Consider the following 223,698-nt stretch of genomic DNA (forward strand, 5'->3'; position numbering starts at 1 on the left):
GGCCGGCCCCGGCAGACGGTGTCGATGGCCGGACAGCTCGAGGACTACCGGGCCGCGATGGCCGCGGCCGCCCGGCTGCCGGGCGTCGACCCGCGTCGGCTGGTCCTCTGGGGCGTGTCGCTCGCCGGTGGCCACGTGCTGGCCGCGGCCGCGGACCGAGACGACGTCGCCGCCGTCGTGTCGCTCACGCCGCTGGTCGACGGGCGGGCCGCGGGACGGCACGCGCTGGCGTACCACAAGCCCTCCGCGATGCTCCGCTCCACGGTGCTCGGCGTGCGGAGCAAGGTGGGCAGTCCCCGGATGATGCCGGTGGTGGCCCGGCCCGGCGAGCTCGGCGCGCTGACCCTCGACGGCTGCTACGAGGACTACCTGGCGATCGCCGGCCCGACCTGGCGCAACGAGGTGGACGCGGCCGTCGGGCTGGAGCTGGGCGGCCACCGTCCGGGCGCGGAGGCCGCGAAGGTGCGCGCGCCGCTGCTGGTCCAGATCGCCGATCTCGACCGCAGCGCGCCCCCGCAGGCCGCCGCGAAGGCGGCGTTCGCCGGCCGCGCCGAGGTGCGCCACTACCCCTGTGACCACTTCGACGTCTGGCCCGGCAAGGAGTGGTTCGACCCGGTCGTCCGCCACCAGCTGCTCTTCCTCACCCGCCACCTGGGTGCGGTCGGCTGAACAGCTGTAACGCGGGGTTATGGACGCTTCCGCAGCCGCATACGGCAGGTGCAGCGACCATAACCCCGCGTTACAGCGCGCGGGGGCCGACCTTATTGACACCTTTTCAATTGCGCCGAACGGACCTAGCATCGACCGCGTGACCACCGTCGACGACGTGAGCCGGCTGACCAGCGAGCGGCTGCGCCGGATGAGCCCGGGCGGCGGGCCGAAGCCGCCTCCGGTCGACCTGACCGGGCTGCCGCCGGGCCCGCGGTGGCCGGTGCTGGCGCAGACGTCGGCGCTGCTGCGGTTCCGACACTGGTTCCACCCCTACCTGATGCGCACCTACGGGGAGGCCTTCACCATCCGGCTCGCCCCCGGCGGCCGGCCGCTGGTCATCTTCACCCGGCCGGAGGTGGCCAAGGAGATCTTCGCGGGCGACCCCGAGGTGTTCCACGCCGGCAAGGCCAACGCCATCCTCGGTCCGATCATGGGCGAGCACTCGCTGCTCCTCCAGGACTCCAGCCAGCACAAGCGGGCCCGCAAGCTGCTGATGCCGGCCTTCAACGGTCACGCGCTGCGTGACTACCGGTCCCTGGTCACCGAAGTGGCGCGGGCCGAGGTCGCGACCTGGCGCCCCGGCGAGGAGTTCCGCTCGCTGGACCGGATGAACCGGCTCACCCTCGAGGTCATCCTCCGCATCGTCTTCGGCGTCACCGACGAGCGCCGGCTCGCCGAGCTGCGCCCGCGGGTCACCAGGACCGTCAACGTCAGTCCCGTCATCCTGCTCGGCTGGGCCTACCCCCAGCTGCTGCGCTACGGCCCCTGGAAGGCCACGGCCGACAACCAGCTCGAGCTCGACCGGCTGATCTACGCCGAGATCCGCGAGCGGCGTACGTCGCCGGACCTGGCCGAGCGCCCCGACGTGCTGTCCCGGCTGATCCTCGCCGGCGAGGACGACGACCGGCTCAGCGACGTCGAGCTGCGCGACCAGCTCGTCACGCTCCTGCTCGCCGGCCACGAGACCACCGCGACGGCGCTGGCCTGGGCCCTCTACGAGGTCGGCCGCGACCCCGCGCTGCTGGCGCGCTGCCGCACGGCCGCCGTCGAGGGCGACGACGAGTTCCTCGACGCCGTGCTCAAGGAGTCGATGCGCCTGCACCCGGTCATCCCGATGGTGGTGCGCACCTTGATGAAGCCCGCGACGATCGGCGGCTACCACCTGCCGGCGGGCACCACCGTCGGGCCGTCAATCATCCTGGCCCACCAGCAGGAGGCCAACCACCCGGACCCGTGGGCGTTCCGCCCGGAGCGGTTCCTCGGACAGAACCCGCCCACCAACACGTGGATCCCCTTCGGCGGGGGCGTGCGGCGTTGCATCGGCGCGGGGTTCGCCGCGATGGAGGGGGTCGCGGTGCTGCGCGAGGTGTTCGCGGCGTACGACGTCACCACGGTCGGCCCCGACGAGCCGAAGGTCCGCAACATCACGAGCGTGCCGCGGCGCGGGGCTCGAATCCGGGTGACAGCGCGCTAGCCGGGCGACCTAGGATTGCTCCTCGGTGAAGGGAGCCGTCATGTCCGCTGAGGTGCCGTCCGGCCAGCAGGTCGACCTGCCCGAGCACATCGACGCCGCGGTGCTGAAGGTCGCCGGCGTCGTTGTGCTCGGCGCCATCATGTCGATCCTCGACATCACGGTGGTCAACGTCGCGCTGCCGACGTTCCAGACCGTGTTCGGCAGCCCGGCCGACCCGCTGCCGTACTCCACCGTCGCCTGGACGGTCACCGCCTACACGCTCGCGCTGGCCACCGTGATCCCGCTGACCGGCTGGGCGGCCGACCGGTTCGGGACCAAGCGCCTCTACATGACCGCGATCGCGCTGTTCGCGCTCGGCTCGGCCCTGTGCGCCACGGCCTGGAGCATCGAGGCGCTCATCGGCTTCCGCGTCCTCCAGGGTCTCGGCGGCGGCATGCTGATGCCGCTCGGCATGACGATCATGACCAAGGCGGCCGGCCCGCACCGGATGGGCCGGCTGATGGCGATCCTCGGCGTCCCGATGCTGCTCGGCCCCATCCTCGGCCCGATCCTCGGCGGCTGGCTGCTCGAGGTCGCCAGCTGGCACTGGATCTTCCTCATCAACGTGCCGATCGGCCTCGTCGCCCTCGTCTACGCGTGGCGGGTGCTGCCGAAGGACAGCCCGCAGCCCTCGGAGTCCTTCGACTTCCTCGGCATGGCCCTGATGTCGCCGGGCCTCGCGCTGTTCCTCTACGGCGTCTCCTCGATCCCGGGTGAGGGGACGGCCACCGCGCCCAAGGTGTGGGTCCCCATGCTGATCGGCGCGCTGCTGATGGTGGCGTTCGTCTTCCACTCCTTCCGCCCCGAGCACCCGCTGCTCGACCTGCGGTTGTTCAAGAACCGCAACCTGACGGTCACCGTCATCACGATGTTCCTCTTCGGCGCGGCCTTCTTCGGCGGCCTGCTGCTCGTGCCGACCTACTTCCAGGAGGTGCGCGGCGAGTCCACGCTGCACGCGGGCCTGCTGGTGGCGCCCCAGGGCATCGGCGCGATGATCACGATGCCGATCGCCGGCTCCCAGGTCGACAAGCACCCGATCGGCCGGATCGTGCCCTTCGGCCTGGTCTTCATCCTGATCGGGATGTTCGGCCTCACCCAGATCACCGCGACCACGCCGTACTGGCTGATCATGGGCGAGCTGTTCGTCATGGGCCTCGGCATGGGCGCGACGATGATGCCGCTGTTCACCTCCGCGCTGAAGACGCTGAAGGCCCACGAGGTCGCCCGCGGCTCCACCCTGCTGAACATCAATCAGCAGATCGCCAGCTCCGTCGGCGTGGCCGTGATGTCGGTGATCCTCACCAACCAGCTCAACGCCTCCAAGCTCGCCGGGCCGGCGATGGCCTCGCTGCAGGACCCGGCGCTGGCCGACAAGCTGCCGGCGGCGGCGATCGCGAAGGGCCTCGCCGATGCCGCGGCCGCGTTCGCCCAGACCTACTGGGTCGCGTGGGTGCTGGTGCTGCTCACCCTGATCCCGGCCGCGCTGCTGCCGCGCAAGCACGAGGAGACGCACCTGCTGGACGACGAGGGGCTTCCGCCCATCGTCGTGCACTAAACCCCTTTCGCGACGCGCTCGGTCCTGGGACGATCTGCGGTCGTGATCGAGCGACTGCGTGCCCTGCGCATGGACACCACGCCGCTGCGTGCCTCCCGGGACTTCCGGCTGCTGTTCCTGGCCGGCACGGTCTTCTACTTCGGCGCGATGGTCACCTACGTCGCGGTGCCCTACCAGGTCTACACGCTGACCGGCTCCAACCTCGCGGTCGGCGCGATCGGCCTCGTGGAGCTCGCGCCCGTCCTGGTCTTCGGCCTGTACGGCGGCGCGCTCGCCGACCACGTCGACCGGCGGCGCCTGCTGGTGCTGACCGGGCTGGCGCAGGCGGCGTTCACCCTGGTCCTCGCGGTCAACGCGTTCCGCGACGACCCCGACGTGTGGGTGGTCTTCGTGCTGGCCGTCGCCCTCGCCTCCTGCTCCTCGCTGCAGCGACCGTCGCGCGAGGCGCTGCTGCCCCGCACGGTCGCGCACGACCAGCTGCCGGCGGCCAACGCGCTGTCCAGCCTCGGCATGCAGCTCGGCCTCCTCGGCGGCCCGGCCGTCGGCGGCGTCCTGGTCGCCTACGTCGGCATCGGCTGGTGCTTCCTGGTCGACGTGAGCGGGCTCGTGGTCGCGTCGGTGCTCTACCTGCTGATGCGGCGCTACCCCCACCGGGACGAGACCACCCCGCCGAGCCTGGCCGGCATCAAGGAGGGGATGTCCTACGCCTTCGGTCGACGCGACCTGCTGGGCACCTACTTCGTCGACATCGTCGCGATGATGTTCGCCGCCCCGGTCGTGCTCTTCCCGGCCCTCGCCGACCAGGTCTTCGACCAGCCCCAGCTGCTGGGCATGCTCTACACGGCCGAGGTGGTCGGCGCGCTCGTGGCGACCGGCCTGAGCGGCTGGACCGCCCGCGTTCACCACCACGGGCGGGCGATCGTGCTCGCGGCCGCGGCGTACGGCGCGATGATCGCGGTGGCCGGCCTGATGCCGAACATCTGGCTGGTCGCGCTGTTCCTCGCCCTCGCCGGCGCGGCCGACATGATCTCCGGCGTCTTCCGCTCCACGGTGTGGAGCCAGACCATCCCCGAGGCGATGCGCGGCCGGCTCGCCGGGATCGAGATGCTCTCCTACTCGATCGGCCCGCTCGCGGGTCAGGTCCGCGCCGGCCTCACCGCCGACCTGTGGGGCGTGCGCGCGGCCATCACCTCCGGTGGCCTGGCCTGCGTCGCCGGCGTCGGCATCACCGCCGGGATCCTCCGCGACTTCTGGTCCTACGACGCCCGCACCGACGTGCACGCCGTCGCCGAGCGCGAGGTGCGCAGGGCCGCCGGGGAGGCGTGAGGGGCTCGGTCAGGACCCGCCGGTCAGGTGGGGCAGGTCGTCGAGGTGCGGGAGCAGCTCGACGCTCTCCTGCTCGTTCGGGTCGGTCCGCGCCACGACCGCCCGTGCCCACCGGTCGGCGCTGGTGTTGACCGGGACGTGCGGGACCCCCGGCGGGATGTAGACGAAGTCGCCGGCGACCGCGACGGCGTGTGAGGTCAGGTCCTCGCCGAACCACACCTCGGTCTCGCCCTCGATGACGTAGATCGCGGTCTCGTGCCCCGCGTGCCGGTGCGCCTTCGCCCGGGCGCCGGGCGGGATCTCCAGCAGGTGCGCGCACAGTCCGGTCGCCCCGACGCTCTGCGCCGAGACCCCCTCGAACTGCTCCAGCCCCTGTCGCGACGTCGTCCGGCCCCCGGTGGGCACCACCTTGAGCGTCCGCTCCACAGCTCGTCCTCCTCCTGCTCGCCGTCCTGCAGGAGCCACATCACCACGTCGGTGCTGCCGGTGGGCGGGAATCGGGACAGATCGGCCGCCTCCCCCACCGTTCGACCCGAGCGTCACGACCGGACGGCCGCCCAGGCCAGCGCCGCCCGACCCGGCGATCCCGCCGGAGCGGCGCGACGAGCTGCCCCGGATACTGATGGCGTGTCGCCGGGAGGTACGCCGGACCAGGGGGACCCCCGAGGAGCGGTCCGCCCGCGACGGCGTGCAGGCGGCCAAGGTCGCGCTCGGCGAGCGCGGCACCCCGTGGTGGGACCAGACGGACGCCGAGCGCCGGGAGCGGTGGAGCGCCGCCGTACCCCTGCCGGACGGGGTTGGTCCGTGAGGCGCAGCGCCGCAACGTCCTCAGGAGCGAGCAAGCCCTTGCACGTCCCTGATGACGTCCCTGAGGGTCAGCGGGCGTGCTCGGCGAGAGGACGGCAGGGCGGGCCGCGGTGTCCCAGCGCGGCACCGAGGGCTGCCCCTCGCCGGGCCGTGTCGCCCGGGACGCCTGGGGCGGCGACCCCGGCGAGCGCTGGGTCCGCGGGGCTCGACGTCTGAGCGCGGCGTCGTCGGCAGCCGGTCAGGTCACCCGCAGGACCAGGGCGAGCCCGAGCAGGCCGGCCCCGAGGAGCACCAACGCCGCGTGGAAGAGCTTGACCCTGCGCACGTCGCGAGCGGCCCGGTCCATCGCGGCGGCCGTGGTGGGGTCGCTCAGGTCGGGCTCGGGAGGCTCCTCGTCGTCCCAGCGGTGATGCCGTCGCACGCGACCAGTGTCGCTCGCCCTACCTGATCGTCCCCACCCCGGGGATCAGCGGCAGGTCGAGCGCGGTCACCCAGCCGGCCGGCAGCTCGTTGACGTAGGGGACCGCGTTGAGCGCGCGCAGCCCGGTCGCCAGGCAGCCGGCCACCGCCGGCGCCCGTCCCGAGCCGTCGGTGAAGCGGAACGCCGTCTCCTGGCTGATCGAGGGCGACCCGGTGATGTCGACGCGGTAGACGTCGTCGGCCGAGCCCGCGGGCCAGTCCGGGGCGGCGTCCAGCCCGATGCGGTTGACGTGCTCGAGCGTGATCACCTCGCGGCCGTCGTACACCCCGTTGATCGTGAACCGGATCGCGGCGACGTTGCCGGCCTCGATGACGCCCTTCGCCGTCGGCCGGTCGGTCGGCGTCACCCACTTCTCCCACGTCGTGGTGATGTCGTCGAGCTCGATGCCGGCGGCGTGCGCGATCATCGGGACGGTCGCGCCCCACGCCATCACGAGCAGGTCCGGGATCTCCAGGAGCGGGGTGTACGACGGCGTCCGGCCGATCCCCATCTCGTCCTCGTAGTCGCCCTCGTAGTCGGTGTAGTCGAGCAGCTCGGACGCGCGCACCGAGTCGACCCGGCCGCACAGGCCCATCAGGGTCATCGGGAACAGGTCGTTGGCGAAGCCGGGGTCGATGCCGGTCGTGAAGCAGCTCGCGCCGCCCTCCGCGCACGCCTCAGTGACCGGGTCGCGCCAGTTCGCCGGGATCTGCTTCATCCCCGGCCAGACCCACGGGGTCATCGCGGTCGAGCAGACGTCGATGCCGGCGCGGAGGAACGCCGTGATCACGCGGATGTTGTCGTCGGCGTACTGCGCCGTCGGACCGTAGTGCACCAGCGCGTCGGGCCGCAGCGCGACCAGCTCCTCGACCGACGTCGTCGTCACGATGCCGGTCTCGGGGAGGCCGAGCAGCGCCCCGACATCCTGCCCCGCCCGCTCGGACCGGGTGACGCCCACGCCGACCAGCTCGAACACCGGGTGGTCGAGGATCTCCGCGATCACCATCGACCCCACCACGCCGGTGCCCCACACGACCACGCGCTTCTTCATCCTGCTGCTCCTCGTCGGTGGGATAGTCCCTGACCTTCGAGTGGTCGGACCGCCGATCTGACCACTCGATCGTCAGGGACTATCCCGGATCATCGGTCGAACGCCGCCCGGACCCGCTCCTCGGTGAGGCCGTAGTCCTTGAGCCGGTAGGAGTGCGACGGCTTCGCCTTGCCCTGCTTGGACTCCTGGTCGATCTCCTCGAGCGCGGCCTGCACCTGCGGCGTCCAGTCCAGGCCGAACCGGTCATAGACGCGGCGGGTGACGCCGAGCGGGTCGCGCACCAGGTCGGAGAAGGCGACGTCGACGAACTGGTCCTGGTCGTAGGCCGCCCGCGCGTCGTGGAAGGCGTGGAACGCCCGCGACCACAGGTCCAGCTGGGTGTGCCCGATGACGCCGCCGACGTACGTCGTGGAGTGGCCGGCCGTCGTCTCGGCCGACAGCGAGCAGGACGAGGCGATGCAGGTGACCGGGTCGCGGTGCGTGTAGACGATGAGCGCGTCGGGGTAGACGGCCATCAGCGCGTCCAGCGCCGTCATGTGCGAGGGGTTCTTGAGGACCCAGCGCTTCTCCTGGTCGTTGAGCCCGACCAGCTGGAGGTTCTCCTTGTGCCGCGCGTACGCGTCGGTCCAGTCCTGCTGCTGCAGCCAGGACGAGTAGCGCGGCAGGTTCGCCAGCGCCTCGTAGGAGTTCGACTTGCCGGTCTGCCGCAGCAGCCGCCAGCACTCCTCGACGGTCGTGGCGTCCATGTAGTGGATCCCCATGAAGTCGGGGCTCTCCACGTGGTGGGCCGAGAACGCCTGCTGCATGGCGGAGAAGATCGGGTCCGACTCCCAGGTGTCGCGCGGCGGTCGCGGCTGCGGGTACTGCGTCAGCCACATCTCCAGCCCCTGCGCCATCGGGTCGGCGTGCAACAGCCGGTGCAGCGCGGTGGTGCCGGTGCGCGGCAGGCCCATCACGAAGATCGGCCGCTCGATGCGGACGTCGCGGTGCTCGGGGTGCGCGGCGAACTGCGCCTGGGTCAGCAGCACCCCGACCAGCGCCGACTTCACCTCCGAGCGCTGGAAGTAGTTGCCCCGGGGGGTCAGCCCGGCCTCGGGCGACGCGAGGTCCTCGACCAGGACCCGCAGGCCCTCCTCGTGCCCCCCGTCGCCGAAGTCGCTCAGGCCGGTGGTGCGGACCGCGGCGGCGGCGATGTCCTCGTAGCTGCCGACGTCCGGCCGCTCCCGGGTCATCACGTTGTCGGACATGGGTCAGTCGTGGAACTCGCCGCAGTCCACGGCCAGCATCTGGCCGGTCACCGCGGAGGCGAGGTCGGAGGCGAGGAAGAGGGTGGCCCGGGCGACCTCCTGGGGGGACGCCAGCCGCTTGAGGTCGGTGGGCGCCGCCTTCTCGGCGTACACGTCCTCGTGGGTCTTGCCCTCGACGGCGGCGAGGTAGTCGAAGTAGCCGCGGTTGACGTCCTCGTAGATGTACGACGGCGCGACGCTGTTGACGCGGATCCCGCGCGGCCCGAGCTCGGTGGCCAGCGACGAGGCGAGGTGCTCCAGCGCGCCCTTGGAGAGCTTGTAGCCGGCGTACTCGGGCTGGGAGGAGTAGACGACGCAGGAGTTCAGCATGATGATCGAGCCCTTCGACGCCGACAGCGCGTCGGCGAAGAGCGCCGAGAGCCGCAGCGGCGCGAAGACGTTGGTCTCGTTGGCCTTGGCCAGGTCCGCCGGGCTGATCTGGGTGATCGGGTCCATCGGCGGGATCGCGAAGGCGTTGTTGAGCAGGCAGTCGACCCGCCCGAACGCCTCGAGCGACTTCTCGACGAGGGCCGCTCGCGACGCCTCGTCGGTGATGTCGGTCGGCACGACGACGGCTCGCCGGCCGTAGGACTCCACCACCGCCGCCATCTTCTCCAGGCGCGACGCGGTGCGGCTCGCGAGCACCAGGTCGGCGCCCAGCTTCGCCGCCTCCTCGCCGAGCGCGCGCCCGAGCCCCGGTCCCACGCCGGACAGGACGATCACCTTGTCCCGGAGCAGCGGGACCGGCTGGTAGCGGTCCTCGATCGAGGTGTCGTGGGCCTGGGCGTATCCGAGGTCGTTCGTCACGCCGGACAGACTAGAACCTGTTTCAGTTCCGGTCGAGCGGGTCGGCGGAGATCGCTAGAACCCGTTCTCGTTCTCTCGCAGAAATGTTGGTCCGACGCCTTCCCACGGCGTGTGACGTGTGCAACACTCGCCCGACCGAGCGATCGCTCGGTCGGGAGGAAGCGTCGCCGGGAGCGGCGGCGCGGGGTCGAGGGAGGACCGAGTGGGAGTGGGAGCGGAGTCGTCGCCCGACGAGGTGCGCGCGGCGTTCGAGGACTGGCTGGGCGCACTCGCGGCGGGGCTGGAGGCGGCCGACGGATCGGCGGTGCTCGAGCTCGTCGACCCGGACTGCTGGTGGCGCGACCTGCTGGCGCTGAGCTGGGACCTGGGCACCTACCACGGCACCGAGCGCATCTCCGGGCTGCTGGGCCAGCACCTCCACCGCGCCGCGGTGACCGACGTCGCCCTGGACGCGGAGTTCGGGCCACGCTTCGTCGCCGAGGACGACGGACCCGGCACCATCGAGGGCTTCTTCACCTTTCAGACCGCCGAGGCATGGTGCCGCGGGGTCGCACGCATCCGCGAGGTCGACGGTGGCTGGCGGGCCTGGACCGTGATGACCGGCATGGAGGACCTCAAGGGCCACGAGCGCGCCCTCGGCGCCCGCCGGCCGACCGGACCGCGGCACGAGGTCGGCGCGACCACCCAGCGCAACTGGAAGGACCAGCGCGAGGCATCGGTCGCGTTCGACGACCGCGACCCGGACGTCGTGATCCTGGGCGCCGGCCAGGGCGGGCTCGCGCTCGCCGCCAACCTGCGGCTGATGGGGGTCGACGCACTGATCCTCGAGAAGAGCGAGCGGGTGGGTGACGGGTGGCGCAAGCGCTACCACTCGCTCGTGCTCCACGATCCGGTGTGGGCGGACCACCTGCCCTACCTGCCGTTCCCGCGCTCCTGGCCGATCTACTCGGCCAAGGACAAGATCGCCGACTGGTTCGAGTTCTACGCCCAGGCGATGGAGCTCAACGTCTGGTGCTCGGCCGACATGACCGACGCGGCGTACGACGAGGCCGCTCGCCGCTGGACCCTCACGGTGCAGACCCCGACCGGACCGCGGACCCTGGTGACCCGCGACGTCGTCCTGGCCACCGGCGCCGCGGGCGAGCCCAACATCCCGGACTTCCCCGGCCGGGACCTCTTCCCGGGCACGGTCTACCACTCCAGCAGGCACGGGTCCGGCGGCGACTGGTCGGGCAAGCGGGCGGTCGTGGTCGGCGCCTGCAACAGCGGCCACGACATCGCCCAGGACCTCTACGAGGCCGGCGCCGAGGTCACCCTCGTGCAGCGCTCGTCCACCCACATCATCAGCCAGGAGCACGGCATCCCGGCGATCTTCGGGGCCAACTTCACCGAGTCCGGGCCCCCGACGGAGTACGCCGACCTCCTGGCCAGCGCCTTCCCGTGGCCACTGGTCCTCGAGGCCGCCAAGCAGGGCGTCAAGGACACCGCCGAGAAGGACGCCGCCCTGCTGGCGTCGCTCGAGGCGGTCGGCTTCCGGCTCAACGACGGCCCGGACGGCACCGGGCTGATGGGGTTCGCCCTGGCCAAGGGTGGCGGCTACTACATCGATGTCGGCGCCTCGGGGCTGATCGCGTCGGGCAAGATCGCGCTCGCCCAGGGCTCAGGACTCGCGGAGTTCAACTCCACCGGCGTCCGGCTGGCCGACGGCAGGGAGCTCGACGCCGACCTGGTCGTCCTGGCCACCGGCTACTCCAACATGCGCGAGACCGCGCGGCGGCTCTTCGGCAGCGGCGTGGCCGACAAGCTGCCCCTCGTGCTCGGCGTCGGCGAGGACGGCGAGATCGGAGGTCTCTACCGCCGCACCGGTCAGGACGGGTTCTGGTACATGGGCGGCCCGCTGGCGTGGGTCCGCATCTACTCCAAGCACCTCGCCCTGCAGATCGCCGCCGACCAGGCCGGGATCACCCCGACCTGACCTGCGGTCGCTCACCCCACGGATCCTCTCGGGGCCAGCAACACACCCCGACCGGGACGGCGCGGTCCGCGCCGTCCACCCACGGTCATCGGTTGAGGGCTGCCACACCAGCGCTCACTCACACCCGAATCACCAGGTCCGGGTGCCTCGTCGAAGGAGAATCGAATGCAAGTCAGCAGCAAGCGGAAGAGGACGGGTCTCGGCGTCCTCGCGATCCTCTGCGGGCTCGGCCTGGTGGCGGCCGCCTGTGGCAGTGACAGTGACGGCTCGGACGGCAGCGCGTCGTCGGGAGGCGGCAAGAAGCTCGTGTACTTCATGGCGCCGAACACGACGCCGACCCGGTACATCGAGCAGGACGGGCCGGACTTCAAGAAGTCGCTCGAGGCCCTCGACCCCGACGTCGAGGTGAAGTTCGTCAACGCCGGCGGCGACTCGGCCACCCAGCTGTCGCAGGCCAACTCGGCGATCGCCGCCGGTGCGAAGGCCCTCGTGGTGGTGGCTGCTGACCCCAACACGAGCTCCGGGTTGCTGGAGGCCGCGAAGGCGGCCAACGTGCCGGTGATCGGCTACGAGAACCCGCCGCTGAACGGGCCGATGTACGCCCAGGTGATCTTCGACCCCTACAAGGTCGGCGTGCAGCAGGGTGAGTACTTCAAGAGCCAGGTCGAGGCCGGCGCCTTCGGCGACGGGGCGGTCGACCTCGCCCGCCAGTACGGCAACAAGGGCGACGTCTACACCACCGAGATGCTGCGCGGCCAGAACGAGGTCCTGCAGCCGCTCATCGACGACGGCTCCATCAACGTGGTCTGTGAGGACTACATCAAGAACTGGGACCCGGCCGAGGCGCAGAAGGCCGCCGAGCAGTGCCTGACGAAGACGTCGGGCAAGATCGACGCCTTCCTCGGCTTCTACGACGGCAACGCGTCCGGGATCATCGCCGCCCTGCAGGGCAAGGGCGTGAAGATCCCCGTCTACGGCGGCCAGAACCCCGAGCTCACCGGCCTGCAGTACATGCTGACCGGTGACCAGGAGGACGACGTGCTCAAGGCCTTCTCGGTCGAGGCCGACGCCGCCGCCAAGATCACGCAGGCCGCGATCAACGGTGAGGACCCGCCGTCGGACCTGGTGAAGGACCCGGTCAACAACGGCACCGACGACATCCCGACCGCGAAGCTCGACACCACGCTGATCCACCTCGAGGACGGCAAGGACCCGGGCGACATCGTGCAGCAGGCCGTCGACCTCGGCATGGTGGCCGCCGAACGGCGGCCACCCCGCACCACGGCCATCTGCCGGACGGCCACCCCGATGACCACCCACACCCAGGGAGGAACACCCATGCCTGAGGCAGCTGCGGCCGCCAGCCCTCGGTCGACTTCTCGTGGCGAGCTGCTGCTCGAGCTGCGCCGCGTCTCGAAGTACTTCGGAGGCGTCCGTGCCCTGCACGAGGTCGACCTGGAGCTCTACCGCGGCGAGGTCGTGGGTCTCGTCGGCGACAACGGTGCGGGCAAGTCGACGCTGGTCAAGGTCGTCTCGGGCGTCGAGCACCCCGACTCGGGCGAGATCCGCGTGCGGGGCGAGTCGGTGCGGCTCGAGACTCCGCGCGGCGCCCAGGCGGCGGGCATCCACACCGTCTACCAGGACCTGTCGCTGTGCGACAACATGGACGCGGTCGACAACGTCTTCCTCGGCCAGGAGCTCGCCGGCGGCCTCCTGCGCGGCCGGCCGCTCGAGCGGCACCGCATGGAGATGCAGGCCGGCAGCCTGCTCGACAGCCTCGCGGTCAGGATCCGGTCCCTGAGCGCACCCGTCGGCGGCCTGTCGGGCGGACAGCGGCAGGGCATCGCCATCGCCCGCGCGCTGATCTCCGACCCGAGCCTCGTGCTGCTCGACGAACCGACCGCCGCACTGGGGGTGTCGCAACGCACCGAGGTGCTCGAGCTGATCGTCCGCCTCCGGGCGCAGGGACGCGGGGTGCTCGTGATCTCCCACGACCTCAAGGACGTCCAGGAGGTCGCCGACCGGGTCGTGGTCATGCGGCTGGGCAGCAAGGTCGCCGAGTTCGGCCGCGGCGACTACTCCTCCGGCGACCTGGTCGCCGCGATCACCGGAGCCCACGAGGCTCCTGGAACGACGGGAACCACCCGATGAGCGTCCAGTCCCCGGCACCCGTCACCGCGTCGGCCGCCGACCAGCCGTCCACCCCGGTGCACTCGCGCATCGTCGCGGGACTCGGCGGGCGCTACCGGAGCATCCCGGTGCTGATCGTCCTCGGCCTGATCTGGCTCTACTTCTACTCGCAGAACTCCGCCTACCTGACCTCGACCAACATCACCAACCTCTCCCTCCAGATCGTCACCACCGCGATCCTGGCGCTGGGCATCGTGTTCGTGCTGCTGGTCGGCGAGATCGACCTGTCCTCCGCGATGCTCTCGGGCGTCTGCGCGACCGTCACCGCCCAGCTCGCGATCAGGAGCGACTGGCCGTTGTGGCTGGCGGTCCTCGCCGGTGTGGTCGTGGGCCTGCTCTTCATGCTCGCCGAGGCCCTGGTCATCATCTTCGGCGTGCCGTCCCTGATCGTGACGCTGGGCGGCATGGTGATGCTGCAGGGGCTCCTGCTGGTGGTGCTGCCGCCGGAGTTCACCATCAACATCGGTGGCACCGAGTACGCCAAGATCGCCGCGACCTTCGTCCCCGCCGGATGGAGCTTCGCGATCGCCGCCGTCGGGTGGCTGGTGTTCTGCGGGTCGCGCTACCACGGCCTGCGCGCCCGCCGGACGACGACGCCGCGTGCCCTGCTGCTCGCCGTCGGCGTGCCGGCGGTCGTCAGCGGGGTGGTGATCTTCGGGGCGGTGGCCGTGCTGAGCGAGGGGCGCGGCCTGCCGCTCCCGGTGCTCATCCTGGTCGCGATGCTGTTGATCGGCTCCTACTTCACGACCCGGACCCGCTTCGGCTCCCACCTGTACGCCGTCGGCGGCAACCGGGAGGCCGCCCAGCGCGCCGGGATCCCCGTGTCGCGGATGGTCGTCTACTCGTTCCTGATCCTCGGCGTGTGCGCCGCGGTCGCCGGCACCGTCGAGGCCGCGCGGCTCCTGGCGGTGTCCAACTCCTCGGGCGGGGGGCCGCTGATGCTCAACGCGATCGCGGCCGCGGTGGTGGGAGGTGCGAGCCTCTTCGGTGGCCGCGGCACCGTGTGGGCCGCGTTGCTGGGCGCCCTGGTCATCGGGTCCATCAACAACGGGGTCCAGCTCCTGGGGCTGTCCACCGAGGTCCAGAGCTTCGCGACCGGCGGAGTCCTTATCCTTGCCGTTGCGATCGATGTCGTGATCACCCGTGGGTCGCTGCTGCCGAACCGCCGATGACCAGCGAGACGACGTACGTGAGCGAGCGGGGAGGTACGGACATGACCGTCGAAGCCGGGTGGACGCCCACGGCCGAGCAGATCGACGGTTCGCGCGTGGTCGACTTCGCCCGCTGGCTCGGGGACCAGGGCGTCGTCAGCCTCGACGACCCCCGCGACTATCGCGAGCTGCACGCCTGGTCGGCCGCCGAGCCGGCCCGGTTCTGGGAGTCGGTCGCCCGCTACTTCGGCGTCGAGTTCGGCGCCAAGGCGAGCGAGGTGCTCTCCGGCCGGGAGATGCCCGGGGCGCGGTGGTTCCACGGCGCGTCGATGAACTTCGCCCGGGAGATGCTCAAGCACGGTGCTGCGGAGCGCGACGCGGTCATCCTGGTGCGCGACGACGGCCACCGGGAGTCGATCACCTTCGGCCAGCTGCGCGACCAGGTGGCCGCCGTGGCCGGCGCCCTGGCCGACCGGGGTGTCGGCCAGGGCGACCGGGTGGTCGCGTACCTGCCGAACTGCATCGAGGGCGTCGTCGCCTTCCTCGCCTCCGCCACCCTCGGCGCGGTGTGGTCCCAGACCGGGATGGACTACGCGCCGGCGGCGGCGATGGACCGGTTGGGACAGCTCGACCCGACCGTCTTCATCGCCGGCACCGGCTACCTGTTCAAGGGAGTGCAGCACGACCGGCGCGAGGCGGTGGCCGAGCTGCGCGTGCTGCTGCCGGTCGACGCACTCGTCGTGTCGATCGAGACCGGAGGCGTGCCGCGCGACGACGAGACCCCGTGCGACATCACCTGGGAGCAGCTCCAGCACTTCAGCAAGCCGGTCCGCACGGCGGTGAACGTGCCCTTCGACCACCCGCTCTGGGTGCTGTTCACCTCGGGCACCACCGGTCGGCCCAAGGGCATCGTGCACGGCCACGGGGGCGCCCTGCTCGAGCAGCTGGTCTCGCCGGGCTTCCACATGGATCTCGGGGAGACCGACGTCTTCTTCTGGTTCACCACGCCGAACTGGATGATGTGGAACGCCCAGATCTGCGGGCTGCTCCACGGAGCCACCATCGTCCTGTTCGACGGCAGCCCGACGCATCCGGACACCGGACTGCTGTGGCGGCTGGTGGAGGAGCTCGGCGTCACCGTCTTCGGCACCAGCCCCGGCTACCTGCAGGCGAGCGCTCGCGACGGCGTCGAGCCGGGCCGCGACCTCGACCTCTCGGCGCTCCAGCTGATCGGTGTCACGGGATCGGTGCTGCCGGCCAGCTGCAACCAGTGGGTCCGTGACCACGTCCGCGCCGACCTGCAGCTGGGGTCGATGAGCGGCGGCACCGACATCGTCGGCATCTTCGTCGCCAGCGCACCCAACCTGCCGGTCTACGACGGGGAGATCAGCGGGCCGGCCCTCGGCGTCGCACTCGAGGTCTGGGACGAGAAGGGCAACCGGCTCCCCGACGGTGAGACCGGCGAGATGGTCATCACCCAGCCGATGCCGTCGATGCCGATCGCCTTCTGGGACGACCCCGAGGGGGAGCGCTACCGCGACGCCTACTTCGACGTGTTCCCCGGCGTGTGGCGCCACGGCGACGCCATCACGATCACCGAGCGCGGGACGATCATCATCCACGGCCGCACCGACTCGACCCTCAACCGCAACGGCGTGCGCCTCGGCAGCGCCGAGATCTACGAGGCCGTCGAGTCGCTCCCCGAGGTGACCGACAGCCTCGTGGTCGGCGTCGAGCTCCCCGAGGGTGGCTACTGGATGCCCCTCTTCGTCGTCGCGGACGACGGTGGTGACGAGGAGCGGCTCCGGTCGAGGATCATCGAGACGATCGCCGGCCGGACCTCACCGCGCCATGTGCCGGACGAGGTCATCGTGGTCCCCGCACTGCCCCACACGAGGACGGGCAAGCGGCTCGAGGTGCCCGTCAAGCGCATCCTCCAGGGCGCAGCGCCCCGCCGGGTCGCGAGCATGGGGGCCGTCGACGACGTCCAGGCACTCAAGTGGCTGATCGACTTCGCGAACAAGCGCAACGGCGGCCCGGACGTCGGCTCGACGGTCCTGCCGACGGACGCCTACGAGGACTGGCGCGTCTACCACGAGCAGGACCTGCCGCGGGTGCTGGGCGCCGCCCTCGACGTGTTCGCCGAGAAGGGCTACCACGGGACCACGACGCGCCAGCTCGCCGATCGGTCGGGGCTCTCCGTGCCCGGGATCTACCACCACTACAAGTCCAAGCAGGACATCCTGCTCGACCTGATGATGGTCATCGTCGACGAGCTGATCGAGCGCAGTCGCTTCGCGGTCGCGGAGGCCGACGACGACCCGCGCTCCCAGTTCGACGCCCTGGTCTCGAGCATGCTGCTGTTCCACGTCTACCGGCGCAAGGGCGCCATCGTGTCGACGAGCGAGCTGCGCAGCCTGGAGCCCGGCAACCGGCGCAAGTACCTCGAGCGGCGTGACGAGCTGCAGCTGATGCTCGACGAGATCATCGACCGGGGGGTCTCGACCGGGGTGTTCGACACGCCCTACCCCGGCGACGCGGGCCGGGCCATCGCATCGATGTGCGCGGGAGTGGCCACCTGGTACCGGCCGGAGGCCCCGCTCAGCTTCGACCCGTTGCTCGACCGCTACCTCTCGATCGCCGAGGCGATCGTGGGCGTGCGCTGACACCGACGAAGGAGGTCTCGAGGTGGGACGCGTCGAGGGGAAGGTGGCACTGGTCACCGGTGCCGGACGGGGACAGGGCCGCAGCCACGCGGTCCGCCTGGCCGAGGAGGGTGCGTCGGTCATCGCCTTCGACATCTGCGCGCCCGTCGCCTCGGTGAGCTACGACATGGCGACCCGCGACGACCTCGCGGAGACCTGCGAGCTCGTGCGGGCGGCTGGCGGCTCGACGTACTCCGCCGAGGTCGACGTCCGCGACTTCGACCTGCTGGCGCGCGAGCTCGCGCTGGGGGTCGACGTCCTCGGCGGCCTGGACATCGTGGTGGCCAACGCCGGGATCGCGAGCTACGCGCCCGGCCACGAGATCACCGAGGCGGCCTGGCAGGAGATGATCGACATCAACCTGACCGGCACCTGGCACACCGTCAAGGCGGCCGTCCCGCACCTGGTCGCCGCCGGTCGGGGCGGCTCGATCGTGCTGACCAGCTCGGCGGCGGGACTGCAGGGCACGCCCAACCTCGCCCACTACGTCGCCGCCAAGCACGGCGTGACGGGGCTGACCCGCACCTTCGCCAACGAGCTGGCGCCGCACTGGATCCGGGTCAACAGCGTCAACCCGACGCAGGTCGACACCCCGATGATCATGAACGACGAGATCTTCCGCATGTTCCGACCCGACCTGGAGTCGCCGGGTCGCGACGACATCGTCGACGTCTCGATCGCCACGAACGCGCTCCCGGTGCCCTGGGTCGAGCCGCGGGACGTGTCGAACGCCGTCCTGTTCCTGGCCTCGGACGAGGCCCGCTATATCACCGGGGTCGCGCTTCCGGTCGACGCCGGCATCCTCGCCAAGGTCTGAGCCGGGGCGGTTCACCATCGGGTCGAGCGTCCTCGTACGCCGACGTGCCGAAGTCGCTTCCCGTGCGGCTCCTCGCGCTCGCCCGGCCACCCGTTCCGGCACTCTCGTACGTCGCCGTACGCCGCGGGCCGCTCAGCCCTTGAAGATCGCAGTCGGGTCGCGGTCGATCTCGGCCAGCAGCTCGGCGGCGGTCCCGATGACGGGGAAGCCGTCGGGGTCGTAGACGTGCCAGCGCGAGTTCCGGTCCGCCCAGTGGAGCGCCCAGTCGGACGTCTCCGGTCGGTAGCGCAGCTGGGCGAGGCTCTGGTGCGTCCAGTCGGTCCCACCGCCCCACGGTGCGCGCGTCTCGCACACCGTCACGTTGCGCCCGCGCGTGTGCACCTCCCAGAACACCTCGTCGCGGAAACGTTCCGGCCACTGCGCGGCCGCCCACTGCTCGATCCGTCGGAGGTCGGTCTCGGGAAGAATGGCCACGAGTCTCAGGAGATCATCCGTCGGGCCACCGCCCGCTGCCGGGCGGCGATGCGCGTGGCGTACTCCTCGGTGGTGAGCGGGGAGAGGTGCGGGAGGCGGGACGGTACGTCGGCGAGCGGGACGACCTCGGCGACCGGCCCGTCCTCGGGGCCGAGGTCGCGCTCGAGTCGCTGCCAGCGCAGCATGATCGACCCGGTCCGGTGGCCGGTGGTCTCGAGCCAGTTGGCGATCGGCGCACCGCCCGGCGGGCGCTCGGAGATCACGAACCGCATCATCCCGTCGGGGTCGGTGACGGCCTGCGCCTTGGTGAGCGAGGTCTGGTGGGTCTCGTAGTCGGTCGAGACGTACCAGTCCGACCCGATCTGGATCGCCTGGTAGGCGCAGTCGGTGCACTCGGGGACGGTGACCACGAGCGCCTCGTCCTCGGCCAGCTCGTAGTGGCCGATCGAGGACCGCTGGGAGGACAGCCCGCCCGGGGTGGACTGCGGTGCCGTCGGCCGGTTGGCCGGCTCCTTGCGCTCGAAGAACTGGGGGAAGGCGAACCAGGTCTGGATCGAGCCGGTCAGGAGCTTCGCGGCGACCTCGTACTGCTGCGCCAGGCGGGCGCGGGTCAGTGGCTTCGCGGGCAGGCCGACCGTGTCGGTGCGCTCGATCCAGAGCCGCCCGCGCTCCTCGTTGTCCCAGTCGTTGTAGACCTCGCGCACGATCATCGTCTTCGCGCCCGGCTCCGCGACGTAGGTGAACTCGAAGGAGCCGTCGTCGGCGATGTCGAGCTCGCGGTCGTCGAAGGCGAGCATCGACGTGGCCGCGGAGTCGGCGGTGTAGGCGCCGCCCATGACCTGGAAGGAGAGGTCGGCCGTGGTGCCGCGCACGCCGCGGACGACGTACTCGACGCCCTCCTTGAGGTAGGCGTTGAAGTAGATCGCGTCGGGGTTGTCCAGGCCCTGCCGGGAGAACTGGTGGGTCGGGTTGATGAACAGCGGCCGGTCGAGATCGTGGTCGAAGGCCATCTGCATCGCCATCCGGATCCGACCCGCGAGGTAGTCGTAGCCCTCGAGGAGGTCCTGCTCGGTGCGGATGAAGGACGCGCCCTCGATCAGCTTCTCCGCCTCGGCGATGGCGTCCTGGAGCGGCGTGGTGAGGTCGGACATCAGAGCTTCGCGATGATCTGCTCGGCGTAGCGCTCGAGGTGCTCGATCTTCTTCTCCAGCGGCTCGGTGTCCGGGCCCTTGATGTAGGGCACCCGGAACCCGACGATGCAGTCGGTGACGCCCTTGTCCTCCAGCCGCTTGATCCCGTCGAGGGTGTAGGCGTCGTAGGAGATGACGTGCACCTCGAAGTCGTCGCGGGTGTCGCCCTCCTCGGCGCGGATCTCGGCGAGCCGGGTGAGCAGCCGGTCGAGCTCCTCGCCGTCGCCGCCGGCGTGCATCCAGCCGTCGCCCTTCCGCACGGCCCGGCGCAGCGCCGCGTCCGCGTGCCCGCCGACCAGCAGCGGGATCCTCGACGGGGCGGCCGGGCACTGCTTGAGCGCCTCGACGTCGTAGAACTCGCCGTGGTACTCGAAGAACTCGCCGGTGGTGAGCCCGCGCAGGATGTCCATGCACTCGTCCATCCGCTTCCCGCGCCGGGCCCAGTCGACGCCGAGCGCGTCGAAGTCCTCGGGCCACGGCGAGATGCCGACACCGAGGCCGAGGCGGCCGCCGGAGAGGAACGCCAGCGAGGAGGCCTGCTTGGCCACGAGCACCGGCGGGCGGATCGGCAGCTTGAGGACGAACGGCGTCAGCCGCAGCGTGGTCGTGTGCGCGAACAGGTGCGCGCACAGGATCATCGTCTCGATGAACTCCTTGCCCTCGAGGAACTCCCGGTCACCGGTGTCGGTGTAGGGGTACTTGGAGTCGGAGTCCTTCGGGTAGATGAGGCTGTCGGCCACGGTCATGCTCGTGTAGCCGGCCGCCTCGGCCGCCTGCGCCAGCGGTGCGTAGTACGTCGCCTGCGTCATCGCCTCGGCGTAGCTGAATCGCATTCTTGTCCTTCGGTCCCTGAGTGCCGGCGAGAACGAGCCGGTGTATCGAAGGGTAGAACGTGTTCCAGTTTTCTGCCAGAGTTCGTCCGTGGACCTCCAGGAGATCAGCGACCGGCTCGAGATCGAGGGCGCCGTCGTCCGCTACACCCGTGGCATCGACACCGGTGAGTGGGACCTGCTCGACACCGTCTTCACCCCCGACGCGGAGATCGACTACACCGAGTCCGGCGGCATCGCCGACACGTTCCCGGCGGTGAAGGCGTGGCTCGCCGAGGTGCTGCCGGCGTTCTTCCCGAAGCGGATGCACTCGCTGGCCCAGGTCGCCATCACCTTCGACGCCGAGGGCACCAGCGACGAGGCGCTGGTCACGGCGTACTTCCACAACCCGATGCCGATGGACGATGGTCGCGGCGGGCAGACGGTCGTGGAGTTCGGCGGGCTCTACCACCACACGTTCGTGCGCACGCCCGACGGCTGGCGGAGCCGGCGGCTGCACGAGGAGATCGTCTGGAAGCGGGGCATCTGACGGTGGGCCTGGGGCTGCCCGAGGACCGCCCCGACGGGCTGGACTCCCCGGTCACGGCGCGGATCATCAAGCACATGGCGCGCGCCCAAGTGCGGGTCTTCCGGCTGACCAACGGCCGGATCGGCTCGAGGTGGCGCATCGGCGCCGGGTTCCGCAAGCCGGTCCCCACCCTACTGCTCGACCACGTCGGGCGGAGGTCCGGCCGGACCTTCACGACACCGCTGCTCTACCTGGAGGACGGGCCGGACCTGGTCGTCGTCGCCTCGCAGGGCGGGCTGCCGAAGAACCCGCAGTGGTACCCCAACCTGGTCGCGCACCCCGACACGACGGTCCGGCTGCGCGGGGAGGGGGTACGCCGGGTGCGGGCCCGCACCGCGACGCCGGACGAGCGCGCGGAACTGTGGCCCCGGCTCGTCGAGCTCTACGCGGACTTCGCGAAGTACGCCCGCTGGACCGACCGCGAGATCCCGGTGGTGGTGCTCGAGCCCCGCTGACGACGTCCTGCGCCCTGGTGTGGTGGATGACCTCCCCGGGGTGGCCGCCCGGCCGGATGTCATGCGAGGTGGCTGCCCGCGCGACCACGCCGTATGACGTCTCGGGGGGCCGCCGCCGGATGTCATCCGTGGTGGCTGGCCCAGCGACCACGCCGGATGACGTCCCGGGGGGGCGCCGCCGGATGTCATCCGTGGTGGCTGCCCCGGCGACCACGCCGGATGACGTCCCGGGGGGGGGCGCCGCCGGATGTCATCCGTGGTGGCTGCCTGCGCGGCCACCTCGCATGACTGTGAGGATTCCGTTGGCAGCCTGATGGTGCTGGGCTGTGGGTCGAGGGCTGCGGGTGTGACCCGTCGGATGACTGGCTTCGTGCCCTTGGGGCGACTTGTCCGCTCGTGGTCCTCGGCCCCGGCCCGGGTCGGAGTAGCTGGCCTGATCAGGAGCTTGACCGTCGGGTGTTGACCCACCCGTCGTGTCTCATCACAGTCCTGCCGATTTCTCCGCCCGGACCGGATCCACATCCGCTCCCAGGCAAGGAGGAACGCATGACCAGTCTGACCGATCTAAGTGATCTGGTCGACGTCGTGATCGGCGTCGACACCCACGTCGACACCCACGCCGCGGCCGCCATCGACGTCCGCACCGGTGGGGTGCTCGACGAGATCACCGTCGAAGCCAACGCCGAGGGCTACGCCCAGCTGGTGGAGTTCGCTGACCAACACGCGGTGCTGCGCGCCTGGGCGATCGAGGGCACCGGCTGTCACGGCGCGGGCCTGGCCCACCACCTGGCTCGCGGTGAGGAGCTGGTCATCGAGCTCGACCGTCCCGAGCGGGCCCAACGCCGCAACGGGGAGAAGTCCGACCCCCTCGACGCGGTCCGTGCTGCCCGCGAGGCGCTCGCGCGACCCCGGTGGGGCACCCCGCGCCAGGGCGGGGAACGCCAAGCCCTATCGGTGCTGCTGGCTGCACGACGCTCCGCGGTCCAGGCCGGCACCGACGCACAGCGGCAGGTGTTCAGCCTGGTCATCGCTGCCCCCGAGCAGATCCGTGACCGGTTCCGTGGCCAACAGCTGCCCGCGATGATCAAGACTGCCGCTGCCCTGCGAACCCACGCCTCCTGGGACACCGAGACCACCACCACGGTCACCGCCCTGCGGTCCCTGGCCCGCCGCGCCCAGGCCCTCGCCCAGGAGGCCGCCGACCATCAGAAGGCGATCAAGACCATCGTCGGCCGGTGGCGACCCGACCTGCTCGCGCAGCCCGGCATCGGACCCATCGTGGCCGCGACCGTCCTGTGCGCCTGGTCCCACCCCGGTCGCATCCACTCCGAAGCCGCGTTCGCCAAGCTCGCCGGCGTCGCCCCCATCAAGGCCAACAGCGGCAAGATCACCACCCGACACCGGCTCAACCGCTACGGCGACCGCCAACTCAACAGGGCCCTGCACACCATCGCGCTCTCACGCATCCGCTACGACCAGGACACCCGCGACTACGTCGCTCGCCGCACCACCGAAGGCAAGACACCACGAGAGATCAAACGATGCCTCAAGCGCTACATCGCCAGAGACCTCTACCGCCTACTCGAAAACCGCCCCATCACCACTTGACGAACCATAGGAGCGTCGTCCCCCCTCCCGGTTGGCCCTCGTCAGGCGTCGTGCGGACAATGGGGGCATGTCCGAGCAGCTCCCCGAGCGTCCCGACCGCGAGCACCCGATCGTGGCCGGCCTGGTCGCGCTCGTGGGGGTGGCCGTCGTCGTCGGGCTGGTCCTCGGGCTGCTGGTCTACGCCGGCTCCCGGGTCCTGGGCCTGGGGGGCGACGGGGGTGGCGACAGCACGAGCGCCGACCGCTCGCTCTACCTCCCCACCCCCTCGGAGACCCCCACCGCCTCGGGTCCGCAGATCACGCTCGCGCCCGAGGAGAGCTCCTCGGGCGGTGGGCACCCGGGGGGCCCGTCGAAGTCGCCGTCCGCGTCGAAGTCGTCGGACAAGGAGATCTCGCTGTCGTCCTCGACGACCTCGGCCGGGCCGATGCAGCAGTTCAACCTCACGGGGGTCTACCCGGGTGGCGAGGGCGCGATCCTCACCGTGCAGCGCCGCCAGGACGGCTCCTGGCAGAACTTCCCGGCGACCGGGTCGGTGAGCGGCGAGACCTTCCAGATCCCGGTGCAGACCAGCCAGCCCGGGGTCAACAAGTTCCGCGTGGTCGACTCCGACAGCAAGCTCCAGTCCAACGTCGTCAAGGTCACGATCGGCTGACGGCGACCGCCGGGGCCGCGGCGCGGTCGGTCCGCGGACCGCGACGCAGCCGGTCGAGCACCGCCGGCTGGCCGGCCAGGATCCCGGCGAGCACGAGCAGCAGGCCGACGACCTGGGTGGCGCCGAGTGCCTCGCCCGCCAGGGCCACCCCGATCAGGGTGCCCGAGACCGGGTTGAGCAGGCCGACCAGCGAGACCGCCGCGGCCGGGAGCCGCCGCAGCCCGCGGAACCACACGACGTACGCCAGCACGGTGCCGACCAGGCCGAGGTAGAGGAACCCGGCGACGGCGGGTGCGTCGAGCGCCGGTGGCGGGCCCTCGACCAGCAGGGCGACCGGCAGCAGGACCAGCCCGCCGGCGACCAGCTGCCACGCCGTGAACGTCAGGAGGTCGACCGGCGGGCGCCAGCGCTTGACCAGCACGAAGCCCAGCGACGACATGGTGACCGCGCCCAGGGAGGCGGCGACGCCGACCGGGTCCACGGCGACCCCGGCCCGCAGGACCAGCAGCGCGACGCCGACCACCCCGACGCCCGCCCCGGCGAGCGAGGCGGCCCGCGGCCGCTCCCGGACCAGCGCCCAGGCGACGAGCATGATCATGATCGGCGCGGTGGCCGTCAGGGTCGCGGCCAGGCCGCCGGGCAGTCGGTACGCCGCCACGAAGATCAGCACGAAGAACGCCCCGATGTTCAGCGTGCCGAGCAGCAGGGCGCGCCACCACCAGATCCCCGTGGGGAGCCGGGGCCGGAAGGCCAGGAGCAGCAGGCCGAAGGGCAGCGCGCGGACCGTCGCGCCGAAGAGCGGGCGGTCCGGCGGCAGGAACGTCTCGGTGACGTAGTAGCCCGAGCCCCAGGCGATGGGTGCGAGGGCGGCCAGGGCGAGGGTCGCCGCGCGGCGCCCGACCAGATTCTCTTCCATGGAAGACAGAATAGTTTCCCGGTGAGATATATTCCGCTTCCATGGCGGCGCCCCCGGAGCTGGACCACGTCGGCCGGATCATGGCGCAGTGGCACGTCGAGCGTCCTGACCTCGACGTCTCGCCGCTGGGCGTGATCGGCCGCCTGCACCGCGTCGCCGCGCGACTCACCGAGGAGCTGGTGGCGGTCTACGCGGCGCACGGCCTGGGCGAGGGCGAGTTCGACGTGCTCGCGACGCTGCGACGCACGGGACCGCCGTTCGAGCTCACGCCCGGTGAGCTCGGCGCCCGCACGATGGTTTCCTCCGGCGCGGTCACCAAACGGGTCGACCGGTGCGAGGAGCAGGGCTGGGTGAGCCGCCGCGTGCACGACGCCGACCACCGTGGCCGGGTCGTGGCGCTCACCGAGGCCGGGCGGGCGCTGATCGACGAGGCCTTCACCGCCCACGTCGCCAACGAGCACCGGCTCGTCGGGATGCTGGCCCCCGACGACCGGGCCCGGCTCGCCGGCCTGCTCGAGACCTGGGGCCGCGCCCTGGACGCCTGAGGTCTCGATACGCCGTCGCTCGTTCCTCGCGACGGCTACTCGACCACCGACGGCCACGGTGGTCGAGTAGCGAGCGTATCGAGACCCGCTCAGTCCTCGGGGATCCAGTCCATGGTGTCCGGGTGCGGCCCGCGCCGGCCGTCCTCGCCGCGGTCGAGCGCGCTGATCGCGGCGACCTCGTCGGGGGTGAGCGAGAAGTCGAAGATGTCGAGGTTCTCGCGCATCCGCTCGACGTGCGTCGTCTTGGGGAAGACGATGTCGCCCCGCTCGACGTGCCAGCGCAGCGTCACCTGCGAGGGCGTCTTGCCGTGCGCGGCCGCGATCCGCGTGATCACGTCGTCGTCGAGGACCGCGCCCTGGGCGATCGGGGACCACGCCTCGACGGCGATGCCGTGCTCGTGGGAGGCCGCCCGCACCGCCTCGTTGGCGAAGTAGGGATGCACCTCGACCTGGTTGACCGACGGGACCACGCCGGTCTCACCGATGATCCGCTCCAGGTGGGCGGGCTCGAAGTTGGACACGCCCACGGACACCGCGCGCCCGTCCTCCACGAACGACGCGAGGGTGCGCCAGGTGGACACGTAGTCGCCGTCGTACCGCGTCGGCAGCGGCCAGTGGATGAGGAAGAGGTCGATCCGGTCCAGGCCCAGGCGCTCCATCGACTCGTCGAAGGCGCGGCGCGCGTCGTCGGGCCGGTGGAAGCCGTTGTTGAGCTTGCTGGTGACGTAGACCTCCTCGCGGGGCAGTCCGGACGCGCGGATGGCCTCGCCGACACCGGCCTCGTTCCGGTACATCTGCGCGGTGTCGATGTGCCGGTAGCCGGCCTCGAGCGCCTGGGCGGTCACCGCCGCGGTCTCGGCCGGAGGCACCTGGAAGACGCCGAAGCCCAGCTGAGGGATCGTCGTGCCGTTGTTGAGGGTGATGTTCGGGACGGTCATACGTGTGTCATCACCATTCCGGGGGCAGATCATTCCCCCATGGACTCCTCGCCCGACTTCACCGACTACGACACCCGGCTGGCGGCGTACGCCGTCGTCGTCCGCGACGACCACGTCCTGCTCGCCCTCTGGAACGAGGTCGACCCCCCGATGTGGACGCTGCCCGGAGGCGGCGTGGACCTGCTGGAGACCTCGGAGGAGGGCGCCGTCAGGGAGGTCCGCGAGGAGACCGGGTACGACGTCGTCCTCGGTCGGCTGCTCGGGGTCGACACCTTCGTGGTCGAGCCGGGGCGTCGCCTCGACGGGTCGGGACGCTGGCAGAAGAACGTCCGGGTGGTGTTCGAGGCGCGGGTCGTCGGCGGCGAGCTGGCCGCGGAGCTCGACGGCACGACCGACGAGGCGCGCTGGATCCCGCTCGCCGACGTACCCGGTCTGTCCCGGATCGGCTTGGTCGAGAAGTTCGTCGGGTGATCGGGAACAACCCCGACCGCGTCCTGCGTTGAACCGGGTGATAGAACTTGAGTCGATCGGACTCAAGTAGCGGATCGGCCACCGGGGCCGACCAACAAGCGGAGGTAGCACACACATGGCACGTGCGGTCGGCATCGACCTCGGCACGACGAACAGCGTCGTCGCCGTCCTGGAGGGTGGCGAGCCCACCGTCATCGCGAACGCGGAAGGCGCCCGCACCACCCCGTCGGTCGTCGCGTTCGCCAAGTCCGGCGAGGTGCTGGTCGGCGAGGTCGCCAAGCGCCAGGCCGTGACCAACGTGGACCGGACGATCCGGTCGGTCAAGCGCCACATGGGCACCGACTGGAACGTCAAGATCGACGACAAGACCTTCACCCCGCAGCAGATCAGCGCGTTCGTGCTGCAGAAGCTCAAGCGCGACGCGGAGGCCTACCTCGGCGAGACGGTCACCGACGCGGTGATCACGGTGCCGGCGTACTTCTCCGACGCCCAGCGCCAGGCCACCAAGGAGGCGGGCGAGATCGCCGGCCTCAACGTGAGCCGGATCGTCAACGAGCCGACCGCGGCCGCGCTGGCCTACGGCCTCGACAAGGGCGACGACCAGACCATCCTCGTCTTCGACCTCGGCGGCGGCACCTTCGACGTGTCCCTGCTCGAGATCGGCGAGGGCGTCGTCGAGGTCAAGGCGACCTCCGGCGACAACCACCTCGGTGGCGACGACTGGGACGCCCGGATCGTCGAGTGGATGGTCAAGAAGTTCAAGGACAACAACGGCGTCGACCTCGGCGCCGACAAGATCGCCAAGCAGCGCCTGCAGGAGGCCGCGGAGAAGGCGAAGATCGAGCTGTCCTCGTCCTCCGAGACCACGATCCACCTCCCGTACATCACCCACGGCGAGTCCGGCCCGCTGCACTTCGAGGAGAAGCTGACCCGCAGCGAGTTCCAGAAGCTCACCTCCGACCTGCTCGACCGCACCAAGGCGCCGTTCCAGAGCGTGCTCAAGGACGGCGGCGTGAGCGTCGCGAACATCGACCACGTGGTCCTGGTGGGCGGCTCGACCCGGATGCCGGCCGTGACCGAGCTGGTCAAGGAGCTGCTCGGCGGCAAGGAGCCCAACAAGGGCGTGAACCCGGACGAGGTCGTCGCCGTCGGCGCCGCCCTGCAGGCCGGCGTCCTCAAGGGCGAGGTCAAGGACGTCCTGCTGCTCGACGTGACCCCGCTGAGCCTGGGCATCGAGACCAAGGGCGGCGTGATGACCACGCTGATCGAGCGCAACACGACGATCCCGACCAAGCGGTCGGAGATCTTCACCACCGCGGACGACAACCAGCCGTCGGTCGAGATCAAGGTCGCCCAGGGCGAGCGACAGATGTGGTCGCAGAACCAGCCGCTCGGCAACTTCGAGCTGACCGGCCTGCCGCCGGCGCCGCGTGGCGTGCCGAAGATCGAGGTCACCTTCGACATCGACGCCAACGGCATCGTGCACGTGACCGCGAAGGACCAGGCGTCCGGCAAGGAGCAGTCGATGACGATCTCCGGCGGCTCCGCGCTGTCGAAGAACGACATCGACCGGATGGTCCGCGAGGCCGAGCAGTACGCCGAGGAGGACGCCAAGCGTCGCGAGGCGGTCGAGACCCGCAACCAGGCCGACCAGCTCGTCTACACGACCGAGAAGTTCCTCACCGACAACGCCGACAAGCTCCCCGACGACGTGAAGACCGAGGTCCAGGCCGACGTCGACGCGCTCAAGGCGACCCTCGAGGACGCCGAGGCGTCCGCGGAGGCGCTCCAGGCCGGCATCACCAAGCTCGGTGAGTCCAGCCAGAAGATGGGTGCGGCGATGTACGCCGCCGCCGAGGCCGACGCGGCCGCCGCCGGCGGCACCGACGGCTCGACCGGAGCGGCCGACGACGACGTCGTGGACGCCGAGATCGTCGACGAGGCCGACGACGCCGAGGGCGAGGCCAAGTGACCGAGCCGTCCCAGGACGAGCAGGTCGTCCCCGTGCCGGAGGAGCAGGAGCCCCCTGCTCCTCCGGCCGGGGCGCCGGCCGTGGAGGAGTCCCTGGCCGACGAGCAGGCCGCCGAGGAGGAGGTCGAGGACGACCTCGCGGTCGCGCAGCGCGCCGTCGGCGAGCTGACCAACGACCTCCAGCGCCTGCAGGCCGAGTTCGTCAACTACAAGCGTCGGGTCGAGCGCGACCGGGAGCTGGTGCGGGAGAACGCGACGTACGCCGCGCTCGCGCCCATCGTCGAGGTGCTCGACACCATCGACCGGGCCCGCGAGCACGGCGAGCTCGAGGGCGGGTTCAAGTCCGTCGCCGAGCAGCTCGAGCGCACCGTCGAGCGTCTCGGGCTGGCCAAGTTCGGGCAGCCCGGCGACCCGTTCGACCCCGCGCTGCACGAGGCCCTCAGCCACGTCGGCGAGGACCCCGAGGTCACCGTGACCACCTGCCGGGTGATCGCCAAGGCCGGCTACCGGATCGGCGACCGCGTCGTCCGGGCGGCCCAGGTGCTGGTCGTCGACCCGGCGGCCCCGGCGGCCCCGGCGGCCCCGCAGACGGCTGAGTGACCCACCGGCACCACACGACAACGACGACGAGGACCACCACGAGGAGGAGGGGGGTGAGCACGTGAGCACCACGGACGGGTTCCGGGCCGACTGGGCCCAGAAGGACTTCTACGCCGTGCTGGGCGTCAAGAAGGACGCCTCGGCCGACGAGATCAAGAAGGCCTACCGCAAGCTGGCACGGGCGAACCACCCCGACTCCAACCCCGGCGACTCTGCTGAAAGCCGGGCGAAGCACGACAAGTTCAAGGCGGTGGCCGAGGCCTACGACGTGGTCGGCGACCCCGAGAAGCGCACGAAGTACGACGAGATGCGCGAGCTCTACGGCTCCGGCGCGTTCCGCGGCGGCTTCGGCGGGGGCGGCGGGCAGGGCGGCTTCAACCTCGACGACCTGCTCCGCGACCAGGCGGCACGCGGTGGTGGCGGCGGCCTCGGCGACATGTTCGGCGACCTCTTCGGCGGCGGCTTCGGTGGTGGCGGGCGGCGCCAGCAGCGCAACCGGCCGGTCAAGGGCCAGGACGTCGAGACCAGCGCCACGATCGGGTTCACCGACGCGATCGACGGCGTCACGATCTCGCTCCGGCTGACCTCCGACGCCGCCTGCCCCGACTGCCACGGCACCGGGGGCAAGCCCGGCACCAAGCCGAAGGTCTGCCCCGAGTGCGAGGGTGCCGGGTTCGTGATCGCCTCCGCCGGTGGCGCGTTCTCCATCAACGAGACCTGCCCGCGCTGCGGCGGACGCCAGCTCGTCTACGACGAGGCCTGCCCGACCTGCCACGGCAGCGGCCGGGGCATGTCCGCGCGGACGATCCAAGCGCGCATCCCGGCGGGGGTGAGGGACGGCCAGCGGATCCGGCTGCGCGGCAAGGGCGGCGCGGGCGAGAACGGCGGTCCGGCGGGTGACCTGTTCGTCACCGTCAAGGTCTCGCCGCACCGGATCTTCGGCCGCAAGGGGGACAACCTCACCCTGGACGTGCCGGTCTCCTTCGACGAGCTCGCGCTGGGAGCGGAGATCAAGGTGCCGACCCTGGGCGGCGGCCCGGTCACCCTCAAGGTGCCGCCCGGCACGCCCAACGGCCGCACCTTCCGCGTGCGGGGCAAGGGCGCCACGAAGTCCGACGGCACCAGGGGCGACCTGCTCGCGACCGTCGAGGTCCAGGTGCCCGCCGTGCTCGACGCCACCGCCCGCGAGGCGGTGCAGGCCTACCGTGCCGCGACCGCCGGGCGCCCGCTGCGGTCCGGGCTCTTCGAGGACGCCTGATGCCGGCCCGCCGTACGCCGTTCGAGCCACCCGGCCCCGACGCCGCCGTCTTCGTGATCAGCGTCGCTGCCGAGCTCAGCGGGCTGCACCCGCAGACGCTGCGGACCTACGAGCGGATGGGCCTGATCCGGCCCGGCCGCACCGTGGGCGGCGGCCGGCGCTACTCGGCGCGCGACATCGAGCTGCTGCGCGAGATCTCCGAGCTGACCTCCGCGGGCATCGGCATCGAGGGCGTCCGCCGGATCCTCGACCTGGAGAACCGGGTCGCGGCGCTCGCGGCGCGCAACGAGGAGCTGGTCGCCGAGCTCGAGGCGACCCGGCAGGCGCTGCGCCAGGCGCTCGCCACCCCGCGCGCCGAGGGGGCCGGCAACAAGCTCCCGGTCCTGCATCGGCCCGAGCCCGGCCAGTCGCTGGTCATCTGGCGCCGCAGCAGCCGCTGAGAGGTGCTGTCTGCCTGCCTGCCGGTCGCTGGCAGATGGTCGGCGCGGTCCCGGTCGAGGGCCGCTGTTGTTTCATCATGGTCTGTTGTCGAACCTGCACCTCCCACGGTCTGCACGCCGTGGGAGGTGCAGGTTCGCCTGCATACCGTGGTGAAACGACGACGACGCGCGGCGGAGCGAGACCCGGGCGCGTTCGGCCGGTCAGACCGCCGGCAGCTCGACGGTGAAGACCGAGCCGCCGCCGGCGCCCGGTGCGTACGACGCCGTGCCCCCGTGCGCCTCGGCGATGGACCGCACCACGTGGAGGCCGAGCCCGGTGCCGGTGGCGGGGGCGCCGTCGGCGCGGGCGAACTCCTGGAAGAGCCGGTCACGGAACCCCTCCGCGACGCCGTCGCCGTGGTCGACGACGTCGATCGCGACCCGGTCGCCGGCCGGCCGGACCCGCACCTCGACCGGCGGCCGGCCGTACTTGACGGCGTTAGTGAGCAGGTTGGTGAGCACCTGCTCCAGGCGGCGCGGGTCGGCGCGCACGGTCCGCTCGTCGGAGACGGTGAGCGCCGCGTCGTACCCGCCGGCGAGGACGGCCGCGGCGAGGTCGGCGGGCCGGACGTCGGCCAGCTCGAGGCGCAGCGTCCCGTGCTGGGCCTGCGCGGTCGTCAGCAGGTCGGTGGTGATGCCGTCGAGGATCCGCGCCTGGCGCGCCATCGCGCCGGTGAGGTCGGTCACCGCCTCGGCGTCCAGGTCGCCGGGGTGCTCGAGGGTCTCGGCCGCGCCGCAGATGACGCTGACCGGTCCGCGGATCTCGTGGGCCGTGGTGGCGATGGCACGCCGCAGCGCCGCCGCGTCCGCGGCCGTCGGGTCGAGGTAGACCAGCAGCGCCCCGGACGAGCCGCGGCGCAGCGTCGCCTGGACCCGCAGCTCGCCGAGGTCCAGGTCGACGGCCGTGTCCGCGTCGACGCGGTGCCCGCGGAGGAACGCCGCGAGCTCGGCCGAGGCCTGGCCGACCGGGCTGCCGGGCGCGAGCGCCGCACCCAGCAGTCGGTGGGCGGCGGTGTTCGCCCAGCGCAGCGGCAGCTCCGCCTCGTCGGCGACCTCGAGCAGCGCCACCGGGGCGAGCTCGGCGATGTCGGCCGGCGGCGAGGTCGCATCCCGGCCGGCCTCCGCGCCGTCGCCCCGGTCCTCGGCCCGGTCCTCGGCCCGGTGCGCCGGTGCGTTGGCGGAGGCGGCCGTCGCCGACCCGCGCCGGGCGAGTGCCTCCCCGAGCCGGTCGACCACCTCGCTCAGCGGCGCGCCCTTCTGGATGTAGCCGTCGGCGCCACGGGCCAGGGCCCGCTCGGTCATCTGGTTGGCCCCGAAGCCCGACAGCACGACGATCGCCGCTCGGGGGCACGCGGCCCGGATGTGCGGCAGCGCCTCGAGCCCGTCCATGACCGGCATCGAGAGGTCGAGGACGACCAGGTCGGGCTCCTGCTCACGCGCCACCTCGATCCCGGCGGCGCCGTCGCCGGCCTCGCCCACGACGTCGAAGCCGACGCGGCCCAGCGCGATGCGGAGGAGTTGGCGGAGGTCGGCGGTGTCGTCGACGAGCACCACCCGGGGCAGGACGGCTGTGGTCATGACGCGTCCTCCGGGCGCTCGTGGTGGACCGCAGCGGGGGCGCTGCGCAGAAGCTTCAGCGACTGGTGCTCGCTGCCGAGCAGGTCGGTGATGATCCGGCTCGCCGAGTCGATCGCGGTGGTGAGCGCGGCCTGCGCGCGGTCGGTCTGGTCCAGGTCGAGCGCCATCTTCGCCACGACCAGGCCCTGCAGCACGCTGTCGTTGAGCTCGAGCGCCTGCTGCTCGCGCTGGCGCAGGTCGTCGAAGAGCTTGGCGCCCTGCATGAGCGAGGAGTAGCTGCGTCGCAGCGACCAGTAGTACGCCGCCACGATCGCGCCGATCACGTCCCACATCGCCAGCGGCCAGTCCCACGCCTGGCGGAAGGCCAGGCCGCGCGGGTCGGTCACCCCGAGCGACGGCAGCACCATGTGCACGGCGTGGGAGCCGTGGTGGACCGCGCAGGTGAAGAAGATCGCGGCCGTCGCGGCACCGAGGGGGTTCGACCGGAGCTGGTTGCTGCGCGCCAGCGGCACGACGATCGCCAGCGTGATGAGGAGGTACGCCGCCGCGATGACCGCGTTGGCCACGGCGCTGATCTGCCACACCATCTCAGTGCCCCCCGCCGCCGATGGCGAGGGCGACCAGGAGGGTGGCCACGAGCGCCGCCCAGCCGTGGACGACCGGGCTCCACTCGCGCCAGGGCGCCGCCGGGCGCACGTCGCGGCCCTCCCGGGCCAGGCGGATGCCGGCCACGCAGGCGCCGACCACGACGACCTCGAACGCCGCGCACGTGACGTCCCACGCGCCGACGGCCTCCGGCTCGGGCAGCAGGGCCAGCGGGAGGCCCACCGTCCTGGTGGTGAGCCACAGGACGAGCACGGCCAGGTTGCCGACCGCGCCGGCCAGCAGGAGGCCGGCGTCCGGACGACGCAGCGCCCGGTCGGCCCAGGCCAGCTGGGCCACGGCGACGACCACGAAGAACGCTCCGAACACCAGCCGCTCCTGGAGGTGGGCCGGCACCAGGGCGGCGTGCACGCTCGCGGCCGCGAGGCTGCTGGTCGCCGCGAGCGGCACCAGGAGGGTCGAGCCGGCCGACTCCAGCACGGCGCCCCGCTCCGGCGTGCGCAGGGCGTGGACCGATCCCTCGGCGGCGTACCGGGCGACCGCCGCGCGCAGGGCGCCGACGCGGGCGTCGTGGGTGTCACGGGCCGGGCGGGGACGCGAGCGGTGGGCGACGGTCGGCGCCAGCAGTGCCCCGAGTCCGGCCAGTCCGGCCGCCACCAGCGCGAAGTGCACGCTGTGGGCGAGCATGAGGCGAACACTAGGGCCGGAAGTCCCGGGACGAGGGGGTATTCCGCCAATCCGTGTCCGCGTCGAAATGCCTAGAGTTGAGTGGAACAGACTCAACTTTTTGGGCGTTGAGATCCATGGCGGGCGCGCGAGGTGCCCGCCGGGACGAGACCGCAGGAGAATCACCAGATGAGCCAGTTCGGGGCCGAGAGGTTCACGACCCGGAGCCGGGAGGCCATCGAGGCCGCCCAGCTGTCCGCGACGACCGCGGGCAACACCCACACCGAGCCGCTGCACCTGCTCGTGGCGCTGCTGCGCCAGGAGGACGGTACGGCGCGCAACCTGGTCGCCAAGGCGGGCGTGGACGCCGCCGCGCTGACCGCCCGGGCCGAGGCGGCACTCGCCGCGCTGCCCACCGCCAGCGGCTCGACCGTCCAGCAGCCGGCCGCCTCCGCCGCGCTCACCCGCGTCCTCGCCGGGGCGCTGGACCTCGCGGCGGGCATGAAGGACGACTACGTCGCGACCGAGCACCTGCTCATCGCGATCGCCGGCACCGAGAGCGGCGCCCAGAAGCTGCTGCTCGACGCGGGCCTCACCGAGGCCGGCCTGCGCGAGGGCCTCACGGCCGTCCGCGGCAACCGCCGCGTCACCAGCCAGGACGCGGAGTCGACGTACGAGGCGCTGGAGAAGTACTCCGTCGACCTGACCAAGGCCGCCGAGGAGGGCCGCCTCGACCCGGTGATCGGCCGGGACGCCGAGATCCGCCGCGTCGTCCAGGTCCTCTCGCGGCGCACGAAGAACAACCCGGTGCTCATCGGCGAGCCGGGTGTCGGCAAGACCGCGGTCGTCGAGGGACTCGCCCAGCGCGTGGTCGCCGGCGACGTCCCCGACTCCCTCAAGGGCCGCCGCGTGCTGAGCCTGGACCTGGCCGCGATGGTCGCGGGTGCGAAGTACCGCGGCGAGTTCGAGGAGCGGCTCAAGGCGGTGCTCGAGGAGATCAAGGACGCCGGCGGGCAGGTGATCACCTTCATCGACGAGCTGCACACGGTGGTCGGCGCGGGCGCCGGCGGCGACTCCGCCATGGACGCCGGCAACATGCTCAAGCCGATGCTCGCGCGCGGCGAGCTCCACATGATCGGCGCGACGACGCTGGACGAGTACCGCGAGCGGATCGAGAAGGACCCGGCGCTCGAGCGCCGCTTCCAGCAGGTCTTCGTCGGCGAGCCGTCGGTCGAGGACACCATCCAGATCCTCCGCGGCATCCAGGAGAAGTACGAGGCCCACCACGGCGTGCGGATCACCGACGCGGCGCTCGTCGCGGCCGCGACGCTCTCCGACCGTTACATCACCGGCCGCCGGCTGCCCGACAAGGCGATCGACCTCGTCGACGAGGCCGCCTCGCGGCTGCGGATGGAGATCGAGTCGTCGCCGGAGGAGATCGACCAGCTCCGGCGCCGGGTCGAGCGGCTGAAGATGGAGGAGTTCGCGCTCGAGCGCGAGAGCGACGACGCCTCCCGCGAGCGGCTCAGCGTGCTGCAGAAGGACCTCGCCGACCAGGAGGAGTCGCTGCGCGCGCTGGAGTCGCGCTGGGAGCGGGAGAAGGCCACGCTCGAGGGCGAGGGCGAGCTGCGCCGTGCGCTCGACCAGTTGCGCATCGAGGCCGACCGGCTGCTGCGCGAGGGCAACCTCGAGGCCGCCAGCAAGATCAACTACGAGTCGATCCCCGAGCTGGAGAAGAAGATCGAGGCTGCCGTCGCCACCGAGCGTTCCGACGTCGAGCCGCTGGTCGGCGAGGAGGTCGGCGCCGAGCAGGTCGCCGAGGTCGTCGAGGCCTGGACCGGCATCCCGACCGGGCGGATGCTCGAGGGCGAGACCGCCAAGCTGCTGCGCATGGAGGAGGTCATCGGCGAGCGGCTGATCGGGCAGCGCGAGGCCGTGACCGCGGTGAGCGACGCCGTACGCCGTTCGCGCGCCGGCATCAGCGACCCGAACCGGCCCACCGGGTCCTTCCTCTTCCTCGGCCCCACCGGCACCGGCAAGACCGAGCTGGCCAAGGCACTCGCGGACTTCCTCTTCGACGACGAGCGGGCGATCGTGCGCATCGACATGAGCGAGTACTCGGAGAAGCACTCGGTGTCCCGGCTGGTCGGCGCCCCTCCGGGCTACGTCGGGTACGACGAGGGCGGCCAGCTCACCGAGGCCGTGCGCCGGCGCCCGTACAGCGTCGTGCTGCTCGACGAGGTCGAGAAGGCCCACCCCGAGGTCTTCGACATCCTGCTGCAGGTCCTCGACGACGGCCGGCTCACCGACGGCCAGGGCCGCACGGTCGACTTCCGCAACACCCTGCTGATCCTCACCAGCAACCTCGGCTCGCACTTCCTGGTCGACCCCCTGCTCGACCCGGAGAAGAAGCGCGAGTCGGTGCTCGCGGTGGTGCGGTCGTCGTTCAAGCCGGAGTTCCTCAACCGGCTCGACGAGATCGTGCTCTTCGAGGCGCTGACCCAGGACGAGCTGACCCACATCGTGGACCTCCAGCTCGGGCTGCTCGAGAAGCGGCTGGCCGCGCGCCGGATCACGATCACCGTGTCCCCCGACGCGAAGCGCTGGCTCGCCGACACCGGCTACGACCCGGCGTACGGCGCCCGCCCGCTGCGCCGGGTGATCCAGTCGGCCATCGGCGACCCGCTCGCGAAGATGCTGATCGCCGGCGAGGTCGTCGACGGCGCCGGGGTCCGGGTCGACCGCGGCGACGACGGGCTCGTGCTGGTGGCCGCCTGAGGGGTCTCGCGGGCTGCTGGTTTACCCGGTCGACCGGGTAAACCAGCACTTGTCGGCCAAAACTTCGGCCGACAAGCAACGGGACAAGCCGACAAGTCCGGGATGCGGACGACCGCTGGTGGGGCCCGACATGGACAATGGACGGCGTGAGCGAGCCGACCACGCCCCGACCGCCGGGGAACCGCCCGAGCCAGGTGACCCTGGCCGGGTGGCTGGCGATGGTCGGCTCCGTCCTTGTCGTCGTGCTCGTCTTCGACCGGCTGTCCGGTCTGCACACCGTCGAGACCCGCGAGTCGGTCGAGAAGTTCCTCGCCGAGCCGCCGGGCAGCGATCTCGACCTCGGCGTCGACGCCGTGCTCACCCTGATCCGCACGCTCGCCATGGTCGCCGCCGGCTGTGCGACCGCGGCGGCCATCCTCGGCTACCAGGTCCTGCGTCGCAGCCGCAGCGCGCGGCTGGCACTGACGGTCCTCGCCGTGCCGCTGTTCCTCGCCGGTCTCGTCACCGGGGGGTTCGTGTCGTCGCTGGTGTCCGCCTCGGTCGTCATGCTGTGGCTGCCGCCGGCCCGGGCCTGGTTCGACGGGACCGCGCCCGCGCCGGCCGGCCCCCGGCCCGCACCGACGCCGCCGATCGCCCACGACACCCCGGCCCCGATGCCGCTCCCGCCGTCGCAGGCGGCGGGTGGGCCGGCGTACGCCGTGCCCGCGCCCGCCGCGCGCCCCGCCCGGCCGGTGCCGGTCATGCTCGCGTGCGTCCTGACCTGGATCGCGAGCGGCGTCAGCGCCCTCGCGCTCGGTCTGTCCGGCATCGTGCTCGCGCTGCAGCCCGACGTCCTCCTCGACGAGGTGCACCGGCAGAACCCCGAGCTCACCCAGCAGGGCGTGTCCGACGACATGCTCGTGGGCGTCACCTACGTGATGCTCGCCGGATTCCTCCTGTGGTGCCTGGCCGCCGTCGTGCTGGCGGTGCTGGTCTTCCGCGGCGTCGAGTGGGCGCGCGTCACGCTGGTGGTCTCGGCTGCGGTCACCGCGGCCCTCTCCCTGCTCGGCCTGGTCGTGGGGGCGTTCCTCATGGTGCTGACCCTGGCCGCCAGCGGTGCGGCGATCGCCCTGCTCGTGCGCCCCGAGAGCCGCGCCTGGTTCCGGCGACCGGCCGGTCGCTGACCGTTCAGACGACCTCGGCGAGCGGTTCACCTCCGGTTCTCCGGACCCGATGAGGCTGCCGTCGTCCCTGCATCCCGCTGGCTCGGCAGCCCTCGAGGAAGACCACACCGCATGCCCTCCACCCGGCGCGGCGCGATCGCCCTGCTGCTCACCGCCTCGTTCCTGATCGTCTCGCTGGGCGCCCTCACCGCGCCGGCATCGGCCGCCGCGGTCGACGTGAGGATCAACGAGGTCCGCTCGGACCCGACCGACACGGTCGAGCTCGTGAACAACGGCGCGGATGCCGCCGACCTCTCGGGCTACGTCCTCAAGGACGACGACGACACCCACAGCCTCGTGCTGCCCGGCGGCACCACCGTCGCGGCGGGTGGCCACCTGGCGGTGGACATCGTCGGGTTCGGGCTCGGCAAGGGCGATTCGGCTCGCCTGTTCGCCCCGGACGGCACGACCCTGGTCGACGCCACCACGTGGCCCGCGGGCACGCACGCCACGACCTGGGGCCGCTGCCCGGACGGCACCGGTGCCTTCGGCGTGATGACCGCGTCGCTGGGATCCGCCAACACCTGCGCGACCCCGGACAGCGCGGTGCGCATCAACGAGCTCTCGTCGAACAACCCGGACTTCGTCGAGCTGGTGAACACCGGCACCGGCCCGGTCGACCTCTCCGGCTGGGTGCTCAAGGACAGCACCGACAACAACGCCTACACGTTCCCCGCGGGCAGCACCATCGCGGCCGGTGCTCACCAGGTCCTGAACGGCGAGTCGGTCGACTTCGTCTTCGGGCTGGGCAACGGGGACGCGGCGCGGCTCTACGCCGACACCGACCTCACCACGCCGCTGGACTCCTACGCCTACCCGGCGCACCCCGCCGCCGGGAAGAGCTACGGTCGCTGCCCGGATGCGACCGGCCCGTTCGAGGTCACCGCCGCGGCGACCAAGGGCGCGGTCAACCAGTGCGCGGTTCCCGCAGGCGGCGAGAACGTCAAGATCAACGAGGTCCAGTCGGACCCCGGGGACCTGGTGGAGCTGACGAACATCGGTGAGACCACCGTCGACCTCTCCGGCTACGTGCTCAAGGACGACGACGACAGCCACGCCTTCGCGATCGCGGCCGGCACGTCGCTGGCGCCGCACGCGTACGTCGTCCTCGACGTGAACGCGTCCTTCGGCCTGGGCAAGGGCGACTCGGTCCGGCTCTACCAGCCCAACCTGGCCAACCTGCTCGACTCGACGACCTACGCCGCCGGGACGCACGCGACCGACTGGGGCCGCTGCCCGAACGGCACCGGCGACTTCGGCGTGGTGACGCAGACCCTCGGCTCGGCCAACGCGTGCGGCGGAGGGGAGCCCTCGACGCCCGACGTCGTCGTCAACGAGGTCGAGTCGAACGGCGACCAGGTCGCCGACTGGGTCGAGCTGAAGAACCGCTCCGGCGCGCCGGTGAACGTGTCCGGCTGGAAGATCCTCGACAGCGACCCGGCGCACGCCGCGACCCCCGTGGTCGTCCCGGCCGGCACCACCATCCCCGCTGGGGGCTACTACGCCCTCTACACCGAGATCTCACAGAGCCCCGGCTTCGGTCTGGGTGTCGGTGACAGCGTCACCCTGCTGCTGCCGGACGGCACGACGCAGGTGGACTCGACGACCTGGGGAGCGCACGCCGCGACGACCTGGGGCCGGTGCCCCGACGGCACCGGCGCCTTCGGTGAGACGACGACCCCGACCCGCGGTCTCCCCAACGCGTGCAGCCCGATCCGGATCAACGAGATCGAGTCGGACGGCGGGGATCCGGCCGACTGGGTGGAGCTCGCCAACATCTCGGCGAGTCCGGTCGACGTCGGCGGCCTCGTGGTCAAGGACAGCGATGACGCGCACGCCTACACCATCCCTGCGCCGACGAGCCTGCCGGCCAAGGGCTACCTCGTGCTCGACGAGGGCGACCTCGGGTTCACCCTGGACGACGTCGACGCGGTCCGCCTCTTCGACCCCGACGGCACGACGCTGATCGAGCAGTACGCCTGGGCCGCCCCGGCGGCGCAGTCCTACGCCCGCTGCAAGGACGGCGTCGGCGACTTCACCGACGCCAAGGCGCCGACCAGGGGTGCGGTCAACTCCTGCCCCGGCCTGGACAGCTCGCCATGGCCGGGAAGCCAGAGCGTGAGCTACGCCGACCTCGCCGACACGTTCCTCCAAGATCTCTCGGGCCTCGCGTTCGACCCGACCGACAGCGACGTGCTGTGGGCGGCGCAGAACAAGAAGGGCACCCTCTTCAAGCTGACGCGGGACGCCGACGACCACTTCGTCCCGGCCAGCGGGTGGCCCAAGGACCCGCGGTACGTCGACGGCACCGGTGCCCCGGACACCGAGGGCATCACGATCGGGCCCGACGGCTTCGTCTACCTCGCCGCCGAGCGCAACAACGCAGCCAGCGGGGTCAGCCGGATGTCGATCCTGCGCTACGACCCCGCCGCGGCCGGGTCGACGATCCCGGCCACGAACGAGTGGAACCTGACCGGCCAGATCCCGGCCGCGGGTGCGAACCTCGGTCTCGAGGGCGTGGCCTTCGTCCCGGACGCCTTCCTGACCGGGCACGGGTTCCGGGACCAGAGCACCGGTGAGGCCTACACGCCGCAGACCTACCCCGGTCACGGCAGCGGCCTCTTCGTCGTGGCGGTCGAGGCCACCGGTGACCTGATCGCCTTCGCCCTGGACGACGACGGCACCACCGCGCACAAGGTCGCCACGATCGACAGCGGCTTCGCCCACCTCGCCGACGTCAGCTTCGACCCGGAGCGCCAGCGTCTCTGGGCGGTCACCGACGACACCCACGACGGCACGACCTCGCTGCTGAGGGTCGACGACGCCGGGGACTTCGTGGTCGACACCGCCTACGACCGCCCCGTCGGCATGCCGAACCTCAACAACGAGGGCCTGGCCATCGCACCCCGGTCGGCATGCGTGGACGGCAGCAAGGAGGTGCTGTGGTCCGACGACGGCGACACCGACGGGCACTCGCTGCGACGCGGCACCATCACCTGCACGCCGCGAACCGCGCAGCCGGTCGAGGTCACCCCGGGGCCGCCGGCGGCGCCGGTGGTCGGACAGACCTGGGAGCTCACCGCGACCGGGGGTGGCTCGGGCAACCCGGTCGTCCTCACGGTCGACGGGACCTGCGCGATCGAGGGCACGACGGTGACCTTCACCCACCCGGGCACCTGCACGGTCCGCGCCGACCAGGCCGGCGACGCGTCGTACGCCGACGGCTCGGTGAGCCACGAGGTGACCGTCACCGCGGCGTCGACGACGACCGCCGCCACCATCGGAGCGGACGAGCAGCAGGCGACCGTCACCGTGGTCGCACCAGGTGCCGGGACGCCCACCGGGTCGGTGACCTTCAGCTCCGGCGGCACCCCGCTGGGCAGCGCGCCGCTGGTCGGTGGCGTGGCCACGCTGGCGCAGTCGCTGCCCGCGGACGCCGACGAGCTCACGGCGACCTACAGCGGCGACGACGACTTCGCCGGCTCCAGCGACGACGCGGTCCGCACCGACCCGACCATCGCCGCCTCCGTGTCGCCGGCCCGGCCCGGCTCCGGGTGGTGGCGCACCCCGGTCACGGTGACCTTCACCTGCGCCGCGGGCTCCGCCGGGCTCGTCGACGGGTGCCCCGGGCCGGTGACGCTCGCGACCAGCGGAGCGAACCAGGTCGTGACCCGGACGGTGGCCGCGGTGGACGGGGGCTCGGCGTCGGTGACCGTGGCCGACCTCGACCTGGACCGAGCCCGACCGGCCGTGCGGGTCGCGGGCGTGCGTGACGGATCGACCTACCGGGTGCCGCCGAAGCCCGTGTGCCGGGCCGTCGACGCCCTCTCGGGAGTCCGGACGTGCACGCTGCACCGGACCTCGACCCGGGTCAAGAACGGCACGAGGTACGTCGTGGTCGCTCGCGCGACCGACCGAGCGGGCAACGAGGGGGTCGACCGGGTCACCTACCGGGTGGGGAAGAGGAGGCAGTAGCTCAGCGGGCGAGGTCGGCCGCGCGCAGCCGGCGCAGACCCTCCTCGATCACCGGCCGCTCCTTGCAGAACGCCCACCGCACCAGGTGTCGCCCGGCGCCGGAGTCGTAGAAGCCCTGCGTCGGGATCGCCACCACGCCGGCCCGCTCAGGGAGGGCCAGGCAGAACGCCCGGCCGTCCTCCCAGCCCAGCGACGAGATGTCGGTGGTCGCGAAGTAGGTGCCCTCGGGCACGTGCACGTCCAGTCCCGCGTCGGCGAGCCCGGCGCACAGCAGGTCCCGCCTGTCCTGCAGCGCCGCGGCCAGCTGCGCCGGGAAGTCCGGCCGCTCGTCGAGCGCTCGGGCCACGGCCGGCTGGAGCGGCGAGCCGGACGTGAAGGTGAGCCACTGCTTGGCCGCGAGGACCGCTCCCACCAGCTCCGCCGGGCCCGTCGCCCACCCGACCTTCCAGCCGGTGACGGAGTAGGACTTGCCCGCGCTGGAGAGGGTCAGCGTCCGCTCGGACATGCCGGGTAGCGTCGCGATCGGCAGGTGTTCGCGGCCGTCGAAGACCAGGTGCTCGTAGACCTCGTCGGTGATGACCACCAGGTCGTGCTCGATCGCCAGGTCCGCGACGGCCTGCAGCTCCTCGCGGGTCAGCACCGTCCCGGTCGGGTTGTGGGGGGAGTTGAGCAGCACGAACCGGGTGCGGGGCGTGACCGCGGCGCGCAGCTCGTCGAGGTCGGGACGGAAGTCGGGCCCCCGCAGGGTCACCGGCCGGCGTACGCCGCCGGCCATCTGGATCATCGCGGGGTAGGAGTCGTAGTAGGGCTCCAGCACGACGACCTCGTCACCCGGGTCGACCAGGCCCAGCAGGGCGGCGGCGACGGCCTCGGTGCACCCGGTCGTCACGACGACCTCGGTGTCGGGATCGAGCTCGATCCCGTAGTGGCGCTGCTGGTGCCGCGCGACCGCCTGGCGCAGCGCGGCGACGCCGGGCCCGGGGGCGTACTGGTTGTGTCCGGTCTCGAGCGCCTCGACCGCGCCGGCGATCAGCTCCGGTGGCCCGTCGACGTCCGGGAACCCCTGGCCCAGGTTGACCGAGCCGGTCCGCGCCGCGAGCGCTGACATCGTGGTGAAGATCGTGGGCGGGATGCCGTCGAGCCGATGGGCGAGCACACGACGACCCTAGCCACGTCCGCCGCTACAGTCGGCCCGTGGACGAGACCCTCGCTGCCGACATCGACGCCGTCTGCCGGCTGACCGGGGAGTTCACGCTCCGCTCCGGCCAGCAGGCCACCGAGTACTTCGACAAGTACCTCTTCGAGGCGCAGCCGGCGCTGCTGCAGCGCGTCGCCCGGGAGATGGTCCCGCTGCTGCCCGACGACACCGAGCTGCTCGGCGGTCTCGAGCTCGGCGGCGTCCCCATCGCGACGATGGTGAGCAGCCTGACCGGGCGGCCCGCCCTGTTCGTGCGCAAGAAGGCCAAGGAGTACGGCACCTGCAAGCTCGCCGAGGGCCCGGACGTCGCCGGCCGCCGGGTGACCCTGGTCGAGGACGTGATCACCACCGGCGGTGCGGTGCGGGACGCGACGAACGCGCTGCGCGCAGCGGGCGCGGTGGTCGAGGTGGTCGTCTGCGCGATCGACCGCAGCCCGGCCGACCAGAACCCGCTGGCCGACGTCGGCCTCGAGGTGCGACCGGTGCTCACCAAGGCGCAGCTCGACGCCGCGCGCGGCGCCTGAGCGCAGCCGACCGGGGTCAGGCCTCCTGGCCGGACTCGGCGGGCGCGGGCTCGGAGCCCGGGGTCGCCGCCTTGCCGGCGCGACCGTGGCGGCGCCTGCGCCACCACTCCCAGGCGATCGGGACGACCGTGAACGCCAGGATGACGATGAGCGCCTTGTCGATGTTCTGGCCCAGGCTCGGGAACGCCTGGCCCAGGGTGTAGCCCAGGAGCAGCACGCTGCCCACCCACAGCACGGCGCCGACGAAGCTCCAGAAGAAGAAGCGGCGTCGGTTCATCCGGGTGACGCCGGCGACCACCGTGATGAAGGTCCGCACGAACGGCACGAACCGGCCGATGACCAGCGCCTTGTTGCCGTGCCGGTCGAAGAACTCGTGGGTCTGGTCGAAGTACTTGCGCTTGAGGAAGCGCCCGTCCCGCTCGTAGAGCGGCGGTCCGATGGCGCGCCCGATCTCGTAGCCCACGACGTTGCCGAGGAACGCGGCCGCGGTGAGCAGCACGAACGAGATGAGCAGCTCGACGAGCGGTCCGCCGGGGAAGAGGTCGATCTTGCCGGCGTTGATGAACAGGCCGAGCGCGAAGAGCAGCGTGTCGCCGGGGAGGAAGGGGAAGAACAGCCCGCACTCGACGAAGACGATGACCAGGCTGATCCAGAAGAGCTCGGTGCCGAAGCGCTCGAGCAGCCAGTTGGGGTCCATCCAGTCCATGCCCAGCAGCAGCACGTGCTGCGGGAGGACGTCGATCACGCCACCACGGTACCCGTCGTACCCCACCGCCGCCCCGCGCACACCTGAGTCGGTCCCCTAACGTTCACCAGGTGGACGGTCGGACCGACGAGCAGGGCGCCGAGCGGGCGCCGTACGACCCGATGCCGTACGGCCCGCCCGAGGTCGGCGTCGGTCCGTGGGAGGGTCCCTGGCCCGACGACGAGCGGTACGACGCGCAGCTGCTCGCCGAGGGCGACCGGCGCAACGTGGTCGACCGCTACCGCTACTGGACCGTCGAGGCGATCGTCGCCGACCTCGACACCCGCCGCCACGACTTCCACGTCGCGATCGAGAACTGGCAGCACGACTTCAACATCGGGACGATCGTGCGCACCGCCAACGCGTTCCTGGCCGCCGAGGTGCACATCGTCGGCAACCGCCGGTGGAACCGGCGCGGCGCGATGGTGACCGACCGCTACCAGCACCTGCGCCACCACGCCGACGTGCCGGCGCTCGCTGCCCACCTGCACGAGCGGGACGTGGTCCTCCTCGGCATCGACAACCTGCCCGGCTCGCTGCACCTGGAGACCACCACCGTCCCGCGGCGCGTGTGCTTCCTCTTCGGCCAGGAGGGCCCCGGCCTGTCGCCGACCGCCCGGACGGCCTGCGACGGCACCTTCTCGATCGCCCAGTTCGGGTCGACCCGCTCGATCAACGCGTCCGCTGCCGCCGCGATCGCGATGCACACGTGGATCCGCGAGCACGCCGACCTCTCCGACGAGGCCGCCTGGCGCGGCTGAGCCGTCCGACCCGCCGGCTACCGCGACGTCTTGGAGTAGCACCCGACGATGTAGCGCCAGCCCGGGACGTCCCAATGGGAGTAGAGGAACCGGCGGCTGGTGACGTGGGCGGGGCAGGTCCGGTCGGCTGCCCGCTTGACCGCGGCCGCGGTCGCCCGGCCGCGCGCGTAGAAGGCCCACGAGGAGCGCCACGCGTGGGTGTCGGCGCACGTCGTCGAGTGCAGGGCGGCCGTCACGCACCGCGCGATGTCGTCGGGCATCCGGCTGCTCAGCGGCGTGAGGTTCAGCGGGAGGCTGGTGAGCTTGGTGTCCTCGGCGACGCCGGTCAGGCAGTCGAACCAGCGGGCACCCATGGCCTGCTGGGCTCTGGTCGGGGCGAAGAAGTACCACAGGTACTGGGAGCGGTAGAGCTGCAGCTGGTTGCGGCCGATCACGGAGCCCTGGGCGGGCGGGCAGATCGTGCGGACCGCCGCGAGGATCTCCGAGCGCGGCGAGCCCCAGTCCAGCTCCTCGGGGAGCAGCGCCACGGCGGTCACCAGGAGCGTGTGGTGCCGCGTGCAGTCCACCGGAGCCTCGGACGTCGACGGGGCCCGGGTCTGTCGCAGGGTGAGGTCGAAGCACGATCCGGTGGGCGGGGCGCCGTAGTAGCCCGCATCGCCCGCGACGGCCGGTGCGGTGGGCAGGATCCCCAGCAGGCCGGCGACCAGCAGCAGGACGGCGGTGAGGACGGTGGTGCGCAGCGTTCGGTGCATCGAGGCGACCTTCCTCCCCCCGAGACCACGACGGACGGACGCCGTCCACGCTAGAGGCGGTCGCGGCCGCCCGAGGCGGAACCGACGAATCGCGTCCGGTGGTCCGGTCAGGGTCGGATCCTCAGTGCCGGGTCTGGTCCAGGCAGCGCAGCACGAACGCCTGAGGCGAGGTCGGGTCGATGGAGTAGAGCCAGTTCCGCGACCTCATCGGTCGAGGGCAGGTCGAGTTCGCAGCCTTGCGGGCGTTCTGGTCGGTCGGCTCCAGGCGCACCAGCTTGGTGAAGGTCGCACGCCACTGGTGCGGGTGCGAGCAGGCCACCGTCGGATAGCCCCCCTTGGCCTGGTAGGCGCAGTAGCCGATCGAGGCCGGGATCCGCTTGGTGATCTTGGTCGGCTGCCCGGCGGGGAGCGCCAGGAGGGCGTCGGTCGTGGTGAGGCCGACCTCGCAGCTGAACCAGCGGGCACCGTCCGCGATCTCGGCCTCGGACGGAACGAACCACCAGTCCTGGTAGAGCGTTCGCGCGCGTTGCACCACGTTGCCGAGCAGACGAACGGTCGCGGGCTCGCAGACCCGGGTGATGGCCCGTCCCAACGGCCGCGGGAAGTGGTCCCAGTCGACGGTGCTCCAGTCGTACGACGCCGGGATGGTGCCGACCGCGACCACGGAGAGGGTGTGCCGTCTGCTGCACGCCACGGTGGGCTCCGGTGCGGCGTGCTCGTAGGCCTGGGTCATCGTGAGGTCGTAGCAGTCACCGACCGATGGCGCCCCCGCCGTCGACGGGTCGTCGCCGGCCTCGGCCGGACCGGCAGCGAGGGAGACACCGAGGACGAGAGCGGCCGCAACCGCGAGGAGAGGACGACGCATCAGTGGCGATCCTTCGAGTAGCAGCCGACGATGAACCTGGGGCCCGAGACGTCCCAGGCATCCCGGACCCAGGTCCTGCTCGTGACGTGGCTGGGACAGACCCGGTCGGCGGCGGCGTCGATGTTCTTGTCCGTGAACTTGCCGCGGGCGAAGAACGCGAACGACGAGCGCCACGCGTGGGTGTCGGCGCAGGTCGTGTAGTCGAGGGACGCCGTCACGCACCGGGCGACGAGGTCGGGGATCCGCTGTCCGAGCCGGGGCAAGGTGCGCGGCAGGTCGACCAGGCCGGTGTCGTTGCCGATGGCCATCATGCAGTCGAACCACCGGGCACCGGCGTCTCGCTGCGCCGCGGTCGGGATGAACTGCAGCAGGTAGTACTGGGAGCGGTAGTAGAGGCGGTCGTCCGTGCCGATGAGGCGTCGGTAACCGGCCGCGCACCCCAGGCTCATGGCGTGCCGGACCTCGGCCATCGGCGAGGCCCAGGTCAGGTGCCGTGGCAGGCGCCCGACGCCGACGACGAGCGCGGTGTGGTCCTCAGCGCAGTCGACGGGCTCCTCGCCCGGCAAGGTCATCGGATAGGTCTGGGCCTCGGTGATGTCGAAGCAGTCGCCGACCGCCGGCGCACCGGTCAACGTCGGGTCCTCGGCGGCGTTCGCGGGCCCGTGGGCGAGGGAGACGCCGAGGACGAGGGCGGCCGCGGCAGCGAGGAGAGAACGACGCATCAGTGGGCTGTCTTCGTGTAGCACCCGACGATGAAGCGAGGGCCGTCGATGTCCCAGGACGAGCGCAACCACGTCTTGCTCGTCGCCACGTGTCGCGGGCACACCCGGTCGGCCGCCCTCTTCACGGACGCGTCCGTGGCGGTGCCCCGCACGTAGAAGGCCCAGGTCGACCGGTAGGCGTGCCGGGCGGCGCAGGTGGTGGTGTGGTAGGTGCGGGTCACGCACTTGGCCACCACGTTCGGCAGCTGCGCGGTCAGCCGCGGCAGGCGGGTGGGGAGCGCGGCCAGCCTCGTGTCCTCCGTGACAGCGACCAGGCAGCTGAACCAGCGAGCCCCACCGTCGCGGTCGGCCTCGTCCGGGGCGAGCCACCAGGTCGAGTACGCGGAGCGGTAGTACCAGAGCAGGTTCGAGCTGCCCAGCAGCCGGAAGTAGGAGGGGTCGCACTGCCGGTCGACCGCATCGGCGACGGCGTCCGTGTCGGACCACTCGACCGACCCCGGCAGCGTGCCGACCGCGGAGACGACCGCCGTGTGGTGCGATCGGCACGGAACGGTCTCCGACGGTGTGTCGTACCCCCCGACCTGCTTCAGCGTCAGGTCGTAGCAGTCGCGGACCGCAGGCGCCCCTGCCATGGAGGAGTCCTCGCCGGCGTCAGCGGCGGTCGCGATCGACGCGGTCCCGGCCAGGGCGAGAGCCGCAGCGGCGGCCAGGACGCGCAGGGTGCGCAGGGTGCGGTGCATCAGGTGTCTCGCCCGAGATCGTGACGACGAGGGCGGCGACACCGTACGGCGGTCGCGCCGGGCCGCGCTGGGAAACCGACGAATCCCGGCCTCAGGAGGGCAGCAGCACCGTCCGCAGGGTCGCGAGCGCGCGGGAGGAGTGGCTCTTCACCGTGCCCGTGCCGATCCGCAGCTCCTGGGCGGTCTCCTCGACCGAGAGCCCCAGCCAGTGCCGCAGCACCACGACCTTGCGCTGCATCGTGGGCAGCGCCTGGAGGGCCTCGAAGAGGGCCGTGCGCTCCTCGGCGGCCAGCCCCTCGCGCGCCGGCGGGTCCACCGCGGGCAGACCCGGCGACTCCCGGTGCCACGGACGCCGGTGCTCGTCGATGTCGGCGCGCACGATGATCGTCCGCACGTAGGCCTCCTCGCGGCCGTCGCGCCGGACCCGCGGCCACGCGACGTACAGCTTGACGAGCGCCGTCTGGACGAGGTCGTCGGCGCGGTGCCAGTCCCCACAGATCGCGTAGGCGACCCGGCACAGGTGCGCGCGCCGGCCCCGGACGAACTCCGAGAACTCCGCGTCGCGGTCGGTCGCCCTCACCGCAGGCCGGTCCGGTACCCGCCGAGCCGCACCCGGACCAGCTCGAGGAAGTCGTCGAGGGTGGGTCCGCCGCGGGTCGCGGGCACCGCGACGTACTGCGGCGCGACGTCGCCCGGGCTGGTCCGGGCGAGCGCGTAGTAGCGGTCGCCCGCGAACCGGACCTCCGCGGCCGCGCTCCGGTCCGCACCGGTCGCCCACGCCTCCGGCAGGTCGGGGTGTGCCCGCTGCTCCAGCACGGTGACCCCGTCGAGGGGCGTCAGCTGCTCGGTGGCGCCGTGGAAGCGCACGAGCTGGAGCTCCGTGGCACCCGGCAGGCCGGCGGTCGGGTCGGGGGCGGTCCGTGGCTCCCGGACCGTCGTAGAGGCCGGTCTTCTGCTCGACCGCCCAGTCGCGGAACCCGATGTCGCCGGCCTCCGCGCGGGAGATCCCGGCCGACCGGCCGCCGTACGACGCGTCCTCGTAGCCGACCCACCACAGCTTCGTGCCGGCGGCGTCCTCGTAGGCCAGCGCGACCGACCAGGCGCCGGGGCGCACCTGCCAGGGGTCGTCCCACAGGTCGGTCACCTCGACGCCGGGCGCCAGGTGCAGGCCGTCCGGGCGCAGGGCCACCTCCCACCCCCGGGGCAGGCGGGGATCGCGGATGACCGGGGTGCCGGGTGCCGGCGGGAACGGGGTCGCGGAGGTGTCGGGCGCGGGACCACCGGTCGGTCCGGCGGTCGCCGGCGCGGGCGTCACCTGGGCGGCCGGGCCGGCGCCGCCCAGCGCGGCCGTGGCGACGACCGCGACCGCGACCGCGGCCACGCCCCCGCCCGCCGCGAGGCGTCGTCGCCGCAGTGCCCGCCGGCCGCGGCCGACGAGGTCGGCGTCCGCGAGCCGCGGTGCCGCGCCGATGCTGCGCTCGAGCTCGTCCTGCAGGTCGGTGTCCATGGCATGGGTACGGGGCGAGGCGCCGATCGGTTGTCAGGGCCGGATCGGATGGCGGGGATCGGCCTCCGGCCGGACGTGGTGCAGGAGGTCGCGCAGGGACGCCAGCCCTCGGGAGGAGTGGCTCTTCACGGTGCCCTCGCTGATCCGCAGCTCGCGCGCCGTCTCCCCGACCGAGAGGCCGAGCCAGTGCCGCAGGACCACGGTCTTGCGCTGCATCTCCGGCAGCTGCTGGAGGGCGTCGAGGAGGGCCGAGCGCTCCTCGTAGGGCAGGTCGGCCCGCGCGACCGTGTCGTGCTCCTCGATCCCGGGTCTCTCGCGCCGCCGCCACGGCCGGCGCGACTCGTCGATCGTGGCGCGCACGATGATCTGCCGCGCGTACGCCTCCTCGCGGCCGGCGCGATGGATGCGCGGCCACGCGACGTAGAGCTTGACCAGGGAGACCTGGAGCAGGTCCTCGGCGCGGTGCCAGTCACCGCACAGGGCGTAGGCGACCCGCCGCAGGTGCGCCTGCCGGGCGGCGACGAACGCCGTGTACTCCTCGTCCCGAGACGAGCGGGTCATCGCAGGCCCTCTCCGCTCGCGTACCGCTGCCGGGCCCCGTTCAGGAGCTCGTCGAACGTCGCGCCGACCCTGTCGCGCGGTGGCGTGTAGATCACGTCGAGCTTGCCGTCGATCACCCGCCAGACCACGAAGTAGGTGAAGACGCTGTCCGGCGGCCGGACGACCGCTGCACCGACGGTCGCGCCGGCGGGAGCGAAGGTGTGCCCGAGGTCCGGTTCGTCCGTGCGCTGGACGACCTCGGCCCCCGCCACCGGGACCACCCGTCCGTCGGCGGTGAGTCGCAGGGTCGCCGGGTAGCCATGGCGCCCGCCCCCGCCCGCCGTGACCTGGTCCTCGACCCACGCCCGGAAGCTGGCCCAACCCGCGCTCGGGACCGATGACTGATAGCCGAACCCTCCGGCGTCGTAGTCGGTGAGGATCCACATCCGCTGCCCGTCGTACGTCAGGTCGAACGCGTCGGACCCGCGGGGCTCCTGGTAGCCGTAGGGGTTGCGCACCCGCTCGTGGATCGCGGTCCCCGGTCGGATCTCGAGCTCCCCGCCGACGTAGCGGACCGGCGTGTCGTCCTCCCACGGTGCCGGCGTCGGCGATGTCGACGGCGACGGCGGGTCGGAGGCGATGATCCGACCCGCGTCGCGGTCGGGACCGGAGGCACCGAGGGTGTACGTCGCCCCGAGGGCGGCGACCACGGTGCACGCCGCGACCGCGCCCACCGTCCGGCGCCGGCGCAGGGCGCGGCGCCCCGCGGTCAGGTGCCGCTCGACCGGGCGCGTGGCGGGCTCGTCGACGAACGCGCGCTCGAGCTCATCACGCAGCTGCTCTGCCTGGGACATCGGGCCACCTCTCTCCTGCTCCTGCCCCTGAAGACGGAGCGGGGTCCGCGGTGGTTGTCAGCGCCGGTCGGTCAGCCGTCCAGCAGGTCACCGACGGCGACCACCGCCGCGCCGGCGTCGCCCACGACCAGGCCGACGTCCTCGGGCAGCTCCCACGGGTCGACGAGCACCAGCGGCACGCCGGTGCGGCGGGCGATGGCGATCTCGCTGAGGGTGCCCCAGCTGCAGCCGACCGCGACGACCGCGTCGGCGGCCCGGACCAGCAGGCCGTTGCGCAGCTCGCCGAGCCCAGTGGGGAGCAGCAGGGTGTGCTCGGGGGCGCCGGCGTCGCGGTCGAGGCCGGGCAGCAGACCCACCGACGTCCCGCCGCCCGCGCGGCACCCCGCGGCGGCCGCCTGCATCACCCCGTGGTGACCGCCGGTGAGCAGCACCGCGCCGGCCACCGCGAGGAGCCGGCCGACCTCGCGGGCCGTGGCCAGGTCCGTGGCGCGGGCACCGTCGGCGGGACCGACCACGGCGACGTACCGGCCTCCGAGCGAGCCGGGTGGCAGCGTCACCGGCCGACCTCCGTCACGGTCCGCTGGTGCGCGAGCTCGACGACCAGCTCGCGGGCGGGCAGGTCGACCAGCAGGTACGCCGACCCGAGCAGGCCGTCGGGCTCGACGGTGACGGTCTGCCGCAGCGTGCACCCGTCCGGGACGCGTGGCAGCACCCGCGAGGTCAGCCGCACCCGGCCCGGGGCGCGGACCGCCGCCTCCAGCACCAGGCGCCGCTCCTGCGGGTCGGCCACCCGGACCTCCCAGAACCCGGCCCGGTCACCGGCCTCCAGGGCCGTCCGGTCCGGTGCCGGCCAGCGCCGACCCTCGCCGCCGACCGCGCGGTCGACCGCTCCACGCACCACGAACGGCACCGCGTCGACGTACCAGTGCCGGCCGCTCCCGGCAGCGGTCAGCCGGGCCCACGCGACGTCCGCGGGCAACCCCAGGTCGGACGCCCGGCCGGAGGCGTGCAGCCGCGTGAGACGTCTCATGGGCCCACCGTACGAGGGAGGGCTAGGGTCGGACTCAGAAGAGCTCGAGACACAGCCCGAGCCGGTCGGAGGAGCCCCAGCATGCCCATCGTCACCCCTGAGAAGTACGCCGCGATGCTCGACGCCGCCAAGGAGAACGAGTACGCCTACCCGGCGATCAACGTGTCGTCCTCGCAGACGCTCAACGCCGCCCTCGCGGGCTTCGCCGAGGCGGGCTCCGACGGCATCATCCAGGTCTCCACGGGCGGCGCGGAGTACCTCTCCGGCCCGACGGTCAAGGACATGGTCGCGGGCTCGGTGGCGTTCGCGGCGTACGCCCGCGAGGTGGCGAAGAACTACCCCGTCAACATCGCCCTGCACACCGACCACTGCCCCAAGGACAAGCTGGACGGCTTCGTGCGCCCGCTGCTGGCGATCTCGGAGGAGCGGGTCGCGCGCGGCGAGGAGCCGCTGTTCCAGTCGCACATGTGGGACGGCTCGGCGGTGCCGCTGGCCGAGAACCTCACCATCGCCGAGGAGCTGCTCGACCGGTGCGTCAAGGCCAAGATCGTCCTCGAGATCGAGGTCGGCGTGGTCGGCGGCGAGGAGGACGGTGTCGCCCACGACATCAACGAGAAGCTCTACTCCACCCCGGAGGACGCGATCGCGACCGCCAAGGCGCTGGGGTACGGCGACCGCGGCTACTACATGACCGCGCTGACGTTCGGCAACGTGCACGGCGTCTACAAGCCCGGCAACGTCAAGCTCCGCCCCAAGGTGCTGAAGAAGGCACAGGAGGCGGTCGTCGAGGAGTTCGGCCTCGAGCCCGGCAGCAAGCCCTTCCACCTGGTCTTCCACGGCGGCTCGGGCTCGTCGGCCGAGGAGATCGCCGCGGCCGTGGGCTACGGCGTGGTGAAGATGAACGTCGACACCGACACCCAGTACGCCTTCACCCGCCCGATCGCGGGCCACATGTTCCACCACTACGACGGTGTGCTGAAGATCGACGGCGAGGTCGGCCACAAGAAGCAGTACGACCCCCGCGCCTGGGGCAAGGCCGGCGAGGCCGGCATGGCCGCTCGGGTCGTCGAGGCCTGCGAGAACCTCAGCTCGGCCGGGAAGTCCCTCGGGGTCTGAGCCTCCACCGCCGCCTGTAACGCGGGGTTATGGTCGCTGCAGTCGCGGTCTGCGACTGCGAGAGCGACCATAACCCCGCGTTACAGCTGACGGCCCGATGACCGTCCACAGGCCCGCTCCGAGAGCGCTCGTCCCCAGGTCGGTCGGGCCTGCCTGACGAGAGCTGCCGGATGGGCGCACTCTCGCGGCATGCGTCCCGAGCTCGCCGCCGTCGCGGCCACCCAGTCCGGCCTGGTGCTGCGTCGGCAGGCGATCGCGGCCGGCTACCGCGAGCGTGAGCTGCGGACCCTGACCGGGGTCCGCGGCAGCTGGGTCGTCGTGCGTCGCGGTGTGTACGTCGACCGCACGACCTGGGACGCGGTGGGCGAGGACGGCAGGTGGCGGCTGCGCGACCTCGCGGCGCACCTGACCATGACCGCGCCCCACGTCTTCAGCCACGACTCCGCGGCGCGCGCCCTGGAGCTCCCGTTCCTGCGTCCGGCACAGATGCTCAGCCACGTGACCCGGCCCGGGGTCTGGGGTTCGCGGACGGAGCACGGCGTCAAGCACCACCTCTCCCGGCAGCAGCCGAGGCTGGGTGCCACCGTCGACGGCGTACCGGTCACCGGACTGGCGCGCACGACCGTCGACCTCGGTCGCGAGCACGGCTTCGTCACGGGCGTGACTGCCTGCGACGCCGCGCTCCGCCGCGGAGTCTCGCGTGCAGAGCTCGAGTCCGAGGTGGCAGCCATGTGGTGCTGGCCGAACATCACCGGTGCGCGCAGCGCCGTCGAAGCCGCCGACCCCGGAGCCGAGAACCTCGCCGAGTCGCTCGCCCGCCTCCTGGTCGCCGAGCTGGCGCCGGAGCTCGGTCGCCCGCGGACGCAGTTCCCGATCCGCACGCCGTCCGGCGTCTTCTGGTGCGACGTGCTCCTCGGTACCCAGCTCTTCGAGCTCGACGGCCGGATCAAGTACCGGCTTCTCCAGGACGGAGGCGTCGCCCGGCGCCCGGTCGAGGACGTCGTGTGGGAGGAGAAGCGGCGGCAGACGGAGATCTGCGCGGAGGGCGTCGGGATGTCCCGGCTCGTGTGGGACGACCTCTTCGGGGCGGCCCGCGTCCGCGCCGCGCGACGTCTGCGTGCCGAGCTCGCGGTCACGAGGGCTCGGTTCGGGGATCGGCTCCCCGAGCACCTCGAGCGGACGGCGCGTGAGCTCGCCGACGTCCGCCGCCGCCGGATCTACGGTCGCTGACGGTCGCTCACCGACATCACGCCGGTCGTGGCTCTGGTGCGGTGGTGTGGTCGCTGCGGCAGTCGCATACGGCTGCTGCAGCGACCACAACCCCGCGTTACAGCTGCTCGCTCGCCGGAACCGCCCGGGTGGGTGCGGGGGTGACCGCGAAGCCGGCGTGCCGAGGCTTCTCGAAGAAGAGCACCGCGACCAGGCCGATGAGGAACGCGAAGGTCGGCAGCAGCACGGCGCTGGCCATCGCGTCGCTGAAGGCCGCGGCGACCGCCGGCGGCATGGCGCCACCGGAGGCGGCGCCCTCGGCGCCGGAGAACGACGACGAGAGCCCCTCGGCCGCGAGCCGCGAGTCGATCAGCACCGCGATGGCGGCGGAGCCGAGCACGGCGCCCACCTGCCGGGTCGCGTTGTAGACGCCGGAGCCGGCGCCGGCGAGCTGGATCGGCAGGTTGCGGGTCGCGGTGGCGCTGTTGGGTGCCCAGACGAACGCGTTGCCGACGCCGAAGACCATCATCGGCGGCACCGTCCACCAGATCGAGGTGTCCGGCGTCATCACCCGGGTCAGCCAGAAGAGGCCGACGAACAGGCAGGTGAACCCGAAGGCCGTGAGGATGCGTGGGTGCACCCGGTCGGTGAGGCCACCGACGAACCGGGCCAGCAGGATCGTCATCAGCGCCATCGGCGCCAGCAGGAGCGCCGCCCGGGTCGGGCTGAGCCCGCGCACGACCTGGGCCCAGATCATGATCGGGATCGACAGCGACGTGATCGAGAAGCCCATGACCGTGATGGCGACGTTGGCGAGCGAGTAGTTGCGGTCGCGGAACAGGCGCAGCGGCACCAGCGGCTCGGACCGGTTGCGCGCCTGCCAGCCGACGAAGAGCGCGAGGACCACCACGCCGGAGATGATCAGCGCCCAGATGGTGGCGCTCCAGTCGTACTGGTGGCCCTCCTGGATCCCGAAGACCAGCAGGAACATGCCGACCCCGCTCAGGGCGACGCCGAGCCAGTCGAACTGGTGGGTGTGCGTCGGCAGCGACGGCACCAGGCGCCAGGCGAGCGCGAAGCCGATGACGCCGACCGGGACGTTGATGAAGAAGATCCACTCCCAGCCGAACCCGTCGACCAGCAGGCCGCCGAGGATCGGACCCACCAGCGTCGCGACACCGGCGGTCGCGCCCCACAGCGCCATCGCCCGGCCGCGACGGTCGGCGGGGAAGATCCGGGTGATGATGGCCATCGTCTGGGGCGTGATCATCGAGGCGCCGAGGCCCTGGACGACCCGGGCCGCGATCAGCATCCCGATCGAGGCGGTCAGGCCGCACCACAGCGACGCGAGCGTGAAGACCGTCAGGCCGACCAGGTAGAGGTTCTTCGGGCCGTACCGGTCGCCCAGGCGGCCGGTGATCAGCACGGGGACGGCGTAGGCCAGCAGGTAGGCGCTGGTCACCCAGACGACGTCGTTGACGTCGGCGTTGAGGTCCTCGATGATCGCGGGCGTCGCGACCGAGACGATCGTGGTGTCGACCAGGATCATGAAGAAGCCGATGCAGAGCGCGAAGAGCGCCGGCCAGGGCTCCTTGCCTCCCGTCGGGTCCGTCGTCGTCGGGGCTGTCTGCTGGGTCACAGCACTACCTAACACCCGGGTGTGGACAATTGCTTCCCATGAGCTCCTTCAGCGGATCGGACCTGATGGCGGGACCCCCGCCGACCCACCTCCCGGAGGACCCCGCCGCGGTCGACCTGGTGCCGGGGGCGGACGCGATGGACGTCGTACGCCGCCACCCCGACTCGCCGCTCGCCTGGGCGACCCTCGCGACCCTCGCCGCCGACCAGGGCGAGGACCCGGTGACCACCTACGCCTACGCCCGGGTCGGCTACCACCGCAGCCTGGACCTGCTGCGCCGCAACGGCTGGAAGGGCCACGGCCCGGTGCCGTGGGAGCACGAGCCCAACCGCGGCTTCCTCACCTGCCTCGCGCTGCTCGCGCTCGCCGCCCGGGCGATCGGCGAGGACGCCGAGTGGGAGCGCTGCTCGACATTCCTGCGCGACTCCAGCCCGACCGGCTACGACGAGCTGCTGGGCGAGGAGTAGCGGCCACCTGTCGCCCAGGACCCGCCCGACACGCCGGCGGTCCGCGCCGTGGCGTGCGGGTTCCGGCGGTCGGCCGCCGAGACCCGCGCCCGCTCAGCCACGGGGGTCGTCAGGGGAAGCGTGCACGACACGCCGTGCCGCTGCGGCGTGTCGTGCACATTTCGCCGGTCGACCGGTGAAACGAACGCCTAGCGAGGAGTGAGCAGCTCGCGCACCCTCGCCGCGCCGAGCGCGAGGAAGAGCGTGGGCAGCCGCGGACCGCGGTCGGCGTCGACGAGCAGCTGGTAGAGCAGCCGGAAGAAGGCCTTCTGGTCCTGCTTGACCTCGTCGGTCGGGGCGTCGTCGAGGCCGAGGCCGCGGGCGAGCTTCGGCACGCCGTAGACGAGCGCCGTCGTGGGCTCCAGCTCGAGGTGGTCGGGCAGCCGGTCGAGCAGCTGGCGCAGCCAGAGCTCCTCGTCCTCCGAGAGCGCGGCCAGGCGCTCCAGGTCGGGGGACTCGCGCACAGTGGTGCGCTCCTCGGCCGGGACGAACTCGGAGATCCACGTCATCGCCTTGCCCAGCCGCGGCTCGAGGTCGGCGACCGAGGCGTGCTCGTGCCCGACGTCGCCGACGATCCGCCCGATCAGCTCCGCGCTGCCCGCGGTCACGTCCGCGACCGACGACAGCAGCCGGAACGGCACGACCACGCGCGGCGTCGGCAGGGTCCCCGCGCTCGCCGTCGCCGACGCGCGCTCGAACGCCAGCACCTGGGCGTCGCGGCGCCCGGGGTCGGCGGCCTTGCGTCCCAGGGCGTCCCACTCGTCGTAGAGCCGCACGACCTCGGCCCCGAAGTCGATCGTGAAGGCCTGCTTGGGCTGGCGGCGGACGTAGAGCCAGCGCAGCACCGGCGCCTCGAGCACCTTCAGCGCGTCGGCCGCGGTCGGGACGCCGCCCCGCGACGACGACATCTTCTGCACGCCGGCGAACCCGACGAACGCGTATGCGACGTACGACGGCGCCCGGAAGTCGAAGACCCGCTTCACCAGCTCCTTGCCGACCGTGTACGACGACCCCGGCGTCGAGTGGTCGAGCCCGCCGGGCTCGAAGTCGACGCCCTCGAAGGCCCAGCGCATCGGCCAGTCGACCTTCCAGACCAGCTTGCCGTCGTGCTCGGTCGCGATGTTGGTGACGCCACTGAACCCGCACGAGGAGCAGGCGTAGGACAGGTCGGTCGTCTCGTCGTCGTACGCCGTGATCCGGACCGTGTCGCGCCCGCATTGGCGGCAGTAGGGCTTGTAGGGGAACCGGTCGAGGTCGCCGCCGCCCGTGGGCTCGTCGTCCTCGTCCGCGACGGAGTCCTCGAGCGCCTCGGCCTCCTGCGGGGACTCCACGACCGGATCGGCCTTCTTGGTGCGGTGCCTGGCCAGCACCTCCTCCACGACGTCGCGGTGGCGGATCGCGTGGAGGACCTGCTCGGTGTAGACGCCGGCGCGGTAGTGCTCGGTCTGGGAGACCTCCTCCATCTCGACGCCCATCTCCGCGAGCGCGTCGCGCAACGGCGCCTTGAAGTGGTCGGCCCACGAGCCGTGGCACTCCCACGGGTCCGGGACCGCCGAGAGCGGCCGCCCGATGTGCTCGCTCCACGACGGGTCGACGCCGGCGGGCACCTTGCGGAAGCGGTCGAAGTCGTCCCAGCTGTGCAGGTGGCGCACGGCGATGCCGCGGCGGCGGATCTCCTCGGCGACGAAGTGCGGGGTGAGGAACTCGCGCAGGTTGCCCAGGTGGATCGGGCCCGACGGGCTGGCTCCGGACGCACACGTGATGACGTGGCCGGCGAGGTCCTCGCCGTACCGCTGCTGGGCGTGCCGGATCGCGTCGTCGGCTGCGCGGGTGACCCAGTCGGTCGGGTCCCCCGAGGCGCCTCGTGCCATCGGTGCTGCTCCTGCTGGTCTGGGGTCGGGCGTGGTCGGCCGCCCACGCTACCGGGCACCGCAGCGGGCCGGCGCGCGAGGACCGCGGAGCGGGCCGGACAAGGGGAGAGGGAGGGGGAGAGTGAGGGGAGAGCGCCGGTCCGTCGCCCAGAGACGGTGTCCCGGCGCCCTCGCCCGGGCCGCGCGGCACGACCGATCCCCCGATGCGGGTCGTACCGTGGCGCGTCGCACCCCGAGAACGGGAAGCGCGACGCGTCACCGCGGCACCGGAATCGTCGCACTGACCGCTCCCTGCCAAACGAGCGAAGCGGCCGGTGGCACCAAGTTGCCAGTAGGCTGCCGGGGTGCCACGCACCGACCCGACGACCGTGCTGACCGCGCTCGGCTTCAGCCCCGCCATGGAACGCACCTACGAGCGGGTGCTGCGGCAGTCCGGGCAGCGGCTGCCCTGGGTCGCCGCGTCGGTCTCGCGGACCCCGGAGGACCTGCTGCGCGACCTCGCCCCGCTCGTGGAGCGCGGGATCGTACGGGTCGTCGACGACCGGGTGCTGGTCGAGACGCCGGCCCAGGCCGTGGCCCGTCTCCTCGTCGAGCGCAGCGAGGACGCCGCGCGGACCAACGCGGACCTCACCGCGCTGGCCCGCGCCGTGCCGCTGCTGGTGGCGGCCACCGCGCGGCCCCGCGACGACGAGGTCGACGACAAGCGGCCGATCGACGGGGAGATCACCACGGGCGGCAACCCGGCCCTGCTCATCGGCGCGCTGATCCGGCAGAGCAGGGGCGACCTGGCCTGGTTGCGTCCCGACCAGTGGCGGATCGAGCGTGAGGACGCGATGCTCGATGTCATCCGCGACCTGGTCGCCGAGGGCCGCCGCTCGCGGGCGATCTACCCGCTCCGGGTACTGCAGGAGGCGCCCGACGTCGTACGGCGCCGCGCCGAGGCGGGCGAGCAGGTCCGGCTGCTCCCGGAGATCCCCACCCGGATGTTCGTGATCGGCTCCTCCCACGCGGTGCTGCCCGAGCCGCTCGGGTTCGTCGACGAGCCCCGGTCGCTCATCCGTCAGCAGGGCCTGGTCGAGGCGCTGCTGCTGCTCTTCGAGCAGCTGTGGGACCGGGCCGAGCCGCTCGCGGGGTCAGGCGAGCAGGACCGGTCCGGCGTACGCCGGGCGCTCCTGCGCCAGCTCGCCGACGGGGCCCACGACGAGCAGATCGCCCGCCGGCTCGGGATCAGCCTGCGCACCGTGCGCCGCCGGGTCGCGGACCTGATGAGCGAGCTCGGCGCGGACACCCGGTTCCAGGCCGGCGTCGAGGCCGCCCGGCGCGGCTGGCTATGAGCTGCCGCGGGCCGAGCCTGCGAGGACCGCGATCCTGCAGCCAGGTCTCTCGCCGCGCGGCAGAGGGGACGAAGCCGCGACCGGCGTACCGAGACCCGGTCGGACGCGATCGGTCAGGACCTCCGCGGGCCGTGAGCGCGCAATTGTTGGGAGACGTCGTCGTGGGAGCGCTCCCGACGGTGCGTCACCCAGCAATTGCGCCGGACGGCGCGCGCCTCGGTCGCGATCGGTCAGGACCTCCGCGGGCCGTGAGCGCGCAATTGTTGGGAGATGTCGTCGTGGGAGCGCTCCCGACGGCGCGTCACCCAGCAATTGAGCCGGACGGCGCGCGCCTCGGACGCGGACCGCAGCAGCAGCTCATCACGGCAGCACCATCTGGTAGGCGCCCGGCTCGACGTGCCAGGTGCGCTGCCGCTCGGGGCCGTAGATCTCGCCGTCCGCGCTGCACCAGAACGGGCCGCCGGACACCGAGACCCGCCGGCCGCGCAGGTAGGTGACGTCCTCGCGGTGGTGGTGGGTGGCGAACCCCAGCCGCAGCGCGTAGAGCACGCGGGCGAGCGGGCCGGTCGAGCGGGAGATGAGCACGTCGACCTGGCCGTCCTCGGGGTCGGCCTCCGGGGTGAGGTGCGTGCCGCCGCCGACGGAGGGGCCGTTGCCGACGGCGACCATCAGCACCGGCCGGTCCAGGTCGCAGACGACCTCGCCGTCGATCTCGACGCGCACCCGCACCACGGCGGGGTCGACGGCGGTCAGGAGCGCGCCGACCGGGTAGGCGATCTTGCCGAACCGCTCCTTCAGGCTCGCGCCGCGCCTGCTGGCCTCCGCGCCGGCACCGACGTGCACGCTGTTGACGACGATCTCGCCGACCTCGTCGACCACCAGGTCCATCGGGCGCGGGGTGCCGTCGAGCACCACGCGTGCGGCCTCCTCGGGGTCGAGCGGGACGTCGACGCCGCGGGCGAAGTCGTTGCCGGTGCCCAGCGGCAGCAGCCCCAGCACCGTGCGCTCCAGCTGGCGCCGCCGGTGCAGGGCGGAGAGCACGGCGTGCAGGCTGCCGTCACCGCCCGCGACCACGATCCGGCGCGACCCGGCGCGGTGCAGCACCCCGTCGAGCTCGCCGGGGTTCGAGGTCGCGGCGACCTCCACCGACGCGCGCTCACGGAGCACCGCGAGCGCAGCGCCGAGGTTCTCCTCGTCCGCCGTCCCGGCGTCGCTGTTGGTGATGACGAGGAGGGGGTCCACCAGTCGGACACTACCCGTCGAGAAGAGGCACGGTCGTCGGTGCGGTCGCTTTGGTAGCGTGTGGCCGCAAGAGCTCCGGTGCTGTTGCGCCGGAGCCTTTTGACTGTCCAGAGCAGGTGCGAGGAGACACAGATGCCCGCCATCGCCATCATCGGCGCCCAGTGGGGTGACGAGGGGAAGGGCAAGGCGACCGACCTCCTGGGCTCCCGCGTCGACTACGTCGTCAAGTTCAACGGCGGCAACAACGCCGGCCACACCGTGGTGATCGACCAGCCCGACGGACGCAGCGAGAAGTACGCCCTGCACCTGCTGCCCAGCGGCATCCTCACCCCGGGCTGCACGCCCGTGATCGGCAACGGCGTCGTCATCGACCTCGCCGTGCTCTTCGAGGAGCTCGACGGCCTGGTCGCCCGCGGCGTCGACGTGAGCCGGCTGCGGGTCAGCGCCAACGCGCACGTGATCGCCGACTACAACCGCACGCTCGACAAGGTCACCGAGCGCTTCCTGGGCAGCCGCCGGATCGGCACGACCGGGCGGGGGATCGGCCCGACGTACGCCGACAAGATGAACCGCATCGGCATCCGGGTCCAGGACCTCTTCGACGAGCACATCCTCACCCAGAAGGTCGAGGGCGCCCTCGAGCTGAAGAACCAGGTGCTCACCAAGATCTACAACCGGCGTGCGGTCACCGTCGAGGCCACCGTCGAGGAGCTCCTCGGGTACGCCGACCGCCTGCGCCCGATGGTCTGCGACACCGGGCTGCTGCTCAACCAGGCGCTCGACCGGGACGAGACGGTGCTGCTCGAGGCCGGCCAGGCCACGCTGCTCGACGTCGACCACGGGACCTACCCGTTCGTCACCTCGTCGTCGGCCACCGCCGGCGGCGCGTGCACCGGCTCCGGCATCCCGCCGACCCGGCTCGACCGGATCATCGGGATCGTCAAGGCCTACACGACCCGCGTCGGTGAGGGGCCGTTCCCGACCGAGCTGGACGACGACGCGGGCGAGCATCTGCGCCAGGTCGGCGCCGAGTTCGGCACGACCACCGGCCGGCCGCGCCGCTGCGGCTGGTACGACGCGGTCATCGCCCGCTACGCCGCCCGCGTCAACGGGGTCACCGACTTCGTGCTCACCAAGCTCGACGTGCTGACCGGGCTGGAGCAGGTCCCGGTCTGCGTCGCGTACGACGTCGACGGCGCCCGCCACGACGAGATGCCGGTCAACCAGAGCGACTTCCACCACGCGACGCCGATCTACGAGTACCTCGACGGCTGGTCGGAGGACATCTCCGGTGCCCGCACCTTCGCCGACCTGCCGGCCAGCGCGCGGGCGTACGTCGAGGCGGTCGAGGCCATGTCCGGGGCCCGGATCTCCGCGGTCGGCGTCGGCCCGTCGCGCGACGCGACCGTCGTGCGCCACGACCTGGTCTGACTCTCGTCGCGCGACGCCGGAGCGGCTAGCGTCGCGTCCATGATCGACCCCACCGTCGCGATCGACCGGCTGCGCGCCGCCTTCGGCGGCCCCGACCGGCACCGCACCCTGCACGCGAAGGGCCGGTTCTATGCGGGCACCTTCACCGCCACGCCGGAGGCGGCCGCCCTCGGTCGCGCCGGCCACCTGACCGGCGACCCGGTCCCGGTCGTCGTGCGCTGGTCCAACGCCGGGGGCGACGCCGACGTCCCGGACAAGGTGCCCGACATCCGGGGCATGGCGGTGAAGTTCCGGCTGCCGGACGGCACCGAGACCGACCTGCTCGGCCAGACCTCGCGACGGTTCCCGACCGACAGCCCCGAGGAGTTCGTCGCGATGACGGAGGCGTCGCGGCATCAGGCGACGTTCCCGCTCTTCCTGCTCCGCCACCCGCGGATGGTGCCGGCGATCGTCGACGGGCTGCGCAGCAAGGCGGTGTCCTCGCCGCGCAGCTTCACCGAGCGCACCTACTACCCGATCCACGCCTACGGCTGGCGCGACGCCGAGGGTCGGCGCAGCTGGGTGCGCTACTCGTTCGTGCCGCAGCCGGCGGCGACGCTCGACCAGGCCTTCGGCGGCCCGGACCGGCTCTTCGAGGAGATGGCGGCGCGGCTCGCGCAGGGGCCGGTGCGCTTCGACGTACGCCTGCAGGTCGCCGGCGCCGGTGACGACCCGCACCACGCGACGTCGGTCTGGAAGCACGCGCGCGACCTGCTCGGCGGCACACTCGAGGTGACCGAGGAGCTGCCGGACCAGGATCCCCTGGTCTTCGACCCGGCGCGCGTCGTCGACGGCATCGAGCTCTCCGACGACCCGATCCTGCGCTTCCGGCCGGCGGCGTACTCGGAGTCGATCAGCCGCCGGACCTGACGACCTCTAGGCTGGGCGCCCGTGAAGACGCTCGTCATCGGCACCGGCGGCCGCGAGCACGCGCTCGCCCTCGCGCTCGCGCAGGACCCGGCGGTGACCGAGGTGCACGCCGCCCCCGGCAACCCGGGGATCGCCGCGGTCGCCACCCTGCACGACGTCGACGCGATGTCCGGCGGAGCCGTCGCCGGCCTCGCCGCCTCGCTGGGGGTCGACCTGGTGGTGGTCGGGCCCGAGGCACCCCTGGTGGCCGGGGTGGCCGACACCGTGCGCGAGCAGGGGATCGCGGTCTTCGGCCCGTCCCGCGCCGCGGCCCGGCTGGAGGGCTCCAAGGCGTTCTCCAAGGAGGTGATGGCGGCGGCCGGGGTGCCGACCGCCGGCTCGCGCACCTGCGAGACGTCGGCCGAGGTGGAGGCGGCGCTCGACGCCTTCGGGCCGCCGTACGTCGTCAAGGACGACGCGCTGGCCGCCGGCAAGGGCGTCGTGGTCACCCGGGACCGCGAGGCCGCCCTCGCCCACGCGGCGGGCTGTGGGCGGGTCGTCGTCGAGGAGTTCCTCGACGGTCCGGAGGTGTCGCTGTTCGCCGTGTGCGACGGGACGACGGCGTACGCGCTCCAGCCCGCGCAGGACTTCAAGCGGATCTTCGACGGCGGGCGTGGGCCCAACACCGGGGGGATGGGCTCGTACACGCCGCTGACCTGGGCCCGGCCCGACCTGGCCGAGGTGGTGCTGGACTCGGTGGTGCTGCCGACGCTGGGCGAGATGGCGCGGCGGGGCACGCCGTTCGTGGGCTGCCTCTACGTCGGGCTCGCGCTGACCCCGGCCGGGCCGCGGGTGATCGAGTTCAACGTGCGGTTCGGCGACCCGGACGTCCAGCCGGTGCTGGCGCTCCTGGACTCGCCGTTCGGCGAGCTGCTGCTGGCGGCGGCCGAGGGCCGGCTCGCCGACGTGGCCCCGCCGGCCTTCCGCCCCGGCGCGGCGGTCAGCGTCGTGCTGGCCTCAGCCGGCTACCCCGAGTCGTCGTCGACGGGTGACGTGATCACCGGTGTCGAGGCGGCCGCTGCCGAGGAGGGGGTCGACGTGGTCCACGCCGGCACCGCGCTCGACGGCGACCGGCTGGTGACCGCGGGCGGCCGGGTCCTCGCCGTACGTGCCGTCGGCTCGGACGTCGCCGACGCCCGCGCCCGGGCGTACGCCGCCGCCCGCCTGGTCACCTTCCCCGGCCTGCAGCGGCGCAGCGACATCGCCGCCGAGCCCCTCGGCGTCGTCGAGGGCGCCTCTCTGCGTTGAGTTGGGCGTTGTGACCGGTTGAGTTGAGCGTTGTGACCCGGAGGGTGGTCCGAACCCTCGACTCAACCGGTCACAACCCTCAACTCAACCGGGCGGCGGTGGGGGACAGCAGGCGTGGGAGGATGGCGTCCCGTGAGCGTCCCGAACGTGCTGGCCACCCGCTACGCCTCCGCCGAGCTGCGGGGGATCTGGTCGCCGGAGCACAAGGTGGTGCTGGAGCGGCAGCTCTGGCTGGCGGTGCTCGAGGCGCAGCGCGACCTCGGGATCGCCGTGCCGGACGGCGTGGTGGAGGACTACCGCGCCGTGGTGGACCGGGGCGAGCAGGGCGTCGACCTGGCGTCGATCGCCGCGCGCGAGCGGGTGACCCGCCACGACGTGAAGGCGCGGATCGAGGAGTTCTCCGCACTCGCCGGCCACGAGCACATCCACAAGGGCATGACGTCGCGGGACCTCACCGAGAACGTCGAGCAGCTCCAGGTGCGGCAGTCCCTCGCGCTGGTCCGCGACCGCGCCGTCGCCGCGCTCGCCCGGCTCGGACGCCTGGCCGCCGAGCACGAGACCACCGTGATGGCCGGGCGCAGCCACAACGTGGCGGCGCAGGCGACCACCCTCGGCAAGCGGTTCGCGACCGTCGCCGACGAGATGCTCGTCGCCCTCCAGCGACTCGAGGAGCTGCTGGCGCGCTACCCGCTGCGCGGCATCAAGGGCCCGATGGGCACCGCCCAGGACATGCTCGACCTGCTCGACGGCGACGCCGACCGGCTGCAGCAGCTCGAGGAGCGGGTCGCCGCCCACCTCGGCTTCGACACGGTGCTCACCAGCGTCGGCCAGGTCTACCCGCGCTCGCTGGACTTCGAGGTCGTCAGCGCCCTGGTGCAGCTGGCGGCGGGCCCGTCGAACCTCGCGACCACGATCCGCCTGATGGCCGGGAACGAGCTGGTCACCGAGGGGTTCAAGGAGGGCCAGGTCGGGTCGTCGGCGATGCCGCACAAGATGAACAGCCGGTCCTGCGAGCGGGTCAACGGTCTCGCCGTGGTCCTGCGCGGCCACCTGTCGATGGTCGGCGAGCTGGCCGGCGACCAGTGGAACGAGGGTGACGTCTCCGACTCCGTCGTCCGCCGGGTGGCGCTGCCGGACGCGTTCTTCGCCGCCGACGGGCTCTTCGAGACCTTCCTGACCGTGCTGGACGAGTTCGGCGCGTTCCCGGCCGTCATCCAGCGCGAGCTCGACCGCTACCTGCCCTTCCTCGCCACCACCAAGGTGCTCATGGCCGCGGTGCGCAACGGCGTGGGCCGGGAGGCGGCGCACGAGGCGATCAAGGAGGCGGCCGTCGGCACCGCGCTCGACATGCGCCGGGGCCAGGCCGAGAACGACGTGTTCGCGCGCCTCGCCGCCGACCCGCGGCTCGGCCTGACCGCCGACCAGCTGGCCGGCCTCGTCGCGGACCCGATCACGTTCACCGGTGCCGCGGTCGACCAGGTGCAGACGGTCGTACGCCGGGTCGCCGAGCTGACCGCGCGGCACCCCGACGCCGCGGCGTACTCGCCCGGCGCGATCCTCTAGGACCGGCCCCAGGTCACCGCGTCCCGCACGGCGGGCGGCGCGGCCTCGCTGAGCTCGGTGTCGGGCACCGCGCCGAGCGCGTCGTTGATCGTCGAGAACGCCAGCCGCAGGGCGGTGAAGGCGGTGATCGCGAAGACCTGGCCGTCGGAGTAGCCCGCGTCGCGCAGTCGCTGCACATCGGCCTCCGTCGTGGCGTTGGGGTCGGTGGCGACCTGCCGCGCCCAGGTGGCGAGCGCCCGTTCGGCGTCGGTGAGCCCGCCGTCACCGCCGGCCAGCACCGAGGCGGCGGCCGCGTCGGTCGCCTCCTCCGCCAGCTTGGTGCCCCAGGCGAGCGAGCAGTAGGGGTCCCCCATGGTCGACGCACAGGCGGTCACCAGCACGGCGCGCTCGCGCATCGTGAGCCCGCCGCGCGCGGCGACGTCGCGGAGCAGGTCGAAGAGGACGTCGTGCGCCTCGGGGTGGTGGGCCCAGGTGCGGCTGAGGTTCATGACGTAGCCGCGGCCGGCGACGTCGGCGTCGTACAGCGCCTGCACCTCGGGGGTGGTGGGTGGCTCCGAGAGGAAGGTCATGCTCCAGTCTGCACCCCGGGGTCGGTGCGCAGCGCCCGGACCGCCATGGTCAGTGACGCGCCGAGGAGGAGCAGCCCGGTCAGCAGCGCGGCCCGCAGCGCCGTGCCGCCGCCGTGCGAGGCGAGCGTGAGCTGGTAGACGGTCATCGCCAGCGCGGCCCCGATGGAGGCGCCGATCCGCTGACCGGTCTGCAGCGCGCCGCCCGCGGCGCCGCCCATCCGCGGCGGGACGTCCTCCAGCGACAGCGTCATGTTGGGCGAGACCACGCCGCCGCCGCCGAGGCCGGCGAGGAACGTGACCGGCACCGCGGCCAACCACAGCCGGTCGGTCGCGACGGCCGGCACCACGAGGGCGACGAGCAGGATGCCGGCCATGATCGTGAGCAGCGCGAGGACGGTGACCTTGCGGTGCAGGTCGGAGACCACCCGACCCGAGAGCGGCGCGGTGATCGCGGAGCCGACCGCGAACGGGCACATCAGCAGCCCGGCCTGCAGCGCGGTCAGCCCGAGGTCCTCCTGGTAGTAGACCGAGAGCACGAGGAAGAACCCCGTGAAGCCGGTGAAGTAGAGCGCGCCGACCGCCACGCCGTTCGCGTAGCCGGGGGTCTGCCGGAGCAGGTCGATGTCGAGGAGCGGCGCGCCGCCGCGGCGTACCAGCCCGAGCTCGCGCCGGACGAAGGCCCAGCCGAGGGGTACGGCGGCCAGCAGGAGCAGCAGCGGCAGCCGGTCGCCGCCCTCGGCCGCGACGGTGGGCAGCAGCACGCACAGCACGGCGGCGCCGAGCAGGCCCGCGCCGAGCAGGTCGAGGTGGGTGCCGGTCTCGTGCTGGTCGCGGGGGCGCTGCGGGACCATCCGGGCGACCGCGACCATCGCCACCAGGCCGATCGGGACGTTGACCAGGAAGATGTAGCGCCAGCCGTGCTCCTCGCCGAACGCGGCGATGATCAGGCCGCCGAGCACCGGGCCGGTGGCCGAGGAGATCGACACGACCAGGCCGAAGAGGCCGAACGCCCGGGCCCGCTCGCGGCCGCGGAAGAGCTGCTGGATCAGCCCGGAGTTCTGCGGCGTCAGCAGCCCGGCGCTCGCGCCCTGCACCAGCCGCCCGACGACGACCCAGGTCGCGGTGGGTGCCAGCCCGACGCCGGCGCTGGCGGCGATGAACCCGGTCAGGCCGACCAGCATCATCGTGCGGCGGCCGTAGGCGTCGCCGAGCCGGCCGCCGGTCACCAGCGTCAGGCCGAAGGCGAGGGCGTAGCCGGAGACCACCCACTGCACCGTGGCCGCGGAGGTGTGCAGGCCGCCCTGGATCGACGGGATGGCGACGTTGACGATCGTCACGTCCAGCAGTGCCATGAAGCCGATCACCAGCGACACCGCGAGGATCCGCCAGCGTCGCGGGTGGGGCTGGTCGTGCCCTGCCTGGTCGTGCTCTGCCTGGTCCTGCGCTGCGTCGGCCTCGTGCTCCCGCGTGACCAGCGGCTCCTCCGTCACCGGGTCAGGGTTCCCGCCGTGCGACGGGGCCATGCCCGGGCGGTCGGCTCAGACGCGGGCGTGACCGCCCCAGTTCGCGAGCTTGGTGGCCACGGTGTGCAGGTCGGCCCGGCGCACCTCGTCGGGGACGGGGGGCAGCACGTCGTCCCACTCGACGGCGTAGGAGCCGCGGATCTGGGCGAAGCCCTCCGGGCGGGCGAAGAACCACACGTGCGTGTGCGCCCCGCCGTCGCCCCAGCGGTTGACGTGCGCCCGGCCGATGCCGGGCAGGCCCTCGATGATCCGGACCAGCCGGCTCGAGATCCGGCCGAGCTCGGAGGCGTGCTCGTCGTCGAGACCGCCGACGTCGACGTGCTCGCGGGTCCAGAGCGTGAGGACCAGCGGCAGTCCGGTCGGCCGTCGGCCGGCCGTGAGCACCCAGTGCTCGTCCTCCCAGACGATGTCGGCCTCGAGCGCCGAGGTGCAGAAGTCGCAGTCGCGGCCGCCCTCCTCACCCGCCCGTGGCTGCTCGGCCCCGGGTTCGAGGAGGACCTTCGGCACGACGGCGCCGTCGACGGCCTCCCAGGGGAACACGTCCCAGCCGCTCATGTCGGGGGCCGGGAGCCGGCCGCCCTCTCCCGAGGCGAGGACTCGCGCGTACATCTCCGCTGCAGACTCCGGCATGGCGACACTCTGCCAAGCCGAGTTGCACGCTCGCCCGGCGGCCCCCAGGATCACGGCCATGGGCGTCCCGGTCACCGTCTCGATCACCCGCACCGTCGCGCCCGAGAACAGCGCGGAGATGCTCGCCTGGATGCGTGCGGGCACCGAGCTCGCGATCCGGTTCGAGGGCTTCCTCGGGTCGGGGTGGGTGCGCCCGGCGCCGGACTCCGCCGAGTGGCACATGCTCTACCGGTTCGCCGACGCGGAGTCGCTCGGCGCCTGGGAGGCGTCGCCCCAGCGCCGCTGGTGGCTCGGCGCCGCCCAGGGGCTGGTGGGCGAGTCGCGCGTCGAGCGCCGTACCGGCATCGAGGGCTGGTTCGACCCGCCCGTGACCCGCGACGTCGAGGACCTCCGCCCGGCTCCGCCCGCCCCGCCGCGGTGGAAGCAGGCGTGCGTGATCTTCCTGGTCTTCTACCCGCTCAGCGTGCTGGCCAACTGGGCCGCCGGCCACACGATCCTCAGCTGGCCGCTGCTGCTGCGGGTGCTCTGCGTGGTGCTGGTGATGACGCCGGTGATGACGTACGTCGCGCTGCCGTGGATCACCCGGCGCATGGAGTGGTGGCTGCAGGGCCGGCCGGCGCCGTGGCGGCGCGCCTAGGGGAGCTCGGCGCGCAGGACCTCGGGGTCCATCACGCCGGCGAGCTGCTCGTCGACCGGGTGCTCGGACGGCCGGTCGGGGAAGTCGTGCTCGTGCGCGATGTGCTCGACCAGCTCGCTCTCGTGGGCCAGCGACTCCGCCGGCGGCTCGTTCGCGACCTCGCTGAAGTCGGGGTGCGGGGCGTCGGGCATGGGCGGACGCTACTCCCGGCGGACACCTCCTGTTCACCTGACCGCGGAACTCGCGACGCCTTTGTCGACTCGGTCACTCGACTATGCTGGGTCCATGTCGGTCGAGACGCTGCCGCCGCTTCCGTCGTACGGCGACGGGGTGCGGGTCGTCGTGCCCGCCCCGAGCGCCGGCCCCGGCAACTGGGCGGGCGCGGCCAGCGCCGTGCTCGTGGACGGCACGTTCTGGCTGACCTACCGGGTGCGGCGACCGCTGTCCGCCGGCCGCGGAGTGACGGTCGTGGTCGCCCGGTCCGCCGACGGCGTGGTCTTCGAACCGGTGGCCGAGGTGCACCGCGCGGCGTTCGGCTGCGAGTCCTTCGAGCGGCCGGTGCTCGTGCCGGTGCCGGGGATCGGCTGGCGCCTCTACCTGTCGTGTGCGACGCCGGGCTCCAAGCACTGGTGGGTCGACAGCCTGACCGCGTCGACTCCCGAGGGGCTGCCCGACGGCGAGCGCCGCGTGGTGCTGCCCGGTGACGAGCAGGTGGCCGTCAAGGACCCCGTGGTCGAGTCGACCGCGGACGGGTGGCGGATGTGGCTGTGCTGCCACCCGCTCACCGACGCGGGCCAGGAGGACCGGATGACGACCCGGCTGCTCACCAGCCCCGACGGCCTGCGGTGGGAGGACCACGGCGAGGTGCTCGCCGGCCGCGCCGGCCGCTGGGACGCCCGCGGGGCCCGGGTCACGACGGTGCTGACCCAGCAGCCCCTGGCCGTCCTCTACGACGGCCGCCCCGACGCCGCCTCGAACTGGTACGAGACGACCGGTGTCGCCCGGTGGGACGGCATCCGTCTGGTCGCCGACGACGAGGACCCGATCGCCTCCCCGTTCTCCGACGGCGCCTGGCGCTACGCCTCCGCCGTCCCACTCCCCGACGGTCGCACCCGTTTCTACGTCGAGGCCGCTCGCCCTGATGGTGCGCACGACCTGGTGACGGTGGTCGTCTGAGTCGTTCGTTTCCCCGGCTGACCGGGGAAATGTGCAGGACACGCCGACGAGCCCCGGCGTGTCTGCACGTTTCCCCTGACGACCCCGCCGGCTCAGGCCGCGCTCACCGGCTCAGGCCGACGCGGACCGCCGCTGGTCGAACGCGCCGCGGCTCTCGGTGGAGAGCCAGTCGGAGAAGTCGTCGCCGGTGAGCCGCTCGAGCAGCCGGACGTCCTCGGTGAAGCCCGGTACCAGCCGCTCCCGCTGCTCGGGCTGCAGGTGCGGGCGCGGGCCGGCGTCCGGACCGGCCAGCCGGGCGACCAGGGGAGCGCTCGCCCGGCGCCACACGTCGGGCCGGACGAACTGCCCGGCCCACGCCCCGGCCCGCACGGCCGGGCCGAGGAACCGCGGGCGCCAGCCGGGCTCGACGTACGCGCGGGCGTTGTCGCGCGGGATGGTGGCGACCGCTCCGGTGGAGATGCCGAGGAACCGGCAGGCCCGGTCGACGGTGCCGCGCGGGTCGTCGACGACGTCGCGGTAGCGCAGCACGAGGACCTGGCGGGGGTCGACGTGCTGGTGGAGGTGCGCCAGCTGCTCGCCGTACAGGCCGAGCTCGCGATAGCGCCAGAACGGCGCCCAACCGGCCCGCACCCGCTCGTCCTGGAGCGCGAACGCCCGTTCGAAGTCGGCCACCGGCTCGAGCCCGTCGGACCACAGGTGCATCCAGTTGGAGTAGGCGCGGTCGATCGGGTCGCGGACCACGGCGATCAGGCGCACGTCCGGCAGCCCCTCACCGATCCGGCGGTGCGCCCCACGGCTCCACAGGTAGAAGGGCGTGCTCTCGCAGCGCACCGACCCCTCGGGTGCGTCGGCGAACAGCGCGGCGTACTCCTCGGCCCGCCAGATCCACTCCCGCTGCGAGTGCGCGTCCCCGGGGCCGCGCCAGGCCGGGGGTGGCGCGCCGTCGCAGAGCCAGTACTTCGGCTCCTTGGGTCGGGAGACGAACACCTCGGGGTGCTGGGCGAGCGCCGCGTGCAGCGCGGTCGTGCCCGCCTTGGGGGCGCCGACGATGAGAAGGTCCGGTCGGGGAGGCCGCTTCACGCAAACCAAAGTAACTCAATCGACAAAGTTGCGAAACCCGCTTCCCTAGAGTGGCTCCGTGCCCGACATCGACCTCCCGGCGGCCCCCGACATCGAGGGCGCGACCCACCTGCACAGCGGCAAGGTCCGCGACCTCTACGAGCTGCCCGACGGCACCCTCCTCATGGTCGCCAGCGACCGAATCTCGATCTTCGACTTCGTCCTGGACACGACGATCCCGGACAAGGGCGAGATCCTCACCCGGATGTCCCTGTGGTGGTTCGACCAGCTCGCCGATCTCGTCCCCAACCACGTGCTCTCGACCGACGTGCCGGCGTCGGTGCGCGGCCGCGCGGTCGTGTGCGAGCGGCTGGCGATGTACCCCGTCGAGTGCGTCGCGCGGGGCTACCTGACGGGGTCGGGCCTGCTGGACTACCGGGCGACCGGCGAGGTGTGCGGCATCGCGCTGCCCGCCGGGCTGGAGGACGGCAGCAGGCTGCCGGAGCCGGTCTTCACCCCGGCGACCAAGGCCGACCTCGGCGAGCACGACGAGAACGTGTCGTACGACGCCGTGGCCGGCACCGTCGGCGCCGAGCGGGCCTCGCAGCTGCGCAGCCTGACGCTCGCGGTCTACGCGCGCGCCGAGTCGGTCGCGCGGGAGCGCGGGATCATCCTGGCCGACACCAAGCTCGAGTTCGGGGCCCGCCCCGACGGCACCACCGTGCTCGCCGACGAGGTCCTCACGCCCGACTCCTCCCGGTTCTGGCCGGCCGACCAGTGGCGCCCGGGGCAGGCGCAGCCGTCGTACGACAAGCAGATCGTCCGCAACTGGGCGCTCTCGCCCGATGCGGGCTGGGACCGCGCGTCCGGCGAGGCGCCGCCGCCGCTGCCCCCCGAGGTCGTCGAGCGCACCCGCAGTCGGTACGTCGAGGCGTACGAGCTGCTCACCGGGGAGCGGTTCTGAGCGCGACGCCGGGCTCGGGGACCGTCTCGTTCCCCGTGGCGCCCGAGGTCGCCTTCGACTACCTGGTCGACCCCGCGAACCGGGCCGCGTGGCAGTCGTCGCTGCGCCGCGTCGAGCACGTGGTCGGGCGGCCGCGCGCGGGGCAGACCTGGGTGGACGTCACGAAGCCCGGCCTGCGCCCCCGGATGCGCACGACCACGTTCGAGCGCCCGACCCGCTGGGCGGAGACAGGGACCTGGCGCGCGGTCACGGCCGACCTCGAGCTGACCTTCGCACCCACCCCGACCGGCTGCGACGTCACCTTCGCCTTCGCCGTCCGGGTGCTCGGACCCGTCGGCCGCGCGTTCACGGCCCTCAGCGTGCCGGCTGTGCGCGCTGACCTGCGACGAGCTGCCGCGATCCTGTCGCGCGGTTCGTGACCGGTGAGTAGGTTGGCGGCGACCCCGCAAGCCGGCTGAGTGATGGAGGGCGCCCCCGTGACGACGTACAACCTGGCGACGCTGCTCGAGAAGAGCGCACAGGACTACCCCGACCGCACCGCTGTCGTGCTGCCGCGACCCGGTGCCGACGCGGCCCGCCTGACCTACGCCGAGGTCGACGCGTTCGCCAACATGGTCGCCAACCTGCTGGTCTCGCGCGGGGTCCAGCCCGGGGACAAGGTGGCGCTCACGTGCCCGAACCTCCCGTTCTTCACCGTCGTCTACTTCGGCATCCTCAAGGCCGGCGCCACGGTCGTCCCGCTGAACGTGCTGCTCAAGGCGCGGGAGGTGGCCTACCACCTCGAGGACTCCGACGCGAAGGCGTACTTCTGCTTCGAGGGCACGCCCGAGCTGCCGATGGGCGAGGCCGGCCACGAGGGCTTCTCCCGGGTCGCCGGCTGCGAGCACTTCTTCGTGATCACCGCCGACCTCGCCGCGCCGTCCCCGATCGAGGGCGTCGAGACGATGGCGCAGGCGATGGGCGGCCAGCCCGCGACGTTCGACACCGTCGCGACCGACGAGGACGACACCGCGGTCATCCTCTACACCTCCGGCACGACCGGCCAGCCGAAGGGCGCGGAGCTGCGGCACCGCAACATGCGCGACAACGCGCTGATGGGCGAGCAGCTCTTCGGTGCGACGGCCGAGCGGCCGGACACCGCGCTGTGCGTGCTGCCGCTCTTCCACTCCTTCGGGCAGACCTGCATCCAGAACGGCGTCTTCGCCTACGGCGGCACCGTCGTGATGCTGCCGCGCTTCGAGGCCCACGCGGCGCTGCGGCTGATGCTGGACGAGGGCATCACCTACTTCGCCGGGGTGCCGACGATGTACTGGGGCCTGCTCGGCGCGCTGGCCGACGACCCCGACATCGACGTCTCGGCGCTCGCCTCGAACCTGCGCGTCGCGACCGCGGGTGGGGCGGCGCTGCCGGTCGAGGTGCACCGCGAGTTCGAGAAGAAGTTCGGCGTGACCATCCTCGAGGGCTACGGCCTGTCCGAGACCTCGCCCGTCGCGTCGTTCTCCCACTACGGCGAGCCGGCCCGGGTCGGCTCGATCGGCACGCCGATCCCCGGGGTCGAGATGAAGCTGATCAACCCCGACTGGAGCGAGGTCGAGGGCGCCGACGAGATCGGCGAGATCGCGATCAAGGGCCACAACGTCATGAAGGGCTACTACCAGCGGCCCGAGGCCACCGCCGAGGCGATCCACGATGGCTGGTTCCGGTCCGGCGACCTCGGCAAGCGCGACGCCGACGGCTGGTACTACATCGTCGACCGGTCCAAGGACATGATCATCCGTGGCGGCTACAACGTGTACCCGCGCGAGATCGAGGAGGTCCTGATGACCCACCCCGACGTCTCGCTGGCCGCCGTCATCGGCGTCCCCGACGAGGTGCACGGCGAGGAGGTCAAGGCCGTCGTCATCCGCCAGCCGGGTTCCTCGCTCACCGAGGACGAGCTGGTCGCCTGGGGCAAGGAGCAGATGGCGGGCTACAAGTACCCGCGCGTCGTCCAGTTCGTCGACTCGCTCCCGATGACCTCGACCGGCAAGATCCTCAAGCGCGAGCTGAGCTGAGGCGCGAAGCGCCGAAGATCAGCTCATCGGTGGTCGAGTAGCCCGGCGCGACTGAGGAACGAAGTCGCGGCGCGGCGTATCGAGACCCGGTGAGCCGATCGCGGACCTCCGGCGACTACCCCACTCGGTAGCGCACGTGCGTCGCGAGCGGTGAGCTCTCGGACTCCACGAGCTCGAGCGACGGCCGCACGCTGCCGTCGAGGAGCCGCTCGCCGGCGCCGAGCACGACCGGGACGACGTCCAGCGTGAGCTCGTCGAGCTCGCCCGCGCCGAGCGCCTGCCGCACCGCCGAGGCGCCCCCGGCGATGTCAACGTCACCGCCCGACGCCGCGCGCGCCAGGCGCAGCGCCTCGTCGAACCCACCGGTCACGAAGTGGAACGTCGTCCCGCCAGCCATCTCGATCGGCTCGTGCTCGTGGTGGGTGAGCACGAAGACCGGGGCGTGGTACGGCGGCTCCTCGCCCCACCAGCCGCGCCACTCCTCGGGCCAGGTGTCCCAGGGGCCGCGCACCGGCCCGAACATGTTGCGCCCCATCACGTAGGAGCAGCCCGGTCGCAGGATCCGGTCGCTCCAGCGGACGTCGACCTCGTGCCGCTCGTCGTCGGGGCCGATGTGCCACCGGTGCAGGGAGATCCCGTCGCGGCCGAGCGGCTGGTCGAGGCTCTGGTCCGGCCCGGCGACGTACCCGTCCAGCGACATCGACAGGTGGGCGGTGGTGAAGGTCATGTCAGCTCCGACCGGGGCGGCGGGCGAGTCTCATCGGTCGCGTCACGCGAACGGGTCGGGCAGCGCGCCCGGCAGCTTCGCGAGCATCTCGCGGGCCTGGGCGGCGACCTTGTGCTCGACCAGCACCTCGTAGCGCGTGGCGACCACTTGGGTCACCGAGGAGAAGTCGCGCTGGCCGCGGGTGAACGCGTAACCCAGCAGCGCCCACACCAGTCCGAAGAGGGCGCCGAGCAGCACGGTGGAGAGGATCATCGCCAGGACGTCCTCGTTGACGAAGAACGAGAAGATCAGGCCGACGAACAGGCCGAGCCAGAGGCCGGAGAGGATGCCGCCGACGGCGACCCGACCCCAGGTCAGCCGCCCGGTGATCCGCTCGACGCGCTTGAGGTCGGTGCCGACGATCATCAGGTGCTCGACCGGGAACTTGTTGTCGCTGAGGAAGTCCACCGCCTTCTGCGCAGCCGCGTAGTCGTCGTACACGGCCAGCGACTGCGGGAACTCCAGGCGCAGCGGGTTCATGCCGGGGATGCCGGAGGACATGCTCATGACGCCAGTGTGCCGCAGCAGGCATGCGCGTCGCCCGATAGGCTGCGGTGCGTGCCTCGCGTAGTCGTCGACGTCATGCCCAAGCCCGAGATCCTCGACCCGCAGGGCAAGGCCGTCCTCGGCGCCCTCCCGCGGCTGGGGTTCTCCGGTGTCACCGACGTCCGGCAGGGCAAGCGGTTCGAGCTCGAGGTCGTCGGCGAGGTGACCCCGGCGGTCCTCGCCGAGGTCGAGAAGATGGCCGGGACGCTGCTCTCCAACCCCGTGATCGAGAACTTCGCGGTGCACGTGGAGGAGTCGGAGTGAGGGTCGGGGTCGTCACCTTCCCGGGCTCGCTGGACGACGTCGACGCGCAGCGCGCGGTCCGCATCGGCGGCCACGAGGCGGTGGCGCTGTGGCACGGCGACCACGACCTGCGCGGCGTGGACGCGGTCGTCCTGCCGGGCGGCTTCTCGTACGGCGACTACCTGCGGTGCGGCGCGATCTCGCGGTTCGCCCCCGTGATGGCCGAGGTCGTGGAGGCCGCGGGTCGCGGCCTGCCGGTCCTCGGCATCTGCAACGGCTTCCAGATCCTCTGCGAGTCCCACCTGCTGCCCGGGGCGCTGATCCGCAACGACCACCGCAAGTTCGTGTGCCGCGACCAGCGGCTGCGCATCGAGAACAACCGCACGCCGTGGACCTCGGCATACGACGAGGGCGCCGAGGTCACCATCGTCCTGAAGAACGGCGAGGGCGGGTTCGTCGCCGACGCCGAGACCCTCGACCGTCTCGAGGGCGAGGGCCGGGTGGTCGCGCGCTACCTCGACGACAACCCCAACGGGTCGCTGCGCGACATCGCCGGCGTGACCAACGAGCGGGGCAACGTCGTGGGCCTGATGCCGCACCCCGAGCACGCGGTCGAGTCGCTCACCGGCGCCGGCACCGACGGGCTGGGCTTCTTCACCAGCCTCGCCGCCGCCGTCCTCTCCTGACCGCCGCACCGGGATAGTCCCTGACGCTCGCGTGGCGATCGGGCCGTCCGGACCACTCGATCGTCAGGGACTATCGCACCCGGCCGGCCATCAGGGCCCTCCAGGTCTGCGTGCTGACCACGCCGGACTGCTCCAGGCGCAGCGACTTCTGGTAGGCCTTCACCGCGATCGTCAGCGTCGCGTCGAAGACGCCGGTGGCGTGCAGCGGTGCCGTCCGCTCGACCGCGGCGTTGAGGGCGCGCTGCACCCGCCGCACGACGGGGCCGGCCGAGCCGTACTTCAGCACCGGGTGGTCGCCGGCCACCAGCAGCGACATCCAGTTGCGGGTCGACCAGGTCGTCGAGACCGGTGCGCCGGTGCGGGCCTGCCAGGCCTGGGCGGCCTGCTGGGTCCCGTTGCCGTAGAAGGAGTTGAGCTTGCCCCGGTACATGCCGGCCTCCTGCAGGAGGCACTGCAGCACCTTGACCGCGCGGCGCGGTGGCTTCTGCGTCTCGTTCGCCGGCACCAGGACGGGGTAGCGGCCCAAGGAGATCCGGACACCGTTGCAGTGCCGCTCGGGCCCACCGACCGAGCCCTGCCCGACGTCGAGGAAGTCGCGGTCGATGTTGATCGTGACGCCGCCCCAGCGCTCGTCGTGCCCGCCCTGGTACTGCTTGACCCGGGCGTGCGGCTGCCAGCCGTCGGCGCGGAGATAACGCGCCTCGGTCGTGGTGTCAGCGCGTCCGTCCCACCGGGCCAGCCAGATCTGGTCGGGCAGCGCGATGCCCGCACGCTCGGTGTAGCGGGCGTCGTCGAGCATCTTGATCCCCGAGCCGGCGCTCGAGTAGACCCCGGAGACGTAGCCGAGCGCCCGGATCTGGGTCGACCAGGCGCTGAGGAAGGCCAGCGCGGACTCGCGGCACCGGCGGTTGCCGAGGTCGAAGCCCTCGAGGTCGTACCAGAGCGTGCTGCCCGGCGTGATGCGCAGCGCGGTGGCGGCGTTGACGGCGCGGCCGGCCTCGGTGCGGCCCTGGCTGCGCGCCCGGCCGTACCAGTTGTTCTTGCCCGGCAGCGGGCTGATCTTGGGGTCGTTGCCGTAGCGCGGGAAGCGCGGCTGGCACGACGCCTGCGGGCCGAGGGTGATCGGCAGGATCCGCCAGCCGCGGGCCAGCTGGGTCTGCACCCAGGTCGCGGTCAGGTTCGGCTGGTCGCGGCAGGCGCGCGACGCCCCGGACATGTAGACGCCCACCGCGAGGAACGGCGAGCTCTGCAGCCAGCGGTCCATCGTCGCCTGGTCGGGCGTGTGGCACTGGTCGAAGCCGTAGCCGGTGAAGTCACCGGGCGTGACGGGGTTGGTGGCCGTGGCCTTGCCCGGTACGGCGGCCGTCCGGCCGGGCCCCTCGGCCACGGCCTGGCCGCCGGTGGTCGCCGTGGTCAGCAGGCCGACGGCGAGCGCGCTCCCGGCGAGGACGGCGAGGGTGCGACGCAGCGGGTGGCGGGCCGGGGGATGCATGGTGGAGCTCCTGGCGAGGGGGGAAGAGCCTCGGTCGAGGTGGCACCACCATAACCTCAGAAATCACATGCGTAACGGGCATCGGGTGGAGTTCCAGCGCTGTAGTTCGTGCTCCGGAGTGCCGCAAGGTCTCCGCAAGAGGTCCGCAAGCCGGTTCCGCCCGGGCTCGGCCGAGAGCACCGTGGACGGATCGGCCCGGTCGTCGGGCCCGTTGCTGGGGGGAGACGCGCATGACCGCCATCGCGAACGACACCTGGAGCACCGAGCCGTTCCTGGGCCTGGTGCCGCACTTCCACGCCGACCCGGTCCAGGGCGGCGTGCCGCTGGTCAGCACCGACGGTCACTGGTGGTGGGACGGCTACGCCTGGACGCCGGCCCCCGTGGAGACGGAGACCGGCGTCCCGGACTGAGCGGCCTGCGGGCCGACGGGGTCAGGCGGCCTCGGCGGCCACCGCCTCGACGAGCTCCTCGGGGGCCTGGACGGCAGGGGCGGGCCGGCGGGTCCGGACCACGACGAGCGTCACGACCCAGGCCACGGCCGCGAAGGTCGCCGAGGTGAGGAACGCCGCCGCCATCCCGGGCACGAGCTGCCCGGGCACCGCGCCGGCGGCGTACACCGACACGATGGCGCCCACGCCCACCGCGCCGCCGAGCTGCTGCGTGGTCTGCAGCAGGCCGGAGGCGGACCCGGCGTGCTCCGGCTCGACGCCGGACAGCACGATCACGGTGACCGGCATGAAGGTCAGGGCCGAGGAGATCCCGGCCAGCGCCATCGGCCCGAAGACCGCGGCCAGGTAGGTGTCGGTGGTGCCGATCGTGCTGAGCCACGCGTAGGACAGCGCGAGCGTGCCGGTGCCGGTGAGCATCATCGCCCGGGGGCCGACCCGGCCGATCAGCGCCGGGGTGACCCGCGAGGTCGCGAAGATGCCGAGGCTGAACGGCAGGAACGCGACACCGGCCATGAGCGGGCCGAAGCCGAGCACGCCCTGGACGTACTGGACGACCAGGAAGAACATCGACAGGTTCGCGCCGAGGAGGAGCGCCATCACGGCCAGCGCGCCGACGCGGTTGCGGTTGCGGACCAGGTGCGGCTGCACCAGGGGGTGCGGGTGCCGCAGCTCGGTCCGGGCGAGCAGCGCGAGCAGCGCGATGCCGACCGCGAAGCCGGTCAGGGTGCGGGCCGAGGTCCAGCCGTGCTCCGGCGTCCCGATCAGGGTCCAGACGAGCGCGACGGCGCCCGCGGTCGCGGTCAGCGCGCCGACGACGTCGAAGCGGCCGGGGCGACGCGGGGTCTCGGTGACGAACCGGGGCGCGAGCAGCACCACGGCGAGCCCGATCGGCACGTTGATGAACAGCGTCCAGCGCCACGAGCCGATGTCGGTGAGCAGGCCGCCGAGGATCAGGCCGATGGACGCGCCGCCGGAGGACACCGCACCGAAGAGGGCGAGCGCGCGGTTGCGGGCGGCCTCGTCGGGCGCGCTCGTGGTCAGCAGGGCCAGGACGCTCGGGGCCGCGAGCGCGGCGCCGACGCCCTGGAAGGTGCGCGCGGCGACGAGCTGGCCCGGCGTCTGGGCGAGCCCGCCCAGGGCGGAGCCGACGGTGAACACGACCAGGCCGGCCTCGAAGACCTTGAGCCGGCCGAAGACGTCACCGAGCCGGCCGCCGAGCAGCAGCAGGCCGCCGAAGGCGAGCGTGTAGGCGTTGAGCACCCACGACAGGGACGCGGGGCCGAAGCCCAGGTCGTCGTCGATGCGGGGGAGGGCGACGTTCACGACGGTCGCGTCGAGCACGATCATCAGCTGCGCGACCAGGACGATCGCGATGCCCGCGGCGGCGCGGCCGGCGTTCGGCGGCAGCTCGGTGGGCAGGGAGGTGTTCGGGGAGGTGTTCGGGGTGGTGCGAGAGGACATGGTGGTGAGTCCTGTTCTGGCCGGGTGGGCCGAGGTACAGTAGATCCGGAGGATGACTCCGCTTCCTGAAGAACAATACGGAGACTGTCTCCGTTTAGCAAGCCCGATGTCCGCGACGACCGGAGGAAGAACGTGCGTGCCGACGCCAGGCGCAACTACGACCGGATCGTGGAGGTCGCGCGCGAGGTGTTCCGCGAGCAGGGGTACGACGCCTCGCTCGACGAGGTCGCCAAGCGCGCCGGCGTGGGCCCGGGCACGCTCTACCGGCACTTCCCGAAGCGGGAGAACCTGCTCGACGCGATCATGCAGTCGTGGGTCGACCGGGTCACCGAGACCGCCGACAAGGCCCTCGCCTACGAGGGGCCGGACCGCGACCTGCTGCTGAACTGGTTCGAGCAGTACGTCGCGCTCATCAGCCAGCACAAGGGCGGCCCCGCCAAGCTCACCTCGGCGATGGGTGACGCCGAGTCGCCGATCCGCACGAAGTGCCAGGTCCTGGCCGACGCCAACGACCGGGTGCTCGATCGGCTGCGCAGCGACGGCGTCCTGCGCGAGGGCGTGGAGCCGGTGCAGGTGTGCCGCCTGGTCGGCGGCGTCGCGACGATCGCCGACAACAGCGACCTCGACGCCGACGCCGTGCGCCCGCTGCTCGAGGTCGTCGTCGACGGCCTGCTGACCTAGCCCCTCCGGTCCGGCCCGGCCGATCGAGCCGTCCCGCTGGCCCCGGTCGTCCCTGATTCTGGGGAGGTCCGGGGCCACGCCCGTCTCCGAGGCCCGCGGGCGCGCATGCTGCGGGGACCGGAGGAGGTGGACGCGATGACGCTGCCCGTGCGTGTCCTGCTGGTCCGCACCGTGACGCTGCTGGTCGCCGTGACTGCGGGGATCGCGCTCCTGGGGGTCGTCGGCGCCGCGCGCGCCGATGGCGCCGATGGTGCCCGCGGTGGGGTCGCCGGCTCGAGCAGCCCCGTCGCCGCCGTGCACGTCCACGCGCAGGCCTACGAGGGGCCGCGCGGCACGATCCTGGCCGGGCTGCGGGGCCGCTGCGCCCCCGGCTACCGGGTCGACGAGCTGAGGCTCGACTTCGTCCAGGGCGAGGTCACGACCCCCTCGGTGCTCGGTCAGCCGTTCCCGTGCGACCAGCGGTGGCACGAGCTGCGGGTCAGCAGCCTCGAGGCCTTCCAGCCGGGACCGGCGGCCCTGACCGCCACCGTGACGGTCGTCCGCACCGGCTCCGGCGACCGGGCGCAGGTGGCCGACGCCCGCGCCATCTACGTCCGCCCGGCCGCGCAGGTCCTGCTGGCCCGGGTCGCGCACCTGGGCGCCGACGGTGCCCTGACGGTGCCGGCGCAGGCCCGGTGCGACGCTCCCTGGGTCCTCCAGGACCTCCTCGCGAGCGCGACGCAGGGCGACGGGGTCGGGGCGCCGTCCGGCTACGCCCTCGCCGACCTCGTCTGCGACGGTCGGCTGCACCCGGTGACGTTCACGATCACGTCGGTCTCCGCGCCGTACGTGCGCGGCTGGGTCCGCCTCGACGCCTCGCTCACCCTGCTGGACCCGGACTCCTTCGACCCGGTCACCCAGGCCACGGCGACCCGGACGGCGTGGGTGCGCTGACCGCGCCCGCCCGGGTCGACGGGTCGGACGGCTGGGCGGTCAGCGGACCGAGGCGGCGATCGTGTTGATCTGCGGCCGCACGACCACGGTGTAGGTGTCGGCGATCGCGGGCTCGCGGTGCTCCTGGTGCGGGGCCACCCGGTCGGGGTGGAGGGCCACCGCCATGAACGCCTCCATGCTCGGGAAGTGGTTGAACCGCACCTGGTCCCAGCCGCGCCCGTCGCCGATGATCGTGCCCTCGACCTCGAACCAGGCGGCCGGCCGGGCGCCGTACGGGATCGCGATCGCCCCTGCGGCGTTCTGGTACTCGACCATGTCGGTCTCCGCGCCGCCCTCGTTGAAGCGCAGCACGTGGATGACCATCACGTCGCCGTCCTCGGCCGTCGGCGGGTGCGGCACCTCGGACCAGTCCGGCAGGTCGACCGGGATCGGTGGCGGCGCGAACGGCTGGCCGCCGATGACGAACGTCTGCTCCATGCCCGCCTCCTTGTGCGGGTAGAGCTCGAGGAAGTCGGGGCGGCGCTGCATCTCGATGAACGAGCGGCGGGTGGGGTACTTCACCACACCGATCCGGTCCCAGGTCGGCGCGTCGCCCAGCAACTGCACCTCGACGTCGCCGAAGAACACGACCTCTGCGCCGATCTCGGCGAGCACGTCGACCGGCGCGTACGCGTCGTCGGCCTCCCGGCCGCTCAGGGTGGTCTCCCGGCCGTCGAGGTACTCCGCGCGCTCGCGGTACTTCATCAGGTTGATCATCCAGACCGGGCCGTCCTCGTCCGGCGGCGTGGTGGCCAGCCGGACGGCGTACTCGTGGTCGACCGTGCCGAACGGCGGGTGGGCGGGGTCGGGCTTCATCGCGGTCCCTCCTGCGCAAACAATTGGCAGCGATCATGACAGTTGTCGGACGGGTGCGCCAGGGTCCGCGGGCCCGGGATCCGGAGCGGTGCCGGCCGCTGGGCACGTCGCCGGTAGATTGCTGCCGTGCTGGACACCGTCGCCGTCGCCGCCCAGGACCCCGAGCGCGAGCAGCCGTGGGCCGATCTCGGCCTCAAGGCCGACGAGTACCAGCGGATCCGCGAGATCCTCGGCCGCCGCCCCACGTCGAGCGAGCTGGCCATGTACTCGGTGATGTGGAGCGAGCACTGCTCCTACAAGAGCTCCAAGGTGCACCTCAAGCAGTTCGGCGAGCTGGCCCAGGAGACCGCGGCAGGCAAGATGCTGGCCGGGATCGGCGAGAACGCCGGCGTGCTCGACATCGGGCAGGGGTACGCCGTCACCTTCAAGATCGAGTCGCACAACCACCCGTCGTACGTCGAGCCCTACCAGGGCGCGGCCACCGGCGTCGGCGGCATCGTGCGCGACATCCTCGCGATGGGCGCCCGCCCGGTCGCGGTGATGGACCCGCTGCGCTTCGGGCCGCTGGACGCCGACGACACCCACCGGGTGCTGCCCGGGATCGTCGCGGGCGTCGGCGGCTACGGCAACTGCCTGGGCCTGCCGAACATCGGTGGCGAGGCGGTCTTCGACGACACCTACCTCGGCAACCCGCTGGTCAACGCGCTGTGCGTGGGCGTGCTGCGGCACGAGGACCTGCACCTGGCCAAGGCGAGCGGCGTCGGCAACCAGGTCATCCTCTACGGCGCGCGCACCGGCGGCGACGGCATCGGCGGCGTCTCGGTGCTGGCGTCGGAGACGTTCGACGCGGACGGCCCCGCCAAGCGACCCAGCGTCCAGGTCGGCGACCCGTTCATGGAGAAGCTGCTGATCGAGTGCACGCTCGAGATCTTCGCGGCCGGCTTGGTCGCCGGCATCCAGGACCTCGGTGGCGCCGGGCTGTCCTGCGCCACCTCCGAGCTCGCCTCGGCCGGGGACGGCGGCATGCACGTCGAGCTCGACAAGGTGCCGCTGCGCGACTCCTCGCTGGCGCCGGAGGAGATCCTCATGAGCGAGTCGCAGGAGCGGATGATGGCGGTCGTCGAGCCCGACGACGTCGCTGCGTTCCTGGCGATCTGCGCGAAGTGGGACGTCGAGGCCGTGGTCGTCGGCGAGGTGACCGACACCGGCCGGCTGGAGATCGACTGGCACGGCGAGCGCGTGGTCGACGTACCCCCGCGGTCGGTGGCGCACGACGGCCCGACCTACCACCGGGCGTTCGCTCGGCCGGACTGGCAGGACGACCTGCAGGCCGACCCCGCCGAGTCCCTGCCCCGGCCCGCGGGCGGCGACGAGCTGCGGGCCACGCTGCTGCGCCTGGCCGCGAGCCCGAACCTGTGTGACAAGTCGTGGATCACCGACCAGTACGACCGCTACGTGCAGGGCAACACCGTGCTCGCCCAACCCAGCGACAGCGGGATGATCCGGGTCGACGAGGACACCAACCTGGGCGTCGCGCTGGCCACCGACTGCAACGGGCGCTACGCCAAGCTGGACCCGTACGCCGGCGCGCAGCTCGCCCTCGCTGAGGCCTACCGCAACGTCGCGACCGGCGGCGCCCGGCCGCTCGCGGTCTCCGACTGCCTCAACTTCGGCTCGCCGGAGGACCCGGCCGTGATGTGGCAGTTCGCCGAGGCGTGCCGCGGGCTCAAGGACGGCTGCGCCGAGCTCGGCACCCCGGTGACCGGCGGGAACGTCAGCCTCTACAACCAGACCGGCGAGACCGCGATCCTGCCGACCCCGGTGGTCGCGGTGCTCGGCGTCATCGACGACGTCACGCGGCGCACGCCGTCGGCGTGGTCGGCCGTGGGGGAGCGGGTGTTCCTGCTCGGCGAGACCCGCGAGGAGCTGTCGGGCTCGGAGTGGGCGCACGTCGTCCACGGCCACCTCGGCGGGCTGCCGCCGGCGGTCGACCTCGAGGCGGAGCGCGCGCTCGCCGAGCTGCTGCGCGAGGCCGTCGGCCTGGTCACCTCCGCCCACGACCTCTCCGAGGGCGGCCTGGCCCAGGGGCTCGTCGAGTGCGTCCTGCGGCACGGCGTCGGCGTCTCGGTCGCGGTGCCGGGCGACCCGTTCGTCGGGCTCTTCAGCGAGTCGACCGCCCGGGTGCTGGTCTCGGTCGCCGACGGCGACGCCGAACGGCTGGTGGAGCTGGCCGAGCGGCACGGCGTCCCGCTGACCCCCCTCGGCGTGACCGGCGGCCCGTCGCTCGCCGTGGACGGGGAGTTCGACCTGCCGCTCGACGAGCTCCGCGCCGCCTGGACCGGCACGCTGCCCGCTGCCCTGGCCTGAGCCAGGGGTTGGATGAATCCCCGGTCAGCCGGGGATTCATCCGGGGTTGTCAGGCTCTTCATGACGTTGTCAGGGGTTGCAACGCCTGACAACGTCAGGAAGAGCCTGACCGGGTCGCCCGCCCGCACCCGCCCACCGCTTGACCAGGCCGCCATCGCGGTCGGCTCCGAACCACCACCGTGCGCCGCCGTACCCTGCTGTCCCTGCCCGCGCTCGGCGGGCTCGCCGCCGCCCTGGCGGCGTGCGGACGCGAGGAGGACCGGCCGGTGGGCGCACCACGGACGACCAGGCACGCGTACGGCGACGACCCGGCCCAGTACGCCGAGCTGACCCGCCCCGAGCGCGACGAGCGTGGGGTCGCGGTGCTGGTGCACGGCGGGTTCTGGAAGCCGCAGTACGGCATCGAGTACGCCCAGCCCCTCGTCCCCAGCCTGGTCGCGGCCGGCTGGGCCACCTGGGCGATCGAGTACCGCCGCGGCACCGGGGCGGCCGACACGCTCGCCGACGTCCGGGCCGCGATCGACGCGCTGCCGGTGGCGGCCGACGTCGTCGTCGGGATCGGCCACTCCGCCGGCGGCCACCTGGTCACCTGGGCCGCCCACGGCGGCGGGCTGACCCACGTGGTCAGCCAGGCCGGCGTGCTCGACCTGCGGGCGGCGTACGACGACGGGCTCGGTGGCGGAGCGGTCGAGCTGTTCCTCGGCCACCCGCCGGGGCGGGCCGACGCGGCCGTCGACCCGGTGCGGATGCTGCCGCTCGGCCTGCCGCTGTGGTGCGTGCACGGCCGCGCCGACGACGTCGTGCCGCCGAGCCAGTCGCAGACCTACGTGCAGGCGGCCCGTGCGGCGGGTGACCCGGCGGAGCTGGTCGAGGTCGACGGCGACCACTTCGCGGTGGTGGACCCCGGCTCCGACGCCTGGGCGCGTCAGCTGCGGATCCTCGACGGCCTCAGCGGCTGAGCACCGAGATCTTCTGCCAGATCTTGCGCGACATCCCCAGCGTGAGCTCCTCGATGGTGCTGACCGTCTCCAGCACGACCGCGTCGCGTGACTCCTCGGCGCACAGCGCCGCCGTCTTGCCGATCAGGCTGAGCAGCTCGGAGCAGTAGTTGAGGTAGCGCTCCATCTCGTCGCGATCCAGGTCCGGGTCGTCGCTGGAGCTGGTGGGGGCGAAGCCGGGCCGCAGCCGTTCGGGGTCCTTGGTCAGCTGGTGCATGTCCACGATGTGCGCCAGCGACCGGAGCCGGTGCAGGAGGTCGAGCAGGTCGCCGCGCTGCAGCCGCTCGGGGAAGGAGTAGAGGAAGAACACCGCGATCGCGGCGAACACCAGGTCGTTGACCGTGCTCTCGATCAGCGGTAGCCAGTCCAGGCCGTCGGGTCCCTGGTCGCCGACCGCGGCGCGGGCGGCCAGCCACAGGGCGACCACGGTCGCGGCGATGATCGCCGCGATGAGCACCCGGGACACCACGCGGGTGGTGCGGATGCGGCCGCGCACGAGCGACCCGGTGGACCGCACCTCGTCGACCAGCCCCAGCAGCGCGTCGGCCACGTGCACCAGGTTGCGGTCGGCGAACCGCTCCGCGATCCGGCTCCGCAGCCGGGCCACGGTCTCGGCGACCGGTGCGCCGGCGAGCGTGTCGAGCGAGTACGCCACGGGCGCACGCTAGCGCGTCAGGTGCGCCCGACGTGCTCGGCGAGCCGGACGGCCGCGTGCAGCACCAGGTCGGCCAGGTCGGGGTCGGTGACCGCCTGCTCCGGCGCCATGCCGAAGGTCAGGGCCGCCGGCTGGGTCAGCCACGCCCACGCCCGCCAGGGGTCCATCCGCGCGGCCAGGAGCGGCTCGAGCAGCGGGGCGACGTCGGGCCGCACCTCGCCGTCCGGGCCCAGCTGGAAGCCGGGCACCACGACCCCGTCGTCCACGGGTACGACGAGCAGCCGGTGCGTCTGCGCCGCCTTGTGCACCGCGAACCTGGTGGCCTCGGTCGAGGCCCCGCGCAGCTCGCCGAGCGTCTCGTAGGTGAACCACCGGGTGGCGAGCAGCTGGGTCCGCAGCCGTGCCTGCCGCGCGACGAGCACCAGCTGGACAGGCACCCCACGCCCCGGCTCGTCGCCCTGGCTGCGCAGCGCGGCCTCGAGCTCGGCGACCCGGCCCGGCTCGGTCCACACGGCCCGCCCGTCGGCGTCGCGGGTGAAGGTCGGCAGGCCCGCCTCGCCGAGCGCGTCGGCCAGGCCGAGACCCTCCAGCCAGCTCGCCAGCCGCTCGCCGTCGTCGTCCTGCGTCACGCCCCCCAGCCTGCCGCACCCGTTCAGCGCACGTGCATCCGCCCCCCCTGCGGACCGAAGAGCCCGAGGACCTCCGCCGGGTGCGGGCCGGTGTTGCCCAGCCAGTGCGGCGTCCGGGTGTCGAACTCGACCACCTCGCCCGGCCCGAGGTCGAGGTCACGGTCACCGACGAGGAGGCGCAGCCGACCGGACAGGACGTAGAGCCACTCGTACCCCTCGTGCGTCGCGAGACGTGGGACGTCGTCGGGCCGGGCCGGCAGCACGATCTTGTAGGCCTGCAGCCCGCCCGGCCGGCGAGTCAGCGGCAGGTAGGTCCGGCCGTGCCGGCGGACCGGTCGCATCTGCACCCGCGGGTCGCCGGTGGCCGGTGCGTCGACCAGCTCGTCGAGCGAGACCCGGTGCGCGCGGGCGAGCGGCAGCAGCTGCTCGAGCGTGGGCCGGCGCCGGCCCGACTCCAGCCGCGACAGCGTGCTCACCGAGATGCCGGTCTCGTCGGCGAGCTCGCGCAGCGTCAGGCCGCGGTCCTGGCGCAGCGTCCGCAGCCGGGGACCGACCTGCACCAGCTCCTCCGTCATCCGAGCAGTTTGCCAGGACGGCAACGCGAGTCGTCATCTGGCAACGGGTCGGACCATCCTGGACGGCATGAGCCACGAGGTGACCCCGGAGATGTTCGAGCAACCGTCCTGGGACGAGCGGTACGCCGGCCCCGACCGCGTCTGGAGCGGTCGGCCCAACGCGGTGCTGGTGGCGGAGGCGGCCGGTCTGCGCCCGGGTCGCGCCCTCGACCTCGGCTGCGGCGAGGGTGGCGACGCGATCTGGCTCGCCGAGCAGGGCTGGGAGGTCACGGCCGTGGACTTCTCCGAGACCGGCCTGGCGCGGGCGGCCGAGCACGCGACCGAGCGCGGCGTCGCGGAGCGCATCACCTGGCAGCACGCCGACCTGCGCACCTGGATGCCGCAGCGCGCGGCGTACGACCTGGTCACCTCGCACTTCCTGCACCTGCTCGACGGCGGCATGGTCGAGGCGACCCGCCGGATGGCGGACGCCGTCGCGCCGGGTGGGACGCTGCTGGTCGTCGGCCACCACCCCGACGACGCCCACACCGGTCTGCGGTGGTCCGCACCCGGTGTCCTCTTCACCGCAGACGACCTGCTCCCGGCCGTGGACCCGGAGCGGTTCGACGTCCGCGCCGAGGCGCGTCGCCGTGCCGAGGGCGGGCACGGCCACGGCCACGAGGAGCAGACGGTCACCGACGCGGTGCTGGTCGCGGTCCGCCGCTAGCCCTCGCGCCTCAGGCCGCGGCCGGGAGAGGGTCCGCGGCGTCGGGCACCTCCCACCGGTCCGGGCGGGGCACCGCCCGGACGGAGGCGGACAGCGTCGGGATTAGCGCGACCAGAGCGGTGAGGCCGCCGAGCAGCAGGATCGCCGCCGCTCCTCCCGCCGTGGTGAGCAGCACTCCCGCGACGACCGGTGCGAGCGGGAGCATCGACATCGAGACGAACTGGGTGGTCGACTGCACCCGGCCGAGCAGCTCCGGCGGCGTGACGGCGACCCGGTAGGATCCGATCCCCGCGTTGCCGGCCGGGTTGAGCAGCAGGCCCAGGCCCAGCGCCGCGGCGACGACCGCCGGCTGGCTCCACAGCGCCATCGGCACGACGAGCGGAAGGAACGACCAGGCGATCGCCACGGTCAGGCGGCCGGTCGGCACCCGGTCGATCACCCACGGCGCGAGGATGGCGCCGACGATGCCCGCGACGCCCGCGGCGGTCTCGACCAGGCCGATCTGGAACGCCGGGACGCCCGCCTCGACCATGCGCAGCACGGCGACGAAGAAGAGTGCGTTCACCGTCAGGTTGGTCAGGGCGCTCCAGACGGTGAGCACCCGGAAGAACGGCCGTGACCACACGAACCGCATGCCCTCGGTGAGCTCGGCGACCGGGCGCCGGGTCCCGGTGCGGGCGGGCGGGGTCAGGTCGCTGCGGATCCGGCCGAGCAGCACCCAGCTCACCGCGAACGACACCGCGTCCGCGACGAACGGCAGCCAGCGGGTGATGCTGTAGAGCAGACCGCCGAGGGGAGCACTGACCAGCGAGGCGACGTGCTGGCGGGCCTGCTGCTGGCTCAGCGCCGTCGGCAGCTCCTCGCGCCGCACGACCGCACGCACCGCGGCCATCTCGGCCGGGGCGAAGAGCCCGGCGCCCACACCGGTCAGCAGGGCGGTGCCCAGCAGGTGCGGGAGGGTGATGGTGCCGGCGATGCCGGCCACGGCCAGCGCCGCGTAGAGCAGCACCCCGGCGCCACTGGCGACCCGCATGATCCGCCGCCGGTCGACCCGGTCGGCGAGCACGCCCGCCGGCAGCAGCGCACCGGCGAGCCCGAGCAGGTGCAGGGCCTCGCTGGCCGCGGCGAGCAGCGCCGAGCCGGTGAGGGCGTAGGTGAGCAGCGGGAAGACGAACATCGTCATCCGGCTGCCGATCTCCGAGATGGTCTGGCCGGTCCAGAGCGCGGTGAAGTCGCGGTTGCGGGCCAGGGTGCGGTACGACGACATGCCCGCACCATATGTTGCGCAATAACTGTTGCGCAATAGTGCGTGCGAGATTCGCTACGCTGGTGCCATGGCGACGTACGACGACCCGCGGGTCCTCCGCGCGATCGCGCACCCGACCCGCAACCGGATCCTGTCCGAGCTCTCCGCGGCCGGCCCGCTGCGGGCCGCCGACATCGCCCGGCTGCTCGACGTGCCCGCCAACCAGGCCAGCTTCCACCTGCGGCAGCTGGCAAAGTACGGCCTGGTCGAGGAGGCGCCCGACGAGGCGCGGGACCGCCGCGACCGGGTCTGGCGGCTGGTCGACCCCGAGGGGATCAGCTTCCGCACCCGCGACATGCTCGAGCAGCCGGGGGGCCGGGCGGCGTACGCCGTCTTCCAGCGCAACGCGGTCGCCTGGGGCCACCACCTGGTCGACCGGGCCCTCGAGCCGGAGCCGGAGGGCGGGCGCCGCAAGAGCGTCTCGGAGTACACGCTGCGGCTGACCGCCGACGAGTCGGACGCGCTGATGCGCGAGGTCGGCGAGGTCGTCGAGCGGTGGCGCACGGCCAACCAGGCGCCCGGCGGCGACCAGGCGGCGGGCGACGACCGGCTGACCTACTCGGTCTACCAGCTCATCCAGCCCTACCCCGGTCCGGTGGGCATCGAGGCCGAGGCCGACCTCGATGCCGAGGAGGACTGATGCCCGCCCGCCTGCGGGTGGCGACGCCCGCCGAGGTCGCGGCCGCCCGCGAGAGCGGCGACCTGCGGCTGCTCACCAAGCACTTCCTCGCGGTCCTCGAGCAGCGGGCGCCCGGCCGGTCGGTGGAGGTGCGGGTGCCGCCGTACGCCGCCGTGCAGGTCGTCGAGGGCGTCCGGCACACCCGCGGGACGCCGCCGGCGGTGGTCGAGATGGACCCCCCGACCTGGGTCGCGCTCGCGACCGGCGACCTCGCCTGGGCCGACGCCGAGGCATCCGGCCGGGTCCGCGCCAGCGGCGAGCGGGCCGACCTGGCGCCGTACCTGCCCCTGGCGTAGGCCGGCCGGGGTCCCATCTGTCGCCGTTTCACCATGGTCTGTGGGTGAACCTGCACCTCCCATGGTGGGCAGGCCGTGGGACGTGCGGTTTCGCCTGCATCCCCTGGTGAACCTGTGGCGTGAGCGGCCCGGCCGCCGTTGCAGCTTCCTGCAGGCACCGGGAGGGCGGGAGCGAGCCGGGAACCCTCGCGGCATCGACCGACCCACTCCCTGCAGGAGGATGACGTGAGACGACTCATCGGGACCCTGGCCCTGGTGCTGCTGGCACCCGTGCTCTCGACCACCGCCGTGGCGAGCGGCGCCGTGACCGGCGCGGCGGACGCGGCCACCTCGCCGGCGGCTCGCGCTGCCGCCCCGTGCTACGGCTACGTCTACAAGCTCAAGCACTTCAAGAAGGACGACACGGTCCGGATGAAGTACTGGATCTACTGCGACCACTCCGTCGACTACATCCAGACCCGGGCGTTCCTCCGCCAGGGCGACCGCTTCAAGTACGCCCGCAACGTGTGCCGCAACACCTGGGTCTGCTCGGCGAGCGCCCGGATGAAGGACATCCCCGGCAGCCAGCTCTACACCGTTCGGGCCGTCGAGGGCGGCGACCTCGCCGACGTCGCCTACGTGCGCAACGGCAGCCATGGCCTGTGGTCCTGCGGCGGCGGGGCGGTCGGCTGGGGCGACCCGATGAAGTGCACCGGGGCCGGCCGCTACTGGTGACCGGCAGCACGAGGCGGGACCCGACGGGCGACCCGCTCGCCCGTTGGGCCCCGGTCACAGCGGTGTCATAGGTTGGCCCGCATGAGCGACCTCCGCGACCGCGTCCAGTCCGTCCTGCCCGGCATCCGGCGGGACCTGGAGGATCTGGTCCGCATCGAGTCCGTCAGCGCCGACCCCGCGCGCCACGGCGAGGTGCAGCGCTCGGCCGAGGCGGTGGCGGAGCTGTTCCGCGCCGAGGGCTTCGACAGCGTCGACATCGTGCGCGTCGAGGGTGGCCTGCCCGCGGTGATCGCGCAGAAGGCCGGACCGGAGGGCGCGCCGACGGTGCTGCTCTACGCCCACCACGACGTGCAGCCCGAGAACGACCACGCGGACTGGGACTCCCCGCCGTTCGAGCCCACCGAGCGCGGCGACCGGCTCTACGGCCGCGGCGCGGCCGACGACAAGGCCGGCATCGCCGCCCACCTCGGTGCGCTGCGCGTGCACGGGGCCGACCTGCCGGTGAACGTCACGATGTTCATCGAGGGCGAGGAGGAGATCGGCTCCGAGACGCTCTCGGCCCTCCTGCACGAGCACCAGGAGCGGCTGAAGGCCGACGTCATCGTCATCGCCGACTCCGGCAACTGGGACATCGGCGTCCCGGCCCTGACCACCAGCCTGCGCGGTCTGGTGCGGCTCGACGTCGAGGTCCGCACGCTCACCCACGCCGTCCACTCCGGCATGTGGGGCGGGCTGGTGCCCGACGCCCTGATGGCCCTCGCCCGCCTGCTCAGCACACTCCACGACGACGAGGGCAACGTCGCCGTCGAGGGGCTGCACGCGGGGCCGGCCGCCGACGTGGAGTACCCCGAGGAGCGGCTGCGCGCGGAGTCCGGCGCCGCCCCGGGCATCGAGTGGATCGGCAGCGGCTCGACGGTCGAGCGGCTCTGGACCAAGCCGGCGATCAGCATCACCGGGCTCGACGCGCCGAAGGTCGCCGGCGCGAGCAACACGCTGGTCCCCGCCGCCCGCGCCCGCATCTCGATGCGGATCGCCCCGGGCGACACGACCGAGCACGCGCTCGACTGCCTGGTGCGCCACCTGGAGTCCCACGTCCCCTGGGGCGCCACGCTGACGCACACGCTGGTCGACACCGGCGAGGCCACGCAGATCGACGCGACCGGACCGGCGTACGACGCCGCGCGGTCGGCGTTCGCCGAGGCCTGGGACGGCGTCGCCCCGGTCGACATGGGCGTCGGCGGGTCCATCCCGTTCATCGCCGAGTTCCTCGAGGCCTTCCCCGAGGCCAGCGTCCTGGTGACCGGCGTCGAGGACCCTGACACCCGCGCCCACGGTGCCAACGAGGGCCTCCACCTCGCGGAGTTCGAGCGGGTCGTGCTCGCCGAGGCGCTGCTGCTGCGCAACCTCGTGCAGTGAATGAATCCCCGGTCAGCCGGGGAAACCTGACGTTGTCAGGGGTTGCAACCCCCGACAACGTCAGGAAGAGCCTGACAACCCCGGATGAATCCCCGGTCAGCCGGGGATTCATCCACCCACCCACCCCGTGACGGCGGTCACGCTGCGTCGTTGAGACCGGCGTGACGACGGAGCAGGCACGGGTCGAGGTCGGCAGGCGCACGTTCGTGGGGTTCGTGCTGGCAGGGACGACCCTGGTCGCCGCGGCCGACCTGGGGCTCGCGCCACCCGCCGGGGCGGTGCCCGGCACCCCGCAGCCCGCGGAGCTCTACGACCTCAACGACTTCCTCACCGAGGTCGCGATGCCGACCGCGAACCTGATCACGGTCACCGTGCACGAGGACGGCACCGCCTCCTTCGCGCTCCCACGGATGGAGGTCGGGCAGGGCATCACCACCTCGACCGCGATGCTGGTCGCCGAGGAGCTCGAGCTGCCGCTGGACCGGGTGCGCGTCACGCTGGCCGACGCCCGTCCCGAGCTGGTGTGGAACCAGCTGACGGGCGGCTCCAACACCACCATCTCGACGTACACACCCGTCCGGGTCGCCGCGGCCGTCGCCAAGCAGGCGCTGCTCGAGGCCGCGGCGATCCAGCTCGGCGACACCGTGGCCAACCTGGTCGCCCGGGGCGGCGTCATCCAGGCGCCGGGCGGCCGCTCCGCGACGTACGGCGAGCTCGCCCGCGCCGCCGCCACCAGCACCCCCCGCGCCGTCGACGTCCGGCTCAAGGACCCGCGCGAGTTCCGCGTGGTCGGGACGGGTCAGGGGCGGATCGACGCCCTCGACGCGGTCACCGGTCGCAAGCAGTACGCGACCGACCTGCACGTCCCGGGCGCGCTGCCGACGATGGTCTGCCGGGCACCCACGCTCAACGGCACCCCGAAGCGCCTGCGCAACCGGCGAGCCGTCCTGGCGATGCCGGGCGTGACCGACGTGGCGCTGGTCGACTCCGGTGTCGCGGTCCGGGCGCGGACCTTCGGGCAGTGCATCGACGCGATCCGGGCGATGCGCGTTGACTGGGCCGACGGCCCGGTGGCCGGGCTCTCCGATGCCGACGTCGTGCGCGAGCTGCGGTCCGCCGAGGTGCCGATGCCGAGCCTCCCCGACACCCCGCTGGCGCAGACCCTCGAGCTCGACGTGCTCTTCTACTTCCGCAGCAACTCGGCGATGGACACCAACTCGGCGATCGCCGACGTCCGCGACGACCGGGCGGAGATCTGGAGCGGCCTGAAGTCGCCGATCACGGCGCAGGAGCGGATCGCGGAAGCGCTCGGCCTGACCCCGGACCGGGTGACCGTCCACGTGGTCCAGGGCGGCGGCTCGTTCGGCCGGCGGCTGTTCTTCGACGGCGCGCTGGAGGCCGCGAAGATCTCCCAAGCGATGGGCAAGCCGGTCAAGCTGATGTGGCACCGCGCCGACGACGCCCGCGTCGGCCGCACCCACCCGATGGCCACCAGCAGGGTGCGCGCCGTGCACGCGGCCGGGCAGGTGCTGGCCTTCCAGCAGTCGCACACGAGCGTGGAGACCGACTTCCGGCACGGCCTCGGCGAGCTCATCACCGCCCGCGCCGCCGACCTGCCGACCGGCCTGGGCAACCTCGGCTTCGCCGAGACGGTCTTCGAGCTGACCCAGGAGGTGCCCTACGACTTCGGTGCGATCGTGCAGACGCTGGTCGAGACCGACGACCGCTTCAACACCGGCAGCATGCGCAACATCTACTCACCCGACGTACGCGCCGCCGGTGAGCTGATGGTCGACCGCCTCGCGGAGGCGATGGGCCAGGACCCGTACGCCTTCCGGCGCGCGCACCTGCGCGACGCGCGGGTGCGGGGCGTGCTGGACGCGGTCGCGCAGGCCGGTCGCTGGGGCCGGTCGATGCCGGCCGGCACCGCCCAGGGCATCGCGATCCACAAGGAGTACAAGGGCGCCAGCGCCTGTCTCGTGGAGATCGACTGCCGCCCGGCGCAGACCGGGCGGGACATCCGCGACGGGGTGGGCGGTCCGCGGATCACGAAGGTGGTCTTCGCCATCGACGTCGGCCTGGTAGTCAACCCGCGGGGCCTGGAGGCGCAGATGCAGGGCGGCATCAACGACGGCATCGCGCTCGCGCTGACCTCCAGCCTGCACCTGCGCGACGGCCACTTCCTCGAGGCCAGCTGGGACAACTACTTCTACACGCGGCAGTGGAACACCCCGCCGGAGGTGGAGGTGATCGTGGTGCCGTCCGACAGCGGCCAGCCAGGCGGCGCCGGGGAGGCGGGCGTCGCGGCGACCTTCGCCGCGGTCGCCTGCGCCTACGCGCGGGCGGTGGGGACGGTGCCGTCGTACTTCCCGGTCAACCACCGCGACCCGCTGCGGTTCCGCCCGAAGCCGACCGTCCCCCCGATCCCGCAGTCGCCCACCAACGGCCTGAAGAAGGTGTACTGACGTGCCCAAGCAGACCTTCCGCCTCAACGGCCGCACCGTCACCGTCGACGTCCACCCCGACGTGCGGGTGCTCTGGGTGCTGCGCGACCTGCTCGGCGTCACCGGCCCGAAGTACGGCTGCGGCATCAACGTCTGCAAGGCGTGCACCTCGCACGTCAACGGCAAGGCCTTCAACCCGTGCTCCGTGCGCGTCGGCGACCTCTCCCCGTCCGACGAGGTGACGACGATCGAGGGCCTGCCGGCCACCGTCGGCGCCGCGCTGCACCCGATGCAGCAGGCATGGCTCGACCGCGACGTCGCCCAGTGCGGCTACTGCCAGCCCGGCCAGATCATGGCGGCGGTCGCCCTGGTGCGGAAGGTACGCCGGGAGAGCCGCTCGATCACCGACGCCGACCTCGACGCCATCCGCAACATCTGTCGGTGCGGCACCTACACCCGGATCCGCGAGGCCATCGCCCAGGGCGAGCGGGCGATGTAGGCGGCTGGGCCGTCGCGGGTCCGTTCCGTTCAATTGCTGGGAAATGCGCCGGCTACCCGGCCGTAGGCGGCGCAATTCCCAACAATTGAACGCTCACGACCCGCAACCCGACCCCCACCCGCACCGACCCGAGGCCTACTGCTTGCCCATCGCCAGCCGCAGCCGGTCCTCCGGCCGGATCAGGTGATCGTGGGAGTCCTGGCCGATGCTGAGCTGGACCCAGTCGATCCGGCCGGTGAAGGCGTTGCCGGTCGGGCCGTAGTCGGGGGAGGCCGGCGAGCCGCTGTCGCTCCCCACGTCGCACGCCTCGTCGGCTGAGAAGCCCATCGGCTCGGTGTGCTCGACCCGTCCCGATCCGACGGGCGCACCGTCGACGTAGAGCGTCACGTCGCCGCCGAGCGCGAGCCCGCCGCCGTCGTACGCGAACTCCATGCGCACCTGCTGCGGCCCGGGCGCGAGCGGCTGCTCGGAGGCGGTGATGAAGTACTGGATGCCGAAGAAGTTGTAGCAGTACTTCAGGAGGCCCTCGTGGACGTAGAGCGTCCAGCCGCCGACCGAGCCGCCCTGGGTGACGATGACGCCGGCGGCGCCGTTCTCGGGGACGTCGATGGCGGCGGTGACGGAGTGTGACTTGTTCTTCATGTTGAGGATGCACCACTCCGAGACCCGCATGCCGGGGAACAGCAGCTGGGTGTCGCCCTGGATCACCTGCGGCCGCCCGGCGATATCGGGGTTGATCCGCTCGGCGAGGCGGTCGTCCATCGGCAGGACGCCGTACTTGACCGCCTCGATCAGCCAGAGCCGCTGCAGGTGGGCCAGTCGCTCGGGCTGCTCCGCGGCCAGGTCGTGTGCCTGGGTCCAGTCGTCGGGGGCGTAGAGCTCCCAGACGTCGTCGTCGAACGCCGGCGGCTTGTCGACCGTCCAGGGCGTCTTGTGCTTGGTGACCGCGGTCCAGCCCTGGTGGTAGATCCCGCGGTTGCCCATCATCTCGAAGTACTGCACCGTGTGGGTCTCCGGCGCGTCCGCGGCACGCAGCGTCCCCAGCATGCTGACGCCCTCGAACGGCGCCTGCTGCACGCCGTTGACCACGGCCGGTGCGGGGAGGCCGGCCGCCTCCAGGATCGTCGGGGCGATGTCGATGACGTGGTGGAACTGGCTGCGCACGGCGCCCCGGTCGGTGACCGACCGCGGCCAGTGCACGATCGTGCCGTTGCGGGTGCCGCCCCAGTGCGAGGCGACCTGCTTGGTCCACTGGTACGGCGCGCACATCGCGTGCGCCCAGCCGACCGAGTAGTGGTTGTAGGCGGCCGGGGTGCCGAAGTCGTCGATCTTCGACAGCAGGAACTCGACGCTCTCGATCCCGGGCATGCCGTTGAGCGTGGTCATCTCGTTGAAGGCGCCGTTGACGGTGCCCTCGGCGGACGCGCCGTTGTCGCCGATGATGTAGAAGACCAGGGTGTCGTCGAGCACCCCGAGGTCGGCGATCGCGTCGACCAGGCGGCCGACCTCGTGGTCGGTCTGCTCCAGGAAGCCGGCGTAGATCTCCATCTGCCGGGCCAGGACCGGCTTCAGCTCGTCGGGCATGTCGTCCCACGCCGGGATCTCGTCGTGGCGGGCGGTCAGCTCGGCGTCGGCAGGCAGCACGCCGAGCTCCTTCTGCCGCGCGACGGTGCGCTCGCGCAGCACGTCCCAGCCCTCGTCGAACCGTCCGCGATAGCGGTCCGACCACTCCTCGGGCACGTGGTGCGGCGCGTGCGTGGCGCCGGGCGCGAAGTACATGAAGAACGGCTTGTCCGGCATCAGCGCCTTCTGCTGGCGCACCCAGGTGATCGCCCGGTCGGCGAGGTCCTCGGTGAGCGTGTAGCCCTCCTCCGGCGTGCGCGGCGGCTCGACCGGCGTGGTTCCCTCGTAGAGGCCGGGGTAGTACTGGTTGGCCTCGCCGCCGACGAAGCCGTAGAAGTACTCGAAGCCGGAGCCGGTCGGCCACTGGTCGAACGGCCCCACCGGCGTCACCTGCCAGGCCGGCACCTCGTGACACTTGCCGAACTGGGCGGTGGAGTAGCCGTTGAGCTTCAGCGTCTCGGCGATCGGCGCCTTGTCCTTGGGGCGCACGCTGTTGTTGCCCGGCGCCGCGGTCGCCATCTCGGTGATCGCGCCCATGCCGACCGAGTGGTGGTTGCGGCCGGTCAGCAGCGCCTGCCGGGTCGGCGCGCACAGCGCCGTGGTGTGGAACCGGTTGAGCCGTACCCCGTCAGCCGCGAGCCGCTCCGCCGTGGGGGTGGCACACGGGCCGCCGAAGGCCGTCGAGGCGCCGAAGCCGACGTCGTCGAGCAGCACCACGAGCACGTTCGGCGCACCGGCCGGCGGTCGCAGCGCCCGCATCGGGGGGTACGCCGTGTCCGGGTCCTTGGCGTCGTACGTCGTCAGCCCGACGTGCTGCTCGTCCAGCATCGGCAGGATCGCCCGCCGTACCAGGTCGTCGTCCACCCTCGTCCTCCTGCGTCCTCGGTCCACCGAGGGTCTCCGGGGACCGGCCGACGTGCCTCCCCCGGGACGGGTGAGCGGCGCGGCCCAGGGCACGGGATGCCGGCTGGCGCGGCCGACTTGTCGGCCAAAACCATCGCTTGTCGGCCGAAGTTCTGGCTCTCCTGCTGCATGTGTGGGTGAGCTGAGCGTGCCGTGACGTGCACACGCCGTTCCCTGTCTAGGTTTCGAGCTGTCTAGGACCGAAACCAGCTGGCAGGAGAACGGCGTGGCAGTCGTCAGCCTATTCCGTGGGCTCTTGGGGCTTGAACACACTGCGATCGAGAACGTCTGGTGGGACGGCGATGTGCTGGTGATCGACGTGCGGTTGATGGCTCGTCAGCGGGATCGGTGCGGACGATGTCGACGCCGTTGCGCCCGGTACGACGCGGGCCGGGGGCGTCGCCGCTGGCGCACGTTGGACCACGCCACCACGCTGACCTTCCTCGAGGCCGACGCGCCGCGGGTGCGCTGCCGCGACCACGGCGTGGTGGTCGCGCACGTGCCCTGGGCCGCACACGGTGCGGGTCACACCCACACCTTCGACGCGCAGGTCGCCTGGCTGGCGACCCGGACGTCGAAGTCCGCGGCCACGCAGCTGATGCGGATCGCGTGGCGCACCGTCGGGGCGATCATCGCCCGGGTCTGGGACGCCGCGGAAGCCGCATCGGCCACCGACGGGCTCGATGGGCTGACCCGGATCGGGATCGACGAGATCTCCTACCGCCGCAACCTGAAGTTCTTGACCGTGGTCGTCGATCACGACACCGGGGTTCTGGTGTGGGCCGGCGAGGGTCGCAGCCGAGCGGCACTGAGCCCGTTCTTCGACCTCCTTGGTACCGAGCGCTGCGCCCAGATCACGCATGTCTCGGCCGATGGAGCCGCCTACATCGAGGAAGAAGTCACCGACCGCTGCCCCAACGCCGTCCTCGGGGTCGACCCGTTCCACGTGGTCAAGTGGGCCAACACCGCCCTCGCCCGGGTCCGCATCGACGCCTGGCAGCAGGCCCGCAAACTGGCCAAGCACGACCCCAAGATGCTGACCGGCTGGGCACGCCGTCACCAGGTGCTCCCCGGGCGAGACCTGGCCCGCGGACTCAAAGGGGCCCGGTTCGCGCTGGCGAAGAATCCCGAGAACCTCACCGACCGGCAACACGCCAAGCTCGAGTGGATCGCGACCACCGACCCCCGCCTGTACCGGGCCTACCTGCTCAAGGAAGCCCTCCGGCTGGTCTTCCAGATGCCACCCGACCAGGCCGCCTTCGAGCTCGACAAGTGGCTGGCCTGGGCCCGCCGATGTCGGATCCCCGCCTTCGTCGACCTGGCCCGCACGATCCACAAGTTCCGCCCCCGCATCCTGGTCGCCATCGAGCATCAGCTATCCAACGGGCTCATCGAAGGCGTCAACACCAAGATCCGGCTCCTCACCCGGCTCGCGTTCGGCTTCCACACCTCACACGCACTGATCGCCCTGGCCATGCTCAGCCTCGGACGTCACCGACCCGCGCTCCCCGGCCGCACCTGACCCACACATCAAGCAGGAGAGTCGAAGTTCTGGCCGACAAGCGATGGTTTACCCGGTCGACCGGGTAAACCAGCAAGGGCGAACCGACCCCATCACCCCGCAGGCAGGAAGACCTGGAAGATGCTGCCCTCGCCGAGGGCGGAGCGGACCGCCATCCGGCCGCCGTGGCGGGCGACCACGCGGCGCGCGATCGCCAGGCCGAGGCCGGTGCCGGGCTGGGCGACGGCCGCGGGGTTGGAGGAGCGGAAGAACTCGGTGCCGAGCTTGGCGACGTCCTCGGCGGAGATGCCGATCCCCTCGTCGGCGACGGTGAGGACCACCTCGTCGCCGTCGCGGCCCAGGCCGACCGTGACTGTGCCGCCCTCGCCGGTGTACTTCACGGCGTTGCTGACCAGGTTGGCGCAGACCCGGTCGAGCTCGGTGGCGTCACCGAGGGCGAGCACCTTCTCGTCCGGGACCTCGACGCGGACGGTCACGCCCTTCTGTTCGGCGGGCACCGCGATCAGGTCGACGACGTCGTCGACGATGCGCCGCAGGTCGACGGGCACCGGGATCACCGGGTTCTCCGCGTCGCCGACCTTGGAGAGCAGGAGCAGGTCGTCGATGACCCGCACCATCCGGCGCGCGCCGCGCTCCATCGCCTGCAGCGACGTCGACGCCATGCCCGAGAGGTCGGGGGAGGACTCGAGCATCTCCAGGTGCCCCATCACCGAGGTGAGCGGGTTCTTCAGCTCGTGGGCGACCGTCGCGATCAGCTGGCCCTTGTAGGTGTCGAGCTCCTGGAGCTCCTCGACGAGCTGGTGCTCGCGCTCGAAGGTGCGGGCGTTGAGGATCGCGCGGCCCAGGTCGTGGCCGATGTCCAGCGCGGCGGTCGCCTCCGACTCGGTCCAACCCGGCGCGCCCTTGACCCGGGTGAGCACGAGGTTGCCCAGGCACTCCGGCCCGGCCCCCAGCGGGGTGAACAGCAGGGTCTCCACCTCGATGGAGTGCATGAACTCCAGGACCTGGCGGCCCTGCTCCTCGGTGACCGCCTCGAAGGCGCGACCGGGCGCGAACACCACTGCCACCTGCTGCTCCCACGCGGCGTGCGCGGCGGACTCGGCGATGTCGATGAGCTCGGACGCGAGCACGACGTCGCGCCCGTCGGCGGTGTAGATCTCGCCGTGGCCGTCCTGTTCGAAGGTCTGCAGCCACATGCCGGAGGCGCGGAACCCCTCCAGCAGCGCGTCGCGGCTGTCCGCGACGATCCGCTCGAAGCTCAGCTGCGCGCTCGCGCGCCGCACGATGCTGCGGGCCGCCTCGGCCATCCGGACCTGCTCGGCGAGCTGCTCGCGCTCCAGCGCGACGATGACCGCCTGGCGGGCCTGCTCGGCGTAGGTGTTGAGCACGGCCCGGGCCGGCTCACCGGGCCGGCGGGCGTCGACGGGCAGGTCGATGGCCAGGGTGCCGCGCAGCTGGCCCTCGTCGTCGTAGAGCGGCGCGAGGAGCAGGTCGAGCGGGTGCCACGCGTCGGGGTCGTCGATCGGCTCGATGTCGGGGACCCAGCCCCACTGCTCGCCGGCGCTGGGGTCCAGCCGCTCGTGGGGCACGAACCGGAACAGCCCCCAGTCGTCGGCCTTCTCGATCTCGCGGGAGAGCTGGTCCAACGGCGTACGCCGGCCCTGCAGCGAGTCGCGCGCCTCGTCGCTGCCCGCGACCGCCATCACCTCGAGCTTGCCGTCGCTGCGCGCGACGCTGATCGCGGCGATGCCGAAGCCCGCCACCTTGGTGACCCCCTCGGCGATCAGCTGCAGGGCGTCCCGCGACGGCGCGTCCGACCAGCTGCTGGCACGACTGACCGTGCCGGTCGTGCTCGCCGAGCTCGTCTCCCGTGACATCGATCTCCGTCTGCTCTGGTGGCCTGGACCATCGTACGTCTCCGTCGCCCGCTGCACCGGTCAACGGCCGATCAACGGCCGAGCCGGGAATGGGACACGCCGCTCGCGCGCCGTAGACTCCGACCGTGCCCTTCGAGAGCAGCCCCCGCCGGGGCGGGGACGGCCGGCTCACCGCGGCCCTCGACCCCCACGAGCAGGGACCGCAGGACGCCTGCGGGGTCTTCGGGGTCTGGGCCCCGGGCGAGGACGTCGCCAAGCTGACCTACTTCGGCCTCTACGCGCTGCAGCACCGCGGCCAGGAGTCGGCCGGCATCGCGGTCAGCAACGGCCGCCAGATCCTGGTCTACAAGGACATGGGCCTGGTCTCCCAGGTCTTCGACGAGACCACGCTGGCCTCGCTGAAGGGGCACGTGGCGATCGGCCACACCCGCTACTCCACGACCGGCGCCAGCACGTGGGAGAACGCCCAGCCGACGTTCCGCCCCACCGCCGACGGCTCGATCGCGCTGGGTCACAACGGCAACCTGATCAACACCCACGAGCTCTCCCAGATGGTCGTGGACCTGCCCGGTCCCGACGACGAGCTCGACCTGCACACCCGGCCCGTCGAGTCGTCGACCAACGACACCGGCCTGGTGACCGCGCTGCTCGCGCACCACCCCGACACGACGCTGGAGCTGCGGGCGCTCGAGGTGCTGCCGCTGCTGCGCGGGGCGTTCTGCTTCGTGTGGATGAACGAGGACACCCTGTACGCCGCCCGCGACCCGCAGGGCATCCGCCCGCTGGTGCTTGGTCGGCTCGAGCGCGGCTGGGTCGTGGCCAGCGAGGACGCCGCGCTGGCGACGATCGGCGCGAGCGTCGTGCGCGAGGTCGAGCCCGGCGAGATGGTCGTCATCGACGCCAACGGGCTGCGCTCCCACCGGTTCGCCGAGCCCGAGCCCAAGGGCTGCGTCTTCGAGTACGTCTACCTGGCCCGGCCGGACGCGACGATCAGCGGCCGCAGCGTCCACGAGGCGCGGGTCGAGATGGGGCGGCGGCTGGCCCGGGAGTTCCCGGTCGACGCCGACCTGGTGATGCCGGTCCCCGAGTCGGGCACACCGGCGGCCGCGGGCTACGCCGAGGAGTCGGGCATCCCGTTCGGGCAGGGCTTCGTCAAGAACGCGTACGTCGGCCGCACCTTCATCCAGCCCAGCCAGACGCTGCGCCAGCTCGGCATCCGGCTGAAGCTCAACGCGCTGGAGCACATGATCCGCGGCAAGCGGATCGTGGTCGTCGACGACTCGATCGTGCGCGGCAACACCCAGCGCGCCCAGGTGCGGATGCTGCGCGAGGCCGGGGCGCTCGAGGTGCACGTGCGGATCTCCAGCCCGCCGGTGAAGTGGCCCTGCTTCTACGGCATCGACTTCGCCACCCGCGCCGAGCTGATCGCCAACGGCCTCGACGTCGACGAGATCGCCGCCAGCGTCGGGGCGGACAGCCTCGGCTACATCTCCCTGGAGGGCATGGTCGAGTCGACCGGCCAGTCGTCGGAGCGGCTGTGCCGCGCGTGCTTCACCGGTGAGTACCCGATCGCGCTGCCCGACGAGAGCCTGCTCGGCAAGCACCTGCTCGAGAGCTCGATCCAGGCGCCGACGTACGGCAAGGCCCTGCCCGTCATGAACAACCCGTAGGAGCGACGTGCCCGAGACCAACGCCTACGCCGCCGCCGGCGTCTCGATCGAGGCCGGCGACAAGGCCGTCGAGCTGATGAAGGTCTGGATCGAGAAGGCGCGCCGCCCCGAGATGATCGGCGGGATCGGGGGCTTCGCGGGGCTCTTCGACGCCTCCGCGCTCAAGGCCTACGACCGGCCGCTGCTCGCGACCTCCGCCGACGGCGTCGGCACCAAGGTGGCGGTCGCCCAGGCGCTCGACAAGCACGACACCATCGGGTTCGACCTGGTCGGGATGCTCGTGGACGACCTGGTGGTCTGCGGCGCCGAGCCGCTGTTCCTCACCGACTACATCGCGACCGGGCGGGTCGTGCCCGAGCGGATCGCGGCGATCGTCAAGGGCATCGCCGAGGCCTGCGTCGAGGCCGGCTGCGCCCTGCTCGGCGGCGAGACGGCCGAGCACCCCGGGCTGCTGGGGGAGCACGAGTACGACGTCGCCGGCTCGACAACCGGCGTCGTGGACGCCGACCGGCTGCTCGGGCCGGGCCGGGTGCGCCCCGGCGACGTGGTCGTCGCGATGGAGTCGTCCGGGCTGCACTCCAACGGGTACTCGCTGGTGCGTCACGTGCTGCTCGCCCCGGCCGACCGCGGCGGTGCCGGCTGGTCGCTCGACCGCCAGGTCGACGAGCTGGGCCGCACGCTGGGCGAGGAGCTCCTGGAGCCGACCCGCATCTACGCCAAGGCCTGCCTGGCGCTGGCCGACCGCACCCGCACCCACGCGATGTCCCACGTCACCGGCGGCGGCCTGGCCGCGAACCTCGAGCGGGTGCTGCCGGTCGAGCTGACCGCCCGCATCGACCGGTCCACCTGGACCCCGCAGCCGGTCTTCGACCTGGTGCGCCGGGTCGGGTCGGTGCCCCAGCCGGACCTCGAGATGACACTGAACTGCGGGGTCGGGATGGTCGCCCTGACCGCTGCCGACGACGCCGACGCCGCGGTCGCCGTTCTCGCCGAGCACGGCGTGCGCGCCTGGGTCGCCGGCACGGTCCGGGCCGACGACTCGCCCGCCGGCGAGCTGGCCGGCCGGGTGGAGCTGGTGGGTCAGCACCCCGGCTGGTGAATTCCGCCCGCGGCGGAATCGCTGAGATGTGATGTGCAGGAACAGCCACCCAGCAGGTAGCGTTGCCCCCACGAGAATCACTTTGAGGACAGCCCGGGTAGCCACAGCGCTCCCGGCCGAGCGTGCGAGGGGGCTGACCCTATGGGGCGCGGCCGAGCGAAAGCCAAGCAGACGAAGGTCGCCCGCGACCTGAAGTACCGCACTCACGAGACGGACTTCGGGGCACTGGCGAACGAGCTGCACGGGCAGAGCAGCGACGACGACACCGACCAGCTCGAGCCCGAGGTGCTCGACAAGTGGTCGGACTACGCCGAGCCTCGGCGCGATTGACCTCACTGGTCACTTCGGCCCCGTAGGCCGCTCGTTTCACCGGCTGACCGGGGAAATGTGCACGACACGCCGTGAGACACCGGCGTGTCTGTTCGTTTCCCCGGACGACCGGGGAAACGAACAGGCCCCTCAGGAGCGCGGCAGCCACATCCCGCGCAGCCGGCCGACCTCACGCATCCGCCGCTCGGCCAGTCGGTCCGCGGCGATCGCCGGCGGCACGCCGTCGGACGCGGCGAGCTCGAGCACCGCGAGCGTGGTGTCGAAGATGCCGGTCGCCCGCTGCTGGGCGCGGTCGAAGGAGAACCCCTCGAGCTCGTCGGCGACCTGGATGAGCCCGCCGGAGTTCACGCAGTAATCGGGGGCGTAGAGGATCCCGCGCTCCTCGAGCATCTTCTCGACCCCCGGGTGGGCGAGCTGGTTGTTGGCCGCGCCGCAGACGATCCGCGCGGACAGCGTCTCGACGACCTCGTCGGTCAGCGCGCCGCCGAGCGCGCACGGGGCGTAGACGTCCAGCGACGAGGCCACGAGCGCCTCGGTCGAGGCGACGACCTCCACCGCGGACAGCTCGGCGCGGACCCGCTCGACCGCCTCGGCGCTCACGTCCGTGACCACCACCCGGGCACCGTCCTCGACCAGGTGCCGGGCGAGGTGGTGGCCGACCTTGCCGACGCCGGCGATGCCGACCACGCGGCCCTCCAGCGACGTCGTGCCCCACGCGACCGACGCGGCGGCCCGCATGCCCTGGAAGACGCCGTACGCCGTCAGCACCGAGCTGTCCCCCGCGCCGCCGTGCGCGACCGTGCGGCCGGTGACGAACGAGCACTCGCGCGCGATGACGTCCATGTCGGCGGAGTAGGTCCCGACGTCGCACGCGGTGTAGTAGCGCCCGCCGAGCGACTGCACGTGCCGGCCGTAGGCCCGCAGCAGCGCCTCCGACTTCAGCGTCGCCGGGTCGCCGATGATGACCGCCTTGCCGCCGCCGAGGTCGAGCCCGGCGAGCGCGGCCTTGTAGGACATGCCGCGCGAGAGGTTGAGGACGTCCTGCACCGCCTCGGCGGTGGAGGCGTAGGGGTAGAACCGGGTCCCACCGAGGGCGGGGCCCAGCGCGGTGGAGTGGACGGCGATGACGGCCTTGAGGCCGCTGGCGGGGTCGTTCGCGAAGACGACCTGCTCGTGCTCGGAGCCGAGCTCGAAGACGTCGGACATGGTGGTCCTGCTTTCTGGTGTCGGCCACGTGGGTGGTGGCGGCGGGCGGCACGACAGGGGTGGCGTCGTGACGTAGCCCACGGTAGTCCGGTCAGCGCGGCTGGGCGAAGTGCCACCGGCCCCTTCGTGGGCCCCCGGGGTGCACGTCAGCGTTCAATTGTTGGCGGAGACACCGGCTACCCGCCGGTAGCGGTACATCTGCGCGCAATTGCACGGACACGCGCGGTCAGACCGACCTGGCGAAGACGACGTCGCCGTGCGTCCCGTACCCCGGCAGCGCGCCGGCGGTCCGGCGCCCGTTGAACCCCACCAGCAGCCAGCCGGCGCCGTCGGGGACGAGCGTGGGCCACGGGATGTTGGACGGGTACGGCGCATCCAGGCGACCCACCTCGCGCAGGTCGAGGTCGAGCACGGGGTAGCGCCGGGCGTCGCCGTCGCTGGCCAGCACCCGCCACTGCCCGCCGACCTGCGCGAGGGTGGTCCCCTCGGTCTGCCCGAGCCCGGTCGCGGCGCCGCGCAGCACCAGCGCGTCCAGCGACGGGCCGGCCGCGACGACCGGGTGGAACCGGAAGAACCTCGTCGCGCTGACGTAGCCGACCAGCCACCCGTCGGCGACCCGCACCACGTGCGGGTCCCACACCCCGACCGAGCCCAGCCCGTCCACCGGCAGGTCGAGGGCCTCCGTGTCGAGCAGGTGGGCGCCTGTGAGCAGGTCGGCCGACGTGCGCGCGAGCGTCACGCCCACGGTCGGACGGGCGCGGTCGAAGTCGCCCCAGGTGCTGGTGGTCACCAGCCACTGGTCGCCGTCGCGGAGCAGGTGGGTCGCATGGTCGCCGTACGCACCGGGCCGGTCGGGTCGGCGGAAGAAGACGTCGGAGAGGTGGGTCAGCCCGAGCGTGGCGCGGTCCAGCTCCCACAGCGAGGTGTGTGCGGTGTCGAAGAACCCCGGCCCCGCGCTGGTCGCCGAGAGCACCACCCGGTCGTCGGGGAGCCCGTCGACCAGCCGCAGGTCGCGCAGCCCGAGCTGGCCGAACCGCCCGGCGACCGGCGCGTCGGTCGCCAGGCCCGCCAGCCACGCCTCCGCCCGGGTGTCGACGAGGTCGGCCAGGTCGACCCGTGCGCGTGCCGTCCAGGGCCCGGGCCCGCGCGTGAGCACGGTCAGGTGGGTGCCGGTGAGGGTCAGGCCGACCTCGCGCACCGGGCCGGCGGTGCTCGCGTGCCGGCGCGACCGGTGCACGGTCGTCCGGCCGCCGGTCGTCACCTCCAGCCACGCCGCGCTGCCGTCGTACCGGGCCACCATCCGGTCGTCGCCGGAGGCGAGCTCGAGCGAGCCGGGACCGGTCACCGCGGCGTACGGCGCCAGCACCTGCGTCAGCGTCGACCCGGCGACCACGAGGTCGACCGGGCGGCGGCGGCCGGCGGGCGCGAACCGCGGCAGCGAGGCGAGCGCCGTCACCGGCTGGCGGACGTCGCGCGCTGGAGGGCGGCCACGGCGACGTCGACCTCGGCGGTGAGGTCGACGAGCATCGGCAGGGCGCCTGCGGTGGTGCCGGCGATGCCGAGCTCCTCCAGCTTGCGCGAGGCCTCGGCGACCCGCGGGAGCCCGAGGTTGAGGGCGCTGCCCTTGAGCTGGTGGGCCGAGGTCAGCAGCGCCATCGCGTCGTCGCGCTCGACGGCCTCGCGGATCGCGACCACCTGGTTGCCGACCCGGCCCATGAACGAGGCCGCGGTGCGCTCGAAGAAGCTGATGCCGTCCTTGCGCAGCTCGGACAGCATCGCGATCCGGTCCGTGTCCAGGACGCCGTCGTCGGGGTCGACCGGCGGCGGCTCCGGCGCCACCTCGGGTGCGGCCGAAGTGGGTGCGGCCGCAGCCGGAGCGGTGGGCTCCGGCCGCGGCGCCGCCGGGGCGGCGGCGGGCTCGGGCTGCACCCACTCCCGCAGCACCCGCTCGACGTCGCGGGCGTCCACCGGCTTGGCCAGGTAGTCGTCCATCCCGGCCGCCAGGCACCGCTCGCGCTCGCCCTCCAGCGCGGAGGCGGTCATCGCGACGATGGGCACCCGGCGTCCCACCGGCTCGGCCCGGCGGACCTCGCGGGTGGCGTCGAACCCGTCCAGCCGCGGCATCCGGCAGTCCATCAGCACCACGGCGTAGTCGTGCGGCCGGGTGAGCAGGTCGACCGCGGCCACGCCGTCCTCGGCCACGTCGACGGTGCAGCCGAGGTTCTCCAGGATGCCGGTGGCGACCAGCTGGTTGACCCGGTTGTCCTCGACCACGAGCACCCGGACCCCGAGCCCCGGCTGGTCGGCCACCTCCGGGGTGGAGACGGTGGCGGTCGCGCCGAGCAGGGACATCAGGGCGCCGCGCAGCTCGGAGTGGCGCACCGGCTTGCTGAGCGAGGTCGAGATGCCCGCGGCCTCCACCTCGGCGCGGGTCACCGACTGGTCGGAGGTGAGTAGGAGCAGCGCCAGCCCGGAGAGCGCTGGGTCGGCCGCGATCCGGCGGGCCATCTGGAGGCCGTCGACCTCGGGCATCACCAGGTCGAGCACCGCCAGCTCGAAGGGGTGGCCGGTGCGGGACGCCTCGCGCAGCGTCGCGAGCCCCTCGACGGCGGACGGTACGGCGACCGGCCGCATGCCCCACGCGCCCAGCTGCTCGGTGAGGATGAACCGGTTGGTCTCGTTGTCGTCGACCACGAGCACCCGCCGCCCGCGCAGCTCACGGCTCCCGGCAGCCGCCGCCGGCGCTTGGGACACCCCGAAGTGGGCGGTGAAGGTGAACGTGCTGCCCTGCCCCAGCTCGCTGGTGACCCCGATCTCCCCGCCGAGCGCCTCGACGAGCTGCTTGGAGATCGCCAGCCCGAGCCCGGTGCCGCCGTGCCGCCGGGTCGTGGACGGGTCGGCCTGGGTGAAGGCGTCGAAGAGCCGTTCGCGGTCCTCCGCGGCGATGCCGACGCCGGTGTCGGAGACGTCGACGCGCAGCACGACCTCGCTGGCGGTGCGGCGCTCGACCCGGGCCTGGATGAGCACCTCGCCGTGGTCGGTGAACTTGACGGCGTTCGAGCCCAGGTTGGTGACGATCTGTCCGAACCGGATCGCGTCGCCGCGCACCTGGAGCGGCACGTCCGGCGCGCAGGCGACGACGAGCTCGAGGTCCTTGTGGTGCGCGGGGCCGCTGAGCACCGAGGCCACCTGGTCGAAGACCTGGCGGACGTCGAAGTCGGCCGCCTCGAGCTCGAGCTTGCCCGACTCGATCTTGGACAGGTCGAGGATGTCGTTGATGATCCCGAGGAGGGTGAGTCCGGCGCCCTGGAGGTTCTCGGCGAGCCGCCGCTGGTGGTCGTCGAGGTCGGTGCGCAGCAGCAGGTCGGTGAGCCCGATGACGCCGTTCATCGGGGTGCGGATCTCGTGGCTCATCGTCGCCAGGAACTCCGACTTCAGCCGGGATGCCTCCATCGCGTCGTCGCGTGCCTCGGCGAGCTCGACGGCGTTGCGCTCGCGCTCGGCGACGACGCTGAGCTGGTGGCCGATCTGGGCCATCAGCTGGTGGGAGTTCTCGTCGGGCGGCACCTCGTCGGCCACCAGCTCGACCACGCACACCACGTCGTCGCCGACCAGGACGGGCATCGCCACCTGGCTGTGCGTGCCCTCGAGGCCGGTGGGGGTGCCGAGCACGGTCTCGCGGGTGGTGCGCGCCTGCTCGGCGAGCGCGTGGTCGCAGCTGACCGGGGTGCCGGCCGGCCGCAGGTCGAGCACCTCGGGCTCGGGACCCTCCCGGTCGTAGAGCCAGGCGCCGACCGCCTGCCAGCTGGTGAACTCGGGCAGGCCCGCCCCGGCCATCAGCAGCGCCTCGCGCAGGGTGCGCGCGCGGTTGGCGGCCATCGCCATCTGCTGCAGCAGGAAGAGCCGCCGGGTCGCCTCCGTCACCTGCTCCTCGGCCTGCCGGGCCTCGGTGACGTCCTGCGCCGTGCCGCTCATCCGCAGCAGCGAGCCGTCCTCGGCCAGCTCGACCATCCCCCGGCCCCGGATCCAGCGCACCTCGCCGTCGCGGAGAATCCGGTGGTCGAAGGAGTACTCGCCCCCCGCCTTCGCGGCCTCGGCGATCAGGTGGTCGGCCGCGTCCCGGTCGTCGGGGTGCAGCCGGTCGAGGTAGTCGCCGTAGGTCACCAGGGACCCCGGCGGCACGCCGAAGATCCGGTAGAGCTCGTCGGACCACTCGATCCGGTCCTCGGGGACCTCCCACGTCCAACTGCCGACGTGGGCGATCCGCTGGGCCGTCGCGAGCTGCTGCTCGCGCGCGGCGAGGGTGTCGAGCAGCTCCTTGCGGTCGGTGTACGGCGTCACCCGGTGCAGCCAGCCGATCCGCCGGTCGCCGTCGAGGACCGGCCGGAAGCTGATCAGGCCCCAGACGGCCGTGCCGTCCGGCCGGATGAAGTAGGAGTCGACGTCGTCCTGCGGCTGCCCGGTGCGGACCATCCGGCGCAGCGCGCGGCCGAAGTCCTCGCGGCCCTGCTCGTCGAGGGTGTCGAAGACCGACAGCCCGACCATCTCCGCGGGGTCGCGGCCGAGCAGCTCGGCCATCCGGTCGTTGGCCCAGGTCGTCACCGCGTCGTCGTCGAAGACCCAGAGGCCGTCCGGGACCAGGTCGAACAGCAGCCGGGCGACCTCGTCGCCGGTCCGGCCGCCCAACCCTCCCGAGGTCATGGGTCCATTCCTACCCTGCGCGCGGTCGGGACGGTGGTGAACCGGACCACCCGGTCGGGACAGCGCCGGGCCTTCGCGACCAGCACCGACCGCTCCGCCGGGTCGACGGTGAGGCCGAACCGGAGCTTCACCGCGACCCAGGACCGCACGTAGCGGCAGACCCGGTGGTCGGGCAGCCACTCGGCGACGTCCCGGTCGCCCTTGGACTGGTTGACGTTGTCGGTGACCGCGACGAGCGTGCGCGGGTCGCCGAGGTCGTTGGCGTAGCGCTCCCGGGTCGCGGCGTCCCACCCGCGCGCCCCGGAGTCCCAGGCCTCCTTGAGCGGGACCAGGTGGTCGATGTCGACGTCGGAGGCGGCGGTCCAGGTCGCGCCGTCGTACCACGAGAACCACTCGCCGGTGGTGATCGTGCATCCGCCGATCGGCACCCGCGACTCCGCGACCAGCACCTCCTCCCGGGTGTCCTGGCAGTCGCCGTCGGCGTCGACCCAGTGCCGGAACAGGTCCCGGTCGTAGCCGGAGGGGGTCTCGGCGGCCACCGGCAGCGCGCGCACGGCGGCGCGCAGGTGCAGGGCCTGGCGGTCGCCGGCCGCGGTCGCCGCGGAGGCCGGGGCGGCGTACGACGTCGCGAGAAGTCCGGCGACGAGGACCGGGACGAGGACCGGGACGAGCAGCAACCGCGCCATTGCACGATGATGACGCAGTGGACCTCTCTGTGGTGGAACCGCCGCTGGGCACCCCGGCGGACCCGACCTTCGGGCTCGACACGTTCGGCGACGTCGCGCTCGGCCCGGACGGCGAGCCGCTGCCCCCGGCCGAGGCGATCCGGCAGGTGGTGGCCGAGGCCGAGCTCGCCGACGCCGTCGGCCTGGACTTCTTCGGGGTCGGTGAGCACCACCGGCCCGACTTCGCGGTCAGCGCCCCCGACGTGGTGCTCGCCGCGATCGCCGGCCGCACCCGCCGGATCCGGCTCGGCACCTCGGTGACGGTCCTGAGCTCCGACGACCCGATCCGGGTCTTCGAGCGGTTCGCCACGCTCGACGCGGTCTCGCGCGGCCGGGCGGAGATCACGGTCGGGCGCGGCTCCTTCACCGAGTCCTTCCCGCTCTTCGGGCTCTCGCTGGACGACTACGAGCGGCTCTTCTCCGAGAAGCTGGACCTGCTGGCCGCGCTGCTGCAGGAGGGCCCGGTCAGCTGGCAGGGGTCGGTGCGCCCGCCGCTGGAGGGTGTCGAGGTCTTCCCGCGCACTGCGGCGGGGCTGCCGACGTGGGTCGGCGTGGGCGGCACGCCGGAGTCGGTGGTGCGCGCGGCGGCGTACGGCCTGCCGCTGGTGATCGCCGTGATCGGCGGCTCCCCGGAGGGCTTCGTGCCGCTGGTCGAGCTCTACCACCGCGCCCTGGACCACTACGAGCAGCCGACGCTGCCGATCTCGATGCACAGCCCCGGCCACGTCGCCGCGACCGACGAGCTCGCGCGCGAGCAGATGTACCCCCACCATGCGGCGGCGTTCACCCGGATCGGCCGCGAGCGCGGCTGGGGCCCGTACACGCCCGAGCAGTTCGAGCAGGGCGCCGGCCCGACCGGCGCCCTGTTCGTCGGCTCGCCGGAGACCGTCGCGCAGAAGATCGCCTGGGCGATGCGCACGCTGGGGCTCTCGCGCTTCCAGCTCAAGTACGCCGTCGGCACGCTGCCCCACGAGGAGCGGCTCGAGTCGATCCGGCTCTACGGCACCCGGGTGGTGCCGCGGGTGCGGGAGCTGCTCGCCGACCCGTCGAGCGGCGCCGAGTGACCGGCGCCGAGTGACTGCGGCCGGTGACAGCTCCTCGCCGCTGCCGCTCCCGCCCCAGTTTCATCATGGTCTGTAGGTGAACCAGCACTTCCCACGGTGGGCATGCCGAGGGAAGTGCAGGTTCACCTGCATCCCGTGATGAAACTGAGGCGAAGCCCCCCGCCCCACGACCAGCCGCCCTCCACATCGCCCGTCCGGAGGGTTGACGCCGTCCACGACGGGCGGCAGCGTGCGGTCATGCGCGCGCCCCACGAGAACGTGGCGACCGTCCTGGTCGACCCGGCGGTGCTGCACGAGCTCGAGGTGCACCTGATGACTCTCGACCTGCGGCTGTGGCCGATCGCGACCGCCCCGATCTGCGCGGACGGCCCGCGGCGCGCGTTCCAGGTGCGCCGCCGGATGCTCGAGTCGCGGCGCGGTGCCTGGGACGACGCGGCGGCCTGGACGCCGGTGTGGGTGTCCTTCGGCGAGAGCTGGTACGACGGCGACGAGCCGCTGCCCTGGTCGGCACACCAGGTGCTGTGGCGCACCCTCGACCAGTACGCCGACCACGTCCGCTACCGGCTCGGGCTCGGTGGCGTGCCCCCGTTGCGGGTGCCGCGCGAGCGGACGGCATGACGTGCTCACCGCGGCCGGGGTGCTCACCGTCGCGCTGGCGATGGCCGCGCCCGCGACGGGTCCGCACCTGACGGTCGACGCCGCCGCCGGCCACCACCGGATCTCGCCCGGCATCTACGGCGTCAACTTCGCCGACGAGGGCCTCGCGAAGGCGGTCGGCCTGCCGGTCGACCGCTGGGGCGGCGACAGCACCGAGACCTACAGCTGGAAGATCCGCGGCACCAACGAGGGCTGGAACTGGTACTTCGAGAACTTCCCGGACTGCTGGACCCAGGAGCTCGACTGGTGCGCCGACGGCACCCACGACTACAGCGCGGTCGACGAGCTCATCGAGAAGGACGCCCGGGTGGGTGCCACCACGCTCCTCACGCTGCCCGCCGCCGGGTGGGTGGCGAAGGCGGTCAGCTACACCGGTGACCAGCTCTGCAGCTATCCCTCGGCGACCTTCGACCCGCAGGACGACCACGACCCCTACAACCCCGCCTGCGGCAACGGCCAGCGGGCCGGCGCGTGGGTCCAGCCCGGTGCCGACCCCGCCCACGCCGGCACAGCCGCCGGCGCCGCGTGGGACCAGGACTGGGTCGAGCACCTCGTGTCGACGTACGGCTCGGCCGCCGACGGCGGGGTCGGCATCTACGCGATCGGTAACGAGCCCGGGCTGTGGTCGGTGTCCCACCACGACTTCCACCCCGACCCGCTGAGCTATGACGAGCTCTGGAGCACCTCGAGGGCGATCGCGACCGCGGTGAAGACCGCCGACCCGACCGCGAAGGTCCTCGGCCCCGCGGAGTGGGGCTGGCCCAACTACTTCTGCTCCACCGCTGACGTCCCGGACAACGGCTGCTCGCCGCAGTCGCCGGACCGGGCCGCGCACGGCGGCACTGACCTGTCGTCGTGGTACCTGCGCAGGTTCGCCGCCCTGCAGCGGCAGACCGGCGTGCGGGCGCTGGACTACTTCGACCTGCACTACTACCCGCAGGGCACCTACGGGCCGGCCACCTCGGTCACCCGGTCGCTGTGGGACCCCGCCTTCCGGGACCCCTCCTGGATCGACGCCACGATCCGGCTGTTGCCGCGGATGCGGGCCTGGGTGCGCGACAACTACCCCGGGACCAGGACGTCGGTGAGCGAGTACAACATGGGGCTCGACGTCACCGGCGACCCCCGGCTGCAGAACGTCATCGAGGCCGACACGCTGGGCATCTTCGGCCGCGAGGGCCTCGACCTGGCGACGTTCTGGCCCGAGGACAGCTCGCCGGTGCCGGCCGCGGCGCTGCGGATCTTCCGCAGCTACGACGGCCACCACCACGGGTTCGGCGACCGCGGCGTCCGCGCGGTCAGCAGCGCCGAGGGCCGGATGTCGGTCTTCGCCGCGCGGCGCGGCGCCACGGGCCCGCTGACCGTCGTGGTCGTGAACAAGTCGGGCGCCGCGCTGCGCAGCCGGCTCGACCTGCGGCACTTCCCGCACGCCGCGAGCGCCCGGGCGTTCCGGTACGCCGGCGCCGGCATCGCGTCGCTGGGCCGGGTCCGGCTCGGGGCGTCCGGCGTGACGTCGACGTACCCCGGCCGGTCCGTCACACTGCTCGAGATCGCCGCAGCCGGCGGGCACCGACGACAGGAGTGACGATGACCGACAGCGCCGACGAGCTGCTCACCGAGCAGCGCGACCACACGCTGCTCATCACGATCAACCGCCCGCAGGCACGCAACGCCGTCAACGGCGCGGTCGCCCGCGCGATGGCGGCCGCCCTCGACCGGTTCGAGGAGGATGACGACCTCCGCGTCGCCGTGCTCACCGGCGCGGGCGGCACCTTCTCCTCCGGCATGGACCTCAAGGGCTTCCTCACCGGCGACCTGCCGGTGGTGGAGGGCCGGGGCTTCGGCGGGCTCACCGAGCGGCCGCCGAGCAAGCCGCTGATCGCCGCCGTCGAGGGCTACGCCCTGGCCGGCGGTTGCGAGCTGGTGCTGGCCTGCGACCTCGTGGTCGCCGCCGAGGACGCCCGCTTCGGCGTACCCGAGGTCAAGCGCGGCCTGGTCGCCGCCGGCGGCGCCGCCCTCCTGCTGCCGCAGCGCATCCCGCGCGCGGCCGCCCTGGAGATGCTGTTGACCGGTGACCCGGTCGGCGCGCCCCGCGCCCACGAGCTCGGCCTGGTCAACCGGGTGGTGGACAGCGGCGGCGCCCTGGACGCCGCGCTCGAGCTCGCCGCCACCATCGCCGCCAACGGACCTCTCGCCGTCCGCGTCACCAAGCAGATCGCCGTCTCCGCGCCGGACTGGACGCTCGCCGACGGCTGGCGCGAGCAGGGCGCGCTCGCCGGCCCGGTCTTCTTCTCCGCCGACGCCGCCGAGGGCGCCACCGCGTTCGCCGAGAAGCGGCCGCCGGTGTGGACGGGGAAGTGACCGGTGACGCCGGCGACACCCTGGTCCTGCGCCACCAGCGCGACGCCGACGGGATCTCCTGGCGCGGGGTGACCCTCCACCCCGACGGCGTCCTGGAGGTCAGCGGGCAGGATCTCGGGCAGGCCGTCGAGGACCACTGGGGCTCCCGCGAGTACGAGTTCTCCCGCCGCCTGGCGCCCGCCGAGGTCGACCGGTTGCGCGTCCTGCTCGGCCTCGGCCCGCGCGACGACCTGCTCGCGGCGATCGGCTCGACCTTCGCCGAGTCCGACGCATTGGAGGAGTTCCTCGTCCACCACGACCTGGCGGGCAGCTTCTGGAGCCGCACGGGCGACTGACCCGTGAAGCGAAACGCCCCCGCCGGAGCCCGGCGGGGGCGTTCGTGCAGGAGACCTGCGGTGGTGGGCAGGGGCGGGGTCGAACCGCCGACCTTCCGCTTTTCAGGCGGACGCTCGTACCAACTGAGCTACCTGCCCCACTCCGGGCGAGCCCGGTCGGCTGAGAGCATACATGCGGAGGTCTGGTCGTCCCGCATCGGGACGTGGGGCGGGAGGTGCCGGTGAACCTGGTCGACGTGACCATCGCGGTGGCCGTCATCGGCGTCGGCGCGCTCGGGTGGTACGACGGGTTCGTCCGCGCGGCCTGGGCGCTCGTCGGCGTGCTGGTGGGCACGGCCGTCGGGCTGGTCGTGGTGCCGCTGGTCTTCGCGCCCCTGCCGCTGTCGTGGTGGGTGGGGATGCTGGCGATCGGCGCGTTGGGCGGGTGCGCGGCGCTGGGCCGGGTGCTGGCGGTCGCGGGGGAGGCGCGGCTGCGGGAGCGGACCCAGTTCCGGCCGATCCCATGGGTGGACCGCCCCCTCGGTGCGGCGCTCGGTGCGGTCACGGCCCTGGGCTTCGGTTGGATGGTCGGGATGGCGGTCGCCGGGTCGGTGCTGCCCGAGCTGTCCCGCGACGCGGACCGCTCGGTCGCGCTGCGGGCGCTCGACTCGCGGCTGCCGCTGAGCCACTTCCTGGCCGCCCGGTTCGCCCGGCTCGGCGACGACGCCGACTTCCCGCGGTACGTCGACGTGTTCACTGCCGAGCGGATCGTCGCCGTACCCCGTCCCCCTGCCGACGTCGTCGACGCGCCCGGGGTGCAGCGGGCCAGCCGGTCGGTGTGGCGGATCGTCGCGCACGAGGCGGGGCCGGCCGGCAAGGAGGGGTCGGGGTTCCTGGTGGGCCGGGAACGCCTGCTCACCGCCGCCCACGTCGTGTGGCGGACCGACCAGGTCACGGTCGACGGCCCGGACGGGCCGCTCGACGCGACCGTGGTGGTCTGCGACCCCGACCACGACATCGCGGTGCTCGCCGTGCCGGGCCTGACCGGCCGGGTCCTGGGCTTCGCGACCGGTGAGAGCGGGGACCCCGCCGCCGTGATCGGGTTCCCGCAGAACGGCCCGCTGACGATCACCCCCGCACGGATCCGCGAGCACCTGGACTGGCAGTCCGCCGACATCGAGGGCGACGGCCGCTACGAGCACGACGCCTACTCCGTGCGCGCGCGGGTGCACACCGGCAACTCCGGAGGACCGCTGGTGACCCCGTCCGGCCGGGTGCTCGGCATGGTCGTGGCGATGTCGCGCGCGGACGCCGACACTGCCTACGCGCTGGCCGGCCAGCAGGTCGCGGGCTCCGTCGACGAGGGCGTGGCCGCACCCGCCGACGCCGCCGTCCCGTGCGGCTGACGAGCCGGTGCGTTTCGGTAGCGGTCCGGGGGCGCCCTATGATCGGCCCCAGCCACTGGCCCCCATCGTCTAGCGGCCCAGGACCCCGCCCTTTCACGGCGGTAGCACGGGTTCGAATCCCGTTGGGGGTACCACTCGTGCCGAAGGGGCCGGCCCCCATCGTCTAGCGGGCAGGCAACCAAGGGACCCCGCCCTTTCACGGCGGTAGCACGGGTTCGAATCCCGTTGGGGGTACCACTCGTGCCGAAGGGGCCGGCCCCCATCGTCTAGCGGGCAGGCAACCAAGGGACCCCGCCCTTTCACGGCGATAGCACGGGTTCGAATCCCGTTGGGGGTGCGAGCACCGCGCGGAGGACGTCGATTGGGTGTCCGGCCCGTGCGTGGGTTAGAGTTCCACCGCTTCCGCACGGAAGCCCTGGCCCCGTAGCGCAGTTGGTTAGCGCGCCGCCCTGTCACGGCGGAGGCCGCGGGTTCGAGTCCCGTCGGGGTCGCCAGCAGACGCCCCCGGACCGCGAGGTCCGGGGGCGTTCGTGCGTCCGGGGTCAGCTGCCCTCCACCACCCGTCGGGCGGCCGCGTCCAGCGCCACCAGGACCGCGCGGACCTCCGCGGCCGGCGCCGGCAGCTCCCCCTCGAACCGGCGCAGGACCCTCCGGAACCCGCGCCGTCCCGCCGCCAGCGTCCGGCGCCCCTCGGCGGTCAGCGCGAGGCGGGCCGAGCGGCCGTCGTCCGGGTTGGGCGTCCGAGACGCGTGGCCACGCCGCTCCAGCGCGGCCAGGTGGCCGGTGAGCGTCGAGGGCGTGACGCCGAGCCGGGCACCGAGCTCGCGGGGCGTCATCGCGGCGATGCCGAGCTGACTGTAGACGGCGTACTCCGCCGGCCGGACCCCGGTGCCGGCGAGCGCGAGCTCCATGAGCTCACCGATCCGCTGGTGGAGGACGAAGAGGTCGAGCACGACGTTGCCGTCCGGTGCGCCGACCTGCCGGACGTCGCTGATCGCCATGGTCAGATAGTACGAACTCGTACTAATGTGCCGGGATGAGGCTCGCCGTCGTCCTGCTCCTGGTCCTGGTCGCCGGGTGTGGGACGTCCGACCCCGGCCCCGGCCGGGCGAGCCCGCCGGCGGCACCCTTTTCGGCGACGGAGCGACCGTGGTCGGTCCTCGACGGGCCGCTGGCACGCTGCGGGCCGCAACCACCAGGGCTCGAGCGCGAGTCCTTCCACTTCCAGGTGCTCACCGATCCGGCCGTGGGCGAGATCCCGTCGGTGACGATCGGCCGCGGGCGCACGGTGGCGGTGCTGCTGCACCAGACCGACGGCGACGGGCTCTGCGGGTGGCTGGAGTTCGCCGCCCAGATCGGGGCGCGGCCCGGTCTGACCGCGCTGGCGGTCGACCTGTGCGAGTACGGCGACGCCGCCTGTCGCCCCGGGCGCGCCCAGACGGACGCTGTCGAGGTCGCCCTCCGGCACGCGCGCGAGGACCTGCACGCGCGCCGGGTCGTGGTGGTGGGGGCCTCGATGGGTGGCGCCGTCGCCCTGATGTCGGCCTCGCGCCTCGGCGGGATCGACGCGGCGGTCGACCTCTCGGGGCCGGTCGACTGGCCGGGGACGGAGGTCGTGCGGCGGGGGCGGGCCCTCCGGGTGCCGGTGCTCGTGGCGATGGCCCGCGACGAGGGGCCGGAGGAGATGGCCGGCGCCCGCGCCGTGGTGGCCCACGCGCCCGCGGGCAGCCGCTTCGTCCCGGTCGGCAGCGGGCACGGCTACGAGCTCCTCGCCCGCCTCCGCCCCCAGCTCCTCGGCTGGATCGCGGGCGGTTGAGCCCGGCCCGGCACAATGGGGGCGTGCCGGTCGAGATGGGAGCCGAGGCGTTCGACGCCCTCGTCGACCGCGCTCTCGACCAGATCCCCGACGAGCTGGCGCGCCTGGTGCGCAACGTCGTGGTGCTGGTCGAGGACCGGGCGCCGGCCGACGACCCGGACCTGCTCGGTCTCTACGAGGGGATCGCCCTCACCGAGCGCTGGGGCGACCCGTCGATGCAGCTGCCCGACCGGATCTTCGTCTTCCGCGAGAACCTGCTCGACATGTGCGACTCGGTCGAGGAGCTCGAGGAGGAGGTCCGGATCACCGTCGTCCACGAGGTCGCCCACCACTTCGGCATCGACGACGACCGGCTGCACGACCTCGGCTACGCCTGACCCACCCAGAACCCCAGCGCGCACGCCGCCAGCGCGAGCACGACCGTCGCGCCGGCGTACGCCGCCCCGACCCGCGGCCCGAGGTCGTGGGTCTGCACCGCGAAGGCGGAGTAGGTCGTGAACCCGCCGCAGAACCCGGTCATGAGCAGCGCCGCGCCGGAGTCCGACAGGCTCAGCGCCGAGAAGAGGCCGAGCAGGAACGAGCCGACCACGTTGACCGCGAGCGTGCCGGCGTGGAGCCGGTCGTGCAGGCGGCCGTCGAGCGTCGACGCGACGGCGTACCGCAGCGGCGCGCCGACCGCCGCGCCGAGCACCACCAGCAGACCGGTCACTCGTCACCGCCCTCGGCCTCGAAGGCCCGGCGCTCGGCCACGTCAGACCAGTGGTCGCCGACCGCGACCGCGACCAGGCAGGCCGCGAGCGTGCCCGCCAGGTAGACCAGCGCGACGCCGGTGCGGCCGGAGGCGAGGAGGGCGCGCGCCTGCTCGGAGTACGCCGACAGCGTGGTGTAGCCGCCGAGCACGCCCGGGCCGAGCCCGACCGCCAGCTCCCGGCGCCGGCGCACGACGGCGAGGGCCGGCAGCAACGCGAGCAGGAACGACCCGGACACGTTGATCGCGAGGGTCGCCCACGGGAACCCGTCGGCGTCGGCGGGCCAGGCCTCGGTGAGGCCCCACCGGGCCAGCGCGCCCACGGCACCGCCGACCGCCACCGCGAGGAGCAGCCGCGGGGCGAGCGCGGGGCTCGACGGGCCGGCCGCGCTCACCGGACCGGCGCCGTCACGAGACGCTGCTCTGCCGCCGGGACACGGCGGCATCCTGCCACGCCCGCGGTCGCTCTCCCTCCGCCTGTCGCACGAACTCGCCCAGGAACCACCGCTGGAACCGCTGCTGGTCGGCCGTGCGCGCCAGCGACAGCAGCCGCTCCTCGCGGCAGAACGCGTCGGCGAGCTCGAGCAGCTCGATGAACCGGCCGATCTTCACCGCCGTCGCCCGCGGCATCGCGACCCGCAGGTCGGCGGTGGCGCGTCCCGCGCGCAGCGCCTCCTCGATCTGGCCCGCCCCGATCCCCTCGCGCAGGTCGCGGTCGAGGTCGCCGAACAGGTCGGACAGGTCCTTCGCGAGGGGGTAGTCCGCCTGGTTCGCCAGCGCGAGGAGCCGCACCTCGCGCCGCAGCTCGCGATGGTGCCGCTGGAAGTCCACGAAGGCCTCCAGTGGCACCCCGAGCACGTCGATCCGCATCTCGTCCGGGGCCGGTGCCGACGCCGGGGACGCCAGGTCGCCGGTGACGACGCCCGGCGTCACCTGCTCCCCGCTCTGCGCCGCCGGGACGAACCAGACCACCTTGCCGTCCTCCTCCACCGACACGCCCCAGGCCGTCGAGCAGCGCGCCACGATGCTCAGCCCACGCCCGAAGGTGAGCAGGAGGTCGCCCTCGTCCGGGGGTGTCTCGTCGGGCATGACCGGGAGGTCCCTGCTGCCGTCGCGGACCTCCACCCGCGGGTGCTCCCACGTGCCCCGCACCCGCACCGTCAGCGGGGGAGAGCCGTGCAGGAGCGCGTTGGTGACGAGCTCGGAGACGCCCAGCTCCGCGCACTCCACCAGCTCGGTCCGCCCGATGTCGTGGCAGGTGCCGACCACCCAGCGGCGTGCGTCCTGCACTCCACGGGGCCCCGAGCCCAGTGAGAGGGCAGGCCTGTTCAACGGCAAGGAAGGACTCCGGTGGTACGTCGGGCGGTGCGCTGGCGGACGGCGACGCCAACATCGGGCCGTGTACCCGTGGGCATCGGCCGCGAAACCAGGCGGGAGGGGCCCAGGCACGCCTGTGACGCAGACGACGGTGCTGATTGGCTCCACGTCGCGTCGCGGCGGAAGAATGGGGTACACGTCGGGTGTTCCCCAGATGGACCGGCCGGACACCACCAGCGCCTCGGCCGGAGCACCCGATCCACACCCGTTCCTCGAAAGGCCCGGCATGGCAGCCCAGCAGCCAGTGCACCCCTCGTCTCGTGACCACGCCCGGCACCAGGTCGTCGTGATCGGATCCGGGTTCGGCGGTCTGTTCGGGACCAAGGCCCTCAAGCGCGTCGACGTCGACGTCACGATGATCGCCAAGACGACCCACCACCTCTTCCAGCCGCTGCTCTACCAGGTGGCGACCGGGATCCTGTCGCAAGGCGAGATCGCCCCGCCGACCCGCGAGATCCTCAGCGGCCAGCACAACGCGCAGGTGCTGCTGGGCGAGGTGACCGGGATCGACCTGGCCGCCCGCACCGTCACCTCCGAGGTGCTGGGCCGCTCGACGGTCACGTCGTACGACTCGCTGATCGTCGCGGCCGGCGCCGGCCAGTCCTACTTCGGCAACGACCAGTTCGCCGAGTTCGCGCCCGGGATGAAGAGCATCGACGACGCGCTCGAGCTGCGCGGCCGGATCTTCGGGGCGTTCGAGATGGCCGAGATCGGCGCCACCCGCGGGGAGAACGTCGACCACCTGCTGACCTTCGTGGTCGTCGGCGCCGGCCCCACCGGTGTCGAGATGGCCGGCCAGATTGCCGAGCTCGCCCACCGCACGCTGCGCAAGGACTTCCGCGCGATCAACTCCCGCCAGGCGCGGGTGCTGCTGGTGGACGCCGCGTCGCAGGTGCTGCCGCCGTTCGGCGAGAAGCTGGGCGTCAAGGCCAAGCGCGAGCTGGAGAAGCTCGGCGTCGAGGTCGTGCTCGGCGCGATGGTGACCGACGTCGACGAGCGCGGCATCGAGATGAAGTTCAAGGACGGTCGGGTCGAGCGCATCGACAGCGTCACCAAGATCTGGGCCGCCGGTGTCGCCGCGAACCCGCTGGGTCGCACGCTGTCGGAGCAGACCGGCGCCCCGCTGGACCGGGCCGGCCGGATCTCGGTCAACCCCGACCTCACCCTGCCCGGGCACCCGGAGGTCTTCGTGGTCGGCGACATGATCGCCCTCGACAACCTCCCAGGCGTCGCCCAGGTCGCGATCCAGGGCGCGAAGTACGCCGCCAAGGAGATCGACAACCGGCTCAAGGCCAAGCCGTCGCAGCCGCCGTTCAAGTACTTCGACAAGGGCTCGATGGCGATCATCAGCCGGTTCCGCGCGGTCGCGATGATCGGCAAGCTGCGGATCACCGGCGTGCTGGCCTGGCTGATGTGGCTCGGCCTCCACTTGATCTACATCACCGGGTTCAAGAGCCGGGTCACCGCGCTGCTGCACTGGGCGGTGTCCTTCATCGGCCGCGGCCGCTCGGAGCGCACCACCACCGAGCAGCAGATCTTCGCCCGCAGCGCGCTCGGCCGCCTTAAGCGCGGCGCCGCCGACCTGGTCTCCGACCCGGGCTCGTACGACGCCGCGCAGGCGCTGCTGGAGACGACCCGCCGCGCGGAGCTGGAGGCCCGGGCCGCCGAGGAGGCCCGCCTCACCGACTCCGGCGAGCGCGGCGTCCCCGTGGAGCAGCGGGTCGGCTGACCGGCCCCTTCCGGCGCGTCGTCGCGATACCCACGGACGAAACGCATGGTTCAGGGCCGGTGGACCATGCACTTCGTCCGTGGGTATCGCCCCGCAGGCCCGCCCTCCTACTCGAAGTAGCGCGGGTTCTCGGCCTGCAGCCGCTCGCGTGCCCAGCGCGGCAGGATGAACAGCCCCTCGGCCTCGACGGTGACGCCGTCGGCGTCCATCAGGTGGCCCTTCGCCCAGGTCTTGATCCCCTCGGTGCGGTCGATCCAGGCCTCGCACCGCAGGTCGCCCAGCGGCGTGCCGCGCCGGTAGCGCAGCGTCAGCGTCCCGGTCATGCCGGGCTTGCCGCCCGCCCCGGTCGCCTCGCCGAGCATCTGGTCGAGGATCATCGCCGACACCCCGCCGTGCACGAGCCCGGGCGGCCCCTCGAAGGCGGCGCCGAGGTGGAAGCTCGCCCAGGCCCGGCCGGCGGGGTCGCGCTCCACCTCCACCGGCGGCGCCGCAGCGTTGCGCAGCCCCACCACCGGGTTGCCCCAGGGGCGGCCGCGTCCCGCAGGCGTGAAGCGGACGCCGTACGACCCCTCGAGCTGCCGCGCGCGCAGCCGGGCGGTGAGCGCCTCGACCTCGGCCTGCACCGCACGCACCTCGTCGTCGTCCACCTCGGTGCGGATGACCGCGTCGACGAGCTCGCGGACCGCCTGGGTGAACGGCCCGTAGAGCGCACGCTGCCGCTCGACCTCGTCGTCGGTGATGTCCTCGAGCACGTAGCCAGCCACAAATGAGGATGCTAGAACACGTTCCATTTGCTGGAATGAGGGATGACCTCCCTGGACCGACCCGACGTGCGGCTGCGCCCCTCCTGGGCGGAGGCCGTCGCCGAGTTCACCGATGCCGGCGAGGTCATGCACGGATCCGGCCTGTGGGACTTCGACCCGCTCGACACGAGCGCCGCGGGCGCTGCGAGGGTCCTTGAGCACCCGTTGGGCCAGGCCGACCCGGCCAACGTCGCGGAGGGGCTGGTGCCCTGCACGTTCTTCTGGATCACCGACGGCGAGGGCGACGACCGCTCCTTCGTCGGCTACCTCGCGCTGCGGCACGCACTCACGCCGCGGCTGCTGGAGGAGGGCGGCAACATCGGGTACGCCGTGCGCCCCTCGCGCCGCGGCGAGGGACACGCCACCCGGGCGCTGGAGCTCGCGCTGGTCGAGGCGGCGGCGCTCGGCCTGGACCGGGTCCTGCTCACCGCCGACGACGACAACGTCGCCTCGTGGCGGGTGATGGAGCACGTCGGCGCGGTGCACGAGGACACCCGGGGCGAGGTCCGCCGCTACTGGATCCGGACCACCCCCGAAATGGTGTGAACCGCCGGCGTCTCGGGTCACCGACGGTTCAACAGCCGTGACAGTAGGTCCCCCGCGGCGCCCCGCGCACCACCTGCGGCCGAATTGGTCGAGGTGGAGTAGACCGGTGGTGGGTGCACCGCCCTCAGCCCGGCGCGGCGTCGGTCACCGCGCCCCGCAACCGGTCGGCGAGCCGGGTGGTGGCGGCGAGCAGCTCGGGGCCGCCGAGGACACGAAACGACAGGGGGATCCGGGCGAGCCACTCCCCGGCGTACATGACGGGGTTGTCGGTCGTGCCGACGAGCAGGCAGCCGTCGCCGTAGGGCTCGAGCCGCCCCATCACCGGGGTGACGTGGCGGGCCACCTCCTCGGGCGGGGCGTCGAGCAGGACGCGGACGGGATGGGCCCACCCGGCGCCGAGGTGGCGCTCGAGGTCGGCCACGGGGTCGAGGTCGTCCGGGGGAGCGAAGGTGTCGGGGTGCACCTCGACCCGGCGGACCCGGTCGATCCGGTAGGTGCGGGCCTCGTGGCTGCGCAGCGACCGGCACAGCAGGTACCAGTGCCCGTGGCGCACCACCACCGCCCACGGCTCGACCCGGCCGCTCCACTGCGACCCGGCGGCGGTGCGGTAGTCGATGGTGACCACGCGGTGCTCGGCGACCGCTGAGGCGAGGTCGCTCGTCACGTCCGGGTCCGGCACGGTCCGATAGCGGTCCGGGGTGGCGGCGGTGTGCGCCCGCAACGACGAGGCCTGCTGCCGGACCGCTTCGGGCAGGACGCGGACCACCTTGCCGAGGGCGGTCCCGACCGGGTCGTCCGTGCCGACCTCGGCAGCGGCGGGCCGGGCGTCGACGACCGCCATCACCAGCCCGAGCGCCTCGGCCGCGGTGAAGCTGACCGGAGGCAGTCGGGCGCCCCGCCCGAGCCGGTAGCCGCCGTACGGTCCGCGGTCGGACCGCACCGGTACGCCGGCCTCGCGCAGGATCACGACGTAGCGACGGGCCGCCCGGTCGCTGACCCCCAGGCGGTCGCCGAGCTCTGCGGCCGTGATGCCCGGCCGGTCGTGCAGGAGCTCGAGGGTCCGCAGTGCCCGCGCTGTCGGTGAGTCGCCGTAGGTCCCCATCGCCGCACCCTAGGCATGCCGGACGGGCAACCGGAAGCCGATCGTCCTCAACCGGCTCTAGCGTCGTCCGCAACCCACCCGAGAGGACCCTCATGAAGATCGTGCTCATCGCCGGGCTGTGGCTCGACGAACGAGCCTGGGACGAGGTCGTGCCCCCGCTGCGCGCCGCCGGCCACGACGTCGCAGCCGTCGCGCTGCCCGGGCAGGGCGACGGCCGCACGGACGCCACCCTGGCCGACCAGGTCGCGGCGGTGCGGGCGGCGGTCGACGCGGCCGGCCCCGACCCCGTCGTGCTCGTGGGCCACTCCGCGGCCGCCACGCTCGCGTGGCTGGCCGTCGACGCGCGACCGGAGTCGGTCGCGAAGGTGGTCTTCGTCGGCGGCTGGCCGGCCGCCGACGGAGAGCGGTACGCCGACCTCTTCGAGCCGGTCGACGGGTTGATGCGGTTCCCGGGGTGGAAGCCGTTCGAGGGCCCCGACGCCGACGACCTGGACGCCGCCACCCGGGAGCGGATCGAGCGCGGCGCCCACGCCGTCCCGGTCGGCGTCAGCCGCGCCGAGGTCCACCTCCACGACGAGCGCCGGCTCGCCGTCCCGGCCGTCCTGGTGTGCCCCGAGTTCAGCCCCGAGCAGGCTCGGGAGTGGCTCGAGGCGGGCCACCTCGGTGAGCTCGCCCGGATCCGCGACCTCGAGCTGGTCGACATCGACTCGGGCCACTGGCCGATGTTCAGCCGGCCGCAGGCCCTCGCCGAGCTGCTCGACGCGACCGCGACCGCGTAGGCGACTGCGTAGGCCTGTCTGGTTCCGGTTCCTGCTTGACGTGGGAGTGTCGGTTCCTCGTTGACACTCTTGATGGAGGTTAGTCCTCGGTTCGTGTGACCGAGGCGCGCTTCTTCCTCACCTCCCCGGTGGTGGTGCGGGCGGTGGTCTTGAGCAGCTGGTTGCCGTCCCAGACCTGGATGACCCGGTCGGTGACGTGTACGTCGACGTTCTTCCCGGCGGCGGCCTTGCCCAGGCAGATCTGTTGCCACGACACCGAGATCACCCCGTTCGCGCCTGCTCGTCGAGCGATCCAGTCATCCCCGTTGCGGTCAGGAGTGACGAGCGCGTCGCGGACCGGCCGGGCCGGCATCGGTCGGGTGCCGAAGCGCTCGACGGGCGGCACCATCCCGATCGAGGAGTGCGGCCGTCGGTGGTTGTAGCCGTTGACCCACTCGTCGAGCTCGGCCTGGGCCAGTGCCAGGGACTCGAAGACCCGGTCGGTGCGGAACTCCTCCCGCATGGTGCGGTGGAACCGCTCCACCTTCCCGGTGGTGGTCGGCGACCTGGGCTGGGTCAGCCGGTGGGCGACTCCGTTCTCCCGGCACACCCGATCGAACAACACCTCCACCGGAGGCTTGTTGAACCGGCCGGTGAACACCTTCCCGTTGTCGGTCAGGATCTCCTCGGGCACCCCATAGGTCCGCATCGCCACCGCCAGTCCGTCACAGACCCGCTGCGATGTCTCCCGCAGCATCAGGTACGCAGACACACAGAACCTCGAGTGGTCGTCGACCCCGGTCAACGCCTTGGCCCGCCGACCATCAGCAAGCAGGAACCCACCGACCACGTCCATCTGCCACAGCTCCATCGCGGTACCGCGTTCCCACCGGCGCCAATGCTCGTCGCGGCGGCGCCTGGCCTGGGGATCGATCAACCCGGCCCGGACCAGGCACCGGTAGATCGCCGACCGCGACGGCACCGGCTCACCACCCAGCTCACCGGCCGCCTGCGCGATCCCGAGCTCGTACAAGATCCGCCGCGGACCCCACCCCGGATGCGCCCGCCGCAGCTCCAGGATCCGCGCTTCGACGACCCCGCCCATCTGGTGCGGACACGACACCGGCCGACTCGAACGCCGCTCCAGACCCGCCAGACCCTGATCCTCGTAGCGACGCAGCCACGCATGGACCGACTGCCGCGAGACACCCCACCGCTGAGCGACCTCACTGACCGACACACCATCAGCCAGCACCGCCAACACCGCTTGGTACTTCTGCTCCTGCACGCTGAGCTCCCTGATCATGAGGGAGTGTCAAGGAGGAACCGGAGCCACCGTCAAGCAGCAACCCGAGCCATGTAAAGCAGGAACCCGAGCCACTCCGTCAAGGAGGACCCGGGTCCATACAGGCGACTGCGTAGGCCCCGTGGGACTCGAACCCACAACCCATGGATTAAAAGAACATCGCCGTGGGGAGCCCCGGCTCCTCCCGCCGTCGCCCGCGACGGGCTCCCCGGCGTCCGGAAACTGGCTTTGACCAGCGCCGTTGCAGAATCGTGACCGGGCTACGTCGGGCGAAGCGGGGCGAGCCTCGGCAAGCGCCGGGCGACGCCCCGGCGACGCCCGTGATTGTAGTAGGAAACGCAGACCCGAATCTGAGGTAGCATCGCCTGCGAGTCGAGCAACACGAACGACTGAGAGATCGACCCAGACCTGACAGGGCTGCCATGCCCTCCGTTTCACCGGAGCATGGTGGCCCTTTTGCATTTGCCTCCGGTGTAGACCTCCTCGGAGAGCACCATGAGCAAGAAGGCGCTGAAGAAGCGACCCGTCTACATGAAGCGCGACGATGCGGCCGTCACGTACGGCTTCACGCCGCGCCAGTTCCGCCGCTGGACCGAGAAGGGATGGCTGCCTGTCTGCCGCCCGGCAGGCGACACCGGCCCCGCATACGTCCGACTGGACGACCTCGAGAAGTTCCTGGCCGAGCGGACCGCCTGATGGCAACCATCAACCACATTCGCCTGGCGCGACTCAGCCCCGCGTACGCCCGCGAGTGCGAGCACGGCCACTCGGCTGGGGTGTGTGGGGGTCATCTCTACGGCGCCCCGGCTCAACCGGCGGTCGATCGGTACACGCGGCGTCGCAACATCTGCCCGACATGCCGAACGGCTCGGGCGCTGGCGTCGGGCGAGTGCCTATGCGACTGAACCTGGAAGCTTCCGCGCTCGACGCATAGCCCTCGCGTACGCGCTCGGATCTACGCGGGCGATCTGTGACCCGGCCCTGCCTTGCAGGTCGGGCGCTGACGCCTGCCCGCACACAGAAAGAGAGAGCGGTGCTCTCGCGGAGAGGAACCCTCAGTAGGGGTCCTCTCCGCGAGGGGCCCCGACGAGAGGAGAAGACATGGCCCGACTGTTCACCGTCATCTGGCGATTCAAGGTGACCGAGCGCATGGCCTCCGACGTGAATGTCGCGGCGGCGGAGGCCGGGCTGACCCGTCAGGGGTGGCTGCGGGAAGCGGTCGCCGCCCACCTGGCCCGCCAGCGGGAGGCCAAGCGATGACCAACCCCTTGCAGTACGGGATCGCGAGCGGCAGCCCGTCCGCTCAGCGCCGACAGATGGATAACGACGATGCGCGCTTCCGTGAGGAGCAGGAGCGCGCCGACATGGAATGGAGAGAACGAATGAGCAAGAAGGTCAAGAAGACGCCGTTCGGTGTCGTGAACCGTCCGCCGACCACCCGGGACGCCGAGTCCAGCGTCGACAACCTGGGTGAACTGCTGGGCGACGTGGCCGACGCGATCCGTTCGGCTCAGGAGCGCGAGCGCGTAGTCAGCAGTGCTGGCGCAGTCGACCGGGCGCGCTTCCCGGCGGCTGGGGGTGCGCGATGAGCGCCGACCTCAGCCAGTTCCAGCAGATCGACTTCGCCGACCCGGAGGCTGCTCGCGAGTGGGCCGACGACCAGCCGGGCTGGACCCCAGCCCGGCGTCGCCGCTTCGACTCCTGGGCAAAGGCTTGGGAGTCCGAGTTGGGTCAGGGTCACGTTGACCATCTGAACAATGTCTCCGAGGTCATCACAACCGAGTACGCACGGCTGGTCGAGGCCCTGGAGGCCGACTGTCGCGAGGCGGCTGAGATCCCCGCCCTGCTCAAGAAGGGCCGGATCACTTCCAAGGAAGCCTTGAAGCGGCTGGCCGACCTGACGCGGGCACGGGACGAGTACCTCAAGCGGCTGGCAACGATCTCGGACCACGCTGAGCGTTGGGAGGAATCGGCTGACGGCTCGCCGCTCGACCGCCTCCACGAGATGCAGGAGCGGTTCCGTGAGGGCTCGCCCCGGCACGGCCACCGCACCCTCACGGCGGCGATCCTGCGGGGTGACCGGGCATGACCACCGCTCGGTTACAACTCCTGCCGCAAATCCCTGGTCGAGAAGCATTCGTGCTGTGGCTCTCGAGGAGTCGCAACCCTGACCCGATTTATCCCCAAGAGACCCATGAGGCGCAACGGGAGATCGAGTCGGTGCTTGGTCAGCGCGATTCAATGCCGATCAACGAGCTTCTGCAACAGCTCATGCCGCAGTTGGGCCACGTCGCGGTCAAGGACCCCCACGCCCCAGATCTCCTCGCCCAAGGCAAGGTCTGGTCGGCGTTGACGCTTCCGCGCTCGCCGTTCGGCCTTGCCTTCACGCACCCAGCAAGCACAGACGACCTCGTGCTCTACCGAGGACGTTGGTACATGCGCTCTCCCGAAGGCGACATGCGGCTGACCGGCGACCGATGGCCCGACTGGCCCACCCGCGAGTCCTACCGGCGCACCACGATCGCGCTGCGGCTGCTTGCGATCCGCCATGGCATCAAGCCGGGCTTCCCAATGCGTGGTCCGTCATGAGGCGTGCGCATACCACATGTGCTCAGAACCCCTCAGTTGACAGGGATCAGGCTTGTAGTAGTCGATTCGAGGAGGTCTCACCATGAGTCTCAAAGCATTGTTCGTGTACACCGACGAGCGCGGACGCCCCGTTCTCCGCAAGGTGCGTGGCTCCAACGACACCGACAAGCGCAAGGACTTCAAGACCCAGGCTGCGCTCATCCGAAACAACCGACTTCGGTGGATGGGCGCGCCCCGCGCGGTCCACAGGTACCAGCCCGACTGGGCCGACCGAGTCATCTACAACCTCCCGGTCGTGCTGGACGCACTCCGGCTCAGCGAGCCGGTCTGGTTCACCGAAGGTGAGCGTGAGGCGGACCTCTTGATGACGGTCGCTCGCGTTGCAGCCACGACGACTCCCGGCGGCATCAACCGCATGACACCGGAGCAAGCTGATTGGTTCGTGCGCTATCGGAGCACGTCGCCCGTCAACATCCTCATGGATTCGGACGATGCCGGCGCGTTCGGCGGCTGGGCGAGGTACATGGCCCTGCGGGATGCGGGGGTGGGGGCGAGTCGTCTTCGGCTGTGGCAGCCGGTCGAGGGCTATAAGGACGCCACCGAAGCCGTCATGGAGGTCGGGCTGCGGACTGCTCTCGTCCGAGCGAGCCGACGCCGCATCCGAGACGCGGCAATCCGATACGGCACGGAGCGCGCATCTCGATACACGCGCGCCGGGTCCGTGGGGAGCGCGTCGTGAGCGGCCACCGGGACACCCGAGCCGCCTGACATGTGCGACGAGCCGCGTAGGTGCTCGGTCTACGCGGCTCGTCTGGATCGGAGATACGCAATGAACGTACGCGACACGAAGCAAGTGCCGCTGCCGTCGACTCGACCGGTAGGTGGTCGCGATGGCTGATCAGGGGATGCGGACCGGATGGACCAAGAAGGTCCCGCTGGCGGACGCACTGCGGGGTGCCCCGCCCCCGTCGCCCACGGTGGGGCGGTGGACCGAGAGCGTCGACGGCCAGACGGTCACGCGGGCGCTGTTCTACCCGAATGAGGTTCACAGCGTCGGCGGCGAGCCGGAGTCGATGAAGTCGTGGCTCCTGCTGCATGCGGCGACGCAGGAGATCGAGGACGGCAACTGCGTCTTCTACGTCGACATGGAGGCCAACGAGCGGTCGATAGTGGATCGGTTGCGGAGTCTGTGCGCGACCCGGGCCGAGATCAGGCGGTGCTTCCACTACTTCCGTCCCGGCGAACCGATGACCGAGGCTGACCAACTCGCTCTCCGATCGGACATCAAGCGCTACCGGCCCAGCTTGGTGGTGCTCGACGGGGTGACGGAGGCGTACGCGCTGAACGGGTTGTCGATCAACGCGGCCGAGGACGCGGCGAAGTGGTTCCAGTCGTTCTCGCGCCGGTGTCAGGTGAAGCCGACCGAGGACTACCCCGGCCCGGCGATTGTGGAACTTGACCACGTCGTGAAGGACCGTGACGGGCGGGGCAACTGGACCCTCGGCACCCAGCACAAGAAGGCTGGGATCAAAGGCGCGATGTATCTCGTGGAGGCCGTCGACCAGTTCGGGAAGGGCAAGCACGGGCGGTCGCGGTTGTTCCTCGCGAAGGACAGCCCTGGCGGCGTGGAGTGGGTTCCGTTCGGCAAGCACCGGCAGCGCTACGTCGGCGATCTCCACTGCAACGCCGTAGACCTGGCCGGCGACGTCAGTGCCTGGATCGAGTCACCCAGTATCGACACCGTGGCGGCCGAGCCGGACGTCCCGCTCACCCAGCAACCGGAGTTCCGGGCGCTGATGGAGCAGGTCCACGGCTACATCGCCAAGCACGACGGGTGCTCGCTGAGGTCGATCCGCGACAACGTCCTCGGCACCAATGACCGGATCGCCTCTGCGGTCGAAGCGCTAACAGCCGAGGGCTACGTCGCGAACCGAGGAACCCCCGCCCGCGGCAAGTACGTCTCCGCCAAGGACTTCGTGGCGCTCCGGGTGGTGCCGGGTGGTGCGAAGTCATGAGCGGTTCGGCGGTTCGGAAGCGGTTCGGCGAACCGATCGCGAACCGGTCGACCGAAGCGGTTCGGCGGTTCGTGCCCCGTAGGGGACGAACCGAACCGAACCGGTCGGACTCATCGAGAGGAAGGAAGAAGGATGACAAGAAGTGACCGAACCGGTTCGGGATCGCCTGCGGACGAGTCGGGCAAGGACCTTTCAGGGGCTCTGCCTAACAAGCCGAAGCGACGCCGCCCCACGAAGGCCGAGCGCGAAGCGGCCCGCGCCACACGAAAGGAAACCCCGGCCGCGCCTGGCATGCCCGGGTCCGTGAACGACTCCCGGCGATGCAGTGCAACCGCTCATCGGACCGGCGAGCGGTGCAAGGCCCCCGCGATGCTCGGCCAGTCGTGCTGCCGAGTTCACGGTGGCGCCGCTCCTCAGAACAAGAAGAGCGCGAAGGAACGGCTTCTCGAGCTTGCAGATCCCGCCATCGCGGCGCTGTCCAAGATCGTCAACGACGAGGACACCGACGACACCGTCCGGTTGAGGGCTGCACTCGGGATCATGGACCGCATCGGACTCGGTCCCGGGGCCAAGCTTGAGGTCGGGAGGTCCAAGTGGGACGAAACCCTGGAAGCGGTATTCCTCCAGCATCAGCGTGACGGCATCGGCGGTATCCAGCGTTCCGAGTTGGAAGACGTGTCCGACCGCCCGGCCCTCGCGGTGGGGGTGGGGGCGGACGAGCCGTGGGAGGACGCCGAGCAGCACGCCTACGACGAGCGCGAGCGCCAATGGGCCGAGTACGACGCCGAGGACGGGAAGCCGTACACGACTCGGCTCGACCCGTTCGGCCCCGACGTCGTGCGCGGCGAGGTCGTGGCACCGGTCGTCCGACCCGGCTCGGCTCGCCCCGATCCCGGCCCGCTCGACCCGCCCGGCTACGACCCCGAGCGCGGGCGCTGGGGCTAGGTGCCACGCGAGCCGTCCGCAAACGGTCCGTAGGCGTGTGAACCGAGGCTCGGCGGCCTCGACCCCCGCCCCCGCGTCCGAAGGGCCGGCATTCCGGCCTACGCCGCTTCTCGCGTAGGGGCGCTGCCGGTCGACCTCCGCTAGCGTTTCGAGGCGTAAGGCCCATTCGACCCGTTAGGCCCTGACAGGCCAGCGGTTCGCGTGGGCCGTTCGTGTGAGAGGACCGCCATGAATGACCGCAAGCACGTCACACGCGCCCTGGCCTACCTGCGCGTGTCGACCGAGGAACAGGCTGCGTCCGGCAATGGGCTCGACGCCCAACGCTCGACCGTGCTCGCCGAAGCCGAACGGCGAGGCTGGCCCGTGGAGGTCGTGGCCGACGAGGGCGCGTCCGGCAAGAACGTCAACGCGAACCTGCGTCAGTGCCTCGACCAGTTGGAGGCAGGCCGGGCTGACGCATTGATCGTCGCCAAGATGGACCGGCTCGCCCGATCCGTCCTGCATGCGGCCGACATCATGAACGCCGCCCGGACCCAAGGGTGGGACCTGATCATCTGCGACCTCGGGGTCGACCTGTCCACGCCCCAGGGCAAGGCGATGGCGAACATGCTCGCCACCTTCGCCGAACTGGAGCGGGACATGATCTCGATCCGCACCCGCGAGGGTATGGCCGCCGCGAAGGCCAAGGGCAAGAAGATCGGTGCACCTCGCCTTGCAAGCTCGGCGGTCGTCGACCGCATCTGCAACGAGCGCGACCAAGGCTCATCCTTCGGTGCGATAGCCCGAGCCCTAACCAGTGACGGCGTGCTCAGCCCTGAGGGCCGACCGACCTGGCAACCGTCGACCGTGCGGCGCATCTACAAGCGCGCGGCCCCTGCGGAGGTTGGGGGTGGGGCATGAGCCTGTGGACGTCCGACGACTCCGATGCGCTTGACCGCGCGGTCAGGGAGTCACGTAAGCGCGAGCGTGCCGAGCGAGCCGGTATCGCGCCACCTGTCACTCGCGACGAAGCCAAGCGCGTCACAGCAGCCGGATCGCGCTACATCGGCCCACTGCCTGAGATCGGCCCGGCCGGTGGCCGTCCACGCAGACGCAAGGCACCCGTGCCCGCCCAAGACAGCCAAGCGGCTCGGAGTCTGCCCGGGCGACCCCTCAGGCCACGACCCCGCCCCAACGGACGGTGGCTCGCCGTCATCAACCGCAGCGGCACCCGCCGCGAACGCACGTTCAACACCGAAGCCGAGGCGCAGGCCTGGCTCAACACGATGAAGGAGGACGACTCGTGGCACACGTGAGGTCTTGGAAGACCAGCGCCGGCAAGCGCCGCCACCAGGTGCGTTGGATGTACTACGAGCCCCAGGAGGACGGGCCAGCGCGCCGGGTCTACGGCAAGCGCACGTTCGAGGATCTTGAGGAGGCAAAGGCGTTCCGAATCAGCAAGGACGCCGAGATTCACGGCACCGGGCGAGCCGCGAGGGCCGACGCTGGCAAGGAGTCGGTGGCGGAGTGGGCTGAGCGGTGGTGGCAGTCACGACAGACGACCAAGAAGCCAACGACGCTCGCCGGGGACCGGCGCACGCTCGACTCCTCAGTGATCCCGATCTTGGGCACGCGACAGATCCGGTCCATCAGCCCTGCCGACGTGGACGACTTCATCCAGAAGGTCGCGAGGGGTGGGGGAGGCAAGAGGTCGAGCGCATCGATCCGGCACCACTACGGCGTGCTCCGCCAGGTTCTCAAGTACGCCCATCGGCGCGAGGCCATCCCGACCAATCCGGCGCTCGGCGCTGAGATTCCGGCTGACCGGCACGACCGGCTCCCGTTCGAACCGGTCGCCCTCAGTGAATCCCAGATCCAAGACTTGGCCGAAGCGATGCGTGCTCTTGCGCCGGATACGCCGTACGCGCTGCTGATCGAGTTCATGGCGTACACGGGTCTTCGTGCAGGTGAAGTCGCCGGGCTGACGATTGCAGACATAAAGCTTCCGGTCGGCCAGGTGCACGTCCGTCAGACGAGGCAGAAGCATAAGTGCACAGCCCCGCCGAACCCGCGCACGCCGGACAACCCTAAGGGCCGGGGCCGAGCCTGCACCGATGACGAGTGCTGTTGGACGATCAGCACGCCGAAGAATCGCAAGCCGCGAGTCGTCGACATTCCAACCGACTGGCTCTGCGAAGACTTGGCCGCGTACCTTGCCGACCACCCCCACGGGCCAAACGGTGACAACCATTCCCACGCCCCCTTGTGGCCGGGGCGCTCGCGCAACGACCTCGCTCGCTTCCAAGGCGCCACCGGCGGGCTCGACTGGAACCGGTCGTGGTGGCGCGATGGCTTCTACCAGCGGCAGTTCAAGCCCGCCGTCAAGCTCGCGGGCTTGCCCGAGTCCCTGCGCCTCCACGACCTACGCCACACCGCCGGAAGCCTCATGTTGGACAAGGGAATGCAACCGGTCGAGGTCGCCCGCCAACTCGGTCACTCGCTGTACGTGTTCATGACGATCTACGCCCACCAGATCGGTAGCGATCCGAAGGCGACCCGAGCCCGGTTCGACTCGACCCGCCCCGCGAAGACGCCCTCACTCGGCGTGACGGCGGGGGAGAACGTCACCGCCCTGCACAAGCACGCGTGACGATCAGAAGCCCTCTGTTGAGAGGGGTCGCTCCTCCGTCGGAGCAATAGCGTCGACGGGTCGATGAAGCCCCAGCCACGAGTTAGAGGACGGTGAACGACATGGCCAGCGGCCTTGTGCACTACACAGTGAGCGACGCAGATGTGCAGCTGATCCCACAGATCGGCCTCGGCCGACGCGGGCGACGCATGCCCGTTGCGGCAGGCGAGGAGTACCCGGCTGTCGTGACCCGGTGCCCTACGCCTGAGTTCCCCGGCGACAACACTGTGTGCGACCTGATGGTCTTCCTCAACGGGACCACGCCCTACTTCGTGCGAACCGTGCCCGCCGGTACCGGCCAGCCGGGCACCTACAACGCCACGGCGCAGAAGAGCACGGTCGGCTGAGATGGCTAGCGGCCCCATCCAGTACCTCGGCGAAAGTGCCGAGCAGCGGACGCCTGCGAGCGAGTATGGCGGCGCTGACGGGCTAATCCAGCCCGACCCCCACACGCTGACCCCGAGCGAGGCCAACGCGGCCATCATCCGCGCGGGCATGGCAGACGGACTCGATGCCTTCGGCGAAGTCGTCGTGGACCCCGCGTCTGGCCGGGTCGTGCCGGACGACCTGAACCGGCGCGGCTGAAACTCGCCTCCCGCGCCCGGAGGGGTTGTCCCGACCTGACTCAACGGGCGGGAGGCGCCAGGCCAGGTATAAACATCCGACTCTGCCGATGACAGGGCGGCTAGGCTGCGGGCGCCGGCGCTCGATGGATGGCGGGCCGCGGTTCGTTGCTCGGAGGGCATGTCGCCAGGATGGGGCCAGATGTCAGCACAGATCTTCGTCGTGATCGGCCACATGCTCGGTGCGGGACGGTTCTCATGGGCTGAAGGCGTCGTCCGCGTGCACCATGGATCTGGCACTGACCTTGAGGACACCTACACCGAGCGCTTCTGGTGCAGGAACCATCGTTGGCGCGTTGACCGCAGCGACGGCATCAGCGAGAGCGTGCACGTCGGTGTCGAGTCGCGCGTCCGCGTCAACGGGACGTTCGAGCGTGGTCCCGGCAACGGTGTCGGACACCTCGCCGCTGGCAAGTTGCTCCAACCGACCAACGCGCTGATCTGGGGCCGTCCTGGTGAGGACTGGCGCCCCACCGGTGAACTGGACCCAGTCGGTGACAACAAGTGGCGCCTGTGGCTCGAACGCATCGACGGCGGCTACCCAGAGCACACCGGGTACGCGGACGTCGAGGAGATATCCGGCATCATCCACGAACTCCACACCGGCTTCACCACCCTCACCCTCGAATCACTCGCCACCGAAGACACCGCTCGTCGTGGCGAGACCTGGCTGACTCTTCAGCCATAAGCGGTGACAACCGCGTGCCACCCATCATCCGGATCTGCCGCGCGGTGTGCGCGGTCGTGCAATGAGCGGGCGCTAGTCATCACCCCAGCCCAGGAGGACCTTGATCTCCCACGGCCCACCCGCAGCTTCTCGTTCGGCGATGTGTCCGGGAGGCATGGTCGCAAGGGCAGCGACTGAACTGTTCATGGTCACGACGTGCGAGATGTGGGAGATCACCGATGCGCCCGGGAGATTGGGATCGTTGACACCATCTCCGATCGCCCACGATCCATCCGACGTGTGCACCACTTCACGGGCTGGGAGCTCGCCGGTCAGGACGGTCCGCTGGACCAGCGCTCCAAGGTTGGCGGGAAACCGTCCGCCCTCATAGGGAAACGGCAAGCGCTGGAAGATCTCCTCGTCAGCCACCGCTACATGTTCGCATCAACGACGTCTGCCTGTGCCGCGAGTTGCACGGACCTGCCGATGACCGGTCGGTCAGGCTGGGGTGTGCCAGATGACTGCTTCGGTGTTCTCTCGGTGCCAGTTGTGTGACGAGACGTCGGTCGACCACATGTGCTCCGTGACCGTCGACGTGTGTTCCTCTAGCAGCAGGTCGACGCGGCCGGTTCCCCGCCTCGCGGACACCACAGCAACAGCCCGCAGCCCGTCTCGCATGCCGCGTACGGCGCTCACGAGGAAAGCCTCGAACTGCGGCTCGGCCGTCCCTGGGCCGCGTTCCGTCATCCAGTCGGCCCGACCAAGGTCGGCAGTGACCACAGCGGGGGGCCCGTTTAGCGGAAGCACGACCGCGTAGTGCGCGTCGTGTTCCTCCAATGGCCGCCCGTCGAGCGCATTCGTCGCGATTATCTGGACCGTCCGTAGCAGGTCGATAGCGTCGGCCTGGCTCATGAGGCGAGGCTACTGGCAACGACGTGCGGCACGAGAACGTCGGGACTAGTCGAGTGGCGGAACGCGCACATCTGCCGCGTGGTGTGCGCGTCCGCGCGCACTGATCTGCCGCGAGTCGGATGGTTACGGATTGCGGCCCACCCAGGGCGACCCGAACGCACGCGAGGCGTCCGCAAACACAGAATGCCGGGAAGTTCGGCCCGTTTCGGGCCCTCGGTTGCCCCGGAGGGGTTCAAGTCCGCCTACGGGCCGTTTACGTTCCGCGTAGGACGTGGAACAGCCCCCACCCTCGACGGGTAGGGGCTGCTCAGGCCCGCTAGGTGGGCGGCAGGGAGTCGATCTCGGCTTGAAGCGCCAGCACTTCTTCCGCTGTCGTGCAGTCGGCGAAAAACTCGGCGTAGGGGTCGTCCTCGACTCGCACGGGGTTGCCGCTCGCCGGGTCGCTCATCTTGTCGGTCACGCCGCCTTGGTCGGCTTCGGGGCGGTCGCCTTCTTGGCGGTCGTCGTCGGCTTCTTCGGCGCGGGCTTCTTCGCGGTGGGGGTGGGCAGGTCGAGCAGGCCCGCTGCAAGCTTCTCGGCCTTGCCCTCGGTGATCGCCTTGCACTTCGGGCAGAACTGCGCCGGGGTCGAGCCGTTCTTCCAGGCCGCTCCCCGGGTCGGGGCGGTCGTCTCGGCGTCGTGGTTCAGGCAAGCGGTCTTCCACTCGTCGCCCTCCTTGCGGGTCCAGGTCGTCGCCCCGGTCGAGCGGGACACAGCGTGGCGGGTGTTATTCGTCGCGGGCATGGGAGCCTCCATCGTCAGATGGTTGCCGGATGCAACCAAATGTCGAAACGCTACGCCAGCGGCATCGCGATGGAAAGTTGCAGCCTAGGAGGGCCAGCCGTCTTCGATGTCGTTCAGAGCGTCAGACAGCACCACGACCTCTGTCGCCTTCGTGACACGGTGGGCCGAGTAGTGCAGACCGAAGCGTCGGATGCGCCGGTCCCTGTACAACTGCTCGACCTGCGGCACGTCGTCATATGTGAGGAGCCAGTGAGCGGTCGGCTTCTTGTTCAACTCAGCCGCAAGCGACGCGTGGTCACCCTGTCGGAAGTAGTTCATGTACAGCGATCCGGCCTTCTCGAAGTAGGGCGGATCGGCGTAGATGAAGGTGTTCTTCTGCGAGGCGTACTTCCGAACGACGGCCTTGCCGTCAGCGCGCGTGACGATGATCTTCTTGCCGAAGAGGGAGAGCGCGCGCATCCGCTCGGCTAGGTCGTCCCGGTTGAACCGAGCATCGATCAGGTAGTTGCCCGTCTGGTCGAGTCCACCGATGGGACCGCCGTTGAGCACGCCGGACCGGTTCGTCCGGTTCAGGTAGAACGTGGCAAAGCCAAGCTTCGAAAGGTCACCGTCTCCGCCGGTTGCGTAGACCGCCTTCTGCCTTCGCCACTCCTTGACGTTCAAAGGGACCTTACGAACGCGCTCGATCATGGCGTCCGGCTCGTCGACCAGCGTCTTCCAGAAGGCGTAGATGGCCGGGTCAAGGTCGTTGATCACAACCTTGGAGACCTGGCCGGACACGAGCAACCCCAGCCCCGCCCCAGCCCCACCGGCGAACGGTTCGACGTACGTGCAGCCGGCCAAGCCGTTCTCCCGGATGACGCCGCGCAAGCGGGCGTACAGCGCTCCCTTGCCGCCTGGGTATCTCAGGGGCGAGGCCATCAGCCGCCGTCGCTCGGCGCTCACGGCTTCATCAACTCTCGCATCACCGCATCCATGGAGTTCCATGCCGTCACCACGTCGTCCGCGTCTGCGTGGTAGTTCTGGTTGTGATTGACAGCGTTCAGCGCCGCCTTGGTGCCGGTGAACTCAGCGAGCCGCCCGCCTTGAAGCTTCTTCGCCGGGTCAACCAACACCTTCGGGCCGTTCTTCTGTAAGTGCTCGACGAGCCAGTTGAGGCAGTTGTGGAGTTGGACGCGACCGTGCGTCTGATGCCTCGTCGTAGAGATGTCGACACCCTTGGCTTCGGCGTATGCCTTGATGGACTTCTCGAGAGTCGCCCGTAGCAAGACGAACGTCGCGTTGGGGGTCCGCTGAATGTTCAGGATCGACAGTTCCTCAAGGTGCAGACGGACCGCGACGGGGTACGCGGCCGGTGCCACGATGTGACCGGTATTGAGGACGGTCTGCTTGGTCTTCTTCGGCGGCGGGGACTTCTTGGCGGTCTTACCACCCTTGCCCGTACCGCCCTTCCCGCCACCTGGGGCGGGGGCACCCGGCGACGGGCCACCAGACCCACCCCCAGGAGCCGGAGGGGTCGCCGTCGGCATGCCGATGGCCGTGCGGATCTCGCTCATCAACTGGGTGAAGCGAGGACTCCCGACAGTGTTGATCGTTCGGGTGTTGATGGTCCCGTCTTGCATGCCGCGGACTATCAACTCCGAGGTCGCATCGAACTGGTCATCGGTGAGGACGGTGTCCAGATTGCCGTTTGCGTCCAGGTCGATGCCTGTCACATCACGGAAGTCCTTGGCCTCGAAGATGCGGGTGAGGGTTGAGTAGCCCGACTTGAAGCCCTTGCTCTCGGTGAAGTCGGATAGATCCGCGTCTGACTTCACTGCAGCCTTCATGCGGTTGACCAGCCGCGCACGCAGGACGAACTTGGGTACGTCGATGGTCGGATAGCGCGTGAGCAGGTCCTTGTACTTGCGCCCTGCATCGATTTGAGCCTGGAAGAACGCGGCCTGTCGAGCGGGTGTCCAGGACTTGCGAGGGTTAGACGTGTGGAGAGCAGCGATCACCTGGTTGGCCTGCTGCCGGTTCGGCGCGACAAGGACCTCGATCTGCTTCAACCTGTCCCGCTGCGTGCCCATCGACTTGGCCAGAACCGTGACGCGCGATTGATAGCCCGGCACGATCATCGGGTTCTGGATCGCCTTCAAGGCTGCGAGCCGTCGGTTCCCCTCAACCACGATGTACTTCCCGCGCTGCTTCACGACGATGGGAATCTCGTGGGTCAGATAGCCGATCTGGGAGATCGCCTCCACCAAGTCGAACGCGCCCTCGTTGTCGAATAGGTCCTCGATGATGTCCGCTTCGATCTGCGTACTGGTCGTCTCCAGCCGTACGTTCAGCGGGTCAAGGTGCAGGTCGTTGACCACGTCGAGGGCCTTCCGGGGCCAAGAGGACGTATCAAGCACGGCGCTCGTTCCCCTTCCCCGGTGTCGGCCGACCTGACACTATCCGCGCAACCGCCCACCGTGAGTCATTTTGAGCCGTACGCCGCTCGAATGGTGGTCTGCGTGGTCAGAGATAGCCCGAGGCAGCCCGAGCCAGGTAGACCCCGGGCGGGGACGGGCGACGCCCGGCCGACGCCCCTGCCGTTCCTGGTCAGGAGCGGCGAACCGCCCCCGACCAGCGGAAACTCCGGGTGGGCCCCGTGGGACTCGAACCCACAACCCATGGATTAAAAGTCCACTGCTCTGCCAATTGAGCTAGGGGCCCGGGTCGTCGGACCGGACTCCGGTCCGCTGGTCGGCGGAGCCGTCCGACTGCGATGAGACAGTACTCGCCCCGACCCGGGCCCCAGTCACCGGCGCGCTCTCCCGCGGGGCGCCCCGGTGGGTCAGCGGGCTGAATGGACGTCGCGCCAGGGCGGGACCACGCCGTACGCCTCGTACGCGGCTTCGAAGGGAGATCCATCGTCCGTGGTCGGGGTCGGGGTCGGGTCGCCGTCCGTGACGTCCGGGACGCCGGGGCTGATCACCCGTAGCCGGTCGCCGATCTCGGTGACGGCCTCGATGGGCACCAGGGTCTCGGTGACGCCGAGGCCGAGGACGCCTCCGGAGACCACCGAGAGCAGGCGGGGCTGACGGTCGCGCACGTCGACGACGACGTCGTCGACCTCGCCGAGCCGGAGCCCGTCCTGGTCGACGACCGCCATGCCGGCGACGTGCTCGCAGGGTGACGAGCTCTCGAGGTCGGTGCGTCCGAGGTAGACGAGCTCGAGCCCGTCGCTGATGGTGTTCATGTCTGGCTCCTCGCGGACGGTCGCCGGCGTGGCGAGCGACGCCCGATGTCGTGGCTGGTGCTCAGCAGGCACGGCGCAGCCGCCACACCATGGAGTAGCGGTGCTCGGCTCGTCGTGCCGCAGCGCGCTGCCGGGCGATCACGGCCGCCCGACGGGCGGCGCGTCGCGAGTCGAGGGTGGTGACGCTCATGCCGCCCGCCGGGAGACGAACCGCACGCGGCCCTCGGCGTCGGTCACCGCGTCCAGCTCGCGTCCGGCGCGCGCTCCGCCGCGACCGGGGCGAGGTAGAGCCGAGCTCCGTCGCGCTCGAGCACGCGGTCCCCGGGCTCGGGGTGGTCGGTGACGTGGACGCGCAGGGGCGCCGAGGGGTCCGGTCGGGACCCGATCCGCAGCCCGGCGCCGTTGTCGAGCTTCGGGTGCTCCGTGACGCGCCGGATGATGTCCATCGCGTCGGGTGTGATCGTGAGCATGATGAGATCTCCCTCCGTGGTCTCGCATGACTCCTGACCTTCATCAAGACACGGCCGGGACGACCGGACAAGGGTCGCGAGCAGGTTGACCGAGCCTCGTCCGCGGATCGTCATGAGACTGCAACATGGCCGCTCGGTGCCGGTCGCACGAGCCGGGTCGTGGGGTTACCGGCAGCCCAGGGAGCCGGGCCCGCCGAGTCGGTCGGGCAGGAGGTCGGCGTAGTCCGCCGCGGTCACCGGCTCGTCGGTGAGCACGCCGTCGAGGAGCGGCACCTGCACCCGCGCCCCGTCGCTGACCAGGACCACCGACTCGACGGTGGGCGCCGAGGTGAGCGTCAGGACGACCTGACCGACGGCGATCGGCAGCTGGTCGGCGCCGATCGACGCACCCGGCTCGATGCCGATCTCGGCCGTCCCGTCGGTGACACCGACGACGTCGAGCCCGAGGTCCGCCGGCAGGGCGGACGACCGGCCTGCGGCCCGGGCGTCGTCACCGGGACCGGCGGACAGCGTGCTGAGCAGCCGGCGGACCAGGGTCTCCTCGTCCTCGGAGCAGGTCTCGGTGGTCACCTCCGGGAGGAGGTGGTCCCCCATCACCCAGAACACGGCCGGGGAGCGGTCCGCGGGGTCCGCTCCGCCGTCGGGCGACCCGGCGGGCGAGGCCGGCGCGAGCAGCCGGTACGGCACGTCCTCGTCGGGCACCGTGCGTACGGACCCGTCACCGGGCAGGCCGCACGCGGCGAGGAGGAGCGCCAGCAACGCCAGCGGGGCGGCGTGCCGCCGGACCCGGTGGTGGTCGTCGCGTCGCGCGCTCATCGCCGCACCCCGGGCACGCTCGGCAGCCTCATCACGAACGCGGCACCACCGGTGGGCCGGTCGGCGTACCACACCTCGCCGCCGTGGTTGCGGACGGTCTGCGCCACGATGCTCAGGCCGAGCCCGCTGCCGGTGCCGGCCTTCGCGCCCCCGGCTCGCGCGAATCGCTCGAAGATCCGGACGCGGTCCGCTTCGGGTACGCCGGGGCCGTCGTCCTCCACCCGGACGTCCACCACGGACCCGCCGTCCAGGACGCTGACCCGGGTCACCCCGCCGCCGTGCAGCTCGGCGTTGCGCAGGAGGTTCGCGAGGGCGCGCAGGACCTGGACCCGATCGACGTGCACCGCGGGCCCTGGTGTGCCGGGAGGACGAGGGGCCAGGAGGTCCGGCGGGAGCCTCGTCGCCCGCAGCGCCTGGTCGACGAGGTCGTCAGCGTCGATCACGACCCGCTCCGCCTCGTCGCGACCGGCGTCGAGCCGGCCCAGGACGAGGAGGTCCTCGAGGGCGCGACGGAAGCGCGCCAGCTCCTCGGACATGAGGTGGACGGCCTCCTCTGCCCTCGGCGACAGGCCGGGGGTGTGCTCGAGGAGGCTCAGGCTCGTGGTGAGGGTGGTCACCGGGGTGCGCAGCTCGTGGCTCACGTCGGCCGCGAACCGGGCGTCCTGCTCGATCCGCTCGTGCAGCGCGTCGACCATGTGGTTGAAGGAGCCCACCAGCGCGGCCAGGTCCGGGTCGTCGGTCTCGGCGAGGCGGGTGGTGAGATCGCCGGCCGAGACGCGGACCGCCGCGTCCGCCACGTCCGCCAGGGGCGCGAGGATGTGCCGGCTCACCGCACGGCCGACCCCGGCACCGGCCAGGGTCGTGACCGCAGCACACACCGTCAGCGCGATGCCCAGGGTCCACAGGGTGTGGTCGAGCTCCTCGGCCGACGACACCTCGTAGTACTCCGCATCCACCGCGGGTAGGGGGATCCCGACGACGACGCTCGACGGGTCCGTGGCGGTGGTCCAGCCGACCCCGACCTGGCCCTGCCCGACCACCGGCTGCACCGTGGAGGTGAGGTCGGGGCCGGCGCTGTCGAGTGACGACGAGTACCACTCGCCATGGCGTCGTACGTAGATCACCGCGCCGGCCGGCGGGCTCAGCGAGCCCAGGGCGTCACCGACCTCGGTGCCCGAGGTCAGCAGGTCGTCGCGCACGACCGCGCTGTCGGTGAACGCCTGCCGGGTGGCGGTCCGCTCGCGCTGCTCGATCAGGAAGTGGCGTGCCGAGAAGTAGGTGCCCAGGGCCAGGGCGGCCGACAGCGCCAGGGCGCCGGCCGCGAAGGCCAGCGTCACCGACGCCCGGAGCCCGCGGGCACGTCGAGGGGACCTCATCGTGTGTCGAGCCGGTACCCCAGGCCCCTGACCGTGATGAGGATCTTCGGCGAGCCGGGGTCGGTCTCCAGCTTCTTGCGCAGCCGCCGCACGTGGACGTCGACGATCCGGTCGTCGCCGAAGAAGCCGCGCTCCCACACGTGCTCCAGGAGGGCGGTCCGGTCGAGCACCAGACCGGCGTGGTCGACCAGTGCGCTGAGGAGGCGGAACTCGGTGTTGGTCAGGTGGATCGGGGTGTCGCCGCGCGACAGCACCGCGGCGCCCCGGTCGAAGACGAGTGGGCCGTCCTCCGCGTCGAGCACGAAGACGTCGGACTCGGCGACCTGGCCGCCCGCCATCGAGGGACGTCGGAGCAGCGCCTTGAGCCGCGCCTTCACCTCGTCGACGAGGAACGGCTTGGTGACGTAGTCGTCCGCACCGGCCTCGAGGGCCGCCACGATGTCCTCGACCCCGTCGCGCGCACTCACCACCACGATGGGGGCCTCGGTCTGCGGCCGCGCCCGCTGGATGAAGGAGAACCCGTCCATGCCGCGCAGCATCAGGTCGACCAGCATCAGGTCGATCCCGCCGGGGTCCCCCACCAGCTCCAGGCCTCGCTCGGCGTCCTCCGCCTCCACGACCGCATAGCCCTCGTCCTCGAGCACCATCCGCAAGGAGGCGCGCAGTCCCGCGTCGTCCTCGAGGATCAGGAGCCGAGTCATGCGCTCCATCGTCGCAAACGGGACGAAACGGCCGCGCCTGCGGCGGTCCGCCGGTGGGGCGGTGCGTCAGGTCCGGCTGTCGCGCTTGGCCTGCCGCCGCGCGCCGGTGGCCCGGGTCGAGGCGTCCTTCTTAACCCCGCCGGTCGTCTTCTTGACCCCGCGGGCGCGGCTGGCCGGCGCGGCCGCCGGCGTACCGCCCGTCGTCGCCGGTCCGGACCCTCCGGCGCGGGCCGCGGCCAGGCGCTCGGCCTTGAGCTCGGCGGCCTGCTCCTTGGCGCGCACCGCGACCTGGCGGCTCACCCGCGCGAGGGCGAGCTCGAAGATCTCGGCCTTGTCGCGGTCGCGCTGGTTGCCGGCGAAGGCCTTCCCGCGACCGCCCTTCCTCGCCACCGAGCCGGCAGCGGCGCGACGGTAGTTCTTGACGTACTTGCTGCGGGCGCGCCGGATCCGGCTGTGCAGCTCGAGGAGCTCCTCCTCGTCGAGACCGGCGATGGCGGCGGGCTCGGTGTCGGCGACCAGCGCGCGCTCTGCCGAGGTCATGGAGTGGAGGACGGCTTTGTTCATCCCGGGATCATCCCTGCCGTCGCCGCCTCCGGCCAGGGTCGTTCGGCTCTGGCCGCGTGCGGGGGAAGCCGCCGCCCGGTCAGGCTCAACCTGTCGTTGTCAGGCGTTGCAACCCCTGACAACGTCATGAGGTCCCTGACAACCCCGGATGAATCCCCGGTCAGCCGGGGATTCATCCACCCCCACCGGCCGCCGGGAGGGGGTACGTCGACCAGGCTCCTTGCGGCCGGCGTACCCCTCCTGTCACGCGTGCGTAGCAGAACCTTCACCGGTCGTGGTGAGATTTCGGCTCCGGATGGTTGGCATGGGGGCCTGGATTGGTAACGTGGCCCTTGCAGAAGGTGCAAGTTCCAGCAGGTCTGACGCCCGCGGAGTTTGTGATCCAACGGCGTTTCTTCTTTCGTGGGCCTGCCACTCACGCAAGTCGGAGCGACGGTGTCACCGCATTTTCTGTGGACCGTCGATGTGACGGTTCTCGCCCCGACTAAGGAGTAATCGAGCAATGGCTCAGGGCACCGTGAAGTGGTTCAACGCCGAGAAGGGTTTCGGCTTCATCGCGCAGGAGGACGGCGGCGACGACGTCTTCGTGCACTACTCGGCCATCCAGACCCAGGGCTACAAGTCCCTGGACGAGAACCAGAAGGTCGAGTTCGACGTCACCCAGGGTCCGAAGGGCCCGCAGGCGGAGAACGTCCGCCCGGTCTGACCACCGGGGAAGACTCGGGCTCTAGACCGAACGTCTTCGAGAAGGCCTCACCCTCGGGTGGGGCCTTCTTCCGTTCCCGGGGTCGGTTCCCGGGGTGGGCAGGGGCCGTGTGGGCCATGCCTCATGGTCAGGACGGGCCAAATTCGGTCGGCACGTGTTTGGCACCCGCGAGGGTCGGGCAACGTTTTCCCTACGAGGAGGACGCCTGACGTGGACATGAGGAGTGATGAGGTGCACGACCAGTTCGACGTGTCCCTCGAGGATTCCGACCTCCTGGGCGAGGTGGAGCTGACCACCAACCTCATCATCGCGGCCAGCGAGTCCGACGATCACCTCAGCGAGGCGCAGATCGACGAGATCCTCGGGGTGGCTCCCGATCCGTACGCCGGAGGGTGAGCCAGCGTCACGGATACCCCTCCCGGGTATTCTGGCGGCATGGCGGAGCACCAGCACGGCTACATCCAGCGCAAGGACGACTACCTCAAGCGGCTGCGCCGCATCGAGGGCCAGGCGCGGGGGCTGCAGCGCATGGTCGAGGACGAGAAGTACTGCATCGACATCCTCACCCAGGTCTCGGCGATGACCAAGGCGCTCCAGTCGTTCTCCCTCGGCCTGCTCGAGGAGCACATGAACCACTGCGTCGTCGACGCCGCCCGGGCCGGGGACGACGAGGCCCGCGAGAAGGTGTCCGAGGCCGTGGAGGCGATCTCCCGACTCGTGCGGTCCTGACCGGCGCAGCAGGCCGGTCACGGTGCGGTTTCCGCGCAATTGAACGCTGAGGCACCGGACTCAGCGCGCAACCGGGTCGTGGGCGCGCAATTGCTCACAACGCCGCGCCCAGCCGCCCTCAACAGGTCGCGAACAGCACCGGCCCGGTGGACAGGTCGGAGAGGACGTAGCTGCCGGGCACGGGCTTCAGGTCCAGGGTGACCACGTCGCCGTCGGCGGCGGCGGAGGCGACCGTGAACCGGTCGGAGAACTCACCGCCCTGACCGGGCGCCGGGCCGCTCGCGAGGACCGACCGGGTGTCGGCGTTCGTCCGGGCCTGGTCGGCGTTCTCGAACCCCAGCGCGACCCGTACGTCGCCGCCGGGTTGCGCCGACATCGCGAACCCGGTCAGCGGGCTCACCTCGCCGGCCTCGGCGACCAGCTGGTCGGCCTCGGCCTGGTCGGACCGGTCGGCCTGGCCCATCGCGAGCGCCTTGCAGGCGTACGGGCCGTCGTACACCGCCGCGGACAGCGGCTCGCCCGAGGCGTCGACGACGTCCTGCATCCCGGCGGGGAGCGAGCCGTCGCCGAGCGTGTCCACGGTCGACTGCAGGTAGGCCTCGTTGTCGCTGGTGAGGACCAGGTGCCGGTCGGCGTCCAGGGCGACGTACTGCAGCTCGGGAGTCAGGTCGGCGCCGATCGAGGGCAGCAGCTCGCCGCCGCCGGACCAGACCTGGCCGCCGAGCGCGTCGGTGGCGGGCTTCGCGAACCCGCTCTGCTCCAGGTGCGCGGCGATCGTGCCGAGGTCGGCGCCGTCGGGCATCCGCAGGATCACGACCGCGCCCTGCTCGGACTGGCTGAACAGCTCCCACTGCACGGTGGCGGGGGAGAACCCGAAGTGCTCCTGCAGCACCCCCGCCGACTGCACGAGCGCCGAGGTCGAGGTGAGGTCGCGGTCGAAGCCCTGGTCGAGGAACGTCTCGACGTCCCCGGCCGACGACGACGCGTCGAGGTCGGCCTTGACGGCAGTCCGGACGCCCGCCCAGTCGGTCCACGACAGCCGCTGGGCGTCGGCCGGGGCGTACGCCGTCGCCTCCTGCAGCTGGGTCTCGTCCCGTCCCCGCCACCAGCTGACGGCGACCACGGCCGCGACGACCACCAGGGCTGCGACGACGACTCCGGCGACGACCACGGTGAGGCGAGTGCGCACCGGTCCTCCTGTTCGCCGTCCGGTGGTGTGAGACTAACCGCATGCCCGCGAAGGACGTCCTCGCTGCTGGAGCCGTCGTGTTCCGTCCTGGCAAGCGGGTGCTGCTCGTCCACCGGCCCCGGTACGACGACTGGTCGTTCCCCAAGGGCAAGCTTGACCGCGGCGAGCACGTGCTCGCCGCCGCGGTGCGCGAGGTCGCGGAGGAGACCGGGCTGCACGTGCGGCTCGGGCCGCCGCTCACCGGGCAGCGCTACCCCGTCGCCGGCGGCCGGAGCAAGGTGGTCTCCTACTGGGTCGGCCGCGCCGTCGGCTCCGACGACGTCGGCCGCTACCGGCCGAACGCCGAGATCGACCAGGTCGCCTGGGTTCCGTACGCCGACGCGCTCGACCTGCTCAGCTACGAGCACGACCGCGCCACCCTGCGCGAGGCCTACCCGCTGCGCCGCAAGACCCACGCCCTCGTCGTGCTGCGCCACGGGCAGGCCCGATCCCGCAAGGCCTGGCGCCGCCAGGACGACCGGCTGCGCCCGCTCCTGCAGGCGGGGCGGCAGCAGGCGCAGCGGCTGATCCCGCTGCTGGCGGCGTACGACGTCACCCGGATCGTCAGCTCCAGCAGCACCCGATGCGTCGAGACGGTCGGGCCGTTCGCCGACACCACCGGCTGGAAGCTGGAGCTCGAGGACGGGCTGAGCGAGGAGGACGCGACCCCGCAAACCGTGCTCGCCGTGGTCGACGAGCTCGCCCACGGCGACGAGAGCGCGGTCGTCTGCAGCCACCGCCCGGTGCTCCCCACGGTCCTCGACGGGCTCGGCGTGGGCGACCCGAAGCTCGAGCCCGGCGGGATGCTGGTCGCGCACCTGCGCCAGGGCAGAGTCGTCGCGACTGAAGTGCACACGCCCCGCTGAGGTCAAGGCGTCGCGGGCTTGTTCACGTGATGTACGTCTCTGCACAGCCGGTGCGTCCCCGGATGGGCACGTCGAGTTCACCGCCCGTTCACCGGCCGCGACGCATCCGTCCACCTGCGCTCCCTAACTTCGCGAATGACAACGAGAAATCCTTAAAGACTCAGGAGCTCAGAAGTGATTCGCACTTCCATCCGCCGGGCCGTGGTGCCCGGCTTCGCCGTCCTCGCCCTCGCGCTGACCGGCTGCGGCAGCAACAGTGACAGCGCCGGCGGCAGTGACGGCGGCAGCGGCTCGGGCAGCCTCAGCGGCACCCTCTCCGGTGGCGGCTCCAGCGCCCAGGACGCGGCCCAGCAGGCCTGGCGTGCGGGCTTCCAGTCCGCCAACTCGGGCGTCACGGTCAACTACGACCCGGTCGGCTCGGGCAGCGGTCGCGAGAACTTCATCTCCAAGGCCTACTCGTTCGCCGGCTCCGACTCGGCCATCAACGACGACGAGGGCGAGCTGACCAAGGCCAAGGAGCGCTGCGGTGGCGACGACCCGGTCGAGGTCCCCGTCTACGTGAGCCCGATCGCGGTCATCTACAACCTGCCCGGTGTCGACCAGCTCCAACTCGACGCGAAGACCGTCGCCGACATCTTCAACGGCAAGATCACCAAGTGGAACGACGCCGCGATCGCCTCGCAGAACGACGGCGTCGACCTGCCCGACACCACCATCACGCCGGTGCACCGCTCCGACGACTCGGGCACGACCGACAACTTCACCCAGTACCTCAGCGCGGCCGGTGACGGCGCCTGGACCTACGACCCCGACGGCGTGTGGCCGATCAAGGGCGGCGAGGCCGGCGAGGGCACCTCGGGCATGGTCGCCGCGGTCAAGGGCGGCGAGGGCACCATCGGCTACGCCGACGAGAGCCAGGCCGGGGGCCTGGGCATCGTGTCCCTCAAGGTCGGCGAGGAGTACAACGCGCCGTCCGCCGAGGGTGCGGCGAAGGCGCTGGCGGTGTCGAAGCCGGCCGACACGGCGAGCGCGACGATGATGCCGTACGACGTGGACCGCACCACGACCGAGTCGGGGGCCTACCCGCTGATCCTGGTGTCCTACGAGCTGGCCTGCCAGACCTACAGCGACGCCAACGAGGCGGCACTGGTCCAGGGCTACCTGTCGTACATGGTCTCCGACGAGGGCCAGCAGGCCGCGGCCGAGAACGCCGGCTCGGCGCCGCTCGACTCGTCGATCGCCGAGCAGGCGCAGAAGATCGTCGGCGCCATCTCCGCGGGCTGACGATTGAAACACTTCGGGTGCGGCGGTCCGGTCAGCCGGGCCGCCGCACACCCCTGATTTCGGATCCAGGAGCGTCGTGTCCAGCACCGCCAGTTCCCGCGCCAGACCCCCGGTGAGGTGGGGCGACCGGATCTTCTCCGGCCTGTCGCTGTTCGCCGCCATCGTCATCATGCTCGCCCTGGCCGGGGTGTTCGTCTTCCTGGCCGTCGAGGGAGCGCCGGGCCTCTCCGCGCCGGAGCCCATCTATGCGCCGGCGCACGACTTCGTGTCGTACGTCGGCCCGTTGATCTACGGCACGATCCTGGCAGCGGTCGTCGCGCTGGTGATCGCCGTGCCGTTCTCGATCGGGCTGGCGCTGTTCATCTCCCACTACGCGCCCCCGCGACTGGCCGCGCCGATCGCCTACCTGATCGACCTGCTCGCGGCGGTGCCGAGCGTCGTCTACGGACTGTGGGGTGGGCTCGCCCTCGCCCAGGCCATCAAGCCGGTGCTGAACTGGCTCTACGACAACCTCGGCTGGATCCCCTTCTTCGCAGGTCCCCCGTCGGTCACCGGCCGCACCATGCTGACCGCCGGGATCGTCCTCGCGATCATGGTCATCCCGATCACCACCGCGATCTCGCGTGAGGTGTTCGCCCAGACGCCGCGCCTGCACGAGGAGGCGGCGATGGCCCTGGGGGCCACGCGGTGGGAGATGATCCGGCTGGCCGTCTTCCCCTACGCCCGGTCCGGCGTGATCTCGGGCGTGATGCTCGGCCTCGGGCGGGCGCTCGGCGAGACGATGGCGGTGCTCATGGTCCTGTCGGCGACGCCGATCGTGACCCTCAACCTGATCTCGGACACCAACCCGGCGACGATCGCCTCCAACATCGCCTCCAACTTCAAGGAGGCCACGCCGGACAAGCAGGCGCTGCTGATCGCGACCGGCCTGGTGCTCTTCGTGGTGACCTTCGCGGTCAACTTCGCCGCCCGATGGATCGTGGCCCGGCACGAGAGGATGGTGACCCGATGACGTCGGCACCGATCGAGCCGGACCCCTCGTCGATCTCCGCCGACATCCGGTTCGCCGACCCCAAGCTGCCGCGTTGGGCGCCGTACGCCGTGCTCGCCGCCGCCGTCGTCCTGGGCGTCGGGCTCAGCCTGCTGATGGGCTGGGGCTGGGTGGCGATGCTCTGCCTCGCCGGGGTCGTCTACGTGGTCGCCTGGCCGCTGTGGTCGGCGTTCGCCGAGGGCCGCCGCTACGCGGTCGACCGGTTGACGACGTCGCTGGTCTGGGCGGCGTTCGTCGGGGTCCTCGTGCCGCTCCTCTGGCTGGTCTGGACGGTGCTGAAGAACGGCGTCCCGGCGCTGAGCTGGGCCTTCGTCACCTCCGACATGCGCAACGTGGTCGGGGCCGGCGGGGGCATCTACCACGCCCTGATCGGCACGCTGCTGGTCACCGCGATGGCGGCGGTCATCTCGGTGCCGATCGGGCTGTTCGCGGCGATCTACCTGGTCGAGTACGGCCAGCGCAACCGGATCGCCCGGTGGACGACGTTCCTGGTGGACGTGATGACGGGCATCCCGTCGATCGTGGCGGGCCTGTTCGCCCTCTCGCTGCTGGTGATCCTGCTCGGGCCCGCTGCCCGCAACGGGTTCGGCGGCGCCATCGCGCTCTCGCTGCTGATGATCCCGACGGTGGTCAGGTCGGCGGAGGAGATGCTGCGGCTGGTGCCCTCGGAGCTGCGGGAGGCGTCGTACGCGCTCGGGGTGCCGAAGTGGCGGACCATCGTCAAGGTGGTCATCCCGACCGCGCTGGGCGGCATCATCACCGGCGTGATGCTGGCGGTCGCCCGGGTCATCGGCGAGTCGGCGCCGCTGCTGGTCGTCGCGGGCGCGACGGACTCGGTGAACTGGAACCTCTTCGACAACCGGATGTCCACGCTGCCGGTCTACATCTACCAGCAGTACGCCTCCCCGGGGATCGTGCCGCTGAACGGCGGCGACCCGCCCGGCTACGCGCGAGCGTGGGCGGCCGCCCTCGTGCTCATCATCATCGTGATGATCCTCAACCTGATCGCCCGGATCGTGGGTGCGATCTTCGCCCCCAAGACCGACCGTCGCTAGAACCACGAGTAGGAAGCAACCATGGCCAAGAGCATCGATGTCTCGGACCTCGACATCTACTACGGGGACTTCAAGGCGGTCGAGGGCGTCAACATGACCATCCGCGCGAAGGCGGTCACCGCCTTCATCGGCCCGTCCGGCTGCGGCAAGTCGACGTTCCTGCGTGCCCTGAACCGCATGCACGAGGTCATCCCCGGCGCCCGCGTCGAGGGCAAGGTGATGGTCTCGGGGCAGTCGCTCTACGACCCGAACGTCGACCCGGTCGCCGTACGCCGTCAGATCGGCATGGTGTTCCAGCGACCGAACCCGTTCCCGACGATGTCGATCTACGACAACGTGCTGGCCGGCACCAAGCTGAACTCCAAGAAGCTGAAGAAGTCCGACGCCGACGCGATCGTCGAGTCGTCGCTGCGCGGCGCGAACCTGTGGGAGGAGGTCAAGGACCGCCTCGGCAAGCCCGGCATGGGCCTCTCCGGCGGCCAGCAGCAGCGGCTGTGCATCGCCCGCGCGATCGCGATCTCGCCGGAGATCCTGCTCATGGACGAGCCCTGCTCGGCCCTCGACCCGATCTCGACCGCGGCGATCGAGGACCTGATCCACGAGCTCAAGACCGAGTACACGATCGTGATCGTCACCCACAACATGCAGCAGGCCGCCCGGGTCTCCGACGACACCGGCTTCTTCAACCTCAAGGCCGCCGGCCAGCCCGGCCACCTCGTGGAGTTCAACCCCACCAACAAGATGTTCACCAACCCCGACGAGGAGTCGACCGAGGCCTACATCTCGGGCCGCTTCGGCTGAGCTTTGGCTGGCTCGCTGGGGTAGTCCCTGCCAATCGAGTGGTCGAGACCGCATTCTGACCACTCGAACGTCAGGGACTATCCCGTCTCGGCGACCTGTGGACAACCGATCGCGGGGGTCGCGCGAACGGGAATGCCCTCGGGGTGAAGCTTTCCGGCGTACCCAGGGACGTGGTGGTCCCCCTCCCGGTCGACCCGTCCGGTGAACGCGGTCCGACCAAGAACCAGGCCAGGGGTCCCCACTGGCGGCGGACGAGCCGGGGTCTCTACGTCCCGGCCGACGTCGATGCGTCCTCGACCGACCAGCGGGTGGTCGAGGCGGCGGCCGCGCTGCCGGAGGACCACGGGGCCGTCACCGGGTGGGCCGGGCTGGCCTGGCAGCGTGGCCGGTGGTTCGACGGGACCCCGTGGGGTGGCGGGCGCGTGCGCAGGCCCACGCTGGCGGTCGGTGGCAACCGGTGGGCCCGGCCACAACCACAGTTCGAGACCTCGGAGGAGCGGTTGGCACCGGCCGACGTGGTCGTCGTCGACGGCCTGCGGATCACCTCCGCGGTCAGGTCCGTGTGCTTCGAGATGCGGTACGCCAGGAACGAGCTCGACGCGGCGATCACGCTCAGCATGGCCTGCTACGACGACCTCGTCTCGATCGACGAGGCCACGGCGTACGCGGCGACCCTCAACGGGTGGACCGGCATCCCGCGGTGCCGCCTCGGCCTGGGGCTCGCGGTCGAGAACGCCTGGTCACCTGCCGAGCTCGTGATGGGGGAGCTCTGGGGAGGGACGGGGCTGGGCCTACCCCTGCACAACCGGCCCGTCTTCGACCTCGAGGGTCGTCACCTCGGGACTCCCGACGGGATCGACCCGGTTACGGGGGTGGCGGGGCAGTACGACGGCGCGCTGCACCTGGTGCGGGCCCAGCGCAGCAAGGACATCGGTGTCGAGGACCGCCTTCGGTCGCACGGGTTGGAGGTCGTCACGATGGTGGCCAGCGACCTCCGGGACCCGACCCTCTTCCTCGGTCGTCTCGCCGCGGCGTACGACCGGGCGGCCGACATCCCGGCGCACCGGCGGCAATGGACCATCGAGCGCCCGGACGGGTGGCACGACACCTCGACGGTCGCTGCGCGCCGTGCTCTTCCGCCCGAGCTGCGCGGTCGCCTGCTCCGCTATCGGGCTGTTTGAGTCCTCGAGCCGGGATAGTCCCTGACGTTCGAGTGGTCGAACGGTGCTCGGGACCACTCGAAGGTCAGGGACTACCCCGGTCGGGGCGATCAGCCGAGGATCGCGTCCAGGATCTCGTAGCAGCCGGCGGCGGCGAGGCCGGCCGCGGGGAAGGTGAGCACCCAGGCGACGACGATCGAGCGGGCGACGCCCCAGCGGACGGCGGAGAAGCGCTTGGTGGCGCCGGCACCCATGATCGCCGAGGTGATGATGTGGGTGGTGGAGACGGGGGCCTGCCAGACGTACGCCGTCGTGTAGAGGACCGCCGCGCCGACCGACTCCGCCGAGAACCCGCGAGCCGGGTCGAGGTGGATGATCCGGCGGCCCAGGGTGCGCATGATCCGCCACCCGCCTGAGTACGTGCCCAGCGAGATCGCGCTCGCGGCGCCGACGATGACCCACAGGGGCAGGTTCTCCTGCGGCTGGCCGTCGGGCTGGAGGTAGTAGCCGGCGGTGGTCAGCGCCAGGAAGATCACGCCCATCGTCTTCTGGGCGTCCTGCAGGCCGTGGCCCAGCGCCAGGGCGGCGGCCGAGACCGTCTGGGCGCCGCGGAACCCGCGGTTGACCCGGTGCTGGTTGCGCCGGCGGAAGATCCACATGATCCCGAGCATCACCAGGAACGCCAGGATGAAGCCCACGATCGGCGAAGCGACCATCGGGATGACGACCTTGTCCCAGACCGTCGGCCAGTGCACGAGGCTGCCGGACATCAGCGCCGCGCCGACCATGCCGCCGATCAGCGAGTGGGTCGACGACGACGGGAGCCCGAAGTACCAGGTCGTGAGGTTCCAGACGATCGCCCCGAGCAGGCCGGCGAGGATCACGACGAGCCCGTTGACCCCCTCGGGCGGTTGGATCACGTCGCTGACGGTGTGGGCGACCTTCTGGCCGAGCAGCGCGCCGATGAAGTTCATGACGGCCGCCATCAGCAGCGCGATGCGCGGGGTCAGCGCGCGGGTCGAGATCGAGGTGGCGATCGCGTTGGCGGCGTCGTGGAAGCCGTTGGTGTAGTCGAAGAAGAGGGCGACGCAGACGACCGTGATGACGAGCGCGAGCTCCATCGGCTCAGGACTCCTTGACCGCGATCTGCTCCACGATGTTGGCGACCTTCTCGAACCCGTCGATCGCCTCCTCGAGAGACTCCGCGACGTCCTTGAGCTTGAGCACCTCGATGGTCTTGAACTCGCCGCTGAAGAGGTGGGCGATGATCCGGCGGTGGTTCTTGTCGCCGGCGTTCTCGAGGCGGTTGACCTCGATCCAGTACTCCTCGAGCGACTGCATCCCGCGCAGGTTCGGCATCGCCGCGGCGGTGAGCTCGGCGCAGCGCTGCAGCACCTCCACCTGCGTGGAGAGGTCGGCCGGGAGCGTCTTGACCTCGTAGAGCAGGATCAGGTCCACGGCCTCGTCCATCGAGTCCATCACGTCGTCGAGGCCGGAGCCCAGCGCGTAGATGTCCTCCCGGTCGAACGGCGTCACGAAGGTCGAGTTGACCTTGCGGATCAGCTCGTGGGTGGTCTCGTCCGCGGTGTGCTCGGCCTGCCGCATCCGCTGGGCGACGTCGGCCCGGTCCGCGGTGTCGCTGAGCATCTCCGCCAGCAGCTCAGCGCCGTCGACGAGGTGCCGAGCGGACCGGGTGAGGAGGTCGAAGAACGAGGTGTCGACGGGCCGGAAGCGCAAACCCACAGGAAACTCCTGGCGAGGAGGAAGCAAACGACCCCAGGGTAGGGGGTCCGGCGCCGGAAGTCGCAAGTCAGGGGCCCTCCGACCCCCGAGGAGGGGACCTACCGCCTGCGGCGCTGCCGCTCGATGAGCCGCTCCTGGAGGTGCACCGGCGCCCGGTTGCGGGTCCAGACGCCGTCGCTGTCGAGGACCCAGGCGTCGGTCTGCTCGTCGAAGGCGAGGTCGAGCAGGTCGCGTACGGCGGCCACGTCCTCCGCGCCGGGGAGCCGCACCAGCACCTCCACCCGGCGGTCGAGGTTGCGGTGCATCATGTCCGCGGAGCCGATCCACGCCTCGGGGTCGCCACCGTTCTCGAACCAGAAGACCCGGCTGTGCTCGAGGAACCGGCCGAGCACGGACCGGACGACGACCGTCTCGGAGAGGCCGGGTACGCCGGGGCGCAGCGCGCAGATCCCCCGCACCAGCAGCTCGATCCCGACCCCGGCCTGGGAGGCGAGGTAGAGCGCGTCGATGACGGCCTCGTCCACGACCGAGTTGGCCTTGAGCCGGATGCCGGCGGGGCGGCCGGCCTCGTGGTGGGCGACCTCGCGGTGGATCCGCTCGACCAGCCCGGTGCGGATCGAGTCGGGGGCGACCAGCAGCTCGTCGTACGTCGCGTTGCGCGACCACCCCGACAGGTTGTTGAACAGGTGGGCGACGTCCTCGCCGATCCGCTCGTTGATGGTGATCAGCCCGAGGTCCTCGTACATCCGCGAGGTCTTGGGGTTGTAGTTGCCGGTGCCGATGTGGGTGTAGCGGCGGATGCCGTCGGGCTCGTCGCGCACCACCATGGCCAGCTTGCAGTGGGTCTTCAGGCCCACGAGGCCGTAGACGACGTGGCAGCCGGCCTGCTCGAGCTTGCGTGCCCAGCGGATGTTGGCCTGCTCGTCGAAGCGCGCCTTGATCTCCACGATCACCAGCACCTGCTTGCCGGCCTCGGCGGCGTCGATGAGGGCGTCGATGATCGGGGAGTCGCCGGAGGTGCGGTAGAGGGTCTGCTTGATCGCCAGCACGTGCGGGTCGGCGGCGGCCTGCTCTAGGAAGCGCTGCACGGAGGTGGCGAACGAGTCGTAGGGGTGGTGCAGCAGCACGTCGTGGCGCCGCGCGGCCTTGAAGACGTCGACCGGAGCGGAGGACTCCACCTCGGCGAGCCGGTGGTGGGTGGTCGGCAGGAAGGCGGGGAACTTCAGCTCCTGGCGCGGCAGGTCGGCGATGTCGTGCAGACCGCGCAGGTCGAGCGGACCGCTGAGTCGGAACACCTCCTCCGGCGAGACGCCGAGCTCGGAGACGAGCAGGTCGAGCACCTGCGGCGCGATCGACTCCTCGACCTCGAGCCGCACCGGCGGGCCGAAGCGACGCCGGAGCAGCTCCTTCTCGAGCGCGGCCAGCAGGTTCTCGGCGTCGTCCTCCTCGACCTCGAGGTCCTCGTTGCGGGTGACCCGGAAGGTGTGGACCTCGAGGACCTCCATGCCGGGGAACAGCCGCTTGAGGTGCTCGGCGATGACGTCCTCCAGCGGCACGAACCGCTGGTTGCCGACCGGCACGAACCGCTCGAAGATCGGGGGCACCTTCACCCGGGCGAAGTGCTCCTTGCCGGTGCGCGGGTTGCGCAGCAGCACCGCCAGGTTGAGCGAGAGCCCGGAGATGTAGGGGAACGGGTGGGCCGGGTCGACCGCGAGCGGGGTCAGCACGGGGAAGACGCGGTCGCGGAAGAACCGCTTGCAGTACTTCTGCTCCTCGCGGTCCAGGTCGTCCCAGCGCACCAGCTCGATGCCGGCGGCGCTGAGGTCCGGCACCACCTCGTCACGGAAGACCCGCGCCAGCCGCTCGGAGAGCTCGCGCGTGGTGGTGAGGATCGTGTCGAGCACCTCGGCCGGCATCAGCCCGGACGCCGCGGGCACCGCCAGCCCGGCCGCGATCCGCCGCTTGAGGCCGGCCACGCGGACCATGAAGAACTCGTCGAGGTTGCTGGTGAAGATGGCCAGGAAGCGCGCCCGCTCCAGCAGCGGGAGGTCGCGGTCCTCGGCCAGCTCGAGCACCCGCTGGTTGAACCGCAGCCAGGACAGCTCCCGGTCCAGGAACCGGTCCTCGTACTTCTCGACGGCGGCGACGGCCTCGTGGTCGGGCCGGTACGGCGGCTCGACGTCGAACGGCTCCTCCGGGATCCCCTCCCCGTGGCTCGCGCCGAGGGGCGACAGGCTCTCCAGCGACATGCCGATCAGTGTCGCACCCGCAGGTGACCGGTAGGTTGCGTCCGTGTCGATCCGTCAGCGGGTGGAGGCCCTCGCCCTGCGTCTCGTGCTCGCCCTGCCGCGGTGGCTGCAGCGGCTGCTCGCCGGGCGTCCGGTGGTCCGGGACGGCCAGACGCTCGCGGTCGACACCCAGCTCGCGCTGCGCCTGCAGCGGCTGACCCGCAAGCCGGGGGCGGAGACGCTGCCGGTGCCCGAGGGGCGGCGCGCGATCCTCGAGCACGCCCTGCTCACCGCCGGTCGCCAGCCGATCGGCACGGTCCGCGACCTGGTCGTCGCCGGCCGTCCCGCCCGTCTCTACGTCCCGAGCGCGGCCTTCGCCGCCCGCGGGCACGCGCGCTCGGCGGGCCCGCTGCTGCTGTTCTTCCACGGCGGCGGCTTCATGTACGGCGACCTGGACTCCCATGACGCGCCGTGCCGCTTCCTGGCCGAGCGCTCCGGCGTACGCGTGCTCGCCGTGGACTACCGCCTCGCCCCCGAGCACCCCTTCCCCGCGGCGTACGACGACGCGCTCGCCGCCCACCGCTGGCTGGTCGACCACGCCGCCGAGGTCGGGGCGGACCCGGCGCGCCTGGCGGTCGGCGGCGACTCGGCTGGCAGCAACCTGGCCGCTCTCGTGGCGATCGAGGCGGCGCGGGCCGGGCTCCCGCTGGCCTTCCAGCTGCTGGTCTACCCGGCGACCGACGCGGTCCGCGACACCGCCAGCGCCTCGCTGTTCGCCGAGGGGTTCTACCTGACCCGCGACTTCATGGACCTGGCCAACCAGCTCTACGTCGCCGGCACCGACCCGCGCGACCCGCGTGTCTCACCGCTCTACGCCGAGCTGCCCGCCGGGCTGGCCCCGGCGTACGTCGTCACCGCCGGGTTCGACCCGCTGCGCGACGAGGGCGAGGCCTACGCCCACCGGCTGGCGGAGGAGGGCGTCGACGTCGAACTGCGGCGGTTCCCCGACCAGATCCACGGCTTCTTCAACATCGTCGGTGTCGGCCGCAGCAGCCGCGGCGCCAACGCCGCGATCGCCGCCCGGCTGCGGGCGGCGCTGGGCGCCGGCGCTGTCGGCCGATCCGGGCACGACTTGTCGGCGTAAACCGTTGCTTGTCGGCGAAAACTTTGGCCGACAAGTGAGGGTTTACCCGGTCGACCGGGTAAACCGGCACGGCCTCACGCCACGTGGAAGCGGCTCCGGCAGGGGCAGGTCCAGCCGGCGTCGGTGGGCTCGCCGCAGGTCGCGCGCGGGGCCCGGCCGCGCAGCCGCTTGGCCAGCTTGGTCGTCGTGCCGACCGCTACCCGCCGGGCGTGGCCGCACCGGGCGCACGCCTCCTCGTCCCCCTGAGATCCCATGGCGCCATTCTCGGATCCTCTACGGATGTAGGGGGACGAAGCAGCAAACCAAAAGGGTGAACTTTCGGTGTCAGCGGCGGAACAGGCCCTTCTTCTGCGACGCCTCCAGCAGCTCGGCGCGGGCCTGCTCGAGCTGGACCGCCAGGTCGCGGGCCCGCTCCTCGGCCTCGGCCCGCTCGCGCATCGCGTCCTCGGCGATCTCGGCCTGCCGGCGTACGGCGGCCTCGACAGCGCTGCGGTCCGCGGCTCGCTCCGCGGCGGCCGCCTCGGCCTCGCCGCGCAGCCGCGCCTGCTCGGCGGCGGCCCGCTCGGCGGACTCGCGGGCGGCGACCGCGGCCTGCAGGTCGGTGAGTGCCTGCTGCAGCCGGGTCTCGGCGGACTGCCGCTCGGCGGCGGCCTCGGCGGCGAGCTGGGCGTGGGACTGCGCGTCGTCCTCGGCGCTGCGCCGCTGGGTGAGCGCCTCCTCGGCGGCGCGCTCGGCCTCGGCACGCGCGGTGGCGTGCGACCGGGCGGTCTCGTCGGCCGCGGTGCGGGCCTCGTGCGCGGCGCGGGCGGCCTCGGCCTGCTGCTCGGCGCGCTGGTGGGCCGACGTCTGGTCGGTCGCGGCCTGGGCCGCGGCCTCGGCCTGCTCCCGGGCGCGCATCTCGGCCGCGGCGCGGGCCTCCTGCGCCTCCAGCGCCCGGGCCTCGGCGTCGCGGGCCGCCTCCTCGGCTGCGACCCGGGCCTCGTGGGCGGCGCGGGCGGCCTCGGACTGCTCGCGCGCCGTGGTCTCGGCCTGCTCCCGGGCGGTCGCGGCCTCGGTCGCGGAGGTCTCGGCCGCGGTCCGGGCCTCGTGGGCGGTGGCCGCGGCGTCACCGTGCTCGCGGGCCTTCTCGTCCGCGGCGATCCGGGCCTCGTGGGCGGTGCGCAGCGCCTCGGCCAGCTCGGAGGCGGTGTGGTGGGCGGTCTCCTCCGCGGCGGCGGCCTGGGCGGCGGCCGCGGCCTGCGCGGCGGCGGCCTCCTCGGCCTCGGTCCGGGCGGCGTAGGCCTGCTCCGCCAGAGCGGCGCGCTCCCGGGCGCTCTCCTCGGCCGTCAGCTGGGCGGCGTGCGCGACCTCGGCGCGGCGGGCGTGCTCCTCCGCCGCGGCGTCGGCCTGCGCGCGCGCCGCGGCCTGCTCGGCCGCCCGCGCCTCGGCCTGCTCCCGCGCGGCGGCCTGCTCCGCGGCGGCTCCCTCGGCGGTCTCCCGCGCCTCCTGGGCGACCCGCACGAAGTCGTCGTGCTCGCGGCGGGTGGCGGCCAGCTGGTCGGCCAGTGCTCCGGCCCGGGCCTCCGCACCCTCGCGGTCGGTGTGTGCCTGACGGGCGGCCTCGGCCGCGGCGGCCGCCGCCTGCTCGGCTGCCTCCCGGGCGGCCTGGGCCTCGGCCGCCAGGTCGGCCTGCGCCCGCGCCGCCTGCTCGGCATCGCCGCGGGCAGCGTGCGCGGCCGCGGCGGTCCGGGCCTGCTCGGCGGCCGCCTCCTCGGCGGCCCGGCGCGCGGCGGCCTGCTCCTCGGCGGCCTGCTCGGCGAGTGTCCGCGCCTCAGCGTGGCCGGTGGCCAGCTCCTCGGCCGCGATCCGCGCCGCGGTGTGGCCGGCCAGCTGCTGCTCGTGCTGCTCGGTGGCGGTGGCGAGCCGGTCGGCGGCGGCCTGTTCGGCCTCCTGGAGGCGCTGGGTGAGGGCGGCGACCTGGGCGTCGTACGCCGCCTGCTGCTCCTGCGCGTGCTCGGCGGCGGCGGCGAGCTGCTGCTCGTGCTGCTCGGTGGTGGCGGCGAGCCGGTCGGCGGCGGCCTGCTCGGCCTCCTGGAGGCGCTGGAGGAGGGCGGCGACCTGGGCGTCGTACGCCGCCTGCTGCTCCTGCGCGCGCTCGGTGGCGGCGGCGAGCTGTTGCTCGTGCTGCTCGGTGGTGGCGGCGAGTCGGGCGGCGGCGGCCTGTTCGGCCTCCTGGAGGCGCTGGGTGAGGGCGGCGACCTGGGCGTCGTACGCCGCCTGCTGCTCCTGCGCGGCGGCCTCCCGCGCCTCGGCCGCAGCGGCGAGCTCGGCGGTCAGCTCGGTGATCCGCGACTCGGCCGCCTCGCGGTCGGCGTGCGCCTGCCGGGCCGACTCGGCCGCCTCGCGGGCGGCCCGGTCGGCCTCCTCGCGGGCGCGGGTGTCGGCGGTCGCCCGCTCGGCGTGGGCGCGGGCGGCCTCCTCGGCCTCGGTGCGCGCCGCGGCGGCGGCCTCCGCACGGGCCTCGGCCTCGCGGGCGGCCTCCTCGGCGGCGGTCCGGTCGACGGCCTGCTGCGCGGCCGCCTGCTCGGCGGCGAGCCGCAGCGCGGTGGCGACCTTGGCGGCCTCGACGAGCTTGACGGCGGCCTCGTCGGCGGCGGCCCGGGCGCGGACCGCCTCGGCGGCGGCCTCCTCGAGCCGGGCCCGCTCGGCGGCGTGGGCGGCGCCCTCCTCCTCGGCGGCCCGGCGGGCGTCGTACGCCTCCTGCGCCGCGGCGGCGTGCTCGGCGGCCCGCGCGTCGGCCTCGGTCCGCGCGGCTGCCGCGGCTGCGGCGGCCTCCTCGGCGACGAGCCGCTCGGCGGCCTGCTCCGCGGCGGCCTGCTCGGCGCGCCGGCGCAGCTCGGCGGCGCGCTCGGCCGCAGCCTCGGCGTCGGCGGGCGGGCGACCGGCCGGCGCGCTCACCGGCTCGGGCTCGGCGGTGCCCTGGTCGGGCTTGCGCTGCCACCACCGGGTGGGGTTCGGATCGTTCGACTCCATCAGCGGCGAGCCTAGTCCGAGCGCGGGGTCCGCCGGGCGCAGATCGACCGGTGGACGCCCGGGAGTGGCGGACGTCCACCGGTCGCCGGACCGCCTGCTGTCGGGTCGGCCAGCTCCGCGGTCCGGTCTCGTGCGCCCAGGCCAGCGGGCGCACACCCGAGGAGCCCGCGCAGCCGGTTCCCCCCATGGACGAACGGAGCTCCCCCGACCTCCGTGCCGCCGGCGCCGGCTGCGCGCGTGCTCGGGCCTGAGCCTAGGAACGCAACCTGAGAGGGAACCTGCCCAGAACCTGGCCGGACCCCAAGGATCCGGGTCAGTACACGAGCGCCTGGACGTCGGGGGCCAGTGCCTCCTCGACGAACGCGGCGGCCCCGGCGATGCGTACGCCGGGCAGCAGGTCCGCCTCGGTGATCCCGCGCCGCGCCGCGCACTGGGTGCACACGGTCACCCGGCCGCCGGCGAGCACGGCGCCCAGCAGCCCGACCGGGTCGGCGGCGTGCTCGAGGGTGAACGGCTCCCGCCCGGCGACGGCCAGCCAGGTCGCCTCGCCGGTGAGCCAGAGCCCGACGTCGGCGCCCGCGGTCAGTGCGGTCGCGGCGACGGTGAGGCCCTGGTTGCAGCGCTCGGGGTCCTCGGCGCCGCAGGTCACCTTGACGATCAGGGGGCGGGGCACCCGACCACTCTATTGTGGTCGGCATGCCGTTCGAGCTCCCCGACAACCTGCACCCCGACTGCGGACCCGTCGCCTGGCTGCTGGGTCGCTGGGGTGGGCACGGCAAGGGCGACTACCCGACGATCGGGGCGTTCGACTACGGGCAGGAGCTGGTGTTCCAGCAGGACGGCCGGCCGTTCCTGCACTACTTCGCCCGCTCCTGGATCGTCGACGAGGCGGGGGAGAAGGTGCGCGACGCCGCCCAGGAGACCGGGTTCCTGCGCTGCCGCCCCGAGGGCCACGTCGAGCTGGTGCTCGTGCACTCCTCGGGCATCGCCGAGGTCTGGTACGGCCAGGCCGCCGACGGCAAGCTCGAGCTGCACACTGCGGGCGTCAGCTTCACCGAGTCGGCCAAGGAGGTCACCGCCGGCCACCGGCTCTACGGCAACGTCGAGGGCCGGCTGCTCTACGCCTACGACATGGCCGCGGTCGGCCAGGAGCTGCAGCCGCACCTGTGGGCGCAGCTCGAGCGCCAGTAGGAGGCGGGATGAGTGCGCCGACCCCTGACGACCCCGGCCGGCGGTGCGTGAGCCACCGTTCGCGCGGGCCGTTCGGTGGCCAGCTCACCGCCGGCCGCCACCCGGCCCGCCACCCGGCCGGCGACCCCGCCCGCCACCCCGCCCCGCGGAGGCAGCCGTGACCGAGGAGCTCGCCGCCCGGCTGCACAGCCTCGGCTACCGGCTGACCCCGCAGCGCCAGTTCGTGCTCGAGGCGGTCGAGAAGCTGGGACACGCGACGCCCGACGAGATCCTCGCCGAGGTCCAGCAGCGGTCCAGCGCGGTCAACGTGTCGACGGTCTACCGCACGCTCGAGGTGCTCGAGGAGCTGGGGCTGGTCCGGCACACCCACCTGTCCGACCGCGCGCCGACGTACCACTCGGTCGGCGACCACGAGCACTTCCACCTGGTCTGCCGGAATTGCCACCGCATCGTCTCGGTTGACCCTCACGAGGTGGCGCCGCTCGCCGAGCGGCTCCGGGACGAGCACGGCTTCGTGCTCGACATCGGCCACCTGGCCGTCTTCGGTCACTGCGTCGAGTGCGAGGAGCGTGAGGAGGACGATGCGTAGCCTGCCCAGTCCGTTGCTGGACCTGCCCGGTGCCGTCGCCGCAGACGGTGTCGACCGCGACGTCGCGGCCCACTACGGCTCGTTCAACACCGAGCAGCGCACCCTCGAGCGCGGGGAGGGCTTCGTCGACCTCTCCCACCGCGACGTCGTGCGGATCTCCGGCCCCGACCGGCTGACCTGGTTGCACTCCCTGACGACCCAGCACCTGGAGTCCCTGGCGCCGAAGGCGTGGACCGGGGGGCTCATCCTCAGCCCGCAGGGTCATGTGGAGCACGCGTTCGTCGGGGTGGACGACGGTGAGTCGTTCATCGCGCACACCGAGCCCGGCGCCGGCGCCGCGCTGGTGGAGTTCCTGGACCGGATGCGCTTCATGATGCGCGTCGAGGTCACCGAAGCCACCGACGAGCTCGCCGTCACCTGGCGCCCGCGGGCGGTCGAGGAGCGCCTGTACGCCGGCTACGAGCTGGTCCCGCGCGACCGGCTGACGTCGTACGCCGAGGCGGCCGGCCCCGCCTGCGGCCTCTGGGCCTTCGAGGCGCTGCGGATCGCCCGGGGCGAGCCGCGGCTCGGCCTGGACACCGACCACCGCACGATCCCCAACGAGGTCGGGTGGATCGGCTCGTCCGTGCACCTGGACAAGGGCTGCTACCGCGGCCAGGAGACGGTCGCGCGGGTGCACACCCTCGGCCGGCCACCGCGGCGGCTGACGCTGCTGCACCTCGACGGCTCGGAGAACCGGCTGCCGGCCATCGGCGCCAGCCTGACGCTGGACGGCAAGGTGGTCGGCTTCGTCGGCACCTCGGCGCGCCACCACGAGCTCGGCCCGATCGCGCTGGCGCTGGTCAAGCGCACCGTCCCGCTGGACGCCCAGCTCGACGTCGAGGGGATGCCGGCCGCCCAGGAGGTCGTCGTCGACCCCGAGGTGGGGCTGCACGTCCGCCCGCTGCGCTGACCGGCGCGAGCGGGCCTCAGGCCAGCAGCAGCCAGGAGCTGCGGAACCCCGGCCGGCCGCGGTACGCCGCGACCGTGCGCCCCAGGAACCGGACGACCTCGTCGGCCGGGCGGGGGTCGCTGGTGAGGTCCAGACGGATCGCGTCGACGATCGCCCGGGACTGGGTGAGGTAGCGCGCCTCGGCGACCTCCTCGCGTTCGGTGGCCCGGGCGAGGTCGCTGGCGAGCTGGCGGTCGAGGAACTCGAACAGCTCGGCGAGGTCGTGCTGCTGGTTGGCGGAGTGGTGGTGGAGGGTGCTTCCGGGTGTCACGCAGGGGCCTTCGCGGTGGATCGAGACGGTGGGAAGTGGGCGCCGAGCTGCAGGGTCGGACCGGGCTCCAGGATACGTCGCGCATCCCACCGGCGCCCGGCCGTCACCTGATCGTCACAGAGTGCTCTGGAGCAGTGCCGCGGGGTGCCTGCGGGAGTAGCGTGCCGAGCATGACTCGGACCCCGCGGCTGCTGCGCCGCCCGCTCGCCGTCCTCGCCCTGCTCGTGCTGGTGCTGACCGGTCTCGCGGTCACCGCGGGTGGCTCGCAGGCCGGCGTACCGGAGCGCGACCGGGGCACCGCGCACCCGGCGCGGATCGTGTGGCCCGGGTACGGCGTGGCGGTCTGGCGGGCGTCGGGCCAGCTGCACCGGCTGGCGAAGACCTCGCCGGGGTTCCGCGCGCTGGTCGAGCGCGAGCTGGACCACATGTTCCACCGCTACCTCGACAGCGACCCGGCGTGCGCGCAGGCGCCGCTGGTGCAGGTCAAGGAGTTCCGCCGCAGCGGCTTCGCGTTCATCAGCGACGAGGGCACCTTCACCAACGGCCCCGGCAACCCGCCCGAGCGGTGCGCGAGCGGCGGCGCGGCCCGCATCTACGTCCGCGTCGACGGCGTGTGGAAGGCCCCGGTCGTGCTGGGCGCGCAGGAGCCGTTCTCCTGCCGGGTCCTGCGCCGGTGGGACGTCCCGCGGATGTCCGGCACCGGGCGCTGCTACGACGCTCAGGGTCAGCTGGTCCCCTACCGCCCGTAGCCCGCGACCGCCTGGCCGGTCGAGGAGCCGGTCAGGGACTACATGACGTTGTCGGGGGTTGCAACCCCCGACAACGTCATGCAATGCCTGACAACCCCGGATGAATCCCCGGTCAGCCGGGGATTCATCCACCCACCCCGAAGGGTGATTTGCGCCGGAGTTGCGGCAAACGCCACGGCGTCGACGAGACCGTGCCAGGTTCGAAGGACCATCACTTGTCTCGGGGGACGTCATGGGTGTTGAGGATTTCGGGAGCACTTCTCGCCGCACGACCACGCGGCGCATCGCCGCGCTGGCGGTGCTGGCGTTGGTCACGATGGGGCTGGCCCTGGTGGCCGCACCGCCGGCCACCGCGAGCCCGCACGGCAGCCCGGGCAGCTCGGCCGGCAAGCCGAGCCGGGCCGCACTCGACGAGCCCGGCACGCTCGGCGGCCAGGTCACCACGTCCGACGGGGGCGACGTGCGGGGCTACCTGGAGGTCTACGCGTGGGACCCCGACGGTGAGTTCTTCGGCTGGTCGACCGAGTCCTACGTCGAGCACACGAGCCCGGCGGCGTACTCCTTCGAGGTGCCCGCAGGTGACTACTACGTCTCCTTCTCGCCGTCCGACAGCCGCTACCTGACCGCCTTCTCCGGCGGCGTGGACGCACCGCCCGGCGGCCTGGATGACCCCGGCGTCGTCCACGTCGCCCCGGGTGGGTCCAGCACGGCCGACCTCGTCGCGCAGGTCGACCCGGCGCTGCGCCAGGTCACCGGCACCACCCAGAACGCGGCCGGGGACCCGGTCCCGGCCGAGGTCGACGCCTACCGCGACCTCGGCGACGGCAGCTATGAGTACGCCGCCTCGACGCTGGCCGGCAGCGACGGGCAGTGGTCCCTCGACCTGCTGCCGGGCACCTACGAGCTCCGCTTCTTCCCCGACGACAGCGACACCTACGAGAAAAGCACCCTCGCCGTGACGGTCGCCGACGCCGACCTGGCGGTCGGGGCGGTCGTCATCCCGGCCGCGGGGCACTTCACCGTGAGCGGCACGGCCACCGGCCCCGGCGGGCCGGTCGCCGGCACGACGGTGCGGCTCTACCGGCTGTGGGGGACCCCGGGCAGCTGGGAGGACTACGACTGGATCGACGAGGTCACCGCCGACGACACCGGGCACTACGAGTTCGACGGGGTGCGCGGCGGGTCGCGCTACTACACCGTGCGCGCCGCCGCCCACGGGCACGTGCCGACCTACCTCGGCGGCGTGGCGAGCGTCTTCGACGCCCAGGGCTTCCAGCTGACCGCCGACCGGCCCGGCACCGACGTCACGATGGCCCGCGCCACGACCCTCAGCGGCGTGGTGAGCGGCCCCGGCGGCCCGGCCGCGAACGTCGACGTCGTGCTCTACCGCTGGAACTCCGACACGTTCGAGTCGATCGACGACCAGGTCACCGACGCGGCCGGCGGCTACGACTTCGACGCGCTCGCGCCGGGCACCTACACGCTCTACTTCGGCGCCGGCTCGACCCAGCCGCCGCTGGTCAGCCAGTGGCTCGGCGGCGGCTCCGAGCCGCCGGCCGGGCCGGACGCGGCCGGCACCTTCGTGGTCGGCGACACCCCGACCGACCTGGTCCGCAGCGTCACCCTCGCCGCCGCGCCCGCGGCCACCGGCACCGTGACCGACGACCACGGCACCCCGCTCGCGGGCGCCTCCGTGGTCGGCTACGTGTGGACCGACGGCACCTGGGAGCAGCACGCGACCGGCACCACCGGCGCCGACGGCACCTTCCGGGTCGCGGTCGAGCCGGGAGCGGTGATGACCTTCCGGTTCGCCCGGGGCGGCTCCACACCGGTCTACTACGGCGGCGGCGCGTCGCTGCCGGAGGCGCCGACGGCGGGCAACTCGGTCACCGTCCCCGCGTCCGGGGACGTGTCGCTCGGCACGGTCGCGCTGGCGCCGTACCAGAGCCACCTGGGCAAGGTGGCCGGCCAGGACCTGCCCTACTGCCGCACCAACGTCGTGCCGGCCAACGACGACGGGTCGTCTCAGGAGGTGCCGATCCCCTTCGAGCTGAAGTACTTCGGCGCGCCCTACTCGACGCTCTACGTCAACAACAACGGCAACGTCACGTTCGACGCGCCGCGCTCGGACTACACCCCGAGCGACCTGACCGGCGCCGCGCTGCCGATCATCGCGCCGTTCTTCGCCGACGTGGACACCCGCGCCCTGGGGTCCAACGTGGTGACGTACGGCGCCTCGCCTGACGGCAGCACCTTCTGCGTCAACTGGGCGGACGTGGGCTACTACGGCAGCCACGACGACCTGCTCAACACCTTCCAGCTCCTGCTGACCAAGAACACCGCCGGCGCCGGACGGGTCGCGGGTGACTTCGACATCACCTTCAACTACGACCAGGTGCAGTGGGAGACCGGCGACGCCTCGGGCGGGTCCGGCGGCATGGGCGGCACGCCCGCGGCGGTGGGCTTCTCGGCGGGCACGGGTGACCCGGGCACCTTCGTGCAGCTGCCGGGCTCGCTGCAGCACGGCGCGCTGCTCGACGGCGGCCCCGACGCCCTCGTCGCGCACTCGCAGAACTCCGCGCAGCTGGGCCGCTACGTCTTCCAGGTCCGCAACGACGGCATCCAGACCGCCCTGGGCAACCTCAGCGGCACCGTCGTCAGGGCCAGCAACGGGGACCCGGTCGCCGACGCCTACGTCGAGGCGTGCCGGACCACCGGCACCGGATGCGGCTACGGCTACACCAACGCCAGCGGCGCCTACACGTTCACCGCGCTGCACGCGGGCACCTACGACCTGCGGGTCTGGCCGCCGAGCGACGCGCTCTTCGGGGGCGGAACGACGGCGACCGTGGTCGCCGGCGAGACCACGACGATCCCGGCGATCGAGCTGGCGGCGCCGCAGCCGCCGCCGTCGGGCACCACGATCACCAGCAACGGCACCACGCCGGCCGGTGTGCCGTCGGTCAACTACGCCCAGCCGCTGGAGCTCGACGTCACCGGCTGCCCGGGCGTGAGCAACCCGACGTACACGGTGACGCTGGCCAGCGGGCAGGTGATCCGCGACCACCTGCCGATGACCGAGGTCACCAGCGGGCACTACCACGCGTCGATCGCGCCGTTCACGCCCAACACCGGCGACGCGGTCATCACGACCACCGTGCCGCTCGCCTGCGGTGGTGCGCCGGTGACGTTCAACGTCTACATCGACCCCAGCGGCATCGTCACCGACCAGTGGGGCCGGCCGATCGAGGGTGCGACCGTGACGCTGCTGCGCTCGGAGACGCAGGGCGGTGACTTCGCGGTGGTGCCGGACGGCAGCGAGCTGATGTCGGTGTCGAACCGGCACAACCCGTCGACCACCGACGCTGCGGGCTTCTTCCAGTGGGACGTCCAGGCCGGGTGGTACGAGGTCACGGCCGAGCAGACCGGCTGCGGCCCGCGGACGACCGCGCCGATGGAGGTGCCGCCGGAGCGGGTCGACCTGCTCATCGACCTGACCTGCGACGTCGCCGCGCCGACGCCCTCGAGCGCCCCGACCGTCTCGGGCACGCCGCAGGTCGGCGAGGAGATCTCGCCGTCGTCGGCGACCTGGCCGGGCCCGCTGCAGGAGTCGAAGCTCGAGCTGCTGCGCAACGGCGACCCGGTCGACCTGGTCGACGGCGGCTACACGCTGCTGCCGGGCGACGTGGGGGCGACCTTCACGGCGCGGTCGACCGGCAAGCGCCCGGACTACACGCAGGAGGGCGGCGCCGGCGACACCGTCCAGTTCACCGCGGTGACCGCCGTGGGCGACGCGGTGACCGGTGCCCTCGGCGCCGCCGCGCAGGCGACCAAGGCCCCGGGGGTCACGGGCAGGCCGGCGTACGGCAGGACCCTGACCGCCACGACGGGTGACTGGGACGCGAGCGGCCTGACGTTCGCCTACCAGTGGCTGCGCGGCGGCAAGGCGATCCCGGACGCGGTCGCGCCGACCTACCGGGTCGGTGTCGCCGACGCGACCAAGCAGCTGACCGTGCGGGTCACGGCCACGCGGAGCGGGTACGCCGACGGCGTGGCCACCAGTGCGCCGGTGAAGGTCGCCAAGCTGGCCTCGTCGGTGCGGGCGCGGCTGAAGGCGCCGCGGGTGGCCTACCCGGCCAAGGGTCAGGTCGTCGTCACCGTCAAGGTGCCCGGCGTGGTCTCGCCGCGGGGCAGGGTGTCGGTGCTCGAGGGCCGCAAGGCCGTCGGCTCGGGCACGCTCAGGCCCACCGGCAAGGGCCTGCTGACCGTGAACCTGACCAGGCTGCGGCCCGGCCGCCACGTGCTGGTCGCCAGGTACGCCGGCACCGCGACCACGGCGGGCTCCCGGGCCCGGGCGGTCACCCTGGTGGTGACCGCCGCCCGGCACCGGGTGGGCTGAGCCCGGTGCCCTCGCCGGTCGTCGGGGTCGGTGTGGGTCGGTGGCGGCCGTGCCGGTTTACCCGGTCGACCGGGTAAACCGTTGCTTGTCGGCCAAAGTTTCGGCCGACAAGCAACGGGATTGGCCGACAAGTCCGGCGTGCCACGCCGGGGACCGGGGTCAGGGCTGGGCCATCGCGGCCCGCTCGGCCACGGACGGCAGCTCGTCGGTCCCGGTCACCTTCGCGGTGGCGCGCAGCCGACCCAGCAGCACCGAGTCGTCGGCCACGGCGGCCGACGGTGGGTCGGGGTAGCCGCTGGCCTGGTAGAGGTTGATCCGCTCGACTGGTCGGCCGGCGGCGAGCCAGGTGGCCGCTCCGCGCCAGCGCTGCACGGTGGCGCTGTCCACGCCGTACGTCGTCGCCGTGGTCGCCCGCGCGGACGGCGAGGCCAGGGCGACGGCCAGGTCGCTCGGGCGGGCGTAGCTCTCGGTGAGGGTCGCGGAGAGGTCGCCGATCGAGTCGACGTCGGCGTACGGGTCGTCCTTGACCACGCCCCAGTCCTTCTTCAGGCCGAGGAACGGCTTCGTGGTCGCGACGAACGCGATGCAGGGGTCGGTCAGCAGGGCGGTCCGTCGCGCGGGTACGTCGCCGGCCAGCCGCAACCGGTCGACGCACGCCTCGGCCAGACGGCGCCGGCGGTCACCGTGCTTCCGCGACGTGCGCGCGTAGGCGAAGGCCAGGCCGCACGCGATGTTGTGCAGCACCACCGAGGGGACGGTGAGTGGCTTGCGCAGCAGCTGCTCGGACAGGTCGGCGACGTTCGGCGCAGTCGGTGCCCGGAGCCCGAGGTCCGTGACGTCCGCGAGCTGCCGCAGCTGGGCCAGCAGCTTCGCGTCGGAGGCGACGGCGGGCTTCTCGGGCAGGTCGCGCAGCAGCAGCCGTGCCTTCTGGAAGGCAGCGACCACGTCGACGTCCTGCAGGAGGGCGCGGTTCGCCGTCCGGTCGGCGAGGGCGGCATTCACGATGCCCGCGGCGCGGGTGTAGTCGATGCGCCACCCCAATGGCGAGGTCGTCGACTCGTCCCTGCGCAGCTCCCCGAGCTGGTCGATCAGCCGCTGCGCGGTGCGTCCGGTCGGGTAGGTGCGCAGGACGGCGCTGATCCGCCCGAACCGGGCGGACTTGTTGGCGGGGTCCCGGTCGACGGCGCGCGCGTAGAGGGCGCTCGACGCGGCCGCGTCGCCTTGGGAGAGCCGGCGGGCGGCGACCGCCGCCAGGGCGACTCCGAGCGGGTCGGTCGCACCGTAGAGCCGCTCCCGTGCGGACACGGCTCGCGAAGGGGAGCCGAGGTCGAGCCGTCCGAGGAGGATGGCGGCCGCGACGCCGGTCGCCACGTCACGCGCGGACGAAGCGACCTCGGCCTTGGTCGGCTTGGCCGGATCGGCGCAGAAGGTCGCGCCGTCCACCACGGCGGTGGACACGAGCCGCCGGCCGACATAGAGCGTAACGGTCGCGGAGCACGGTGCCTCCTTCGGTGACACCACGACGACCTCGACCCGGTCGCCGGCGCCCAGCTGGACCGCGCGCCAGATGGCGGCCAGCGCCTTCACCACCGGGTTGCTGATCTGGTCGAGGGCGGCGCTCACGCCGCTGTCGGACACGTCGGTGTTGGCGGGCGCGTAGACCCCGCTGGCCCGGCTCTCACCGAGCGCGTGCAGCTCCGCGATCACCTCCGGCTCGACGGCGTCGGTGTCGTCGCCGCTGACCGAGACCCGCACGGGAGACCTGGTCCGCACGGCGTTGGAGAGCCACAGCCCGGCGGCGACGCTGAGCGCGAGGAGGAGGACGAGGAGAACGGCGAGCAGCACGCTCGGCCAGTCGAGGAGCTGCCACCCCACGAGCAGGAGCGCCACGACGCCGGTGAAGACGGCGGCGGGCCGGAAGGGCGAGGAGAACCGCACGAACCCGGCCGCGATCACCCCGATCGCGAAGGCGATCAGGGCGACCAGCCAGGTGGTCAGCCCGTCGTCCACGACGAAGCGCTGGATGCGCGTCGGCCACCGCACCTCCTGGGCCTCGGCGAGCGCGAGGGTGGCGGCGGTGCGGCAGTCGTCGGCGCTGTCGTCGTCCGCGAGGGCGTCGAGGAGCGCCTGTGCCCGCGCGAGCTCGCCGCCGTCGATCGCGTCCTCGACGGCCGTGCAGGCGTCGGCGTCCTGCTCCGGATCGAGGGAGTCGAGCACCGCCTGGGCGTCGGTGTTGGCGTCGTCGATCGTCAGCGCCAGCTTCGCGAGCCGCTTCTTGCCGGTGTCCGACGGTGCGGCGGCGGCGCGCTCGGCGAGCGCCTGCGCCGACCGGGCTGCCTGCACCGTCAGCGGCAGCACCTCGCCCTCGCACGCCGGTCCGACGACGACCGCCAGCGCCCGCGCGTCACGCAGGTTGCCGTCGTCGACCAGCGCGGCCGCCCGGGCGCACGTGCCCGTCGGGGCATCGCCGTGCGCAGGCGGCCCACCCACCACGGCGTACGTCGTCAGCCAGACCAGCACCGCCACCAGCTTCACCGACACCCGCATCGGTCCCACCCCGTCTCCGCGCCCGGACGCGTGCGGCCACCGTGCCCCGGCGGGGAAGGGGAGGGCAAGACCCGTTGGGGCTAGTCCGTGGCCGCCCGTCGATACATGACGTGGGTGTCGGACGCCGCGTGGGTGAACCCGAGGCCGGAGTAGACCGCGACGGCCGCGGCGTTGTCGGACTCGACGTAGAGCAGCACCTCGGCGACGCCGAGGCCGGCGAGGTGGTGCAGGCCGGCGAGCGTGAGCAGCTTGCCGAGCCCGCGCCCCTGCGCGGCCGGGTCGATGCCGACGACGTAGACCTCGCCAAGCTCGGGGGAGTGCTGCTTGGTCCAGTGGAAGCCGAGCAGCCGGCCGTCCGCGTCGTCGGTGGCCAGCAGCAGGCCGGCCGGGTCGAACCACGGCTCGGCCATCCGCTCGGCGAGGTTCGCCGCGTCCATGCCGCCCTGCTCGGGGTGGTGAGCGAACGCGGCAGCGTTGACGCGCAGCACCTCGTCGGCGTCGGAGGGCTCGTAGCCGCGGATCGTCATGCCGTCAGGGACCGCGACCGCAGGCAGCGCCAGCGACGTCGGCCGCCGCATCACCCAGAGCTCCCGCACCCGCTCGAAGCCGTGACCACGCGCGAGGGCGGCCGCCGCGGGATGGTCGCCGTGCGACCAGGCCCGCACCTCGCCGTACGCCGGCAGCGCCTCCTCCAGCAGCGCCCGGCCGAGCCCCCGGCCGCGTGCGTCGGGGGCGACGACGACGCTCAGGTCCGCCCCGTCCAGCAGCGCGAACCCGTCGTCGCGCACGAGCTGCCGCACCGACTCGGGCCGGTGCCGCAGCGCCAGCCAGGTCGCCTCGTCCAGCGGTGCCGCCCCGTCCGCGGCCTCGGCGGCCGCGGCGACGGCAGCGATCGTGTCCACGACCGCCACCTTAGGTGGCCCTGGTCAGCGGACGGTGGCCTTGATGGTGGGGCTCTTGACGCGTTGGTAGGTGGCGGTGGTGCCGCGGGTCACCTGGAGGCTGGCTCGCTGCCCGACTGCCGAGGTCGGGATGGCGAGCGCGAAGCTGCACACGCCCTTCGCGTTGGTCTTGGCCGTCCGCTCCAGCGTCTTGCCGCCGACCCGGATGCTCAGCCGGAAGCCCAGACCCCCTGGGAGGCTGTGGCCGTTCGTCAGCGTCGGGTGGACCGCGATCCGGCCGTTGTGCCTGACCGCGGACACGGCCGGCAGGGCGACTCCCACGCGGTGCTGGATCCGCTCGACCACGAAGTGATACGCGCCGTCCCAGTTCCCGAAGGTGAGGAAGGCGTCCTGCGCGGCCGTCTTCGCCTTGAACCCGTAGCGCTGCTGCTTGTCCCCACCCCAGTCCTCGGCGAGGTTGCAGATCTTCTCGGAGAAGTCGTAGTCGTCGGTGTTGCCGGTCAGGCAGCCCCAGTCGACCCAGTCGTCGGTGTCGGAGGCCCACGCGACCTGCACGCGATCGCCGGCGAGCAGGGACGGCAGGCGCCAGAAGTCCCACCCGTAGTCCTGGGACTCCGGCACCGAGGTGTCGCCGAAGTAGGTGACGCCGAGGGAGACAGTGGGCGCCTGCGATGGTGACGAGCCGCCGTCCGCGGATGCCGGTCCGGCCGCGAGTGCGATGGCGGTGGCTGAGGCAGCGATCGCGGTGACCACCCGAGCTGCAGTACGACGAGGTGACATGCCGACCCTTCCGGTCCGAGGCGTGACAGGCACGCCAATTCTGCGAACCGGCGGCCGGTGTTCGCAGGCTTTCGGCGGGTTTGCCTAGGAGATGGTCCCCGAGGACTCGCGCGCGTCGGCGGCGACCTGCTGCTGGTCGCGGGTGGGGAGCACGAAGCGGTAGCCGACGTTGCGGACCGTGCCGATGAGGGTCTCGTTCTCGGGGCCGAGCTTGGCGCGCAGGCGGCGTACGTGCACGTCGACGGTGCGGGTGCCGCCGAAGTAGTCGTAGCCCCACACCTCCTGCAGCAGCTGCTGGCGGGAGAAGACCCGGCCCGGGTGCTGGGCGAGGAACTTCAGGAGCTCGAACTCCTTGAAGGTCAGGTCCAGCGGGCGCCCGCCGACCTTGGCGGTGTAGGTCGCGTCGTCGACCACCACCTCGCCGGAGCGGATCACGTGCGACTCGGGGTCGTCGGCCTCGCGGCGCGCGGCCAGGCGGCCGATCGCCAGCTTGATGCGGGCCTCGAGCTCGGCCGGCCCGCAGGTGTGCAGCACGACGTCGTCCATGCCCCAGTCGTGGGTGACGACGGCCAGGCCGCCCTCGGTGCAGATCAGCAGGACCGGGACGTCGGTGCCGGTGGTGCGGATCAGCCGGCACAGGTCACGGGCGTGCGCGAGGTCCTGGCGGCCGTCGACGAGGAGCAGGTCGGACTCGGGCGCCTCGAGGAGGGCGCTGCCCTCGGCGGGGAGGATCCGGACGTGGTGGCCGAGCAGGGCCAGTCCGGGGAGGACCTCGGCGGAGGGCTGCAGGGCGCTGGTCAGCAACAGCAGCGTGCTCATCGGTGGTCTCCTCCCGTCGTGGGCGGGGACCGAAACGCAACGCTGGGCTTCGGCCGGCCTCCTGGACCTTGGGGGTAACAATACCCAACATGTCCGCCGCCTCGATCGACGTCCACTACTGGGCCTCCGCGCGCGCAGCCGCGGGCGTCGCCGGCGACCGCCTCGAGGTCGAGGGCCCCCTGACGCTGGCCGAGGTCGTACGCCGGGTGCTCGCGCTGCACCCCGACACCCGGCTCTCCGACGTGCTCGCCGTCTGCTCCACCCTCGTCGGCGACCGCCCGGTCAGCACCGAGGACCCGGGCGCGGTCCTGGTCGAGCCCGGCTCGTCGGTCGAGTTCCTCCCGCCCTTCGCCGGGGGCTGATCAGCGGGCCGGGGTCAGTGGTTCCGGGGTCAGTGGTTCCGGGGTCTCGACGGGCGCTCAGGCGCAGAGCGCCTTCGCTGCTCGACCACCGGCGCTGTCTACCGGTGGTCGAGCTTGTCGAGACCCCCGCACCAGCGCAGGGCGGCGACCACGAGAGCACCCAGCAACCCACCCAGCGTGTTGGCGACGACGTCGACCATGGTGGCCGAGCGGGCGGGGAGGAAGAGGCCCTGGGCGAGCTCGACGGAGCTGGCGATGACGAAGGCCCAGGCGGTCCAGTCGCGCCAGGTCGTGCGCGGCCAGATCATCGACCCGAGCGCCGAGACCGGCATCAGGATCAGCGCGTTGCAGATGAACTCCCCGCGTGCCTGGGTCGCGAGCTCGGGGGAGATCCCGAGCGCGTGGGCGACGTCGACGAACGACGTCACCGAGCTGGACTGGGCACCGGAGCCCGGCGACAGCAGCACGACGGCGAGGAACACCGTGTAGACGGCCAGCGCGCGCACCCACCAGCGCCGGTCCAACGTGATCGCCCCCACGCGGCCTACTGTCTCAGGCCGCTGGGTACGGCTTTCGTCGTGTCTGCGACAGATCCGTCCGCACCTGACACGCTGGGCCCCGGGGGAGACGGGAGGGAGACTCGGTGGACCAGGTCCCGGACACCGATCAGCTCTGGCGGCTGACGCTGGAGCACTCGCCTGTCGGCATGACGCTCGTCGCCCCCGACGGCACGCTGCTCGCGGTCATTAAGGCCCTGTGCGAGATGCTCGGCTACGACGCCGACCAGCTGCGGCAGAAGACCTTCCAGGAGATCACCCACCCCGACGACCTCGAGGCCGACCTGGTGCTGCTGCGCGAGACGCTCGCGGGCAAGCGGTCGTCCTACCGCCTCGTCAAGCGCTACTTCCACGCCGACGGCCACATCGTCTGGGGCGACCTCTCGGTCGCCCTCCTGCGTGACGCCGACGGGCAGCCGATCCACTTCATCTCCCAGATCCTCGACCTCACCGCCACGCAGGAGTTCGAGGGGCGGCTCGCGGCGGCCAACCGGCTCATCGACCACCAACGCCGACTGGCGGAGGCGGTCTACGACACCGTCGACGTCGGCCTGGTCTTCATCGACGCCGCCGGCCGCTACGAGACGATGAACCGCCGGCACCGCGACTTCATGGCGCTCGCGTTCCCCGACGGCCACGAGGGCCGGGCGGGCCAGCTGGGCGCCGTGTACGCCGCCGACGGCGTCACGCTGCTCGAGCGCGACCAGATGCCGTCGTACCGGGCGGTGCAGGGGGAGGAGTTCGACGACGCGCGGATGTGGGTCGGCGACGACCCGATCACCCGGCGGGCGCTGTCGGTGTCGGCGCGGACCATGCGCGAGCCCGACGGCACCTTCGCGGGTGCGGCGCTGGCCTACAAGGACGTCACCGAGTTCATGCGGGCGCTGGAGGTCAAGGACGAGTTCGTGGCGTCGGTCTCCCACGAGCTGCGGACCCCGCTGACGTCGGTGCTCGGGCACCTCGAGCTGCTCGAGGAGGTCGCCTCGGAGCTGCCGACCCCGGTGCCCGAGCAGCTGCGGGTGGTCGAGCGCAACGCGGTGCGCCTGCTGCAGCTGGTCTCCGACCTGCTGCAGGTGGCCCAGGTGCGCGACACCGGCATCCAGCTCGACCGGGTCCCGACCGACGTCGGGCTGCTCGTGCGCGAGGTCGTCGAGGAGGTCCGGCCCGCGGCGGCGACGAACGGGATCGAGATCGACGCGGAGCTGCCCGAGGGGCTGTTCGTGATGATCGACGGTGAGCGGATCCGTCAGGTCGTGGACAACCTCGTCACCAACGGCGTCAAGTACACCGAGTCGGGTGGCCGGGTGCGGGTCGTGGTCGACACGGCCGGCGACGACCTCGTGATCGAGGTGGCCGACACCGGTGTCGGCATCGACCCCGAGGACCTCGACCAGCTCTTCACCCGGTTCTTCCGCGGCCGGCAGGCGCAGGTGCGGATGATGCCCGGCACCGGCCTCGGCCTGTCGATCGTGCGCGCGATCGTCGACGCCCACGGCGGCGAGGTGACGGTCACCAGCGAGGTCGGCTGCGGCACGACGTTCCGGGTGCTGCTGCCCGGTGTCAGGAATGTCGAGTGACGTACGCCGGTTGCAGCCTGTCGTGAGCACCGGAGCCTGGGTCGCGCTGATCGCGGTCGTGGTCGCGCTCGCCTTCGGCGGCTACCGCGCCCTGACCAACGGCCGCTTCCGCGGCACCCACGCGGTCGCTGGGAGCAGCGACGACTCAGATCTCGTTGGTCGAGTAGCGAGCGCCAGCGAGCGTATCGAGACCACCTGGTCCCGCGTCGCCGCCGCCCTGCCCGACACCACCCCTGGCGAGCGCGCGACCCTGCTTCAGTTCTCCTCGGCGTTCTGCGCGCCGTGCCGCGCCACCCGCCGCACGCTGGAGGACGTCGCCGGGGTCGTCCCCGGAGTCGTGCACGTCGAGATCGACGCCGAGCACCACCTGGAGCTGGTGCGCGAGCTCGGCATCATGCGCACGCCCACGACGCTGGTGCTCGACGGGCTCGGTCGCGAGGTCACCCGGGCCACCGGCGCGCCGCGCAAGGAGCAGGTGCTGGCCGCCCTCGGGCAGGTGTGATGTCCACATCGCGGAAACCCGTCTCACGAGTCGAGACAGCGGCTGGGAGTGTCGGTCACACCCTCCCTACAGTGATCGACATGTCGTCGACCCTGCTGACCCGCCGCCGCGCAGTGGACCACTGCCGCGTGCGCTCGTCGCTGTGTCGCCTGCGCTGACCGCAGGTCTGCTCCTGTCTTAACTCGACTGACATAGTCGACTATCCTCGAGACGGAGTCCGCGCCGTTCGGCGTGCCACGACCTGCCCCGACCGGCCTTCGCCCTCGACCCGCAGGAGAGACATGTCCACGATCGACCAGCCCCGCACCCCGGCCGTCGCGCCGACCGGCCAGGCCACCCCGGTTGCCCCGGCCGGCATCGACCCGCGCGGCCCCCAGTTCGCCGCGACGCTGACGTCCGTCGTGCTGCTCGCCGTGCTCCTCCTCGCGCCGGGCACGGCAGCGGCGGTGCTGCTCGCTGCCCAGGCGGTCGTCTTCGCGATCGGCGCGACGCGCGGCGTGCAGCACACGCCGTACGCCTGGCTCTTCCGCACCCTGGTGCGCCCGCGTCTCTCGGCGCCCGACGAGCTGGAGGACCCGGCCCCGCCGCGGTTCGCCCAGATCGTCGGGCTGGTCTTCGCGCTGGTCGGCGTCGCCGGCTTCGCCCTCGGCCTCGACGTGGTCGGCCTGGTCGCCACCGGCTTCGCGCTCGTGGCCGCCCTGCTCAACGCCGTCTTCCGCTTCTGCCTCGGCTGCGAGATGTACCTGCTCCTCCAGCGCCTCGGCGCCTGACCCACCTTCGTTGGTCGAGTAGCGAGCGCCAGCGAGCGTATCGAGACCCCACAACCGCACAGCAAGCCCCAGACCCCGCACCGCTTCCCCGGTGCACCATCAAGGAGAGAAGACACATGACCCGCGAGAACTCGCTCGTCACCGCCCAGTGGGTGGAAGAGCACCTGGACGACCCGAAGGTGGTGCTGGTCGAGGTCGACGAGGACACCTCCGCCTACGACAAGGGCCACATCAAGGGCGCCATCAAGCTGGACTGGACGACCGACCTCCAGGACCAGGTGCGCCGGGACTTCGTCAACAAGCAGCAGTTCGAGGCGCTGCTCTCGAGCCGCGGCGTCGCCAACGACGACACCGTCGTGCTCTACGGCGGCAACAACAACTGGTTCGCGGCCTACGCCTACTGGTACTTCAAGCTCTACGGCCACCAGGACGTCAAGCTCCTCGACGGCGGCCGCAAGAAGTGGGAGCTGGACTCCCGTGAGCTGACCGACGAGCTGCCGACCCGCGCCGAGACGTCGTACACCGCGACCGAGCAGGACTCCTCGATCCGCGCCTGGCGCGACGAGGTCGTGGCCGCGATCGGCACGCAGAACCTGGTCGACGTCCGCAGCCCCGATGAGTACGCCGGCCGGCTGCTCGCCCCGGCCCACCTCCCGCAGGAGCAGGCGCAGCGCGCGGGCCACATCCCGACCGCGGCGAACGTCCCGTGGAGCAAGGCGGCCAACGACGACGGCACCTTCCGCTCCGACGACGAGCTGCGCCAGATCTACACCGAGGCCGGCGTCGACTGGGACAAGGACACCATCGCCTACTGCCGCATCGGCGAGCGCTCCTCGCACACGTGGTTCGTGCTCAAGGAGCTGCTCGGCCAGGACAACGTGAAGAACTACGACGGCTCGTGGACCGAGTACGGCTCCCTCGTGGGCGTCCCGGTCGTCCTGGGTGACGAGGCGGGAGAGGCCTGATGTGCGGCGCGACCGAGGGCGGCCTGTCCCTGGACGGGATCGACGTCAAGAAGGAGGCCGTCGTGCAGGGTCAGGTGACCCGCGACGGCCAGCCGGTGGGGAACGCCTACGTCCGGCTGCTCGACCGCACCGGTGAGTTCACCGCCGAGGTCCCGACCTCGGCGAGCGGACACTTCCGCTTCTTCGCCGGCAACGGCGACTGGACGCTGCGGACCCTGGCCCCCAAGGCCGACCCGGTGGACACGCCGGTCCAGGCGGCCGTGGGCCGCGTGGCCGAGGTGAGCATCTCGATCTGAGCGACTACCGCTCGAGCATGAGGGTGACCGGTCCGTCGTTGACGGCGGTCACCCTCATGTCTGCTCCGAACACCCCGCGCCCGACCTGCGCGCCGAGCCGCTCGAGCTCCGCGCAGACCGCCTCGTAGACCGGCTCGCTCACCGGGCCCGGAGCCGCCGCCTCCCAGGTGGGCCGCCGGCCCTTGCGGGCGTCGCCGTAGAGCGTGAACTGGCTGACCACCAGCACCGGCGCCCCGACGTCGCTGGCCGACCGCTCCTCGCGCAGGATCCGCAGGTCCCAGATCTTGCGAGCCATCCAGGCCACCTCCGCTGGTCCGTCGCCGTGGGTGACGCCGAGGTAGACCAGCAGCCCCGGCCCCTCGATGGCCCCGACCACGATCCCGTCGACCTCGACCCGCGCCTCCAGCACCCGCTGCACCACCGCCCGCACGCCGACGAGTGTCTCAGCACGTCCTCGTTGGTCGAGTAGCGAGCGCAGACCTCGTTGGTCGAGTAGCGAGCGCCCATCTCGTTGGTCGAGTAGCGAGCGCCCATCTCGTTGGTCGAGTAGCGAGCGCAGCGAGCGTATCGAGACCCGCACTGTGGTTGAGGTGCGACGAGCGCAGCGAGAGCCGCACGGTGGTTGAGGTGCGACGAGAGCAGCGAGGAGCCTCGAAACCACCCCCGTACGCCGAGCCGACCCCCTCTGGCACGATGCCCACGTGCCGACGACGTCACCCGACAAGATCCTCATCACCGTCGCGCCCACGGGCGCCGAGACCACCAAGGCGGACTGTCCGCAGCTCCCGACCACCCTCGAGGAGCTGGTCCAGGCGGCCCAGGAGTGCGAGGCCGCGGGCGCGGCGATGATCCACGTCCACATCCGCGACGCCGACCACCAGCCGACCCTGGACCAGACCAGGCTGCACGACACCGTGCAGGCGCTGCGCGAGTCCACCGACCTGGTCGTCCAGCTCTCCACAGGCGGCTCGGTCCACGACCCGCTGGAGCACCGGCTCAAGGTCCTCGACGCCCAGCCCGACTCCTGCAGCCTGACGATGGGCACCACCAACTTCGGGGACGACGTCTTCTCCAACCCCTGGCCCTTCGTCTGCGAGCTCTACCAGCTCAGCCAGGAGCGCCAGGTCGTCCCGGAGTTCGAGCTCTTCGACCTCGGCCAGGTGCACGCGCTGCGCCGCCTCCTCGACACCTACGGCCTGCCGTACGGCGGCAGCGTGCACTGTGACTTCGTGATGGGCGTCCCCGGAGGCATGCCGGGCACCGCGCCGGCACTCGTCGCCGGCGTCGCGATGCTCCCGCCCGAGGTCACCAGCTGGTCGGCGACCGGGATCGGCCGCAGCACCCTGCCGGTCATGCTCGCTGCACTCTCGATGGGCGGCCATCTGCGGGTGGGGATGGAGGACGTTCTCACGCTGGCCAAGGGGGTCCCGGTCGAGCGCAACGCCCAGCTCGTGGAGCGCGCCGTGCGGGCCGCCGACGTGGCCCGGCGGAGCCCGATGACACCCGCCGAGGCTGGTGGTCTGCTCGGGCTCGGTCTTTCTCGTAGTGAGAAGTGACGCTCAGAGGGCTGATCGTCTATGGTGAGAGTTCCTTCTCGGGAACTGAACCTGATCGTGGATGGGGACCCGAGACATGAAGCGTCTTATTGTCGGCATGATCGCAGGCCTGCTGATGTTCGCAGGACTGGCCGCCGTATCGGCTGAGTCGGCGAACGCCGTGTGCCCCTACACCGGGTGCGTCAAGACGGCGACCCAGGTGCGCGTGACCAATGCGCCGGTCAAGCAGGGCCAGAAGGCGCGGGTCTGCGTCCGTGTCATCACCGCAGGCAACGGCACGCCGACCGGTCGCGTCAGCATCGCCGTGACGCGCACCAACGGCGGCTACAAGTACTTCGACAGCAAGAACTACCGCGGCGGCCAGACGTGCTTCAAGACCAGCAGCATCCAGAAGCGCGGCCGCTACATCGTCCTGGCGAAGTACCAGCCGGGGGCTCGGACCATCTTCGGTGCGTCGAACAACTCGACCGCCTTCCGCGTGAAGCGCCGCTGACCAGCTAGATCTCGTGTGGTGGGTCCGTCGCAGAAGCGGCGGAGCCACCGCTGTCTCCCGACAGGATCTCCACCGTGGCTCTGAGTAGTAGCCATAGCCGGAATCGGAGCCGCAAGCGTCGCCGTCGAACGGTACTGGCGGCCTGCGGCGTCGCGGTCGGTCTTGCCCTCTGCTACACCGCATGGCTGACGTGGCAGGTGCAGGGCGAGCTTCGTGGCGCGGAAGCGAGCGCCACGAAGCTCAAGGCGGCGTGGCGCAGCGGCGACGTCCACGCGCAGGAGCAGGCCGCTGCTCAGCTGACGGATGACGCTGCCGCGGCTCAGGCCCACACCTCGGGGCCGTGGTGGCACGCACTCGGCCACCTTCCGTTCGTCGGTGACGATGTCGAGGGGATAGCGGCGCTGAGCTCATCGCTGCATGTGATCGCCCACGACGCCGTCATCCCGTTGAACAACACCGTCGACTCCCTCGATGGTCTCGTGACGGACGGTCGAGTCGACCTCGACACGGTTGCGTCACTCCAGCAGCCTGTCGAAGACGCGTACGGGGCTCTTGTGATCGCCGACGACCAGCTGGCTGGTCACGACAGCAGCGGCTACGTCACCCCACTCCGCACGAGGTTCGACCGCTACGTCGAGCTCGTGCATGGACTGCGGACCGGGCTAGACGGGGCGTCGAAGGCGGTCTCGGTACTGCCGACGATGGCCGGGGCCGACGGTCCGACGAACTATCTGCTGATCTTCCAGAACAACGCGGAGATCCGGGCCACCGGAGGGATGCCAGGGTCGTGGGCCCTGCTTCACGCTGACGACGGCAAGATCGAGATGAAGCAGCAGGGGTCGGTCAAGGACTTCCCGCTGGCCGATTCGCCCGTGCTGCCACTCAGCAACGAGGAGACGGCGGTCTACGGTCAAGAGCTCGGGCTCTACTTCCAGGACCCGGGCTGGACCTTCGACTTCCCTCGTGCGGCGGAGCTGTGGCGCGCCCACTGGGACCGGCAGTTCCCTAGCACATCGATCGATGGTGTCGTCGCGATCGATCCGGTCGCGATGTCGTACCTGCTGGAAGGAACAGGGCCTGTCCGAGTCGGTGACGTGACACTGACCAGTGCCAACGCCGTCGAGGAGTTGCTGAACAGGCCGTACATCGAAGCCGGTCCAGCCGCCCAGAACGCCTTCTTCGAGGAGGCGGCGAAGGCGATCTTCGACAAGGTGACTGGCTCGTTGCAGTCACCGGTCCGGTTCGTCCAGGGGCTGAACCGTTCGGCAGAGGAAGGCCGGCTGCTGGTCAGCTCGTTCGACGATGAGGTGTCGGCGTCGCTCGTCGGGACCGGGGTCGAGGGTGCGATGCCGCGCGACGACGGCCGGACGCCCTACGTCGACGTCGGCCTCAACGACCTCACCGGGTCGAAGATGTCCTACTACCTCCGATACAGGGGAGACGTCACCTCCGACAGGTGCGAGCGCGACGTCCAGCACCTGACGGGCACCCTGACCATGAGGCAGCTGATCTCGCCGGCGGAGGCCGCACGGCTGCCGACCTCAGTGACCGGAGGCGGCAACTTCGGCACCCAGCCAGGCGACCAGTACGTCATGGTCCGCATCTACGGCCCGTACGACGGCACCATCGAGCGGGTTCGGCTCAACGGCAAGACACTGCCCGGGGCCGTCTCCCAGCCGCTGAACGGACGTCCGGTCGTCAGTATCGACGTGCTGGTGACCTCACGCGATGAGCTCACACTCACGTGGAGCGGCACCAGCGGACCGGGGCAGACGGGTGACGGACAGCTGCGGATGACACCCAGCGTCGTCCCGGGATCCGGTCGACAGACCTTCGCGTCCTCCTGCTGACTGGGACAGTTCGATCCCAGTGGACAGGTTCACCTTTGTCGAGCGCCGCGGGCGCTGTCGACCCTAGACTCGGTCGCGGTCTCGGGTGCCTCGCGACGACAGGGGAGACGTGACACACACACTGGCCTCGCCGGGGTCGGTCGTGCTGGTGACCGGTGGCACCGGCTCTTTCGGATCGACCGTGGTCAAACGGCTCCTTGCCGCGGACGTGGACGAGGTGCGGGTCTTCAGCCGCGACGAGCTGAAGCAGGACGACATGCGGCGGGCGATCGACGACCCGCGGCTGCGGTTCTACCTCGGCGACGTCCGTGACGTCGACAGCGTCGGCCGGGCGACTCGCGGAGTCACCGCGACGTTCCACGCCGCCGCGCTCAAGCAGGTGCCGAGCTGCGAGTTCTTCCCGATCGAGGCCGTCAAGACGAACGTCCTCGGCAGCGCCAACGTGATCGAGGCCTGCAACGCCAACGGCGTCGAGTCGCTGGTGTGTCTGGGCACCGACAAGGCGGCCTATCCGGTCAACGCCATGGGGATCTCCAAGGCGATGATGGAGAAGGTCGTGCAGGCGTTCGCCCGCAACAACCCCACCGCGGCAACGACGGTGTCGAGCGTCCGGTACGGCAATGTGATGATGTCGCGAGGCTCCGTGATCCCCCTCTTCGTCGAGCAGGTGCTCGCTGGGCGGCCGATGACGGTGACCGACCCGCACATGACACTGGTCATCGCAGCCTGGGGTCGGGCGACCTGGCGGATGCTCCAGGACCGCGACGCCCGGCCCAGCACCGGCGACCACACGATGCCGACCCTGGTCGTCGGCGCGGGAGAAGCTGCCCGCGAGCTGGTGGCATCGATGTTGCGTGACCCGGCCAGCCACTACCGTCCGGTCGGGTTGCTCGATGACGACCCCCACAAGAGGCACCTGCGGATCCGTGGGGTTCCCGTCCTGGGCCGGACTGGGGACCTGGAACGCGTCGTCGAGAACACCGGGGCCGCTGTCGTCGTCATCGCCATCCCGAGCGCGAGCGCCGAGACGATCAAGCGCATCCGGCTCGCGGCGTTGGTGGCCAACGTGCCGGTCAAGGTGCTCCCAGCGACGACCCAGCTGCTCCACGACAACGTGGGGATCCGCGACCTGCGCGACGTCACCATCACCGATGTGCTCGGGCGCAAGCAGCTGGACACCGATGTCGCCGCGATCGCCGGCTACCTGACGGGTCGTCGTGTCCTCGTGACGGGAGCGGGCGGCTCGATCGGTTCCGAGCTGTGTCGGCAGATCCAGCAGTACCAGCCGTCGGAGCTGATGATGCTCGACCGTGACGAGTCAGCGCTGCACGCTGTGCAGCTCTCTCTCCATGGTCGTGCACTCCTCGACTCCAGTGAGGTCATCCTGTGCGACATCCGGGACGGGGAGATGGTCCGTTCGACCCTCTTGGAGCGAGCCCCCGAGGTCGTCTTCCACGCCGCCGCCCTCAAGCACCTGCCCATGCTGGAGCAGTATCCGTTCGAGGCGATCAAGACCAACGTGATGGGCACGCGTGTCTTGCTCGATGCCGCCGAGCGGGCTGGCGTCGACCGTTTCGTCAACATCTCGACCGACAAGGCCGCCGATCCCACCAGCGTGCTGGGCTGGACGAAGCGGATTGCGGAGCGGATGACCGCCGACCGTGCTCTGGTGTCCTCGGGGACCTACCTCTCGGTGCGGTTCGGGAACGTCCTCGGGAGCCGAGGGTCGGTCCTGGCGTCGTTCGCCAGCCAGATCGCCGCCGGCGGTCCCATCACCATCACGGATCCGGAGGTGACGCGCTTCTTCATGACGATCGAGGAGGCGTGTCAGCTGGTCATCCAAGCGGCGGCCATCGGCGCGCCTGGTGAGGTGCTCGTCCTCGACATGGGCGAACCCGTCAAGATCGTTGACGTCGCCCGGCAGCTCATCCAGCAGTCGGGGACGCCGGTGTCGATCGAGTTCACCGGGCTCCGGCCAGGTGAGAAGCTGCACGAGGATCTCTTCGGAGCCGATGAGCAACGCGACGTGAGACCTCGACACCACCTCGTGTCCCATCTTCCGGTACCTCCGTTGCCAGACCGCGATGTCCTGGCCCTGCCTGGAGCTGGAACCGCCGATGACGCACGCGCTGCGCTGGCGGCGCTTTGCGCCTGCAGGTCGTCGTCGAAAGTCGCGCCGGTGTCGATCCTGTGCGACCCGCCGGGCACCGCGACCACCGGGGCAGAGCTCGGTTTCCACGAGGTGACAGACCAGGTCCCATGGTGAAATCGCCATGACGTGAGTCCATGTCTCGACATCGAAGTGTGCACGAGTGGATTGATGTGGTTAAGTAGGTGCTTCAGACCTACGAACGCCCTCGGGGAGGCATCGTGAAGAAGTTCATCATCGGGCTCGTCGCTACCGTCATGGTGGCAGTCGGACTCGTCGCCACGTCCGAGGTGACGGCATCGGCAGCGCCTTACCCGGGCACGGTCGCGACCAGCACCAGCGCTGTCGGCCTCGGCCCGTTCCGGCACAAGGCCAAGGTGTTCGTGCGGGTCATCTCGAACAGCGGCAAGCCTCACGGACGACTCAACTTCACCTTCGTCAACAAGAAGAGTGGCAAGGTGAAGTCCTTCAGCCGACAGTACGGCGGCGGTGGCCACACCTACACATTCAGCCCGTTGAAGAAGGGCAAGTACGGCGTGCTCGTGACGTTCATGCCGCGCAACGGCTCGAAGTGGAAGCCGAGCACGGGCAAGACTCACGTCAAGGTGCGCTGAGCGGGATTCCCCGCAGCACCGGACGATCAGTGGGTGCCTGTCAGGCGACAGGCACCCACTGTCGTCTTCTCGGTGCAGGGTCGCGCTCGCCCGCAACTCGGTCCGTCTGCCGATCGCCCGTAAGGTTCGAGCATGCAAGTGAGTCGCCGATCGCGCCTCGTCGGGGTCGTCGTGCTCGCGTTGGTCGTCCTTGCCGGTGCCTGGATTGGCTGGCAGGTCTGGTCGGTCAGCCGTGACGTGAGCGCCGCTGCCGACGACGCAACCGCCCTGCGTGCGGCGGTGCTGGCGCAGGACGCGGCCTCACAGCAGGCGGAGCTCCGGCATCTGCGCGAGCACAGTGCCGCGGCTGCCGGTCGTACCGACGGGTTGACCTGGAAGGTCCTCGAGCACCTGCCGTACTTCGGCGACGACGCCCGCGGCGCGGCCGTGGCATCGTCCGTGGTCGCCGACCTGGCCCAGGACGGCATCGCGCCGTTGCTCGACGTCACCCAGCAGATGGATGCTCTGGTGCCCCGAGACGCCACTGTGTCGGTCTCGGCAGCATCAGCGTTACGAGCCCCGGTCGAGTCGGGTGATGCTGCCTTCGCGTCGGCTGAGCGTCGGCTGTCGAGTCAGGATCCGGGGTCGTTCACAGGGCGGCTGCGAGACAAGTACCGGGAGCTCGAGAGTGAGGTTCGGGACGCGCACGACGTTCTCGCCGGGGCCTCCACCGCGATGGACCTCATGCCCAGCATGCTGGGTGGTGACGGCCCGCGTCACTACCTACTCGTATTCCAGAACAACGCAGAGATCAGGTCCACGGGCGGGCTGCCGGGTGCCGTGTCCCTGGTGTCGGCAAACGACGGCAAGGTCGAGATGACCCGCCAGGTCGCCGCCAGCTCTTTTGGCGAGCGCTCCAGCCCGGTGCTCGCGCTCACGCCGGCGGAGCGCCAGATCTACGGGGAGCAGCTCGGTACTTACTTTCCGGACGCCAACTTCACGCCGGACTTCGGACGTTCGGCGGCGCTCATGCAGGCGCGCTGGGAGGAGCGGTACGGCGGCACCGTCGACGGCGTGGTCTCGCTGGACCCCGTCGCGCTGTCGTACCTCCTCGGGGCCACCGGACCGGTCACCGTCGGCGACACCGAGCTGACCGCCGACAACGCCGTCGAGCTGCTCCTGCACCAGGTCTACCTCGAACACCCCGATCCGGCCGCGCAGGATGCCTACTTCCGACAGGTCGCGCGTGCCGTGTTTGACGCGGTGTCGCGGGGCACGGACAGTCCCGTGGCCTTGGCGCAGGCGCTCGGGCGTGCGGCCCGTGAGCACCGCATCTACGTGCACTCGTTCCACCCCGACGAGCAGCGACTCATCGACGAGACATCGGTCGCCGGGGCCCTGACCGACGCCGGGTCACGGGGGCCGCAAGTCGGGGTGTACCTGAACGACGCGACCGGCTCGAAGATGTCCTACTACCTGCGTTACGGCGCTCGCCTCGACGCGAACTACTGCACCGACGAGGTCCAAGCCCTGAGCGGATCGATGCGGCTCTCGTCGACCGCGCCCCCGAACGCTGCGCGGCTACCCCGCTACGTTACCGGCGGCGGCGCCTACGGGACGGAGCCCGGCAACCAGCTGGTGCTGGTTCGCCTGTATGGCCCGGTCGGGGGCTCGATCTCCGACGTGCAGCTCAGGGGAAGGCCCATGGAAGGGATCACCGTGGTGCCTCAAGATGGCAGGCCTGTGGCAACTGTGCCCGTCGAGCTGAGTCCCGGAGACACTGTGGACCTCACCTGGCAGATGCAGTCGGGCGCCGGCCAAGTCGGCGACGCACAACTCACGGTCACGCCCGGAATCTCTCCCGGGCTCTCGTCGTGGTCCTCGGTCAGTGCTTGCGCCTGAGCCGTGACCTCCGTCGTCCGCTCTTCTCCTCGGTGACCTTGGTCGGGGCATAGCCGTAGCCGTAGCCGTAGCCGTAGCCGTAGCCATACCCGTAGCCATAGCCCAGGCTGCGCCGCTTGCTCGGCACCATGTTGAGCACGATGCCGACCGGCTCGGTGTCGACCGACCGGAGCCGTTCGACGGCCTGGGTCAACTGGTCACGGGTGGTCTTTCCGTAGCGGGCCACGAGAAGGGCGCCGTCCGACTGCGTTGCGATGAGTGCCGCGTCGGTGACGGGAAGAAGGGGAGGAGCGTCGATGACAACCATGTCGTACTCCGAGCGCAAGTGCTTGATCAGGTCAGACATTGCATTCGACTGCAGCAGTTCTGCGGGGTTCGGCGGGATCGCACCGCTGGCCATCAGGTCGAGGTCGCTGTCGGGGTGGCGCTGGATCGCATCCTGCGCTGTCACCCGGCCGAGGAGGACGGTTGTGACACCCACCGCGTTGTCTAAACCGAGCGCCGACGTGGCCTTCGGTCGGCGGAGGTCGCATTCCAGCAGCAGGGTTCGGTGGCCCGCCTGAGACAGGGTCAGTGCAAGGTTCAGGGACGTGCTGGTCTTGCCCTCCTCTGGGAGAGCGGACGTCACGACGAACACCTTGGCGTTGCTGTCGACGTCGACGAACTGGAGGTTGGTGCGCAGCACCCGAAAGGCCTCGACCCGGGGTGCGTGCGACTCCAGCGCAGTGACGAGCGGTCGCTGCCTTGCCCCTGCGTCGAACGGGATCCCCCCTAGCACCGGCGCGCTGGTGGCGGCAGCCAGATCGTCGGCGGACTTGACCGACGTGTCGAGCAACTCCCTCAGGAGCGCGAGCCCGTATCCGAGGAGCGCGCCGAGCAGGAGGCCGATCGTAAGATTGAGTACCGGCTTGGGCGACACCGGGTCCTGCGGAAGGGTGGCGGAGTCCACGATGGTCGCCTTGATAGGCGAGGTCGACTCGCCTGTCGGCGTCTCCAGCTGTCGAACCATATCTACCAAACCCTCGGCGTACGCTTGCGTGAGCGCCTGCGCCTGGGCGGGGTCAGGGTCGGTGACGGAGATCTCGAGGTTGACCGTCTCAGGCACCACCGATGCAGTCACCATGGTGCTCAGCTCGCTGGGGGGGATGTCGAGGTCGAGCCGCTTGGCGACGGACGCAGCCAACTCCCGGCTCTTGACGAGGTCTGCGTAGGAGGTCACCCGCTGGGCGGAAAACAGCCCGCCCTGATTGAGGTCGGCGGCCGAGTCCGAGGCCCGGGTCGTCACAAACAGCCGGGCAGTCGACTGGTACTGGGGCGTGACGGTGAAGGTGTACAGCGCCGTCGCGCCGACGACCAGGGCTGTCACGGCGAGGATGAATACCCAACGCCGTCGGAGCACCCGCAGGTAGTCACGAAGTTCCACTCGACTTTCCCCTCTGGTCGGTCCGAACAGTTTAGTCGGGGCGGCACCGTACGCGTATTCGGCGCAAGCGGCCCGCCGACGGGGAGAGGCATGGCGGGCAGTCGTGGCGCACTACCAGTGACCGGCCCCGAGTCGACCTGTCGCCGCGAGCCTACGCGACGGGGGACCGGACCGGTCGGCGGGATTCACCGGCACCCGGCGACTGCGTGAGACGGGTAGGCGGGCGGTACGCTGTCGGTCTTGGGAGACGTGTCCAGGCATGGGCCGTCGCTACTCGTACCGGGGGACTGTGGTGCTGAACGAAAGGGTGCGAGTCGCCCTCAGCAGTAGGCCGGCGGTCCACGAGCGGCTGACGCAGGTCCTCGACTGGTCCAACGGCCGCTACTACCGCCGGGCCGATCGCGAGCTCCACTTCTCCGAGCGCATCGCGCAACTGCGGTCCAGCAGGGCCGGCGAGCAGTGCTTCGTCGTCGGCAACGGGCCCAGCGTCCGGGTCGAGGACCTCGAGGCGCTCCGGGGGCGGGCCACCTTCGGCTGCAACCGCATCTTCGAGATCTACGACCGCACCGAGTGGCGTCCGGAGTTCTACATCGCGCAGGACGTCTACGACGCTCGACTCCCGGTGCACGCCACCGAGGACCGCGACTCCACCCGGTTCGTGGGCGCCTACTTCCGCCGTCGCTGGGGCTTGACCGGCCACGAGCCGCTCTGCTTCAACGGCAAGAAGTCAGTCAGGAACCGGGGCTTCTCGGACGACTGCGCGGCCTGGGTCGGCGAGTTCGGCACCGTGACGTTCACCGCCCTCCAGTTCGCCGCCTACCTGGGGTTCAAGCAGGTGGTGCTGATCGGGATCGACCACTCGTACGCCCGGACCCTCCAGGCCGGCGGCGAGATCGCGACCGAGAGCGAGCGGAAGGACCACTTCTACTCGGCGCCGAACAGGCCCGACTCGCTGGCGAACATCACGCTCATGGAGGATGCCTACCGCACCGCCAAGGAGGGTTGCGACCGCGTCGGCTGCGAGGTCGTCGACGCCACCCGGGGAGGGCACCTGCAGGTCTTCCCGAAGGTCGACCTCGACGAGCTCCTCTGATGTCCACCCTCTCGAGCGTCCGCCCTCCCCAGCTCGACGCGCTCGCCCATGGTCGTTGGACGGAGGAGTCCCGCTCGTCCGACGACGTGCCGGGCAGGTCGAGTCGTTCGACCATCACGTTCGGCGTGCTGATCCTGGCACTCTGCAAGCCGGACAGCCTCACCTACCTAGGCCTGGGGTGGCTCGACACGCTCCTCGTCACCCTCGACGTCCTACTGCTCGTCGTCATGCTCGCCCAGCTCGCACGTGGAGCGTTCCGGGCGTCGCGGGTGACGAAGGCGATCGCCTTCCTCTTCACGGTGCTCGCGTTCTCGACGGTGATCCACGCGGGTGACCTTTTCCTGCTCGCGAAGATGGCTGGACCCGCCGTCGCCGCCTGCCTGCTCACCGACTACGCGGTGGCGCGCAACCCGCTCAACTTCCTGCGCGGCGCGGCCGGGGGACTGCTCCTCGCTTTCACCGCGAACCTCTTCACGATCTTCTTGTACTACCCGGAGGGGATGTACTCCACGAGCTGGGTCGTGGGCGACACCTACCTGATGGGTTTCGACAACGCGATGATCTACAACCTGTTGCCCCTGTGCGTCTACGCGCTGCTGTGGAGCCTCATCAACCGGGGCCGGCTGATCTCGGCGGTCTCGGTCGCGGCGGTCCTGGTGTCGACCGTCTCGGTCTTCTACGTCCAGGCGCTCTCGGGGATGGCGCAGATCATCGTCATGCTGCTGGTCCTCTTCTTCGGCGCCATCGGCTGGATCCGTCCCGGTCTGCGCGTGATCATGCTCGTGATGTGGTGCTTCCTCGGCACGCTCATCGTGCTCGCCGACCGCATCAGCTTCATCCCCTCCGAGCTGTTCGCCCGCTACGGCAAGGATGCGACGCTGACCGGCAGGACGGTGCTGTGGCACGACGCCATCGAAGCTTTCATCAGCTCCCCGCTGACGGGCGTCGGAGTGGGCAAGAACCTGATCGGCCGGGACTGGCACATCTACCCTCACCCGCACAGCCTGATTGCTGACACGCTCTACACCATGGGGCTGTTGGGAGCCATCGCCTTCGTCCTCATCATCGTCAATGTGGCGCGGTCCTTGGGCGGTCCACAGCAGTCGACCAAGGCAGCTGCGGTCATCTTCGCCGGCGTGTTCGCCCTGCTGGTGGGCGATCTCGTCAACTCGGTCCAGTTCAAGGCCCTGTTCTGGGCGACCTTCGCGCTCGCTCCACACGCCTATCGCCTGTCGCAGCTCGCGTTGCGACCGCGGGATGAAGCGACGGACGTCACCAGCATGACGGTGCGGTGATCGATCGACTGAGAGACAGCCGGGGGGTGGCTGTCTCCCTCAGGTTGGCCACCATCGGAGCCCGATTCGTCGCCATCTACATCTTCGCGCGATACCTCAGCGTCCACGCATTCGGGCAGTACGGCCTGCTTGCGGCGACCATCGCGTTCTGCGTCTACGCGGTCGGCTTCGACTTCTACTCGTACTCGACCCGCCAGATCATCGTGAGCGACCGCGAACGGTGGCCGATGTTCTTGAAGTCGCACGCCAACTTCTCCCTGCTGACCTACGGGGTCGTCCTTCCCGTCGTGTCCGTGATGTTCCTCGTCGGGTGGTTGCCGATCCAGCTGTACGTCTGGTTCCTCCTGCTCCTGCCGCTCGAGCACAGCTGCCTGGAGGCAGATCGAGTCCTGGTCGCCATGGGTCACCAGCAGGCGGCCTCGCTGGCTGCGTTCATCCGTCAGGGGCTGTTGCTCCTCGCCCTGGCGCCGCTCCTCTGGCTCGATCCCGGCTCGCGGTCGTTGGCGACCGTGCTGCTGGCCTGGATCGCCTTCGATGCTGCCAGCCTGGTCTTCTCGGTCGCCGTGATCCGTCGCGTGTCGACATGGGGCAGCGCTCGCGTCACGGTGGACTGGTCCTGGGTCCGGTCAGGAGTCCGGACCAGCAGCGTCTTCCTGATCGGCACGTTGTGCCTCCGCGCGCTGTTCACCGCGGACCGTCAGCTGGTCAGCCTGTGGAGCAGTGCCGGGGTCCTCGGCGCCTACACGCTCTTCATGTCACTGGCAGCGGGGATCAGCAGTGTGATCGCCTCCGGCATCCATCAGTTCCTGTATCCCAGCCTGGTCGCCTCCGCTAGCCGGCATGACCGGCCGGCCTTCTACCGCGGCCTCTGGGCACTCACCTGGCAGACCCTGGCGACCCTGATCGTCCTGTCCGCCGGACTGGCCGTGGCGAGCCATCAGGTGCTACTGGCGATCGGCAAGGATGAGTACCTCGCGTTGGCCTGGATGCTTCCCTGGGTGCTCGTCGCGGTCGGTCTGTTCAACATCAGCCTGATCCCGCACTACGGCATGTACGCCCTGCACCTGGACCGTCACATCATGACGGTGACGGCGGTCTCCACCGCTGCCTTCTTCGTCAGCGCCTTCGCCCTGTCCGAGCTAGGTGCGGTCACCGCGGTGCTGTCGGGCATCTCGATCGGCTGTTCCATCCTGCTGGTGGGCAAGTCGCTCATCCTCTACCGCAACCTTCACCTGCTGGATGCGCCGCAGGCCTGAGGCGGCGCGACCTACCCGGCCCCGTTGCGCCTGACCAGTCCTTCGTAGTACTCGCTCAGTCGCTCGGCTGCTCCCACGATGCCGAATCCCTTCGCGTCCAGCTGGGCGATGGCGTCCTCGGTTCGCGAGCCCTGCCGATAGCTCAGCACCTGCTCTGCCCATGCCCCCGGCCCGGCCGACAACGGCAGACGCCTGGCGGTGGGCAGGAGAAGCGCCTCGGCAGTCACCGTGTCGGAGTAGACGAACGGCAGACCGGCGGCCTGCGCCTCGACGCCGGTGCCAGGAACGCCTTCGTAGAGCGACGGCAGCACGAACACGTCGAATGCCTGGTACAACGCGGGTGCGTCCGAACGATGACCGAGGAACCGCACGGCGCCGTCGACCCCTAGACGGGCGGCGGCGCGCTCCACCTCGTCGTGCAACTCCCCCTCGCCCGCGAGAACGAGCACGGCGCTGGGCTCGCGCGCGTGGACCTCCTTGAAGCAGTCCAGCAGGAAGAGGTGGTTCTTCTGCGCCACGAACCGGCCGAGGTGGCCGACGACGAACCGGTCCTCGAGGTCCAGCTCCTGACGCATGCGCGTGCGGACCACCGCGTCGTACTCGAAGGCACTCAGGTCGCGGGCGACTGGGAGGTAGAACACCTCGCGGTGCTGCGTAGTGTCCTTGCCGAAGAGCCAGTCGCCTGCGTACAACGAGCTGGTGGCGAGGTCCGTCGCCCATCGCTTCGCGAAGGGGCGCAACGAGTACTTCATGAGGTTCTTGCCCCACTCCCCGGTGCCGGCCATCGTGTGCGCGTGGGCGATGCGGACGGGCACCCCCGCGCGCTCTGCGGCGGACAGCGAGAACGGGACCAGCGTGGTGGTGTGGGCATGGACGATGTCGAGCCGCAGCTGCGAGAACTGTTCCACCAGTGCCCGCCGGTGGGCGATCGGGTGCTGGTACGGGGGAACGACGACGAGCTCGGCGCCCGCGTCCGCCAGCGCCTCGCGCGGGAAGTAGCCGGAATCCGAGTCGAGCACGAAGTGGAACTGCACGCGGGCCGGATCGGTGTGCTGAGCGAGCCCCAGGGTCAGGGTCTCCACGCCATACCCGTGCCACTTGCCCACGACCACTCCGACGCGGACTGGGTCTGGTCGGTCAGTCAACTGCTCAGCTCTTTCCGGACGGGGACCAAGGTCGCACTGCGGGCCGGCTCTGTCAGAGCGAGCCGGACGCGGCGGCGTTTGTCTCGAGGTCGGACTCGGTGAGGGGCTCGCCGACCTCCTTGGCCGACGTGAGCCGGGCGCCGACGACGGTGTCCCACGCGGCGACCGCCACGCCCGTGTCGGCACGGAGGGCGATCAGGTCGTCCTCAGCGATGACGGCCCCTGCGGCGACCGGCCGGGCCGTGAAGATGCGGCGCCGGGCGTTGGAGATAGCCGACCGCTGGACCTCCAGGTCGGGGACGCCGGTGCCGGCGAGCTCGGCCATGGCCTGGAGTCGCTCCACCAGGTGGCGAAGTCCGTCCTCGTCCATCGCGTGGTAGTGGTCGTTGCCGGCAGCGTTGCGGTCGTCGGTGAAGTGCTTCTCGACGATGACGGCACCGAACGCCGCCGCGAGCTCGACCGCGGGCATCCGCCCGTCGGCGTCCGGCGCGACGTGGTCCGAGTAGCCCACCACGGCCCTGCCGTGGAAGTCGTCGGTCAGCCGGCGGATGCCGGCGACGTTGGCGTTGGCCGGCAAGGTCGGGTAGTTGAGCACGCAGTGGAGGAGGGCGATCTGCTGTGCGCCGGCAGCCTCCAGCAGCTCGACCGCCGTGTGGATCTCCTCGTCACTCGCGGCGCCCACCGACACGACCACCGGCTTGCCGGTGCGGGCGACCTTGCGGATGAGGGGGACGTTTGTGATGTCGGCCGACGCGATCTTGAACATGGGGACCAACGGCTCGAGGTAGTCGACGGCCGCCAGGTCGAACGGCGTGGACATGAAGTCGATGCCGACCTTGCGACAGTGCGCGGCCAGCTCGGCGTACTCGTCAGGGCCGAACGCGTCGTACTTGGAGAACAGCTGGTGCTGGCTCTCGGTCGGCTCGGCGTCGAGGTCCCAGTAGGCGGGGCTGCTCGTCCGGCTCGCCAGGGTGTCCGCCTGGTAGCTCTGGAACTTGGCCGCCTGAGCACCTCCCCGGGCGGCCGCCTCGATCATCGCCTTGGCGCGCGCCATCGACCCCTCGTAGTTCATGCCGATCTCGGCGATGATGTAGGGCCGGAGCAGGGTGCCGCCGAAGTGCTGTGCCATGTCGTCCATCTCGTCTCACCATTCGTTGGCTACCCGCACGGGTGCGGGACTCGGCTAGTGGTTAGGGCTAGAGGTTGGGGAACCGGTCCAGGCCCACGCTGCTCAGGATCCTGGTCAAGGTGCGGTGGTTGCTTCGGCCCGCGACCGACGCCAACGCGTTGACGCGGAGCTTGCGACGGTAGCCCTCGTCCCGCAGCATCCGGTCGAGGGCTTCGTCGATGACGCTGTCGTCGGTGCTGGATCCCAGGCCAAGCATCTGCACGCCCGACTCCTCGGTGGCGTGGGTGTGCGTCAGCTCCTTCGCGTTCTGGGCCATGCAGATCGAGGGCACTCCCAGGGCTGCCAGCTCGATCACGGTGCGCCCGGCCGACGTGAAGGCGAAGTCGGCGCGCTGGATCACGTCCGGCATGTAGCGGACGTCGGTGAGGATCTCGAGGTCGTAGTGCTCGCTGCGATAGTCGATGCGCGAGGCGCCGAGTCCGCGGACCACGGTGACGGAGCCGGTGAAGGACGCCCGGTCGAGGGCGCGCAGGGCTCGCTCCGCGAGGCCGGACGGGTCGGTGCCTCCGAAGAGCACCAGGACGTGCTCCGGGGCGGGGTGGAACTCGGCGGGCTCGGTCATCGTCTCGAAGACCGGAGCCATGAGGGAGTTCCCGATCCCGGAGATCGTCCGCTCGGGCGGCACGCTCGTGTTGGAGATGAACTCGGCCACGTGGAGGTCCGCCGCGGCCGCTCCGGGGCCGCGGTCCTCGAACGTGACGATCTTGGCGTCGGCGCAGGCCCGGCGCAGCCCCTGGACCAGGTCTATCGAGGTGTCGAGGACGTCGAGCAGGACGAGGGTCGGATTGAAGTCGACGAGCTGGTCGATGAAGTCGGCGTCGTCACGGACGGTCCGGGTGTCGAACGGCTTCGACGCGAAGAACTCCTGGCCGAGCCGGTGCTCCTCCGACAGGTAGATCCGGACGTCGTGGCGGGCCAGCTCCAGAGCGATGGCGAGCGCGCGGTACACGTGTCCCATGCCGAGGTGAGGGGCGGCATCGGCACGCAAGGCGATCCGCATCCGGGTCTTGTGGTGCTGCGCCGCGTAGAGGTCGGCGAAGTCGTCGATGTCGATGGACTCCGCGTCGGTGAGCGGCACGAGCTGCACGGGCTCGATGATCCGGGTGCCGATCTGCAGGATCCGACCGAGCCGGGCGGCGACGACTCCGCCGGTCTCCTTGTAGGTCGGCGGCAGCTGCTGGCGGTTCACGCGCTCGGCGAACATCGGGGTCGGCGAGCCGTCCGGGCCCACTCCCCACCGAAGGTGCCGGTCCTCGGTGACGGTGATTGCCGAGCCGAGGGGCGCCGCGCGGAGGGTGCGCAGCACCTCCTCGACGGTGCCCGACCGGAGCATGGGTGAGGTGGGCTGCATCGTCGCGACGATGTCGTCGTCGCGCGCGCCCATCTCCTGCAGCTTCGGCAGGTTGCGCAGGATCTTGGTGTCGAGCGTCTCGTGCCCCGGGGTGGGGGTGTCCTCGAAGATCACGGTCGCCCCTGCCGAGTCGGCGACGTGCGAGATCTCGTGGTCGTCGGTGATGACCACGACGTGCCGGGGCTCGGTGACCCCCAACGCGCACTCGATGGCGTGCGTGATCAGTGGCCGACCGCCGAGCAACCGCAGGTTCTTGCGCGGAACGCCTACGGATCCGCCTCGCGCGGGGATGACGAGCCATGCAGTCTCATCCATCAGCTTCGCTTCCGTGTCTGGCATCGGACGGCGCTTCCCGGGACGTCTGGATCGATCCCTGGACGACAATACCCGCCGAAGAAGGCCGCCCCTCGGGTGGGCATCGACGGGCGCAGCACCCGCTCTAGTGCGCGATTCCGAGCAGGACGCGGCGTAGGCGAGACAATCGCCCCTTCTCAGGTACCGCTGTTGATCATGCCCGCACCCACGGTCACACCGGTCGCCTCGTCAATGAGGATGAATGAGCCCGTCGTGCGGTTCTTCGAGTAGGGGTCGCACAGCAACGGCACCGTCGTCCGGAGCTGGACGCGGCCGATCTCGTTGAGGCCGAGCTCCTTGGTCTCCTGGTCACGGTGCAGCGTGTTGACGTCCAGGCGGTACTGGATGTCCTTGACCAGGGCCCGGGCGCTGCGGGTGGTGTGCTTGATGGCCAGCTTCTGTCGCGGCCGCAGCGGCTCGTTGGTCATCCAGCAGATCATCGCGTCGATGTCCTGCGACGGCTTCGGGGCGTTCGACGGCCGCGCGATCATGTCGCCTCGTGAGACGTCGACATCGTCCTCGAGACGGACGGTGACCGACATCGGCGGGAAGGCCTCGCTGACCTCCTCCTCGAAGAGGTCGATGCCCTGGATGCGCGACGTCATGCCACTGGGCAGGACGACGACCTCGTCGCCCGGCTTGAGGACGCCACCGGCGACCTGGCCGGCGTAGCCGCGATAGTCGTGGTGCTCGTCAGACTTGGGCCGCACGACGAACTGCACCGGGAACCGGACGTCGACGAGGTCGCGGTCGGACGCGACGTGGACGTGCTCGAGGTGGTGCATCAGCGTGGGACCGGAGTACCACGACATGTTTTCCGACCGCTCGACGACGTTGTCGCCCTTGAGCGCAGAGATCGGGATGACCTCGAGGTCAGGGATGTTGAGCTTGGTCGCGAACTGGGTGAACTCGGCGTGGATCTTTTCGTAGGTCGACTGGTCGTAGCCGACGAGGTCCATCTTGTTGACCGCGAGCACCAGGTGGGGGACGCGCAGGAGGGAGAGGATCACCGCGTGCCGGCGTGACTGCTCGGTGAGGCCCTGGCGGGCATCGACGAGCACGAGGCCGAGGTCGGCGGTCGACGCGCCGGTCACCATGTTGCGGGTGTACTGCACGTGACCAGGGGTGTCGGCGATGATGAACTTGCGGCTCGGCGTCGCGAAGTAGCGATAGGCGACGTCGATGGTAATGCCCTGCTCGCGCTCGGAGCGGAGGCCGTCGGTCAGCAGCGCGAGGTCGGTGTAGTCGTAGCCCTTGGACTGGCTGGTGGCCTCGACCGCCTCGAGCTGGTCCTCGAAGATCGACTTGGAGTCCAGCAGTAGCCGGCCGATCAGGGTGGACTTGCCGTCGTCGACCGAGCCGGCGGTGGCGAACCGGAGCAGGTCCATCTCACGGACCTCCTGCGCCTTCTGCGCCTGGGTGAGGTCGCTCATCAGAAGTAGCCTTCCTTCTTGCGGTCCTCCATGGCGGCCTCGGAGAACCGGTCGTCGCCTCGGGTGGCGCCGCGCTCGGTGACGCGCGCGATGGCGATCTCGTCGATGATCTTGTCGATCGTGTCGGCCTCGGACTCCACGCAGCCGGTCAGCGTCAGGTCACCGACGGTGCGAAAGCGGACGGTGCGCTCCTCGACCGTCTCGCCCGAACGGAGGGGGTTGAACTCCGACTCGGTGAGCAGCATGCCGTCGCGCTCGAAGACGCGGCGCCGGTGGGAGAAGTAGATCGACGGGATCTCGATGCCCTCGCGGCCCAGGTAGTGCCAGACGTCGAGCTCGGTCCAGTTCGAGATCGGGAAGATCCGCATGTGCTCGCCCTCGTGGAGGCGACCGTTGTAGAGGCTCCATAGCTCGGGGCGCTGGTTCTTGGGGTCCCACTGCCCGAACTCGTCGCGGTGGGAGTAGACGCGCTCCTTGGCGCGGGCCTTCTCCTCGTCGCGGCGGCCACCCCCGAAGGCGGCGGTGAAGCCACCCTCCTCGAGGGCGTTGAGCAGGGTGCCGATCTGGAGGCGGTTGCGGCTGGTCTTGCCGTCGTCGATGACGATGCCGTCCTTGATGGCCTCCTCGACGCTCGCCACGATCAGGCGGGCGCCCAGGCGGTTGACCCAGTTGTCGCGGCAGGCGAGGACCTCGGGGAAGTCGTAGCCGGTGTCGACCTGCAGGACCGGGAACGGGATCTTCGCCGGGTAGAAGGCCTTCTCGGCGAGGCGCATCATGACGATGGAGTCCTTGCCGCCCGAGAACATCAGGACGGGCTTCTCGAACTCTGCGGCGACCTCACGGAAGATGTGGATCGACTCCGCTTCCAGCTGGTCGAGCTGACTCAGCCGGTAGTCGGCGTGGGTATCGGTCATGACGGCGTGCAGAACCTCTCATTGGACAGCAGCCGTCATCGTAACGGTCCGGCAGCTGTGGACACGAAGCGCGGATGAAGTCTAGTGATCTGGTTCACTTCCGTCCGCGAGCGTACGCCTCCGTCACTCCTGGGCGTCGACCCGTCTCGGGGCTCGGTCGGAGGTGCCGAGGCCGCTCTCGAGCTCGGCCACAGTCGGCGAGCCGAACATGGGCAGCCCCTGGGTCTTGCGGATCAGGCCCCAGACGATGGGGACGAGCACGAGCATCGCGAGGCCGATGGCGGCGATGAGGCCCGGGTGGGTCTCGTCCTTGCCGAGCGGACCCCAGCCGGCCTTGTCGAGCAGGGCGACGCCCGACATGGTCAGGACGATCACGATGCCGCGGCGGATCACCGACTGCGGGACCCGGGGGGCGATCTTGCTGCCGAGGATGCTGCCGGGGGTCGAGCCGATCACGAGCGGGATGAGAATCGCCCAGTCGAGGCCGTTGAGGGCGATGTTGGAGACGGCAGCGGCGAAGACGAGCGGCACCGCTTGGACCAGGTCCGTGCCGACGAGCTTCACGGCGGCGAGACCGGGGTAGAGCATCAGCAGGGCGATCATGATGACGGACCCGGAGCCGACGCTCGTGATGCCGACGAGGAGACCGCCGAGGGCACCGACAAGAAGGGTCGGGATCGGCCGGATCGGCGGGTTCGGGTCGGCGTCGGGGTGGCCGCCCCGGACCCGGCGCAGGTTGATGTACAGCCGCAGCGCGTAGGTCGACGCGGCGAGCAGCAGCGCCCAGCCGATGCACTCCTTAAGGATGGTGTCCAGGGTCTCCGGGTCACCGCCCGCGGCCGCATGGACGAGCCACGGCCCCAGGAGGGCCATCGGCACCGAGCCGATGATCAACCACTTGGCGAGGGTGAAGTTGGGCGAGCCCTCTCGGGAGTGGACGACCGCGCCGCCGGTCTTGTAGATCGCCGCGGCGGTGAGGTCGGCGGTCACGACCGTCGCTGCGTCGCCCACCCCGAGGAAGATCAGCGCGGGTGTCATCAGCGCCCCGCCGCCCATCCCGGTGAGCCCCACGACGACACCGACGAGGAACCCCGCGACCAGGATGGAGAGGGCGGTCATGGTCAGCAGGTCGCTCATGAGGCGGTGCTCCTGGATCCGGTGAGAGCGGGTAGGACGACACGCAGGAGCTCCTCGAGCGCAACCGCGCACTCCTCGGCCGGCTCGGGGCCGCGGCCGTAGGGGTCAGGGATGTCGAGAGTGGGGTCCGACGGGCCGCGCCGGGAGCCGACCGCATCGAGCAGGTCGCGGCCGACCAGGTCAGGCCCGGCAGCGCGGACGGCCTCGGCGAACTGGCCGAGGGTGAAGACCTTGCGAAAGCTCGCCGGGTGGTCGTCGAGGATGAACTGACGATGGGCGGCCTCGGCGGTGAGGACCAGGTCGGCGTGCGCAAGCATGTCCGTCGCGAAGGGGCGGCTGCGGAACGCCGTAGTGCTTACGCCTCTCGAGGACAGCGTCTCCGCCATGACCGGGTCCATCTCGCTGGATAGGAAGCCGTGTGTCCCCGCGCTCGAGAAGCTGATGCTCGCCTCGGGGTCGACGAGATGGCGCGACAGCAGCTCCATGAACGGGGAGCGACAGATGTTGGCCGTGCAGACGAAGAGGACGTTGAGTGGGGGTTGGGTGGGCGCCTCGGGTGCTGGGGTCTCGATACGCTCGCTGGCGCTCGCTACTCGACCACCGAGAGGGTCGTCGGTCGCTGGGCGAACGTCGGGGGAGGAGGCCGGGTTTTCGAGGCTCGTCGCTGGCGCTCCTCGCACCTCAACCACCGGGGCGGTGTCTGAGGCAGCCGCGATCTCGACGATGGCCGGTGCGTCGGCGGGGTCGGGGTCGGTGAGGTCGAGGTGACCGGAGGTGCGCAGGGCGACCAGGACGTCGCCGAGCGCGTCCTCGATCGTCCGGCCGGTGGTGTCGACGCGCACGTCGGCGTCCTCGGGCTCCTCGTAGGGGGAGGAGATGCCGGTGAACTCGGGGATCTCTCCCCGGCGAGCCTTGGCGTAGAGGCCCTTGCGGTCGCGACGCTCGCACTCCTCGAGCGGGGTTGCTACGTGGACCAGGAAGAAGGCCCCTCCGGCATCCTCCACCATCGAGCGGACCTGCTTGCGGGTCGTGTCGAAGGGTGCGATCGGGCTGCACACCGCGACGCCACCGTGCCGGGAGATCTCGGCGGCGACCCACCCGATCCTGCGGATGTTGGTCTCCCTGTCCTCCTTGGAGAAGGTCAGGCCGGCCGAGAGGTTGCGGCGCACGACGTCGCCGTCAAGGCTGGTCAGCGTGCGGACGCCGTGCTCGAGGAGCCGGTCCATCAGCGCCCGAGCCAGCGTGGACTTGCCGCTGCCTGACAGGCCGGTGAAGAAGAGGACCAGGCCCTGCCGGTCCGGCGCGGGGCGGTCCTGCTCGACGATCGTGGCGATCTCCGGCGGGTAGGCGCCGGTCGGGTCGTCGGTCACGCCGACGACGGGGTCCTCGCCGGCGTAGTTGCCCGTGACCTGGACGCCGAGCTCGTGGTCGGCCTCCGCGTCGCCCCGTGCGGCCAGCGGCACGGCGACGACCTCGGCATCCGGCAGGTGCTCGGCCGCGGCGATGGTCGCGCGCATCAGTGCGACCGGGGAGAGGTCGGGCGTGCCGTGGCCGACCAGCGGCAGCAGCACGAGCGGCCCCACGCGGCTCAGCGCGGTCAGCTGCGGCTGGGTGAGGGCCGTGACCAGCGGCACGAACGTCCGGCCGACGAACCGCTCCCGGGTCTCGCGCGGGGTGAGGTAGTAGCGACGGAAGGGGCCGTACTGCGCGTGGGTGAGCGGTTCGATGGTGCCGCCCGGCACCTCCACCTGGGCCAGCGGGAGACCCTCGGGGTCGACCAGCTCGACCGCGCCCGCGGCCGACGCCTGCGCCGCGACCGGGGCGGGGAGCTCGAGCGTGACCGGGCTGCCCGGCTCGTTGAAGGCCACCGTCGGCACCAGGGCGCCGGTCACCAGCAGCTCGAGGTCGTCGAGCTCGCGCGGCGTGGGGCAGTGCTGGGGGACGGGCGGGAGAGGCACGGACAAATAGTGCCATCCCACTGAAGTTAATCTGCACTCATGTCGAAGCCCGAGGTCGTCGCCCAGCTGGTCCGCTCCGGTTTCGTCGAGGGCCACCACCGCGGCTCGGTCGTCGCGCTCGGGTCCGACGGCGACGTCGACTGGTCGGTCGGCGCGGTGGACGCGCCCATCCTGTCCCGCTCGTGCCTCAAGCCGCTCCAGGCGCTCGGCATGCTGCGCCTGGGCCTGGAGCTGCCCACCGACCTCATCGCCATCGCTTGTGCGTCGCACTCGGGCGAGCAGATCCACCTCGAGGCCGTGCGGCGTCTACTCGACTCGGCTGGTCTGGACGACTCGGCTCTGCGGACGCCGCCCGACATGCCCCTCGACGACGAGGAACGGGATGTCGTCCTCCGGGCGGGAGGCGGCCCGACGTCGCTGCAGATGAACTGCTCGGGCAAGCACGCCGCGATGCTGGCCACCTGCGTGCTCCACGGCTGGGAGCTCGAGACCTACCTCGACCCCGAGCACCCGCTCCAGCGGGGCATCCGGGCGACGATCGAGGAACTCACCGGCGAGACCGCCCAGGTCGCGGTCGACGGGTGCGGGGCGCCGGTGCTCTCCTGCTCGCTGACCGGCCTGGCCACGGCGTTCCGCCGGTTGGCGGTGGCGCAGTCCGGCGCGGAGCGGCTCGTCGCCGACGCTATCCGGCAGCACCCCGAGCTGGTCTCCGGGACCCGGCGTGACGAGCGCGCACTGCTGACGGCGGTCCCCGGCTCGATCGGCAAGGCGGGCGCCGAGTCCTGCTACGTCGTCGCGCTGGCCGACGGCCGGGCGTTCGCCCTCAAGATCGACGACGGGTCCGCCCGAGCCCGGCCGGTCGTGATGGCGGCGGCACTGCGACGGTCGGGTGTCGACCAGGAGCAGGGCGTCGACGCCGCGGCACTGCGTCGGACCGGCGAGAAGCCGCTGCTCGGCGGCGGGCGCGTGGTCGGGGAGATCAGCGCGCTCCTGTGACACGATTCCCGCGTGACGAGGCGTGCGCTGATCACCGGGATCACGGGGCAGGACGGTTCCTACCTCGCCGAGCTGCTGCTCGCCAAGGGCTACGAGGTCCACGGGCTGCGACGCCGGTCGTCGACCTTCAACAGCGCCCGCATCGAGCACCTCTACCAGGATCCGCGCGACCCGGAGACGAAGCTCTTCCTGCACTACGTCGACCTCTCCGACAGCGCGCGGCTCATCCGCCTGCTGCACCGGCTCCAGCCCGACGAGGTCTACCACCTGGCAGGCCAGTCACACGTGGGCGTGAGCTTCGAGGAGCCCGAGCACACCGCGATCACGACCGGGGTCGGGGCCGTCACCTTGCTCGAGTCCGTGCGGACCGCCGGCATCGACTGCCGCTACTACCAGGCGTCGAGCTCGGCGATGTTCGGTGCCGCGGAGGGAGCGCAGGACGAGTCGTCGCCGTTCCGGCCGAACTCGCCCCACGGGGCCGCGAAGCTGCACGCGCACTGGGCGACCGTGATGTACCGCGAGGGCTACGGGATGTTCGCCGTCAGTGGCATCGCCTTCAACCACGAGTCGCCGCGCCGGGGCGAGACGTTCGTGACGCGCAAGGTCAGTCGCGCCGTGGCGCGGATCCAGGCGGGTCTGGAGGACTACCTCTACCTCGGTGACCTCGACCCGAGCCGCGACTGGGGCTACGCCCCGGAGTACGTGGAGGGCATGTGGCGGATGCTGCAGGCTGACGAGCCGCAGGACTACGTGCTGGCCACCGGGACCAGTTGCTCGGTCAGGGACTTCGTGGTCGCGGCGTTCGACCACGCCGGGCTGGACTGGGAGAAGCACGTGCGCCACGACGAGCGCTACGCCCGGCCCACGCAGACCGCCACGCTGGTGGGCGATGCCTCCAAGGCGGCCGAGCAACTGGGCTGGAAGCCCAAGGTGATGCCGCAGCGTCTCGTGCAGATCATGGTGGACGCCGACATCGCCGCTCTCGAGCGCGAGGGGCGCCCGTGGATCGACGTGCCGGAGCTCTGAGGGCTGGCGGTGGGGTGGTTTCGAGACAGGCGCAGAGGGTGGATTCAACCGGTGAGTGCAGCGCCGGGCTTGTCGTGTTCGGACAGTAGCTGGTCCAGGGATTCGGCGGGGGTGCGCCATCCGAGGCGTTTGCGGGGGCGGTTGTTCATCTCGATGGCGACTTGCTCGAGGTAGCCCGGCCCCCACAAGGACAGGTCCGTGCTCTTGGGGAAGTACTGGCGCAGGAGGCCGTTGGTGTTCTCGTTGGAGCCCCGCTGCCAGGGTGAGCCGGGGTCGGCGAAGTAGATGTCCAGGCCGGTCGCGGAGGCGATCTGGGCGTGGTTGGTCATCTCGCTGCCACGGTCCCAGGTCAGGGTCAGGCGCAGGGTCTCGGGCAGCTTGGCCATCTGCTCGCACATCGCCGCGGCGACCGTGGGGGCGGTGTGGTCGCCGGGTAGGTGGAGCAGACACAAGAACCCGGTGGCGCGTTCGACGAGGGTCCCGATCGCCGAGGCATTGCCGGCACCCATGATCAGGTCGCCCTCCCAGTGACCGGGCACGGCACGATCCTCCACGCAGGGAGGCCGCTCGCTGATCGAGACCACGTTGCGCAACGGGTGGGTCCTGCCATCGCCACGTGTCCGGGCCTGCGCGCGCGGCTTGCGGACCGCGCGCCCGGTGCGCAGATGCCCGGCCAGGTCCTTGCGCAGCGCCCCGCGGCCCTGGACGTAGAGGGAGGTGTAGATCGTCTCGTGGGACACGCGCATCTCCGGGTCGTCGGGGAAGTCCAGCGGCAACCGGTTCGCGATCTGCTCGGGACTCTGCTTCAGCTCCAGCCGCCTTTCTACCTCAGCGCGCAGGCGGCTGTTCACCGCCAGCTTCGCGGGCTTGGCCTGCGCGGCACGGGTCCGCTTGTCGGACTCTGCCTGGGCGGTGGTGGCCCGGTACTGGCCACCGGTGGTGTTGCGTGCCAGCTCGCGGCTGATCGTCGACTTGTCGAAACCGATCGCCGTGGCGATCACGGTCATCGATTTACCCAGGCGCTTGAGGTAAGCGATCTCCTCGCGGTCCGTCTGAGTCAACCGACGACCGTGCCCGGTCTTCGAGGACGATAGCTGCTCGCGGTCCGTTCGAGGGGGCATCACGCCTCCCGATGCTGCGAACCACCGGTAGCCCACAGGTCGTGACACGCCGACAGCAAGCGCCGCGTTCTCGGTCGACAACCCGGCAGCGATCTGCTTCCAAAACTCCCTCTGCTTCTCACGCGGCCAAGGAGGACGACCCATCAAGAACACCTCGATCAGATCAAGGCGTTGCACTCCCGCCTGAGCTCAAGCAGCGCCTTCCTCAACCACCGGGAGCCCGGCAGAGCGCCTTCCTCAACCACCGGTGATGCGCAGAGAACCGCCCTCAACCACCGGTGATGGGCAGAGGGCCTTCCTCAACCACCGTGGGTCAGCGCGCTACTGGGACGGCGCCGACGGCGACGCGGCCGGAGCCGGTGACCTCGAGGTCACCGTCCTCGTGGCCGACGAAGACCGCCTCGCCACGCACGACCCGGAGGCAGTCGCCACCCGCGGCCACCTCGATCTCCCCCTCGAGGACCATGACGATGCGCGGTCCTGCTGAGGGGAGCGACGACGAGACGGGTGCCGTCCCGATGAAGAGCGCGAACTCCTCGACGGGGGGGTGGAAGCCGGTGAGGCCGGTCGCAACGTCGCGACCGGGGCACAACGGGGGCGGGATCGGCGTGAAGTCGGCGATCTCGAGCAGCTCGGCGACGTCGACGTGCTTGGGCGTCAGGCCGGCGCGCACCACGTTGTCCGACGACGCCATGATCTCGATGCCGAAGCCCGACGTGTAGGCGTGCACCACGCCCGCGTCGAGGAACATCGCCTCGCCGGGCGAGAGCACGACGTGGTTGAGGAGAAGGGTGACCAGGACGCCGGAGTCGCCCGGATAGCGCTCCGCGAGCGACGCCGCCTGCGAGAACACACGCAGCGCCTCGCGCTCGACGCTCGTCCGCTCGCGGTGGAGCCGGCTGGTGGGTGGGCGCTTGCGGTGCGAACGCTCCTCGGCGACCCGCGCCGCCTTGCCGAGGTCGACGAGCGCGTCGGCGAGCTCGATGCCGTCCATGGACAGCATGGTCGAGACAGCACGGTGCACGGCCTGGTCGGCCGGGCCGGTCACCAGGTCCTGGGCGATCTCCTCGGCCCAGGGCAGGTCGAGCAGCTGGAGGATGGCCGCCGAGCGTTCGACGTCACGGAAGCCGGCCATGCCCTCGAAGCGGGTGACCGCGTAGACCAGCTCCGGCTTGTGGGAGTCGTCCTGGTAGCTGCGACCCGGCGCCCCGATCGCGATGCCGGCGGCGTTCTCCCGGGCGAAGCCCTCGCGGGCGCGGGAGTTGGTCGGGTGGACCTGCAGGGAGAGCGGCTCGGCGGCGGCCAGGGCCTTCATCAGGAACGGCAGGCGGCCGAAGCGCCCAGCGACGTCGGGGCCGAGCTCGCGCTCCGGGGCCTCCCTGAGCAGGTCGAGGAGGGTGGACCCGTCGGCGAGCCGGGCCGGGTCGCCGGGGTGGGCCCCGACCCAGAGCTCGGCGTGCGGCTCGCCGTCGGGATCGTGACCCAGGAACCGGGGCAGGAGCGTGCGCGAACCCCAGGCGTACTTCCGGGTCTCGCCCTCCAGCCGATGCACTCCTGCTCCTCCCCACGTGGTGGGGTTCATCCTAGTTGTGGTGGTGGGCCGGATCGGTCTTCATTGAGCGAACCTTGAGCAAGCGCAGAACTGCCCGTTGTGCAGGGAGTCACAGCCGCTGTGCTTGCAAAGTGCTAACTCTTGCTAGCAGTATGGAGGTATGGCAAAGGGGCCCAAGGGCAAGGTCGGCAAGACCGTCGAGAGCCTGGGCGACTACCTCAAGGAGCAGCGGGTGGCCGCCCACCTGTCGCTGCGCCAGCTCGCCGAGCTGGCCGGGGTGTCGAACCCGTACCTGAGCCAGATCGAGCGCGGGCTGCGCCGCCCCTCGGCCGAGGTGCTGCAGCAGATCGCGAAGGCGCTGCGTATCTCCGCCGAGCAGCTCTACATCAGGGCCGGCATCGTCCACCCGACGGACGGTCTCGCCGGTTCTGTGGAGCTCGCGATCCTCGGTGACACCCAGCTCACCGAGCGACAGAAGCAGTCGCTGCTCGACGTCTACTCGTCGTTCCTCGCCCTCAACCAGGGCAACGACTGACCACCAACCCCCGCGGCCCGGCACCGTGCCGGACCCACAGTAAGGAGCAGGACATGGCCACCAAGTTCGACATCAGAACCGAGGCGACCCGCCCGCTCTACGCCGGCGTCGGCGTGACCGACCTCGCCGTGGAGCTCGTGCGCGAGTACGTCGCGGACGTGCAGAAGCGCTTCGCGGGCGTCCAGAAGGACGTCCAGACCCGCATCAACGACTTCGACTTCGAGCCGAAGGCGCTGCGTGAGAAGACCGTCTCCGTGTTCAACGAGCGCGTCGACGCGCTCAGCAAGGACGCCAAGGCCCGCCGTGAGGCGATCGAGGCCCGCGTGGCCGAGCTGCAGGCCGACGCTCGCTCGCTCCCGTCGCGGGTGCAGAGCCTGCTCGACGAGAACCTCGAGTCGGTCACCGACACCTACACCGACCTCGCCAAGCGCGGCGAGACCCTGGTGGAGCGGATCCGCAAGCAGGAGTCGACCAAGGCGACGGTGAAGTCCGCCAAGACCACCACGGCCAAGGCGAAGACCACCAAGACGCAGGCGACGAAGTCCGCGAAGACCACCAAGACGGCTGCGAAGAAGTCCGCCACGAAGACGACCGCTGCCGCCAAGAAGTCGTCCACCGCGCCGAAGAGCAGCGCGAAGGCGACCGCCACCGCTGCCAAGAAGACGGCCGAGACCGCTGCCAAGGCGGCGACCGAGGCTGCCGAGAAGGTCGGCGACTGAAGAGACCCGGAGCAGCTGATGCTGTTCTAGTCAGTTCTCTGCGAGGCCCCCGGACGGTGTCCGGGGGTCTCGTCGTCTGTGGGTCTCGATACGCCGTCGCTCGTTCCTCACGACGGCTACTCGACCAGCGAGGAACGGTTGGGTGGTTTCGCGGCTCGTTTCGCTCGCACCTCAGCCACCGCGGTGTGGGTCGACCGTAGGATGGCGGGGTGCTGCACGTGCTCCAGGCCCAGTCGACGGTGATGACCGTCGTGATGCTCGTGCTGCTCGCGGTGAAGCTCTTCGCCTTCGTCAGCTCGCTGCTCTACTCCGGCGAGGCCTACAACGCCGCGAACAAGCTCACCAAGCCGGCGTGGACGATCATCCTCGGGCTGGGGCTCGCGGTGCAGGTGGTCTTCGGCGGGCCGCTGAACATCATCAACCTGGTCTTCACGATCGCGGCCTTCGTCTACCTCGCCGACGTGCGACCGGCACTCAACTCGCTCACGCGTCGCTGACGCCGCAGTAGCGCGCAAGCGCCGTGAAGGCGGCCTCCGGCTCGAAGCCGGTCGCGCGCAGCTTGTCGAGGCGAAGGGCGCTGTGCGTCGGACGTGGAGCCAGGTCCTTGCCCTCGCTGTAGGCAGCGGTGGTGGTCCGCCCGACGTCGTCGGGGTCCCGGCCGGAGAGCCGGAAGACCTCCCGAGCGATGTCGGCCCAGCTGGTGACCGGTCCGCCGTTGGTGACGTTGTAGGTGCCGTAGGGCGCATTCGTCGTCACTAGGTGGCGGGTTGCGCGCGCCAGCTCGTCGGTGAAGGTGAGCCGGCCGTGCTGGTCGTCGACCACCGCGGGCGAGATGCCCCGGGAAGCGAGGTCCTGCATGGTGCGCACGAAGTTGCGCCCTTCCCCGATCACCCAGGACGTGCGCAGTACGTAATGCGCCGGGGCAGTGGCGACGGCCAGGTCGCCGGCGGTCTTCGACTGGCCGTAGACCCCCAGCGGGGACATCGGCTCGGACTCGTCGTGCTCCTCGTGCGTGCCGTCGAAGACGTAGTCGGTCGAGTAGTGGACGAGGGTGAAGCGGTGCTCGCGGGCGAGTCGAGCCAGCTGGGCCGGGCCGGTGGCGTTGGCTGCCCAGCTGGCCACCCGGCCGTCGGCTGTCTCAGCCGCGTCCACGGCGGTGTAGGCGGCAGCGTTGAGGACGACGTCGTAGTCCTGCCATGGCCACGCCCCGACCGCGGCCGGGTCGGCAAGGTCCAGGGTGTGCTCGGTGCCGGAACGCGCCACCGGGACTGCATCCGGGAGCTCGGCGCACAGTGCGCGCCCGAGCTGGCCACCGGCGCCGAGGACGAGCGTGCGGGGACCGGGCAGCGGCTCGATGTCGGCCAGCCGGGGATTGGTGCGGTCCTTCTCCGAGATCTCCGCCTCGGCCAGTGGGATCGGCCAGGGCACGGCGAGGTCGGGATCGCCGAGGTCGACCGCGGGATAGCCGATCCCCGGCCGCCAGTGGTCGTTGACCAAATAGGAGTAGGCCGTGCCGTCCTCCAGCGCCTGGTAGGAGTTGCCGACCCCGCGCGGCACGAAGACGGTGACCGACGGGTCGATCTCGATCGTGAAGCTGGTGCCGAACGAGGAGCCGGACCGGAGGTCGACCCAGGCGGCGAAGACCCGGCCGGTCGTGACGGAGACGAGCTTGTCCCACGGCTCCACGTGGAAGCCGCGGGTAGCGCCGCGGTGGGCGTTGAACGAGACGTTGTTCTGCACGGGGCCGAAGTCGGGTAGCCCGATCGCCGTCATCTTGGCTCGCTGCCAGTTCTCCTTGAACCAGCCGCGGTCGTCACGATGCACCGGCATCCGCAGGACCAGCAGGTCCGGCACCGGCGTGCGTTCCAGCGACAGCTCCATCACTGCCCCTTCGCGGCGTAGGCGGCCTCGGTCGCCGCCTTGTGCGGCCGCCACCAGGCCTCGTGCTCGACGTACCAGTCGATCGTGGCGGCCAGGCCCGCCTCGAAGTCGTCGTAGGAGGGTTCCCAGCCGAGCTCGGCGCGGATCTTGGACGAGTCGATCGCGTAGCGCAGGTCGTGGCCGGCTCGGTCGGTCACGTGGTCGAAGTCGTCCTCGGGGCGGCCGACGTGGCGCAGGATCTGGCGGACCACGTCGAGGTTGCTGCGCTCGCCGTCGGCGCCGATCAAGTAGGTCTCACCGCTGCGGCCGCGCTCCAGGATCGCGAGGACGGCCGAGGAGTGGTCCTCAGTGTGGATCCAGTCGCGCACGTTGAGCCCGGCGCCGTAGAGCTTGGGGCGACCGCCGTCGATGACGTTCGTGACCTGCCGCGGGATGAACTTCTCGACGTGCTGCCAGGGGCCGTAGTTGTTGGAGCAGTTGGAGATCGTCGCGTGAATTCCGAAGCTGCGCACCCACGCCCGGACCAGCAGGTCGGAGCCTGCCTTCGTGGAGGAGTAGGGGCTCGACGGGTTGTAGGGCGTCTGCTCGGTGAACCGCTGCGGATCGTCGAGCTCGAGGTCGCCGTAGACCTCGTCGGTCGAGACGTGGTGCAGCCGCGCACCGCTGCGCCGGACCGCCTCGAGCAGCGTGAAGGTGCCGACCAGGTTGGTGTGCACGAAGGGCGACGGGTCGGCCAGGGAGTTGTCGTTGTGGGACTCGGCCGCGAAGTGGACCACGGTGTCGTGGTCGGCCACCAGCCGGCCGACCAGGCTGGCGTCCGCGACGTCGCCGACGACCAGCTCGACCCGGTCCGACGAGAGCTCCGCGAGCGCCTCCGGGCTGGCGGCGTAGGTCAGCTTGTCGAGCACGGTGACGGTCGCCTCGGTGTGCTCGACCAGGTGATGGACGAAGTTCAACCCGATGAAACCGGCGCCACCGGTCACGAGGATGCGGTCCATGCCGGGCAGCCTATGCACCGCCGACTTGGCGCAAGGTGCGTACCGGAGAACTGACGGACACCTAGCATGCCTGCATGCGCGGGATCATCCTCGCCGGTGGGACCGGATCGCGACTGCACCCGATCACACACGCGGTCAGCAAGCAGCTGATGCCGGTCTACGACAAGCCGATGATCTACTACCCGCTGTCGACCCTCATGCTGGCCGGGATCCGCGAGGTCCTCGTCATCACAAAGCCGGAGGAGGCCGAGCAGTTCCAGAAGCTGCTCGGCGACGGCTCGCAGTTCGGCATCAAGGTCGGCTGGGCGGTCCAGCCCAGCCCGGACGGGCTGGCGCAGGCGTTCCTCATCGGTGAGGAGCACATCGCCGGGGAGCACTGTGCGCTCGTGCTGGGCGACAACATCTTCTACGGCCAGGGGATGGGCAAGAGCCTCGGCAGGTTCGCCAACCTCCCCGGAGCCGTCGTCTTCGGCTACCGCGTCGCGGATCCATCGGCCTACGGCGTCGTCGAGTTCGATGAGACCGGCCGGGCGCTCTCCCTGCAGGAGAAGCCGGATGAGCCGCGGAGCAGCTATGCCGTGCCCGGTCTCTATTTCTACGACGAGACGGTCGTCGACCGGGCGCGCGAGCTGAAGCCGTCGGAGCGCGGGGAGCTGGAGATCACGGACCTCAACCAGGGCTACCTCGACGACGGGTTGCTCCACGTGGAGGTCATCCGTCGCGGGTCTGCCTGGCTCGACACCGGGACGGTCGACGACCTCAACGAGGCCGGCAACTACGTTCGTGCCATCGAGCACCGGCAGGGGTCGAAGATCGGGTCGCCGGAGGAGGTCGCGTGGCGGATGGGCTACATCGACGACAGCCGCCTGGCCGAGCTCGCCGAGCCGTTGGTCAAGAGCGGGTACGGCCGCTACCTGATGAGCCTGCTGGACGATTGAGCCTGGCCAGGTCCGCATCCACCATGCGGCCGACGAGTTCGTCGAACCCTACGCTCGGTGACCACCCGAGCCGCTCGCGCGCCAGGGTCGGGTCGCCGACCAACTCGGTCGGATCTGCCGGCCTGACCAGCCCCGGGTCGACGCTCACCAGCGGCTTCCAGTCGGTGATGCCGGTGCGCCCGAACGCAGCTGCTACGAAGTCCCGGACGGAGTGTGCCACCCCGGTGGCGACGACGTAGTCGCATGCCTGGTCTGCGCGAGCCGCCCGCACCAGGGCGTCGACATAGTCGGGTGCCCAACCCCAGTCCCGACGCGCGTCGAGGTTGCCGAGAGTGAGAGTCTCGGCGTCGCCGTGCACGATGGCGGCGACTGTGGACGTGATCTTGCGGGTGACGAACTGTGTGGGTCGTCGGGGAGACTCATGGTTGTAGAGGATCGCGCTGACGGCGTGCAGCCCACGGCGGCGGTAGACGTCGACCAGGAGGTGGGCGAAGGCCTTCGCGGCGCCGTAAGGATTCACCGGCCGGACGGCGGTCGACTCATCCTGCGGTGACCGATCGGGGTCCCCGAAGATCTCGGCGCTCGAGGCCTGCACGAAGCGGACCTGGCGGTCGTGTTTGTCCTGCACCTGGCGTGCGGACTCCAACAGGCCCCCGGCGGCCAGCCCGTTCACCTGAGCAGTGAGGTCGGGCTCCTCCCAGGACCTGGCGACCGAGCTGATCGCCGCCAGGTTATAGACCTCCTCGGGAGCCAGGTCGAGCAGCAGGGCACGCACCCGGTCGATGTCGGTGAGGTCGCCCCGGTGCAGCTCGACGCCTGGGAGGTCGGGCAACGGCTCGAGCTCGTGGGCCAGGGCGTGCACCTCGACGCCTTCCTCGAGCAGTCGTTCGGCGAGGTAGCTCCCGTCCTGTCCGCTGATCCCGGTGATGAACGCGCGGCCAGGTGTGCTCATTGCAGCCTCACCAGCCGCCGCGGGTGGCGGCCAGGTCGGCGTCGACCATCATGGCGACGAGTTCGGGGAACGACACCCTCGGCTTCCAGCCGAGCACCTCGCGCGCCTTACTGGCGTCGCCGATCAGCCGGTCTACCTCCGCCGGCCGCATGAATCGCGGATCCTGGCGTACGTAGGTTGCCCAGTCGTCGACTCCGATGTGCCGGAACGCCTCGTCGAGGAAGTCGCGAATCGAGTGGGTCTCGCCCGTCGCCACGACGTAGTCGTCGCCCTGCGGCTGTTGAAGCATCAACCACATCGCCTCGACGTAGTCGCCAGCGAACCCCCAGTCGCGCTCGGCGTCGAGGTTGCCGAGCACGAGCTCGTCCTGGAGCCCGAGCTTGATGCGCGCGACCGCCTCGCTGATCTTGCGGGTCACGAACTCCGGGCCTCGCCGTGGCGACTCGTGGTTGAAGAGGATCCCGGAGGAGGCGTGCATGCCATAGGACTCGCGGTAGTTGATCGTCATGTAGTGCCCGAACACCTTGCTGACGCCGTAGGGCGAGCGGGGCCACAGCAGCGTGTGCTCGTGCTGTGGCACCTCCTGGACCTTGCCGAACATCTCCGAGCTCGATGCCTGGTAGAAGCGGATGCCCGCCGGCTTGTCGCCGGTGTGCAGGCGCACCGCCTCCAGCATGTTGAGCACGCCCTTCGCGGTGACGTCCGTGGTCAGCTGGGCGTTCTCCCACGAGTACGCCACGAACGAGACCGCGCCCAGGTTGTAGACCTCGTCCGGGTCGGAGTCGCGGAGCGCCCGGATCAGGCTGGACATGTCGGTCAGGTCCCCGTTGTGCAGCCGCACGTCGGGGAGCAGCGTGTGGACCAGGTCGAGCTTGGGGTTGTTCTGCCCCCGGATCACCCCGTGGACCTCGTAGCCCTTCTCCAACAGCAGCTCTGCGAGGTAGAGCCCGTCCTGGCCCGTGATCCCGGTGATCAGTGCAGTCGGCATGGGTCGATTGTGTACGACGCTGCCGTTCGTTGCGCGGGGATCAGTAGGCGCCGCGACTACCGAAGACGGCGCCGAAGGTCCTCCAAAGGATCGAGACGTCCTGCACCAGAGACCAGTTGTCGACGTAGTACAGGTCGAGTCGAACGGCCTCCTGCAGCGTGAGGTCGTTGCGGCCCGAGACCTGCCACAGACCTGTCATGCCCGGCCGAACGCGGAGCCTCCGGATCATCGGCCCCTCATACAAGGCCACCTCACGGGCGACCTGAGGGCGAGGACCGACCAGGCTCATGTCACCCTTCAGCACGTTGAACAACTGGGGCAGCTCGTCGATCGAGAACCGGCGGAGCCACTTTCCCGGCTTGGTGATCCGTGGGTCTTCCTTCATCTTGAACAGCAATGCGCTCTGTCCGGTCTGGGCCTGCATATCGGTGACGAGCGACTCGGCGTTCGGGACCATCGTCCTGAACTTCAGGCAGTTGAACTCCTTGCCGTCGCGTCCGATCCGAGTGTGTCCGAACAACACGGGTCCCCGGTCGGCGACCTTGATGCACGCCGCGGTGACGAGGAAGATCGGGCTGAAGAGCACGATCAGGGCCGCTGACCCGATCAGGTCGAACGCCCGCTTGCCCCAGCTTGTCGCGTCGGTTGACCGTGGCGGGTCGATGTGCATGAGCGGCAGCCCGCCGACCGGCCGCACGCGAATGCGCTCAGCCGACACGTCCGTAACGCTGGGTGCGACGACGACCTGGACATCGGCGCGCTCCAGGTCCCACGCGATGGACCGCAGCTGCGAGGCGGAGCGCAGGGCGCCGCCCGCGAAGAAGATGACGTCGGCATCGGAGTGCCGCACGACGTTCGACACCTCTTCCGTCGTACCAGCCACAGGGATGCCGGAACTGGTCTCCTGACGGAGGTCAGAGCGCGGAACGATGGCGCCGATGACGTGGTAACCGAGCCACGATTCTCGGCTCAGCACCGCCGCGACCTCGTCCACATGGGACGGGGTCCCAGCGATCAGGACCCGGTGCTGGAGCATTCCCTGCCGGCGAGCCTGATGAATGGCGCGGCGCAGGACGAACCGCCCAAGAAGCAATGCGGGGATACCGACCGTGAAGAACAGGAGGAAGAATCCGCGCGACAGCGGGAACTTGGCGAGATAGCAGCCGACTCCCAGCAGTCCGGCGGTCAAGAGGCTCGCGTTGAGCACCCGCTTGTACTCGTCGGGGCCGGCTCCGAAGGCGTCCTCCCGGTACCCCCCGAAAAGCCCGATGACGAGCAGCCAACCGACCAGGACCAGTGGACCGACGACCGTGACCGACCCAGATACATCACCAGGCGTGTCGAAGATCCCGAGGCGCAGTCGACCCCACACAGCGAGCAAAGCAACGAGCGCGACGATCACCAGGTCGAGCAAGAGCGCCGTCAGCGGAAGGTATCTGAGTGTGCGACGAGGAGGCCTTGTCGTTTGGGCCTGCGCCTGTGGCGCGGATACCTGCGTCGTCATTGTCTCTTCCCCCGAGTGTCAGCCCTTGCGCGATCGACCCCTCGACGCGCGCGGAACCATCCTCCACGCTTTTCGTGTATCCGGCCACTCCTGTCCGAGATTTCGGCGCACAGCGTGAGGCTGACCGGGTCCAGATGACGGTTCAAGCCAGCTCTGGCTCGTTACTGAATTGTGGCTCCGACGTGGGCGTGGCGAAGATCACAGATGGATGGCCGGGCTCAGACTGGATACATGAGCCCGGCCTACTTCGTGGTCCTGACGTTGGCATGGTGCTTGCTGCCACTGCCACTGCCGCTGGCCGTGGCCGTCGGCAGTGCATTGCGGGCCGGGAGTGTCGCGCCGGAGTCGATCAGGTCGAGCAGGCGGTGAATCGATCCCAGGCGTCGATCGCCTCCGGGTCGACGCCGACCCGCTGGCACCAGTCCTCGAAAGGACTGACGAGCACGTCGTCATCGGCCGGGCCTCGAGGGGCCGGCACGCGGAATCCGAGATCTGCGCTCATGACAGCCGTATACCCAGCTCGAGCGTCCGCCACACGCCGCTGTCGCCCGCCGCACGGCTGGGCGGGCCCATGGGACTAGTGGTGGAACCACCGTAGGGTGGCACGCATGAAGGTTCTCGTGACCGGCGGTGCCGGCTACATCGGGTCGACCACGGCCAAGGCACTCGAGGAGGCCGGTCACACCCCGGTGATCCTCGACTCCTTGCTGACCGGGCCTCTGGCGTTCGTGCGCGACCGGATCTTCTACGAGGGCGACATCGCCGACCGGGCGCTGCTGCGGCGCATCGTCGACGAGCACCCCGACCTCGACGCGACCGTCCACATGGCGGCGCGCATCGTGGTCCCGGAGTCGGTGGAGAAGCCCTACGAGTACTACCGCGACAATGTCGCCGGCTCGCTCGAGCTCTTCGACGAGCTGAACAGTCTCGGCAAGGGCCGGGTGCTCTTCTCGTCCTCGGCCTCGATCTACGCGCTCAAGAACGAGTTCGAGGTGTCCGAGGGCGACCCGCTCGCGCCGGCCTCGCCCTATGCCCGCACGAAGCGGATGATGGAGGAGGTCCTGCAGGACATGGCCGCGGCCACTGAACTGCGGGCAATCATCCTGCGCTACTTCAACCCGATCGGCTCGGACCCGGACCTGCAGTCCGGGATCTACGCCAAGGAGCCTTCGCACGTCCTCGGCCAGCTGGTGATGGCGGCTCGCGGCCAGAAGGACGCTTTCACCATCACCGGGACCGACCACCCGACCCGGGACGGCACCGGGATCCGCGACTACGTGCACGTTTGGGACCTGGCCCGGGCGCACGTGCGCGCCGTCGAGCGCTTCGACGAGGTGATCGAGGAGGCCGGTGCTCCGAGCGTCGTGATCAACGTCGGCACCGGCTCAGGGGTCACAGTCCGCGAGCTCGTGGCGGCCTTCGAGCGCGTCTACGGCCGCGAAGTGCCCGTTCGCGAGGCCCCGCCGCGGCCGGGTGACGCTGTCGGCGCTTTCGCCAACGTCGACCGGTCCGCCGAGTTGCTGGACTGGCGCAGCGAGCTGTCGCTCGACGACGCCATTGCATCAGCGCTGGCCTGGGGCGAGAAGCGCCACGAGATCCTGGGCTACGAGTGACGAAGCTCCTCGGCCCGCTCGTCGCCGCACTCGTGCTCGCGGTGGCGCCGGCGGCGGATGCCGGCCGTCCCGCTGACGGCGGCCGCCCGGTGGTTGAGGTGCGAGGAGCTCCAGCGAGGAGCCTCGAAACCCCCGGACCTCTCGCCGGCAAGGTCATCGTGGTTGACCCCGGCCATCAACTGGGAAACCACAACTTCCCGCGCCAGATCAACCGGCTCGTGCCCGCCGGCGGCTTTCGCAAGCCCTGCAACACCACCGGGACGGCCACCAACGCCGGCTACCCCGAGGCCACCTTCACCTGGCAGGTCGCGCGGCTCCTCGAGCAGCGGTTGGAGGGTCTCGGCGCCACGGTCAAGATGACGCGCTCGTCCAACCGGCAGGGCCGCTGGGGGCCCTGCGTCGACAAGCGAGGCCTCGCGGGCAACGAGATCGACGCGGACGCCAAGATCAGCATTCACGGCGACGGTTCTTACATCGCCGGCGCACACGGGTTCCACGTCATCGCGCCCACCGACCGCCGCCCGTGGACCCACGACATTTACCGGACGTCGAAGCGGCTCGCGATCGACACCCGCGCTGCACTGGAGGCACGCCACCTCGCGGTGGCCAACTACATCGCCGGCGGCGACGGGCTGGACTTCCGGTCGGACCTGGCGACAATCAACCTCTCCGACATCCCTACCGTGATGGTCGAGCTGGGCAACATGCGCGATTCGGCTGACGCTCGCCGGATGACGAGCCGCCTTGGTCGGGCAGCCTACGCCGAGGCGATCGCCGACGGCGTTCGCCGATTTCTCGGCTGAACCGATGCAGTGACCGTGCCGTACGGTGAGGGCGTGGCTCCCAAGCAACTCGGTCTGGCACTTCTCGGCGTATCCGTCGTGTGCGCGGCGCTCCTGAACGCTTGCAGTAGCTCGGATGAGCCGACGAACAAGCCGAATCCGTCGGTCTCGCCGGGAAAGCCGCTGCCGACGGTCGAGGCGGACGGGCTGCCCGCCGACTTTCCCCGAGACGAGATTCCGATCGTCGACGGCGAGGTGACCTCGGTGCAGAAGGGCAAGTCCGACGACCCCGGCTACGCGGTTGCTGTCTTGGTCGACGGCGAACCGACCGCGACCCTGGCGGAGGCAGTCAGCCTCCTCGAGGGAGCCGGCTGGAAAGCGCAGTCCGACGGAGGCGGTGTCGCTGTGCTCAGCAAGGAAAGCGGCCAGGTCGTCGTGACGACCTCACTTTCCAGTGATCAAACCGTGGTCAGCTACGCGATCGACCTCTCCGCCGTCTGACACGTGCGACCAGATGGCCCGATCGGGTCATGTCGATCTGGGGTTGGCTGCGTACTCTGAGTCGATCCGGGGGAGGCCATCGTGCGTATTCGGAACTTGCTCATCGTCCCGACGACTGCCGTGGCGCTCGCTCTCGGCGCGACGGCGGGGGCTGCGAACGCTGACGACAACGTCCCCCCGCAACTCGGGTCACTGTGGATCAACCCCACTTCCCTTGGGCCCGAGGGCGGGGCAGTGGACATGTACCTCCCAGTCACCGATCCCGATGGGACGGTGACCTCGGTGATGGCAGAGGCGTACTCCACCCACGGCGGGTACGTCGCCACGAGCTTCAACCAGGATTCGGGCGACATCTGGTGGGGGTCGTTCTACATCCCCGGTCTGCCGTCGAACGACCCCGACGACTGGACGGTGCAGATCACTGCGGTGGACGACGCCGGTGGCTCGACGACGGAGGCACTCGGGTCCGTCAACCAGGCCGGGCCGCCGCCCTTCGACCAGGTCCCGGATGCCGACGCCTCGGTCTCGCCCCAGGACCTTCCCTCGTCGGGCGGGCCCGTCACGATCACCGCGACGGCGACGGACGACCATTCCGTCTCCGAGGTGACGGCGTCGATCACCGACGACGAGGGCGGTCAGTGGGTCACCTCCCTCGGGGCCGTCTCGGCCTCCGGTTACCAGGGGACCTGGAGCGCCCCAGCCAACGGCGCCCAGGCGCCCCACGTCTACACGGTGCTGGTGACCGCGACCGACGACATCGGGCAGCAGCGGTTCGTCAACGCCGGCCAGGTGACGGTCGCCGGCGTCGAGCCGCCCGAGGACGACCAGCCGCCGACGATCGTCACCTCGTCGGTCGACCCGAGGGACCTGCCGTCGGAAGGCGGCGTCGTCGACGTCCAGGTCCAGGCGGCCGACGACGTCGGGATCGCCGAGGCGCACCTGATGGTGGTGAGCCCGGACGGGGTGACCCGTGACGTCGTGCTCACCCACATCGGTGGGGAGATGTACGGCACCCAGGTGCAGCTGGCCTCGAACAACACGGCCACCGACCAGACCTGGGGGCTCGGGGCCACGGTGACCGACACCAACGGCGCCAGCGACACGACCTCCTTGGGCACCGTCACGGTCACGGCGGTGGCGCCACCCCAGGTCGCCGTGTCCAACCCGGCGGTCCGCCTAGTAGCCGACCGGCCGGGGGTGCCCGTGGCGAGGACGGTTAAGGTCAGCAACGTCGGTGGAAGGAAAACCGGAGTGCGGCTGCGCGGGCTCGGCGGGCCGTTCCGCATCTCCGGCGATCGCGCCTTCCGCTTGGATCCGGGAGAGACCCGCCTGGTCAGGGTCGTCTTCCTAACCACCTCACCGGGGCGGTACGTCGACCTGCTCGAGATCGTCCGGGCTGATGGCCGTCAACGCCACCTCGGGGTACAGATCGTCGGACGCCTGCATTGACATGGAACCTTAAACATTCGGACTCGGATGCGGAGCAGCCCATTTCTCGCGTTGCCCTCACCCAGCACGCCCCGCCGTCGACTCGACTGTGGGGGCGCAAGTTCCTCTCACTGGCGATGGCCACCAACAACGAGGGCAGCACTGCCGCCGCGGCCGTCGTCGGTGGCCGGGCCTTTGGCCGCGTGGGCGCGCGACGCACGACCGTCCTTGATCCGGAGGAACGGCTGCTCGACGAAGCGCCACGACATGACCGTCATCAGCCACGACAGAGCCCCGAGCAGCACCACCTGCAAGGGGAACGGTATGGCGGCCGGGATCCGGTCGGTGCCGAGCTGGGCGAAGATCGGGACGTGCCACAGGTAAAGCCCGTAGGACCGGCGTCCGATGAGCACGATGGCGGCGCCGGTCAGCCAGCCTTTGTAGCCCTCCCCGGCGATGCCCCACACCGCCAGGCCAGCAGCAATAGTGGCGAGAGTCGGCACCCACACGAAAGACATCTGACCCGAAATGTGCAGGGTGCTCACGACCAGCAGCCCGACCAACCCGACCGCGACCATCAACCCCGACGACACCCACTGCCGCCGCCCGGTCGCCACCAGGGCCAAAGTGGCGCCGACCAGCAGTGCATCGGAGCGGGTGTCGGTCCCAAACTGCACTCGGTTAACCGGGTCATCCGAGACCTGCCACAGCACGACCCGGGTCACCAGTGAGGCTCCAACTCCGACCAGGGCGACAAGGAGCGCCGCCCGCCTGCCCTTCCACGCCAGCGCGGCCACCAGCAGTGCGGGCCACACGATGTAGAACTGCTCCTCGATCGCCAGCGACCATGTGTGGTCCAGTGCGCTGAGGTGCCCGCCGAACGCACGGATCCAGTTGCCGGCGTAGAAGCTCGAGTAGAGCGCGTCCGAGCCCGACACGAACTCCTCGCGCAGCACGTAACTCGCCGCCAGGAGCGAGGCAACGAGCGCGCAGAGTGCCGGGAGAAGTCGAAGGGCACGGCGAGCGTAGAACGCACCGAACGCCACCCGCTCGCTCTCCTCACGCTCCTCGACCAGCAGCGACGTGATGAGGAAACCCGAAAGTACGAAGAATGCCGTCACGCCGACGTGGCCGCCCTCGTCGAGGCCGGGCACCGTCGCATGCGCGGCGACCACGAGCATGATTGCTACGCCCCGGAGCCCGTCGAGGCCGCGCCGCCTCCCGAGGCGCCACGGTCCTTCTGTGTCGATCGGCGTGGCGCCGAGTTCTCGCCGATGGTAGGTGCTGCTGTGGGGGCAGTGGCCGGGGTGCTTGACCCAGCACCGCAGTCTTCG

The 223,698-nt window shown here is 71.5% G+C and carries 220 protein-coding genes and 6 tRNA genes (2 of these 226 cut by a window edge); 125 read left to right on the plus strand and 101 right to left on the minus strand.

The window, feature by feature from the left end; translation table 11 throughout:
• From ACILRH_RS02395 to ACILRH_RS02410, 4 genes are all read left to right on the plus strand, one after another.
• On the plus strand, nucleotides 1-669 hold the 3' portion of the coding sequence (locus ACILRH_RS02395; RefSeq protein WP_395690535.1) for an alpha/beta hydrolase. It extends 240 nt beyond the left edge of the window; the window shows 669 of its 909 coding nt (coding positions 241-909); its start codon lies off the left edge, out of view; it ends in the stop codon at nucleotides 667-669.
• A gap of 139 nt (nucleotides 670-808) precedes the next feature.
• The gene (locus ACILRH_RS02400; RefSeq protein WP_395690536.1) at nucleotides 809-2,185 is read left to right on the plus strand and encodes a cytochrome P450; all 1,377 of its coding nucleotides are present in this window, start codon (nucleotides 809-811) and stop codon (nucleotides 2,183-2,185) included.
• Between the two features lie 40 nt (nucleotides 2,186-2,225).
• Nucleotides 2,226-3,779 carry a DHA2 family efflux MFS transporter permease subunit gene (locus tag ACILRH_RS02405; protein WP_395690537.1) on the plus strand — a complete coding sequence of 518 codons (1,554 nt, stop codon included), beginning with the start codon at nucleotides 2,226-2,228 and terminating at the stop codon, nucleotides 3,777-3,779.
• 42 nt (nucleotides 3,780-3,821) lie between these two features.
• Nucleotides 3,822-5,105: an MFS transporter gene (locus tag ACILRH_RS02410; protein ID WP_395690538.1), complete on the plus strand. Its 1,284-nt coding sequence runs from the start codon at nucleotides 3,822-3,824 to the stop codon at nucleotides 5,103-5,105.
• Between the two features lie 9 nt (nucleotides 5,106-5,114).
• On the opposite strand, the gene ACILRH_RS02415 is transcribed toward ACILRH_RS02410, so the two are convergent.
• Nucleotides 5,115-5,531: a cupin domain-containing protein gene (locus tag ACILRH_RS02415; protein WP_395690539.1), complete on the minus strand. Its 417-nt coding sequence runs from the start codon at nucleotides 5,529-5,531 to the stop codon at nucleotides 5,115-5,117.
• A gap of 196 nt (nucleotides 5,532-5,727) precedes the next feature.
• Between ACILRH_RS02415 and ACILRH_RS02420 the strand changes: the two genes are divergently transcribed.
• A complete protein-coding gene (locus ACILRH_RS02420) occupies nucleotides 5,728-5,913 on the plus strand; it encodes a hypothetical protein (protein WP_395690540.1) in 186 nt (61 codons plus the stop codon).
• Between the two features lie 237 nt (nucleotides 5,914-6,150).
• Here the strand turns inward: ACILRH_RS02420 and ACILRH_RS02425 are convergent, their stop codons facing one another.
• The 4 genes from ACILRH_RS02425 to ACILRH_RS02440 all read right to left on the minus strand — a co-directional run bounded on the left by ACILRH_RS02425 (nucleotide 6,151) and on the right by ACILRH_RS02440 (nucleotide 9,516).
• Nucleotides 6,151-6,333 (minus strand): hypothetical protein, encoded by a 183-nt coding sequence (locus ACILRH_RS02425; protein WP_395690541.1) that lies wholly within the window; start codon nucleotides 6,331-6,333, stop codon nucleotides 6,151-6,153.
• Between the two features lie 19 nt (nucleotides 6,334-6,352).
• Entirely contained in the window at nucleotides 6,353-7,423 is a 1,071-nt protein-coding gene (locus ACILRH_RS02430; RefSeq protein ID WP_395690542.1) for a hypothetical protein, read from the minus strand.
• Between the two features lie 89 nt (nucleotides 7,424-7,512).
• Entirely contained in the window at nucleotides 7,513-8,670 is a 1,158-nt protein-coding gene (locus ACILRH_RS02435; RefSeq protein ID WP_395690543.1) for a sulfotransferase family protein, read from the minus strand.
• Nucleotides 8,671-8,673: 3 nt separating this feature from the next.
• The gene (locus ACILRH_RS02440) at nucleotides 8,674-9,516 is read right to left on the minus strand and encodes an SDR family oxidoreductase (protein ID WP_395690544.1); all 843 of its coding nucleotides are present in this window, start codon (nucleotides 9,514-9,516) and stop codon (nucleotides 8,674-8,676) included.
• A gap of 202 nt (nucleotides 9,517-9,718) precedes the next feature.
• Here ACILRH_RS02440 and ACILRH_RS02445 point away from each other — a divergent pair, with 202 nt between their 5' ends.
• From ACILRH_RS02445 to ACILRH_RS02465, 5 genes are all read left to right on the plus strand, one after another.
• A complete protein-coding gene (locus ACILRH_RS02445) occupies nucleotides 9,719-11,491 on the plus strand; it encodes a flavin-containing monooxygenase (RefSeq protein ID WP_395690545.1) in 1,773 nt (590 codons plus the stop codon).
• A gap of 165 nt (nucleotides 11,492-11,656) precedes the next feature.
• Entirely contained in the window at nucleotides 11,657-13,642 is a 1,986-nt protein-coding gene (locus ACILRH_RS02450; RefSeq protein ID WP_395690546.1) for a substrate-binding domain-containing protein, read from the plus strand.
• Nucleotides 13,639-14,853, plus strand: a complete 1,215-nt coding sequence (locus ACILRH_RS02455) for a sugar ABC transporter permease (RefSeq protein ID WP_395690547.1) — start codon at nucleotides 13,639-13,641, stop codon at nucleotides 14,851-14,853. The genes ACILRH_RS02450 and ACILRH_RS02455 overlap by 4 nt, the downstream gene beginning before the upstream one ends.
• A gap of 41 nt (nucleotides 14,854-14,894) precedes the next feature.
• The gene (locus tag ACILRH_RS02460) at nucleotides 14,895-17,498 is read left to right on the plus strand and encodes an acetoacetate--CoA ligase (RefSeq protein ID WP_395690548.1); all 2,604 of its coding nucleotides are present in this window, start codon (nucleotides 14,895-14,897) and stop codon (nucleotides 17,496-17,498) included.
• Between the two features lie 22 nt (nucleotides 17,499-17,520).
• Nucleotides 17,521-18,354 (plus strand): mycofactocin-coupled SDR family oxidoreductase, encoded by an 834-nt coding sequence (locus tag ACILRH_RS02465; RefSeq protein ID WP_395690549.1) that lies wholly within the window; start codon nucleotides 17,521-17,523, stop codon nucleotides 18,352-18,354.
• Between the two features lie 132 nt (nucleotides 18,355-18,486).
• On the opposite strand, the gene ACILRH_RS02470 is transcribed toward ACILRH_RS02465, so the two are convergent.
• Genes ACILRH_RS02470 through ACILRH_RS02480 form a run of 3 tightly spaced genes read right to left on the minus strand, consistent with a single transcriptional unit; the run spans nucleotide 18,487 to nucleotide 20,851 of the window.
• Complete coding sequence (locus ACILRH_RS02470; protein ID WP_395690550.1) at nucleotides 18,487-18,828, minus strand: DUF3024 domain-containing protein; 342 nt, start codon at nucleotides 18,826-18,828, stop codon at nucleotides 18,487-18,489.
• Between the two features lie 5 nt (nucleotides 18,829-18,833).
• A complete protein-coding gene (locus ACILRH_RS02475) occupies nucleotides 18,834-19,979 on the minus strand; it encodes a hypothetical protein (RefSeq protein WP_395690551.1) in 1,146 nt (381 codons plus the stop codon).
• Nucleotides 19,979-20,851: a TIGR03619 family F420-dependent LLM class oxidoreductase gene (locus ACILRH_RS02480; protein WP_395690552.1), complete on the minus strand. Its 873-nt coding sequence runs from the start codon at nucleotides 20,849-20,851 to the stop codon at nucleotides 19,979-19,981. The genes ACILRH_RS02475 and ACILRH_RS02480 overlap by 1 nt, the downstream gene beginning before the upstream one ends.
• 88 nt (nucleotides 20,852-20,939) lie before the next feature.
• Here ACILRH_RS02480 and ACILRH_RS02485 point away from each other — a divergent pair, with 88 nt between their 5' ends.
• From ACILRH_RS02485 to ACILRH_RS02500, 4 genes are all read left to right on the plus strand, one after another.
• On the plus strand, nucleotides 20,940-21,377 hold the full coding sequence (locus tag ACILRH_RS02485; RefSeq protein WP_395690553.1) for a nuclear transport factor 2 family protein: 438 nt from the start codon (nucleotides 20,940-20,942) through the stop codon (nucleotides 21,375-21,377).
• 2 nt (nucleotides 21,378-21,379) lie between these two features.
• Nucleotides 21,380-21,871: a nitroreductase family deazaflavin-dependent oxidoreductase gene (locus ACILRH_RS02490; RefSeq protein ID WP_395690554.1), complete on the plus strand. Its 492-nt coding sequence runs from the start codon at nucleotides 21,380-21,382 to the stop codon at nucleotides 21,869-21,871.
• Nucleotides 21,872-22,417: 546 nt separating this feature from the next.
• Entirely contained in the window at nucleotides 22,418-23,479 is a 1,062-nt protein-coding gene (locus ACILRH_RS02495) for an IS110 family transposase (RefSeq protein WP_395690555.1), read from the plus strand.
• A 67-nt stretch (nucleotides 23,480-23,546) separates the two neighbouring features.
• Entirely contained in the window at nucleotides 23,547-24,131 is a 585-nt protein-coding gene (locus tag ACILRH_RS02500; protein WP_395690556.1) for a hypothetical protein, read from the plus strand.
• Here the strand turns inward: ACILRH_RS02500 and ACILRH_RS02505 are convergent.
• Nucleotides 24,118-25,047 (minus strand): EamA family transporter, encoded by a 930-nt coding sequence (locus tag ACILRH_RS02505; protein WP_395690557.1) that lies wholly within the window; start codon nucleotides 25,045-25,047, stop codon nucleotides 24,118-24,120. The two genes, ACILRH_RS02500 and ACILRH_RS02505, sit on opposite strands and share 14 nt — an antisense overlap.
• A gap of 41 nt (nucleotides 25,048-25,088) precedes the next feature.
• On the opposite strand from ACILRH_RS02505, the gene ACILRH_RS02510 reads away from it, so the two are divergent.
• Nucleotides 25,089-25,592, plus strand: a complete 504-nt coding sequence (locus ACILRH_RS02510) for a MarR family winged helix-turn-helix transcriptional regulator (protein WP_395690558.1) — start codon at nucleotides 25,089-25,091, stop codon at nucleotides 25,590-25,592.
• Nucleotides 25,593-25,681: 89 nt separating this feature from the next.
• Here the strand turns inward: ACILRH_RS02510 and ACILRH_RS02515 are convergent, their stop codons facing one another.
• Nucleotides 25,682-26,530 (minus strand): aldo/keto reductase, encoded by an 849-nt coding sequence (locus ACILRH_RS02515; protein WP_395690559.1) that lies wholly within the window; start codon nucleotides 26,528-26,530, stop codon nucleotides 25,682-25,684.
• A 39-nt stretch (nucleotides 26,531-26,569) separates the two neighbouring features.
• Between ACILRH_RS02515 and ACILRH_RS02520 the strand changes: the two genes are divergently transcribed.
• From ACILRH_RS02520 to ACILRH_RS02540, 5 genes are all read left to right on the plus strand, one after another.
• The gene (locus ACILRH_RS02520) at nucleotides 26,570-27,001 is read left to right on the plus strand and encodes an NUDIX hydrolase (protein WP_395690560.1); all 432 of its coding nucleotides are present in this window, start codon (nucleotides 26,570-26,572) and stop codon (nucleotides 26,999-27,001) included.
• Between the two features lie 115 nt (nucleotides 27,002-27,116).
• On the plus strand, nucleotides 27,117-28,973 hold the full coding sequence (dnaK, locus tag ACILRH_RS02525; protein ID WP_395690561.1) for a molecular chaperone DnaK: 1,857 nt from the start codon (nucleotides 27,117-27,119) through the stop codon (nucleotides 28,971-28,973).
• Complete coding sequence (grpE, locus tag ACILRH_RS02530; RefSeq protein ID WP_395690562.1) at nucleotides 28,970-29,572, plus strand: nucleotide exchange factor GrpE; 603 nt, start codon at nucleotides 28,970-28,972, stop codon at nucleotides 29,570-29,572. Before dnaK ends, grpE begins: the two co-directional genes overlap by 4 nt.
• 61 nt (nucleotides 29,573-29,633) lie before the next feature.
• On the plus strand, nucleotides 29,634-30,830 hold the full coding sequence (gene dnaJ, locus ACILRH_RS02535) for a molecular chaperone DnaJ (RefSeq protein WP_395690563.1): 1,197 nt from the start codon (nucleotides 29,634-29,636) through the stop codon (nucleotides 30,828-30,830).
• Nucleotides 30,830-31,270: a heat shock protein transcriptional repressor HspR gene (locus ACILRH_RS02540; RefSeq protein ID WP_395690564.1), complete on the plus strand. Its 441-nt coding sequence runs from the start codon at nucleotides 30,830-30,832 to the stop codon at nucleotides 31,268-31,270. Before dnaJ ends, ACILRH_RS02540 begins: the two co-directional genes overlap by 1 nt.
• A gap of 201 nt (nucleotides 31,271-31,471) precedes the next feature.
• Here ACILRH_RS02540 and ACILRH_RS02545 read toward each other — a convergent pair whose 3' ends face one another.
• The 3 genes from ACILRH_RS02545 to ACILRH_RS02555 are packed head-to-tail and all read right to left on the minus strand — an operon-like array spanning nucleotide 31,472 to nucleotide 34,177.
• Nucleotides 31,472-32,887, minus strand: coding sequence for an ATP-binding protein (locus ACILRH_RS02545; RefSeq protein ID WP_395690565.1), 1,416 nt, complete (start codon nucleotides 32,885-32,887; stop codon nucleotides 31,472-31,474).
• Entirely contained in the window at nucleotides 32,884-33,474 is a 591-nt protein-coding gene (locus ACILRH_RS02550) for a hypothetical protein (RefSeq protein ID WP_395690566.1), read from the minus strand. The genes ACILRH_RS02545 and ACILRH_RS02550 overlap by 4 nt, the downstream gene beginning before the upstream one ends.
• A gap of 1 nt (nucleotide 33,475) precedes the next feature.
• Nucleotides 33,476-34,177 carry a hypothetical protein gene (locus tag ACILRH_RS02555; RefSeq protein ID WP_395690567.1) on the minus strand — a complete coding sequence of 234 codons (702 nt, stop codon included), beginning with the start codon at nucleotides 34,175-34,177 and terminating at the stop codon, nucleotides 33,476-33,478.
• A gap of 168 nt (nucleotides 34,178-34,345) precedes the next feature.
• On the opposite strand from ACILRH_RS02555, the gene clpB reads away from it, so the two are divergent.
• From clpB to ACILRH_RS02570, 3 genes are all read left to right on the plus strand, one after another.
• Nucleotides 34,346-36,934 (plus strand): ATP-dependent chaperone ClpB, encoded by a 2,589-nt coding sequence (clpB, locus tag ACILRH_RS02560; protein WP_395690568.1) that lies wholly within the window; start codon nucleotides 34,346-34,348, stop codon nucleotides 36,932-36,934.
• A gap of 146 nt (nucleotides 36,935-37,080) precedes the next feature.
• Nucleotides 37,081-38,097: a hypothetical protein gene (locus tag ACILRH_RS02565; protein WP_395690569.1), complete on the plus strand. Its 1,017-nt coding sequence runs from the start codon at nucleotides 37,081-37,083 to the stop codon at nucleotides 38,095-38,097.
• Between the two features lie 111 nt (nucleotides 38,098-38,208).
• Nucleotides 38,209-42,111, plus strand: a complete 3,903-nt coding sequence (locus ACILRH_RS02570) for a lamin tail domain-containing protein (protein ID WP_395690570.1) — start codon at nucleotides 38,209-38,211, stop codon at nucleotides 42,109-42,111.
• A gap of 1 nt (nucleotide 42,112) precedes the next feature.
• Here ACILRH_RS02570 and ACILRH_RS02575 read toward each other — a convergent pair whose 3' ends face one another.
• Nucleotides 42,113-43,267, minus strand: a complete 1,155-nt coding sequence (locus ACILRH_RS02575; protein ID WP_395690571.1) for a pyridoxal phosphate-dependent aminotransferase — start codon at nucleotides 43,265-43,267, stop codon at nucleotides 42,113-42,115.
• A gap of 38 nt (nucleotides 43,268-43,305) precedes the next feature.
• Here ACILRH_RS02575 and pyrE point away from each other — a divergent pair, with 38 nt between their 5' ends.
• Complete coding sequence (gene pyrE, locus ACILRH_RS02580) at nucleotides 43,306-43,833, plus strand: orotate phosphoribosyltransferase (RefSeq protein WP_395690572.1); 528 nt, start codon at nucleotides 43,306-43,308, stop codon at nucleotides 43,831-43,833.
• Between the two features lie 16 nt (nucleotides 43,834-43,849).
• Here pyrE and ACILRH_RS02585 read toward each other — a convergent pair whose 3' ends face one another.
• The gene (locus ACILRH_RS02585) at nucleotides 43,850-44,578 is read right to left on the minus strand and encodes a DedA family protein (RefSeq protein ID WP_395690573.1); all 729 of its coding nucleotides are present in this window, start codon (nucleotides 44,576-44,578) and stop codon (nucleotides 43,850-43,852) included.
• 122 nt (nucleotides 44,579-44,700) lie between these two features.
• On the opposite strand from ACILRH_RS02585, the gene ACILRH_RS02590 reads away from it, so the two are divergent.
• Nucleotides 44,701-45,339, plus strand: coding sequence for a TrmH family RNA methyltransferase (locus ACILRH_RS02590; RefSeq protein WP_395691203.1), 639 nt, complete (start codon nucleotides 44,701-44,703; stop codon nucleotides 45,337-45,339).
• Between the two features lie 17 nt (nucleotides 45,340-45,356).
• Here the strand turns inward: ACILRH_RS02590 and ACILRH_RS02595 are convergent, their stop codons facing one another.
• The 10 genes from ACILRH_RS02595 to ACILRH_RS02640 all read right to left on the minus strand — a co-directional run bounded on the left by ACILRH_RS02595 (nucleotide 45,357) and on the right by ACILRH_RS02640 (nucleotide 52,349).
• Nucleotides 45,357-46,091, minus strand: coding sequence for a hypothetical protein (locus tag ACILRH_RS02595; protein ID WP_395690574.1), 735 nt, complete (start codon nucleotides 46,089-46,091; stop codon nucleotides 45,357-45,359).
• A gap of 121 nt (nucleotides 46,092-46,212) precedes the next feature.
• Nucleotides 46,213-46,956: a septum formation family protein gene (locus ACILRH_RS02600; protein WP_395690575.1), complete on the minus strand. Its 744-nt coding sequence runs from the start codon at nucleotides 46,954-46,956 to the stop codon at nucleotides 46,213-46,215.
• Entirely contained in the window at nucleotides 46,956-47,678 is a 723-nt protein-coding gene (locus ACILRH_RS02605; protein ID WP_395690576.1) for a septum formation family protein, read from the minus strand. Before ACILRH_RS02605 ends, ACILRH_RS02600 begins: the two co-directional genes overlap by 1 nt.
• Entirely contained in the window at nucleotides 47,678-48,418 is a 741-nt protein-coding gene (locus ACILRH_RS02610; RefSeq protein WP_395690577.1) for a septum formation family protein, read from the minus strand. The genes ACILRH_RS02605 and ACILRH_RS02610 overlap by 1 nt, the downstream gene beginning before the upstream one ends.
• Nucleotides 48,419-48,509: 91 nt before the next feature.
• Complete coding sequence (locus ACILRH_RS02615; RefSeq protein ID WP_395690578.1) at nucleotides 48,510-48,998, minus strand: SigE family RNA polymerase sigma factor; 489 nt, start codon at nucleotides 48,996-48,998, stop codon at nucleotides 48,510-48,512.
• The gene (locus ACILRH_RS02620; RefSeq protein ID WP_395690579.1) at nucleotides 48,995-49,285 is read right to left on the minus strand and encodes a hypothetical protein; all 291 of its coding nucleotides are present in this window, start codon (nucleotides 49,283-49,285) and stop codon (nucleotides 48,995-48,997) included. The genes ACILRH_RS02615 and ACILRH_RS02620 overlap by 4 nt, the downstream gene beginning before the upstream one ends.
• A gap of 673 nt (nucleotides 49,286-49,958) precedes the next feature.
• The gene (locus tag ACILRH_RS02625) at nucleotides 49,959-50,486 is read right to left on the minus strand and encodes a SigE family RNA polymerase sigma factor (protein ID WP_395690580.1); all 528 of its coding nucleotides are present in this window, start codon (nucleotides 50,484-50,486) and stop codon (nucleotides 49,959-49,961) included.
• Nucleotides 50,483-51,319, minus strand: coding sequence for a hypothetical protein (locus tag ACILRH_RS02630; protein ID WP_395690581.1), 837 nt, complete (start codon nucleotides 51,317-51,319; stop codon nucleotides 50,483-50,485). The genes ACILRH_RS02625 and ACILRH_RS02630 overlap by 4 nt, the downstream gene beginning before the upstream one ends.
• Before the next feature lie 71 nt (nucleotides 51,320-51,390).
• A complete protein-coding gene (locus ACILRH_RS02635; protein ID WP_395690582.1) occupies nucleotides 51,391-51,876 on the minus strand; it encodes a TIGR00725 family protein in 486 nt (161 codons plus the stop codon).
• Nucleotides 51,873-52,349 carry a DUF2867 domain-containing protein gene (locus ACILRH_RS02640; protein WP_395690583.1) on the minus strand — a complete coding sequence of 159 codons (477 nt, stop codon included), beginning with the start codon at nucleotides 52,347-52,349 and terminating at the stop codon, nucleotides 51,873-51,875. Before ACILRH_RS02640 ends, ACILRH_RS02635 begins: the two co-directional genes overlap by 4 nt.
• An 81-nt stretch (nucleotides 52,350-52,430) precedes the next feature.
• Between ACILRH_RS02640 and fbaA the strand changes: the two genes are divergently transcribed.
• Nucleotides 52,431-53,465 carry a class II fructose-bisphosphate aldolase gene (gene fbaA, locus ACILRH_RS02645; protein WP_395690584.1) on the plus strand — a complete coding sequence of 345 codons (1,035 nt, stop codon included), beginning with the start codon at nucleotides 52,431-52,433 and terminating at the stop codon, nucleotides 53,463-53,465.
• Nucleotides 53,466-53,654: 189 nt separating this feature from the next.
• Complete coding sequence (locus ACILRH_RS02650) at nucleotides 53,655-54,695, plus strand: hypothetical protein (protein WP_395690585.1); 1,041 nt, start codon at nucleotides 53,655-53,657, stop codon at nucleotides 54,693-54,695.
• Nucleotides 54,696-54,792: 97 nt separating this feature from the next.
• Here ACILRH_RS02650 and ACILRH_RS02655 read toward each other — a convergent pair whose 3' ends face one another.
• Nucleotides 54,793-56,313, minus strand: a complete 1,521-nt coding sequence (locus ACILRH_RS02655; protein ID WP_395690586.1) for a DHA2 family efflux MFS transporter permease subunit — start codon at nucleotides 56,311-56,313, stop codon at nucleotides 54,793-54,795.
• A gap of 38 nt (nucleotides 56,314-56,351) precedes the next feature.
• Between ACILRH_RS02655 and ACILRH_RS02660 the strand changes: the two genes are divergently transcribed.
• The gene (locus tag ACILRH_RS02660; RefSeq protein ID WP_395690587.1) at nucleotides 56,352-56,780 is read left to right on the plus strand and encodes a DUF3151 domain-containing protein; all 429 of its coding nucleotides are present in this window, start codon (nucleotides 56,352-56,354) and stop codon (nucleotides 56,778-56,780) included.
• A gap of 188 nt (nucleotides 56,781-56,968) precedes the next feature.
• Here ACILRH_RS02660 and lysS read toward each other — a convergent pair whose 3' ends face one another.
• Nucleotides 56,969-58,690 (minus strand): lysine--tRNA ligase, encoded by a 1,722-nt coding sequence (gene lysS, locus ACILRH_RS02665; RefSeq protein ID WP_395690588.1) that lies wholly within the window; start codon nucleotides 58,688-58,690, stop codon nucleotides 56,969-56,971.
• A gap of 344 nt (nucleotides 58,691-59,034) precedes the next feature.
• On the opposite strand from lysS, the gene ACILRH_RS02670 reads away from it, so the two are divergent.
• Nucleotides 59,035-60,024, plus strand: coding sequence for a helix-turn-helix domain-containing protein (locus ACILRH_RS02670; protein WP_395690589.1), 990 nt, complete (start codon nucleotides 59,035-59,037; stop codon nucleotides 60,022-60,024).
• 360 nt (nucleotides 60,025-60,384) lie between these two features.
• Here the strand turns inward: ACILRH_RS02670 and ACILRH_RS02675 are convergent, their stop codons facing one another.
• Nucleotides 60,385-61,266, minus strand: a complete 882-nt coding sequence (locus tag ACILRH_RS02675) for a diacylglycerol/lipid kinase family protein (protein ID WP_395690590.1) — start codon at nucleotides 61,264-61,266, stop codon at nucleotides 60,385-60,387.
• A gap of 132 nt (nucleotides 61,267-61,398) precedes the next feature.
• On the opposite strand from ACILRH_RS02675, the gene ACILRH_RS02680 reads away from it, so the two are divergent.
• The 4 genes from ACILRH_RS02680 (at nucleotide 61,399) to purB (ending at nucleotide 66,456) form a co-directional block, all read left to right on the plus strand.
• A complete protein-coding gene (locus tag ACILRH_RS02680) occupies nucleotides 61,399-62,697 on the plus strand; it encodes an adenylosuccinate synthase (RefSeq protein ID WP_395690591.1) in 1,299 nt (432 codons plus the stop codon).
• Nucleotides 62,698-62,736: 39 nt separating this feature from the next.
• Nucleotides 62,737-63,606 carry a catalase gene (locus ACILRH_RS02685; protein ID WP_395690592.1) on the plus strand — a complete coding sequence of 290 codons (870 nt, stop codon included), beginning with the start codon at nucleotides 62,737-62,739 and terminating at the stop codon, nucleotides 63,604-63,606.
• Nucleotides 63,607-63,627: 21 nt separating this feature from the next.
• A complete protein-coding gene (purD, locus tag ACILRH_RS02690) occupies nucleotides 63,628-64,893 on the plus strand; it encodes a phosphoribosylamine--glycine ligase (protein ID WP_395690593.1) in 1,266 nt (421 codons plus the stop codon).
• 132 nt (nucleotides 64,894-65,025) lie between these two features.
• The gene (gene purB, locus ACILRH_RS02695; protein ID WP_395690594.1) at nucleotides 65,026-66,456 is read left to right on the plus strand and encodes an adenylosuccinate lyase; all 1,431 of its coding nucleotides are present in this window, start codon (nucleotides 65,026-65,028) and stop codon (nucleotides 66,454-66,456) included.
• Here purB and ACILRH_RS02700 read toward each other — a convergent pair.
• From ACILRH_RS02700 to ACILRH_RS02710, 3 genes are read right to left on the minus strand one after another with little or no spacing between them, the layout of a single operon-like run.
• Nucleotides 66,453-67,025, minus strand: a complete 573-nt coding sequence (locus ACILRH_RS02700) for a carboxymuconolactone decarboxylase family protein (RefSeq protein ID WP_395690595.1) — start codon at nucleotides 67,023-67,025, stop codon at nucleotides 66,453-66,455. The genes purB and ACILRH_RS02700 overlap by 4 nt on opposite strands.
• Nucleotides 67,022-68,515, minus strand: a complete 1,494-nt coding sequence (locus tag ACILRH_RS02705) for an MFS transporter (RefSeq protein WP_395690596.1) — start codon at nucleotides 68,513-68,515, stop codon at nucleotides 67,022-67,024. Before ACILRH_RS02705 ends, ACILRH_RS02700 begins: the two co-directional genes overlap by 4 nt.
• A gap of 48 nt (nucleotides 68,516-68,563) precedes the next feature.
• Nucleotides 68,564-69,178: a hypothetical protein gene (locus ACILRH_RS02710; protein WP_395690597.1), complete on the minus strand. Its 615-nt coding sequence runs from the start codon at nucleotides 69,176-69,178 to the stop codon at nucleotides 68,564-68,566.
• 58 nt (nucleotides 69,179-69,236) lie between these two features.
• On the opposite strand from ACILRH_RS02710, the gene ACILRH_RS02715 reads away from it, so the two are divergent.
• Nucleotides 69,237-69,815 carry an antibiotic biosynthesis monooxygenase gene (locus ACILRH_RS02715; RefSeq protein WP_395690598.1) on the plus strand — a complete coding sequence of 193 codons (579 nt, stop codon included), beginning with the start codon at nucleotides 69,237-69,239 and terminating at the stop codon, nucleotides 69,813-69,815.
• Here ACILRH_RS02715 and ACILRH_RS02720 read toward each other — a convergent pair.
• A complete protein-coding gene (locus ACILRH_RS02720) occupies nucleotides 69,812-70,006 on the minus strand; it encodes a hypothetical protein (RefSeq protein ID WP_395690599.1) in 195 nt (64 codons plus the stop codon). The genes ACILRH_RS02715 and ACILRH_RS02720 overlap by 4 nt on opposite strands.
• A 94-nt stretch (nucleotides 70,007-70,100) precedes the next feature.
• On the opposite strand from ACILRH_RS02720, the gene ACILRH_RS02725 reads away from it, so the two are divergent.
• Nucleotides 70,101-70,991: a hypothetical protein gene (locus ACILRH_RS02725; protein ID WP_395690600.1), complete on the plus strand. Its 891-nt coding sequence runs from the start codon at nucleotides 70,101-70,103 to the stop codon at nucleotides 70,989-70,991.
• A gap of 111 nt (nucleotides 70,992-71,102) precedes the next feature.
• Here ACILRH_RS02725 and ACILRH_RS02730 read toward each other — a convergent pair whose 3' ends face one another.
• Complete coding sequence (locus ACILRH_RS02730; protein ID WP_395690601.1) at nucleotides 71,103-72,071, minus strand: sulfotransferase family protein; 969 nt, start codon at nucleotides 72,069-72,071, stop codon at nucleotides 71,103-71,105.
• A 58-nt stretch (nucleotides 72,072-72,129) separates the two neighbouring features.
• Between ACILRH_RS02730 and ACILRH_RS02735 the strand changes: the two genes are divergently transcribed.
• From ACILRH_RS02735 to ACILRH_RS02745, 3 genes are read left to right on the plus strand one after another with little or no spacing between them, the layout of a single operon-like run.
• On the plus strand, nucleotides 72,130-73,014 hold the full coding sequence (locus ACILRH_RS02735) for a phosphoribosylaminoimidazolesuccinocarboxamide synthase (RefSeq protein WP_395690602.1): 885 nt from the start codon (nucleotides 72,130-72,132) through the stop codon (nucleotides 73,012-73,014).
• A complete protein-coding gene (locus ACILRH_RS02740) occupies nucleotides 73,011-73,433 on the plus strand; it encodes an SRPBCC family protein (RefSeq protein WP_395691205.1) in 423 nt (140 codons plus the stop codon). Before ACILRH_RS02735 ends, ACILRH_RS02740 begins: the two co-directional genes overlap by 4 nt.
• A 57-nt stretch (nucleotides 73,434-73,490) precedes the next feature.
• Nucleotides 73,491-75,068, plus strand: a complete 1,578-nt coding sequence (locus tag ACILRH_RS02745) for a long-chain fatty acid--CoA ligase (RefSeq protein ID WP_395690603.1) — start codon at nucleotides 73,491-73,493, stop codon at nucleotides 75,066-75,068.
• A gap of 115 nt (nucleotides 75,069-75,183) precedes the next feature.
• On the opposite strand, the gene ACILRH_RS02750 is transcribed toward ACILRH_RS02745, so the two are convergent.
• Nucleotides 75,184-75,795, minus strand: coding sequence for a dihydrofolate reductase family protein (locus ACILRH_RS02750; RefSeq protein ID WP_395690604.1), 612 nt, complete (start codon nucleotides 75,793-75,795; stop codon nucleotides 75,184-75,186).
• A 42-nt stretch (nucleotides 75,796-75,837) separates the two neighbouring features.
• Nucleotides 75,838-76,335, minus strand: coding sequence for a general stress protein (locus ACILRH_RS02755; RefSeq protein WP_395691206.1), 498 nt, complete (start codon nucleotides 76,333-76,335; stop codon nucleotides 75,838-75,840).
• A 57-nt stretch (nucleotides 76,336-76,392) separates the two neighbouring features.
• On the opposite strand from ACILRH_RS02755, the gene purS reads away from it, so the two are divergent.
• Nucleotides 76,393-76,644, plus strand: coding sequence for a phosphoribosylformylglycinamidine synthase subunit PurS (gene purS, locus ACILRH_RS02760; RefSeq protein ID WP_395690605.1), 252 nt, complete (start codon nucleotides 76,393-76,395; stop codon nucleotides 76,642-76,644).
• A complete protein-coding gene (purQ, locus tag ACILRH_RS02765; protein ID WP_395690606.1) occupies nucleotides 76,641-77,309 on the plus strand; it encodes a phosphoribosylformylglycinamidine synthase subunit PurQ in 669 nt (222 codons plus the stop codon). The genes purS and purQ overlap by 4 nt, the downstream gene beginning before the upstream one ends.
• A gap of 70 nt (nucleotides 77,310-77,379) precedes the next feature.
• On the opposite strand, the gene ACILRH_RS02770 is transcribed toward purQ, so the two are convergent.
• Complete coding sequence (locus tag ACILRH_RS02770) at nucleotides 77,380-78,801, minus strand: glycoside hydrolase domain-containing protein (RefSeq protein ID WP_395690607.1); 1,422 nt, start codon at nucleotides 78,799-78,801, stop codon at nucleotides 77,380-77,382.
• Between the two features lie 230 nt (nucleotides 78,802-79,031).
• On the opposite strand from ACILRH_RS02770, the gene ACILRH_RS02775 reads away from it, so the two are divergent.
• Nucleotides 79,032-79,211, plus strand: a complete 180-nt coding sequence (locus ACILRH_RS02775) for a hypothetical protein (RefSeq protein WP_395690608.1) — start codon at nucleotides 79,032-79,034, stop codon at nucleotides 79,209-79,211.
• 21 nt (nucleotides 79,212-79,232) lie between these two features.
• On the opposite strand, the gene ACILRH_RS02780 is transcribed toward ACILRH_RS02775, so the two are convergent.
• Entirely contained in the window at nucleotides 79,233-80,711 is a 1,479-nt protein-coding gene (locus tag ACILRH_RS02780) for an MFS transporter (protein ID WP_395690609.1), read from the minus strand.
• A gap of 132 nt (nucleotides 80,712-80,843) precedes the next feature.
• Here ACILRH_RS02780 and ACILRH_RS02785 point away from each other — a divergent pair, with 132 nt between their 5' ends.
• On the plus strand, nucleotides 80,844-81,392 hold the full coding sequence (locus ACILRH_RS02785; RefSeq protein ID WP_395690610.1) for a TetR/AcrR family transcriptional regulator: 549 nt from the start codon (nucleotides 80,844-80,846) through the stop codon (nucleotides 81,390-81,392).
• Between the two features lie 135 nt (nucleotides 81,393-81,527).
• Nucleotides 81,528-82,325 (plus strand): hypothetical protein, encoded by a 798-nt coding sequence (locus ACILRH_RS02790; protein ID WP_395690611.1) that lies wholly within the window; start codon nucleotides 81,528-81,530, stop codon nucleotides 82,323-82,325.
• A gap of 39 nt (nucleotides 82,326-82,364) precedes the next feature.
• On the opposite strand, the gene ACILRH_RS02795 is transcribed toward ACILRH_RS02790, so the two are convergent.
• On the minus strand, nucleotides 82,365-83,180 hold the full coding sequence (locus tag ACILRH_RS02795) for a hypothetical protein (RefSeq protein WP_395690612.1): 816 nt from the start codon (nucleotides 83,178-83,180) through the stop codon (nucleotides 82,365-82,367).
• Nucleotides 83,181-83,306: 126 nt separating this feature from the next.
• Here ACILRH_RS02795 and purL point away from each other — a divergent pair, with 126 nt between their 5' ends.
• Together purL and ACILRH_RS02805 are read left to right on the plus strand one after the other, a co-directional pair.
• Complete coding sequence (gene purL / locus ACILRH_RS02800) at nucleotides 83,307-85,547, plus strand: phosphoribosylformylglycinamidine synthase subunit PurL (RefSeq protein ID WP_395690613.1); 2,241 nt, start codon at nucleotides 83,307-83,309, stop codon at nucleotides 85,545-85,547.
• A 179-nt stretch (nucleotides 85,548-85,726) separates the two neighbouring features.
• On the plus strand, nucleotides 85,727-86,506 hold the full coding sequence (locus ACILRH_RS02805; protein WP_395690614.1) for an alpha/beta hydrolase family protein: 780 nt from the start codon (nucleotides 85,727-85,729) through the stop codon (nucleotides 86,504-86,506).
• Here ACILRH_RS02805 and ACILRH_RS02810 read toward each other — a convergent pair.
• From ACILRH_RS02810 to ACILRH_RS02820, 3 genes are read right to left on the minus strand one after another with little or no spacing between them, the layout of a single operon-like run.
• On the minus strand, nucleotides 86,496-87,200 hold the full coding sequence (locus ACILRH_RS02810) for a hypothetical protein (RefSeq protein WP_395690615.1): 705 nt from the start codon (nucleotides 87,198-87,200) through the stop codon (nucleotides 86,496-86,498). The two genes, ACILRH_RS02805 and ACILRH_RS02810, sit on opposite strands and share 11 nt — an antisense overlap.
• A gap of 17 nt (nucleotides 87,201-87,217) precedes the next feature.
• Nucleotides 87,218-87,829, minus strand: a complete 612-nt coding sequence (locus ACILRH_RS02815) for a hypothetical protein (protein WP_395690616.1) — start codon at nucleotides 87,827-87,829, stop codon at nucleotides 87,218-87,220.
• 23 nt (nucleotides 87,830-87,852) lie between these two features.
• Entirely contained in the window at nucleotides 87,853-88,404 is a 552-nt protein-coding gene (locus tag ACILRH_RS02820) for a helix-turn-helix domain-containing protein (RefSeq protein ID WP_395690617.1), read from the minus strand.
• A gap of 67 nt (nucleotides 88,405-88,471) precedes the next feature.
• Here ACILRH_RS02820 and ACILRH_RS02825 point away from each other — a divergent pair, with 67 nt between their 5' ends.
• Nucleotides 88,472-89,110, plus strand: coding sequence for an SAM-dependent methyltransferase (locus tag ACILRH_RS02825; protein WP_395690618.1), 639 nt, complete (start codon nucleotides 88,472-88,474; stop codon nucleotides 89,108-89,110).
• Between the two features lie 10 nt (nucleotides 89,111-89,120).
• Here ACILRH_RS02825 and ACILRH_RS02830 read toward each other — a convergent pair whose 3' ends face one another.
• Nucleotides 89,121-90,377 (minus strand): MFS transporter, encoded by a 1,257-nt coding sequence (locus ACILRH_RS02830; RefSeq protein ID WP_395690619.1) that lies wholly within the window; start codon nucleotides 90,375-90,377, stop codon nucleotides 89,121-89,123.
• Nucleotides 90,378-90,444: 67 nt separating this feature from the next.
• On the opposite strand from ACILRH_RS02830, the gene ACILRH_RS02835 reads away from it, so the two are divergent.
• From ACILRH_RS02835 to ACILRH_RS02860, 6 genes are all read left to right on the plus strand, one after another.
• Nucleotides 90,445-91,056, plus strand: coding sequence for a helix-turn-helix domain-containing protein (locus ACILRH_RS02835; protein WP_395690620.1), 612 nt, complete (start codon nucleotides 90,445-90,447; stop codon nucleotides 91,054-91,056).
• Nucleotides 91,056-91,391 (plus strand): sterol carrier family protein, encoded by a 336-nt coding sequence (locus tag ACILRH_RS02840; RefSeq protein WP_395690621.1) that lies wholly within the window; start codon nucleotides 91,056-91,058, stop codon nucleotides 91,389-91,391. The genes ACILRH_RS02835 and ACILRH_RS02840 overlap by 1 nt, the downstream gene beginning before the upstream one ends.
• Before the next feature lie 225 nt (nucleotides 91,392-91,616).
• Nucleotides 91,617-92,105 carry a hypothetical protein gene (locus ACILRH_RS02845; RefSeq protein WP_395690622.1) on the plus strand — a complete coding sequence of 163 codons (489 nt, stop codon included), beginning with the start codon at nucleotides 91,617-91,619 and terminating at the stop codon, nucleotides 92,103-92,105.
• A gap of 81 nt (nucleotides 92,106-92,186) precedes the next feature.
• On the plus strand, nucleotides 92,187-93,521 hold the full coding sequence (locus tag ACILRH_RS02850) for a dipeptidase (RefSeq protein WP_395690623.1): 1,335 nt from the start codon (nucleotides 92,187-92,189) through the stop codon (nucleotides 93,519-93,521).
• Nucleotides 93,522-93,682: 161 nt separating this feature from the next.
• Nucleotides 93,683-95,986, plus strand: a complete 2,304-nt coding sequence (locus tag ACILRH_RS02855) for a molybdopterin cofactor-binding domain-containing protein (RefSeq protein ID WP_395690624.1) — start codon at nucleotides 93,683-93,685, stop codon at nucleotides 95,984-95,986.
• A gap of 1 nt (nucleotide 95,987) precedes the next feature.
• Nucleotides 95,988-96,464 carry a (2Fe-2S)-binding protein gene (locus tag ACILRH_RS02860; RefSeq protein WP_395690625.1) on the plus strand — a complete coding sequence of 159 codons (477 nt, stop codon included), beginning with the start codon at nucleotides 95,988-95,990 and terminating at the stop codon, nucleotides 96,462-96,464.
• A gap of 135 nt (nucleotides 96,465-96,599) precedes the next feature.
• Here ACILRH_RS02860 and ACILRH_RS02865 read toward each other — a convergent pair whose 3' ends face one another.
• Nucleotides 96,600-98,951, minus strand: coding sequence for an arylsulfatase (locus tag ACILRH_RS02865; protein ID WP_395690626.1), 2,352 nt, complete (start codon nucleotides 98,949-98,951; stop codon nucleotides 96,600-96,602).
• Nucleotides 98,952-99,216: 265 nt separating this feature from the next.
• Between ACILRH_RS02865 and ACILRH_RS02870 the strand changes: the two genes are divergently transcribed.
• Nucleotides 99,217-100,512, plus strand: coding sequence for an ISL3 family transposase (locus tag ACILRH_RS02870; RefSeq protein WP_395690148.1), 1,296 nt, complete (start codon nucleotides 99,217-99,219; stop codon nucleotides 100,510-100,512).
• 92 nt (nucleotides 100,513-100,604) lie between these two features.
• On the opposite strand, the gene ACILRH_RS02875 is transcribed toward ACILRH_RS02870, so the two are convergent.
• Entirely contained in the window at nucleotides 100,605-102,389 is a 1,785-nt protein-coding gene (locus ACILRH_RS02875; protein WP_395690627.1) for a sensor histidine kinase, read from the minus strand.
• A 125-nt stretch (nucleotides 102,390-102,514) separates the two neighbouring features.
• Here ACILRH_RS02875 and purF point away from each other — a divergent pair, with 125 nt between their 5' ends.
• From purF to ACILRH_RS02890, 3 genes are all read left to right on the plus strand, one after another.
• A complete protein-coding gene (gene purF / locus ACILRH_RS02880) occupies nucleotides 102,515-104,059 on the plus strand; it encodes an amidophosphoribosyltransferase (RefSeq protein WP_395690628.1) in 1,545 nt (514 codons plus the stop codon).
• 7 nt (nucleotides 104,060-104,066) lie between these two features.
• Complete coding sequence (gene purM / locus ACILRH_RS02885; protein ID WP_395690629.1) at nucleotides 104,067-105,158, plus strand: phosphoribosylformylglycinamidine cyclo-ligase; 1,092 nt, start codon at nucleotides 104,067-104,069, stop codon at nucleotides 105,156-105,158.
• A gap of 141 nt (nucleotides 105,159-105,299) precedes the next feature.
• A complete protein-coding gene (locus ACILRH_RS02890) occupies nucleotides 105,300-105,488 on the plus strand; it encodes a DUF3073 domain-containing protein (RefSeq protein ID WP_395690630.1) in 189 nt (62 codons plus the stop codon).
• A 129-nt stretch (nucleotides 105,489-105,617) separates the two neighbouring features.
• Here ACILRH_RS02890 and ACILRH_RS02895 read toward each other — a convergent pair whose 3' ends face one another.
• The 4 genes from ACILRH_RS02895 to ACILRH_RS02910 form a co-directional block, all read right to left on the minus strand.
• Nucleotides 105,618-106,694, minus strand: a complete 1,077-nt coding sequence (locus tag ACILRH_RS02895) for a Glu/Leu/Phe/Val dehydrogenase (RefSeq protein ID WP_395690631.1) — start codon at nucleotides 106,692-106,694, stop codon at nucleotides 105,618-105,620.
• A 226-nt stretch (nucleotides 106,695-106,920) separates the two neighbouring features.
• Entirely contained in the window at nucleotides 106,921-108,150 is a 1,230-nt protein-coding gene (locus tag ACILRH_RS02900; protein ID WP_395690632.1) for a hypothetical protein, read from the minus strand.
• Entirely contained in the window at nucleotides 108,147-111,395 is a 3,249-nt protein-coding gene (locus ACILRH_RS02905; RefSeq protein ID WP_395690633.1) for a response regulator, read from the minus strand. The genes ACILRH_RS02900 and ACILRH_RS02905 overlap by 4 nt, the downstream gene beginning before the upstream one ends.
• On the minus strand, nucleotides 111,392-112,081 hold the full coding sequence (locus tag ACILRH_RS02910; protein WP_395690634.1) for an HNH endonuclease family protein: 690 nt from the start codon (nucleotides 112,079-112,081) through the stop codon (nucleotides 111,392-111,394). The genes ACILRH_RS02905 and ACILRH_RS02910 overlap by 4 nt, the downstream gene beginning before the upstream one ends.
• A 17-nt stretch (nucleotides 112,082-112,098) precedes the next feature.
• Here ACILRH_RS02910 and ACILRH_RS02915 point away from each other — a divergent pair, with 17 nt between their 5' ends.
• From ACILRH_RS02915 to ACILRH_RS02935, 5 genes are all read left to right on the plus strand, one after another.
• Nucleotides 112,099-113,184 (plus strand): LLM class flavin-dependent oxidoreductase, encoded by a 1,086-nt coding sequence (locus ACILRH_RS02915; protein WP_395690635.1) that lies wholly within the window; start codon nucleotides 112,099-112,101, stop codon nucleotides 113,182-113,184.
• Between the two features lie 237 nt (nucleotides 113,185-113,421).
• A complete protein-coding gene (locus ACILRH_RS02920) occupies nucleotides 113,422-113,802 on the plus strand; it encodes a hypothetical protein (protein ID WP_395690636.1) in 381 nt (126 codons plus the stop codon).
• 1 nt (nucleotide 113,803) lies between these two features.
• Nucleotides 113,804-115,426 carry a glycoside hydrolase family 44 protein gene (locus ACILRH_RS02925; RefSeq protein ID WP_395690637.1) on the plus strand — a complete coding sequence of 541 codons (1,623 nt, stop codon included), beginning with the start codon at nucleotides 113,804-113,806 and terminating at the stop codon, nucleotides 115,424-115,426.
• A gap of 2 nt (nucleotides 115,427-115,428) precedes the next feature.
• Entirely contained in the window at nucleotides 115,429-116,202 is a 774-nt protein-coding gene (locus ACILRH_RS02930) for a crotonase/enoyl-CoA hydratase family protein (RefSeq protein ID WP_395690638.1), read from the plus strand.
• Nucleotides 116,187-116,537 carry a hypothetical protein gene (locus ACILRH_RS02935; protein ID WP_395690639.1) on the plus strand — a complete coding sequence of 117 codons (351 nt, stop codon included), beginning with the start codon at nucleotides 116,187-116,189 and terminating at the stop codon, nucleotides 116,535-116,537. Before ACILRH_RS02930 ends, ACILRH_RS02935 begins: the two co-directional genes overlap by 16 nt.
• A 61-nt stretch (nucleotides 116,538-116,598) precedes the next feature.
• On the opposite strand, the gene ACILRH_RS02940 is transcribed toward ACILRH_RS02935, so the two are convergent.
• A tRNA-Phe gene (locus ACILRH_RS02940) sits at nucleotides 116,599-116,675 on the minus strand.
• Between the two features lie 65 nt (nucleotides 116,676-116,740).
• Between ACILRH_RS02940 and ACILRH_RS02945 the strand changes: the two genes are divergently transcribed.
• The 5 genes from ACILRH_RS02945 (at nucleotide 116,741) to ACILRH_RS02965 (ending at nucleotide 118,416) form a co-directional block, all read left to right on the plus strand.
• Nucleotides 116,741-117,922: a MarP family serine protease gene (locus ACILRH_RS02945; protein ID WP_395690640.1), complete on the plus strand. Its 1,182-nt coding sequence runs from the start codon at nucleotides 116,741-116,743 to the stop codon at nucleotides 117,920-117,922.
• Between the two features lie 58 nt (nucleotides 117,923-117,980).
• Nucleotides 117,981-118,056, plus strand: a tRNA-Glu gene (locus tag ACILRH_RS02950).
• Nucleotides 118,057-118,074: 18 nt separating this feature from the next.
• Nucleotides 118,075-118,159, plus strand: a tRNA-Glu gene (locus tag ACILRH_RS02955).
• Nucleotides 118,160-118,177: 18 nt separating this feature from the next.
• Nucleotides 118,178-118,259: transfer RNA gene (locus ACILRH_RS02960), tRNA-Glu, on the plus strand.
• Nucleotides 118,260-118,339: 80 nt separating this feature from the next.
• Nucleotides 118,340-118,416: transfer RNA gene (locus tag ACILRH_RS02965), tRNA-Asp, on the plus strand.
• 48 nt (nucleotides 118,417-118,464) lie between these two features.
• Here ACILRH_RS02965 and ACILRH_RS02970 read toward each other — a convergent pair.
• On the minus strand, nucleotides 118,465-118,923 hold the full coding sequence (locus ACILRH_RS02970; protein ID WP_395690641.1) for a MarR family winged helix-turn-helix transcriptional regulator: 459 nt from the start codon (nucleotides 118,921-118,923) through the stop codon (nucleotides 118,465-118,467).
• Between the two features lie 35 nt (nucleotides 118,924-118,958).
• On the opposite strand from ACILRH_RS02970, the gene ACILRH_RS02975 reads away from it, so the two are divergent.
• Both ACILRH_RS02975 and ACILRH_RS02980 read left to right on the plus strand, forming a co-directional pair.
• A complete protein-coding gene (locus tag ACILRH_RS02975; protein ID WP_395690642.1) occupies nucleotides 118,959-119,738 on the plus strand; it encodes an alpha/beta hydrolase family protein in 780 nt (259 codons plus the stop codon).
• A 23-nt stretch (nucleotides 119,739-119,761) separates the two neighbouring features.
• Complete coding sequence (locus ACILRH_RS02980) at nucleotides 119,762-120,115, plus strand: metallopeptidase family protein (protein WP_395690644.1); 354 nt, start codon at nucleotides 119,762-119,764, stop codon at nucleotides 120,113-120,115.
• Here the strand turns inward: ACILRH_RS02980 and ACILRH_RS02985 are convergent.
• The 3 genes from ACILRH_RS02985 to ACILRH_RS02995 are packed head-to-tail and all read right to left on the minus strand — an operon-like array spanning nucleotide 120,106 to nucleotide 121,776.
• Nucleotides 120,106-120,447, minus strand: coding sequence for a fluoride efflux transporter FluC (locus tag ACILRH_RS02985; RefSeq protein ID WP_395690645.1), 342 nt, complete (start codon nucleotides 120,445-120,447; stop codon nucleotides 120,106-120,108). The genes ACILRH_RS02980 and ACILRH_RS02985 overlap by 10 nt on opposite strands.
• Nucleotides 120,444-120,881 carry a fluoride efflux transporter FluC gene (locus ACILRH_RS02990; RefSeq protein ID WP_395690646.1) on the minus strand — a complete coding sequence of 146 codons (438 nt, stop codon included), beginning with the start codon at nucleotides 120,879-120,881 and terminating at the stop codon, nucleotides 120,444-120,446. Before ACILRH_RS02990 ends, ACILRH_RS02985 begins: the two co-directional genes overlap by 4 nt.
• A gap of 13 nt (nucleotides 120,882-120,894) precedes the next feature.
• A complete protein-coding gene (locus ACILRH_RS02995; protein ID WP_395690648.1) occupies nucleotides 120,895-121,776 on the minus strand; it encodes an ATP-binding protein in 882 nt (293 codons plus the stop codon).
• A gap of 313 nt (nucleotides 121,777-122,089) precedes the next feature.
• Here ACILRH_RS02995 and ACILRH_RS03000 point away from each other — a divergent pair, with 313 nt between their 5' ends.
• Nucleotides 122,090-123,592 (plus strand): NAD(P)/FAD-dependent oxidoreductase, encoded by a 1,503-nt coding sequence (locus ACILRH_RS03000; RefSeq protein WP_395690650.1) that lies wholly within the window; start codon nucleotides 122,090-122,092, stop codon nucleotides 123,590-123,592.
• A 107-nt stretch (nucleotides 123,593-123,699) separates the two neighbouring features.
• Here ACILRH_RS03000 and ACILRH_RS03005 read toward each other — a convergent pair whose 3' ends face one another.
• Entirely contained in the window at nucleotides 123,700-124,356 is a 657-nt protein-coding gene (locus tag ACILRH_RS03005) for a PaaI family thioesterase (RefSeq protein ID WP_395690652.1), read from the minus strand.
• A gap of 42 nt (nucleotides 124,357-124,398) precedes the next feature.
• Here ACILRH_RS03005 and ACILRH_RS03010 point away from each other — a divergent pair, with 42 nt between their 5' ends.
• Nucleotides 124,399-124,941, plus strand: a complete 543-nt coding sequence (locus ACILRH_RS03010; RefSeq protein WP_395690654.1) for a GNAT family N-acetyltransferase — start codon at nucleotides 124,399-124,401, stop codon at nucleotides 124,939-124,941.
• 124 nt (nucleotides 124,942-125,065) lie between these two features.
• Here the strand turns inward: ACILRH_RS03010 and ACILRH_RS03015 are convergent, their stop codons facing one another.
• Nucleotides 125,066-126,043 carry a helix-turn-helix transcriptional regulator gene (locus ACILRH_RS03015; protein ID WP_395690655.1) on the minus strand — a complete coding sequence of 326 codons (978 nt, stop codon included), beginning with the start codon at nucleotides 126,041-126,043 and terminating at the stop codon, nucleotides 125,066-125,068.
• A 92-nt stretch (nucleotides 126,044-126,135) separates the two neighbouring features.
• On the opposite strand from ACILRH_RS03015, the gene ACILRH_RS03020 reads away from it, so the two are divergent.
• On the plus strand, nucleotides 126,136-126,822 hold the full coding sequence (locus tag ACILRH_RS03020) for an alpha/beta fold hydrolase (protein WP_395690657.1): 687 nt from the start codon (nucleotides 126,136-126,138) through the stop codon (nucleotides 126,820-126,822).
• A 79-nt stretch (nucleotides 126,823-126,901) separates the two neighbouring features.
• On the opposite strand, the gene ACILRH_RS03025 is transcribed toward ACILRH_RS03020, so the two are convergent.
• Complete coding sequence (locus ACILRH_RS03025) at nucleotides 126,902-128,104, minus strand: IS481 family transposase (protein ID WP_395691207.1); 1,203 nt, start codon at nucleotides 128,102-128,104, stop codon at nucleotides 126,902-126,904.
• Between the two features lie 498 nt (nucleotides 128,105-128,602).
• Here ACILRH_RS03025 and ACILRH_RS03030 point away from each other — a divergent pair, with 498 nt between their 5' ends.
• The 14 genes from ACILRH_RS03030 to ACILRH_RS03095 all read left to right on the plus strand — a co-directional run bounded on the left by ACILRH_RS03030 (nucleotide 128,603) and on the right by ACILRH_RS03095 (nucleotide 137,635).
• Nucleotides 128,603-128,803 carry a hypothetical protein gene (locus tag ACILRH_RS03030; protein WP_395690658.1) on the plus strand — a complete coding sequence of 67 codons (201 nt, stop codon included), beginning with the start codon at nucleotides 128,603-128,605 and terminating at the stop codon, nucleotides 128,801-128,803.
• Between the two features lie 405 nt (nucleotides 128,804-129,208).
• Nucleotides 129,209-129,367, plus strand: coding sequence for a hypothetical protein (locus ACILRH_RS03035; RefSeq protein WP_395690659.1), 159 nt, complete (start codon nucleotides 129,209-129,211; stop codon nucleotides 129,365-129,367).
• Nucleotides 129,364-129,696, plus strand: a complete 333-nt coding sequence (locus ACILRH_RS03040) for a hypothetical protein (protein WP_395690661.1) — start codon at nucleotides 129,364-129,366, stop codon at nucleotides 129,694-129,696. The genes ACILRH_RS03035 and ACILRH_RS03040 overlap by 4 nt, the downstream gene beginning before the upstream one ends.
• Complete coding sequence (locus ACILRH_RS03045) at nucleotides 129,693-130,196, plus strand: hypothetical protein (protein WP_395690663.1); 504 nt, start codon at nucleotides 129,693-129,695, stop codon at nucleotides 130,194-130,196. Before ACILRH_RS03040 ends, ACILRH_RS03045 begins: the two co-directional genes overlap by 4 nt.
• Nucleotides 130,193-130,696 (plus strand): hypothetical protein, encoded by a 504-nt coding sequence (locus ACILRH_RS03050; protein WP_395690665.1) that lies wholly within the window; start codon nucleotides 130,193-130,195, stop codon nucleotides 130,694-130,696. Before ACILRH_RS03045 ends, ACILRH_RS03050 begins: the two co-directional genes overlap by 4 nt.
• An 82-nt stretch (nucleotides 130,697-130,778) precedes the next feature.
• Nucleotides 130,779-131,435, plus strand: coding sequence for a hypothetical protein (locus tag ACILRH_RS03055; RefSeq protein ID WP_395690667.1), 657 nt, complete (start codon nucleotides 130,779-130,781; stop codon nucleotides 131,433-131,435).
• 151 nt (nucleotides 131,436-131,586) lie between these two features.
• Nucleotides 131,587-132,711: an AAA family ATPase gene (locus ACILRH_RS03060; protein WP_395690668.1), complete on the plus strand. Its 1,125-nt coding sequence runs from the start codon at nucleotides 131,587-131,589 to the stop codon at nucleotides 132,709-132,711.
• 369 nt (nucleotides 132,712-133,080) lie between these two features.
• Complete coding sequence (locus tag ACILRH_RS03065) at nucleotides 133,081-133,656, plus strand: hypothetical protein (RefSeq protein WP_395690670.1); 576 nt, start codon at nucleotides 133,081-133,083, stop codon at nucleotides 133,654-133,656.
• 228 nt (nucleotides 133,657-133,884) lie between these two features.
• Nucleotides 133,885-134,556 (plus strand): recombinase family protein, encoded by a 672-nt coding sequence (locus ACILRH_RS03070; RefSeq protein ID WP_395690672.1) that lies wholly within the window; start codon nucleotides 133,885-133,887, stop codon nucleotides 134,554-134,556.
• Nucleotides 134,553-134,951 carry a hypothetical protein gene (locus ACILRH_RS03075; RefSeq protein ID WP_395690674.1) on the plus strand — a complete coding sequence of 133 codons (399 nt, stop codon included), beginning with the start codon at nucleotides 134,553-134,555 and terminating at the stop codon, nucleotides 134,949-134,951. Before ACILRH_RS03070 ends, ACILRH_RS03075 begins: the two co-directional genes overlap by 4 nt.
• A 47-nt stretch (nucleotides 134,952-134,998) precedes the next feature.
• On the plus strand, nucleotides 134,999-136,285 hold the full coding sequence (locus ACILRH_RS03080) for a tyrosine-type recombinase/integrase (protein ID WP_395690676.1): 1,287 nt from the start codon (nucleotides 134,999-135,001) through the stop codon (nucleotides 136,283-136,285).
• Nucleotides 136,286-136,377: 92 nt separating this feature from the next.
• The gene (locus ACILRH_RS03085; RefSeq protein WP_395690678.1) at nucleotides 136,378-136,671 is read left to right on the plus strand and encodes a hypothetical protein; all 294 of its coding nucleotides are present in this window, start codon (nucleotides 136,378-136,380) and stop codon (nucleotides 136,669-136,671) included.
• 1 nt (nucleotide 136,672) lies between these two features.
• Entirely contained in the window at nucleotides 136,673-136,909 is a 237-nt protein-coding gene (locus ACILRH_RS03090; RefSeq protein WP_395690679.1) for a hypothetical protein, read from the plus strand.
• Between the two features lie 180 nt (nucleotides 136,910-137,089).
• Complete coding sequence (locus ACILRH_RS03095) at nucleotides 137,090-137,635, plus strand: hypothetical protein (RefSeq protein WP_395690680.1); 546 nt, start codon at nucleotides 137,090-137,092, stop codon at nucleotides 137,633-137,635.
• A gap of 72 nt (nucleotides 137,636-137,707) precedes the next feature.
• Here ACILRH_RS03095 and ACILRH_RS03100 read toward each other — a convergent pair whose 3' ends face one another.
• The 14 genes from ACILRH_RS03100 to ACILRH_RS03165 all read right to left on the minus strand — a co-directional run bounded on the left by ACILRH_RS03100 (nucleotide 137,708) and on the right by ACILRH_RS03165 (nucleotide 146,465).
• Entirely contained in the window at nucleotides 137,708-138,043 is a 336-nt protein-coding gene (locus tag ACILRH_RS03100; protein WP_395690682.1) for a hypothetical protein, read from the minus strand.
• 69 nt (nucleotides 138,044-138,112) lie between these two features.
• Complete coding sequence (locus tag ACILRH_RS03105) at nucleotides 138,113-138,526, minus strand: hypothetical protein (protein WP_395690683.1); 414 nt, start codon at nucleotides 138,524-138,526, stop codon at nucleotides 138,113-138,115.
• Between the two features lie 316 nt (nucleotides 138,527-138,842).
• Entirely contained in the window at nucleotides 138,843-138,986 is a 144-nt protein-coding gene (locus tag ACILRH_RS03110; protein ID WP_395690685.1) for a hypothetical protein, read from the minus strand.
• Entirely contained in the window at nucleotides 138,983-139,309 is a 327-nt protein-coding gene (locus ACILRH_RS03115; RefSeq protein WP_395690686.1) for a hypothetical protein, read from the minus strand. The genes ACILRH_RS03110 and ACILRH_RS03115 overlap by 4 nt, the downstream gene beginning before the upstream one ends.
• 84 nt (nucleotides 139,310-139,393) lie before the next feature.
• Complete coding sequence (locus tag ACILRH_RS03120) at nucleotides 139,394-140,254, minus strand: DNA adenine methylase (RefSeq protein WP_395690688.1); 861 nt, start codon at nucleotides 140,252-140,254, stop codon at nucleotides 139,394-139,396.
• Complete coding sequence (locus ACILRH_RS03125; protein ID WP_395690690.1) at nucleotides 140,251-141,669, minus strand: hypothetical protein; 1,419 nt, start codon at nucleotides 141,667-141,669, stop codon at nucleotides 140,251-140,253. Before ACILRH_RS03125 ends, ACILRH_RS03120 begins: the two co-directional genes overlap by 4 nt.
• Before the next feature lie 270 nt (nucleotides 141,670-141,939).
• Nucleotides 141,940-142,012: transfer RNA gene (locus ACILRH_RS03130), tRNA-Lys, on the minus strand.
• Nucleotides 142,013-142,133: 121 nt separating this feature from the next.
• Entirely contained in the window at nucleotides 142,134-142,538 is a 405-nt protein-coding gene (locus tag ACILRH_RS03135; protein ID WP_395690692.1) for a PRC-barrel domain-containing protein, read from the minus strand.
• Between the two features lie 61 nt (nucleotides 142,539-142,599).
• Nucleotides 142,600-142,728 carry a hypothetical protein gene (locus ACILRH_RS03140; protein ID WP_395690694.1) on the minus strand — a complete coding sequence of 43 codons (129 nt, stop codon included), beginning with the start codon at nucleotides 142,726-142,728 and terminating at the stop codon, nucleotides 142,600-142,602.
• Nucleotides 142,729-142,771: 43 nt separating this feature from the next.
• Nucleotides 142,772-143,008 (minus strand): Fe-S cluster assembly protein HesB, encoded by a 237-nt coding sequence (locus ACILRH_RS03145; RefSeq protein WP_395690695.1) that lies wholly within the window; start codon nucleotides 143,006-143,008, stop codon nucleotides 142,772-142,774.
• A 165-nt stretch (nucleotides 143,009-143,173) separates the two neighbouring features.
• On the minus strand, nucleotides 143,174-143,824 hold the full coding sequence (locus ACILRH_RS03150) for a GerMN domain-containing protein (RefSeq protein ID WP_395690696.1): 651 nt from the start codon (nucleotides 143,822-143,824) through the stop codon (nucleotides 143,174-143,176).
• Nucleotides 143,821-145,200 carry an ATP-binding protein gene (locus tag ACILRH_RS03155; protein ID WP_395690698.1) on the minus strand — a complete coding sequence of 460 codons (1,380 nt, stop codon included), beginning with the start codon at nucleotides 145,198-145,200 and terminating at the stop codon, nucleotides 143,821-143,823. Before ACILRH_RS03155 ends, ACILRH_RS03150 begins: the two co-directional genes overlap by 4 nt.
• Nucleotides 145,197-145,901, minus strand: a complete 705-nt coding sequence (locus ACILRH_RS03160; RefSeq protein WP_395690699.1) for a response regulator transcription factor — start codon at nucleotides 145,899-145,901, stop codon at nucleotides 145,197-145,199. Before ACILRH_RS03160 ends, ACILRH_RS03155 begins: the two co-directional genes overlap by 4 nt.
• 66 nt (nucleotides 145,902-145,967) lie before the next feature.
• Complete coding sequence (locus tag ACILRH_RS03165) at nucleotides 145,968-146,465, minus strand: hypothetical protein (RefSeq protein WP_395690700.1); 498 nt, start codon at nucleotides 146,463-146,465, stop codon at nucleotides 145,968-145,970.
• Between the two features lie 502 nt (nucleotides 146,466-146,967).
• Between ACILRH_RS03165 and ACILRH_RS03170 the strand changes: the two genes are divergently transcribed.
• The 3 genes from ACILRH_RS03170 (at nucleotide 146,968) to ACILRH_RS03180 (ending at nucleotide 147,900) form a co-directional block, all read left to right on the plus strand.
• Nucleotides 146,968-147,171 (plus strand): cold-shock protein, encoded by a 204-nt coding sequence (locus ACILRH_RS03170; protein ID WP_056863399.1) that lies wholly within the window; start codon nucleotides 146,968-146,970, stop codon nucleotides 147,169-147,171.
• A gap of 231 nt (nucleotides 147,172-147,402) precedes the next feature.
• On the plus strand, nucleotides 147,403-147,567 hold the full coding sequence (locus tag ACILRH_RS03175; RefSeq protein ID WP_395690702.1) for a hypothetical protein: 165 nt from the start codon (nucleotides 147,403-147,405) through the stop codon (nucleotides 147,565-147,567).
• Between the two features lie 39 nt (nucleotides 147,568-147,606).
• Nucleotides 147,607-147,900 (plus strand): metal-sensitive transcriptional regulator, encoded by a 294-nt coding sequence (locus ACILRH_RS03180; protein ID WP_395690703.1) that lies wholly within the window; start codon nucleotides 147,607-147,609, stop codon nucleotides 147,898-147,900.
• A 118-nt stretch (nucleotides 147,901-148,018) separates the two neighbouring features.
• Here the strand turns inward: ACILRH_RS03180 and ACILRH_RS03185 are convergent, their stop codons facing one another.
• Entirely contained in the window at nucleotides 148,019-149,089 is a 1,071-nt protein-coding gene (locus ACILRH_RS03185; protein ID WP_395690704.1) for a hypothetical protein, read from the minus strand.
• 41 nt (nucleotides 149,090-149,130) lie between these two features.
• Here ACILRH_RS03185 and ACILRH_RS03190 point away from each other — a divergent pair, with 41 nt between their 5' ends.
• From ACILRH_RS03190 to ACILRH_RS03215, 6 genes are all read left to right on the plus strand, one after another.
• Nucleotides 149,131-149,994, plus strand: a complete 864-nt coding sequence (locus tag ACILRH_RS03190) for an NUDIX domain-containing protein (protein WP_395690705.1) — start codon at nucleotides 149,131-149,133, stop codon at nucleotides 149,992-149,994.
• A 174-nt stretch (nucleotides 149,995-150,168) separates the two neighbouring features.
• Entirely contained in the window at nucleotides 150,169-151,278 is a 1,110-nt protein-coding gene (pstS, locus tag ACILRH_RS03195) for a phosphate ABC transporter substrate-binding protein PstS (RefSeq protein ID WP_395690706.1), read from the plus strand.
• 112 nt (nucleotides 151,279-151,390) lie between these two features.
• Nucleotides 151,391-152,290: a phosphate ABC transporter permease subunit PstC gene (pstC, locus tag ACILRH_RS03200; protein WP_395690707.1), complete on the plus strand. Its 900-nt coding sequence runs from the start codon at nucleotides 151,391-151,393 to the stop codon at nucleotides 152,288-152,290.
• Nucleotides 152,287-153,384 carry a phosphate ABC transporter permease PstA gene (gene pstA / locus ACILRH_RS03205; RefSeq protein ID WP_395690708.1) on the plus strand — a complete coding sequence of 366 codons (1,098 nt, stop codon included), beginning with the start codon at nucleotides 152,287-152,289 and terminating at the stop codon, nucleotides 153,382-153,384. The genes pstC and pstA overlap by 4 nt, the downstream gene beginning before the upstream one ends.
• A 21-nt stretch (nucleotides 153,385-153,405) precedes the next feature.
• Complete coding sequence (pstB, locus tag ACILRH_RS03210) at nucleotides 153,406-154,185, plus strand: phosphate ABC transporter ATP-binding protein PstB (protein WP_395690709.1); 780 nt, start codon at nucleotides 153,406-153,408, stop codon at nucleotides 154,183-154,185.
• Between the two features lie 173 nt (nucleotides 154,186-154,358).
• Nucleotides 154,359-155,366, plus strand: coding sequence for a hypothetical protein (locus ACILRH_RS03215; RefSeq protein WP_395690710.1), 1,008 nt, complete (start codon nucleotides 154,359-154,361; stop codon nucleotides 155,364-155,366).
• A gap of 89 nt (nucleotides 155,367-155,455) precedes the next feature.
• On the opposite strand, the gene ACILRH_RS03220 is transcribed toward ACILRH_RS03215, so the two are convergent.
• From ACILRH_RS03220 to ACILRH_RS03230, 3 genes are all read right to left on the minus strand, one after another.
• A complete protein-coding gene (locus tag ACILRH_RS03220; RefSeq protein WP_395690711.1) occupies nucleotides 155,456-156,466 on the minus strand; it encodes an anion permease in 1,011 nt (336 codons plus the stop codon).
• Between the two features lie 4 nt (nucleotides 156,467-156,470).
• Nucleotides 156,471-157,088 carry a DUF47 domain-containing protein gene (locus tag ACILRH_RS03225; RefSeq protein ID WP_395690713.1) on the minus strand — a complete coding sequence of 206 codons (618 nt, stop codon included), beginning with the start codon at nucleotides 157,086-157,088 and terminating at the stop codon, nucleotides 156,471-156,473.
• Between the two features lie 98 nt (nucleotides 157,089-157,186).
• The gene (locus tag ACILRH_RS03230) at nucleotides 157,187-159,337 is read right to left on the minus strand and encodes an RNA degradosome polyphosphate kinase (protein WP_395690714.1); all 2,151 of its coding nucleotides are present in this window, start codon (nucleotides 159,335-159,337) and stop codon (nucleotides 157,187-157,189) included.
• Between the two features lie 43 nt (nucleotides 159,338-159,380).
• Between ACILRH_RS03230 and ACILRH_RS03235 the strand changes: the two genes are divergently transcribed.
• Nucleotides 159,381-160,460 carry an alpha/beta hydrolase gene (locus tag ACILRH_RS03235; RefSeq protein WP_395690715.1) on the plus strand — a complete coding sequence of 360 codons (1,080 nt, stop codon included), beginning with the start codon at nucleotides 159,381-159,383 and terminating at the stop codon, nucleotides 160,458-160,460.
• A gap of 74 nt (nucleotides 160,461-160,534) precedes the next feature.
• On the opposite strand, the gene ACILRH_RS03240 is transcribed toward ACILRH_RS03235, so the two are convergent.
• From ACILRH_RS03240 to ACILRH_RS03250, 3 genes are all read right to left on the minus strand, one after another.
• On the minus strand, nucleotides 160,535-160,714 hold the full coding sequence (locus ACILRH_RS03240; RefSeq protein WP_395690717.1) for a hypothetical protein: 180 nt from the start codon (nucleotides 160,712-160,714) through the stop codon (nucleotides 160,535-160,537).
• A gap of 70 nt (nucleotides 160,715-160,784) precedes the next feature.
• A complete protein-coding gene (locus tag ACILRH_RS03245; protein WP_395690718.1) occupies nucleotides 160,785-163,472 on the minus strand; it encodes a hypothetical protein in 2,688 nt (895 codons plus the stop codon).
• A 313-nt stretch (nucleotides 163,473-163,785) separates the two neighbouring features.
• Nucleotides 163,786-164,145, minus strand: a complete 360-nt coding sequence (locus ACILRH_RS03250) for a DsrE family protein (protein ID WP_395690719.1) — start codon at nucleotides 164,143-164,145, stop codon at nucleotides 163,786-163,788.
• Nucleotides 164,146-164,168: 23 nt separating this feature from the next.
• Between ACILRH_RS03250 and ACILRH_RS03255 the strand changes: the two genes are divergently transcribed.
• From ACILRH_RS03255 to ACILRH_RS03265, 3 genes are all read left to right on the plus strand, one after another.
• Complete coding sequence (locus ACILRH_RS03255; protein ID WP_395690721.1) at nucleotides 164,169-164,663, plus strand: FABP family protein; 495 nt, start codon at nucleotides 164,169-164,171, stop codon at nucleotides 164,661-164,663.
• A gap of 157 nt (nucleotides 164,664-164,820) precedes the next feature.
• The gene (locus ACILRH_RS03260; RefSeq protein WP_395690723.1) at nucleotides 164,821-165,252 is read left to right on the plus strand and encodes a Fur family transcriptional regulator; all 432 of its coding nucleotides are present in this window, start codon (nucleotides 164,821-164,823) and stop codon (nucleotides 165,250-165,252) included.
• Nucleotides 165,245-166,204 (plus strand): YgfZ/GcvT domain-containing protein, encoded by a 960-nt coding sequence (locus ACILRH_RS03265; RefSeq protein WP_395690725.1) that lies wholly within the window; start codon nucleotides 165,245-165,247, stop codon nucleotides 166,202-166,204. Before ACILRH_RS03260 ends, ACILRH_RS03265 begins: the two co-directional genes overlap by 8 nt.
• A gap of 16 nt (nucleotides 166,205-166,220) precedes the next feature.
• Here ACILRH_RS03265 and ACILRH_RS03270 read toward each other — a convergent pair whose 3' ends face one another.
• Nucleotides 166,221-166,514: a hypothetical protein gene (locus tag ACILRH_RS03270; protein ID WP_395690727.1), complete on the minus strand. Its 294-nt coding sequence runs from the start codon at nucleotides 166,512-166,514 to the stop codon at nucleotides 166,221-166,223.
• Nucleotides 166,515-166,684: 170 nt separating this feature from the next.
• Here ACILRH_RS03270 and ACILRH_RS03275 point away from each other — a divergent pair, with 170 nt between their 5' ends.
• On the plus strand, nucleotides 166,685-167,263 hold the full coding sequence (locus tag ACILRH_RS03275; RefSeq protein WP_395690728.1) for a hypothetical protein: 579 nt from the start codon (nucleotides 166,685-166,687) through the stop codon (nucleotides 167,261-167,263).
• Between the two features lie 232 nt (nucleotides 167,264-167,495).
• A complete protein-coding gene (locus ACILRH_RS03280; protein WP_395690730.1) occupies nucleotides 167,496-171,662 on the plus strand; it encodes a carboxypeptidase regulatory-like domain-containing protein in 4,167 nt (1,388 codons plus the stop codon).
• Nucleotides 171,663-171,821: 159 nt separating this feature from the next.
• Here ACILRH_RS03280 and ACILRH_RS03285 read toward each other — a convergent pair whose 3' ends face one another.
• The 4 genes from ACILRH_RS03285 to ACILRH_RS03300 form a co-directional block, all read right to left on the minus strand.
• Complete coding sequence (locus ACILRH_RS03285; RefSeq protein WP_395690731.1) at nucleotides 171,822-174,209, minus strand: hypothetical protein; 2,388 nt, start codon at nucleotides 174,207-174,209, stop codon at nucleotides 171,822-171,824.
• Between the two features lie 80 nt (nucleotides 174,210-174,289).
• Nucleotides 174,290-175,111 (minus strand): mycothiol synthase, encoded by an 822-nt coding sequence (gene mshD, locus ACILRH_RS03290; RefSeq protein ID WP_395690733.1) that lies wholly within the window; start codon nucleotides 175,109-175,111, stop codon nucleotides 174,290-174,292.
• Nucleotides 175,112-175,135: 24 nt separating this feature from the next.
• Nucleotides 175,136-175,891: a hypothetical protein gene (locus ACILRH_RS03295; protein ID WP_395690735.1), complete on the minus strand. Its 756-nt coding sequence runs from the start codon at nucleotides 175,889-175,891 to the stop codon at nucleotides 175,136-175,138.
• An 84-nt stretch (nucleotides 175,892-175,975) separates the two neighbouring features.
• Nucleotides 175,976-176,710: a response regulator transcription factor gene (locus ACILRH_RS03300; RefSeq protein ID WP_395690737.1), complete on the minus strand. Its 735-nt coding sequence runs from the start codon at nucleotides 176,708-176,710 to the stop codon at nucleotides 175,976-175,978.
• A gap of 89 nt (nucleotides 176,711-176,799) precedes the next feature.
• Between ACILRH_RS03300 and ACILRH_RS03305 the strand changes: the two genes are divergently transcribed.
• Nucleotides 176,800-177,072: a MoaD/ThiS family protein gene (locus ACILRH_RS03305; protein WP_395690739.1), complete on the plus strand. Its 273-nt coding sequence runs from the start codon at nucleotides 176,800-176,802 to the stop codon at nucleotides 177,070-177,072.
• Between the two features lie 98 nt (nucleotides 177,073-177,170).
• Here ACILRH_RS03305 and ACILRH_RS03310 read toward each other — a convergent pair whose 3' ends face one another.
• Nucleotides 177,171-177,611, minus strand: coding sequence for a VanZ family protein (locus ACILRH_RS03310; protein ID WP_395690740.1), 441 nt, complete (start codon nucleotides 177,609-177,611; stop codon nucleotides 177,171-177,173).
• Nucleotides 177,612-177,715: 104 nt separating this feature from the next.
• Between ACILRH_RS03310 and ACILRH_RS03315 the strand changes: the two genes are divergently transcribed.
• From ACILRH_RS03315 to ACILRH_RS03335, 5 genes are all read left to right on the plus strand, one after another.
• The gene (locus ACILRH_RS03315) at nucleotides 177,716-179,206 is read left to right on the plus strand and encodes an ATP-binding protein (protein WP_395690741.1); all 1,491 of its coding nucleotides are present in this window, start codon (nucleotides 177,716-177,718) and stop codon (nucleotides 179,204-179,206) included.
• 22 nt (nucleotides 179,207-179,228) lie between these two features.
• Nucleotides 179,229-179,708 (plus strand): thioredoxin family protein, encoded by a 480-nt coding sequence (locus ACILRH_RS03320; protein ID WP_395690743.1) that lies wholly within the window; start codon nucleotides 179,229-179,231, stop codon nucleotides 179,706-179,708.
• Nucleotides 179,709-179,989: 281 nt separating this feature from the next.
• Nucleotides 179,990-180,478 (plus strand): DUF4395 domain-containing protein, encoded by a 489-nt coding sequence (locus ACILRH_RS03325; RefSeq protein WP_395690744.1) that lies wholly within the window; start codon nucleotides 179,990-179,992, stop codon nucleotides 180,476-180,478.
• A gap of 116 nt (nucleotides 180,479-180,594) precedes the next feature.
• On the plus strand, nucleotides 180,595-181,443 hold the full coding sequence (locus tag ACILRH_RS03330; protein ID WP_395690745.1) for a sulfurtransferase: 849 nt from the start codon (nucleotides 180,595-180,597) through the stop codon (nucleotides 181,441-181,443).
• Nucleotides 181,443-181,739 carry a DUF1416 domain-containing protein gene (locus tag ACILRH_RS03335; RefSeq protein ID WP_395690747.1) on the plus strand — a complete coding sequence of 99 codons (297 nt, stop codon included), beginning with the start codon at nucleotides 181,443-181,445 and terminating at the stop codon, nucleotides 181,737-181,739. Before ACILRH_RS03330 ends, ACILRH_RS03335 begins: the two co-directional genes overlap by 1 nt.
• A 4-nt stretch (nucleotides 181,740-181,743) precedes the next feature.
• Here the strand turns inward: ACILRH_RS03335 and dtd are convergent, their stop codons facing one another.
• Nucleotides 181,744-182,169, minus strand: a complete 426-nt coding sequence (gene dtd / locus ACILRH_RS03340) for a D-aminoacyl-tRNA deacylase (protein WP_395690748.1) — start codon at nucleotides 182,167-182,169, stop codon at nucleotides 181,744-181,746.
• Nucleotides 182,170-182,440: 271 nt separating this feature from the next.
• Between dtd and ACILRH_RS03345 the strand changes: the two genes are divergently transcribed.
• The 6 genes from ACILRH_RS03345 to ACILRH_RS03370 all read left to right on the plus strand — a co-directional run bounded on the left by ACILRH_RS03345 (nucleotide 182,441) and on the right by ACILRH_RS03370 (nucleotide 190,282).
• Nucleotides 182,441-183,295 (plus strand): 3-keto-5-aminohexanoate cleavage protein, encoded by an 855-nt coding sequence (locus ACILRH_RS03345; RefSeq protein ID WP_395690750.1) that lies wholly within the window; start codon nucleotides 182,441-182,443, stop codon nucleotides 183,293-183,295.
• 97 nt (nucleotides 183,296-183,392) lie between these two features.
• Nucleotides 183,393-183,788: a hypothetical protein gene (locus ACILRH_RS03350; protein WP_395690752.1), complete on the plus strand. Its 396-nt coding sequence runs from the start codon at nucleotides 183,393-183,395 to the stop codon at nucleotides 183,786-183,788.
• Nucleotides 183,789-183,862: 74 nt separating this feature from the next.
• Nucleotides 183,863-185,638, plus strand: a complete 1,776-nt coding sequence (locus ACILRH_RS03355) for a DUF4012 domain-containing protein (protein WP_395690754.1) — start codon at nucleotides 183,863-183,865, stop codon at nucleotides 185,636-185,638.
• Nucleotides 185,639-185,723: 85 nt separating this feature from the next.
• Nucleotides 185,724-187,904: a polysaccharide biosynthesis protein gene (locus ACILRH_RS03360; protein WP_395690756.1), complete on the plus strand. Its 2,181-nt coding sequence runs from the start codon at nucleotides 185,724-185,726 to the stop codon at nucleotides 187,902-187,904.
• A gap of 104 nt (nucleotides 187,905-188,008) precedes the next feature.
• Entirely contained in the window at nucleotides 188,009-188,401 is a 393-nt protein-coding gene (locus tag ACILRH_RS03365; RefSeq protein WP_395690758.1) for a hypothetical protein, read from the plus strand.
• 132 nt (nucleotides 188,402-188,533) lie between these two features.
• Nucleotides 188,534-190,282: a DUF4012 domain-containing protein gene (locus ACILRH_RS03370; RefSeq protein WP_395690760.1), complete on the plus strand. Its 1,749-nt coding sequence runs from the start codon at nucleotides 188,534-188,536 to the stop codon at nucleotides 190,280-190,282.
• Here ACILRH_RS03370 and ACILRH_RS03375 read toward each other — a convergent pair.
• Nucleotides 190,266-191,705, minus strand: coding sequence for a polysaccharide biosynthesis tyrosine autokinase (locus tag ACILRH_RS03375; RefSeq protein WP_395690762.1), 1,440 nt, complete (start codon nucleotides 191,703-191,705; stop codon nucleotides 190,266-190,268). The genes ACILRH_RS03370 and ACILRH_RS03375 overlap by 17 nt on opposite strands.
• Before the next feature lie 307 nt (nucleotides 191,706-192,012).
• On the opposite strand from ACILRH_RS03375, the gene ACILRH_RS03380 reads away from it, so the two are divergent.
• From ACILRH_RS03380 to ACILRH_RS03390, 3 genes are read left to right on the plus strand one after another with little or no spacing between them, the layout of a single operon-like run.
• Nucleotides 192,013-192,798: a 6-hydroxymethylpterin diphosphokinase MptE-like protein gene (locus tag ACILRH_RS03380; RefSeq protein ID WP_395690763.1), complete on the plus strand. Its 786-nt coding sequence runs from the start codon at nucleotides 192,013-192,015 to the stop codon at nucleotides 192,796-192,798.
• Nucleotides 192,798-194,093 carry an O-antigen ligase family protein gene (locus tag ACILRH_RS03385; RefSeq protein ID WP_395690764.1) on the plus strand — a complete coding sequence of 432 codons (1,296 nt, stop codon included), beginning with the start codon at nucleotides 192,798-192,800 and terminating at the stop codon, nucleotides 194,091-194,093. The genes ACILRH_RS03380 and ACILRH_RS03385 overlap by 1 nt, the downstream gene beginning before the upstream one ends.
• Before the next feature lie 26 nt (nucleotides 194,094-194,119).
• A complete protein-coding gene (locus tag ACILRH_RS03390; protein WP_395690765.1) occupies nucleotides 194,120-195,349 on the plus strand; it encodes a lipopolysaccharide biosynthesis protein in 1,230 nt (409 codons plus the stop codon).
• A gap of 11 nt (nucleotides 195,350-195,360) precedes the next feature.
• Here ACILRH_RS03390 and ACILRH_RS03395 read toward each other — a convergent pair whose 3' ends face one another.
• The 7 genes from ACILRH_RS03395 to cysC form a co-directional block, all read right to left on the minus strand.
• Nucleotides 195,361-196,431 carry a glycosyltransferase gene (locus tag ACILRH_RS03395; RefSeq protein WP_395690768.1) on the minus strand — a complete coding sequence of 357 codons (1,071 nt, stop codon included), beginning with the start codon at nucleotides 196,429-196,431 and terminating at the stop codon, nucleotides 195,361-195,363.
• Nucleotides 196,432-196,546: 115 nt separating this feature from the next.
• Nucleotides 196,547-197,623: an N-acetylneuraminate synthase family protein gene (locus tag ACILRH_RS03400; RefSeq protein ID WP_395690770.1), complete on the minus strand. Its 1,077-nt coding sequence runs from the start codon at nucleotides 197,621-197,623 to the stop codon at nucleotides 196,547-196,549.
• Between the two features lie 67 nt (nucleotides 197,624-197,690).
• Nucleotides 197,691-199,349, minus strand: a complete 1,659-nt coding sequence (locus ACILRH_RS03405; protein WP_395690771.1) for a cytidylyltransferase domain-containing protein — start codon at nucleotides 199,347-199,349, stop codon at nucleotides 197,691-197,693.
• Between the two features lie 176 nt (nucleotides 199,350-199,525).
• Nucleotides 199,526-200,821 (minus strand): sulfate adenylyltransferase subunit CysN, encoded by a 1,296-nt coding sequence (gene cysN, locus ACILRH_RS03410; RefSeq protein ID WP_395690773.1) that lies wholly within the window; start codon nucleotides 200,819-200,821, stop codon nucleotides 199,526-199,528.
• Nucleotides 200,821-201,735: a sulfate adenylyltransferase subunit CysD gene (gene cysD / locus ACILRH_RS03415; protein WP_395690774.1), complete on the minus strand. Its 915-nt coding sequence runs from the start codon at nucleotides 201,733-201,735 to the stop codon at nucleotides 200,821-200,823. The genes cysN and cysD overlap by 1 nt, the downstream gene beginning before the upstream one ends.
• A 123-nt stretch (nucleotides 201,736-201,858) precedes the next feature.
• A complete protein-coding gene (locus tag ACILRH_RS03420) occupies nucleotides 201,859-202,872 on the minus strand; it encodes a sulfite exporter TauE/SafE family protein (RefSeq protein WP_395690775.1) in 1,014 nt (337 codons plus the stop codon).
• A complete protein-coding gene (cysC, locus tag ACILRH_RS03425; protein ID WP_395690776.1) occupies nucleotides 202,869-204,830 on the minus strand; it encodes an adenylyl-sulfate kinase in 1,962 nt (653 codons plus the stop codon). Before cysC ends, ACILRH_RS03420 begins: the two co-directional genes overlap by 4 nt.
• A 39-nt stretch (nucleotides 204,831-204,869) precedes the next feature.
• Between cysC and ACILRH_RS03430 the strand changes: the two genes are divergently transcribed.
• The gene (locus ACILRH_RS03430; RefSeq protein WP_395690778.1) at nucleotides 204,870-205,826 is read left to right on the plus strand and encodes an asparaginase; all 957 of its coding nucleotides are present in this window, start codon (nucleotides 204,870-204,872) and stop codon (nucleotides 205,824-205,826) included.
• A 12-nt stretch (nucleotides 205,827-205,838) separates the two neighbouring features.
• Nucleotides 205,839-206,852, plus strand: coding sequence for a GDP-mannose 4,6-dehydratase (gene gmd / locus ACILRH_RS03435; protein ID WP_395690779.1), 1,014 nt, complete (start codon nucleotides 205,839-205,841; stop codon nucleotides 206,850-206,852).
• Nucleotides 206,853-206,896: 44 nt separating this feature from the next.
• Here gmd (ACILRH_RS03435) and ACILRH_RS03440 read toward each other — a convergent pair whose 3' ends face one another.
• A complete protein-coding gene (locus ACILRH_RS03440; RefSeq protein ID WP_407077012.1) occupies nucleotides 206,897-207,973 on the minus strand; it encodes an IS30 family transposase in 1,077 nt (358 codons plus the stop codon).
• Nucleotides 207,974-208,286: 313 nt separating this feature from the next.
• Nucleotides 208,287-209,555 carry a mannose-6-phosphate isomerase, class I gene (gene manA / locus ACILRH_RS03445; RefSeq protein WP_395690782.1) on the minus strand — a complete coding sequence of 423 codons (1,269 nt, stop codon included), beginning with the start codon at nucleotides 209,553-209,555 and terminating at the stop codon, nucleotides 208,287-208,289.
• A 130-nt stretch (nucleotides 209,556-209,685) separates the two neighbouring features.
• Here manA and ACILRH_RS03450 point away from each other — a divergent pair, with 130 nt between their 5' ends.
• From ACILRH_RS03450 to ACILRH_RS03460, 3 genes are all read left to right on the plus strand, one after another.
• The gene (locus tag ACILRH_RS03450; protein WP_395690783.1) at nucleotides 209,686-210,060 is read left to right on the plus strand and encodes a helix-turn-helix domain-containing protein; all 375 of its coding nucleotides are present in this window, start codon (nucleotides 209,686-209,688) and stop codon (nucleotides 210,058-210,060) included.
• 53 nt (nucleotides 210,061-210,113) lie between these two features.
• On the plus strand, nucleotides 210,114-210,779 hold the full coding sequence (locus ACILRH_RS03455) for a hypothetical protein (RefSeq protein ID WP_395690784.1): 666 nt from the start codon (nucleotides 210,114-210,116) through the stop codon (nucleotides 210,777-210,779).
• A 209-nt stretch (nucleotides 210,780-210,988) separates the two neighbouring features.
• On the plus strand, nucleotides 210,989-211,276 hold the full coding sequence (locus ACILRH_RS03460; protein WP_395690786.1) for a DUF2516 family protein: 288 nt from the start codon (nucleotides 210,989-210,991) through the stop codon (nucleotides 211,274-211,276).
• Here the strand turns inward: ACILRH_RS03460 and ACILRH_RS03465 are convergent.
• Nucleotides 211,263-212,660 carry a sugar nucleotide-binding protein gene (locus ACILRH_RS03465; protein WP_395690788.1) on the minus strand — a complete coding sequence of 466 codons (1,398 nt, stop codon included), beginning with the start codon at nucleotides 212,658-212,660 and terminating at the stop codon, nucleotides 211,263-211,265. The two genes, ACILRH_RS03460 and ACILRH_RS03465, sit on opposite strands and share 14 nt — an antisense overlap.
• Nucleotides 212,660-213,658 carry a dTDP-glucose 4,6-dehydratase gene (gene rfbB, locus ACILRH_RS03470; protein WP_395690790.1) on the minus strand — a complete coding sequence of 333 codons (999 nt, stop codon included), beginning with the start codon at nucleotides 213,656-213,658 and terminating at the stop codon, nucleotides 212,660-212,662. Before rfbB ends, ACILRH_RS03465 begins: the two co-directional genes overlap by 1 nt.
• Before the next feature lie 74 nt (nucleotides 213,659-213,732).
• Here rfbB and rfbA point away from each other — a divergent pair, with 74 nt between their 5' ends.
• Nucleotides 213,733-214,596 (plus strand): glucose-1-phosphate thymidylyltransferase RfbA, encoded by an 864-nt coding sequence (gene rfbA, locus ACILRH_RS03475; RefSeq protein WP_395690791.1) that lies wholly within the window; start codon nucleotides 213,733-213,735, stop codon nucleotides 214,594-214,596.
• Here the strand turns inward: rfbA and ACILRH_RS03480 are convergent.
• The 4 genes from ACILRH_RS03480 to ACILRH_RS03495 all read right to left on the minus strand — a co-directional run bounded on the left by ACILRH_RS03480 (nucleotide 214,550) and on the right by ACILRH_RS03495 (nucleotide 218,542).
• Complete coding sequence (locus tag ACILRH_RS03480; protein ID WP_395690793.1) at nucleotides 214,550-215,548, minus strand: GDP-mannose 4,6-dehydratase; 999 nt, start codon at nucleotides 215,546-215,548, stop codon at nucleotides 214,550-214,552. The genes rfbA and ACILRH_RS03480 overlap by 47 nt on opposite strands.
• Nucleotides 215,549-215,555: 7 nt before the next feature.
• Entirely contained in the window at nucleotides 215,556-216,536 is a 981-nt protein-coding gene (gmd, locus tag ACILRH_RS03485) for a GDP-mannose 4,6-dehydratase (protein ID WP_395690794.1), read from the minus strand.
• 40 nt (nucleotides 216,537-216,576) lie between these two features.
• The gene (locus ACILRH_RS03490) at nucleotides 216,577-217,938 is read right to left on the minus strand and encodes a sugar transferase (RefSeq protein ID WP_395690796.1); all 1,362 of its coding nucleotides are present in this window, start codon (nucleotides 217,936-217,938) and stop codon (nucleotides 216,577-216,579) included.
• Between the two features lie 451 nt (nucleotides 217,939-218,389).
• The gene (locus ACILRH_RS03495; RefSeq protein ID WP_395690797.1) at nucleotides 218,390-218,542 is read right to left on the minus strand and encodes a hypothetical protein; all 153 of its coding nucleotides are present in this window, start codon (nucleotides 218,540-218,542) and stop codon (nucleotides 218,390-218,392) included.
• A gap of 106 nt (nucleotides 218,543-218,648) precedes the next feature.
• Between ACILRH_RS03495 and galE the strand changes: the two genes are divergently transcribed.
• The 4 genes from galE (at nucleotide 218,649) to ACILRH_RS03515 (ending at nucleotide 222,385) form a co-directional block, all read left to right on the plus strand.
• Entirely contained in the window at nucleotides 218,649-219,653 is a 1,005-nt protein-coding gene (gene galE / locus ACILRH_RS03500; protein WP_395690798.1) for a UDP-glucose 4-epimerase GalE, read from the plus strand.
• The gene (locus ACILRH_RS03505) at nucleotides 219,650-220,456 is read left to right on the plus strand and encodes an N-acetylmuramoyl-L-alanine amidase (protein ID WP_395690799.1); all 807 of its coding nucleotides are present in this window, start codon (nucleotides 219,650-219,652) and stop codon (nucleotides 220,454-220,456) included. The genes galE and ACILRH_RS03505 overlap by 4 nt, the downstream gene beginning before the upstream one ends.
• A gap of 33 nt (nucleotides 220,457-220,489) precedes the next feature.
• Nucleotides 220,490-220,936, plus strand: a complete 447-nt coding sequence (locus tag ACILRH_RS03510; protein WP_395690801.1) for a hypothetical protein — start codon at nucleotides 220,490-220,492, stop codon at nucleotides 220,934-220,936.
• Nucleotides 220,937-221,176: 240 nt separating this feature from the next.
• Nucleotides 221,177-222,385 (plus strand): Ig-like domain-containing protein, encoded by a 1,209-nt coding sequence (locus ACILRH_RS03515; protein WP_395690802.1) that lies wholly within the window; start codon nucleotides 221,177-221,179, stop codon nucleotides 222,383-222,385.
• Between the two features lie 107 nt (nucleotides 222,386-222,492).
• Here the strand turns inward: ACILRH_RS03515 and ACILRH_RS03520 are convergent, their stop codons facing one another.
• Nucleotides 222,493-223,698, minus strand: partial view of an acyltransferase family protein gene (locus tag ACILRH_RS03520; RefSeq protein WP_395690803.1) — the 3' portion only. 45 nt of this gene lie beyond the right edge of the window; only the last 1,206 of its 1,251 coding nucleotides appear in the window; its start codon lies beyond the right edge, outside the window; the stop codon is at nucleotides 222,493-222,495.

Origin of the sequence: Nocardioides sp., assembly GCF_044226765.1 — a bacterium.
Classification (GTDB): Bacteria; Actinomycetota; Actinomycetes; order Propionibacteriales; family Nocardioidaceae; genus Nocardioides.

Excerpts from the sequence above, each read along its gene's own strand:
- ACILRH_RS02515 (WP_395690559.1), bottom strand. The coding sequence starts at position 26,530 with ATGACCGTCCCGAACATCACCCTCAACAACGGCACGACGATCCCTCAG.
- ACILRH_RS03230 (WP_395690714.1), bottom strand. The coding sequence starts at position 159,337 with ATGTCGCTGGAGAGCCTGTCGCCCCTCGGCGCGAGCCACGGGGAGGGG.
- lysS (WP_395690588.1), bottom strand. The coding sequence starts at position 58,690 with ATGGCACGAGGCGCCTCGGGGGACCCGACCGACTGGGTCACCCGCGCA.
- ACILRH_RS03030 (WP_395690658.1), top strand. The coding sequence starts at position 128,603 with ATGAGCAAGAAGGCGCTGAAGAAGCGACCCGTCTACATGAAGCGCGAC.
- pstA (WP_395690708.1), top strand. The coding sequence starts at position 152,287 with ATGACGTCGGCACCGATCGAGCCGGACCCCTCGTCGATCTCCGCCGAC.
- ACILRH_RS02890 (WP_395690630.1), top strand. The coding sequence starts at position 105,300 with ATGGGGCGCGGCCGAGCGAAAGCCAAGCAGACGAAGGTCGCCCGCGAC.
- ACILRH_RS03070 (WP_395690672.1), top strand. The coding sequence starts at position 133,885 with ATGAATGACCGCAAGCACGTCACACGCGCCCTGGCCTACCTGCGCGTG.
- ACILRH_RS02975 (WP_395690642.1), top strand. The coding sequence starts at position 118,959 with ATGAGGCTCGCCGTCGTCCTGCTCCTGGTCCTGGTCGCCGGGTGTGGG.
- ACILRH_RS02680 (WP_395690591.1), top strand. The coding sequence starts at position 61,399 with ATGCCCGCCATCGCCATCATCGGCGCCCAGTGGGGTGACGAGGGGAAG.
- ACILRH_RS02550 (WP_395690566.1), bottom strand. The coding sequence starts at position 33,474 with ATGGTGTGGCAGATCAGCGCCGTGGCCAACGCGGTCATCGCGGCGGCG.
- ACILRH_RS03015 (WP_395690655.1), bottom strand. The coding sequence starts at position 126,043 with ATGGGGACCTACGGCGACTCACCGACAGCGCGGGCACTGCGGACCCTC.
- ACILRH_RS02830 (WP_395690619.1), bottom strand. The coding sequence starts at position 90,377 with ATGTCGTCGTACCGCACCCTGGCCCGCAACCGCGACTTCACCGCGCTC.
- ACILRH_RS03190 (WP_395690705.1), top strand. The coding sequence starts at position 149,131 with ATGCCCGCGAAGGACGTCCTCGCTGCTGGAGCCGTCGTGTTCCGTCCT.
- ACILRH_RS03480 (WP_395690793.1), bottom strand. The coding sequence starts at position 215,548 with ATGAGCACACCTGGCCGCGCGTTCATCACCGGGATCAGCGGACAGGAC.
- ACILRH_RS02850 (WP_395690623.1), top strand. The coding sequence starts at position 92,187 with ATGAGCGACCTCCGCGACCGCGTCCAGTCCGTCCTGCCCGGCATCCGG.
- ACILRH_RS02590 (WP_395691203.1), top strand. The coding sequence starts at position 44,701 with ATGCCGTACGGCCCGCCCGAGGTCGGCGTCGGTCCGTGGGAGGGTCCC.
- ACILRH_RS03165 (WP_395690700.1), bottom strand. The coding sequence starts at position 146,465 with ATGAACAAAGCCGTCCTCCACTCCATGACCTCGGCAGAGCGCGCGCTG.
- ACILRH_RS03095 (WP_395690680.1), top strand. The coding sequence starts at position 137,090 with ATGTCAGCACAGATCTTCGTCGTGATCGGCCACATGCTCGGTGCGGGA.
- ACILRH_RS02755 (WP_395691206.1), bottom strand. The coding sequence starts at position 76,335 with ATGTCCTCCGGCATCCCCGGCATGAACCCGCTGCGCCTGGAGTTCCCG.
- ACILRH_RS02600 (WP_395690575.1), bottom strand. The coding sequence starts at position 46,956 with ATGCGTCGTCCTCTCCTCGCGGTTGCGGCCGCTCTCGTCCTCGGTGTC.
- ACILRH_RS02835 (WP_395690620.1), top strand. The coding sequence starts at position 90,445 with ATGGCGACGTACGACGACCCGCGGGTCCTCCGCGCGATCGCGCACCCG.
- ACILRH_RS02430 (WP_395690542.1), bottom strand. The coding sequence starts at position 7,423 with ATGAAGAAGCGCGTGGTCGTGTGGGGCACCGGCGTGGTGGGGTCGATG.
- ACILRH_RS03455 (WP_395690784.1), top strand. The coding sequence starts at position 210,114 with ATGGCCACCAAGTTCGACATCAGAACCGAGGCGACCCGCCCGCTCTAC.
- gmd (WP_395690794.1), bottom strand. The coding sequence starts at position 216,536 with ATGCCGACTGCACTGATCACCGGGATCACGGGCCAGGACGGGCTCTAC.
- ACILRH_RS03160 (WP_395690699.1), bottom strand. The coding sequence starts at position 145,901 with ATGACTCGGCTCCTGATCCTCGAGGACGACGCGGGACTGCGCGCCTCC.
- ACILRH_RS03145 (WP_395690695.1), bottom strand. The coding sequence starts at position 143,008 with ATGCTCACGATCACACCCGACGCGATGGACATCATCCGGCGCGTCACG.
- ACILRH_RS02595 (WP_395690574.1), bottom strand. The coding sequence starts at position 46,091 with ATGCACCGAACGCTGCGCACCACCGTCCTCACCGCCGTCCTGCTGCTG.
- ACILRH_RS03420 (WP_395690775.1), bottom strand. The coding sequence starts at position 202,872 with ATGAGCGACCTGCTGACCATGACCGCCCTCTCCATCCTGGTCGCGGGG.
- ACILRH_RS03255 (WP_395690721.1), top strand. The coding sequence starts at position 164,169 with ATGCCGTTCGAGCTCCCCGACAACCTGCACCCCGACTGCGGACCCGTC.
- ACILRH_RS02720 (WP_395690599.1), bottom strand. The coding sequence starts at position 70,006 with ATGCCCGACGCCCCGCACCCCGACTTCAGCGAGGTCGCGAACGAGCCG.
- ACILRH_RS02510 (WP_395690558.1), top strand. The coding sequence starts at position 25,089 with ATGGCGGCGCCCCCGGAGCTGGACCACGTCGGCCGGATCATGGCGCAG.
- ACILRH_RS02500 (WP_395690556.1), top strand. The coding sequence starts at position 23,547 with ATGTCCGAGCAGCTCCCCGAGCGTCCCGACCGCGAGCACCCGATCGTG.
- ACILRH_RS02630 (WP_395690581.1), bottom strand. The coding sequence starts at position 51,319 with ATGTCCCAGGCAGAGCAGCTGCGTGATGAGCTCGAGCGCGCGTTCGTC.
- rfbA (WP_395690791.1), top strand. The coding sequence starts at position 213,733 with ATGCGCGGGATCATCCTCGCCGGTGGGACCGGATCGCGACTGCACCCG.
- ACILRH_RS03495 (WP_395690797.1), bottom strand. The coding sequence starts at position 218,542 with ATGAGCGCAGATCTCGGATTCCGCGTGCCGGCCCCTCGAGGCCCGGCC.
- ACILRH_RS03105 (WP_395690683.1), bottom strand. The coding sequence starts at position 138,526 with ATGAGCCAGGCCGACGCTATCGACCTGCTACGGACGGTCCAGATAATC.
- ACILRH_RS02795 (WP_395690612.1), bottom strand. The coding sequence starts at position 83,180 with ATGAAGCCCGACCCCGCCCACCCGCCGTTCGGCACGGTCGACCACGAG.
- ACILRH_RS02435 (WP_395690543.1), bottom strand. The coding sequence starts at position 8,670 with ATGTCCGACAACGTGATGACCCGGGAGCGGCCGGACGTCGGCAGCTAC.
- ACILRH_RS02725 (WP_395690600.1), top strand. The coding sequence starts at position 70,101 with ATGTCGGTCGAGACGCTGCCGCCGCTTCCGTCGTACGGCGACGGGGTG.
- cysD (WP_395690774.1), bottom strand. The coding sequence starts at position 201,735 with ATGACCGATACCCACGCCGACTACCGGCTGAGTCAGCTCGACCAGCTG.
- ACILRH_RS03150 (WP_395690696.1), bottom strand. The coding sequence starts at position 143,824 with ATGAGCGCGCGACGCGACGACCACCACCGGGTCCGGCGGCACGCCGCC.
- ACILRH_RS02840 (WP_395690621.1), top strand. The coding sequence starts at position 91,056 with ATGCCCGCCCGCCTGCGGGTGGCGACGCCCGCCGAGGTCGCGGCCGCC.
- ACILRH_RS03335 (WP_395690747.1), top strand. The coding sequence starts at position 181,443 with ATGTGCGGCGCGACCGAGGGCGGCCTGTCCCTGGACGGGATCGACGTC.
- manA (WP_395690782.1), bottom strand. The coding sequence starts at position 209,555 with ATGAACCCCACCACGTGGGGAGGAGCAGGAGTGCATCGGCTGGAGGGC.
- ACILRH_RS03385 (WP_395690764.1), top strand. The coding sequence starts at position 192,798 with ATGTCCACCCTCTCGAGCGTCCGCCCTCCCCAGCTCGACGCGCTCGCC.
- ACILRH_RS02685 (WP_395690592.1), top strand. The coding sequence starts at position 62,737 with ATGATCGACCCCACCGTCGCGATCGACCGGCTGCGCGCCGCCTTCGGC.
- ACILRH_RS02650 (WP_395690585.1), top strand. The coding sequence starts at position 53,655 with ATGCGTCCCGAGCTCGCCGCCGTCGCGGCCACCCAGTCCGGCCTGGTG.
- pstB (WP_395690709.1), top strand. The coding sequence starts at position 153,406 with ATGGCCAAGAGCATCGATGTCTCGGACCTCGACATCTACTACGGGGAC.
- rfbB (WP_395690790.1), bottom strand. The coding sequence starts at position 213,658 with ATGGACCGCATCCTCGTGACCGGTGGCGCCGGTTTCATCGGGTTGAAC.
- ACILRH_RS03155 (WP_395690698.1), bottom strand. The coding sequence starts at position 145,200 with ATGAGGTCCCCTCGACGTGCCCGCGGGCTCCGGGCGTCGGTGACGCTG.
- ACILRH_RS02405 (WP_395690537.1), top strand. The coding sequence starts at position 2,226 with ATGTCCGCTGAGGTGCCGTCCGGCCAGCAGGTCGACCTGCCCGAGCAC.
- ACILRH_RS02420 (WP_395690540.1), top strand. The coding sequence starts at position 5,728 with ATGGCGTGTCGCCGGGAGGTACGCCGGACCAGGGGGACCCCCGAGGAG.
- ACILRH_RS02520 (WP_395690560.1), top strand. The coding sequence starts at position 26,570 with ATGGACTCCTCGCCCGACTTCACCGACTACGACACCCGGCTGGCGGCG.
- ACILRH_RS03450 (WP_395690783.1), top strand. The coding sequence starts at position 209,686 with ATGGCAAAGGGGCCCAAGGGCAAGGTCGGCAAGACCGTCGAGAGCCTG.
- ACILRH_RS03300 (WP_395690737.1), bottom strand. The coding sequence starts at position 176,710 with ATGAGCACGCTGCTGTTGCTGACCAGCGCCCTGCAGCCCTCCGCCGAG.
- ACILRH_RS02770 (WP_395690607.1), bottom strand. The coding sequence starts at position 78,801 with ATGCATCCCCCGGCCCGCCACCCGCTGCGTCGCACCCTCGCCGTCCTC.
- ACILRH_RS02710 (WP_395690597.1), bottom strand. The coding sequence starts at position 69,178 with ATGCCGGAGTCTGCAGCGGAGATGTACGCGCGAGTCCTCGCCTCGGGA.
- ACILRH_RS03220 (WP_395690711.1), bottom strand. The coding sequence starts at position 156,466 with ATGGAGCTCGCGCTCGTCATCACGGTCGTCTGCGTCGCCCTCTTCTTC.
- ACILRH_RS03440 (WP_407077012.1), bottom strand. The coding sequence starts at position 207,973 with ATGCCCCCTCGAACGGACCGCGAGCAGCTATCGTCCTCGAAGACCGGG.
- ACILRH_RS03170 (WP_056863399.1), top strand. The coding sequence starts at position 146,968 with ATGGCTCAGGGCACCGTGAAGTGGTTCAACGCCGAGAAGGGTTTCGGC.
- ACILRH_RS02700 (WP_395690595.1), bottom strand. The coding sequence starts at position 67,025 with ATGACCTTCCTCTCGGAGCCACCCACCACCCCCGAGGTGCAGGCGCTG.
- ACILRH_RS02920 (WP_395690636.1), top strand. The coding sequence starts at position 113,422 with ATGCGCGCGCCCCACGAGAACGTGGCGACCGTCCTGGTCGACCCGGCG.
- ACILRH_RS03245 (WP_395690718.1), bottom strand. The coding sequence starts at position 163,472 with ATGGAGTCGAACGATCCGAACCCCACCCGGTGGTGGCAGCGCAAGCCC.
- ACILRH_RS03275 (WP_395690728.1), top strand. The coding sequence starts at position 166,685 with ATGACTCGGACCCCGCGGCTGCTGCGCCGCCCGCTCGCCGTCCTCGCC.
- ACILRH_RS02605 (WP_395690576.1), bottom strand. The coding sequence starts at position 47,678 with ATGCGTCGTTCTCTCCTCGCTGCCGCGGCCGCCCTCGTCCTCGGCGTC.
- fbaA (WP_395690584.1), top strand. The coding sequence starts at position 52,431 with ATGCCCATCGTCACCCCTGAGAAGTACGCCGCGATGCTCGACGCCGCC.
- ACILRH_RS03325 (WP_395690744.1), top strand. The coding sequence starts at position 179,990 with ATGTCCACGATCGACCAGCCCCGCACCCCGGCCGTCGCGCCGACCGGC.
- ACILRH_RS03140 (WP_395690694.1), bottom strand. The coding sequence starts at position 142,728 with ATGAGCGTCACCACCCTCGACTCGCGACGCGCCGCCCGTCGGGCGGCC.
- ACILRH_RS03285 (WP_395690731.1), bottom strand. The coding sequence starts at position 174,209 with ATGCGGGTGTCGGTGAAGCTGGTGGCGGTGCTGGTCTGGCTGACGACG.
- ACILRH_RS03305 (WP_395690739.1), top strand. The coding sequence starts at position 176,800 with ATGTCCGCCGCCTCGATCGACGTCCACTACTGGGCCTCCGCGCGCGCA.
- ACILRH_RS02460 (WP_395690548.1), top strand. The coding sequence starts at position 14,895 with ATGACCGTCGAAGCCGGGTGGACGCCCACGGCCGAGCAGATCGACGGT.
- ACILRH_RS02555 (WP_395690567.1), bottom strand. The coding sequence starts at position 34,177 with ATGCTCGCCCACAGCGTGCACTTCGCGCTGGTGGCGGCCGGACTGGCC.
- ACILRH_RS03240 (WP_395690717.1), bottom strand. The coding sequence starts at position 160,714 with ATGGGATCTCAGGGGGACGAGGAGGCGTGCGCCCGGTGCGGCCACGCC.
- ACILRH_RS03050 (WP_395690665.1), top strand. The coding sequence starts at position 130,193 with ATGACCACCGCTCGGTTACAACTCCTGCCGCAAATCCCTGGTCGAGAA.
- clpB (WP_395690568.1), top strand. The coding sequence starts at position 34,346 with ATGAGCCAGTTCGGGGCCGAGAGGTTCACGACCCGGAGCCGGGAGGCC.
- ACILRH_RS02775 (WP_395690608.1), top strand. The coding sequence starts at position 79,032 with ATGACCGCCATCGCGAACGACACCTGGAGCACCGAGCCGTTCCTGGGC.
- ACILRH_RS02895 (WP_395690631.1), bottom strand. The coding sequence starts at position 106,694 with ATGTCCGACGTCTTCGAGCTCGGCTCCGAGCACGAGCAGGTCGTCTTC.
- ACILRH_RS03465 (WP_395690788.1), bottom strand. The coding sequence starts at position 212,660 with ATGGAGCTGTCGCTGGAACGCACGCCGGTGCCGGACCTGCTGGTCCTG.
- ACILRH_RS03330 (WP_395690745.1), top strand. The coding sequence starts at position 180,595 with ATGACCCGCGAGAACTCGCTCGTCACCGCCCAGTGGGTGGAAGAGCAC.
- ACILRH_RS02750 (WP_395690604.1), bottom strand. The coding sequence starts at position 75,795 with ATGACCTTCACCACCGCCCACCTGTCGATGTCGCTGGACGGGTACGTC.
- ACILRH_RS02610 (WP_395690577.1), bottom strand. The coding sequence starts at position 48,418 with ATGCACCGCACCCTGCGCACCCTGCGCGTCCTGGCCGCCGCTGCGGCT.
- ACILRH_RS02545 (WP_395690565.1), bottom strand. The coding sequence starts at position 32,887 with ATGACCACAGCCGTCCTGCCCCGGGTGGTGCTCGTCGACGACACCGCC.
- cysN (WP_395690773.1), bottom strand. The coding sequence starts at position 200,821 with ATGAGCGACCTCACCCAGGCGCAGAAGGCGCAGGAGGTCCGTGAGATG.
- ACILRH_RS03350 (WP_395690752.1), top strand. The coding sequence starts at position 183,393 with ATGATCGCAGGCCTGCTGATGTTCGCAGGACTGGCCGCCGTATCGGCT.
- dnaK (WP_395690561.1), top strand. The coding sequence starts at position 27,117 with ATGGCACGTGCGGTCGGCATCGACCTCGGCACGACGAACAGCGTCGTC.
- ACILRH_RS02640 (WP_395690583.1), bottom strand. The coding sequence starts at position 52,349 with ATGAGACGTCTCACGCGGCTGCACGCCTCCGGCCGGGCGTCCGACCTG.
- ACILRH_RS03010 (WP_395690654.1), top strand. The coding sequence starts at position 124,399 with ATGACCTCCCTGGACCGACCCGACGTGCGGCTGCGCCCCTCCTGGGCG.
- ACILRH_RS03040 (WP_395690661.1), top strand. The coding sequence starts at position 129,364 with ATGACCAACCCCTTGCAGTACGGGATCGCGAGCGGCAGCCCGTCCGCT.
- ACILRH_RS03180 (WP_395690703.1), top strand. The coding sequence starts at position 147,607 with ATGGCGGAGCACCAGCACGGCTACATCCAGCGCAAGGACGACTACCTC.
- ACILRH_RS03020 (WP_395690657.1), top strand. The coding sequence starts at position 126,136 with ATGAAGATCGTGCTCATCGCCGGGCTGTGGCTCGACGAACGAGCCTGG.
- ACILRH_RS03115 (WP_395690686.1), bottom strand. The coding sequence starts at position 139,309 with ATGCCCGCGACGAATAACACCCGCCACGCTGTGTCCCGCTCGACCGGG.
- ACILRH_RS03280 (WP_395690730.1), top strand. The coding sequence starts at position 167,496 with ATGGGTGTTGAGGATTTCGGGAGCACTTCTCGCCGCACGACCACGCGG.
- ACILRH_RS02875 (WP_395690627.1), bottom strand. The coding sequence starts at position 102,389 with ATGTCACGGGAGACGAGCTCGGCGAGCACGACCGGCACGGTCAGTCGT.
- ACILRH_RS02450 (WP_395690546.1), top strand. The coding sequence starts at position 11,657 with ATGCAAGTCAGCAGCAAGCGGAAGAGGACGGGTCTCGGCGTCCTCGCG.
- ACILRH_RS02930 (WP_395690638.1), top strand. The coding sequence starts at position 115,429 with ATGACCGACAGCGCCGACGAGCTGCTCACCGAGCAGCGCGACCACACG.
- ACILRH_RS03090 (WP_395690679.1), top strand. The coding sequence starts at position 136,673 with ATGGCTAGCGGCCCCATCCAGTACCTCGGCGAAAGTGCCGAGCAGCGG.
- ACILRH_RS02480 (WP_395690552.1), bottom strand. The coding sequence starts at position 20,851 with ATGCGATTCAGCTACGCCGAGGCGATGACGCAGGCGACGTACTACGCA.
- ACILRH_RS03045 (WP_395690663.1), top strand. The coding sequence starts at position 129,693 with ATGAGCGCCGACCTCAGCCAGTTCCAGCAGATCGACTTCGCCGACCCG.
- ACILRH_RS02505 (WP_395690557.1), bottom strand. The coding sequence starts at position 25,047 with ATGGAAGAGAATCTGGTCGGGCGCCGCGCGGCGACCCTCGCCCTGGCC.
- ACILRH_RS03370 (WP_395690760.1), top strand. The coding sequence starts at position 188,534 with ATGCAAGTGAGTCGCCGATCGCGCCTCGTCGGGGTCGTCGTGCTCGCG.
- ACILRH_RS02715 (WP_395690598.1), top strand. The coding sequence starts at position 69,237 with ATGGGCGTCCCGGTCACCGTCTCGATCACCCGCACCGTCGCGCCCGAG.
- ACILRH_RS02475 (WP_395690551.1), bottom strand. The coding sequence starts at position 19,979 with ATGTCCGACCTCACCACGCCGCTCCAGGACGCCATCGCCGAGGCGGAG.
- ACILRH_RS02660 (WP_395690587.1), top strand. The coding sequence starts at position 56,352 with ATGAGCTCCTTCAGCGGATCGGACCTGATGGCGGGACCCCCGCCGACC.
- ACILRH_RS02790 (WP_395690611.1), top strand. The coding sequence starts at position 81,528 with ATGACGCTGCCCGTGCGTGTCCTGCTGGTCCGCACCGTGACGCTGCTG.
- ACILRH_RS03080 (WP_395690676.1), top strand. The coding sequence starts at position 134,999 with ATGTACTACGAGCCCCAGGAGGACGGGCCAGCGCGCCGGGTCTACGGC.
- ACILRH_RS03075 (WP_395690674.1), top strand. The coding sequence starts at position 134,553 with ATGAGCCTGTGGACGTCCGACGACTCCGATGCGCTTGACCGCGCGGTC.
- ACILRH_RS03060 (WP_395690668.1), top strand. The coding sequence starts at position 131,587 with ATGGCTGATCAGGGGATGCGGACCGGATGGACCAAGAAGGTCCCGCTG.
- ACILRH_RS03265 (WP_395690725.1), top strand. The coding sequence starts at position 165,245 with ATGCGTAGCCTGCCCAGTCCGTTGCTGGACCTGCCCGGTGCCGTCGCC.
- ACILRH_RS02570 (WP_395690570.1), top strand. The coding sequence starts at position 38,209 with ATGCCCTCCACCCGGCGCGGCGCGATCGCCCTGCTGCTCACCGCCTCG.
- ACILRH_RS02455 (WP_395690547.1), top strand. The coding sequence starts at position 13,639 with ATGAGCGTCCAGTCCCCGGCACCCGTCACCGCGTCGGCCGCCGACCAG.
- ACILRH_RS03000 (WP_395690650.1), top strand. The coding sequence starts at position 122,090 with ATGGCAGCCCAGCAGCCAGTGCACCCCTCGTCTCGTGACCACGCCCGG.
- ACILRH_RS03430 (WP_395690778.1), top strand. The coding sequence starts at position 204,870 with ATGTCGAAGCCCGAGGTCGTCGCCCAGCTGGTCCGCTCCGGTTTCGTC.
- ACILRH_RS03055 (WP_395690667.1), top strand. The coding sequence starts at position 130,779 with ATGAGTCTCAAAGCATTGTTCGTGTACACCGACGAGCGCGGACGCCCC.
- ACILRH_RS03135 (WP_395690692.1), bottom strand. The coding sequence starts at position 142,538 with ATGAACACCATCAGCGACGGGCTCGAGCTCGTCTACCTCGGACGCACC.
- ACILRH_RS02495 (WP_395690555.1), top strand. The coding sequence starts at position 22,418 with ATGACCAGTCTGACCGATCTAAGTGATCTGGTCGACGTCGTGATCGGC.
- ACILRH_RS03515 (WP_395690802.1), top strand. The coding sequence starts at position 221,177 with ATGTACCTCCCAGTCACCGATCCCGATGGGACGGTGACCTCGGTGATG.
- ACILRH_RS02540 (WP_395690564.1), top strand. The coding sequence starts at position 30,830 with ATGCCGGCCCGCCGTACGCCGTTCGAGCCACCCGGCCCCGACGCCGCC.
- ACILRH_RS02625 (WP_395690580.1), bottom strand. The coding sequence starts at position 50,486 with ATGACCCGCTCGTCTCGGGACGAGGAGTACACGGCGTTCGTCGCCGCC.
- ACILRH_RS03405 (WP_395690771.1), bottom strand. The coding sequence starts at position 199,349 with ATGGATGAGACTGCATGGCTCGTCATCCCCGCGCGAGGCGGATCCGTA.
- ACILRH_RS03400 (WP_395690770.1), bottom strand. The coding sequence starts at position 197,623 with ATGGCACAGCACTTCGGCGGCACCCTGCTCCGGCCCTACATCATCGCC.
- ACILRH_RS03295 (WP_395690735.1), bottom strand. The coding sequence starts at position 175,891 with ATGTCACCTCGTCGTACTGCAGCTCGGGTGGTCACCGCGATCGCTGCC.
- galE (WP_395690798.1), top strand. The coding sequence starts at position 218,649 with ATGAAGGTTCTCGTGACCGGCGGTGCCGGCTACATCGGGTCGACCACG.
- ACILRH_RS02905 (WP_395690633.1), bottom strand. The coding sequence starts at position 111,395 with ATGACCTCGGGAGGGTTGGGCGGCCGGACCGGCGACGAGGTCGCCCGG.
- ACILRH_RS02825 (WP_395690618.1), top strand. The coding sequence starts at position 88,472 with ATGAGCCACGAGGTGACCCCGGAGATGTTCGAGCAACCGTCCTGGGAC.
- ACILRH_RS03035 (WP_395690659.1), top strand. The coding sequence starts at position 129,209 with ATGGCCCGACTGTTCACCGTCATCTGGCGATTCAAGGTGACCGAGCGC.
- ACILRH_RS02820 (WP_395690617.1), bottom strand. The coding sequence starts at position 88,404 with ATGACGGAGGAGCTGGTGCAGGTCGGTCCCCGGCTGCGGACGCTGCGC.
- ACILRH_RS02910 (WP_395690634.1), bottom strand. The coding sequence starts at position 112,081 with ATGGCGCGGTTGCTGCTCGTCCCGGTCCTCGTCCCGGTCCTCGTCGCC.
- ACILRH_RS02780 (WP_395690609.1), bottom strand. The coding sequence starts at position 80,711 with ATGTCCTCTCGCACCACCCCGAACACCTCCCCGAACACCTCCCTGCCC.
- ACILRH_RS03065 (WP_395690670.1), top strand. The coding sequence starts at position 133,081 with ATGCTCGGCCAGTCGTGCTGCCGAGTTCACGGTGGCGCCGCTCCTCAG.
- ACILRH_RS02970 (WP_395690641.1), bottom strand. The coding sequence starts at position 118,923 with ATGGCGATCAGCGACGTCCGGCAGGTCGGCGCACCGGACGGCAACGTC.